The sequence below is a fragment of the Pseudomonas sp. P106(2024) genome (assembly GCF_057480815.1).
The window spans coordinates 276,895-498,257 of the sequence record NZ_JBLIYU010000002.1 but is presented as its reverse complement, the minus strand read 5'-3'; the positions used below and the strand labels follow the sequence as shown (position 1 = coordinate 498,257).

The window sequence follows — 221,363 nt, the reverse complement described above, 5'->3', positions numbered from 1 at the left end:
GCGGTGGCGGCGCCGAAGGTCGAGCTGAGCTTGTTGGTGCCCAGCACCAGGTGCGGCGGCATGCCGGCAGTGAGCAGCGCCGGGGTCGTCAGCAGCCCGCCGCCGCCGGCAATGGCGTCGATGAAGCCGGCGACGAAGGCGACCAGGGCGAGGATCAGCAGGGTGAGCGGTTCTACGGTGAGTTCGAAGGGCATGGGGTGTGCGCAGGCTGGAAGGCGGGGTGCGGCAAAAGGCCGCGCTAGAGGTGGTGCATGGTAATCCTGGGCGGCGCGTGATTCCAGTGCCAGCCTCTTCGCGGGTAAACCCGCGAAGAGGCAGCAACAGAGCCTACAGGAACCAGCGATACTCCCGCGCACTGACCTCCTGCAGAAACGCCAGATGGTCCTGGCGCTTGTTCTCGCAATAGACCATCACGAACTCTGCGCCCAGCCCTTCGTTGACTGCCGGGTGTCCGCGCATGGCCGCCACCGCGCCGAGCATGTCCTTGGGGAAATCGATCCCGCTGCCTCGATCTTCGTTCAGCGGCGCGATCGGCTCCTGCGCGGCATCCAGCCCATGCTCCATGCCGCAGAGTATCGCCGCCAGCACCAGATATGGATTGGCATCCGCCCCGGCCAGCCGGTGTTCGATCCGCAGGTTGCGCGGATCCGATTCGGGGATACGAATGCAGGCGTCGCGGTCCTCGAAGCCCCAGCTTGCACGGCTGGCGGCGTTGACCATGGCGCCATAGCGACGAAACGCATTGTGGTTGGCGGCGAACACCGGCATGCAGTGCGGCAGCAGCGCCAGGCAGCCGGCCACGGCGTGGCGCAGCGGGCGCTGGGCGTCGGCGGCGAGCAGGTTGCTGCCGGCCGCGTCGTAGAGGCTGACATGCACATGCATGCCGCTGCCCGGCGCGTGGAGGTAGGGCTTGCTCATGAACGACGCACGCAGCCCATGCTTGAGCGCCACGCCACGGGTGCTGCGACAGAACAGCGCCGCCCAGTCGGCAGCGCGCAGACCGTCGTCGCAGTGAGCGAAATTGATCTCGAACTGGCCAGGGCCCAGCTCGGCGGTGATGACATTGGCGTCCACGCCCTGGGCATTGGCGGTCTCGACCATCTCGCGTAACACATCGGAAAACCGCGAAAGACGCTCGATATGCATGTTCGGCTGGTCGTCGGCATCGCCACTGGCCGGATCGCGGGGGAACTGCGGCAGACCGTCCTTCAGCGCCCGGTCGAACAGGTAGAACTCCAGTTCGAACGCCACCACCGGGCGGATGCCCCGGCGTTCGAGGCGCTGCAGGACGCGGGCCAGCACCTCGCGGGGCTCGAACTCGATGGGCGCCGCGGTGCCGTCCGAAGTGATCAGCATCTGTCCCAGCGGCTCGCGCTCCCAATTAACCGGCTTCAGCGTATCAGGCACCAGGCGGCGCGGGGCGTCCGGGTCACCGTCGTTGAAGCAGTAGTCGCCGATGGGGAACAGCCCGCCCTGCACGCCAAGCAGCACGCAGTTCTGCGGCAGCTTGAGCGGGCTGCCGGCGGCCACCTTTTCCAGCATGTCGATCGGGTAACGCTTGCCGTAGAAGTGCCCGGGGATGTCCAGGCTGATCAAGTCGACGTAGCGCACCTCGGGGTGTCGTGTACGGAAGGCGCGTACTTCGCTGAGCAGATCGGGGAAGCCTGTTGTACTTGTCATGGGCATGCTCTCAACGGAAGACCCAGAGAACCCGGGTCGTTCGGGCGGTCAGGTTGGCGTAGCGGAACTGGCTGTGGGGTGGCAGCTGGAAGCTGTCGTTGGGGTACAGGGTGACGGCATCTTCCTGGCCTTCGAGCCACAGGGTCAGTTCGCCCTCGAGTACGAAACCACCCTGTTCCGAGCTGTCGTCCAGATGCCCCTCGCCACTGCTGGCGCCGGGCGCCAGATGGCTTTCGAGCATGGCGAAGCGGCCGGTGAGGGTCGGTGATACCAGCACATCGGTGACCCCGGCGGCGTAGTACAGGGTACGTCGCTCGCCGGGACGGGTGACCCAGTCGAGCGCCCGGGGCGGCACGGCCTGGTAGAAGTAGGTGGTGGGGACCTGCAGCGCCTCGCTGATGGCGGTGAGGTCGGCCACCGTGGGGCGTGAGAGGCCGCGCTCGACCTGGGAGAGAAAGCCCAGCGAGCGCTTGACCCGGCCGGCCAGCTCGTCAAGGGTCAGCCCACGGTGCTTGCGCAGGTCGCGCACCAGTCGCGCCAGGCCTTGGTTGTCGTCGATCGGTTCAGACATGGTCGCGCATCCTGTACCAGGCTTTGGCGGCTGCTTCCAGGGGCGCGGCCAGCAGGTCGCCGCCAGGGAAGCGGCCATTGTCGATACTCTGGTAAAGCGCGAGCAGATCGTCGTCACCTAGAATCGCGTCACTGACGGCGCGTGCGCCGGCCAGGGTCGGCAGCACCCCGTGCCCGGAGAATCCTTGCAGCCAGTAGCGTTGGCCCTGACGGCCGATATCCGGGGTGCGCTGGATGCTGCAGTCGATATGGCCGCCCCAGGCATGTTCGATGGCCACCCCACGCAACTGCGGGAACACCCGTTCCAGGTAGGGCCGTGTGGCGCTGGCGACGTCCTTGGGGATGCCGCCCAGGTAGGTGCAGCCGCCCCCGAAAAGCAGGCGATGGTCGGGTGTCAGGCGGAAGTAGTCGGGAACGAACTGGTTGTCGATCACGCAGCTGTTGCGTGGCAGCAGCGAGGCGGCGAACTCGGCGTCCAGCGGCGCCGTGGCCACCTGGTAGGAGCCCACCGGCAACAGGCGCCGTGACAGGGCACGGTCGAGCCGGTCGATATAGGCGTTGCAGGCCAGCACCAGTACGCGACTGCGCACCTCGCCCTGATCGGTGCGGACGACGAAGCCATCGGCGTGTTCGTGGTAGTCGAGAACCTGGCTCTGCTCGTAGATCTGCCCGCCGTTCGCCTCGATCACACCGGCCAGGCCCTGGGCCAGTTTCAGTGGGTTGAGGTGGGCGCCATTGGGGTCGTACAGCGCGGCCTGATAACGGGTGCTGTCGATCCACTCGGGCAATTCCTCGCGGCCGATCAGGCGCAGGCAGTCGTAGTCGAACTTCTCCTGTGCTTCACGCCGGGCCTCCTCCAGCAGTTTTACCCGGCGTGGCAGTACGGCGGTCCACAGGCTGCCCAGGCGATAGTCGACGTCAAAGCCATGGCGCTGGGGCAGTTCACGCAGCTCGCGGGCGGCCCAGCACATGCTGTCCCACAGGCGTCGGCTGCGCTCCAGGCCTAGGGCTCGCTCCAGCGGGGGCATGTCGCACGACCAGCCCAGCAAGGCCTGGCCACCGTTGCGGCCCGACGCGGCCCAGGCCACCCGGCTGGCTTCCAGCAGGGTCACGCGCTGGCCGGCCAGTGTCAGGCGCAGGGCCGTGTGCAGGCCGCTGAAGCCGGCACCGACGATCAGGATGTCGGTGTCGTGGGTGCCCTGCAGGGTAGGGCGCAGGGGGATGGTGGCGGGGTAGGTGCGGGCGTAATAGCTGGCGACGTGCTGGGCGGATTGCTTGAACATGCCGGGGCCTCGTGAAATTTTTTCTGATTATTTTCATGAAAAAATAGCAGAGGGTTTTCATAGCGCCAGTCTTCTTAAGATGAGGTGCCTAGCATGACGGTCGGTATTTACGCGTTTTCTGTGGGAGCGGCCTTGCGTCGCGAAAGGGTCGCAGAGCGGCCCCTGACATTCTCTATCTAGCGCTGAGATCCTGGGGCCGCTGCGCGCCCCTTTCGCGACGCAAGGCCGCTCCCACAGGTTGAGCTGGAGCTCGTCTACCTTATGTAGATGCCTTGCGCCGCGGCTGTCGGGGCTTGCTGGCTGCTGTCTTGCCCTTGGCGGCACCCTTGCGCTTCTTCTTCCAAGGCGCCGCCGCCTTGCCCGCTGCTGGCCCGCTGATGGTCAGGCGCAGGCCGCTGCACCGTTGCACCAGCTTGCCCATCCAGGCCGACTGGCGGGTGACGAACTCGTCCAGGCTCATCTCGCCGCTCTGCACCATGTCCAGCGCCTGTTCCCAGATCGCCGTGGTGCCGGGGTCGGCAATGGCCCGCGGCACGGCGTCGATCAGGCTGAAGGCGGCGGGCGTGGCCGACAGCGCCTTGCCGTTCTTGACCAGGTAGCCACGGTCGAGCAGGCCCTGGATGATGCTGGCCCGGGTGGCCTCGGTGCCGATGCCAGTGGTTTCCTTGAGCTTCTGTTTCAGGCGAGGGTCGTCGACCAGCTTGGCGACGTTCTTCATCGCCTTGATCAGGTCGCCTTCGGTAAAGGGCTTGGGCGGCTGGGTCCACAGGTCCTTCAACTGCAGGTCTCGCACTGCGCAGTCCTGGCCTTCGCGCAGCGCCGGCAGCACCTGGGCCGGTGGCGCCTCGCGACCCTTGGTTGGGGTCAGTGCCTCGGGCAGCGCCCGGCGCCAACCCGGCTCGACGATCTGCTTGCCCACCGCCCGCAGCGCATGACCGGCGCAATCGAACTCGGCCTGGGTGCGGTCGTACTCGTGGTTGGGCAGGAACTGCGCCAGGTAACGGGCGCGGATCAGGGTATACACCGCCTTGTACTTGGGCGGCAGGCGCGCCGGGTCGCTGGCGGCGGCGGTGGGGATGATGCCGTGGTGGGCGCTGACCTTCTGGTCGTTCCATGCCCGTGAGCGGCGACCCGGGTCCAGGTGCGGCCGCAGCGGCGCGAGGCTGTCGTCTGCGCGCTGAAGGGCGGCGAGGATGCCGGCGGCCTCGCCGTGCTGGCTGAGAGGCAGGTAGCCGCTGTCGCTGCGCGGGTAGGTGATGAGTTTGTGGGTCTCGTACAGGGCCTGGGCGATGTCCAGGGTCTCCTGGGCGCCGAGGCCGAGCTTCTTCGAGCACACCTCCTGCAGGGTGCCGAGGTCGAAAGGCAGGGGAGCCGCCTCGCGCACGCGTTCGGTGGCGATCTTGCGCACCCGGGCGCTGGCGGCCGCCTGCATGTCGGCGGCCGCCAGCTGGGCAAGGTCCTGCCTCAGGCAGCGACCCTGGTCGTCGCAGGCGTCCTCCGGCGCGCGCCACTGGGCGTTGAACACGCTGCCGGTGCTTTCCAGTTGCACCTCGATGGCCCAGAAAGGCACCGGCACGAAGTCGGCGATGCTGCGGTCGCGGTCCACCACCAGGCGCAGCGTCGGTGTCTGCACCCGGCCTACCGGCAGCACGCCCTGATAGCCGGACTGGCGGCCGAGCAGGGTGAACAGGCGGCTCATGTTCATGCCGATCAGCCAGTCGGCCCGCGAGCGGCCGAGGGCCGAATGGTACAGGCTGAAGGTCTCCTGGCCCGGCAGCAGGCGGCCCAGCGCCTTGCGGATCGAGGCATCGTCCAGCGCCGACAGCCACAGACGCTGGATCGGCCCTCGGTAGCGACAGTGCTCGACCAGCTCCCGGGCGATCATCTCGCCCTCGCGGTCGGCGTCGGTGGCGATCACCAGTTCGCGGGCCTCGCCGAGCAGGCGCTTGACCGCCCTGTACTGGCTGGCGGTCTTGGGCTTGACGGTCATCTTCCACTTTTGCGGGATGATCGGCAGGTCCTCGAGGACCCAGCGCTTGTAGCGCTCGTCGTAGCTGTCTGGTGGGGCGGTCTCGAGCAGGTGGCCGATGCACCAGGTCACGCAAACATCGGTGCCTTGCCAGCAGCCGTCGCCACGCCGCTGGGCGCCGAGGACCTTGGCGATGTCTTTTGCCTGGGAGGGTTTTTCGCAGAGAAAGAGGCGCATGGCCGGAACGCTTGATCGCGGAAGATGGGCACTAGGATGCGCAAGCCAGGGCGTGCAGGCAAGCTTTATCTGTATGCATGTACAGGTTTTTCGCCCGCATGTTTGGCAGGGTAGTCACCCCTTGGGGTTGGACGACTCGGCAAATGCGTGCCAGCTTTGCCTTTCGCCCGCCAGTTGTGTCACTGGACGATGTCGCTGGGGTGTCCTTCCTACAAGAACAACAGGGATGTAAACCAATGCCCGTTTTCGATTACCGACAGCTCGACAGCACTGCCTCCTCCTCGCTCTATAAAGATGCCATGGCCCTGGCCACCTATGCCTACCATGGCATCGACGATGGCTTCAGCGCCGGCTACCAGAAGTACGGTTTTGGCCTGGGCCTGCCGGCCACCCTGGTCAAGGCGCTGATCGGCGGCACCGACAGTCAGGGCGTCATTCCCGGCATCCCCTGGAACCCTGACTCCGAAGCCCGGGCCCTGGCGCAGGTCAAGGCCGCCGGCTGGACGCCGATCAGCGCGGCGCAGCTGGGCTACCAGGGCAAGACCGACGCCCGCGGCACATTCCATGGCGAAGCGCCGGGCTACACCTCGGCACAGGTGGAAATCCTTGGGCGCTACGATGCCGCCGGCCAGCTCAGCGGCATCGGCATCGCCTTCCGCGGCACCAGCGGCCCGCGTGAGAACCTGCTGGGTGACACCATCGGTGACGCCATCAACGACCTGCTGGCGGCGATCGGCCCGGCCGGTTATGCCCGTGACTACGCCGGTAACGCATTCGGGCAACTGCTCGCCGATGTGGCGGCCTTCGCCAAGGCCAACGGCCTGAGCGGCGCCGATGTCACCGTCAGTGGTCACAGCCTAGGCGGCCTGGCGGTCAACAGCCTGGCCGATCTCAGCGGCTCGCGCTGGGGCGGTTTCTACCAGGATGCGCGTTACGTCGCCTTCGCCTCGCCGACCCAGGCCGCCGACGCCAGCAAGGTGCTCAATATCGGCTATGAGAACGACCCGGTGTTCCGCGTGCTCGACGGCACCTCGGCAACCTGGGGCACCCTGGGCGTGCACGACGGCGCCAAGGCCTCGGCCACCAACAACATTGTCAACTTCAACGACCACTGCGCCTCCGACGCCTGGAACCTGCTGCCGTTCTCCATCGGCAACATCGCCACTTGGTTGTCGCACCTGCCGACGGCCTACGCCGATGGCCTTGGTCGGGTGCTGGGGGCGTCGTTCTATCAATGGACCAGCCGCGACTCGACCATCGTGGTCAGCAACCTGTCCGATGTCACCCGTGGCTCGACCTGGGTCGAGGACCTCAACCGCAATGCCGAGCCGCACAAAGGCAGCACCTTCATCATCGGCTCCGACCAGGATGACCTGATCCACGGCGGGCGTGGCAACGACTACCTTGAGGGGCGGGCCGGCAATGACACCTTCCGCGACGACGGCGGCTTCAACCTGATCGACGGCGGCGCCGGCCATGACACCCTGAAGCTGCAGGACGCCCTGGCCAACCTGAGCATCGCCCGGGACGGCGAGGGCACGCTGTACGTGCGCGACGCCCAGGGCGGCATCAGCCTGGTGCGCAATGTCGAGAACCTGGTGAGCAAGGAGTCGAGCCTGCTGATCTTCAGCAAGGAGGTCAGCCATGGGGTCGCGGCGCAGGGGCTGTTCGAGAGCGGCAAGGTCACGCCCTACGCGTCTTCGCTCAACGGCACCCAGGCTGGCGACCAACTGGTGGCGGGCAACCAGGGTCAGTGGTTGTTTGGCCTGGGCGGTGACGATCGGCTGCAGGGCGGTGCTGGCAATGACGTGCTGGTCGGCGGCGCGGGCAACGATGTGCTCATTGGCGGCGGCGGGCGCGACACCTTCCTGTTCAGCGAGCATTTTGGCCAGGATCGGGTGCTGGACTTCTCCGGGCAGGACCGGCTGGTGTTCATTGGCGTGGACAGAGGTACGGCGGCGCCGGACTGGCGTGCCCATGCCAGCCAGGTTGGCAATGACCTGGTGCTGAAGTTCGGGGGGGATAGCGTGACGCTGGTGGGGATCTCGGCCCAGGGGGTGGGGGATGGGCAGATTGTGATTGCCTGAGGGGTAGGGCGTAACCCTCTAGGAGCGGCCTTGCCGACGCCTCGGCAAGGCCGCTCCTAAAAGAGCAGGCCAACGTGATGGCTCAGGCCATCTCGCGCGAGTCGCGAACCATGTCCACGTGCGGAATGCCAGCCTCGAGGAACTCCTCGCTGACCACGCGGAACCCCAGGCGCTCATAGAATGGCGTGGCGTGCACCTGGGCGCTGAGCATCTGCTGCTTGAGGTCGCGGTTCTGCGCCTCGACGATCACCGCGCGCATCAGTGCGTCGCCCACATGCAGGCCGCGCCAGTCCTTGAGCACCGAGACCCGGCCGATGGTGCCGTCGGGCAGCAGGCGGGCGGTACCGATCGGGTAGTCGCCCTCCATGGCCAGGAAGTGCACGGCGGTCGGGTCTTCTGCGTCGAATTCCAGCTCCGGCGGCACGTGCTGCTCGGCGACGAACACGGCGCTGCGGATACGGTGGATGTCGGCGTTGTCCTTGTGCCAGTCGGCCAGTCGAACACTGATCTTATTCATCGGCGAATCCCAGGCTGCCTTGCATGACCAGCTGTTGTACCAGCATCAGGCCGTCTTCGTCTTCCAGCCACTGCCCAAGGTTCTCGCTGTGCAGGGCATCGGCGGAGCAGATCAGCTTCAGCAGCTCGCGCAGTTTGCCCGGCAGCGGGCAGCTGCGACCGCTGGCGAACAGCAACAGGTCGTCGCCGAACTCCGACCAGGCCAGGCGTGCGCTCGGGTTACGGATCAGGATGGCGCCCTGGCCGAGGTAGTCGAGCAGCTCCTGCTCGCTCAGCTCTTCACCCACCACCTGCTCGGGATAACGCGGCTCGGTCATGAACTGGCCGAACCAGGTCAGCAGCAGGTCCTTGTCGGCCATGTGCTTGTCGATCAGCGCCTTGAGGCGGTCGAGGGCGTCGTGCTGGATCTGGTGCGGGTCGCTGACCGGCTGGGCGTCGGCGTCGCTGTAGCGCTCTTCCTCCGGCAGGAACTGGCCGAGGAAGTCGGTGAAGTGGGTCAGCACTTCGGCGGCGCTCGGGGCGCGGAAGCCCACCGAGTAGGTCAGGCACTCGCTCTCGGCAACGCCGTAGTGGGCCAGGCGCGGCGGCAGGTAGAGCATGTCACCCGGCTCCAGGGTCCACTCTTCGCTCTGCTCGAAGTCGGCCAGGATGCGCAGGTCGGCGTGGTCGATCAGCGCGCTGTCGCTGTTGCACATCTGTCCGACTTTCCAGTTGCGCGTGCCGTCGCCCTGCAGCAGGAATACGTCGTAGTTGTCGAAGTGCGGGCCGACGCTGCCGCCGGGCGCCGCATAGCTGATCATCACATCGTCGATGCGCCAGCTCGGCAGGAAGCGGAACGCTTCGAGCAGCTCGGCCACTTCCGGCACGAACTGGTCAACCGCCTGCACCAGCAGGGTCCAGTCGCGCTCGGGCAGGTCGGCGAAAGCGTCCTCGGCGAACGGGCCGCGGCGCAGCTCCCACGGGCGCTCGCCGTGTTCGAGTACCAGGCGCGACTCGACTTCTTCTTCCAGGGCCAGGCCGGCCAGCTCGTCGGCGTCGATGGGGCTGACGAAGTCGGGGAAGGCCTGACGCACCAGCAGCGGCTTTTTCTGCCAGTAGTCGCGCAGGAATTCACGGGCCGTGAGGCCGCCCAACAGTTGCAGTGGAGTATCAGAATTCATGTTCAACCTATTGAAAAAACTTAGTTTTCGTACGGGAATAAAAACGCCCGGCCAGGCCGGGCGTTGTACGCGACGCTCAGCTTAGATGCGTTTGGCCTGGGCCACGGCGTTGCCGATGTAGGTCGCCGGGGTCAGTTGCTTGAGCTCGGCCTTGGCTTCGGCCGGCATGTCCAGGCCGTCGATGAAGGTCAGCAGCGCTTCAGGGGTGATGCCCTTGCCACGGGTCAGCTCCTTGAGCTTCTCGTAGGGGTTCTCGATGTTGAAGCGGCGCATCACGGTCTGGATCGGCTCGGCCAGCACTTCCCAGCAGGCGTCCAGGTCGGCGGCGATGCGGGCGGCGTTGACTTCCAGCTTGCCGATGCCTTTCAGGCTGGCTTCGTAGGCGATGACGCTGTGGGCGAAGCCCACGCCCAGGTTGCGCAGCACGGTGGAGTCAGTCAGGTCGCGCTGCCAGCGCGAGATCGGCAGCTTGCTGGCCAGGTGCTGGAACAGTGCGTTGGCGATGCCCAGGTTGCCTTCGGAGTTTTCGAAGTCGATCGGGTTGACCTTGTGCGGCATGGTCGAGGAGCCGATTTCGCCGGCGACGGTCTTCTGCTTGAAGTAGCCCAGCGAGATGTAGCCCCAGACGTCGCGGTCGAAGTCGATGAGGATGGTGTTGAAGCGGGCGATGGCGTCGAACAGCTCGGCGATGTAGTCGTGCGGCTCGATCTGGGTGGTGTAGGGGTTGAACACCAGGCCCAGCTCGTCCTCGATGAAGGCGCGGGCGTTGGCTTCCCAGTCGATCTGCGAGTAGGCCGACAGGTGGGCGTTGTAGTTGCCCACGGCGCCGTTGATCTTGCCCAGCAGCGGCACGGCTGACACCTGGGCGATCTGGCGCTCCAGGCGGTAGACGACGTTGGCCAGCTCTTTACCCAGGGTGGTCGGCGAGGCCGGCTGGCCGTGGGTGCGCGACAGCATCGGCACATCGGCGTGGGCGTGGGCCAGGGCACGGATGGATTCGGCGATCTGGCGCATCAGCGGCAGCAGCACGTCGTCACGGCCGGCGCGCAGCATCAGGGCGTGGGACAGGTTATTGATGTCCTCGCTGGTGCAGGCGAAGTGGATGAACTCGCTGACCTTGGCCAGCTCAGGCAGTTGAGCCGCTTGCTCTTTGAGCAGGTACTCGATGGCCTTGACGTCGTGGTTGGTGGTGCGCTCGATTTCCTTGACGCGTTCGGCGTGCTCAAGTTTGAAATCGGTGGCCAGGCTGTCCAGCACGGCGTTGGCTTCGGCGGAGAACGCCGGCACTTCGCCGATCTGCGGGTGGGCGGCCAGGCGCTGCAGCCAGCGTACTTCGACCAAGGCGCGGAAACGGATCAGGCCGAATTCGCTGAAGATGGGGCGCAAGGCCTGGGTTTTGCCGGCATAACGGCCGTCTACAGGGGAAACCGCAGTGAGCGAGGAGAGCTGCATGGGGTGTTCTCGGACAGTCAGGCTTTTGGAAGGGCGCATATCATACATGAAAAACGCGCCCGAGTCGGGTGGCTGACCAAAGGTCGGGCCTATCAAAACTGTTGCGATCCCCTGTAGGAGCGGCCTTTTGTCGCGAAAGGGCTGCGCAGCAGCCCCGGCAATCTTGAGTCAGCCTCGAGATCCTGGGGCCGCGCTGCGGCCCTTTCGCGACACAAGGCCGCTCCTACAGGTTCTGCGTCAATCGTTGGTACGCATCATCCCGTACAGTTCATTGAGCAACTTGCGCCGGCTGAACACCAGCTGCCAGCGGTGCCCGCCCAGCTGGCGCCACAGGCGCGCCGCGCGGATGCCGGCCAGCAGCAGGGCGCGGATCTTCGAGGCGTTGCTGGCCTGCTGCAGGAAACGCATGTCGCCGTGCACCTGGATGCGCTGGCGTAGGGTGCTCAGGGTGTCCTGGTACAAGGCTCCACTGGAAGCAATGACGTTTTCGTGAACCAGGCCGAAATGCTCGGCCTGGGACTGGATCTGCGGCAGGCGGTTGCCGATGGTGTCGAGCATGTCGCCACGCTTGTTCAGCTGGCGCTCAAGGCCCAGCATCGACAGGGCGTAGCGCAGCGGTTCGCGCTGCAGGCTGCTGGGGTCGCGCTCCAGGGCGCCGACCAGCGCGCGGTAGCCGTCGCGCAGGTTGAGGTCGTCGCCGCCGAACACCTCCAGGGTATCCTTCGGGTCGCGCACCAGCAGGCTGCCGAGCATGCAACCGATGTTGGCTTCGCTGGCCTGGCCGGTGCGGGCGATGCGGTCGACCAGCACCGCGGCCTGGAACACACCACCCAGGGCGACCAACTGCTCCTGAAGGTTGTTCATCGGCGCGGGCTCCACGGCTCGGCGATCTCGATCACGCCGCCGCCCAGGCACACCTCGCCGTCATAGAACACCACCGACTGGCCCGGGGTGACGGCGCGCTGCGGCTCGTCGAACACGGCGCGGTAGCCGCTCTCGGTGCGTTCCAGGGTGCACTGCTGGTCGCCCTGGCGGTAGCGCACCTTGGCGGTCAGGCGGCGCGGGCTGGACAGGTCGATCGGGTTGACCCAGAAAATTTCCGAGGCCAGGAGGGCGCGGGAGAACAGCCACGGGTGCTCGTTGCCCTGGCCGACCACCAGCACATTGCGCGCGACGTCTTTTTCCAGCACGTACCACGGCTCGTCGCCGGCGTCCTTCAGGCCGCCGATGCCCAGGCCCTGGCGCTGGCCGATGGTGTGGTACATCAGGCCATGGTGCTGGCCGATCACTTCACCCTCGGTGGTCTGGATCTCGCCGGGCTGGGCCGGCAGGTACTGCTTGAGAAAATCGCTGAAGCGACGCTCGCCGATGAAGCAGATGCCGGTGGAGTCCTTCTTCTTGGCGGTGGCCAGGCCGTGTTTTTCGGCGATGGCGCGTACCTCGGGCTTTTCCAGCTCGCCGACCGGGAACAGGGTGCGGGCGATTTCCTTGCCGCCGACGGCATGCAGGAAATAGCTCTGGTCCTTGTTCGGGTCCAGGCCCTTGAGCAGCTCGGTCAGCGCGCCAGTGTCGCGGCGGCGCACGTAGTGGCCAGTGGCGATCAGGTCGGCGCCCAGGGACAGGGCGTAGTCGAGGAACGCCTTGAACTTGATCTCGCGGTTGCAGAGGATGTCCGGGTTGGGCGTACGGCCGGCCTTGTACTCCTCGAGGAAGTGCTCGAACACGTTGTCCCAGTATTCGGCGGCGAAGTTGGCAGTGTGCAGCTTGATGCCGATGCGGTCGCACACGGCCTGGGCGTCGGCCAGGTCTTCGCGGGCGGTGCAGTATTCGGTGCCGTCGTCTTCTTCCCAGTTCTTCATGAACAGACCTTCCACCTGGTAGCCCTGCTCGATGAGCAGAAGGGCGGAGACGGAAGAGTCCACGCCGCCGGACATGCCGACGATGACGCGGGTCTTGGCGGGGTCTTTGAGTGCTGGGCTGGTCATGGCTACCGGTGTGTATCAGAGGGGAAAAACGCCGATTCTATCAAACCCGTGGGCTGGCGTCAGTCGCGCAGCAGGTCGAGGCTGTGCAGCGGGCCTTTGAGATAGTCGTCGAGGCAGCGCGGTACCAGCTCGCTGCGCCAGCGTGACGGCTCGGCCAGCAGTTCGTCGCGGGTCAGCCACACGGCACGGACGATGTCGCTGTCCAGCGCCAGGTCGGCATGATGGTGCACGGGGCGGGCGGCGAAGCAGATGCGCTGGTAGGTGACGCCGTTGCTCGGGGCGGTATAGAGGTAGATGCCGACCACGCCGGTGAGTTCGACTTCCCAGGCGGTTTCCTCGAGGGTTTCGCGCAGGGCGGCCTGGGCGATGGTCTCGTTGGCCTCGAGGTGGCCGGCGGGCTGATTGAATACATGTTGGCCGGCCTTGAACTCCTCGACGAAGAGGAACTTGCCGTCGTGTTCGACGATGGTGGCGACGGTGATGTGGGGTTGCCAGGTCATACAGTGGGCTCCATGGCGGGGCGTGGGAGCGGGCTTGCCCCGCGATTGCGCCCATACAGGTTCAGCGCAATCGCGGGGCAAGCCCGCTCCCACGGGAGATTTCACAAACTTCAAAAAGCACAAACCCCGGTGCGTGGCCGGGGTCTGTGCTGTTACGTCAAGCGAACCTTACAGGGCGGCGATGGCGCTGTTCAGGGTCTGGCTTGGGCGCATCACCTTGGCGGTCAGCTCGGCATCCGGGGCGTAGTAGCCACCGATGTCGGCCGGCTTGCCCTGGACGGCGTTGAGCTCGGCGACGATGGTCGCCTCGTTCTCGCTCAGGGTCTTGGCCAGCGGGGCGAAGCGCGCCTGCAGGGCGGTGTCGTCGGTCTGGGCGGCCAGTGCTTCTGCCCAGTACAGGGTCAGGTAGAAGTGGCTGCCACGGTTGTCGATACCGCCGACCTTGCGCGAAGGCGACTTGTTGGTGTCGAGGAACTTGCCGGTAGCCTGGTCCAGGGTGTTGGCCAGGACCTTGGCGCGCGGGTTGTCGTAGGTGTTGCCCAGGTGCTCCAGAGAGGCGGCCAGGGCCAGGAACTCACCCAGCGAGTCCCAGCGCAGGAAGTTCTCTTCAACCAGCTGCTGCACGTGCTTCGGTGCCGAACCACCGGCGCCGGTCTCGAACAGGCCACCGCCGTTCATCAGCGGAACGATCGACAGCATCTTGGCGCTGGTGCCCAGTTCCATGATCGGGAACAGGTCGGTCAGGTAGTCACGCAGCACGTTGCCGGTCACCGAGATGGTGTCCTTGCCTTCGCGGATGCGGGCCAGGGAGAACTTGATGGCGTCGACCGGGGCCAGGATGCGGATGTCCAGGCCGGAGGTGTCGTGATCCTTCAGGTACTGCTGCACCTTCTCGATCATCACGCCGTCGTGGGCGCGGGCCGGGTCCAGCCAGAACACCGCCGGGGTGTTGCTCAGGCGGGCGCGGTTGACGGCCAGCTTGACCCAGTCCTGGATCGGCGCGTCCTTGGTCTGGCACATACGGAAGATGTCACCGGCTTCGACGTCCTGCTCCAGCACGACCTTGCCCTTGCCATCGACCACGCGCACGACGCCGTCGGCCTTGATCTGGAAGGTCTTGTCGTGGGAGCCGTACTCTTCGGCTTTTTGCGCCATCAGGCCGACGTTCGGCACGCTGCCCATGGTGGTCGGGTCGAAGGCGCCGTTGGCCTTGCAGTCTTCGATGGTAGCCTGGTAGATGCCGGCGTAGCAGCGGTCAGGGATGATCGCCTTGGCGTCCTGCAGTTCACCGGCGGTGTTCCACATCTTGCCCGAGTCGCGGATCATCGCAGGCATCGAGGCGTCGACGATGACGTCGCTCGGTACGTGCAGGTTGGTGATGCCCTTGTCCGAGTTGACCATGGCCAGGGCCGGGCGAACGGCGTACAGGGCCTGGATGTCGGCTTCGATCTCGGCTTGCTTCTCGGCAGGCAGATCCTTGATGCGGGCGTACAGGTCGCCGATGCCGTTGTTGGCGTTGAAGCCCACCTGGCTGAGTGCGGCTGCGTGCTTGGCCAGTACGTCGCCGTAGAACTCTTCGACGATCACGCCGAACATGATCGGGTCGGAGACCTTCATCATGGTGGCTTTCAGGTGCACCGACAGCAGCACGCCAGAGGCCTTGGCATCGGCGATCTGCTCGGCGATGAAGGCTTTCAGGGCCTTGCGGCTCAGGGTGGCGCAGTCGATGACTTCGGCGGCCTTGACGGCGGTTTTTTCTTTCAGGACGGTGGTGGCGCCGTCCTTGCCGACCAGCTCGATGCGCAGGCTGTCGTCAGCCTCGATCAGCGCGGCTTTTTCGCTGCCGTAGAAGTCGCCCTGGGTCATGTGGGCAACGTGCGACTTGGAGTCGGCGGCCCAGGCGCCCATCTTGTGCGGGTGCTTGCGGGCGTAGTTCTTGACCGACAGCGGGGCGCGGCGGTCGGAGTTGCCTTCGCGCAGGACCGGGTTCACGGCGCTGCCCTTGATGCGGTCGTAGCGGGCGCGGGATTCTTTTTCCTCGGCGCTGGCCGGCTCGTCGGCATAGTCGGGGATGTTGAAGCCCTTGGCTTGCAGCTCCTTGATCGCGGCCTTCAGCTGTGGAACCGACGCGGAGATGTTCGGCAGCTTGATGATGTTGGCTTCAGGGGTGGTGGCCAGCTGGCCCAGTTCCGCCAGGTGATCGCCTACCTGCTTCTCGGCACCCAGTTGCTCCGGGAAGGCGGCGAGGATACGGCCGGCCAGGGAGATGTCACGGGTTTCGACGGCGATATCGGCCGAAGCGGTGAAGGCCTCGACGATCGGCAGCAGCGAGTAGGTGGCGAGGGCGGGGGCTTCGTCGGTGAAGGTGTAGATGATCTTGGAACGGGTGGGCATGCGGGTTAACTCTCTATGTGCTGAGCGTACTCGAGTCTCGAGGTGCGCAGGGTAGGCGCTTCGCCCTGGCGACGCCATGAGCGGAAAGTCGAGAGGCTGCGAGCGGTGATGGTGGATGCATCAGTCGAGCGTCAAGTGCTGGGCCGCGGTAACAACCCAGGCTTTGCGGTCATTCATGACCAAGGGCGAGCCGCATTTTCCTAGGGTTCGCCCCGATGACCCTATGGTCGCGCCGGAGTATATCAAACCCTTTGGGCTATTCAGCAAGGTGAACTGGTATCAGCGCATTTATAAGACCAAAGACGTAGGAGCAATGTGGCGTGTTGCCGCAGGCTGCCAGGGGGATTTTCCAATCCTTTTTCGACTGTCGTGGCAGCGAGCTTGCAGGTCGGCAGATGTGGTTTAGGCTCAGTGGATCGCACGATTTCCAATCACACCAGGAAAAGCGGAGTAGTGCAGCATGGGATACCAGAAAATCAAGGTTCCGTCTGATGGTGCCAAGATCACTGTCAATGCAGACCATTCGCTCAACGTTCCCGATAACCCCATCATTCCCTACATCGAAGGTGACGGCATTGGCGTGGACGTCTCGCCGGTGATGATCAAGGTGGTCGACGCCGCCGTGCAGAAAGCCTACGGCGGCAAGCGCAAGATCGCCTGGATGGAGGTGTACGCCGGCGAGAAGGCCACCCAGGTCTACGACCAGGATACCTGGCTGCCCCAGGAAACCCTGGATGCGGTGCGCGACTACGTGGTGTCGATCAAGGGGCCGCTGACCACCCCGGTTGGCGGCGGCATCCGCTCGCTCAACGTGGCCCTGCGCCAGCAGCTCGACCTCTATGTGTGCCTGCGCCCGGTGGTCTGGTTCCAGGGCGTGCCGAGCCCGGTGAAAAAGCCGGGTGACGTCGACATGGTGATCTTCCGCGAGAATTCCGAGGACATCTATGCCGGCATCGAGTGGAAGGCCGGTTCGCCCGAGGCGAACAAGGTGATCAAGTTCCTCAAGGAAGAAATGGGCGTCACCAAGATCCGCTTCGACCAGGACTGCGGTATTGGCGTCAAGCCAGTCTCGAAGGAGGGCACCAAGCGCCTGGTGCGCAAGGCCCTGCAGTATGTGGTGGACAACGACCGCAAGTCGCTGACCCTGGTGCACAAGGGCAACATCATGAAGTTCACCGAAGGGGCCTTCAAGGACTGGGGCTACGAGGTGGCACGCGACGAGTTCGGCGCCGAGCTGCTCGATGGCGGCCCGTGGATGAAGTTCAGGAATCCGAAGACAGGCCGCGAGGTGATCGTCAAGGATGCCATCGCCGACGCCATGCTCCAGCAGATCCTGCTGCGTCCGGCCGAGTACGATGTGATTGCCACCCTCAACCTCAACGGCGACTACCTGTCCGATGCCCTGGCGGCGGAAGTGGGTGGTATCGGCATCGCGCCAGGCGCCAACCTGTCGGATACCGTGGCCATGTTCGAGGCCACACATGGCACCGCGCCGAAGTACGCCGGCAAGGACCAGGTCAACCCGGGCTCGGTGATCCTCTCGGCGGAAATGATGCTGCGGCACATGGGCTGGACCGAGGCGGCCGACCTGATCATCAAGGGCACCAATGGCGCCATTGCGGCCAAGACCGTGACCTATGACTTCGAGCGCCTGATGGACGGCGCGACCCTGGTCGGTAGTTCGGGCTTTGGCGAGGCGCTGATCAAGCACATGTAAGCGGGGCAAAAAAACCGGTCGCCTCTTTATATTAAAGGGGCGACCGGCTTTTTCGTTTACCGGCAGACAGGTTGGGAATCAGACTTCGACGGTATTGTTTGGGTTCGTCGCGCTGGCCTGGACGTTGCTGGTGGCGCTTCTGATGTCGGTCGCGTGCAGCCCTTTGGGGCCCTGGATGATCTCGAAGTTCACGGCCTGGCCGGCTTTCAGCGTCTTGTAACCGTCCATCTGGATCGCTGAATAGTGGGCGAACAGATCATCGGTCTTGCCATCCTCGTTGATGAATCCGTAGCCCTTGGCATTGTTGAACCACTTGACTTTACCGCTTGCCATCCCTATGTCCCTCTGCAAAGGACTCCATCACTGGAGTATCATCCACTTCATCCGCATACGAACCTTGCGAGAAAATCTGGTTGACTGCGCGGATCTTTATCGACCACGGTGGGTTCTTATTGGTTGTAACACCGTTTTGCCGATAGTCAAGGTCAGCCGGCGCCTGCGCCGGGAGCGGCCTGCGCGGTCAACCCACAACCTTAACCTGTCGATCATGATGAAATTCTTTCCATGCATGTACCCAGTGAGATTCGACTAACATTCAATCAGGATCGCCCCCAGTCGCATGAGGACGGGCATGAGGACGATGGCGCGGGCCTTGCCGTCCAGGAGGCCAAGCCGATCCTGCAGGCGCCGCCGATGTATAAGGTGGTTTTGTTCAACGATGACTACACGCCGATGGATTTCGTCGTCGAAGTGCTCGAGACGTTCTTCAATCTGAACCGCGAGCTGGCAACGAAGATCATGCTGACCGTCCATACCGAAGGGCGGGCAGTATGCGGATTGTTTACCCGTGACATCGCCGAGACAAAGGCCATGCAGGTCAACCAATACGCCAGGGAAAGCCAGCATCCGCTACTCTGTGAAATCGAGAAGGACGGTTAATCGCCGACCACTTGGGTATGAGGTGAAGCTATGTTAAACCGCGAGCTCGAAGTCACCCTCAATCTGGCCTTCAAGGAGGCCCGTTCGAAGCGTCATGAGTTCATGACCGTCGAACACCTGCTGCTGGCACTCCTTGACAATGAGGCTGCCGCGACCGTTCTGCGCGCCTGTGGCGCCAATCTCGACAAACTCAAGCACGACCTGCAGGAGTTCATCGATTCGACCACCCCGCTGATCCCTGTGCATGACGAGGACCGCGAGACGCAACCGACCCTGGGCTTCCAGCGTGTGCTGCAGCGTGCCGTGTTCCACGTGCAGAGCTCCGGCAAGCGCGAAGTGACCGGCGCCAATGTGCTGGTGGCGATCTTCAGCGAACAGGAAAGCCAGGCAGTGTTCCTGCTCAAGCAGCAGAGCGTGGCGCGCATCGACGTTGTCAACTACATCGCCCACGGCATCAGCAAGGTGCCGGGCCACGGTTCGCACAACGAAAGCGAGCAGGACATGCAGGACGAGGAGGGCGGCGAAGCGTCGTCGTCCAGCAACCCGCTGGACGCCTATGCCAGCAACCTGAATGAACTGGCCCGGGCTGGGCGCATCGACCCGCTGGTCGGGCGCGAGCAGGAGGTCGAGCGCGTGGCGCAGATCCTCGCCCGCCGGCGCAAGAACAACCCGCTGCTGGTCGGCGAGGCCGGCGTGGGCAAGACCGCCATCGCCGAAGGCTTGGCCAAGCGCATCGTCGACGGGCAGGTGCCCGACCTGCTGGCGCAGAGCGTGGTCTACTCCCTCGATCTCGGCGCGCTGCTGGCCGGTACCAAGTACCGCGGCGACTTCGAGAAGCGCTTCAAGGCGCTGCTCGGCGAGCTGCGCAAGCGCCCGCAGGCGATCCTGTTCATCGACGAGATCCACACCATCATCGGCGCCGGTGCGGCCTCCGGTGGCGTGATGGATGCGTCCAACCTGCTCAAGCCGCTGCTGTCGTCCGGTGAGATCCGTTGCATCGGCTCGACCACCTTCCAGGAGTTCCGCGGCATCTTCGAGAAGGATCGCGCCCTGGCGCGGCGCTTCCAGAAAGTCGACGTCACCGAGCCGTCGGTGGAGGACACCGTGGGCATCCTGCGCGGGCTCAAGGGCCGCTTCGAGAGCCACCACAACATCGAGTACAGCGACGAGGCCCTGCGCGCCGCCGCCGAACTGGCCTCGCGCTACATCAACGACCGGCATATGCCCGACAAGGCCATCGACGTGATCGACGAGGCCGGCGCCTACCAGCGCCTGCAGCCGGAAGCCAATCGGGTCAAGCGCATCGACGTGCCGCAGGTCGAGGATATCGTCGCCAAGATCGCGCGGATTCCGCCGAAGCACGTCACCAGCTCCGACAAGGAGCTGCTGCGCAACCTCGAGCGTGACCTGAAACTGACCGTGTTCGGCCAGGATGCGGCGATCGACTCGCTGGCCACCGCCATCAAGCTGTCCCGTGCCGGCCTCAAGGCGCCGGACAAGCCAGTCGGCTCGTTCCTGTTCGCCGGCCCCACCGGCGTGGGCAAGACCGAGGCCGCCCGTCAGCTGGCCAAGGCCCTGGGCGTGGAACTGGTGCGCTTCGACATGTCCGAGTACATGGAGCGGCATACCGTGTCGCGCCTGATCGGTGCGCCGCCCGGCTATGTCGGGTTCGACCAGGGCGGTCTGCTGACCGAGGCCATCACCAAGCAACCGCACTGCGTGCTGCTGCTCGACGAGATCGAGAAGGCCCACCCGGAAGTCTTCAACCTGCTGCTGCAGGTAATGGATCACGGGACCCTGACCGACAACAACGGGCGCAAGGCGGACTTCCGCAACGTGATCCTGATCATGACCACCAACGCCGGCGCCGAAACCGCCGCGCGGGCCTCGATCGGCTTCACCCACCAGGACCACTCGTCCGACGCGATGGAGGTCATCCGCAAGAGCTTCACGCCGGAGTTCCGCAACCGCCTGGATACCATCATCCAGTTCGGCCGCCTGTCCCACGAGACGATCAAGAGCATCGTCGACAAGTTCCTCATCGAACTGCAGGCGCAGCTGGAAGACAAGCGTGTGCTGCTGGAGGTCACCGACGCCGCCCGCGGCTGGCTGGCGGCCTCGGGCTACGACGTGCAGATGGGCGCACGGCCGATGGCGCGGCTGATCCAGGACAAGATCAAGCGGCCGCTGGCCGAGGAGATCCTGTTTGGCGAGCTGGCCGAGCACGGTGGTGTGGTGCATATCGACCTGCGCGATGGCGAGCTGGTGTTCGATTACGAGACCACGGCTGAAGTCGCGTAAGGCTGGGGCTGCACAGCAGCCCCGTTTTATGGAAGCCCACAAAAAAGCCCGGCACATTGGCCGGGCTTTTTCATGGCTGGAGCTTAGCGCGCACGGTAGGTGATGCGGCCCTTGCTCAGGTCATACGGCGTCAGTTCGACGCGGACCTTGTCGCCAGTGAGAATACGGATATAGTTCTTGCGCATTTTGCCAGAGATATGCGCGGTAACGACGTGCCCGTTTTCCAACTCCACGCGGAACATGGTGTTGGGCAGGGTGTCGACGACAGTGCCTTCCATTTCGAAGCTGTCTTCTTTCGACATGCAGTAAAGCCCTCGGTATCCAGTGATGGCCCGACGCACGACTGCACCGGGCAAAAAAAGTGGCGTGGATTATGCCCGAAATTTGTGTTTCAAGCCAATGCCTTTCAGTTGAGGGTGACCCAGCGCTGGTTGATCAGCAGTTCGATGGGGCGATACTGGGTTTTGTAATTCATTTTCTTGCAGTTCTTGATCCAGTAACCGAGGTACACCGCCTCGAGGTCCTGGCGCAGGGCCTCGGTGATCTGCCAGAGGATGGCATAGCGCCCCAGGCTGCGGCGCTCCTCGTCGGGCTCGTAGAAGGTGTACACCGCTGACAGCCCATTGGGCAGCAGGTCGCACACCGCCACGGCCAGCAGCCGGCCCTCCAGGCGGAACTCGTAGAACCAGCAGAACGGCAGGTCGCGGACCAGGAAGGTGGAGAACTGGTCGCGGCTGGGCGGGTACATGTCGCCGTCGGCGTGGCGCTGCTCGATATAGCGCCGGTACAGGTCGAAGTATTCTTCCTTGAAGGACGGGCGGGCGGCGGTGACGGTCAGGTCGGCGTTGCGCTTGAGGATTCGGCGCTGCTGGCGGTTGGGAATGAAGCGCGCCGCCGGGATGCGCGCCGGCACGCAGGCGTTGCATTGCTGGCAATGCGGGCGATAGAGGTGATCGCCGCTGCGGCGAAAGCCCATCTCCGACAGGTCGGCATAGACGTGCACGTCCATCGGCTGGCTCGGGTCGAGAAACAGCGTGGTCGCCTGCTCATCCGGCAGGTAGCTGCAGGAGTGGGGTTGAGTGGCATAGAACTTCAACCGCGCCAGCTCTGTCATGATCAACCCCTTAGGTGAGACGTTGTCTCTAAGTGTAAGCCAGCTCCGGGAACTCGCCTAGGCAACCCAGTTGGCGCTGCTGGGCTGATCCAGGTACCGCGCCAGGTGGTTGGCGAACTCGACCCGGCTGATGGCGCGGGCGCCCAGGCTGTGCAGGTGGTCGGTGGGCATCTGGCAGTCGATCAGCACGAAGCCGGCCTGCCTGAGGTGTTCGACCAGGGTCGCGAAGCCCACCTTGGAGGCGTTGTCGGCGCGGCTGAACATCGATTCGCCGAAGAACAGCCGACCCATGGCCAGGCCGTAGAGGCCGCCGACCAGCTCGCCGTCGCGACGCACCTCCACCGAATGGGCGATGCCGCGGCGGTGCAGCTCGCAGTAGGCGGCGCGCATGTTGTCGGTGATCCAGGTGCCGTCGGCATAGTTCCGCGGCGCGGCGCAGGCGGCGATCACCGCCGCGAAATCGCTGTCGAAGCTCACCTGGTAGCGGCCCTGGCGGATCAGCTTGGCCAGCGAGCGCGAGACGTGCAGCTCGTCCGGGAACAACACGGTGCGCGGGTCGGGCGACCACCAGAGGATCGGCTGGCCGTCCTGGTACCAGGGGAAGCAGCCGTGGCGATAGGCCGCGACCAGGCGGTCCGGGGTCAGGTCGCCGCCGGCGGCAAGCAGGCCGTTGGGGTCGTGCAGGGCCTTTTCCAGGGGGGGGAAGGTCAGCGAGTCGCGGGTCAGCCAGGTGAGCATGGGGTTCTTGAGCGGCGGGGGAGGGGAGAGGGCAGCATGGCGTGGGTTAAGAATGAGGTCAACGCCTTGCCAGATCGACAAATTGCCTTCGGCTTCGGCAGCGCCAGGCACCATCTGGCGCTTTTGCTGTCATACCTGTGCAAAAACACAGCATAAGCCTTTGTCACAAAAGAAAATGCATGCTCAAATTGCATCTATATGAAAGTAGCCCCCGTTCGCGCCCCACACGGCGTGCCGCCATGGCGGCTGGCGGGCAGTAATGTTAAAAGTAGTGGTTCATTGGCCAGTGACCGGCCAATCACTATTGGACGCGCAGCACGCGCAGGAATAGACGCGTTTTGAAGAAATCCACCGCAACTCCAGCCCCCTTGCCAGTGCCCCTGTGGCGGCAACAGCTGCACTATCGCCTGAAGGAAGGTGCGCTGATCGCCGTCGGCGCCCTGTGCCTGTACCTGTGGATGGCACTGGTCACCTACGACACCGCCGATCCGGGCTTCAGCCACACCAGCAACGCCGAGCAAGTGCAGAACGCCGCCGGCCGCGCCGGGGCCTACTTCGCCGATATCCTGTTCATGGTGCTCGGCTACTTCGCCTATATCTTCCCGCTGCTGCTGGCGATCAAGACCTGGCAGATCTTTCGCGAGCGTCACCAGCCCTGGCAGTGGAGCGGCTGGCTGTTCTCCTGGCGCCTGATCGGCCTGGTGTTCCTGGTGTTGTCGGGCGCGGCATTGGCACATATCCACTTCCACCCGCCGGCGAGCATGCCGTTCTCCGCCGGTGGTGCCCTGGGCGAGAGCCTCGGCGATCTGGCGCGCAACCTGCTCAACGTGCAGGGCAGCACGCTGATGTTCATCGCCCTGTTCCTGTTCGGCCTGACCGTGTTTACCGACCTTTCCTGGTTCAAGGTGATGGACATCACCGGCAAGATCACCCTCGACCTGTTCGAGCTGGTGCAGGGCGCCGCCAACCGCTGGTGGGAGGCGCGCAACGAGCGCAAGCGCCTGGTGGCGCAGCTGCGCGAGGTGGACGAGCAGGTCGATGAAGTGGTCGCCCCGGTGGTCGCCGACAAGCGCGAGCAGGTCAAGGCCCGCGAACGCATCATCGAGCGCGACGAGGCGCTGACCAAGCACATCGCCCAGCGTGAACAGCAACCAGCCCCGGTGATCAACCTGCCGACTCCGTCGGTCAAGGCGCCGGAGCCGAGCAAGCGGGTGATGAAGGAGAAGCAGGCGCCGTTGTTCGTCGACAGCGCCGTCGAAGGCACGCTGCCGTCGATCTCCATCCTCGACCCGGCCGAACAGAAGAAGGTCGAGTACTCGCCCGAATCCCTGGCCGCTGTCGGCCACCTGCTGGAAATCAAGCTGAAGGAATTCGGCGTGGAGGTCTCGGTCGACTCGATCCACCCGGGCCCGGTGATCACCCGCTATGAGATCCAGCCGGCCGCGGGGGTCAAGGTCAGCCGTATCGCCAACCTGGCCAAGGACCTGGCGCGTTCCCTGGCGGTGACCAGCGTGCGCGTGGTCGAGGTTATTCCCGGCAAGACCACCGTGGGTATCGAGATTCCCAACGAAAACCGCCAGATGGTGCGCTTCTCCGAGGTGCTGTCGTCGGCGCAATTCGACGAGAACAAGTCGCCGGTCACCCTGGCCCTGGGCCACGATATTGGCGGCAAGCCGGTGATCACCGACCTTGCCAAGATGCCGCACCTGCTGGTGGCCGGTACTACCGGTTCTGGTAAGTCGGTGGGCGTGAACGCGATGATCCTGTCGATCCTGTTCAAGTCGGGCCCGGAAGACGCGCGGCTGATCATGATCGACCCGAAAATGCTCGAGCTGTCGATCTACGAAGGCATTCCGCACCTGTTGTGCCCAGTGGTCACCGACATGAAGGACGCCGCCAACGCCCTGCGCTGGAGCGTCGCCGAGATGGAGCGCCGCTACAAGCTGATGGCGGCCATGGGCGTGCGTAACCTGGCCGGCTTCAACCGCAAGATCAAGGATGCCCAGGAGGCCGGCGAGATCATCCACGACCCGCTGTACCGTCGCGAAAGCATGGACGACGAGCCGCCGGCGCTGAAAACCCTGCCGACCATCGTGGTGGTGGTCGACGAATTCGCCGACATGATGATGATCGTCGGCAAGAAGGTCGAAGAGCTGATCGCACGTATCGCCCAAAAGGCCCGTGCAGCCGGTATCCACTTGATCCTGGCCACCCAGCGCCCGTCGGTGGACGTGATCACCGGCCTGATCAAGGCCAATATCCCGACCCGCATGGCATTTCAGGTATCGAGCAAGATCGACTCGCGGACCATCATCGACCAGGGTGGCGCCGAACAGCTGCTCGGCCACGGTGACATGCTCTACATGCCGCCGGGCACCAGCCTGCCGATTCGCGTGCATGGCGCGTTCGTTTCCGACGACGAGGTGCATCGCACGGTCGAGGCCTGGAAGCTGCGCGGCGCGCCGGACTACAACGATGACATCCTCAACGGCGTCGAGGAGGCCGGCAGCGGCTTCGACGGCGGCGGTGGCGGTGGCGGCGATGGCGACGACCCGGAAGCCGACGCGCTCTACGACGAAGCCGTGCAGTTCGTGCTGGAAAGCCGCCGGGCGTCGATCTCGGCGGTGCAGCGCAAGCTCAAGATCGGTTACAACCGCGCCGCGCGGATGATCGAGTCGATGGAGATGGCCGGCGTGGTCACGCCGATGAACAGCAACGGCTCGCGGGAAGTGATTGCCCCGGGCGGCCCGCGCGACTGATGAACAACCTGCCGGGCGCCATTGATGACGCCCGGCCCCTCCACTGTGCAATGAGGATTTCCATGCGCGCGATTCGCATGCTGTTGGTTTCTGCCCTGGCTACGGCCAGCCTGTCGGCCCAGGCCGGCGAACAGGACGTCCAGCGCCTGACGCAATTGCTGGAAAAGTCGCAGACCATCGAAGCCAATTTCTCCCAGCTGACCCTGGATGCCGGTGGCACCAGCCTGCAGGAGACCAACGGCAAGATGACCGTCAAGCGCCCGGGCCTGTTCTACTGGCACACCGATGCGCCGCAGGAGCAGGTAGTGGTGTCCGACGGCAAGAACGTCACCCTGTGGGACCCGGATCTGGAGCAGGCGACCATCAAGAAGCTCGACGTGCGCCTGAACCAGACCCCGGCGCTGCTGCTGTCCGGCGATGTGTCGAAGATCAGCCAGAGCTTCGAAATCACCTCCAAGGAGCAGGGCGAAGTGATGGACTTCACCTTGAAACCCAAGACCAAGGACACCCTGTTCGACTCGCTGCGCGTGTCGTTCCGCAGGGGCCTGATCAATGACATGCAGCTGATCGACAGCGTCGGCCAGCGCACCAATATCCTGTTCAATGGCGTCAAGGCCAACCAGGCGGTGCCGGACAGCAAGTTCCAGTTCGACATCCCCAAGGGCGCTGACGTCATCAAGGAGTAAGCGGAGCCTGTGATGGACCTGTTTCGAAGCGAACCCGTCGCCCAGCCCTTGGCCGCCCGCCTGCGTCCGTCCAACCTGGACGAGTACGTCGGCCAGGAGCACTTGCTGGCGCGCGGCAAGCCGCTGCGCGAGGCGCTGGAGCAGGGTGCGTTGCACTCGATGATCTTCTGGGGGCCGCCGGGGGTGGGCAAGACCACCCTGGCGCGGCTGCTGGCGCAGTTCTGCGACGCCCACTTCGAAACGGTGTCGGCGGTGCTGGCCGGGGTCAAGGAGATCCGCCAGGCGGTCGAGGTGGCGAAGCAGCAGGCCGGCCAGTATGGCCGGCGCACCATCCTGTTCGTCGACGAGGTGCACCGCTTCAACAAATCGCAACAGGATGCCTTCCTGCCCTACGTGGAGGACGGCACGCTGATCTTCATCGGCGCCACCACCGAGAACCCGTCGTTCGAGCTGAACAACGCGCTGCTGTCGCGGGCGCGGGTCTACGTGCTCAAGAGCCTGGACGAGGCGGCGCTGCGCAAGCTGGTCGATCGCGCCCTGAGCGAGGAGCGCGGCCTGGGCAAGCGCAACCTGCGGGTGGGTGATGAGGCGTTCAAGATGCTCATGGCCGCCGCCGACGGCGATGGCCGGCGCATGCTCAATTTCCTCGAGAATGCCTCGGACCTGGCCGAAGACGGCGGCGAGATCGGCGTCGAGCTGCTGCAGAGCCTGCTCGGCGACAGCCGTCGGCGTTTCGACAAGGGCGGTGAAGCGTTCTACGACCAGATTTCCGCGCTGCACAAATCGGTGCGCGGCTCCAATCCGGACGGTGCGTTGTACTGGTACGCGCGCATGCTCGACGGCGGCTGCGACCCGCTGTACATCGCCCGCCGCGTGGTGCGCATGGCCAGCGAGGACATCGGCAATGCCGACCCCCGCGCCCTGAGCCTGTGCTTGGCGGCGTGGGACGTGCAGGAGCGCCTGGGCAGCCCCGAAGGCGAGCTGGCGGTGGCCCAGGCCATCACCTACATCGCCTGCGCGCCGAAGAGCAACGCGGTGTACGTGGGCTTCAAGGCGGCCATGCGCGAGGCCGCCGAGCATGGTTCGCTGGAAGTACCGCTGCACCTGCGCAACGCGCCGACCAAGCTGATGAAGCAACTGGGCTATGGCGAGGAGTACCGCTATGCCCACGACGAGCCGGACGCCTACGCCGCCGGCGAGGACTATTTCCCCGAACAGCTCGAGCCGCGCCAGTACTATCAACCGGTGCCGAGGGGGCTTGAGCTGAAGATCGGCGAGAAGCTCAAGCACCTGGCCGAGCTGGACCGCAACAGCCCTCGTCAGCGGAGAAAACCGTGATCGCACTCATCGCTGCCGTCAGCGCTGGCGGGATTGCCGGCACGCTGCTGCGCTTCGCCACCGCCAACTGGGTCGCGGCCCACTGGCCACGGCACTTCTATGCCGGTACGCTGGCGGTCAACCTGGTCGGCTGCCTGCTGATCGGCCTGCTCTACGGGCTGTTCCTGCACAAGCCGCTGGCGCCGGTCGAACTGCGCGCCGGGCTGATCGTCGGCTTTCTCGGCGGTTTGACCACTTTTTCCTCCTTCTCGCTCGATACCGTGCGCCTGATGGAAAGCGGGCAGGTCCCGTTGGCCTTGGGCTATACCATTATCAGCGTGGTGGGCGGCCTGCTCGCGACCTGGGCCGGCCTGTCCCTGACCCGATTCTGAACCAACATCTACACATAACGAGAGAACGACATGCTCGATTCCAAACAGTTACGCACTGAACTTCAGGCAGTGGCGGACCGCCTGGCCACCCGTGGCTTCAGCCTGGATGTCGCGCGCATCGAATCGCTGGAAGAGCGCCGCAAATCGGTGCAGACCCGCACCGAGCAACTGCAGGCCGAGCGTAACGCCCGTTCCAAATCGATCGGCCAGGCCAAGGCCAAGGGCGAGGACATCGCACCGCTGATGGCTGATGTCGAGCGCATGGCCAATGAGCTGGCCGCCGGCAAGACTGAACTGGACGGTATCCAGGCCGAGCTGGACGGCATCCTGCTGACCATCCCCAACCTGCCGGACGCCAGCGTGCCGGTCGGCGCCAGCGAAGACGACAACGTCGAAGTGCGCCGCTGGGGGGCTCCGACCACCTTCGACTTCGAGATCAAGGACCACGTCGCCCTGGGCGAAGTCAGCGGTGGCCTGGACTTCGAGGCCGCGGCCAAGCTCTCCGGCGCCCGCTTCGCCGTGCTGCGCGGCCCGATCGCCCGCCTGCACCGCGCCCTGGCGCAGTTCATGATCAACCTGCACACCGGCGAGCACGGCTACGAGGAACACTACACCCCGTACCTGGTGCAGGCTCCGGCCCTGCAAGGCACCGGCCAGCTGCCGAAGTTCGAGGAAGACCTGTTCAAGATCAGCCGCGAAGGCGAGGCCGACTTCTACCTGATCCCGACTGCCGAAGTGTCGCTGACCAACCTGGTGGCCGGCGAGATCCTCGACGCCAAGCAGCTGCCGCTGAAATTGGTCGCCCACACCCCGTGCTTCCGCAGCGAGGCCGGTGCCTCGGGCCGTGACACCCGCGGCATGATCCGTCAGCACCAGTTCGACAAGGTCGAGATGGTGCAGGTGGTCGAACCGTCCAAGTCGATGGAGGCGCTTGAAGGCCTGACCGCCAACGCCGAGCGCGTGCTGCAACTGCTGGAGCTGCCGTACCGCGTGCTGGCGCTGTGCACCGGCGACATGGGCTTCGGCGCGGTGAAGACCTACGACCTGGAAGTGTGGGTGCCGAGCCAGGACAAGTACCGCGAGATCAGCTCGTGCTCGAACTGCGGTGATTTCCAGGCGCGCCGCATGCAGGCCCGCTGGCGCAACCCGGAAACCGGCAAGCCGGAGCTGGTGCACACCCTCAACGGTTCGGGCCTGGCCGTCGGGCGTACCCTGGTGGCGGTGCTGGAGAACTACCAGCAGGCCGACGGCTCGATCCGTGTGCCGGAGGTGCTCAAGCCGTACATGGGTGGCGTCGAGGTCATTCGCTGAATGGACTACCTGCCGCTTTTCCATAAGCTGCAGGGCGGCCGTGTGCTGGTCGTCGGCGGCGGCGAGATCGCCTTGCGCAAGGCGCGCCTGCTGGCCGATGCCGGCGCCGCGCTGCGGGTGGTGGCGCCGGAGGTCGACGGCCAGTTGGCCGCGCTGGCCCGCGAGGGCGGTGGCGAGGTGCTGGTGCGTGGCTACCAGGCGAGCGACCTGGAGAACTGCCGCCTGGTGATCGCGGCCACCGACGACTCCGCGCTCAACGCCCAGGTCTCGGCCGAGGCCCAGGCGCGCAGCCTGCCGGTCAACGTGGTGGATGCCCCGGCCCTGTGCACGGTGATCTTCCCGGCCATCGTCGACCGTTCTCCCCTGGTGGTGGCGGTCTCCAGCGGTGGCGACGCCCCGGTGCTGGCGCGCTTGATCCGCGCCAAGCTGGAAGCCTGGATCCCGTCCGCCTACGGCGAACTGGCCGGGCTGGCGGCGCGTTTCCGGCACAAGGTCAAAGCCTTGTACCCGGACGTCAACCAGCGGCGTGGCTTCTGGGAGAGCGTGTTCCAGGGCCCGGTTGCCGAGCGCCAGCTGGCCGGGCAGGGCGCCGAGGCCGAGCGGCTGTTGCAGGCGATGGTCGACGGCGCGCCGGTGCAGCAGGGTGGCGAGGTGTACCTGGTGGGCGCGGGGCCGGGCGATCCGGACCTGCTGACCTTCCGTGCCCTGCGCCTGATGCAGCAGGCCGACGTGGTGCTGTATGACCGCCTGGTGGCCCCGGCCATCATCGAGATGTGCCGGCGTGATGCCGAGCGCATCTATGTTGGCAAGCGCCGCGCCGACCACGCCGTGCCCCAGGACAAGATCAACCGCCTGCTGGTCGACTTGGCCCGCCAGGGTAAGCGCGTGCTGCGGCTCAAGGGTGGCGATCCGTTCATCTTTGGCCGTGGTGGCGAGGAGATCGAGGAGCTGGCCGACGAGGGGATTCCGTTTCAGGTGGTGCCGGGTATCACGGCGGCCAGCGGCTGTTCCGCCTATGGCGGGATTCCGCTGACTCATCGCGACTATGCCCAGTCGGTGCGTTTCGTCACCGGCCACCTGAAGGATGGCACCAGCAACCTGCCGTGGGATGACCTGGTGGCGCCGTCCCAGACCCTGGTGTTCTACATGGGGCTGGTCGGGTTGCCGACCATCTGTGCCGAGCTGATCCGTCATGGGCGCGCGGCGAGCACGCCGGCGGCTTTGGTGCAGCAGGGGACCACGCGCAACCAGCGGGTGTTCACCGGCACCCTGGCTGACCTGCCGGAGCTGGTGGCGCGGCATGAAGTGCATGCGCCAACCCTGGTGATCGTCGGGGAGGTGGTGCAGTTGCGCGAGAAGCTGGCGTGGTTTGAAGGGGCGCAGGACGCCTGAGCACGTTGTAGATCCACGTGGGAGCGGGCTTGCCCCGCGATAGCGTCAGAGGCGGCAACATTGTTGCCTGATCCGGCGCCATCGCGGGGCAAGCCCGCTCCCACGTGGGGTCTTCATCTTCTCTGCCAGATCCCTCTGCCCGACAACCGCTCCCGGTCATGCGGCAAGCCAAAGTCCTGCAACGGCCCCTTGGGCACGATCCCGTTCGGGTTGATGGTCTTGTGGCTCATGTAATAGTGCTTCTGGATATGTTCCATGTTCACCGTGCCCGCCACTCCCGGCCACTGGTACAGCTCGCGCAGCCAGTTGGACAGGTTCGGGTAGTCGCTCAGGCGACGCAGGTTGCACTTGAAGTGCCCGTGGTACACCGCATCGAAACGCACCAGCGTGGTGAACAGGCGCACATCGGCCTCGGTCAGGTACTCGCCGGCCAGGTAGCGCTGGTGGCCCAGCAGCCCTTCCAGATGATCCAGTTCGTTGAATACTTCGTCGAAGGCGGCCTCGTAGGCGTCTTGCGAGGTGGCGAAGCCGGCGCGGTACACGCCGTTGTTCACGGCCGGGTAGATACGCTCGTTGAGCGCATCGATGGTCGCCCGCAGCGGCTCGGGGTAGAGGTCCAGGGTATTGCCGGTCAACCCGTCGAAGGCGCTGTTGAAGATACGGATGATCTCGGCCGACTCGTTGTTGACGATGCGCTTCTCCTGCTTGTCCCACAGCACCGGCACGGTCACGCGCCCGGTGTAGTGCGGATCGTCCTGGGTGTAGCGCTGGTGCAGGTACTGCAGCGCATCCAGTTGATCGCCGCTGGAGCCTTGCTGCTGGTCGAAGGTCCAGCCATGCTCGCCCATCAGCCAACTGACCACCGAGACATCGATCAACGGCTCCAAGCCCTTGAGGGCACGGAAGATCAGGGTGCGGTGCGCCCACGGGCAGGCCAGCGAAACGTACAGGTGATAGCGGCCGGCCTCGGCGGCGGGCAGCGGGTTGCGCCGCTGGGCGTTCTCGCGCTGGAAGGCGCCGTCCTTGCTGCTCTGGTACCACTGGTCATGCCAGTGGCCATCGATCAAAAGGCCCATCTCGGAGCTCCTCGAAACACAATCGTTTGTCGTTGGAGCTCAGTCTAGGGCAAAGCGTTCGAAGAAATAGCGCAAAGACTGCCCTATTCCTATCGACTTATTCGATGTCTATGCGGGCGGCCCAGTAGGCGCGGGCATTGTTGAACGCCTGCTCGCGCTCCTGGCCGAGCCCGCGCAGGGCCAGGGCCATGGTTGCGACCACGGCCAGTTCGCCGTAGCTGTCCTGCGCCTCGCCGCGCCACACCGCCAGCAGGTGCTCGGGCTGCAGGCTGGCCGGCTTCACATGGCGCTGGGCGCTGAGCGCCGGCCACTCTTCGTCCCAGGCCTCGCCGGCCGAGGTGCCGTACAGGTGGCTGATGACATCCGGGTTGACCTCGATCTCGCCACCGTCGCCCTTGATGACCACGGCATGATCGCCGAGCAGGCGGCTGGCTTCGCGGTGCACCGCCTGGTAACCGGGGTGGAAGATGCTCTGCAGGCCGCAGCGGGCGGCAAGCGGGTTGAGCACCCTGGCCAGCGAGTGGATGGGCGAGCGCAGGCCCAGGGTGTTGCGCAGGTCGATCATGCGTTGCAGCTGCGGCGCCCAGTCCTGCAAGGGAAAGAAGGCCAGTCGGTGGCGGTCCAGGGTCTGCTCCACGGCCGTCCAGTCACGGCTGAGCGGGATCTCCAGCAGGTCGAGCAATTGCTCGGTGTACAGTCGCCCGGCCGTATGGGCGCCACCACCGTGCATCAGGATGCGCACGCCATTGCCTGCCAGGCATTTGGCCGCCAGCAGGTACCAGGGCAGGTGGCGCTTCTTGCCGGCGTAGCTCGGCCAGTCCAGGTCAACGGCGATGCGCGGCGCCTGTAGGTGGGCGCGCAGGGCCTCGGTGAAGCCGGCCAACTCCTCGGCGCTTTCTTCCTTGTGCCGCAGCAGCATCAGGAAGGCGCCCAGCTGGGTGTCCTCGACCTTGCCTTCGAGCAGCAGGGTCATGGCGGCGCGGGCTTCCTCGCGGGTCAGGCCGCGGGCGCCGCGTTTGCCCTTGCCGAGGATGCGCACGAACTCGGCGAACGGGTGTTCGGCCGGGGTTTCCAGGGTCAGCGGGCGTGTGTCGTTCAGCTGTGGCTCGGTCATATGCAGTTGGTCGGCTTGGGCAGGCCCGCCAGCTTGGCGGCGAGTTTGGCGGGGGTGCCATTGAACAGGCGGTTCAGGTGCGGGCTGTTGCCTTTTTCCGCACCGAGCTTGAGCGCGGTGTACTTGATCAGCGGGCGGGTGGCTGGCGACAGCTGGTACTCCTGGTAGAACTGGCGCAGCAGCTCGAGGATTTCCCAGTGGTCCGCGGTCAGGGCGATGCTTTCGCGCGTGGCGAGGGCCTCGGCGACTTCGTGGGACCAGTCCTGCAGCTCGACCAGGAAGCCGTCCTTGTCCAGGGCGATGTGGCGATCGCCGACAGTCAGGGTACTCATAACCAGCTGTTGACCTTGTCGTGGTGCAGGGTGAGTTCGACGAAGGCGGCGTAGTCCACGGCCTTGGCCAGGTGGCTGTCGAGGGCACGGGCCTGCAGGTCTTCGGCAAGGGCGAACAGCCGCCCGCCGAGGTTGGCGGCCTGCAGGATGGCGAACGGCTCGCTGCCGGCCTTGAGCGCGTAGGTGGCGTCGCCGCACAGCAGCAGCCCGTCTTGCGGGCCCAGCAGGCGCAGGCAGCTGGCCAGGCGCTCGTCGCCGAAGGGCGAGTGGGCGATTACATGCAGGGTCGTCATCAGAGCGTCACCACCTGGTCGAAACGGGCAATCAGCGCGGTCAGCGCACTATCGTCGAGCACCTCGACCGGCAGCGCCAGGGCATCACCGTCCAGCCCCCGGCGGGCCAGGCTGTGGCCGCAGGCGAACAGCTCCTCGACCCCGAACATCGGCAGGGCCTGGAGGTTGGCGGTCAGGTTCTTCTGTTGCAGGGCGTCGGGTTGCTGCGCGGTGGCGAGCTGGAACACGCCGTCGTCGATGAACAGCATGCCCAGCGGCAGGTCGAAGGCGCCGCCGGCCAGGGCGATGTCCAGCGCCTCGCGGGCGGACGGGCCGTTCCACGGCGCCTGACGGCTAATGATCAACAAGGACTTGGCCATCTCAATCACCTCCGAAGCAGACCAGACGGTCGGCCAGTTGCGCGGCTTCGTGCAGTTGGCCCAGGCCGGACAGCTCCCACGGCATCGGCAGGTTCACCGCCGGGCGCTGGTAGCGATTGGCCTCGGTGTCATCGAGCACGCCCCGGCGCAGGGCTGCGGCGATGCACACCACGGCGTCCAGGCGGTGGTCGCTGACGAAGGCGCGCCACTGCGCAGCCACGTCCAGCTCGTCCTGGGGCGTGACGATATTGGCCGAGGCGCTGTGCACCCCATCCTGGTAGAAGAACAATCGGGCTATTTCATGCCCGCCGGCCAGCACCGCCTCGGCAAAGCGCAAGGCGCGGCGCGAGGAGGGCGCATGGGCCGGGGAAAAGACCGCGATGGCGAATTTCATGGAAGGCTCGTGCAAATGAATGCGGCCATGATAAAGCAAAAAGCCCGCGCTGGTGGGCGCGGGCTTTGTGCTCTGGCTGGCGCGGCTCAGGCCTGTTCCTTGCCCTCGGGCAGGAACCAGTTGAGCAGCAGGGCGCAGATGCCGCCGGTGGCGACGCCCGACTCCAGCACGTTGCGCAGCGCCGCCGGCATGTGCGCGAGGAACTCCGGCACCTGGGCCACGCCCAGGCCCAGCGACAGCGACACGGCGATAATCAGCAGGGCGCGGCGGTCGAGACGGGTGCTGGCAAGAATGTTGATGCCCGAGGCCGCCACGGCGCCGAACATCACCATGGCCGCGCCACCGAGCACCGGCTCCGGCACTGCCTGGATTACCCCGGCGACGCTGGGGAACAGGCCCAGCAGGATCAGCATGGCGGCGATCCAGATACCGATATGGCGGCTGGCGATGCCGGTCAGCTGAATCACGCCGTTGTTCTGGGCGAAGATCGAGCTGGGGAAGGTGTTGAACAGCCCGGCCAGCAGCGAGTTGGCGCCGTTGACCAGCACTCCGCCCTTGATCCGTTGCATCCACACCGGGCCTTCCACCGGCTGGCGCGAGACCTTGCTGGTGGCGGTCACGTCACCGATGGCTTCCAGCGAGGTGACCAGATAGATCACCAGCATCGGGATGAACAGCGACCAGGAGAAGCCCAGGCCGAAGTGCAGCGGCGTCGGCACCTGGAACAGCGCGGCCTGGTGCATGCCGGTGAAGTCCAGGCGGCCCAGGTAGCCGGCCAGGGCATAGCCCACGGCCAGGGCGATGACGATGGCGCAGCTGCGCATCCACACCACCGGAATACGGTTGAGGATGACGATGATCGCCAGTACCACGCCCGACAGCAGCAGGTTCTCGCCATCGGCGAAGGTGCCATTGGCCATGGCGCCGAAGCCGCCGCCCATGCTGATCAGGCCGACCTTGATCAGGGTCAGGCCGATCATCAGCACGACGATGCCGGTCACCAGCGGGGTGATCAGGCGCTTGACGAAGGGCAGGATGCGCGACACGCCCATTTCCACGAACGAGCCGGCGATGACCACGCCGAAGATCGCCGCCATCACGCTTTCTACCGGCGTGCCCTGCTTGACCATCAGCGCACCGCCGGCGATCAGCGGGCCGACGAAGTTGAAGCTGGTGCCCTGGACGATCAGCAGCCCGGCGCCGAACGGCCCGAAGCGCTTGCACTGGACGAAGGTGGCAATACCCGAGATCACCAGCGACATCGACACGATCAGGTTGGTGTCACGCGCCGACACGCCCAGCGCCTGGCAGATCAGCAGGCCCGGCGTGACGATCGGCACGATGATCGCCAGCAGGTGCTGCAAGGCCGCCAGCAGGCCGATCAGTAGGCGAGGCTTGTCCTCGAGGCCAAGGACCAGTTCATTGGCAGGCGCCGCCGCGCCTGGGCCGTGTTCGTGTGAACTCATGGGAAAATGCCGCCCCGGAAGAAAAAAGGAGCGCATTCTACGGGCAGAAAGCCCATAGGGGTAGAGGCAAGCACGATGGCCGCACAATCGAAGGGGAATGGGGCAATAAGCTGACTTTTAAGTCAATCTTTGCTGGCTTTGCTACCGCTGTTCAGCAGGCACGGAAAAGCCCGCCGAAGCGGGCTTTTTGTGAGGCGCTGTCAACCGATTCTATCAGTCGTCGCGGCCCATGATGCCGAACAGCTGCAGCAGGCTGACGAACAGGTTGTAGATCGACACGTACAGGCTGATGGTGGCCATGATGTAGTTTCGCTCGCCGCCATGGATGATGGCGCTGGTCTGGAACAGGATGCAGACCGACGAGAACAGTACGAAGCCAGCGCTGATCGCCAGTTGCAGGCCGCTGATCTGGAAGAAGAAGCTGGCCACCACGGCACCCAGCAGGACGAAGAAGCCGGCGGTGATGAAGCCGCTGAGGAAGCTCATGTCCTTGCGGGTGATCAGCACGTAGGCCGACAGGCCGCCGAACACCAGGGCAGTCATGGCGAAGGCCGAGCTGACCACTTCGGCGCCACCGGCCATGCCCAGGTAGCGGTTGAGGATCGGGCCGAGGATGAAGCCCATGAAGCCGGTGAGGGCGAAGGTAGACACCAGGCCCCAGGCCGAGTCACGCAGCTTGTTGGTGAGGAAGAACAGGCCGTAGAAGCCGATCAGCACCACGAAGATGTTCGGGTAGCCGACACGCATCTGCTGTGCGACGAAGGCCATGATGCCGCTGAAGGCGAGGGTAAGGGCCAGCAGGCTGTACGTGTTGCGCAGGACCTTGCTGACCTCCTGCTGCTCGACCTGCTGGCCGTGTTGGACGGCGTAATCCTGTTCGCGCATGGCGCACTCCTTTGGGGTGAGACCGCGGTCCGGGACCGACGGTAGTGGAACGTATGAGGCAGAGCATATCAGAGCTGTCGCAGGGCGCGACACAGAGAGTTTGACAGCTTGTTACATTACGGTATGATTGCCGCCGCAAAACAAGCTGGAAGCGTGGCCGAGTGGTTTAAGGCAACGGTCTTGAAAACCGTCGATGGGCAACTATCCTAGAGTTCGAATCTCTACGCTTCCGCCACATTCAAAGCCCTGATTTTTCAGGGCTTTTTGCGTTTTTGGGGCATAGTAAAACCACCCATGGGAATACTCTTGGGAATGGTCTGTTCTGGAAGCGCTTCCGAAACTTTCGCTATTTGGTAGGTTTTGCCAGGGCTCCAACTCGGCGATAAACCCGCTCTGTGATGTCGCCCTTGGTGTGGCCAAGCAGCAGGCTTGCGTGGTCGATATCGGTGATCTCTGAAGCCGCTTTCGGGCGAATGTCACGGAACTGGAACTGGCTGATGCGGCCTGCCAGGACCTGGTCTCCGGCTGCTACAGCCTCCTTCACCGCTTGCTCTCGTGCATCGTCCCAGCGGTGTCGTAGCATTGCGGCTGTCACCCGTTTGCCTGCCTCGGTGAGTATCAAGTAGGGCGAGCCGTGAGCCTCGTTGCGTTTCAAGATCTTTTCGATCAGGACGCCCATCCCGCTGGCCAATCCGTCCACCTCTAGCATGATCCGCAGCTTCTTGTGGGTCTTCTTCTGTTTGACGCCGAGGGCTTTGTCCTTGATGTCATCCTTCCTCATCACCAGCACGTCCGCAGGACGCTGACCTGTCAAATACGCCAAGTCCATGGCGACCCTCAGATCATCAACCGCCTTCGCATATACCGCACTCCAGACCGCGTCATTGGCGTAGAAATCTCGGGGCGTCTCCTTGTTTTTACGCACACCTTGGCAAGGGTTCTCCTTCGTGGTGAGCCCCACTCTCGGGCCAGGTTGTAGACGTGGGAGTGAAGTGCTATCTCCCGATTTGCCCTCACGGGCGCTGACCTGGCATCCCGGTACTGTGCGACTAGGACCGGCGTTTTTGCGTCAATCGGCGCCTCGTCGAAGAAGGGGCGAAGCTGGCGGAGCTCTGCCAGATTGTCCTTTGGTGTTCGTTCTGCCTTCTCGGGGATTACGTCGCGCGAAGATCGCTTTCATTAAGCAGCAGATCAAGAGGCTTGTCTTTCGCTTCCAGCTCAGCCCATTTTTGACGCCGGGGGCGGCAGGGCAAATGACCCTCTACGGTTCGGGACATCAAACAGCGGCACCTAAATCCTCCCCCGTTGCTTCGCCTTGCGAAAAGCTTCGTAGAAGGCGGGCGATTTTCTGCGCAGCGCATCGCTACGGAAATGGGCTTGGGAGTGCATCGAGGGAGAGCAAGTCGAACAGTTTCCCCCGTCGATTTGTTGGTTGCGAACATCCCTAAAAAGTGTTGATTGCTCGGCGAGTCGCCGCCGAAATGTGAAAATCCCCATGCCCGCGTTGTACAGTGCTGGTACGCCGGGGGGTGAATAGGCAGTTGCCGAAAGAAAAATGCAGTCCTTTAACCACTAGTTCCCGCGAAAGGAAGTCAGATGCACATCCGCCTTGCTCAACTCAGCGATGTCCAGGCCATTGCCGAGATCTACAACCAGGGGATCGAAGACCGCAGCTCTACGTTCGAGACCCTGCCACGTACCGCCATGGATGTGCAGCCCTGGGTGGCCGACATGTCTCGCCATCCGGTGCTGGTCGTCGAGGTCGACGGCGCGGTAGTGGCGTGGGCAAACCTGAGCAGCTACCGCGCGCGTTCGTGCTACGCCGGCATCGCCGACTTCTCGATCTATTTGCACCGTGACGTCCGCGGACGTGGCATCGGCAAGGCGCTGCTCAAAGCATTGCTCGGTGAGGCTGAGGCACGTGGCTTCTGGAAAGTCCTCTCACGCATTTTCACCTTCAACGAGGCGAGCCTCGCGCTCTGTCAGTCCTGCGGTTTCAGGACGGTTGGCGTCTATGAGAAGCACGCTTGTCTTGAAGGCCGTTGGCTGGACTGCGCGATCGTTGAACGGGTGTTTCCGTCGAACCAACCCGGTCCAGATGGCGAAGCAACTGCGGCATGAGATAGCCCGCATCAGCCCCTACACCCCTGAGGGTTGCCGAGGCGAAGTTCCTTTGCTTGGGTAACCCGACGAAGTACAGGCCGGGCACCTGATTTGCCACGCCGTTTCGCTGCAGGACACGCCCTTGCCGGTCGGCGACTGGAAGCTGTGCCAGAAACTCCAGGTTCGGCCGGAAGCCGGTGGCGAAGATCAGCGCGTCGGCCTGGTGGATGGTTCCATCCGGCCAGACAGCGCCGTCGGGCAACACCTCCTGGAACATGGCTTTGCGCTGGAACCGGCCGGTACGTAAGGCCTGCCGGTACTTGCCGGTATCCAGCACGGGCGTGCTCTGGTCACTCAACCACCGCGTGTGCTCCAACCGGGTGAGTTTCAGCCAGGCATGAAAATCGAGCCCCAGGATCCGCTGGGGGAAGAAGCGGATCTTCTCGCGGGTCGCCAGCACTACCTGCGCAACGCCGGCAAGCTCATAGGCAATTTGAACCGCCGAGTTCGCCGCGCCGACCACGACGACGCGCTGGCCGGCAAAGGCCTCAGGCGTTCGATACGCCGAGCTGTGCAGGCAGGTACCTGAAAAGCTTTCCAGGCCAGGGATGTCAGGCGTGCTTGGACGGCTGAAGCCCCCTGATGCCACGACCACCGCACGCGCCGTGAAGGTCGATCCGTTGGCAGCGCGAACTTCGAATGCCTTGTCCTTCTGCACGACGTCCAGCACTCGGGTGCCGCCCTCAAAGGGCAGTTGAAAGTCGGCGGCGTATGCCTCCAGGTACTGCACCACTTCGTCTCGCAGCGGGTAGCCCTGGGGATCGCCTGGAAACACCATCCCCGGTAGCGCTGAATACTCTGCCGGGGAGAACAGTTGCAGGCTGTCGTAGTAGTTACGCCAGTTTCCACCCGGGCGCGTCTGCTCATCCAGGATGAGAAAGTCCAAGCCCTGTTGCTGCAAATGCCAGCCAAGCGCCAAACCCGCTTGCCCACCACCGATGACGATCACATCCACCGCGCGACTCGATTTATTCATATGTGCGCACTCATGCATATATCAGGACAAAAAAAGGGCACGAGCTACGGGCAGCACAGCGAAACCAGACCCTTGGTTCGGTGGAGCAGCCCCTCAAGGCGCTCGACGATCGCCCCACCATTCACTTCGTAGAACACCTGCCTGCCCACCTTGGTGGCTTTCACGATCTGGGCATCGTGCAGCACCTGCAGATGCCTGGAGACCACCGAGCGCTCCTGCGGCAGTTCTTTAGCGATTTCGCCGACATCCGCCCGGCCCAGCAGGAGCACGCGCTTGAACACCGCGACCCTGGAGGGCTCGCAGAGTGCTTTGAAGAAGGCTTCGTCCAGCGACTCGATGGCAGCGTCGATGGCTTGGGTGCGGAGGTTCTGGTTGGTCGTCATGCCGCCAATATATGTGCACGAATATGCACATGTAAAGCCACCCATCACCGGAGGGGTTGCGATACATTCGAAAAAGCGTATATTCGAAAAACCATATACACGCAGAGCACCTCGTGATGACTGGCAAGATCCGCGTCCTGTTTGTTTGCACCGCAAACGCTGCTCGCTCCCAGCTCGCCGAAGCATTGCTCCGACACACAGACCCTGTGCGCTTTGAAGCATTCAGCGCCGGTACTCAGCCTGGCGAAGTAGATCCGCGTACCTTCGCGGCGCTTGAGCACCTCGGTATCGATGCCAGCGACCTGCGCAGCAAGTCCATCGATGAGTTCGCCGACGAGCGCTTCGACTACGTCATCACCCTTTGCGACAAGGCGGCGCTGGAATGCCAGTTACTGCCGGCATTGGGCGAGCGCTTGGCGTGGCACTTCGAAGATCCGGTCACCAGCGACAAACACGATGCCTTCCGCCATACGCTTCACGAGATCCATGAGCGCATCAAGATGTTCGTCCTCGTGAAAACCCAATACTGAGAATCGTTATGACTGATCCACTGACCCCTACCAAGGTTTTCAAATGCCTCGCCGACGAGAACCGCATTCGGATGATGTTGCTGATCGCCCGCGAGGAAGAGCTCTGCGTCTGTGAGCTGACCTGTGCGCTGGAGGAAAGCCAGCCCAAGGTTTCCCGCCACCTGGCGCAGCTGCGCACGTGTGACCTGCTGGCAGACCGCCGCCAGGGCCAATGGGTTTACTACCGGCTACATCCGGAGCTGCCCGCCTGGGTACGCGAGATCCTGAAAACGACGCTGGAGGCCAATAGCGAGTGGCTGAACAGCAGTTCCACTCGACTGGACGCCATGGGTGACCGCCCACAGCGCGTCGCCACCTGCTGCTGATCACTGCCGAGCGAAAATCGATGAGAGTTCTGTTCCTCTGCACCGCCAATAGCTGCCGCAGCATCCTGTCAGAAGCCATGTTCAACCACCTGGCCCCGGCCGGTATGAAGGCCTACAGCGCCGGCAGCCAGCCCAAGGGCGAGGTACATCCGCTGTCCATCTCCGCGCTGCAGCGCGCCGGTATTTCCACCGATGGCCTCAGCAGCAAATCCAGCGATGCACACGCCGAGCTGGCACCGGACTTCGTCATCACTGTCTGCGACAAGGCCGCCGGCGAAGCCTGTCCTGTGTTCTTCGGGCCGGCAGTAAAAGCCCATTGGGGGCTTTCCGATCCATCGGACCTGCAGGGTAGCGCCGCCAAATTGGATGCGGCTTTCGACACCACGCTTGAGCAGATCGAGCGACGTATCACGGCATTCCTTGCACTGCCTTTTGAACAACTGAATGCCGGGCAGCTCAAGGTCGAGCTGGCCCGCATCGGAACGCTCTGACGTTTAGGGAGATCCACCATGAGCAAAAGCCGACTTTCCTTCCTTGACCGTTACCTGACGGTCTGGATCTTTCTGGCCATGGGCCTCGGTATCGCCCTGGGCAGCTTGCTCCAGGGATTGCCCGCGTGGCTGAACAGCCTGTCGGTAGGCTCGACAAACATCCCCATCGCGATTGGCCTCATCGTCATGATGTACCCGCCGCTGGCGAAGGTGAAATACGAGGAACTTCCTCAGGTTTTCAAGGACAAGCGCATCCTCGTGCTGTCGCTGGTCCAGAATTGGGTAATCGGCCCGGTACTGATGTTCGGGCTGGCAGTAGTGTTCCTTTCCGACAAGCCTGAGTACATGACTGGCCTGATCCTCATCGGCTTGGCGCGCTGTATCGCCATGGTGCTGGTGTGGAACCAGATCGCCGGTGGCAACAACCAGTACGTGGCGGGCCTGGTCGCCTTCAACAGCATTTTCCAGATCCTGTTCTTCAGCGTGTACGCCTGGATCTTCCTGGGCCTGCTGCCGCCGCTGTTTGGCCTTGAGGGGAGCGTCATCGAGACCAGCTTCCTCGACATCGCTCAGTCGGTGATGATCTATCTGGGCATCCCGTTCCTGGCCGGTTTCCTGACCCGCAAGATCCTGATCAGTAGCAAGGGTGAGACCTGGTACCAGGTGCGCTTCATTCCGAAGATCAGTCCGCTGACGCTCGTGGCGTTGCTGCTGACCATCGTGGCCATGTTCAGCCTGAAGGGCGACATGGTGCTGCAGCTGCCGCTGGATGTGCTGCGCATCGCCATCCCGCTGACCATCTACTTCGTGGTGATGTTCTTCATCAGCTTCTGGATGGGCAAGCTGCTGGAGGCCGACTACCCGCGCACCACCGCGCTGGCGTTCACCGCAGCGAGCAACAACTTCGAACTGGCCATTGCCGTGGCCATCGCCACCTTTGGCCTCGCATCGCCGGTTGCCTTTGCCACTGTCATCGGCCCCTTGGTGGAAGTGCCGGTGTTGATCTCGCTGGTGGGCGTGGCCTTGTGGCTCAAGCGCCGCTGGTTTGATCAGCCCTCTGGTGCCTTGTCTCAGGAGTAAATCATGACCGAAAACCACATCCCCAACATCGACAACGAACTGGTCGACCTGCCGACAGCAGACAAACTGGCAGTCGAGCAAAAGTCCACCCATAAGCCTCGCATCCTGCTGCTGTACGGCTCGACCCGCGAGCGCTCCTTCAGCCGTCTGCTGACAGAAGAAGCGGCACGCCTGCTGGAGCACTTCGGTGCGGAGACGCGGATCTTCAATCCCTCCGGCCTGCCACTGGCGGATGACGTGCCCGATGACCACCCCATGGTCAAGGAACTGCGTGAGCTGGTGCTGTGGTCGGAAGGCATGGTCTGGTGCTCGCCTGAGCGCCACGGCGCGATGACTGGTGTGTTCAAGTCGCAGATCGACTGGATTCCACTGAGCATGGGCGCCGTGCGCCCAACGCAGGGCAAGACCCTCGCGGTGATGCAGGTCTGCGGCGGCTCGCAGTCGTTCAACGTGGTCAACCAGCTGCGCGTCCTCGGTCGCTGGATGCGCATGTTCACCATCCCCAACCAGTCATCCGTACCCAAGGCCTACCTGGAGTTCGACGAGGCCGGCCGCATGAAGCCCTCGGCGTACTACGACCGTGTCGTCGACGTGATGGAGGAGCTGGTGAAGTTCACCCTGCTGCTTCGTGACCGCGCCGACTACCTGGTCGATCGCTACTCCGAGCGCAAGGAGTCGGCTGAAGAGCTTTCCAAACGCGTTAATCAACGCTCCATCTGAGGCTTTCTGAGCATGCAACTGCACCCGTATTCCGTGCTGGCCACTCCCGAGTTGATCGGCCAGCTGATCTTCACCCCGTGCCCTGGCACCAAGGAAACCTCGGTATCCCACGCGCTGGCAACGCTGCGCGAAGCTGGTGCGAGTGCACTGGTCACCCTGATGCCGAGTGAAGAGCTGCTGCAGAACGAGATCGACCTGCTGCCCGAGGAGTGCCAACTGCTGGGCCTAGAATGGTTCCACCTGCCGGTGGAAGACGACCAGGCGCCCGGCGAGCCCTTTGCTGCCGCCTGGGAGATCCACCGGGACCGCCTGAAAGCGTTGGTGATGACTGGCAAGACGATCGCCATTCACTGCAAAGGCGGCTCCGGCCGCACCGGGCTGTTTGCGGCCCGCCTGATGATCGAGTGCGGCATTCCCGTGCAGGAAGCTGTTGCTCAGGTCCAGGCCCTGCGCCCACGTGCGATTCGGAACCCTGCGCACGTCGACTACATCAACCTGTTCGCCAATACCCTCTGACCGTCCGCTGACGGCTACGCGAGAACAACACCATGGCAATCAAAGTAGGCATCAATGGGTTTGGCCGCATCGGTCGCTTGGCGCTGCGCGCGTCTTGGGACTGGCCAGAGTTCGAGTTTGTGCAGATCAATGATCCGGCCGGCGACGCCGAGACCCATGCCCACCTGATTAACTTCGACTCGGTCCACGGCCGCTGGCACCGTGAAGCCAATGCTGAGGGCAGTATGGTGGTGATCGACGGCAAGCGCATTCAGGTCACCGCGAACAAGACCATCGCCGACACCGACTGGTCGGGCTGCGACCTGGTCATCGAGGCCAGCGGCAAGATGAAATCGGTAGCCGAGCTCCAGGCCTATCTGGATCAGGGCGTCAAACGCGTGGTGGTCTGCGCTCCCGTGAAGGAGAAAGGCGCACTGAACGTGGTGATGGGCGTCAACCAGCACCTGTTCGACCCGGCGCAGCACCGCATCGTTACCGCCGCCTCTTGCACTACCAACTGCCTGGCCCCGGTGGTCAAGGTGATTCACGAGAACCTGGGCATCCGCCACGGATCGATCACCACCATCCACGACCTCACCAACACTCAGAGCATCCTCGATACGCCTCACAAGGACCTGCGCCGCGCCCGTGCCTCGGGCATGAGCCTGATCCCGACCACCACGGGCTCGGCCACCGCAATCGCCGAGATCTTCCCCGAGCTGCGTGGCAAGCTGAATGGTCACGCCGTGCGTGTACCGCTGGCCAACGCCTCGCTGACCGACTGTGTGTTCGAAGTTGAGCGTGAGACGACGGCTGAGGAGGTCAACGCGCTGCTGAAGGCGGCGGCCGAAGGACCGCTGAAAGACATCCTGGGCTACGAAGAACGCCCCCTGGTGTCCATCGACTACCGCACCGATCCGCGCTCCTCGATCATCGACGCGCTGTCGACCTTGGTGGTCAATGGCACACAGGTGAAGATCTACGCCTGGTACGACAATGAGTGGGGCTATGCCAACCGTGCAGTTGAACTGGCCCGCCTGGTCGGCGCAGCGGAGTAAATAGCGATCATGAAGGCGTTGTCAGCCCTGTCTGCGGAGGTGCGTCAGTACCTGCTGGTTACCGGCAATTACTGGGCCTTCACCCTCACCGACGGCGCATTGCGTATGTTGGTGGTACTGCATTTCCATTCGCTGGGCTACACACCGCTGCAGATCGCCGCGTTGTTCCTGTTCTACGAAGTGTTCGGCGTGATCACCAACCTGGTGGGTGGCTACCTCGGCGCCCGCCTGGGACTCAACCGCACCATGAACATCGGCTTGGGCATGCAGGTCTTTGCGCTTGTGATGCTCACAGTGCCGGCAGACTGGCTGACGGTGCCGTGGGTGATGGCCGCCCAGGCACTGTCCGGCATCGCCAAGGACCTGAACAAGATGAGCGCCAAGAGCTCCATCAAGCTCTTGGTACCGGGCAGCCAACAGGGGACGCTCTACAAATGGGTGGCCATCCTGACGGGCTCGAAGAACGCGCTCAAAGGTGTGGGCTTTTTCCTCGGCGGAGCACTGCTCGCGTTGCTCGGCTTCACCCTGGCGGTGCTGGCCATGGCGGCAGTACTGGCTCTGATCTGGATTGGCAGTCTGGTGCTGCTGAAAAAGGACTTGGGCAAAGCCAAGGCCAAACCCAAGTTCCGCGACATGCTGTCCAAGAGCCGAGCCATCAACATCCTCTCGGCCGCACGGCTGTTTCTCTTCGGTGCCCGAGACGTCTGGTTCGTCGTGGCGCTGCCGGTGTACCTGAGCACCGCGTTTGGCTGGGACTTCTGGCTGGTCGGCGGCTTCCTCGCCGCGTGGATCATTGGCTACGGCATCGTCCAGTCGTTTGCTCCTCACATCACCGGCAAGAAGCGTGGTCATGTGCCCGACGGCCGAGCGGCCTTCATTTGGGCTCTCGCCCTGGCCGGACTGCCTGCGCTTATTGCCGTGGGCCTATCAGCAGGCTGGTCGGCGCAGGTGGTGTTGCTTGGTGGGCTGATGCTGTTCGGCGTGCTGTTCGCGGTGAACTCCTCGTTGCACAGCTACCTGATTGTCAACTATGCCAAGGAAGATGGGGTCTCGCTGGACGTAGGCTTCTACTACATGTCCAACGCCTTGGGGCGGCTGGTCGGGACACTGCTGTCAGGCTGGGTGTTCCAAGCTTACGGTTTGCAGGCCTGCCTGTGGGTTTCCAGCATTTTCGTACTGGCTGCTGCGCTCATCTCGATCGGGTTGCCCAGACATAGCGAGATGGCTCAGCAGACCCACTGAGCACAGGGTAAGAACGGAGGCACTCAAGCCTCCGCTTTCACCAGAAACTGCTCGATCTCAGCGACAGTGCTTCTGGCTGTGCGGGTCAACCCGATCAAGGTGGCGGATGCAGAGCCTGTCCACTCGCCATAACCCACCAGCCATAGGCCTGGCGCATTCACTGCACGTGTACCTGAAACGTCGACGCGATCGTCACCAGTGACTACCCCGAGGCTCGCCAAGTGCCCCAGCGCCGGCTTGAATCCGGTGCACCAAATCACAGCATCGACTGCGGTCTCCGAGCCGTCTGCCCAGACCACTCCGTCGGGGGTGAAGCGAACGAAAGGCCTCACTGCATGAAGAACGTCTCGCTTACGCGCCTCGACCACAGGCGGGACCATCACGGTATCGCCCAGCCCACCGACTGGCTGCTCAATCACACGGCCCTCCATCTGCGCTTTCCAGCGCTCTGTCGCCCGTTCGAACAACACTCGACCATCCACATCATCCGGCAGGAAGAGTGGCTCGGTGGGCGTTACCCAGGTCGCATCCGCTACATGGGACACCTCTGCGAGATCTGTGCCCCAGAGTTTCCGCCACCGACGACCAGTACTCGCTTACCCGAGAACGACTGCGGCTCAACATAGTGAGCTGAATGCAACTGCTGGCCACGGAACAGCTCGGCACCGGGATAAGCAGGGATATTGGGGTTGCTCCAGGTGCCGGTGGCACTGACCACTGCTTTAGCATCCCAGTACCCGCGCTCGGAATGGACACGCAATGTACCGCCCAGGCGCTCGACGGAGGTGACCCGTACTGACCGCTCAATAGGGAACTGATAGGTAAGCGGGCGGTAGTCACACCTTTTTTGAGAGATATCCGGTTGTGTGGTGACTATGCGACTGTTGCTGGACATGATGCGGCCCAGGCTCTGTGAGCTTGGGCCGCTGGTCGTCACTTGTAAGCACCAGCCGAATAAATCAGCTCGTAGCTGTGGCTATAGATTTCCAGGATGTTTCCGAACGGGTCTTCCATGTAGACCATGCGGTATGGCTTCTCCCCAGGGTAATACTCACGCACAGGCATGCGTTGCTTGCCACCAGCGGCAACAATCTTGGCTGCCAAGCCTTCAACATCCGGATCTTGGACGCAGAAGTGGAAGATGCCGGTCTTCCAGTATTCAAAATTATTCTGAGGCTTTTCGGCGTTACGGAACTCAAAAATTTCCACGCCGATCCGATCACCCGTGGACATGTGAGCGATACGCAAGGAGCTCCAGCCGGCACCAAACACATCCGTACACATGACGCCTATAGCTGAGTCGTCCTCGGTGATCGTAGTCGGGGGCATGATCAAGTACCAACCCATGACTTCAGTGTAGAACTTCACCGCAGCGTCCAGATCGGTTACCGACAAGCCTAAGTGGGAGAAGCTACGTGGGTAAACTGATGACATAACCTGTACCTCTTCATCGTTGGTGAGGTAGCCAGTCTAGGAAGGCGGAGCCATAATGAAAATGATCATCAGATTATGGTAGTGATAAGAGATTGTTATGCTAAATCCACAATGGCTGAGAACCTTCGCTGCTCTGATCGAACAGGGTAACTTTACTCGCTGCGCTGAGCACCTAGACCTGACGCAGGCCGCTGTCAGCCAGCATGTGCTGAAGCTCGAGGAAAGGCTTGGCCCGTTATTGATACGCCGCCCGCGCCAGCTCGAACTAACACCTGCTGGGCGAGCGCTGGTGAGCTACTGCGAGGAGGTTGGCGCAGCCGATCAGCGCCTGTATCAACGCTTGTCCGAGCATGATGACAAGCACGGAGACGTCGGGTTGATCTGTCCCGGCAGCATTGGACTGGTGCTGTACCCCATGCTGTTGACCGTTCAGCAGACGCATCCTGGCCTAGTTATTCGACAACGCTTTGCCCCTGATAAGGAGGTACTCGAAGCCGTACTGGATAATCGATTCGAGTTAGGCCTTGTCACGTTCAAGCCCGACGATCCGCGCTTGTGCGTGAGTCGCTTCACCGAGGAGCCACTGGAGCTGATCGCACCTGCCTCGGAGCGAGTCGAAGGTTGGGAGGATCTGAGACGCATAGGCTTCATCGATCACCCTGATGGTCGCGCGATGGGCAGTCGACTGCTCAGTCGTTACTACCCTGATGAGTCGGGCATCGGCAGTCTTCCCTGTCGTGGCTTTACCAACCAGATTGGTCTGATTCTTGAGCCTGTTGCGCGAGGGTTAGGCTTTACGGTGCTACCGCGCTATGCACGGTTGGCGTTTCAACGACCGGAAAGTATCCAGGTAATTAAGGGGCCACGATTAGTCGAGGACACGCTATGGTTGATACACCGCTCAGAATGGCCTCTATCTACTCGGGCAGAGCTGGTCGTTCAAAAACTGAAGACTCAGATTAAAGAGATGTAAGCGCGGAACTCCTACTAGCAAACATTTTTCCATGAATCACAAATTAGCGATGTGTCCACTGATGCGGTAGCAACAGATCGATTTCACTAGCCCGCTGCGTAGGCAGCCGTGTCAGCACATTATTGAGGTATGCATACGGATCATGCCCATTCATACGCGCCGACTGGATCAGACGCATGATTGCCGCAGCCCGTTTGCCACTGCGCAGCGACCCGGTAAACAACCAGTTCGAGCGACCGAGTGCCCATGGCCGTATCTGGTTTTCGACCTGATTGTTGTCGATGGGCACAGCCCTATCGTCCAGATAGCGCGTCAGCGCTACCCAGCGTTTCAGGCTGTAATCGAGGGCTTTGGCCGTGGCTGATCCGTTGGGCACCAGATCGCGCTGGGCCAACATCCACTCATGCAGTGTGCTGCTGATCGGTACCGCCATTTCCTGGCGTATTCGCCAACGGTCTTCGTTGCTCAAATCCCGAGCCTGGCGTTCAACCTCGTATAAACCGCCAATCGAGTGCAGCGCCTGTTCGGCCAGCTGACTTTTATTCGCGACATGCAGGTCGAAGAACTTGCGGCGAGCATGAGCCATGCAGCCGCTTTCAGTGATGCCTTGCTCAAAACCGGCTTTGTAGCCCGCGAAGTCATCGCAGACCAACTTGCCGTTCCAAGAGTCCAGGAAGTTGCGCGCATGTTCGCCTGCGCGGCTTGGGCTGAAGTCATACACCACCGCATTAAGCGCCGAGAACGGCGTCGTGCTGTAGGCCCAGACATAGGCCCGGTGGGTTTTCTTCTCGCCCGGCGCAAGCATTTGTACCGGTGTTTCATCGGCGTTGATCACGCCCTGGCTCAGCACCGCTTCACGCAGTGCATCGACCAGTGGCTGGAGTTGCACGCCAGTTTGCCCCGCCTGTTCAGGATGGCTACCCCTCATGCGAGCATGTCATCGACTACCTGAGCCGCTACGAAGCGCGCTATCAGTACCAAAGCCCTGCCGAGCTAAGGAGCGCCTGGCGGCGCTGAACGCAAACCACTGGTCAAGTCGAATGCAAACAGGGCAAGTCCCTGTTTTTGGTCTACCTAGGACGCATTTCACCTCACCTTCGAAATGAGAGGTGTCCACGTAGGGACTACAGGTGGTGATGACGCCGGTGGCATAACTCCAAGGCTCCCGCCCAGCTTCAAGCGGACGTAATGGCGACCAACCAGTGGGAGGGTTTCAACGAATACCCAACCTCGTTCTTCTAGCCAGCGGCGCTGGTAGCCTCTGGCCTTGTAGCCGCTAGGGGCGGTCAGCCCTTCGTCCGAAAGGATCTCGGTTTCCATGATGGTCTCTTTGGATATGCAGCCCCGTTACCCGCACCTATCGGGGTAAAGTGGGTATAGTGGGGAGCGAGTCGGCAATCGTCCGGCTCATCGAAGGGGTAAGAACATGTACGAATCCGCGACGCATCAGGCGCATTTGCACCTGAAGCAAAAGATTGAACAGTTCTTGTCTAAAGGCGGGGAAATTCAGAATGTCCCCTCAGGTGTCAGCGGCTTTAACCGAAGCTTACCTAAGGCCCACTGGGCCAAAGGGCAGTCAGTTAAATCGTGATCACGATTCCCAGAGCCGTCGTCAAAAGGCGGCTTTCTAACGTGCAGTGAAAACGCGGGTCGAATAGCTCAACGCAGCCTAAAGGAATGCGATGAGCCACGACCAGTGAAGGATCATGCAGCTAGTACAGGCGCACGCTCGCAACTGTCAGTGCGGTTTATTCGCGTGCTGCGGCGTATTGGTGGCATCCCGGCGCAAGGCCAGAAGGAGCATCACCGATGGATCGCGAACCTACCAATCGAGAAGTGGCAGCTGAGATTGGCATTACTGAAGCAGAAGTTGAGCGCTACCGTAGCGATACGTTCCGTCTCGATGATGGTTCCTGGTTGATTCACTTCGGCTTCTTGATGCCGAAGGAGCTTCGCAAAGGTCTCACTGGAAGCTTCACCTTTATCCTGAAAGCCGATTGGAAACCGGGCGATTTGAGGCGTCCTGACTGGTGAGGCTGTGTAAGTGAAGCGTAACAGCAGTTGGAGGCAAGGGTAAGGCAGTCGATGCATGGAACAGACTCGGTAAAGGCGCAGTCCACCGTAATGAGCCGTTGAAGCTGATAGCTCATCCATCCCACCACTTAGGTGAGCTACATGCCCAGCGCAAAGGAAGGCCGTTATCAGGCCTATAAGCTATTAAGAGAGCTTGATGCTCAAATTGCCGCCACGATGAACCAGGTGGCCTACGGTCGAATGAGCCGGGTCGACTGGGAGAAGACGTGCAAAGCCCACCGAATTGCCTTTGATGAGTGGATTAAATTCGCTGATCTGCAGACCTGCGAAGAGATCGACTCAGCTGCGAAAAAGCCCGACGATGTGTGACTGATCGTATTGGCAGCGTACCTCGATATCTCGGGTTAGGTGCCAAATCTGCCAGGAACTGCCAGTCTTTGGCCGCTGGTCGCATTTCAGCGAAACGGATATCTATCTCTCTGATTCGAAGACCTCGGTCTTGTAGTCCAGCGGCGGCTTCTCGTTCGGGCCCTGGGTGTTGATCCCTAGGTAGCCCGTCGGCCAGTCCTTGGGCGCATCCCGCGAGTCCAGCTCCCACTGGGTGCCGAACTCCACCAGGTAATGGGCCCAGGCGGTGGTGCCGAGGGTCCCGTGCTTCGGGTTGATCCCGGCAATCCCCGCGACCAGGAAGTAGCTCTTGCGCAGGTCGAACTTCGGCGATAGCGCCAGTGCCAGGGTCGAGGCCGCGGCGTTGGTCTGGCCCATGCCGGTCACCAGCAAGCAGACGTCCTGGCTGTTGCAACGTATCACTGGATACTCCGCCGACAGGCCCGGTACACGCACTTCCTGCTCCAGCTCCAGGCGCTCGATCCAGTGCTGTGCCTCGGGTGCGAACAGGGTGATCAGCATCACCTTGGGCTTGATCGGCGGCGCAGCCGTCTCGCCGGCCTGGGCCGTCGAGGCGAGCAGGATGCCGCAGGCCAGGCCCACGGCGAGGGAAAGACGATGCATCAGGTGCATGCGAGCCTCCATGGCGCAAGTGATCAGAACTGGTAGCCGACCCCGGCGTAATACCCCCAGCCATCGGACCGGCCGCGGAAATCGCCATCGCCGAAATTCAGCTGGCTGCCGTCCTGCCAGTTGCCGCCATTGTGGAAATGGCGGCCCACCAGGGTGAAGCGCAGGTGGGTGAAGGCGTACAGCAATACGTTGGTGGATACCGTGGCATTGGCCGTGCGGTTGGGGTTGTCCTTGTGCAGATCCGAGCCGAAATCGAAGTTGGTGAAGCCGATATAGGTCAGTGAGGCGCCGTTGTCGAACTTGCCGAGGGGCACGATGTACTTGAGCTGGGCCCGGTAGCCGTCCCACGAGTACTCGTTGCTGGCGCCATAGTTTTCCCACTGGTAGCGACCATAGAAGTTGGCCGACAGGTTGACCCGCGAATGGGTGTCGATGTCGGTGCCCAGGCCGCTGTACAGGGTGTTGGCGCGGTTGGCGCTGTTGCTGCCGTGGTCGTAGATCCAGTCGAAGGCTACGTACCACTCCTTGAACGGGCCGACGGCCAGGCTGCGGCCGGCCAGGTAGTCGATGGAGATCCGTGGCTCGTGCTCCATGAACAGCGGCGAGCCGTGGTCCCACGCGCCTTTGTCATGGCTGTTGCCGATGTCGAGGATCTTCGGGATGTCGATGTAGCCGTACAGCTCGAACGGCCCCTTGCGGCCGAAGTACTCGTATTCCAGGTAGATATCGTCGACCGGGCGGGGGCCGAAACTGATGTCCTTGGTGCCGATCAGGGTGAAGTTCTGGTTGTACCAGTCCGACAGGTAAGGGCCGGATTTTACCGGCGCGGCGGCGGGGCTCAGGGCCTCGCCTTGGGCTGACTCGTTGGAGGCAGTGTCCAGGGCGTGGCTGGTGGTGCTGAGTAGTCCCGTAACAGCGCCCAGTAGCAGGGAGGCAGCCAGGGAGGAGCGAGCCGCTGGGCGCAGGGATGCAGGTTGACGCATTGAAAGTCCTTGTTCATGCGGTGGTAGCCCAAAAAGGCTGAGGTGAGCGAAAGCTTCGGCGATTGTTCGCTTAATTGTTTTGAGCAAACGTTTGCATACTCTGTACCAACCTGCCAGAGGTCTTTCAAATAAAGCTGAATTCGGGGTGTTAGCTGACCTTTCGGTTAAAAAGCTGCATGGAAAATGGGCGTGGGATGGAGGCAGTTACACGCAAGGGGCTGCGCGGTAATGGGTGGTCGATTGAACGCGGGTGGTTTAAGCGATGGGCTTGCGGCGCCTCATCAGAAGGACCAGCCGCAACTCCATCGTCATCTTGCTGGCATCACTTCACTGCAGGGTCTCGGGCTTCATCCCTTGGGAGGCGTCCTTCAATCCCTGTTCCATCCGCCCGATCACCTGCGCCAGTATCGCCGCTCTTTCCAGCTCTCCCGCCGCCTTCATCCGTGCATGATCCCGCCGTAGGTTCAGTAGGCATTTCTGCAGTCCAAGTGCCGAGCTGTCGTAGTTGTCCATGTCGTTCTCACAAGCCGTGGGCATCCGTGCCGTTGTAGGAAAGGCTCGACGGTATCAGGTCAATTCCCCAGCCAATACTGATTATTCATACACTGGCTCACAAATCCGTTGAAACGTCCTACAGCGATAAAAGAGACATCTCACAGAGTGATTTGGGTGGGTGTTTCTGCATGCTTCCGCTCACTTCGCGGCAGGCCCCGGCGTACAGGGCCTGGCTCGAAACAGATGGGGCGCAGAGGTCATTCGTGCACCCCGTCTCCCTTCGAGGCCTGCCGAAACGATATGTTGCAATTACCCTTACAGATGCTCGGCATCCAACACTGCATTGACGAACGCTTCGGGCGATTCCTGCGGCCGGTTGTGGCCGATACCACCGCTCACCAGGTGATAGGCGTACTTGCCGGTGAAGCGCTTGGCGTAGGCCTCGGCCAATGGGTGCGGTGCGCCGTTGGCATCCGAAGGAAGTGGCCTGGCGAGCTGCGGCACGCGTGCGGGTTTCCTCGGCCTGGCCTGGGGAGGCGGCCAGCAGGGCCAGAGGAGCACGGCGCAGGCGAGCAGGGCTGAGCGGTTGATGCGGTTGGCGGTGGCGAACATGGTGCATCTCCTTGGCGGGCCATCGGTGTGGGCTGGATGGCGTGTAGTTAAGGCGGTGGCTGTGTCCGGGGGGGCGGGTGCTGGCGGGGTGGGCGTTCGTGTGTATCGGAAGGCGGTTGGTACACAGAACGCTACAAAGGCAGGGCCGCATTGCGGTCGATCGCCGGCTTGCCAGCGATGAGCTGCGCAGCAGCCCCACAGGGCGAGACAGGATCAGTCTTGCTTGTTCGCTTGCGCCTGCAGCCAGCGCACCACCTGCTCGGCGGCCGAGCCTGCCTGCGGAGCATGGCCGGCGAGCAGGTGAAAGCCGGCATCGCTTTGCAGCTCATGGTCCTCCAGGGCCAGTACCAAGGTGCCGGCCCTGAGGGCATTTTCTACCAGCAGGCGGGGTACCAGGGCGATGCCCATGCCTTGCTCGGCGGCCTCGATGGCGAGGATGGTCTGGGAGAACACCGGGCCGCTGAAGCGCGTGCCGGGCAGCGCGTAGTGATCGAACCAGCGCTTCCAGTTGTTGTGGCTGTCGGAGATCAGCGGCTGCTGCGCAAGATCCGTGGCTAGCCGCCAAGGGCGCTCGCCGCGCAGTGCCGGCGCGCACACCGGTACCGCCACGCCGGGCAGCAGGGGCATGGCGTAGGCGTCGGCGAAGGGCGGCGCTCCCCAGCGCACGGCAAGGTCCACGGCACCCTTGCCGTTCAGGGGGCGGGTAGTGTCGGAGGCGTCGATCATCAGCGCCACCTGCGGGTGTGCCTGGGCCAACAGGCCCAGGCGCGGGATCAACCAGCGGCTGGCGAAGGCGGGGGTGGTGCTGAGCAGGATCTGCCGGGGATCGCGCTGGCTGTCGCGCTCCAGCAGTTCGCCGGTGGCATCCTCGATGATGTCCAACGCCAGGCGCACGCGGGTCAGGTAGTCGGCGCCGTCCGGGTTGGGTCGCAGGCCTCGGGGCAGGCGTTCGAACAGCGGGCGCCCGAGCTTGTCCTCGAGGGTGCGCACCTGCTGGGCAACGGCGCCGGGGGTGACGTGCAGCTCGTCGGCGGCGGCGCGGAAGCTGCCCAGGCGGGCGGCGGCCTCGAAGGCCACCAGGTGGTTGACGATGGCGGGGGCATTGCGTCGCTTGGGCGCGCTCATCCAGTAGATTTCCTGCAGGCTGCTGCCAGTATTTGTGATTGGTGCGTTAAGCCGGATTCTGGCTTCATGGGCCTACTTGATCAACTCCCTGAAGGAGCAGCAAATGTCTTCGCAGAAAGTCGCAATCATTACCGCAGGTGGCAGTGGCATGGGCGCTGAGGCCGCACGGCGGCTGGCCGCTGATGGCTTCAGGGTGGCGATCCTGTCGTCGTCCGGCAAGGGCGAGGCGCTGGCGGCCGAGCTGGGCGGCATCGGCGTGACCGGCTCGAACCAGTCGGTAGAAGACCTGCAGCGTCTGGTGGATACCGTGATACAGCAGTGGGGGCGGGTTGATGTGCTGGTCAACAGCGCAGGCCACGGCCCGCGCGCACCGATCCTCGAGCTGAGCGACGATGACTGGCACCGTGGCATGGAGGTGTACTTCCTCAACGTGGTGCGCCCGACTCGCCTGGTGACGCCGATCATGCAGCGCCAGGGCGGCGGCGCCATCATCAACATCTCGACCTTCGCCGCCTTCGAGCCGGATCCGGCGTTCCCGACCTCCGGGGTGTTCCGTGCCGGGCTCGCGGCCTTCACCAAGCTGTTCGCCGACCGTTACGCGGCAGAGAACATCCGCATGAACAACGTGCTGCCGGGCTTTATCGACAGCCTGCCGGAGAAAGAGGAATTCCGTAACCGGATTCCGATGGAGCGGTACGGCAAGGCCGAGGAGATCGCGGCCACTGTCGCCTTCCTGGCCTCCGAGGGCGCGGGCTACATCACTGGGCAGAACCTGAGGGTCGATGGCGGCATCACCCGTTCGGTGTAACTGGTGCATGCAGCTGGGCGACGACTTCCGTTAGCATGTCGCCCCTGTTTCCCGCTATCCGGATCCGCCCCATGAGCACCTCGATGTTCCGCCAGGCCACGGCAACCGACGTGGACCACTGCTACCAGATCGAAACCAGCGCCTACGAAGGCGACGAAGCCGCCACCCGTGAGAAGATCGCCACGCGCATCGCCCAGTACCCGGAGGGCTTCCTGGTGCTGGAGGCCGATGGCCAGGTGATCGGCTTCATCAACAGCGGCTGCGCCGACCAGGTGGTGATGTCCGACGAGGCCTTCAAGGAGCTGGTCGGACACGACCCGCAGGCGCCTAACGTGGTGATCATGTCGGTGGTGCTCGACCCGGCGTACCAGGGCCTGGGCCATGCCAGCCGGCTGATGGCGCGCTTCGTCGAGCAGATGCGCGAGCGCGGCAAGGCGACCATTCACCTGATGTGCAAGGATCGCCACGTCGGGCTGTACGAGAAGATGGGCTACACCTATGTACGCCCGTCGGCCTCCGATCATGGCGGCATGGCCTGGCACGAAATGATCATGGTGCTCTGAAGGGCCTTCGACTAGCATCGACGCTTTTCGCAGCCAGGGAGAGGCCTGTGAACTACGTCGTGATTGCCGCACACCGCAGTGAATACCCTGCGCCCATCACCTTTGCCCAGGGCACGTTGCTGGATATTGGCCAGCGTTACGAGGGCGACGAGCACTGGGAGGACTGGTACTTGTGCAGTTGCCACGGTCAGGAGCCGGGCTGGGTGCCCGGCCAGCTCATCGAGCGGCTGGGCGTCGGTCGAGGCAGGGCAGTGGAGGCCTATTCGGCGCATGAGCTGGACGTTGACCCCGGCCAGCTGCTGGAGGGCCTGCGCCCGCTGAACGGCTGGATCTGGTGTCGTCGTGCCGGTAACGGGGAGCTTGGCTGGGTGCCGCTGGCGAAGCTGCGCCTGCTGGACTGAGTTCAGGCCATGGCCAGGACAGCCGCGCTGTCGAGAATCCGCGCATAGTCCATGGCCAGGTTGCCCAGCGCCAGGGCATGGACATCCTCCGCCGGCCACAGTCGGCCCTGCAAGTCGTGCTGGTCGAAGGTGTAGCAGGCATCGGCCACCACTACCGTATCGAACCCCAGGTTACCTGCCGAGCGTGCGGTCGACTCCACCGAGTTGTTGGTGATCACCCCAACGATGACCAGCTGGCTGATGCCGCGCTGGTGCAGCCAGCGTTCAAGCCCACTGTTGCAGAAGGCGTCGGGCACGTGTTTTTCGAACACGGTCTCGCGGGCGTGCGGAGTGAAGGCGGGCTGGAACTCGCAACCGGGTTGGCCCGGCCAGAACACCGAATCGGGATCGCGGGAAACATGGCGCACATGCACCACCGGGCGCATGCTCGCGCGCCAAGAAGCGAGCAGTTGGTTGATGCGCTGTTCGGCTTCGGGGTTGTTGCGACGGCCCAGGCGAGGGTGGTTGATGCCGTTCTGCATGTCGATGATCAGCAGGGCGGCGTTGTTGGCGAGCGCGGTCATCTCCGGTAGTTCTCCTTGTCTGGGCTTCGGACCGTAGCACAGGTGTGTTACCTGCGCAGACGTCATCGCGGGGCAAGCCCGCTCCCACGCCGATCGCCTTAACCTCGCGTCTTTTACCCGTGGGAGCGTGCTTGCCCCGCGATGGGAGAAATCATCATCTGATATGCTTTTTTTCCTCGAACCTGAATCTGTAACCGTATCAGCGGCTGCCGGACAATACGTCCAGGCCCAGCCTTCCAACCCGGTGTGCGCTGGGCAGGTTGCCCCGCTGCACTGCCGCAGCGGCCAGCCCCGCCGTTACGACATCACACTGTAGAGGTTCCGATGGGCAAGCTCGCGCTGTTTCTGGGTGGTTTTCTGCTGCTGACTATCATGATTGGCCTGCTGGGTACCATCCCGCCAAGCTGAGCCGTAAAATTTTCTTGTCCCGGCCCGCCTGGCGCAATGGCGGGCCAGACACGTCGCCCGGTTTACCCTGCCCCCCTGGCCGCAGTCGTCTAGACAAGCGGTATCTGCAAGTCGTTCTCAAGTACAAGTCGCTCGTGTAATCTCGCGCCCCCAATCCCAGGGCCCGGGCACACGGGCCGTTCACTTGCCTTGGAGACAATACACACTATGGAATGCAAGAAGGGCTCTGCAGCGATGCTGGAGTGGCGCGGTCGTTTTCTCGGTGAGGGCATCCTCCACGAAGCGGACTACGATCAGGCACTGCGCCGTGCCGAAGAGTTGGAGCGTTCTGGTGTGATCAGCGCAAGCGAATGGATCGAGTTGGTCAAGCTGGCCAATGCGGCTTTACTGCGCTTGTAAAAATTCCTTCAAGGCTTGTAGAAACTGTCCACAAAAATCGTGGGTAGGTCTGTGGATAAAGCGCTGCAGGCCATTGTTTTCAGGGTCTCTGTTAGATTGAGCAGAAATTGAGCAGCCCTGTTCAGGGCTGTTTCCCACTGCGCAGACCAGCTTCGCGCAGGGCTTGCAGCAGTTCGCGGACCTTCGCCGGCCGGTCGCCGGCTGGGTACACGGCGTGCATCTGCGGGTCCTGTCCGGTGCTGGATGTCAGGTGGTACTCGGGACAGACCCGCACCAGGCGCCCGGCACGTACCTCCGGCTCCCCCAGCCAATCCGCCAGCCGGGCGATACCGGCCCCCGCCAGGGTACTCTGCAGCACCGCCACCCCCGAGCCCAGGCGCAGCCGAGGCCGCGGGCGCAGGCTCACGGTGTGTCCATCCTTGCTGAAATGCCAGGCCTTCAGGATGCGCGGCGCGGTGTGCAGAATCAGCGTATGCCGCTCCAGGTCTTCCAGTACCTGCGGTGTGCCGGCCAACGCCAGGTACTGAGGGCTGGCGTAGAGATGGCGGCGGTAACGCCATAGTGGATAGCCGATCAGCTCGCTGGACTGCGGGAAGGCCCCGCGGATCACGAAATCCAGCTTGCCTTGCAACGGGTCGAAAGCATGGTCGCCGTACTGTACGTCGAGGGTGACGTGGGGGTGGCGCCGGGCAAATTCGGCCAGCACCGATGGCAGCACTTGCAGGGCCAGCACCTCGGGCGCGGCCAGGCGAATCCAGCCTTGGGCGTCGCCGGTCAGCGCCGCCAGTTCGTCGGCGGCATCCCGTTGCACATCTAGCAAGCGTTCGGCGTGGGGCAGTAGCCGCTCGCCAGCTTCGGTCAGGGAAACCGAACTGGCGCTGCGGTTGAACAGCTTGGCGCCGCTGTTATCCTCCAGGGCCTGCACAGCTCGGGTCACCGCGCTGGGCGAACGCCCCAAGGCACGGGCGGCGCTGACGAAGCTGCGCTTGTGCGCGACGCTGACGAACGCCTGTATTTCACGCAGCATGTCCAGTGCCATCGCGGGCCTCCTTGTTGCAGTTTTCGCAATATGGCATTTCAACACACGCGCGCCGCTTTGATTAGTCTGGCAGCCTGTTTTGTGCCGCCCGGACCCTCGAGATGATGGATATCGCCCTGCTTTCGCTGTTCGCCTTCGCCGCTGGCCTGATCGACGCCGCCGTTGGAGGTGGCGGGCTGATCCAGATCCCGGCGTTGTTCAACGTGCTGCCCAACGCCCAGCCGGCGGCCTTGCTGGGCAGCAACAAGCTCGCCTCGGTATGCGGCACCAGCTTTGCGGCGCGTTCGTTCATCCGCAAGGTCACGCTGGACTGGGGGCTGATCGTGCCGGCGGCGCTGAGCGCCTTCGTCATGTCGTTCTTTGGCGCGGCCACGGTATCGCTGGTGCCGGCAAGCGTGATGCGGCCGATGGTGCTGGTGCTCATTGTGCTGATGGCCATCTACACCTTCTGCAAGAAGGACTTCGGCACCTTGCACAAACCGAGGGTGATCGGCCGCAAGGAACAGTGCCTGGCGGTGCTGATCGGTGGCGCCATCGGCTTCTATGATGGGCTGTTCGGGCCGGGCACCGGCAGCTTCCTGATCTTCCTGTTCATTCGTTTCTTCGCCCTGGACTTCCTGCATGCCTCGGCCTCGGCAAAGCTGGTCAACATTGCCACCAACCTGGCCGCGCTGGTGTTCTTCATCCCGTCGGGCAATGTGCTGTGGGCCATTGCGCTGCCGATGGCGCTGTTCAACATCCTCGGTGCGCTGACCGGCACCTGGCTGGCGGTGCGCAAGGGTGCGGGTTTCGTGCGCGGGCTGTTCCTGGTATTGCTGTGCGTGTTGATCACCAAGCTCAGCTGGGACCTGCTGGTCGGTTGAGTCACCGCACCTGGCGCTGCCCTTCGGCCTGCTCGACCCGGTTGCGGCCTTGGGCCTTGGCCCGGTAGAGCGCTTGGTCGGCGCTGGCCAGCAGTTCGTCGAGGCTGGGCGCCGGGGTGTCGGCGGCGCAGCCGCTCAGGCCGATGCTGACGGTGATCCGTAGCGCCTGCTCTGGCTGGGCGATATGCAGGTCCTGCACTGCCCGGCGCAGGCGCTCGGCGGTAAACCTGGCCAGCTCCGGCGCCAGCCCCGGCACGATGATGACGAACTCCTCGCCACCCAGGCGGGCGAACAGCTCGCCGTCGTGCAACTGGTCCTGCAGGGTCATGGCGAACTGGCGCAGCACCTGATCGCCGACCCCGTGGCCATGGCGGTCGTTGATGGTCTTGAAGTGGTCGATATCGAGCATCATCAGGGTCAAGGGCAACTGCGGCGTGTGCTGACGGCTGTCCAGCAGGGCGTTGGCGCGGCGGGTGAAGGCACTGCGCGACAGTGTGCCGGTGAGGTGGTCGATGGTTGCCTGATGCGCCAGGCGCGCCATCAGGCTGCGGTTGGCGCTGCTGACGCAGGCCAGCACCAGCGGGCCGAGCACCAGCATGGCGATGCCCAGGCGTGCCGACATCAGGGTGGTGACCCCCGACTCGCTCTGGGGAATGCTGAAGTGCATGAGGTTCTGCGCCACGGCGACGATCAGCGTACTGCCCGCGGTCAGGGCCAGCAGCGCCACCAGGAACGGTGAATAGCTCAGCGCGCACCACAGCAGTGCGGCGATCGGGAAGGCGATGGCCCCGGGGCCGCCGAAGACGATGCTGACCGCCAGCGAGGCCAGCAGTACCAGCAGCGGTGCAAGGCGGATCGGCTGGCTGCCGTGGCCGCTCAAGGCGCGGGGCGAGGGGGCGGTGAGCAGCACGGGCAGGACCAGCACGCTGGTGGAGAACTGTTCGCTGAACCAGGCAAGCCATGTGGCGCGCAGCGATTGTTCGAACCAGGGCGTGGCCATCACACAGGCCAGGCTGGCGGCGACCATGGCACCGACCGCGCAGGCGCCGAACAGGCGCAGGGTGCCGTGGGGCGTACGCAGGCGTCGATGTACGCGTGGCAGGCGGGCCATCAGGTACCAGATGCTGACGATGGCGCCGAGGTTGCACAGGTTGAACCACAGGGCCGGTTTCCAGGCGCTGCCGCAGCCGAGGTCGGCGACCACCATGGCCAGGTAGATGAGGGCGAATCCGGAGGGGGTGGCCTGGCGCGGATTGCGCAACAGCACCCCGGCGAGTACGGCGTTCACCGGCCAGAACAGCGACAGCGACTCGATGGGGCGGGCGAGGATGCCGGCCAGGGTCAATGCCAGGGTCAGGCCGAACAGGATCAGCGGGGGCAGCAGGCGCGACGGAGCTGATGACACCATGGGCTCGACCGACAAGCGAAGACAGAATCCAGGAAAACGGCCGTAGGCACCTGGGACGATAGTCTGTGAGTGTCTTTCAACTGCCCAATTGATGTCAATTCGCCGCAAATCGCTTGGATCGTGGCGACTACAGGCCGAACACCCACGGCACCATCAGCACGGTGACCAGCATCACCAGGAAGGTGAAGGGCACCCCGACCTTGACGAAGTCCCCGAAGCGGTACTGCCCGGGCCCCAGCACCAGGGTGTTGACCGGCGACGACACTGGCGTCATGAACGCCGCCGACGCCGCCAGGGCCACGGTCATGGCGAACGGGTAGGGCGACATGCCCAGCTGCTGCGCGGTGCTGACCGCCACCGGGGCCATCAGCACCGCCGTCGCGGTGTTGGAGATGAACAGGCCGATCAGCGCGGTGAGGGCGAACAGGCAGGCGAGGATCACGCTCGGCCCTGCGCCGCCGAGGGCGCCGACCAGCGCGCCGACGGCCAGGTCGATGCCGCCGGTCTTCTGCAGGGCGAGGGCGAAAGGCAGCATGCCGACGATCAGCACCAGGCTCTGCCAGTGGATGGCGCGGTAGGCGCTGTTCATGTCGATGCAACGGCCGGCGCCCATCAGCAGGCAGCCGATCAAGGCGGCGATGACGTTGGGTACCAGGCCGCTGACCATCAGCCCGACCATCACCGCCAGGCTGATCAACGCGTAGGGCGCGCGGGCGCGGGCCGGGGCGACCTGGTCGATTTCCGCCGGCAGGCTCAGCACCAGGAAGTCGCGGGGCTTGCCCTGCAGCTGGCGCACCGCTTTCCATGGGCCGACCACCAGCAGGGTGTCGCCCAGTCGCAGCTTCTCTTCCACCAATTGCCCTTCGATCGCTTGCTGGTCGCGGCGCAGGCCGACCACGTTGAGGTCGTAGCGCGTGCGGAAGGTCAGTTCGAGGAGGGTCTTGCCGATCAGTTGTGAGCCCGGAGGCAACGAGATCTCGGCCATGCCCACTTCCTGGGACTGGTCGATGAAATAGGCCGCCTTGAAGTGCAGGGGTTCGAGCAGCATCGACTGGCACAGGCTGCGCAGGTCGTCGCGGTTGGCGAATAGGTCCAGCAGCAGCACGTCGTCCTGTTGCAGCAGGGTACCGGAGTCGGCAGTGATCACCCGGGTGGTGAATTTGTGCTGGCGCTCGATGCCGATCACATTGGCGCCGTGGCGGGTGCGCAACTCCAGCTCGCCCAGTGTGTGGCCGATCAGCGGCGAATGGGGGCGAATGCGCAGGCGCCGCTCGCGGCCGCTGAGCTTGTAGTCCAGTACCAGGTCGAGCAGGGTGCGGCGGCTTTCGACGCGGCCGTCCTTGCGTACCTCGCCGTTGAGCCAGTGGCGGGTCAGCAGCATGTAGCCGATACCCAGCACCAGCACCACCAGGCCGAAGGGCGTGAAGCTGAAAAAGCCGAAGCCGCTTTCGCCGTGGCGCACCAGCTCGCTGTGCACCACCACGTTCGGCGGGGTCGCGACCAAGCTGAGCATGCCGCTGATCAGGCCGGCGAAGCTCAGCGGCATCATCAGCCGGCTGGGCGAAAGCTGCAGGCGTGCGGCGATGCTCAGCACCACCGGGATGAAGATCGCCACCACGCCGGTGGAACTCATCACCGAGCCCAGGCCAGCCACCGCGACCATCAGCAGCACCAGCAGGCGCGCCTCGCTGTTGCCGGCGCGTTCGCTCATCCATTCACCGATGCGGTAGGCGATGCCGGTGCGCACCAGCCCCTCGCCGATCACGAACAGCGCGGCAATCAGTACCACGTTGGGGTCGCTGAAACCGGCCAGGGCTTGCTCCACGGTAAGAATGCCGGACAGCGGCAGCGCGAGAATCACCAGCAGGGCAACCACGTCCATACGTGGACGGTTGATGATGAACAGGACGACGACGACGGCCAGCAGGCCTAGGACCCAGAGCAACTCATGGTTCATGGGGAGGGGATGTTCCTTCACACAGGGGCACGATAGGCGATGGCCCTAGTGTGGCAGCTCGACGCGAATGCGTCGTTGACGTGCTGCAGTGTTTTTGCCGGTTGGCGATCTGCTGCGTAATGGCAGGGCGCTTGGGGCGGGCCCGCGGCCCCCCCCGTACTGCTGAATCAGTGGCGATGCTTGTGCTTGCGGTTGCTGTCGCCCATATGGTTGCCGATCGCGCCGCCCGCCGCGCCGCCCAGGCCTGCGCCGATGGTCGAGCCGTTGGCGCCGCCGAGCTTGCCGCCGATCAGCGAGCCACCGGCCGAACCCAGGCCGCCACCGATGGCGGCTTCGGCCCGGTTGCCCTTGCGGGCGCCCACCGCGCTGCCGGCCGCACCGCCCAGGCCCGCGCCGATGGCTGCGCCGGTGCTACCGCCGATCTGTTTGCCGACGACGTTGCCCAGGGCGCCACCCAGGCCTCCGCCGATGGCCGCAGTGCCGTCACCGGCGAAGGCGCCCTGGCAGAGCAGCAGGCCGAGGGCGAGGGAAGGCAGAGTCAGACGCATGTTGTGAACCTCAGGGAAGTCATCAGAAGTAGGGTGCCGCGTGATTGGCGGCGAGTCAGGGTTGGAATGACGCTTCAGCGGTAGTAGCGGTCACGGTACTGGCGGTCGTCATCGTCACGGTCGTGGCGATGGTGATGACGGTGGCCGCGGTCACGGTCACGGTCGCGCCAGCCGTCGTCATCGTCGTGGTAGTGATTGCTGTAGCAGCCGCCGAGCAGCAGCAGGGTGGCGATCATCGAAAGGCTGGCAAAGCGTTTCATCACGTTATAGGTCCTTGATCCGCAACGGTTTACGCGGTACCTCCTGAGACCTGTGGCGATCGATTTGGTTCTTTGTCGCGCAAATATTTATCGCGGCGGCGATGAGCGGCAGCGGCGATTCCCCGGTCGGCCAGGCGGTGCTAGAGTCAGCTTCTTTTTTGTCCCGAGGATGGAACATGCGAGCAATTCTGCCGATCACCGTGGCGCTGCTGCTGGCGGGCTGTGCATCGTCGACCATGGAAGCGGCGCGCAACGGGTCGCCCACCGCACGCCTGGATTCGCACAAGACGCCGGACCTGGTCGCCCAGTGCATCCAGTTCAGCTGGCAAGAGGAAAACACCTTCGGGGTCGATGCCAGCGGTTACCTGGAGGCGCGCAAGCAGGGTGGGTTCACGGTGTACACCCGAGAGGCCGAGTCATTCGTCGATGTCTACGCCCAGGCCGGGGGCACCCGTGTGGACTACTACGCGCAGAAGGACGACCAGATGGCCCTGCGCCGTCGCGCGGCGGCGGCGACCTGCCTGTAGGGCCATCCCCGCCGGTGGTCACATCGGCAACAACCTGTCCTGAATCACTTCTTTCATCACCAGTGTCGAGCTCAAGCGCTTGACATTGGGGATGCTCGTCAGCTGTTCGTCGTACAGTTTCTGGAACGCCGGCAGGTCCTTGGCCACCACATGCAGCAAGTAGTCCGGATCGCCGAACAGGCGTTGGGCCTCGACAATCTGCGCAATTTCCCCGAGCGCCGCCTCGAAGTCCGCCACCGGCTGGCGGGTCACTTCACGCAGGGTCACGAACACCAGCGCGGCGAAATTCAGGCCCAGGGCCGCCGGGGCCAGGCGAGCGTGGTAGCCGAGGATGGCGCCGGATTCCTCCAGCGCCTTGAGGCGGCGGTGGCAGGGCGACAGGCTCAGGCCCACGCGCTCGGCCAGTTCGGTAACCGACAGGCGTCCGTCCTTCTGCAGCTCGGCAAGGATTTTTCGATCGGTTCGATCCATAGGGGAGAATCTTCCAGTATTCGGCGTGTTGCAGGGAATATACGAAAGAAAATCCCCGGGTGATATCCGTAGTCTTTCTTTCACCGAAACCTGTGTGGAAGGAAGGGTCGACATGACCATGAGTGTATTGGCGGCGTTCTGGGCCGTCTCCCTGCTGTTCGTGATCACCCCTGGTGCCGACTGGGCCTATGCCATCTCGGCCGGCATGCGCGGGCGCTGGGTGGTACCGGCGGTGGCCGGCATGCTCTCCGGGCATTTCCTGGTCACCCTGGTGGTGGCGGCCGGGGTCGGTAGCCTGCTCGCCGGGCACCCGCTGGCGCTCACCCTGCTGACCTTGGCTGGCTGCGTTTACCTGCTGTGGCTGGGCGGCAACCTGCTGCTGAGCCCGGCGGTGCCCGAGGCGGGCGAAGGCGGCGAGCGAGACTCGGGGTCGCGCTGGGCGTTCAAGGGCCTGTGCGTGAGTGGGCTCAACCCCAAGGTCTTCCTGTTGTTCCTGGCGTTGTTGCCGCAGTTCACCGATCCGCAGTCGAGCTGGCCGCTGCCGCTGCAGATCCTGCTGCTGGGGCTGGTACACCTGGGCAGCTCGCTGGTGGTCTACCTGATGGTCGGCTATGGGGCCAAGGCCGTGCTGCGCACCCGGCCTGTGGCGGCGCGGGCGGTGGGGCGGCTGTCCGGCGGCGTGATGATCCTGATTGCCGTGGGGCTGATTGCCGGACAGTTGCGTTGATCCTCTCAACAGCGGCGGCTTGGGCTATGCTGACGACCTTCTTGAACCGGAACCGCCAACCATGAAATACGCCGCCGCACTCTTGCTCAGCCTGCTTCCGTTGCTGGCCCATGCCGTGCAGACCGGGGAAACCCTCGCACCCTGGACCCTGCTTGACCAGTACGATCAGCCCTACAGTCTGGGCGCCGACACCCGCATCCTGCTGGTTGCCCGCGACATGGACGGTGCCAAGCTGGTGAAGGCGGCGCTGGCCGAACAACCCAAGGGCTATCTTGAGGCGCGTGGTGCGGTGTTTGTTGCGGATATCCAGCGCATGCCGGCATTGATCAGCAAGCTGTTCGCCATCCCGGCCATGCGCGACTACAGCTACCGGGTGCTGCTGGACCGTGAAGGCCGGGTCGCCAGCCGCTATGCCGGGGAGCAGGGCAAGGTGTTGTGGCTCTCGCTGGACAATGGCGTACTGGTCGGGCAGAAGAGCTATACCGCTGCCGATGACCTGAAAGCTGCATTGGACCAGGCCAGCCGCTGAAACCTGCGGGCTTGCCCGGCGACAGCACGGCAGGTTCAGGGAAACGCCTGGCGCATCAATTCAGGCAACACCTCGCCCGCCTTGCCGGCCAACGCGAATGCCCGCGGATGCTGCTCACTCGCAGGCTGCGGGTTGACCTGCACCACTGTCGCCCCCGCCGCCAACGCCAGGCGTGGCATCGAGGCCGCCGGCTGCACCACGCCGGACGTTCCCACCGACAACAGCACATCGCATTGCTGCGCGGCGTCGAATGCCCGCGCCAGCGTCTGCTCCGGCAACCTCTCGCCGAACCATACCACCCCGGGGCGTACCGGCCCGGCGCAGTGGGTGCAACGTGGAGGTTCGATGCGCCGGCCTTGCAGGGCGTCCTCGGGCACGGCCACCGGTCCGTCCACCCGGCGCGCGCAGTCCAGGCAGCGGAACGCATCCAGCCGGCCATGCAAATGCAGCACGTTCTGGCTGCCAGCGCGTTCGTGCAGGTCATCGACGTTCTGCGTCACCAGCGTCAGCTTCGGCACCCGCGTCGCCAGCGCGGCGATGGCCAGGTGGGCGGCGTTTGGCGTGGCCTGGGCGATCCCGGCGCGGCGCATCTGGTACCAGCCCCAGACCAGCGCCGGGTCGGCGCGAAAACCTTCGGCACTGGCCAGCTGCGCCGGGTCGAAGCGTTCCCACAACCCGGTCAGCTTGTCGCGGAAGGTGGCAATGCCGCTTTCGGCGCTGACGCCGGCGCCGGTGAACACCACCACATGGCGGGCTTGGGCGAGCAAGGTTGGATCGAACGGCATGGGGGCTCCACGGCGTGGGTGCTGGACAGCTACCCACTGTGCCAGTGGGTGGCAGGCCGGACAAGATCCGAGTGAACCCTTGCTGTGTTCGGCGACCCAACCCAGTACATGCCAATAGGAGAAAACTCATGGAAATCGGAACACTGTGGTTCGTCGTCGCCCTCGTGGTCATCCTCCTGGAGCTCTGGGCCATCTGGCATATCATCGGCAGTGACCGGCGCGCCGAACGCAAGATGCTGTGGGTGGTGTTCGTGGTCTACGCGCCGTTCCCCGGCCTGTTGATCTGGGCTTGGCGCGGGCCGCGGGCAGTGAAGGGGCGGGCGGTGCTGCACGAAAAATAGAGGCGTTGGACATTAAAGGGGGCACGATCCGCGGTGGTTTGAAGGGCTTGACCTCGACTTAACCTGAGGTTTGATACTCGGCCGCTCATTCCATCGACGGAGCGATACCATGACCCAGCCAGCCGCCTTCGCCCTAAGCAACCCCGAAGGCCTCTACGACCCCAGTGGCAATGCCTATTCCCACGTCGCCGAAGTGCGTGCCGGCAGCCGTCTGCTGTACATCGCAGGGCAGGGCGGCGAAGACCTGCAGGGCAACCTGTCGGCGCGTTTCGATGAGCAGGCGCGCCAGGCCCTGGTGAATCTGAAGATCGCCCTGGCCTCCCGTGGGGCTGCCCTTGAGCACGTGTTCAAGCTCACCTTGCTGGTGGTCGACCATTCCGAGGCGCGCCTGAGCCAGTGGGTGGCCGAGGCCCAGCGCGCCTGGGGTGACCGAATGACGCCGACCTGCACGCTGATTCCGGTCCCGCGCCTGGCGCTGGACGGAATGCTGGTGGAAGTGGATGCGATGGCGGCGCTGCCCGAATAACCTGGCCCTACAGGGGGATAGTCCAAACCATCGTGCAAGGGCTTGCCCCACGCTGGGCTGGTAGACTCGCGATTTGCGAATTGATCGAGCCTGCACCATGACTGTCCCTGTCGAGTTGCTCCAGACCGACCCCGAGCACGCCGAGCTGGTGCGTAACCTCTACCAGTTCTACGCTTACGAATCCTCCGACTGGGAGCAGGAGGACGTCGAGGTGGACGGGCGCTTCTACATTCACGAGCCGCACTTCGCCCGCTACTGGCAAACCCCCGGCTGGAGCGCCAGCCTGATCCTGGTGGACGGCTTCATCGCCGGCTTCATGCTCATCGAGCGCAGCGAGCTGCCCGGCATCGAGGCCTGCGAGCTGGCCGACCTGTTCATCCTCAAGAAGTACCGCCGCCAGGGCGTGGGCCTGGCGGTGGCGCGGCAGACGCTGTGCGAAGGCGATAGCGACTGGCTGGTGCGCTGCTATCCCGCGGATGCCCCGGCACTGGCGTTCTGCCAGGCAGTGCTGGCGGACCTGCCGCGTGCGGTACGTGAGATCGCCCTGGATGACGAGCCGCCACTGTGCAACTTCCTGGTGACCCGGCAGCGGCACTGAAGCCTTGCAGATTTTTTGTGACGCGCTTCACAAAAGCCCCGCATCGAGCGGCATAATGCCAGCACTTCGTAATTTCGGACTGTTCCGACGTACGGTCCGGAGGTTTCCTATTCCTGCTGTGAAGGAGTCAGGTCATTCCCATGTCGCTCGCCGCCAATCCCGACATGATGTACCGGTTGTTGATCCAGAGCGTGGCGGACTACGCCATCTACCAGCTCACCCCCGAGGGCATTGTCGCCAACTGGAACCCGGGCGCGCAGCGGGCCAAGGGCTACCAGGCCGAGGAGATCATCGGCCAGCACTTCTCGGTGTTCTATACCGACGAGGACCGCCATGCCGGGCTGCCGGCACGCAGCCTGGACACCGCGCGCAACGAGGGGCGTTTCCAGGCCGAAGGGCTGCGCCAGCGCAAGGACGGGTCGCACTTCTGGACCAGCGTGGTGATCGAGCCGATCAAGGATGAACACAGCGGCCAGTTGATCGGCTATGCCAAGATCACCCGCGACATTTCTGAGCGCCGCCAGCATGAGCTTGAGCTGCTCAAGGCCAAGGAGTTGGCCGAACAGTACAGCCAGGAGATGACCACCCTGTCGCAGTTCCTCGACTCGGTGATCGCCAACATTCCCGCCAGCGTCATTGTCCAGGACCTGCAGAGCCAGCAGATCCTCCTGGCCAACCAGCAGGCCGAGCGCTTGTTCGGCCGCCAGGGCACACGCATGGTCGGCCAGTTGCCGCGCCAATGCCTGGTGCCGGCGGCCGTCGACTACCTCGAGCAGCAGCTGGCGCGCGGGGCGCGCAGCACCAAGGGCTACGCCGCCGAAACCCGGGTCGACACCGCCACGGGGCCGCGTACGCTGCGCAGCCGGGCCACGCTCTGCGACAATCGTGAAGGGCAGGGGGACTACGTGCTGTTCGTCGCCGAGGACGCCACCGAGGAACTGGCCGCCCATGCCCAGATCCACCACATGGCCCATCACGATGCGCTGACCGGGCTGCCCAATCGAACCCTGTTCCATGAACGTCTCAAGCAGGCGTTGCTGCGCGGCGAGGACAGCGGCAAGCTGACCGCTGCCCTGTGCCTGGACCTGGACAACTTCAAGAACATCAACGACACCCTCGGCCACGCCTTCGGCGACAAGCTGCTGCGCGCCCTGGGCAAGCGCCTGCGCCGCGAGCTGCGCGAGCACGACACCCTGGCCCGGCTTGGCGGCGACGAGTTCGCCGTGGTGCTGTCGGGCCTGGAGACCTGTGACGCCGCGCGCATCACCGCCCAGCGCCTGATCGAGGCGATCTGCCCGCCGTTCCATATCGAAGGGCACCAGTTCAGCGTAGGGGTGAGCATCGGCGTGGCGGTCGCGCCCGATGACCACCACCAGGCCGAGCAGTTGCTGGGCTACGCCGACATGGCCCTGTACGAGGCCAAGCGCAACGGCCGCAACCGCTACGAGTGCTTTCATGTCGAACTGGATGTCGCCGCCCGCCAGCGCCGCCTGGTCGAGACTGACCTGCGCACCGCGCTGCACCTGGGCCAGCTGCAACTGCACTACCAGCCGGTGGTGGACCAGCAGAGCGCCACTGTTACCGGTTACGAGGCCCTGCTGCGCTGGGAACACCCGAGCCGCGGCATGATCATGCCGATGGATTTCATTCCCATCGCCGAGGAAACCGGCCTGATCCACGAGATCGGCGCCCGGGCGCTGAACCTGGCGTGTCAGGAGGCGGCCAGCTGGGGCACCACGCAGACGGTATCGGTCAACCTCTCGGCGGTGCAGTTCAAGAATGCCAACCTGGTGCATACCGTGGCCCTGGCCCTGGCCGATTCAGGCCTGCCGGCCACGCGCCTGGAGCTGGAGATCACCGAGTCGGTGCTGCTGGGCAACAGCGAGGAGAACGTGCGGACCCTACGCGCGCTGAAGGACCTGGGGGTGTCGATTTCCCTCGACGATTTCGGCACGGGGTATTCTTCGCTGGGCTACCTGCGCTCGTTCCCATTCGACCGGATCAAGATCGACAAGTCGTTCGTCCACGACATGTGCGAAAGCCGCGAGGCGATGTCGATCATCCGCGCCATCACCGAGCTGTCCAACAGCCTGATGATCAAGACCACGGCCGAAGGGGTGGAGTCGGCCGAGCAGATGGAGCGCCTGCTGGCCGAGGGGTGTTCGCATTTCCAGGGCTACTTGTATGGCCGGCCGGCGCCGGCGAGCGAGCGCTTGACGCAGGTGCTGCCGCGAGCCTGACAGGCCGCAAAGCGGCCCCAGCAATCGTTGCATCACAACTGAGATCCTGGCCACTTGGGTAAAAGTGGTCGATCAGCGAACAAAATGTACCAGCTGGACCACAAGGCTTTGTCGCGTCCCCGGGTTCTCTTCTAGAATCCGCCCATGCCCCGGCACCATGCCGGGGCCCTCGCCCGAGAGCCTCATGAGTTCCAGTTCGTCGCTGTCCGGAGTCAACCAGCCACTGCGCGGCATCGCCCTGGTGGTGGTGGCCACCTTCCTGTTCGCCAGCCACGACGCACTGTCGAAATTCCTCGGTGGGATCTATCCGATCATCATGGTGGTCTGGGTGCGTTACCTGGTGCACACCCTGCTGATGGCCGGGATCTTCCTGCCCAAGGCGGGCCTCGCGGTGCTGCGTACACGCCGGCCGTTGCTGCAGACCCTGCGCGCGTTGAGCCTGCTCAGCACCAGCCTGCTGTTCACCGCCGGGTTGCAGTACCTGCCGCTGGCGGAGGCAACTTCGGTCAACTTCCTCGCGCCGGTACTGGTCACCGCGCTGTCGGTGCCGCTGCTCAAGGAGCGGGTGACGTCGGGGCAGTGGCTGGCGGTGGTGATGGGCTTTGTCGGCGTGCTGGTGGTGGTGCACCCGGGGGGAGCGATGTTCACCCCGGCCATCCTGTTTCCCTTCGGCTCGGCGCTGGGGTTCTGTTTCTACCAGTTGCTGACGCGCAAACTGGCGGCCCACGACAGCCCGACCACCAGCAACTTCTACGCCGGGTTGTGCAACACCCTGATCATGACGGCACTGGTGCCGTTTTTCTGGCAGGCGCCGCAATGGTCCCATGTGCCGCTGATGCTGGCGCTGGGTGGCTGCGGGATGACCGCGCACCTGTTGTTGACCCAGGCGTTCCGCCATGCGGCGCCGGCGTTATTGGCGCCGTTCAGCTATTGCCAGATCGTGTTCGCCGGGTTGCTGGGCCTGGTGGTGTTCGGCCAGGTGCCGGACGGCACAAGCCTGGTCGGCATCGCGGTGATCTGCCTCAGCGGGCTGGGGGCGGCGTGGATGCAGCGGCGGCCCTGAGGGGGCTGCGCCTTATCCCGCACCCTGCTGTTTGCGATAGGCTCCTGGCTGCACGCCGACCGCCTTGGCGAATGCCCGGGTAAAGGCCGCCACTGACTGATAGCCCGCCTGCGCGCCCACCTGTTCGACGGTATTGCCCGTCTTGAGCAATTGGCAGGCATGGCGCATGCGCAGCGCCAGCAGTACCTGCCCGGGTGATTGCCCGGCTAGCTCGTTGAAGCGCTTGAAGAAGGCCGAGCGCGAAAGCCCCGTGCAGGCCGCCATGCTCTCCAGCGTCCAGGCCTGCCCCGGCTCCTCGATCAGGCGTTCCAGCAAGCCGGCGAAGGCCGGCTGGCGGGCGAGGGCGACCAGGCCGCCCAGCGACTGGCCGGCGTGCACTTGCTGGCGCAGCACATACAGGAACAACAGGTGGGTGAGGCGTTCGAGCAGCGCCTGGGAGGGCTGCGGACGACGGCATTCCTCGAGGATCAGCCCGAACAGCGCCCGCGCCGCGCTGCCGGCCGGCTCGCTGGCGCGCAGCAGGATCCAGTCCGCCAGTCCGTCGACGATCAGCGACGACAACCCCGACTGGAAGTGGAAGAACCCGCACACTAGCCCCACGCCGTCTCCGGCTTCGAGGTCCAGCGGCTGCATGCTTCGGCGCGGTTGGGCACAGGCGTCGCCGGCCTCCTCGTCGCCGGACAGCCGATAGGCCAGGTCACGCAAAAGGAACACCGCATCGCCGCTCTCCAGGCGCAGCGGCTGCGCCTGGCCATCGATATGCAGCCAGCAATGGCCCTGCACCACCAGGTGGAAACTGGCCCGGCCCATGCCCTGGGTGCTGGCGTGCCAGCCGCCGCAGTAGCGGCCGACATGGAACAGGCTGGCGTCGAGCTCCAGGCTCTCTAATAACCAATCGACGAGGGGGCTGGAAGAAATCATCTAATGCAAGGACTCTGGAGCAAGGAAAGGCGACTGATGAATATGGATGCTACTTCTTATAACCAACAGACTGTAGCGACCTACATCAAAGGAGACCACTCCATGTCCGCACGCATCACTCTACACAGCCTGCAGACCGCCCCGGAAGCCGCCCGCCCATTCCTTGAGAACGCGCAAAAGAACTCCGGCTTCATCCCCAACCTGCTGGGCATCCTGGCCAACGCCCCGGCGGCGCTGGAAACCTACGTTACCGTCTCGGCGCTCAACGGCAAATCCGAGCTGACCCTGGCCGAGCGCGAAGTGGTGCAACTGATCGCCGCCACCCAGCATGGCTGCGATTTCTGCGTTGCCGGCCACACCGCTGTGGCGCTGAACAAGGCCAAGCTGCCCCAGGAAGTGGTCGATGCCCTGCGTGCCCGTGGCGAGCTGCCCGACGCCCGCTACGAGGCCCTGGCCGCGTTCGCCCGCGAGGTGATCGACACCCGTGGCAACGTTTCTGACACCACCTATCAGGCGTTTCGCGATGCCGGTTTCAGCGAAGGCAACGCCCTGGAAGTGATTCTCGGCGTGAGCCTCGCAACCCTGTGCAACTTTGCTAATGTGTTCGCCCAGACGCCGCTCAACGACGAGCTCGGCAAGTACCGCTGGCAGCCATCGGCCTGATCGGGGCCTGATGCCGGCGCGCCCGGCGTTTCAACAGGAGTAGGGACATGCTTGATCATGCATTTCGACAATGGCTGGATGCCAATGCCGAGGCCATCGACCAGGGCCAGTGCGATCCACACCGGGTGCTGGCGCAGATCGCCGAATCGCAACTGCTGCGCATCGGCGTCGACCCGGCCCTTGGCGGCTCGGGTGGCGACGTCACCGCGGCGGTCGAGGCCATCGCCGCCATCGCCAGCCATTCGCTGGCCGCGGCCTTCGTCTGCTGGGGCCAGCGCGCCTTCATCGAATACTTGCTGCAAAGCCCCAACCGGGCGCTGTGCGAGCGGCTGCTGCCCGATCTGCTGAAGGGCGAGCTGGCCGGGGCCACCGGCCTGTCCAACGCCATGAAGTTTCTTTCCGGCATCGAGGCCTTGCAGGTGCGTGGCCGCGCCGCGAGCGATGGCTGGAATCTGGAAGGACGCCTGCACTGGGTGACCAACCTGCGCCAGCACGGTTTCGTGGTGGCCGCGGCCATCGAGGATGATACCGGTGGCGCGCCGTTCGTGGTCGCCATCCCGTCGAACGCGCCGGGCCTGGAGCGCTCCGACGACCTGCAACTGATGGGCCTGCAGTCGAGCAACACGGCGGCGCTGGCCTTCCACCAGGTGCCTTTGGCGCGCGACTGGCTGCTACACGACAACGCCCGCGCGTTTCTGCCCAGGGTGCGTCCGGCGTTCCTGGCGCTGCAGTGCGGCATGGCCATCGGCCTGGCACGCCGCGCCCTGGAGGAGGCACAGGCGCACCTGCAAGGGCGTGGCGCCTTCCTCGAGGAGGCCCGCCAGGTGCTCGCCGAGCGCCTGGAGAACACCGTCGCCGAGCTCAAGCAGGGGCTGCGCGACGACCGCTTCCAGGGCCAGCCGGCCGCCTTGTTCAAACTGCGCATCACCCTCGCCGAATGCGCCGCCGACGCCGTGCAGCTGGAGCTGCAGGCCAGCGGTGGCAAGGCCTACCTGACCGCCTATGGCGAGGGCTTCGCCCGCCGCTGGCGCGAGTCGGCGTTCGTGCCGATCGTCACTCCGAGCCTGGTGCAACTGCGCGCCGAGCTGCAACGCCAGGCGGCCTCTGCATGACCGACGTGCTACTCGAAGCCCGTGACATCAGCCTGGGCTACCCGCGCGAGGGTGGCTGGCAGGCGGTGCTGGAGCAGTTCGACCTGGCGCTGGCGCCGGGGGAAGTGGTCAGCATCCTCGGCCCCAGCGGGGTCGGCAAGTCCAGCCTGCTGCGTGTGCTGGCCGGCCTGCAGCAGGCCCGTGGCGGCCGCGTGCAGTTGCGCGGCGAGCCGCTGCAGGGGCCGCATCCGCGTCTGGCGGTGGCGTTCCAGGACCCCAGCCTGCTGCCCTGGCTGACCCTTGAGAAGAACGTCGCCTTCGGCCTCGACTTCGCCCGCCAGCCCAAGCTGTCGGCGGCCGAGCGGCGTGCACGGATCGACCATGCCATCGACGCGGTGGGCCTGGGCCACGCCCGTGGCCAGTACCCGGCGCAGCTGTCCGGCGGCATGGCCCAGCGCACCGCGCTGGCCCGCTGCCTGGCGCGCCAGCCCGAGGTGCTGTTGCTGGACGAACCCTTCGGCGCGTTGGACGAGGTGACCCGGGCCGACATGCAGCAACTGCTGCTGCAACTGATCGCCACCCACAATACCGCTGCGGTGCTGATTACCCACGATATCGACGAAGCCCTGCTGCTGTCCGATCGCGTGCTGCTACTGGGCAACCACCCGGCGCGCACCCTTGGCCAGTGGCACATCGACCTGCCGCAGCCCCGCGCGCAGCGGGTCGAGGAACTGGGCGCGCTACGCATCGAGATCCTGAAAACCCTTCGGCGGGCAAGCCGCACAGCCGAACCCACTCCACCCCCCTTGCCCTCGGAGGCTGTCCATGTGCATGGATGACTGCTGTTCCACGACGTCCCGTCGCGATTTTCTCAAGCTGAGCGCCATGCTTACCGCCGCCGGTGCCGTGCCGCTGCTGTCGAGCCTGCAGGCCCGCGCCGCCGCCGAGCCGGACGCGCCCGTGCGTATCGGCTACCTGCCGATTACCGACGCCACACCTTTGCTGGTGGCGCACAACAACGGCCTGTTCGAGGCCGAGGGCATCAAGGCCGAGCGCCCGGTGCTGCTGCGCAGCTGGGCGCAGGTGATCGAGGCGTTCATCTCCGGCCAGGTCAACGTCATCCACCTGCTGTCGCCGATGACCGTGTGGGCGCGCTACGGTAGCAAGGTGCCGGCCAAGGTCGTGGCCTGGAACCATGTCGGTGGCTCGGGCCTGACCGTGGCCCCGGACATCACCGAGATGAAGCAGCTCGGCGGCAAGACCGTGGCCATTCCGTTCTGGTACTCGATCCACAACGTGGTGCTGCAGCAGATGCTCGGTGACAACGGTCTGAAGCCCGTGTCCAAGTCTGCCGACGCGCAACTGGCGGACAACGAGGTCAACCTGCTGGTGCTGCCGCCGTCGGACATGCCGCCGGCCCTGGCCAGCAAGCGCATTGCTGGCTATATCGTCGCCGAGCCGTTCAACGCCCTGGCCGAGAACCTCAAGGTTGGCCGCGTGCAGCGCTTCACCGGTGATGTCTGGCGCAACCATGCCTGCTGCGTGGTGTTCATGCACGAGCACGACCTGAACAATCGCCCGGAGTGGTCGCAGAAGGTGGTCAACGCCATCGTCAAGGCCCAGCAGTGGACCCGCGAGCACCGCGCCGAGGCCGCAGCCCTGCTGTCCAAGGCCGGCCCCAACAAGTACACCCCGCACGAGCCGGCGGTGCTGACCAAGGTGCTGGCGCCTTCCGCCGAAGATCGCGCCGGCTACATCGCCAGCGGCGCGATCCAGCACCAGCAGTGGGACGAGAAGCGCATCGACTTCCAGCCTTACCCCTTCCCCAGCTACACCGAGGAACTGGTCAAGCGCCTGAAGAACACCCTGATCGTCGGCGAGAGCGATTTCCTCGCCGGTCTGGACCCGGCGCAGACTGCCCGCGACCTGGTGGATGAGCGTTTCGTGCGCAACGCCATCGCCGCCGTGGGTGGCCCGGCCGCGTTCGGCATTGCCGAGAACTTCCAGCGTAGCGAGGAGTTCGCGGTCTGATGCGCAGGCATGTCGTGCATGGTGCCCTGGGCCTGGCGGGCCTGGCGGCGCTGTTGTTGCTGTGGTGGGCGGGCGTGCGCCTGTTCGGCGCCGCCGATGGCCTGTCGGCGCGCTTCGCGCCCCAGGCCACGCTGCAAAGCCTGGTGGAGTTGCTGGGGCAGGGCGAGGTCTATGGGCACATCTGGGTAAGCTTGAAACGCATCCTCGTCGGCCTGTTGCTGGCGCTGCTGATCGGCGTGCCGCTGGGCCTGCTGGTGGGCAGCTACCGGCACCTGGAGGCGGCGACCACGCCGGCGTTCCAGTTCCTGCGCATGATCTCGCCGCTGTCGTGGATGCCGGTGGTGGTGATGCTGATGGGCGTGGGCGACCAGCCGATCTACTTCCTGCTGGCCTTCGCCGCGCTGTGGCCGATTTTGCTGAACACCGCCGCCGGGGTGCGCCAGCTCGACCCGCGCTGGTTGCAGTTGAGCCGCAGCCTCAGTGCCACGCGCTGGGAGACCTTGTGCAAGGTGGTCATCCCCGGGGTGATCGGCCATGTGCTGACCGGTGTGCGCCTGGCCATCGGCATCCTGTGGATCGTGCTGGTGCCGTGCGAAATGCTCGGGGTTAGCGCCGGCTTGGGATACTTCATCCTCGATACCCGCGATCGGCTGGCCTACTCGGAGCTGATGGCGATGGTGCTGCTGATCGGTGTGCTGGGGTTCATGCTCGATGCCCTGGCGCGCGGGCTGCATCGGCGGTGGGTGCATGCGTGAAGTCTGTAGAAGCGCGTTAGGCCTGGAGGCGCATCCTTGCGCCCAGGGATTCAGAAGCTGTACTTGGCCGTCAGCATCAGGTTGCGCGGATCGCCGAAGGTATCGCCGCCATAGTTCACCGACTTGGAGATCGACGAGTAGTATTTCCTGTCGAACACGTTGTTGGCGTTGAGCTGCAAGTCCAGGTGCTGGGTGACCGCGTAGCCGGCCATCAGGTCGGTGACGGCGTAGGCGCCCTGCTCGAGGCGGTAGCTGCTGCCGTCGGCCACGGTGAAGTCGTTGTACATGCGGCTTTGCCAGGTAACGCCGCCACCGACCCGCAGTTTCTCCAGCGGGCCCTGGAAGCGGTAGGTGGTGAACAGCTTCAACTGGTGCTGCGGCGTGTCGGATTCGAACGGCTTGTTGACGTTCTGCGGGTTCTTGGCGTCCTTGACCCTGTGCACACGGGCATAGGTGTAGCCGGCGCCAATCTGCCACTGCTCGGTCAGCGCGCCCTGCAGCTCGAAGTCGATGCCCTGGCTGCGCACCTCGCCTGAGGCTTCGTAGCAGGCGAACTGGCCGGCCCGGCACAGGCTCTTGTCCACCTCGACCGCGCGGTTCTGCTGGTCGATACGGAACACCGCGAGGCTGGCGTTGAGCGCGCCGTCGAAGTACTCGCCCTTGATGCCCACTTCGTAGTTCTTGCCTTCGATCGGTCGCACCGGCGTGCCGCTGGGGTCTTTGTTGTCCTGAGGCTGGAAGATGTCGGTGTAGCTGGTGTACAGCGAGTGGTGCTCGTCCAGCTCGTAGATCAGGCCGGCATAGCGGGTGACGTTGCGGGTCACCTTGTAGTCGCCCTCGTTGCTGCCGCGCAGGTCGTAGTCGTACCAGTCCAGGCGCCCGCCGAGGATCAGCTTGAGCGGGTCGGCCAGGCTCAGGCGGGTGGTGGTGTACACGCCTTCCTGGTTGATCAGGTAGCGGCTGCTGCCAGTGTGCAGGAAGTCCGGTTTGCCGCCGTCGATGGGGTAGTCCAGGTCGTAGGGGCTGTAGTTGCGCTCGGTCATGTCGTAGATGCGCTTGCTGGCACCGACCACCAGCTCGTGGGTGCGGCCGAAGGCCTCGAACGGGCCGCTGGCGAAGGTGTCCAGGCCCAGCTGGTTCTCGTCGTGGGCCGACTGGTAGACCGTGCGGCTCAGCGGCTTGGCCAGGTCCCAGCGCGATTGGTACGAGCCGCGGAACAGCGCGTTCTGTTCGCTGTAGATGGCGTTGACCTGCAGCTTCCAGTCATTGGCCAGGTGCTGGCGCAGCTCGGCGAACAGGGTGTTGATCTCCTGGTCCTTGACCTCCCAGTCGGTGGCCGGGTTGTACGAGCGTGGCAGGTCCTGGTGGTGGCCGTTGAGCTCGGTGGGGATCGCGCCCCAGAACACGTTGGTCTTGTCCTTCTGGTGGGACAGGCCGAGGGTCAGGGTGGTGTCCTCGCCCAGGTCGGCCTCGGTGATCGCATAGAACAGTCCGTGGTCTTCCTGCTGCCCATCACGGAAGCCGTTGGCGTCGCGGTACGAGGCCACCACGCGGCCGCGCAGTGTGCCGCTGTCGTTGAGCGGGCTGGAGGCGTCGAGTTCGCCGCGGTAGTTGTCCCAGCTGCCGGCGGCGCCGGTGAGCGTGACCTTCTGTTCCGCCAGCGGGCGCTTGCGCACCAGGTTGATGGCCGCCGACGGCGTGCCGGAACCGGTGACCAGGCCGGTGGCGCCGCGCACCACCTCGACCCGGTCGAACATCGCCAGGTTGGGCTGGGCGCCGACCACCCAGCCGGTGTACGCGCTGGGGATGCCGTCGTACATGACGTTGTCGACGTCGAAGCCGCGGGCCTTGTAGGTCTGCCGGCCCGGACCGTTGGACTGGTTGAGGAACAGCCCCGGCGTGTACCTGGCCACGTCGTTGATACTGGTCATGCCCTGGTCGTCCATGCGCTGGCGGGTGATCACGGTCACCGCCTGGGGCGTTTCGCGCATGGTCAACGGCAGCTTGGTGGCGGTGGACATGGAGCCGGTGGTGTACGACTTCGACCCCTCGGTGGTGCTGCCCAGGCTGCTGTCGTTGATGGCCGTGGCGCCCAGCTCGACCACGGCCGGCGCTTGTTCCTCGGCCAGCGCGGGAGTGAGGGTTGCCATGCAGATGGCCATGGCCAACAGGTTGCGGGTGGGCGTGAAGCGGTGAGGGGAGATGTGCGGTGACATGCCGAGCTTTATCCTTATTGCTAGTGCTTATGAGAACAATTAGCAATAAGTGTGTCGGATTGTCAGGCCCGCAACAATGCTTTCGAATCGGAAAATGGTGAACTTTTCACAAATTCTATTCGTTTGGTTTGTGGTTCCCTGAAGCAATGCGTTTGCCACGCTGGCGCCCGACCTCCTGCGCCTGCCCGTCGCGCTGTTTGCCATGTCGCGCCTGGCCGACCAGCTCGGGGATCAGTGGGCCCTCCGGCAGATGACGCCAGAAGCGCCCGGGCAGGTGCTGGCGCAACGCGCCGGGGTTGAGCCGGGCGGGGTTGAAGGTGTGCCGGTAGTAGGCCAGCCACAGCTCGGCACCGGGGTCCTCGGCGTTGCGCGCCCACTGCCGCCATTGCTCCGGGCATTGGCGCCGGTAGTCCAGGTGCTGGCCGTCGAAGCGCACGCCGTCGCGGGGCGTGGCGATCAACCAGCGCTGGCGCCCCAGGCGATCGGCGAAATGCCCGCAGGCGCTGTCGAGGATGTCGTGGGCAGGTTCGTGGTAGGCCACCAGGTCCAGTTGCAACTGCTCGGCCAGTGCCTCGGGCAGTGGCACGAAGCGCACGAAGGCATGCAGGTGATGGGCTTCGCGGCCGACCTGGCGGATGCGCCGCTGCATCTCGCTGCCCAGGCGGTCGCCGGCGAGCATGGCGGTGCGGTCGCCATGGGCGACGCGCCACAGCACTTCGTACAGCAGGTTCCAGCGTTGCTCGCCGCGGTATCGCCCGGCCTGTTCCAGCTGGGCCAGCAGCGCCGCCGGCACGCGGGCGCGGAACGGACCGGGGCCGTCGGGCAGGGGCGTGGGCACGGCCAGCAGGTCGTCCATGCGCGCCTGGCCCCAGGTCACCGTGGCCGGGTCGATGCCATGGCCGAGCAGTTGCCGCGCCTGGTCGCGCCAGGTGGCGAAGTCGTCATCGCAATCCAGCGCGATCATCCCCACAGGCCCATCTGCACCGGTGCCTGGGGTTCGCGCAGGCGGGCGCGCAGCAGGCCGCTGCGCAGCTCGGCCTGGGCCGGGCGGTAGTCGCTGGTGACGATGAACGGGCGGGCCTTGTCCAGCACGCAGCGCAACTGGATCAGGTCGTCGTAGCGGATGCGCCGCTCGCGACGCAGGGCCACCAGGCGCTGCACGCTGCGCAGGCCGATACCGGGGATGCGCGCCAGCAGGGCCGGCTCGGCGCGGTTGACGTCGAGCGGGAATACCTCGCGGTTGGCCAGCGCCCAGGCCAGCTTGGGGTCGATATCCAGGGCCAGGTTGCCGGTTTCGCCCAAAAGCTCGCCGGCCTTGTAGCCGTAGCCGCGCAGGAGGAAGTCGGCCTGGTACAGGCGGTGCTCGCGCAGCAGCGGCGGGGCAGCCAGGGGCACGCTGGAGGGGCTGTCGGGGATCGGACTGAAGGCGGAGTAGTAGACGCGCCTGAGGCCATAGCCCTGGTACAGCGACTCGGCGTTGCGCAGCAGGGCGCTGTCGTCGGTGGCGTCGGCGCCGACGATGACCTGGGTGCTCTGCCCGGCGGGGGTGAAGCGTGGCGCTCGTGGTTCGCCGGCGACGGCCTGCTGGCCGTGGTGGATTACGCCCATGGCCTGGCGGATGGTACTGGCGCGCTTCTCCGGGGCCAGGCGTTCGAGGCTGGCGTCGGTGGGCAGCTCGATGTTCACGCTCAAGCGGTCGGCCAGGCGTCCGGCTTCCTCGATCAGCAGCGGGTCGGCGTCGGGGATGGTCTTGAGGTGGATGTAGCCACGAAAGCCATGCTCCTCGCGCAGCAGACGGGCCACCCGGATCAGCTGCTCCATGGTGTAGTCGGCCGAGCGGATGATGCCGGAGCTGAGAAACAGGCCGCTGATGCAGTTGCGCCGGTAGAAGTCCAGGGTCAGGCGCACCACTTCCTCGGGGCTGAAACGCGCCCGCGGCACGTTGCTGGAGCGGCGGTTGACGCAGTACTGGCAGTCGTACAGGCAGAAGTTGGTCAGCAGCACCTTGAGCAGCGACACGCAGCGCCCGTCCGGGGTGTAGCTGTGGCAGATGCCCATGCCGTCGGTGGCGCCGAGGCCGTCGCGGCCACGGGAGCTGCGCTTGGGGGCGCCGCTGCTGGCGCAGGACGCGTCGTACTTGGCGGCGTCGGCGAGGATGCCGAGCTTGGCGATGAGCTGCATGGGAGTGTCCGAGATAACTGTTTATTCATACAGTATTTCGGGATTGGGCTGATGGCAAGTGTTTGCGGGTGGTTTTGATTGGGTGATGGCGCAGAGGTGCCTGGCGAGAGTTCTGTAGCACCTATGAGATCGAGCGCCGCCCGCACGGCGCTCGATCTCATAGGTGCTACAACGCTAGCGTCGAACACCCTGAAAGGCCCAAATTTCAGGGCGATGCACCCTCGGCATGCTTGATTACAGAATTGTAATCTTCCCGCCACCGCCCCGATAACCACCGCTGCCTAAAGTCCCTCGCCAAAGCATTCCGCCGCTTGTCGACGAGGACTTCCGCCGTGCCCATCCCCCGCAAGATCGCCTTGCTCTGCCTGTTGCTGGCCGGCCCTGCCGGTGCCCAGGGCCTGAGCCTGGACCAGGCGCTCGACGCCGCCTTCTCCCAGAACCCGGACTTCGCCGCCATCGGCCGTGAGATCGGCATCGCCGAGGGCGAGCGCCGCCAGGCCGGGTTGATCCCAAACCCCGAGCTGTCCTGGGAGGTCGAGGACACCCGCCGCGCCACCAGCACCACCACCGTGACCCTCAGCCAGGCCCTGGAGCTGGGCGGCAAGCGCGGCGCGCGGATCGAAGTCGCAAAGGCCGGCCAGGCAATCGCCCGGCTGGAGCTCGAGCGCCAGCGCAACAGCCTGCGCGCGGATGTGATCCAGGCCTTTCATGCCGCCTTGCGGGCACAGACCGCGCTGGAGCTGGCGCAACAGTCGCAGGCGCTGACCGAACGCGGCCTGCGGGTGGTGGAGGGGCGGGTGCGCGCCGGGCAGTCCTCGCCGGTGGAGGCCACCCGTGCCCAGGTCCAGCTGGCCCAGGCCGAGGCGGCGGTGCGTCGGGCACGCACCGAACGTGGCGTGGCCAACCAGGTCCTGGCGCGTCTGACGGGCAGTGCCGAGGCCCGTTTCGACCGGCTCGACGCGAGCAACCTCTCACCCGGCCCGGCGCCGCAGGCCGAACCCCTGCTGGCCAAGGTCGAGCAGACCGCCGAATGGCGCCTGGCCGCGGCACAGATCGAGCGTGGCGATGCCAGCCTCGGTTCTGAGAAGGCCCAGCGCATTCCCAACCTGACCGTCAGCCTGGGCAGCCAGTACAGCCGCGAGGACCGTGAGCGGGTCAACGTGGTCGGGCTGTCGATGCCGCTGCCGCTGTTCGACCGCAACCAGGGCAACGTGCTGGCCGCCGCCCGTCGCGCCGACCAGGCCCGTGACCTGCGCAACGCCGTGGAGCTGCGCCTGCGCAGCGAAACCCGCAGCGCCCTGGAGCAGTGGGGCACGGCCATGGGCGAAGTGCAGGCCTACGACCGCACCATCCTGCCCGCCGCCCAGCAGGCGGTGGACACCGCCACACGCGGCTTCGAGATGGGCAAGTTCGCCTTCCTCGATGTGCTCGACGCCCAGCGAACGCTGATCGATGCACGGGGCTTGTACCTCGAAGCGCTGGCCCAGGCGACCGATGCCCGGGCGCAGGTGGAGCGGATCTACGGCGAGCTTTGAGCCTCGACCCATCGCGGGGCAAGCCCGCTCCCACGCATTCCCGCGGGAGCGGGCTTGCCCCGCGATGGGCCCTGAACTGCAACGACTTTTCCAGCAGGAGCAACAATGACCAACCCACGCAAGCTCGCCATCCTCGCCGCTGCCCTGGCCGTTATCGGCCTCGGCGGTGCCGCCTGGACCGGCACCCTCGGTAAGGCCGGCAGCGGCCAGGCCCAGCACGACGACCACGGCGAAGCCGGCCACGGCCACGACGAAGACAAGGACGATGGCCACGGTGAGTCCGCAGGCGAAAGCCATGCCGACGAAGAGGGCCAGTTGCATCTCTCCGCCGAGCAGATCCAGGCCGCCGGCGTGCAGCTGGCCACTGCCGGCCCGCGCACCTTGGGCACTGCCATCAGCTTCCCCGGTGAGATCCGCTTCGACGAGGACCGCACCGCCCACGTGGTGCCCCGCGTCCCCGGCGTGGTCGAGTCGGTGCAGGCCGAGCTGGGCCAGGCGGTCAAGCGTGGCCAGGTGCTGGCGGTGATCGCCAGCCAGCAGATCTCCGAGCTGCGCAGCGAGCAGCAGGCCGCCCAGCGCCGCCTGGAGCTGGCCCGCTTGACCTTCGAGCGTGAGAAGCAGCTGTGGCAGGAGCGCATCAGCGCCGAACAGGACTACCTGCAGGCCCGCCAGGCGCTGCAGGAGGCCGAGATCGCCGCTGCCAACGCCGGGCAGAAGGCCGCCGCCGTGGCGCCGGCCGGCAAGGGCAACCGCTACGAGTTGCGTGCACCGTTCGACGCGGTGGTGGTGGAAAAGCACCTGACCGTGGGCGAGGTGGTGGACGAGACCAGCAATGCCTTCACCCTGTCCGATCTGAGCCGGGTCTGGGCCACCTTCGCCGTGGCCCCGCGCGACCTGGACAAGGTGGTCAGCGGCCGTGGCGTCAGCGTCAGCGCGCCGGACCTCGGCGCCCAGGTGGAGGGCAAGGTCAACTACGTCGGCAGCCTGCTCGGCGAGCAGAACCGCGCCGCCACCGTGCGCGCCACCCTGGCCAATCCCAATGGCGCCTGGCGCCCCGGGCTGTTCGTCAACATCGCGGTTACCGTCGAGCGTTTCGACGCCGCCGTGGTGGTGCCGGAAAGCGCACTGCAGACCTGGGATGAACAGACCGTGGTGTTCGCCCGTACCGACGAGGGCTTTGAGGCCCGCCCGGTGAAGACCGGGCGCCGCGACGCCGGCCAGGTGGAAGTGCGCGAGGGGCTGGCCGCCGGCACCGTGGTCGCCGCCGCCGGCAGCTTCGTCCTCAAGTCCGAGCTGGGCAAAGGCTCGGCCGAACACAGCCACTGACCGGGGACGCCATTCATGTTCGAACGCCTTATCCAGTTCGCCATCGAGCAACGCCTGGTGGTGATGCTCGCCGTGGTGCTGATGGCCGCCGTGGGCATCCACAGCTACCAGAAGCTGCCCATCGACGCCGTGCCCGACATCACCAACGTGCAGGTGCAGATCAACACCGCAGCGCCCGGCTACTCGCCGCTGGAGACCGAGCAGCGCATCACCTTCGCCATCGAGACCGCCATGGCCGGCCTGCCAGGCCTCAAGCAGACCCGCTCGCTGTCGCGTTCGGGGCTGTCCCAGGTGACGGTGATCTTCGATGACGGCACCGACATCTTCTTTGCCCGCCAGTTGGTCAACGAGCGCTTGCAGGTGGCCCGCGAGCGGTTGCCCGAAGGCATCGAGGCGGCCATGGGGCCGATCTCCACTGGCCTTGGCGAGATCTTCCTGTGGACGGTCGAGGCCGAGGAGGGGGCGGTGAAGGACGACGGCACGTCCTATACCGCCACCGATCTGCGGGTGATCCAGGACTGGATCATCAAGCCGCAGCTGCGCAACGTGCCGGGTGTGGCCGAGGTGAACAGCATCGGCGGCCATGCCAAGCAGTACCTGATCGCGCCTGAACCCAAGCGCCTGGCGGCCTACAAGCTGACCCTCAACGACCTGGTCGCGGCGCTAGAGCGCAACAATGCCAACGTCGGCGCCGGCTACATCGAGCGCAACGGCGAGCAGTTGCTGATCCGCGCCCCGGGCCAGGTGGCCTCGGCCGAGGACATCGCCAACATCGTCATCTCCAGCGTCGATGGCACGCCGATCCGCGTCAGCCATGTCGCCCAGGTTGGCCTGGGCCAGGAGCTGCGCTCGGGCGCCGCCACCGAGAATGGCCGCGAGGTGGTGCTGGGCACGGTGTTCATGCTGATCGGCGAGAACAGCCGCACAGTGTCCCAGGCGGTGGCGGCCAAGCTCGAGGAGATCAACCGCAGCCTGCCCAAGGGCGTGGTGGCGATCACCGTCTATGACCGCACCAACCTGGTGGAAAAAGCCATCGCCACGGTGAAGAAGAACCTCATCGAAGGCGCTATCCTGGTCATCGCCGTATTGTTCCTGTTCCTGGGCAACATCCGCGCGGCGTTGATCACCGCCATGGTCATCCCCCTGTCGATGCTGTTCACCTTCACCGGCATGTTCAGCAACAAGGTCAGCGCCAACCTGATGAGCCTGGGGGCACTCGACTTCGGCATCATCGTCGACGGCGCGGTGGTGATCGTCGAGAACGCCATCCGCCGCCTGGCTCATGCCCAGCAGCATCATGGCCGCATGCTGACCCGCTCCGAGCGCTTCCACGAAGTGTTCGCCGCCGCCCGCGAGGCACGTCGGCCGCTGATCTACGGGCAGTTGATCATCATGGTGGTGTACCTGCCGATCTTTGCCCTGACAGGGGTCGAGGGCAAGATGTTCCACCCCATGGCCTTCACCGTGGTGATGGCGCTGCTGGGGGCGATGATCCTTTCGGTGACCTTCGTTCCGGCGGCGCTCGCGCTGTTCGTCACCGGCAAGGTGAAGGAGGAGGAGGGCGCGGTCATGCGCACCGCCCGCCGCCGCTACGCCCCGGTGCTGGACTGGGTGCTGGGCCGGCGCAACCTGGCGTTCGCCGGCGCCGCCACCGTGGTGCTGCTGTCCGGCGTGCTGGCCAGTCGCATGGGCAGTGAGTTCATCCCCAGCCTCAGCGAGGGTGATTTCGCCCTGCAGGCCCTGCGCGTGCCGGGCACCAGCCTGTCGCAGTCGGTGGACATGCAGCAGCGGCTGGAGAAGACCATCATCGCCCAGGTGCCGGAAGTCGAGCGGGTGTTCGCCCGTACCGGCACAGCCGAGATCGCTTCCGACCCGATGCCGCCGAACATCTCCGACGCCTACGTGATGCTCAAGCCCCGCGAGCAATGGCAGGATCCAGGCAAGCCGCGCGATGAACTGATCTTCGAGGTACAGCGTGCCGCCGCCAGCGTGCCGGGTAGCAACTACGAGCTGTCGCAGCCGATCCAGCTGCGCTTCAACGAGCTGATCTCCGGGGTGCGCAGCGATGTCGCGGTGAAGGTGTTCGGCGACGACATGGAGGTACTCAACCGCACCGCCGCGCAGATTGCCGCGAGCTTGCAGCAGGTGCCGGGAGCCTCCGAGGTGAAGGTCGAGCAGACCACCGGCCTGCCGGTGCTGACCATCGATATCGACCGTGACAAGGCCGCCCGTTACGGCCTGAACGTGGGCGATGTTCAGGACGCCATTGCCATCGCCGTGGGTGGTCGCACTGCCGGCACCCTGTACGAAGGCGACCGCCGCTTCGACATGGTGGTGCGCCTGTCGGAAGCGCTACGCACCGATGTCGACGGCTTGTCCGGCCTGCTGATCCCGGTGCCGGCCAGCGCCGCCGCCGGTGCCTCGCAGATCGGCTTCATCCCGCTGTCACAGGTGGCCACCCTGAACCTGCAGCTGGGCCCCAACCAGGTCAGCCGCGAGGATGGCAAGCGCGTGGTGGTGGTCAGCGCCAACGTGCGTGGGCGTGACCTGGGTTCGTTCGTCGAACAGGCCTCGCAGACTCTGATCGAACAGGTGCAGATCCCGCCGGGCTACTGGACTCGCTGGGGCGGCCAATTCGAGCAGCTGCAGTCGGCGGCAGAGCGCCTGCGGGTGGTGGTGCCGGTCTCGCTGCTGCTGGTCATGGCCTTGCTGCTGATGATGTTCAACAACCTCAAGGATGGCCTGCTGGTGTTCACCGGCATCCCCTTCGCCCTGACCGGCGGGGTGCTGGCGCTTTGGTTGCGGGATATCCCGCTGTCGATCTCGGCGGGGGTAGGCTTTATCGCGCTGTCGGGCGTCGCGGTGCTCAACGGCCTGGTGATGATTGCCTTCATTCGCAACCTGCGCGAGGAAGGCCGGAGCTTGCGCGCGGCGGTGGAAGAGGGGGCGTTGACCCGCCTGCGGCCGGTGCTGATGACCGCGCTGGTGGCGTCGCTGGGCTTCATTCCCATGGCCCTGGCCACCGGCACCGGCGCCGAGGTGCAGCGACCGCTGGCGACGGTGGTGATCGGTGGGATCCTGTCGTCGACGGCGCTGACCTTGCTGGTGTTGCCAGCGTTGTATCAGTGGGCGCATCGGCGGGATGAGGACAACCTGGCAGAAGACGTGTAACGCTATCGCAAGGAGCGGCCTTGTGTCGCGAATGGGCTGCGAAGCAGCCCCAATGAACCATGCAACAATTGCGTGACCTGGGGCCGCTTTGCGGCCCTTTCGCGACACAAGGCCGCTCCTACAGGTACCGGCGCAGCCAGTGATCCAGGCTCAACCTTCCAGCCCCTTTCAACAGCAGCGGCAGCAACGCCACCAGGTAGATCAACGGTAGCTTGAAGTTGCCAAAACCCTGGTCGGTGATCGCATAACCCCGCCCCAATTCCGCCAGGCTCGACCACTGGCTCGGCCAGTGCACGGCGGCAATCGCCACCACCGTCACCACCATCAGCACTGCCGAGGCCAGACGGGTGCCGAGCCCCAGCAGCAGGAGCAGCGGACAGATCAATTCGGCCCACATCGACAGCTGCCAGTTGAGACCCACCGGCAACAGGTTGAACGGGAACGGAAAACTGCTTTGCAGGTCGGCGAACCAGTTGGTGCCGTTGAACTTCTCCAGGCCCGATTCGAAGAACTCCCAGGCCAGGAACAGGCGCAACGGCAGGTCGGCGCTCCAGTTGCCGGTGTGGTCGAGGGCGTTGAACAGCTTCCAGTCAGTGAACAGTGGCAGGGCTTTCATGAACAGGCATCCCGGTGTAGGCGGCAACGGCGGGCTGCCGTCGCGCTGTCGTGGCCGGGAGTGTGTGGTGGCGGGGTATCGACAGTGTGTCGGGGGTGGTGGGTTTATGTATCGCTGTGTAGCGATCCTCAGCGGTTGCTGGTCAGGCGCTGTTGCGCCGCGGCGCAGCCGTTGATGTCCACCGCCTTCTGCAGGAAGGCCTGGCGCTGGCGCGGGTCGAGCTCACCGAGCAGGCGGTAGATCTCGGCCTGGTAGTCGCGCTGGCGCCCCCACTGCAGTTGCAGGCCCTGGGGCCGGGTACGGTTGCACACCAGGCGGGTGGCCGGCTGCGGATAGTAGGCGGCATACAAGGTGGCCATGCTGGGAACCGCCTCCAGCGCCTCGCGGTAGGCGGGGCTGGCATTGTACGGGGAGCACCAGTGGGCGATGGCCAGCGCGGGTGGGGCGAAGCCTTGCTTGAGGCTGGCTTCCAGCAACGGGCAGGCGGCCTCGGCGATCTGTCCTGCCGGCAGATAGGTGGTGTAGTACAGCGCCAGGCGGTACTGGGCTACCGGGTGGCCGAGTTCCACCGACTTTTTCAGCAGGGCCACCGCCGTGGGCAGCGTGTGGGCCATCGCCTGGCCCTGGCGGCTGAGCTCGGGGTCGCCACTGGCGGTGCGCAGCGGACCGGCGTTGTCGTCCTGGTTGTCGGCCTGTTCCAGCAGCGGCAGGGCCTGGCGATAGAGCAGGTCGGCATGGGGATCGATGCTCACGTCCAGGGCCTGGGCGCCTGTGGCGGCCAGCAGCAACGGCAGCGTCGCGGCCAGGCAAGCGCGGGGACGGGCCAGGAGCGAGGGGAAGGCAGGAATGGTCATGGCAGTCACACGGTGCCTCGGGCGAATCAGGAGCGACGACGGCCTATTCTATCCATCCGCGTGCCTTTCCCGAAAGCCCGGCGTCCGCTCATCAGACCAGCTTGATCGGTGCGACCTTGCGCAGGGCCTGTCTTTCCTGGGCCAGCCCCAGCTTGGCAGTGATCACCTTGGCCAGCGCATTGTTGCCCAGGTCGTTGAAATGCAGGCGATCGACGAACAGGCGCTCGGCGAACACCGGCGAGCTGCTGAGCATGCTGTTCATGTCGTAGCAGGGGACCGGGTCGGCCTGGCTCTTGATGCGGCGGAAGAAGGCCATGTGCAGCTGGCTGTCGAAGGTGTCGCCGAGCAGGCGGTCGAAGTTCGATGGCTGGCGCTCGAGCTTGGCGAGCATGGCCTGTTCCGCCTTGGGCAGTGCCTCGCGGCACCAGGGCAGCAGCGGTTGCAGGATGAAGGTGAGGGTGGTGTGGCCGTCCGCCAGCAGCCGGTCCCACTGGCGCAGGGTGCGGCCCACGGCATCGGCGGCGCGGATCAGGCGCTTGTCCGGGCTCGACAGCGGTTCCACTGGCGGCCAGTGGGTTTCCCGGGCTGGCGCCAGCAGTTGGCCAAGGCGTTGCCAGAACGACTCGCGGCGCGCTTCGCCGCCGGCATGCACGCCTTCGTTGAAACGGTTGAGAAAATCCTGGTAGGCCTGTGCCCGATGCGGGTCCTGCGCACCGGCCAGGACTTCGGCGAGGGCCTCCTGGGCCAGTGTGTTCAGGCCACTGAGCACCACCACGTGGCCGATCTGGCCAAAGCGGTGCTGGTGAGTGAGGAACATCAGCAGTTCCTGGGTTGCGTTCAGGCCGCAACCTGCGAGGCTCAACCAGATCTCGCCGGTCAGCACCGACAGGTACGAGGCCACGGTGTGTTCGTCGGAGCTGGCGCCGATGCCCATGGCGGTGGAACCGCCCACCAGCAGGTTGACCCGCGCCGCGCCGCCGCGCTCGGCCACCGAGAAACGCTTGCCGGCGCAATGGCTGTAGCGCATGCCCAGGGCGTCGGTGTTGATGGTTGCGCAGCGGTAGCCGCGCTCGTGCACATACAGCGTGTGCGGTGCGCGGCGGCTACCCAGTTGCAGGAAGCGCTGATAGTCCTGCGCCAAGGGGTCGGGCGTGCCCATGCTGCCGGTGGTGGCGGGGGGGATCGGGGTCATGGGCGCTCCTTCTGTTAGGGGTTGGCTCAGGCGGCCAGCTCCCTGAGGTTGTAGGCCAGGCCGACGGCGGCGATCAGCAGCAGGGCAACGCCGGAGGCCAGGCTGATCAGGCGGTTGCTGCGCGGCGAGGCGATCTTGCCGATGGCGAAGATGTACAGGCTGAGCACGGCGAAATCGATGGCGATCCACAGCAGCGACAGCACCACCATGCTCTTGCCGAACGACTCGGTGATCTGGATGAACTGTGGGAAGAAGGCGATGAAGAAGATGATGTCCTTGGGGTTGGAGATACCGACCATGAAGCCCTGCAGCAGGCCCCCGCGGCCCGCTTGCGTGCTGGTCGTGGCCTGCGGTGCGCTGTCGACCGGGGCCTGCAGCGCTTCGCGCAGGGTGCCCAGGGCGATGTAGCCGATGAACAGGCAGCCCAGCAGGCTCATGGCGCTGAGCCAGGTCTTGTCGATGGCCGCGCTGGTAAGGATGATCCAGGCGGCCGCGCCGATCAGCACCAGCGAGGCCCAGTTGGTGCCGACCGCGGTGAACAGGGCCTTTCGCGAGCCCGAGGCGGCGGCGGTGTTGACGATCAGGGCCACCACCGGGCCGGGCGTGGCGATCAGCAGCAGGACGGTAAGGGCGTAGGTGGCGGTCAGTGCGGTATTCACGATCAGCTCTCGGTGAGGGTTGCAGCGGTTGCGTGGGCATGGAACGGGCAGCGCGCCGGGCTCGGCGAACCGGGCTCCTGCAATTGGTACTGCTTCCATTCGAAGTTGTCGTCCTGGCCGAAGAAGCCCAGGGTCTCGGGCATCACCCCGTCGTTGTAGTGGCGCACCCGCTCGCGGATGCGTGCGCGAATGCGCTGGCCGCTTTCAGTGCTGGCGCTGGCGACCTCGTCGAAGCTCTCCCGCGGGTTGATGACGAAGGCAATGTGTCGGCCCAGGTTGCGGCTTTTCATCAACCGGTGGGCGGGGAAGCTCATGTTGATGAACAGCGGCATGCCGGCGAAACAGAACGACCAGCGCGTGTCGTGCGGATCCTGCGGTACTTCTTCGGGCCAGGGCTGCGGGTCGCGCGCATGGACCTGATTCAGCACGTCCCAGGCCAGTGCCTGCTGTGCCTGCAGCGTGGTGCCGGGCGCCGTCTCGAGGAACACCAGCAGCGGGTTGCCGATGCGCTGCTTGAGCGGGATCGGCTCGATGGTGCTGATGTAGTCGCCAAGGCCTTGGGCAATATCGTCTGCCAGGCGTTCGGCGCGGGCGAAGACGATGTGGCACGTGCGCGCATTGACCGCCTTGCGCCCGAACAGGCACGGGAAGTCAGGGTTGGCGAGGGTTTCCTTAAAGTGTTCTATGGTCTTGTACGTCCAGTGGTGACGGTTCTGGACATGTTCATCGGCGAGCTCCAGCGCATCCAGGCGGTAGCAGTTTCCATAACCCGTAAACATGATTTCCCCAGGCATATCCGTATGCAGTATTTAATAGAGTTTCTCGTTTAATAGAACGTTTTCGACATATAACGGCAGCTTTGCTATATATAATTGTTATTTACCGGCATTTTCCGAGATGGATCCCGCGTTGTAAAACGCCTGGTTCTATGACCTACTATTAGCTTCACTCATGCTCTGGAAGGCGCCATGTCGGAACGGATTCAAGCCTTGCACGCCCTGCGCGCCTTCGAAGTGGCGTCGCGCTATGGCTCCTTCACCCGCGCGGCCCAGGAATTGGCCCTGACCCAGGGCGCAGTCAGCCACCACATCAAGACCCTCGAAGCCCTGTTCGGCTGCGACCTGTTCGAGCGTCGCGGCCCCAAGCTGCGCCTGACCGAGCACGGTCGGCTGCTGGCCCAGGAACTCAAGGTCGGTTTCAAGATCATCGAGAACGCCTGCGCGCTGTTGCGCCAGGATCGCTACGGCGTGCGCCTCAAGGCGCCGTCCACGCTCACCGTGCGCTGGCTGCTCAGGGCCCTGGACGGCTTCAAGCGGGTCGACAACAGCTGTTCGGTGCAACTGTCGAGCGTATGGATGGACATCGACGCGGTGGACTTCTATTCCGAACCCTATGACTGCGCCATCCTGCTCGGCAACGGACGCTTCCCGGCGGATGTGGAGAGCCTGAAGCTGTTCGATGAATGGCTGATCCCGGTGTGTCACCCAAGCTACCTCGAGCAGGCCCGGCCGGAGCTGTCGGTGCTCTCCAGCTGCGAGTTCCTCCACCCCTCGCCGGACCGGCGTGACTGGCGACGCTGGCTGGCGCGCATGGACGCGCTGGACGTCAGCATCGACCAGGGCCAGGTGTTCGACACCCTCGACCAGGGCATCTCGGCCGCCCAGCAGGGGCTGGGCATCTCGGTGGTCGACCTGGTGCTGGCCAGTGCCGACCTGGCGGCGGGCAACCTGGTCACGCCATTCCCCCACGCGGTGGCCACCGGCGACGGCTACTACATGACCTGGCTCAAGGCCAGCCCCAAGGCCCACCAGATGCACAAGTTGCGCGACTACCTGGTGGCGCAGGTGCCGCCGCTGTCGCACAAGGACATCAGCTACCTGTACGGCTGAGGTCGGTGGCAGGCAGTACCCGTTCGAGCATGAAGTCGATGAACACCCTCAGCTTGGGCGGCATCTGCCGTCCTGATGGCCACAGCAGGTAGAAGCTGCCACGTCGCTCCATGAAGCTGTCGAGCACGCTCACCAGGCTGCCGGCCGCCAGTTCCTTGCGCACGCTGAAGTCCGGCAGGCAGGTGATGCCGCGATGGTTGAGGGCGAAGCAGATGCGCGTCTCGACGTGATTGCAGACCATCGAGATGGGAATCGCGTAGTCCTGCTCGGGGTGTTCCCGGCGCAGCGGCCAGGTTTCCAGCTTGCCGCTGCTGGGGAAGCGGTAGTGCAGGCAGCTGTGCCCGGTGAGCTCACGGGGATGCTGCGGCGTGCCGCGTTCGCGCAGGTAGGCGGGGGACGCCACCAGGCGATGCTGGAAGTGCCCAAGGAACTTGGCGTTGAGGCGCGAATCCAGCGGCTGGCCACCGCGCATCACCACGTCGAAGCCCTCGCCGACGATATCCACCATGCGGTCGCTGAAGTCCAGGTCGAGCTCGATGTCGGGATAACGCGCCATGAACTCGGCCAAAGCCGGCATCACCAACCCGGTCACCTGCGGCAGGCTCACCCGCAGGCGCCCGCGGGGCGCTCCGCTGGCCTGGGACAGCTCCTGCTCGGTGGCTTCGATCTCGGCAAGGATGCGTCGGCTGCGTTCCAGGAACAGCGTGCCCTCGGCGGTCAGGGTGATGCTGCGGGTGCTGCGGTGAAACAGGCGCACGCCCAGGCGTTCCTCCAGCCGTGCCACGCGCTTGCCCACGGCGGAGGCGCTGATCCCCAGCGACTGGCCGGCGGCGACGAAACTGCGGGTCTCGGCGACCCGGTTGAAGACCATGAAGCCGCTGAGGCTGTCCATGCTGCGCTCCGATTGCGGACACTGATGTCCTGACTGAGTGGAATTGTACCCGGCTTTTTCCGCAATGCCCCAGCAGCGCACCATGCCTGCCTAAATCGATAGCCGGAGACAACCATGCATTCACCTTCCCCGGCGGCGTGTGTCGCCGCATCCCCTGCCAGCGCCACGCGCCTGCCCCTGAGCGGGCTGCTGGCCCTGGCCCTGACCGGCTTCATCGCCATCCTCAGCGAAACCCTGCCGGCCGGCCTGCTCGACCAGATCGCCGATGGTATGCAGATCAGCCAGGCCATGGCCGGGCAATGGGTCACGGCCTATGCCCTGGGGTCGCTGCTCACCGCCATTCCATTGGTGACCCTGACCCAGGGCTGGTGGCGTCGCCGCGCACTGCTGCTGGCGATCGCCGGGTTCGTGCTGTTCAACGGGCTGACTGCCGTGTCGCCGGACAATACCCTCACCCTGTGTCTGCGCTTTCTTACCGGCGCCGCCGCCGGCCTGGCCTGGGGCCTGATCGCCGGCCATGCGCGGCGCATGGTGGCGCCGGCCCAGCAGGGCAGGGCCATGGCGGTGGCGATGCTGGGCCAGCCCATTGCGCTGTCGCTAGGTCTGCCAATCGGCACCTGGCTCGGCGCCTGGCTGGGCTGGCGCGCGGCCTTCGTGGTGGTCACGGTCGCGGCGTTGCTGCTGACCGTCTGGGTGGTGCGGGCGGTGCCGGACTTCCCCGGCCAAGCCGCCGGCAAGCGCCCCGCAGCGCTTACGGTGTTGCGCACCCCGGGCGTGGCGCGGGTGTTGCTGGTGATCCTGGCGTGGATTCTCGGGCACAACATCCTCTACACCTACATCGTGCCGCTGCTGGCGGCGGCGGGCATGACGGCCGAGGTGGGCCAGGTGCTGATGACCTTCGGCTTGGCCTCGCTGGGCGGCATCGTGCTGGTGGGCCTGGGTGTCGACCGCCATCTGCGTGGGCTGGTGTTGCTGTGCCTGGCCGGGTTCGCCCTGGCGACGCTGGCCTTGGGGCAGGCCCAGGGCGCCGCCTGGCTGGTGCATGTCAGCGTGGCGCTGTGGGGGATGACCTACGGCGGTGCGCCGACCCTGTTGCAGACCGCCTGCGCCGATGCGGCGGGCGAGGGCGGCGATGTGGCGCAGTCGATGCTGGTGACGGTGTGGAACAGCGCGATCGCCTTGGGCGGGATCATTGGCGGGTTGTTGCTGGTCGGCGCCGGGGTCGAGTCGTTTGGCGCGGTGGTGCTGGGGCTGCTGGCGCTGGCGTGGCTGCTGGTGGTCAGCGGACGACGGGCCGGGTTCGTCGCGGGCGCACGCTAGCCTGATCGGACGCAATCGCGGGGCCTGGAAACACCCCTTTATGCCAAGAGGAACGGTACAATCCGCCCATGTGAGAACGTAGCGATCCGAGGTCCCCGCAGTGCCGTTGCAACAAGGCTTCGTCTTGACCCGCCACTGGCATGACACGCCCGAAGGCACCTGCGTGGAGTTCTGGCTGGCCACCGACCAGGGCCCACGGCGCCTGCGCCTGACCGCCCAGCCCTCGGTGGCCTTCATTCCCGCCGCCCAGGCTGCCCACGCCCGGGCGCTGCTGGCCGGTGAACAGGGCGCCGAACTCAAGCCCCTGCAGCTGCGCGACTTCGACCTGCGTCCGGTGATGGGCCTGTACTGCCGCCAGCACCGCCAGCTGATCGCCCTGGAGAAGCGCCTGCGCGCTGCCGGTGTCGAGGTGTTCGAAGCCGACATCCGCCCGCCGGAACGCTACCTGATGGAGCGCTTCATCACCGCCCCGGTGCGTTTCGATGGTCGCCCCGACAGCCAGGGCGTGCTGCACGATGCCCAGCTCAAGCCCGACCCGGACTACCGCCCGCCGCTGCGCCTGGTGTCACTGGATATCGAGACCAGCGAACGCGGCGAGCTGTACAGCATCGCCCTGGAAGGCTGCGGCCAGCGCCAGGTCTATATGCTCGGCCCGGCCAACGGCGAGGCGGGCGAGCTGGACTTCGACCTGCACTATTGCGCCGATCGCGCTGAACTGATCGTCTGCCTCAACCAGTGGTTGGCCCGCCACGACCCCGACGCGATCATCGGTTGGAACCTGGTGCAGTTCGACCTGCGCCTGCTGCACGAGCATGCCCAGCGCCTGAACGTGCCGCTGTGCCTGGGCCGCGACGGCGCGCCGATGCACCTGCGCGAGCACGGCGCCCGCAGCCACTTCTTCGCCGAGGCGCCGGGCCGGCTGCTGATCGACGGCATCGAGGCCTTGCGCTCGGCGACCTGGAACTTCCCCTCGTTCAGCCTGGAGAGCGTCGCGCAGCAGTTGCTGGGCGAGGGCAAGGCCATCGACACGCCGTACCAGCGCATGGACGAGATCAACCGCCGCTTCGCCGAGGACAAGCCGGCCCTGGCCCGCTACAACCTCAAGGACTGTGAGCTGGTGACGCGGATCTTCGCCCATACCCACTTGCTGGAGTTTCTCCTCGAACGCGCCTCGGTCACCGGACTGGCCGTGGACCGCAGCGGCGGATCGGTGGCCGCGTTCTGCCACCTGTACATCCCGCACATGCACCGCCTGGGCTATGTCGCGCCGAACCTCGTCGGTGGCGAGGGCGAGGCCAGCCCGGGCGGTTTCGTCATGGAGTCGCGGCCCGGGCTGTACGATTCGGTGCTGGTGCTCGACTACAAGAGCCTGTACCCCTCGATCATCCGCACCTTCCTCATCGACCCGGTGGGGCTGGTCGAGGGCTTGCGCCAGCCGGACGACGCGCACTCGGTGGAGGGCTTTCGCGGTGGCCGTTTCTCGCGCCGCCAGCATTGCCTGCCGGCCATCGTCGAGCGTGTCTGGCAGGGGCGCGAGGCGGCCAAGTGCGCGGGCAACGCCCCGCTTTCGCAGGCACTGAAGATAATCATGAACGCCTTCTACGGCGTGCTCGGCTCCAGTGGCTGCCGCTTCTTCGACCCGCGCCTGGCCTCGTCGATCACGATGCGCGGGCACCAGATCATGCGTCAGACCCGGGCGCTGATCGAGGCGCGGGGCTATGACGTGATCTACGGCGACACCGACTCCACCTTTGTCTGGCTCAAGGGGGCCCACGACGAAGCGGCTGCCGCAAGTATCGGCCAGGCGCTGGTGGCGCAGGTCAACCAGTGGTGGCGCGAGAACCTGCGTCATTCCATGGGCCTTGAGAGCGCGCTGGAGCTGCAGTTCGAAACCCACTACCGACGCTTCCTGATGCCGACCATCCGAGGCACCGACGAAGGCAGCAAAAAGCGCTACGCCGGCATGGTACGGCGCAGCGATGGCCAGGACGAAATGGTCTTCAAGGGGCTGGAGTCGGTGCGCACCGACTGGTCGCCGCTGGCCAGGCAGTTCCAGCAGGAACTCTATGGCCGGGTGTTCCGTGGCCAGCCTTACCGCGACTACCTGCAGGCATACGTGCGCCGTACCTTGGCGGGCGAGCAGGATGAATTGCTGGTCTACCGCAAGCGCCTGCGTCGCCCGTTGGCTGACTACCAGCGCAATGTGCCGCCGCATGTGCGCGCGGCGCGCCTGGCCGACGAGCATAATCGACGGGTGGGGCGCCCCACTCAGTACCAGAACGGCGGCTGGATCAGCTACATCATCACCACCTCGGGGCCAGAGCCCCTGGAGATTCTGCAATCGTCGGTCGATTACGAGCACTATGTCGCCCGACAGCTGCAACCCGTGGCGGATGCCATCCTGCCATTCGTGCTGGGGCACACGATCGACCTGGGGCACCTGGATCAACTCGCCTTCGACTTCTGAACAGGTCGGGGCGGGTGCTATCTATCGAGGTTTCACCGAAGTTCATGCGCTCGTGTCTCTAATTTCAGCAAAGACGAGTCATGGACAACAACGAGCCGCAAGTGCTTCGCGCGCCAACAGTAATCGAGCACGAAACGTTCCAGGGCGCCCGCTCGCGCTTGGCGCTGGAAGCCGGCGAGATGACAACGCCACGGCACGGCCCTGAGTGTGTGCAGTATCCTTGGACTATGCTCTGGTCAGGTGTGGGACATGCCCGGTTACTTTTGCCGCGAGCAGGCGCCTGGCCAGTTGGTTTAGGCTCCACGCCGGATCTTTCTCCCTGATCCGCAGTCTTTAGGTTTATAGAGAAAACAAGGAGATGCGCATGCTCGTTCGGTCACTGACCCTCGCTACCCTGTTCGCCTTGGCTAGCCCGCTGTTTGCCGCAGACAGCGATGCACCGTTGGCCAAGGAACTGGGCAAGGCACGGCCACTGGTGGTCATTGCCCCGAGTTCGGCCGACCCGACCCTGCGCGGCCTGGAAGAGGCGTTGAAAGACTCCGCCACCCAGGCCGGATTCAAGGAGCGCAGCCTGGTGCTGTACAGCGTCGCCAACATGATGGGCAAGCGCGAGGACAAGAACCTCGAGCAGCAGACCACAATGGCCCTGATCCGTGAGCTCAAGCTGGGCGCGAGCAAGGGCACCAAGGTGATCCTGGTGGGCAAGGACGGCGAGCGCCACATGCTCAAGGACGACGACAGCGGCGAGAAGCTCGACCCGCAGGTGATCTTCAAGGCGGTCGACGAGCTGCCGGCCAGCGAAAAGGCGGTCACCGCTCCCGAACCCGTCGCAGCCGCACCTGCCGAGCCCAAGGCCAAGGACAGCAAGACCAAGGATGCCAAGGCCAAGCCCGCCAAACCTGCAGCGCCGCCCAAGCCGCTGGAGGACTGACCGCTCTGTCACGGCCCTCTGCGCAACCAGAGGGCCGTTCATGTATCACTGTGTATCTGCGCTTCGCCGCGACCCATTGGCATACAAAATATCGCCTGCCTCGATACATCAGCGACACACCGCTGCGGCTCAATGGCTCCACTTTCCAACCACAGTGGAGCGACACCATGAAAACGACCCGTCAAACCCTCGGCCTGCTCGGCGCCACCTTGCTAGGCGGCATGGTTCTGGGCAACAGTGCCTTCGCCGTAGAACCCCTGGCCCAAGGCTACCAGCTGGCCTCGGCCAAGACCCCGGGCGAAGGCAAGTGCGGTGAAGGCAAGTGCGGTGCCGGTGGCAAGGCCACGCAGAGCGAGGGCAAGTGCGGCGAAGGCAAGTGTGGTGCCAGCGCCAAGGCCGGAGCCGAGGGCAAGTGCGGTGAGGGCAAGTGTGGCGACGCCTCGTTCGCCCGCACTGACAGCAACCGCGACGGCAAGGTCTCCCGCGAGGAGTTCCTGGCCGTGGCCAAGGACAGGGCGGCAGACTTCGACAAGATCGACCGCAATCACGACGGCTTCATCTCCGAGCAGGAGGCCCACGATCACCTGGCGGCGATCTACAAGGCCAACGGCAAGGCCATGCCCGATGGGCTGTTCAGCCATCTGACCGGCCAGTCCTGAAGTGCCTCGCGGGGCCAGCCCGCTTCCACGATGTCATGTGTGGGAGCGGGCTGGCCCCGCGCTGCCGTTCAACGCCCCAGAGAGCCTGCAATCATGCCCCAACCCAAATTGCACACCGGCCTCGGCCTGCGCCGTGGCCTGCTGCCCGACTTGCTGACGATGGAGGCGGGCGCGGTGGACTTCCTAGAGTGCGCCCCGGAAAACTGGATCGGCGTTGGCGGCGCCTTCGGCCAGGGCCTGGCGCGCCTGGCCGAGCGTTTTCCCATCACCTGCCACGGCCTGTCGCTGTCACTGGGCGGCACCGCGCCGCTGGATCGCGGCTTTCTCGAGCGCACCCGACAGTTCCTCGACCACCACCAGGTACGGATGTACAGCGAGCACCTGAGCTACTGCAGCGACGATGGCCACCTCTACGACCTGATGCCGATCCCGTTCACCGAAGAGGCCGTCCACCATGTGTCCGCACGCATCCGCCAGGCCCAGGACATGCTTGGTCGGCGCATCGCGGTGGAGAACATCAGCTACTACGCCGCGCCGTACCAGGCGATGCCCGAGCTGGACTTCGTCCGCGCCGTGCTCGACGAGGCCGACTGCGACCTGCTGCTGGACGTGAACAACGTTTTCGTCAATGCCTGCAACCATCGCTACGACGCCCGCGCCTTCCTCGCCGGCATACCCCAAGAGCGGGTGGTGGGCATGCATGTGGCCGGTCATTACGATGAGGCCCCGGACCTGAAGGTCGACACCCACGGCGCGCCGGTCAAGGAGGACGTCTGGGCGCTGTTCGCCGACGCCTGCCGGCGTTTCGGGGCGCAGCCCACCGTGCTCGAGCGCGATTTCAACTACCCGCCGCTGACCGAGCTGCTGGCCGAGACGGCGCGTATCCGCAGCCTGCAATATGCCCACGGAGTGCCCGGCCATGACTGAGACCCTGCGCACCCAGCAATTCACCTTGGCGCGCCACCTGCGCGACCCGGCCGCCAATCCGCCGCCGCCCGGCATCGAGGCACGGCGTCTGAAGGTCTATCGCGAGCTGTTCCATGGCGCCATCGAAGGACTGCTGGCCGGCAGCTTCCCAGTGCTGCGCCGTACCTTGGGCGATCAGCGCTGGCATGCGCGCGTGCGCGATTTCTACGCCCATTACCGCAGTCAGACACCGCTGTTCACCGAGGTTGCCGAGGCGTTCATCGACTACCTGCAGGGCATCGAGCCCGATGCCCCTTGGCAGCTGGAACTGGCGCACTATGAATGGATCGAGGCGCAGCTGTACCTGAGCGACGCCGAGGACCCGCCGCACGACCCGGACGGCGACCTGCTCGACGGCGAGCCACTGTTGTCGTGCGTGGCGCGGGTGCTGGCCTACCGTTGGCCGGTGGAACGCATCGGCCCGGAGTACCAGCCAGGCGAGGCGCCAGCGCAACCCACCCTGTTGCTGGTGTACCGCGACGCCGACCTGCAGGTGCGTTTCGCCCGCCTGGCGCCGCTGGCCTGGCAATTGTTGGTGGGCCTGCCGGGCAGCGGGCGCGAGCGCCTGCGCGCGTTGGGCGAGCAGCACCAGCAGGCGGGCCTGGAGCTGCTGCGCCAGTTGCGCGGGCAGGGCATCATCGTCGGCACCCGCCGAGGCAACAGGGGGGGCTGTCAGGCCACTGGAATCAGTGGATCGGCCGCCGCCAGCGCCGTCGCCCGATCCGCGGCCGGCGGATAGATCCACACCGAGTTGATCTGCTGCTTGAGCTGCTTGGCCTCGGCCGTGTCCGTCGGTGGCGAGACGGTGCGCTCCCAACCCTCGGTGTACACCGCGCCCCAGGCACCGAGGTCGAGGCAGGTAACATACTTGGGCTGGCTGTAGATCATCGGCGCCACGCCGATCAGCTCGGCGGCGGCGTTGTTGCCGGCGTAGCGGCCCAGGGGGATGGCGTGCTGGCAGGACATCACGGCAAAGTTGCCAACCTCGTCGCAGGCCTGCTCGGCCAGCCGCTCGACCGTCAGGCGCGGGTCGCCCAGGTGCTCGTTGAGCCACAGGTGCAGGGCCTCGAAGGCGGCGCTGTCCTCGCCCTGGGCCTTGAGCAGTTCGCTGAACTGCGCCTGGCCGTCGGGGCGCTTGAGGAACACCACCAGCTCGCGGGCCACCTGCATGGCCACCTCGCGGCCACAGTCGGCCTCGACCAGGGCCAGCGCCAGGTCGATGCCGGCACTGACCCCGGCCGAGGTCCACACTTGGTCCTGTTGCACGAAGATCGACTCGGCGTCCACTTCGATGGCCGGGAAGCGCCGGTGCAGCGCATCGCACATCGCCCAGTGAGTGGCGGCCCGGCGTCCGTCGAGCAGCCCGGCGGCGGCCAGCAGGAAGGTGCCGCTGCACACCGAGGCGGTGCGTCGGGCGCGTTGGGCGGCCTGGGCCAGCCAGGCAACCAGCTCGGCATGATCGGGGAGGGTGCGGACGATCTCCGGCGCGCCGGGCACCACCAGGGTGTCGAAGGGGTCGCGCAACTAGGGCGCCAGTGGCTCGGTACCTACCGCCAGGCCCTCGGCGGTCGGCACCAGGCCGCCCTCGAGGCTGGCGGTGACCAGGCGGTAACCTGGCAGGCCGCGGGCGGCGCGGGCCTTGGTCGCGGCCCAGAAGACCGTCTGCGCGCCGGTGAGGTCGAGCAGGCCCATCTGCGGGTAGGCGAGGAACAGCAAGGTGCGCGGCTGATCCAGGGCGTGCACGGGTGGGGTGGGGATCGGCGGGATGTCGGTCATGGCACGCTGCTTGTGATGAAGGCGTAGGCCCTAGTCGAGCAGGTGGCACGGTGCTGATCAAGCACCGTGCGACGAACGCTGGAGTCCGCCTCAGAAGCGGTAGTCGACCGTGGCGAAATACGAGCGCGGCGTGCCCAGCAGCCATTGCTCGCCGCTGTAGCTGGACTGGGCGTACTGGCGGTCGAACAGGTTGTTCAACTGCAGGCCCAGGCGCACGTCGGGCAGCACCTGCCAGCCCAGGTTGGCATCGACCACGGTATAGCCCGGCACGCGCTGGTCGTTGGCCGCGCTGGCGCAGCGCTCATCCACGTAGCGCAGGCCGATGCCGGCATCCACGGTCTGGCCGAAACCTTTGCTCAGCCACAGGTTGGCGGTGCGTCGCGGCACGTCCTGCGGACGGTTGCCGGCGCGGTCGTGGACCGTGCCGTTGTCGCCTTCCTCGAGAAAATCATCGTACTTGGCCCGCACCAAAGCGGCATTGGCCGAGAGCTGCCACTGGTTGCCCAGCGCCAGTTCCAGGCTGGCCTCCAGGCCGTCGGAGGTCTGCTGGCCGGCCTGCTGGCTGTCGTGGGTGAGCGGGTTGTACACCGGCAGCTTCTTCTTGACGATGTGATAGGCCGCCAGCGTCCACTCGCCACGGGTATCCCAGAAACGTTGCTTGAGGCCTACCTCGGCCTGCTTCGCTTCGGTCAGTTCCAGGCGCTTGTCCGGGCGCTGGGTGAGCAGGTCGCCGACGCCGTCCTCGCTGGTCGAAAACTGCCCATACAGCGACAGGTCGTCGGTGACAGCGAACACCAGGCCGGCGCGCCAGTTGCCGCCCTGCAGGCTGCGGTCGCTGCGGCTGTTGTTGGCCAGGTCGTCGCGGTCGATGTGATTCTGGTCGCGGCGAATGCCGGTGACCAGTGCGAGGCGGTCGGTCAGCTGGGTGCGGTTTTCGGCGAACAGGGCGAAGGTGTCGACCTTGGACAGCGTTTGTGCGCGGGTTGGGCTGAGGCTATGGAAGCCGCCCGGAGCCGGATGCCACGGGTCGAGCGGGTCGCTGCCGCCATCGCGGTAGGGCGAGTTGCTGTCGACGTTGAAGCGGATGCGGTTGTACTCGGCGCCGACCACGGTTTTGCTGTCCAGGCCGAACAGGCCATGGTCGAAGGTGAAGCTCTGGCGATCGCCGAGCTGCTCCTGGTTATGGCGAATCTCGAGGAAGCTGCCGCGCTGGATCACGCCGTTGGCGGCGTCCCAGGTGTAGGACTCGGCATTGCGCCACTGGCGGCGGCTCTTGATGTAGTACAGCTGGTTGCTGGCACTGACGCGGTCGCTGAGGGTCCAGTCGGTGGTCAGGCGCGTCCACTCGTCGTGGTAGCGCTGCTCGTCGTTGCTGACGTTGTAGTTCTTGCGCCGCACGCTGCTGCGCAGGTGCCCATCGATCAGCGGGGTGCCGTAGTAGTTGGCCGGTTGCGCATCGCCGCGTTCGTGGGCGAGGGTAAAACTCAGGTCGTCGCTGGCATCGAAGCGCAGGGCGGCGCTCAGGGCCAGGCTGCGCGAGTCGGTGCGGTCGACCCAGCCGTTGCCGGCCTGCTGGTTGAGGGTCACGCGGTAGCTCAGGCGCTCGCTCAGGCTGCCGCCGCTGTCCAGGCCCAGCTGCTGGCGGTCCCAGGAGCCGTAGCCCAGACGCAGGTGGTTGCGGATCTCGCCAGCGAACGGCTGCTTCGGCACCACGTTGACCACCGCGCCGGTAGCGCCTTCGCCGTACAGCACCGAGGCGGGGCCGCGGATCACGTCGATGCGCTCGACCATCCACGGATCGACCGGGAAGGTCAGGGTGCCGGCACCGGCGTACAGGCGCGAGCCGTCGAACAGGGTCATCACCGAACTCTGCCCGGTGAAGCCGCGGGCCGACAGGCCGGTGCCGCCGTCGCCCGGCGTGCCGATGAAGGTAAGGCCCGGCGAGCGGGTCACGGCGTCCTGCACGGTGAGGTTGTTGCGCTGCTGGATCTGCGCCTCGGTCAGGCTGCTGGTGCTGGCCGGGGTGTCCAGGGCGCTGAGGTTCAGGCGCGAACCGGTCGGGGACGGGGTGGCCAGGTCGATGGCCTGTGGCTCGCGGGTGTCGGTGATTGCCGTGGAGGGCAGGGTGAAGGGCGTTACTTCATGATCGTCGGCCAGCGCCGGCAGGGACACGGCCAGGCAGGCCGCCAGGGTGTGAAGCTTGTTGATTCGGGACATGTCGTTCCACTGCTGCAGGAAGAGATGGATCCCGGTGGAAAACACGCAACGGTCAAGCGCACGCAGGCGCGCACGCGGATACCGGCCTGCGCCCGCCCACCGCGGGTTGCCAAGTAGCGCCTCAGGCCGGTCTCCGGGCTTGCGAGGGGCATGAAGCCTTCACCTTCCCATGCGTGCGCACAGTGGTCTGTCGAAGGATTCACTCGCTTACCGTTGCGGGGGCAGCGCCGGACTTGTCGTGACAACGACGCACCGGCTTCCCGTTTCACCCTGCGCACGGCGGCGCAGGACACCTGAAACTGGCGCGCATCTGACCATTGAACGGGCAGTGAGTCAATCGTTCGAGTGGGTGGGGAAACTGTGACGGACAGGGCGGTTTAGAGCGGTTTGCCAAATTTTTTCGAACTTTTGCCAAGCCCGTTGTCTCGAACCGGTCGTTCGCCATTCATTCACGTCATGGAGACTTTTGCGAATGTTTACCCGTAACCTGCTGCGCCACGCCTGCCTGCTTGCCCTGCTCGGTGCCCCTCTGGCTGCCACGGCGGCACCGAGTACCGACCCGCTGTTCACCCTCGGCTTGCTGGGGTCCTACGACAAGTTCAAGTTCGAGGGAGGAAGCGAATCGGACAAGGAACACATGGGCCAGGGCGGTGTGTTCGCCACGTTCGGCAACAAGATGACCGCCGAATCCGGGTTCATCTACCAGATCGGTGCCGAGGCCAAGTATGGCAAGAAGAACGACAACAAGCTCAAGGAAGCCCAGGCCGACCTCGACCTGGGCTGGCGCGCCGCACTGGATGCGCGCAACTTCGTCGACCTGACGGTGGGCGGCGGGTACAGCTGGACCCGCTTCGAGCCCGAGATCAACGATCTTGATACACGGCTGACCTACAAGTCGCCGTTCGCCAAGGCAGCGCTGGGCTACAACCACCAGTTCGACGCGTCGACCCTGCGCGTGGAGGTGGGCGCGCGCCACACCATTGATGGCCGCGCGCGGCTCAAAGTCGATGATTTCGGCAGCGACAGCGTCGACATGAAGGACCGCACCAACCCGTATGCGGAGGTCACGCTGCTGATGAACCAGCAGGGCGGCATGCCGGTGCAGGTGGGGGCGTACTACACCCGTACCGAATACAAGCTGGACGAGGATACGCCGGTGGCCGACAACACCAAGCTCAAGCGCGACGAGTTTGGGGTGAAGGTGGGGTTGGCGTTCTGATCGGTTGAGCCTGCGCTGATTCCGTCGCGGGGCAGGCCCGCGATGGATTCAGCTGCCTCTTATCGCCCGCGTCGGCGCGACACCCGCGCCTCGATGTTCTTGCGCCCGATCAGCAGCGCCGGTTTTTCCACGACCGGCTCATCGGCCAGCCACTTGTACATCACCAGGCAGTCCACCAGGCCCAATTCGGCATGGCGGTATGCCTTGGGCAGTCGCCCGACGGTCTCGAAACCGAGCTTGTGCCAAAGCGCCACGGCCACCTCGTTGCTCGCTACCACCGAGTTGAATTGCAGGGCCAGGAAGCCCTCCTGGCGCGCCAGCTTCTGCGAGTGCTCGCACATCAGCCTGGCCACGCCCCGGCCGCGTGCCTGTTCGCAGACCATGTAGCCGCAGTTGCCGACATGTCCCCCGGGGCCGGCGGCATTGGCCTTGAGGAAGTAGGAGCCAAGCAGCACGCCGTCTTCATCGGCCACCAGTGTGCGCAGCGGGGTTTCCAGCCACAGCCGGCGCGCCTGGTCGAAATCCAGGGCGGGGTCGAAGGCGTAGGTCTGGCGGGCCTGGACGATGGCCTGGAAGGTCGGCCAGAAGCGCTCGAAGTCTTCCGGGGTCATGGGGCGGATCTGGATCATGGTGGTTCCTGCACGGGCTGAGGCGCCAAGTCTGGGTGTCGCGGCGCCCGCGCGCAAGGGCGCCCACGCCGCAACCTGCTCAGGCGTCGGCCTTGCCCACGGCGTCTAGCGCCCTGGCCGAGTAGACCAGCGCGGCGCCGGCATTCATCGCCACCGCCACGCCCAGGGCCTCGGCAATCTCTTCGCGGGTGGCGCCGTGCTTGACCGCCTGCTGCGAATGCACGGCGATGCAGCCGTCGCAGCGCGTGGTGACCGCCACGGCCAGGGAGATCAGCTCGCGGGTCTTGGCGTCCAGGTGGTTGGTCTTGGCCCCGGCGCCGCTGGCGGTCATGTAGCCGGCCACGGTATCGGGAGAGAGTTGCTTGAGATCGCCGATGCCGGCCATCAACTGCTTACGGTAGGCGTCCCAGTCCATCATGCTCATCGTCTTCACCTTGTCAGGTTGGCAACAGGAGCTATCAGGCTAGTCGATGTTTGGCGGGGGGATGAGGTGTAGGTGATCTTGGTAGAAGCAGCCTTGCGGCCCTTTCGCGACACAAGGCCGCTCCCACAGGGGCGTGGGGCGGCCGATAGACAGTGGCAGGTCAGATATAGATGAACACCAGCACCAGCGCCGCGACCACCGCCCACTTCTCCAAGTAATAGCGGGTGCGGTTGCGTTTCTTCATCGCCTTGCCGCGCTCGCGGATCTTGTAGATGCGGGTGAACAGGCGGTTGATGCCGCCGGTCTTGTCGCTGGCATCGTTGGGCGCGGCGGCGGCGGCCATGACGTTGCGGCTGAACCAGCGGTTGAACGCTGCGGCCCAGCGGTACTTGAGCGGGCGCTCGACGTCGCAGAACAGGATGATGCGGTTGTGCTCGGTGGTGTTGGCCGCGTAGTGGATGTAGGTCTCGTCGAACACCACGCCCTCGCCGTCACGCCAGGAGTACTTCTCGCCGTCCACGTCGATGTAGCAGCCATCGTCGTTGGGCGTGTCCAGGCCCAGGTGGTAGCGGTAGGAGCCGGCGTACGGGTCGCGGTGGCGCACCAGCTTGGCGCCCGGCGGCAGGGTGGCGAACATCGCCGCCTTGACCGTGCCGATGCCGGCGAGCAGCTCGGTGGTGCGTGGGCACAGGGTCATCGCCGAGGGGTGGCTTTCGCCGTACCACTTCAGGTAGAAGCGCTTCCAGCCGGTCTTGAAGAACGAGTTGAAACCGACGTCGTCATAATTGTCGGACTTTTTGATCTCGCCGGCCTGCAGCAGCTGCTGGCCTTCCTTGCGGATTTCCTGCCAGTGGTCCTGCAGCACCTGCAACTCGGGGAAGGCGCTGACCGGCAGGTACGGCTTGGCCGGATGCTTGGAGAACAGGTAGAGGAAGGCGTTGACCGGGGCCAGGAAGCTGGAGTGGTCGCCCAGCTGGCGTGTCAGCTTGTGACGAACCCGACCGCGCAGGTGAACATAGGCGATCGAGAGGACGAAGATCAGTACGAGTGCAATTTTCATGGACGATTACTTGTCGAAAAATGGCCATGCGCCATGGCGTAAGCCCGCCAGCATAAACAATCGTGGCGTGGGTTTGTACTTATTGTTACGTCTTGTCTGGCCGACTTAGGTGCAATGGCTGACAGGTTGCGCAAACGATTCAACAGTTTATGTAGCTGTTTTGCGTGGGCAGAACGCTACACTCGATGACGCGAACCGTTACCAGGGAGACTCCAATGGTCCAGGATCAGCGCCCCAGCGGCGCGCCGTTCAAACGGTTGTTCTTCGCCTTGCCGGTCAGCGACGAACAATGCCGCGCCCTGGCGCAGTGGCGTCGAAGCCTGAACCTGCGCAGCGGCAAACCGGTGCCAGCGGAGAATTTCCACGTCACCTTGCTGTTTCTCGGTGACGTGGACGCCGAGCAGGTGCCGGCGATCTGCTCGGCGGTCGATCAGCTCAGGCGGCCGGTCGCACCGCCACGCTTGCTGCTCGACCGTCTGCAGGTCTGGCCACGGGCCAGCGCGCTGGTGCTGGAGGCGCAGCAGGCACCCGCAGCGCTGCTGCAACTGGTGTATGGCCTGCAACAGGCGCTGTTGCCCCTGGGCGTGGAGGCGGCAAACCGTGAGTACCGCCCGCACCTGACCCTGGCCAGGGACTTTCGCGGCCAGCCGCCGGAGGCCGGCACGGCGCCGGAATTCTTCCTTGCCGCGCGGCACTTCACGCTCTACGAATCGCGCAAGGGCCGTTACTGGCCCTTGGCGCAATGGCCGTTGAGCGCGTGAGCGGCGATCACAACTTAGGCGTGTACTTGACCGAGAACATCACGGTGCGCGGCTCGCCGTGGTTGTTGCTGCCGTTGAGCTGGTTGAAGCCTGCCCGGTGGCATATCAGGCTGCAGCTTCCTGGCCTTCGAACAGGGTCGATCCCAGTTGGCGGGCTTGCGGCAGAAGGCTAGCGGGGGCTGCGCCTTCACTGTCGGTGAACAGGGTCGAACTAATGACCCGGGCACCGCAGTAGTCGAAAATGCCGTGCTCGCTCTGCACGCGCATGGCCTCGCCATAGCCATGGCGCTCGAAGGTGCCGGCATCGGCGCCGGCCACGCCGACCAGGTGCGCGGTCATACCGTGCAGCAGCTTGGTAGTTGCGCCGTCGGCGGCCTGGTCGAAGGCCCAGCCGTTGCTGAACACCCGCTCGACCCAGCCCTTGAGCAGGGCCGGCAGCGACCACCAGTAGATGGGGAAGACCATGACCACGGTGTCGGCACGTTCAATGCGGGCTTGTTCTGCCAGCACATCGGCGGGAGGCTTGCCCAGGCGCCGATGCACGGCGTGGTCGGCCAGGCCGAAGCGTGGGTCGAAACCTTCACGGGCCAGGTCGGCGAACTCGCTGGTATGGCCGGCGGCGTGCAGGCCCTCGGCCACTTGCTGGGCGAGGGCGTGGGTGAGGGAGTCGGGATCGTGGTGACCGATGACAATCAAGGCATGCATGGTGGAATCTCCAGAATCAGGATGCAGGGACACCGGGAGCGTTATATACTCGAGGTAAGTTACGTTTAGTAAGTTACTTTTGGTAGGTAATCGATGTCAAGCGAGGAAAAGTCCGCGCCGCGCAAACGCCTGTCCCGCGAGGAGCGTCGGCGTCAATTGCTGGACGTGGCCTGGCGGTTGGTACGCGAGGAGGGCACCGATGCCCTGAGCCTGGGGCGCCTGGCCGAGCAGGCCGGGGTGACCAAGCCGGTGGTGTACGACCATTTCGAGACCCGCAACGGCTTGTTGCTGGCGCTGTACCAGGAATACGACGCCCGCCAGACGGCCATGCTCGACAAGGCCCTGGCCGGCTGCCCGGCCGGCCTGCCGGAGCGGGCCTGGGTGATTGCCGAGGCCTATGTGGACTGCGTTGCCACCCAGGGCCGGGAGATCCCCGGGGTCAGCGCCGCGCTGGCCGGCTCGCCAGAGCTGGAGGCGTTAAAGCGCGGCTATGATGGGCCGTTCATGGACAAGTGCCGCGAGGCGCTAATGCCATTCGCGCCGGGTGGCGATATCGGCGTGGCCGGGTTGTGGGTGCTGGTGGGAGCGGCGGACGCGTTGTCCCTGGCGGCGGCGGCCGAAGAACTGACGGCTGAAGCGGCCAAGCGCGAACTGCAGGCGACTATCGTGGCGATGGTTCTGCGGCAGTAATTTGGGGGAGCTCCAGTTCAAGATTGCCGGGCTCCAGTCAGGCCGGCAGGCTCTGGTATGGCTGTTCTTCCCCCGGACTGCGGGCGAACTGGCGCTTGTACTCGCGGCTGAACTGCGAGGTGCTTTGGTAGCCGACCCGGTGCGCCACCTGGGCCACGCCCAGCCCTTCGCCGATCAGCATCTGCTGCGCCTTGAGCAGGCGCAGGCGCTTGAGGTACTGCATCGGTGCCAGGTCAGTGCAGCGCTTGAAGTGTTCGTGGAAGGTCGACACGCTCATGTTCGCCCGGCTGGCCAGCTCATCCACCCCTAGTGGCTCGGCGTAGTGCTCGCGCAGGTAGGCCAGGGCCGAGCCGATCCGGGCGAAATGCCCCTGCTGCTCGACCAGTGCCCGCAGCACGCTGGCCTGTGGCCCGCGCAAGGCGGTATAGAGCACTTCGCGTACCCGCGCCGGCCCCAGCACCTTGACATCCAGCGGGTCCTGCAGGCACTGCAGCAGGCGCTCGACGCTGTCGCGCATGGCTGTGTCCAGCGCTGCCGAAGTCATCGATTGTGGCGTCTGTGCCTGCACCGCGGCATCCGGCCCCAGCTCCATGCTTTGCACCAGCTCGCCGAGCAGGGCACGGTCGATGTCCACCGCCACGCCGAGCAGCGGTGCCTGTGGCGTGGCGAAGGTCTCGCACATGAACGGCACCGACAGCGCCTGTACCAGGTAATGCCCGGCACCGTACTCCAGGGTGCGTGGGCCCAGGCGCGCCAGTTTGCTGCCCTGGGCGAGGATGATCAGGCTGGGTTCGTAGATCTGCGGGCTGCTGGCCACATAGTGGTCCCATGTGAGGATCTGGACCTGGGGCAGGGCGGTGGGCACGAACCCCGGGCCTGTGGCGAGGGCGCGGATCAGCGAGCAGAGCGTGGCATTGGCATCCACATGGCGAGTCAGGTGCATGGTGAACCCGGGCAGAGAATCAGACACTGGCATCTTCGCAGATTAGCGGGGGCATGCCAGATGTAGGCGACAAGGTCCGGAGAATCAGGCATGCATGCCGGAGAATCGGCTGTGGGCGAGTCTGGTAGCGGCGCGCAGAATGCGCCGCCTGAATCGTTTCACTCGCACGAGGTACCCCATGTACACCGCCATCGGTTACGCCGCCCAATCCTCCTCCAGCCCCCTGGCTCCCATGACCTTCCAGCGCCGCAGTCCGCGGCCCGACGATGTGGTCATCGAGATCCTCTACTGTGGTGTGTGCCACTCCGATATCCACCAGGCCCGTAACGAATGGGGCATCGCCGTGTACCCGCTGATGCCGGGCCACGAGATCGTCGGTCGGGTCAGCGCGGTGGGCGCGCAGGTCAGCCGTTACCAGGTCGGCGATCTGGTCGGCGTCGGTTGCATGGTCGACTCCTGCCGCCATTGCGAGGCCTGTCGCCAGGACGTCGAGCAGTATTGCCTGGAAGGCCCGACCATGACCTATGCCACCCCCGACCGGGTCGACGGCAGCAATACGATGGGCGGCTATTCCAACAGCATCGTGGTCAGCGAGCATTTCGTCCTGCGCATACCCGAGGGCATGGACCTGGCCAGCGCGGCGCCGATTCTTTGCGCCGGCATCACCACCTATTCGCCCCTCAAGCATCACGGCGTAGGCCCTGGGCACAAGGTGGGCGTGCTGGGCATGGGCGGCCTGGGCCACATGGGCATCAAGCTGGCCAAGGCCCTGGGCGCGGAAGTGACCCTGTTCACCCGCTCCGCATCCAAGGCCGAGGAAGCCCGTCGCCAGGGCGCCGATCATGTGATCGTCTCCACTGATGCCGAACAGATGCGCAGCGCGGCGGGCCGCTTCGATTTCCTGCTCGACACCATACCGGTACAGCACGACCTCAACCCCTACCTGCAAACCCTGAAATTCGATGGCGTGCATATCCTGGTCGGGCTGATCGAACCGATTGACCCGCCGGTGCATGCGGCCAACCTGGTGATGCAGCGTCGGGTACTCGCCGGCTCCCTGATCGGCGGTATTGCCGAAACCCAGGAGGTGCTCGACTTCTGCGCCCAGCATGGAATCAGCTGCGATATCGAAATGCTCGACATCCGCAACATCAACCAGGCGTACGAGCGGATGATTGCCGGCGACGTGAAGTACCGCTTCGTCATCGACATGGCCACGCTCAAGGCCTGATCCTGCCGTGGAGCGGGCTTACCCTTTGATGCCTTGCGCTACCTGAGCGGCGCAGCATATCCCTGGCGCAGGTCCATGGCCCAGCCATCGAGTACGGCCTTGACGTTGTCGGCGGTCATCACCTGTCGGTCGTTAGCCAGCGGCACGCCAGTACCCGCGAGCATCGCTTCGCCCACCACCTTGCCGCTGGTGCCGGCCTCGAACGACAGCTCGCTGGTGATCGCGCTGTCCCGGTCGCGAATACCCGCGGCGCTGCTCACCCCGGCCGCGACCAGTGTGATCGGCAGCCACTCGTAGAGCCGCAGGCCTTGGGTGTCGGCGCTGATGCGGGTGATGGCCGGCCTGACCACCAGGGTATTCGGGCCGGGCCTGTCGACCACGGTCATGACCTTGCCCAGTTCGTTGCGCAGTACCGCGTCGTAGTAGTGGATGATGCTGGCGAGGGTGGTCTGGGGAATGCGCGTGCTTGGCTCGGGTGTCGGGTAGAACTGGCTGGGTGCCAGGTACACCTCGATATAGCGGCCCCGTGGCCATTTCGGGTCGGCCCAGCTGAGCACCGTCCCGCCTGAAGGTGCCTGGTGCGGGGTGAGCAGGCCGTAGTCCTTTAGATAACCGGTGGGGGCCGGCTTCTTGCTGCCACACGCGGACAGTCCCAAGCTGGTCGTCAGCACCAGTACCAGAAGGTGACGCCGACTCATGGGTGGCGAACCTCGCGCCGGGCCGGGTGGGCCGCTTGCAGGTGGGGTACATCCTGCGATGTCTGGATGCGCAACTGCCCGCGCGCCATCAGCCAGTGCACGAGGTCACGGACGGGAACGGTGTGGCTGTACTCGACCCATTCGCCAAAAGTCGGCTCATAGTGTTCGAAATACCGGCGCAGGGTGACGTAGCCCTGTTCGCTTGCCAGCTCCAGGCTTTCCTGCTGCACGATCAGGGAACCCGTTTGTCCGCGCTGGGTGTTGCGCTGACTGAGGATCAGGGATGCGCGGCCCTCATGCCCATCGGTGCTGTTGCGGCTGTCGACTATCTTCATGGGGAACCCTCGGTAGTGGAAGGCCGGCAGGGTGAAGGGCCATCGTTGCCAGGTGATGTCTGCTTTGTGTCGGGTGTGACGAAATGTTGCGCGATTGAAATAAATGACCCGCGTGGCGCAATGGTTTTAGATACGCCTTTTTTCGGACCGGTATGACCGTGAGCAGACTGTTGATCGTCGATGACGACGTGGAAATCCTCGCCTTGCTGAAGCAGTTCTTCGTCCAGCACGGCTACGAGGTGGACCTGGCCGCCGAGGGGCAGGCGATGTGGGCGGCCATCGCGCGGCAACGCCCGGATGCGATCATCCTCGACCTGATGCTGCCCGGCGAAGGGGGCCTGGACCTGTGCCAGAAACTGCGCGCGCAGCTTGGGGTGCCGGTCATCATGCTCACTGCCATGGCCGAGCTGAGCGACCGCATCATCGGCCTGGAACTGGGCGCCGACGACTACCTGACCAAACCCTTCGACCCCCGCGAACTGCTGGCCCGCCTGCGTGCCGTGCAACGCCGTGTCGGCGAGCAACTGCCGCGCGGCGAGACGGCGCGGCCGGTGATCGGCTTTGCCGGCTGGCGCCTGGACATCACCTGCCGCGAGTTGCGCTCGCCCGAGCAGGTGATGGTGCCGCTGTCCGGCGCCGAGTTCGACCTGCTGGTGGTGTTTCTCGAACACCCGCAGCGTATTCTCACCCGCGAGCAGTTGATCGACCTGACCCGTGGTCACGGCCATGACGCCTTCGACCGCAGCATCGACGTGCAGGTCAGCCGCCTGCGGCGCAAGATCGAGCCCGACAGCAAGCGACCGGACCTGATCCGCACGGTGCGCAATGGCGGCTACCTGTTCAGCGCCACGGTGAGCCGTTCGTGATCCGCCGCCTGCTGGGCCGCGATACCTTGCGCAAGCGCATCGCCCTGACCATCTTCACCGCGTTGCTCGCGTCCTTGGCGTTCAATGCCCTGTTCGTCCAGCTAGCCGGCAGCTGGGCACGCCCGCCCATCGACCGTACCGGCCTGCTCGATCAGATCGCCGTGACTACCCATATGATCGAGACCGCGCCGCCAGCGCTGCGTGGGCAACTGGCCGCGGCGGCGAGTACGCCGACGTTGCGGGTAAGTTGGAGCACCCGGCGCGCAGACTTCGGTTTGCCTGGTCCGGGCGTGCCGCTCAATTCCGGACAGGTGCCGGCGATGGCGCAACTGTTGGGACCGTCACGCCCGATCGCGGTGTACAACCCGGGCGACTGGCCTGATGGCAGTGCCGATGCACACTACGTGGCGCTGGTCGGGCTGGACGATGACAGCTGGCTGCTGTTCGTGCCGCCGGAACGCAGCTGGGGCATGAGCGCGACGGCGCGTCTGGCGGTGGTCATCGGCCTGGGCCTGGTGGCGACCCTGCTGGTGGCCTGGCTTGCCACTCGCCAGTTGGCCGCGCCGCTGCAACGCTTCGCCAGTGCGGCGCGGCGCTTTGGCGGCGACCTGCAGGCACCGCCTATCGCTATCGAGGGCCCCGAGGAGATCCGCCAGGCGATCATCGCCTTCAACACCATGCAGGCACAGATCCAGCACTTCATCCGTGAGCGCACCCATATGCTCGCGGCCATCTCCCATGACCTGCGCGCTCCGTTGACGCGCATGCGCCTGCGCAGCGAGTTCATGGAGGATCTGGACCACCAGCGCAAGCTGGTCCGCGATGTCGACGAGATGCAGACGATGATCAACGAGGCCCTGGCGTTCTTCCGCGAGGGCACGCAGTTGGAGCAGCGCACGGCGTACGACCTGTCGGAGCTGTTGCAGACCCTGGTCGACGACTACCGTGACCAGCATCTGGACATCGCCTTCAAGGGCCCGGCACACCTGGTGCATGACGGCCGCCCATTGGCGACCAAGCGGGTGATCGTCAACCTGGTGGAAAACGCCATGAAGTATGCCCGCGATCCGCAGATAACGCTGCGTCGCGCCGCTCACCTGATCGTCATCGAGGTTCGCGACAGTGGCCCAGGTATTCCCGACGAGGCCCTGCAGCAGGTGTTTGAGCCGTTCTACCGGCTGGAGGGCTCGCGCAACCGAGACACCGGCGGCGTCGGCCTCGGCCTTTCGGCCGCCCGTGCCAGCGTGCGCGAGCAGGGCGGCGAACTGACCCTGCGCAATCGCGTTGGCGGTGGGCTGGTGGCGCGGGTCGAACTGCCCGATGGCGGCTGAGCGGGTCAGTACACCCAGACCTCGACCCGGCGGTTGCGCAATCGTCCCTGTTCCAGGTCATTGCCGGCCACCGGCAGTTCGTCGCCCATGCCCGCCACGTCCCTGACCTGCACTCCGGTCCGGGCCAGCTCCCGGCGTACCGCCATGGCCCGCAGGCGTGACAGCAGCGCGGCGCGGCCCGGCGTCTCCTTGGGGTCGCCGAAACCCACCAGCACCACCTTGCCCTGCAACTTGCCGGCCTGGCGCAGGTAATCGCCGACCCGCTGCACATCGCGCAAGGCCTTGTTGTCCAGGCCGGCGCTGCCCTCCTGGAAGCGGAAGTTCACGCTCAGGCGCTGGGCCTCGCCGGCCAACGCCCGGTAACGCGGCGGCATGTCGGTCTGGGCCGCGACCTGCTGTGGCTTGATCTGCTGGGAAACGAAGCCCTGCTCGGCGACGATGGCCTGGCCGGCGGGGCTCTGGGCGAACTCGGCGAGTGCCCTGGCTTGCGGTTCGGAGTGAGCGGGGAGGTAGAAGAACAGTCGACGCGACAATGGGTAGTCCTCGCTGGCCACCAAGGCACGGCTGGGCGCCAATGCCGGTGCGTCGCCTTCGGCCACTGCCAGCGCCTTGGCCCTGTGGACCGTGGCCAGGCCGCTGAAGCCGATGGCCTGGCGGTCGGCCGTGACTTGGGCCGCCAGTTCGTCGGCGGACTCGAAGCGCCGTGCCTCGCTGGCCAGTGTCGCTTTCTGAGGCGCGAGTACCAAGGCCTTGAACGTTTCGAAGGTGCCGGAGCGGTCATCGCGGGCATACAGGTGGATCGCTCCGCCAGGCACGCCCAGTTGCTCCCAGCGCTGCAACTGGCCGGAAAACACCTGGGCCAGTTGCTCGGTGGTCAGTTGGCTGAGCGGGTTGTCCGGGTGAACGATCACCGCCACGCCATCCAGGCCGATCACCTGTTCCGAGCCGGCGCCGCGCAGGTTGCCCAAGGCCTGTAACTGTTGCGCCTCGCTGTCGCTGATCGGTCGCGAGGCCGCGGCCAAGTCAGCCTCACCCCGGGCCAGCGCGGCAAATCCGGTGCTGGTGCCGTGGGCGGCGATTTCGATGCGCACGGGCTGGCCGTTCGCATCAACGGCGTGGATCTCGGTTTCGTTGGCCGTGGCACCGGGCCAACGCTCGATGGCACTTGCGCCCTGCGCCTGTAGCAGCCCCTGCACCAAGGCCGGGCCAAGGGCCGCGCCGATGGTGTTGGAGCCCTGGATACGCAGTTGCGCGGGCCCGGCGCTAGCCAGGCCCGGGAGCAGGCATAGCAGAAGGAGTAGCAGGCGGGGCATGCCGGAGACCTGTGGCACAGAGTTGCACTGCAGATTACGACAGTTGCTTGACCAAAAAATGACAGCGCCCCGGCGGGCGCTGCCAGCTTTTTGCAACCCGGCTCAGCGCGCCTCAGGCACGATGATCCCGGCCGGCGCCTCGGCCGCCCGGCGGCGGGCCACGCAGTAATACAGCACGCTCGGCACCACCAGGCCGATCAGCCACGACACATCCACGCCACCCAGGTGCGCGACCATGGGCCCGGTGTACAGCTTGGTATCGATGAACGGCATCTGCACCAGCACGCCGAAGGTGTACACGCCGATGCCCGGCCAGTTCCAGCGCCCGTAGCGGCCGTCAGGGTCGGCCAGTGCCGGGATGTCGTAGCGTTCCTTGGTGATGAAGTAGTAGTCCACCAGGTTCACCGCGCTCCATGGCACGAAGAAGGTCAGCAGGAACAGGATGAACGACTTGAACGCAGTGAGGAACGAATGCTGGCCGAGCAGGGCGACCAGGGTCGCAGCGCCGACGATACCAAGCACGAACACGAGGCGCTGGACCCGACTGATCTGCAGGTGACCCCGGAAACCGCTGATGATCGTGGCGATGCACATGAAGCTGCCGTAGCTGTTGAGGGTGGAGATGGTCACCTTGCCAAAGGCAATGCTGAAGTACAGCAGCGCCGCCGTGGTGCCGGCGCCGCCCAGGCCGACGATGTAGGCCACTTCGCGCCCGGAGAACTGGCCACCGGCGATGGCCGCGGCGAACACGCCGAGGATCATCGAGGCCTGGGCGCCGATCACCGAGCCCAGGCCGGCGGCGAGGAAGGTCTTGAGCGGCGAGGTATGGCTGGGCAGGTAGCGCGAGTAGTCGGCCACGTACGGGCCGAAGGCGATCTGCCAGGACGCCGCCAGCGACACCGCCAGCAGGAAGCTGGCCCAGCTGAAGTGGCGGTTGTCGAGCAACTGGCCGATGTCGGCGAGCATCAGGATGCGGCTGAACAGGTAGACGAAGGCGATGATCCCCAGCACGCTGGCCACGCGCCCGATCCAGTGGATCACCCGGTAGCCGGCCAGGGTCGCCAGCACGATCACCCCGGCGAAGATGAGAATACCGGCGCTGTCGCTGATGCTCAGCAACTGGCCGATGGCCTGGCCGGACAGCACCGTGCCGGTGGCGGTGAAGCCCAGGTACATCAGGCACACCAGGGCCATGGGGATGGCCGCGCCGTACACGCCGAACTGTACGCGGCTGGAGATCATCTGCGGTAGCCCCAGGCGCGGGCCCTGGGCGGCGTGCAGGGCCATCACCGCGCCACCGACCAGTTGCCCGAGCAGCAGGCCGATCAACGACCAGAACACATCGCCGCCCAGCACCACGGCCAAGGCGCCGGTGACGATCGCGGTAATCTGCAGGTTGGCTCCCAGCCACAGGGTGAATTGGCTGTAGACGCGTCCATGGCGTTCAGACTCGGGGATGTAGTCGATCGAGCGGCGCTCGATCACGGGTTTGCTGGACATCGGGGAGGGCTCCGCTTCGTTGTTTTTGTGAAAGGCGGCGGCTATCGGCGGGACGCAGGGCGGATGGCCGAAGCCCGATATGATCATGTATATACAAGTCTGGTCAAGTGAAGCTTGCGCAGGTTTTTGTCGGTGTCGCGAGGCCATCACAGCCGACTGTTGCGCAAGGCTGGCGCGCAACTGTGCTGGTCCGAGGCAGCGCGATGCCCTTATGCTGTAACCAAATATGTCTATAACAAGCCTGAAGAAGGAATGCGTGCCATGCCACTCAAGGACCTGCTGATCGCCCTGGTGGTGATCATCGCCTGGGGCGTCAATTTCGTGGTCATCAAGGTGGGCCTCGACGGCCTGCCGCCGATGCTGCTCGGGGCATTGCGCTTTCTGCTGGTGGCCTTTCCGGCGGTGTTCCTGATCAAGCGTCCGAACTTGCCCTGGCGTTGGCTGATCGCCTACGGCGCGACCATCTCCCTGGGCCAGTTCGCCTTCCTGTTCCAGGCCATGGCCAGTGGCATGCCGCCGGGGCTGGCCTCGCTGGTGCTGCAGTCCCAGGCGTTCTTCACCCTGGGCTTTGCCGCGCTGTTCCTCGGCGAGCGGCTGCGCCTGGCCAGCGTGCTGGGCCTGCTGGTGGCCGCCGGCGGCCTGGCGGTGATCGGCAGCGAGGACAGTGGCCACGTGCCGTTACTCGCACTGCTGCTGACCCTGTGCGGCGGCGCCATGTGGGGCATGGGCAACATCATCACCCGGCGCTTCGGCAAGGTCGACCTGGTCGCCCTGGTGATCTGGGGCGGGTTGATTCCGCCGCTGCCGTTCCTGGCACTGTCCTGGTGGCTGGAAGGCCCCGAGCGCATCGGCCATGCCCTGGCCAACATCGGCTTAAGCTCGGTGCTGGCCCTGGCCTACCTGGCCTTCGTCGCCACCATGGTCGGCTACAGCCTGTGGAGCACTCTGTTGTCGCGCCACCCGGCGGGCAAGGTGGCGCCATTCTCGCTGCTGGTACCGGTGGTCGGCCTGAGCTCCTCGGCCCTGTTGCTGGGCGAGCGCCTGAGCGAGGCCCAGGGCTGGGGCGCGCTGCTGGTGATGCTCGGGCTGCTGATCAATGTGTTCGGGCCGCGGCTTGGGGTACGCCTGCGCGCGGCCACCGTGCGCTGAAACGCCGCTGTACAGCTGTCAGCGCTGGGCGAACGCCAGGTTGATGCCAAGCCCGGCGAACGAGGCGGCGAAGCTGCGGCGCAGCCAGGCCTGTACCTGGGGCGAGTCGATCACGGCGCGGCGGAACAGATGGGCGAGCAGGCCGTAGATCACGAAGACGACGAAGGTCATGGCCATGAACACCGCGCTCAGGCCGAGCATCTGCACGGTCGCGGAACCGGCCTGGGGGCTGATGAACTGCGGCAGGAAGGCGAGGAAGAACAGCGTCAGCTTGGGGTTGAGGATGTTCAGCAGGCAGGCCTTGAGCACCAGCTGGCCGGCGGCGGTTGGAGTGGCCTGGGTGTCCACGGCGAAGGCCGCGCGATCGCGCCAGGTGGCATAGGCCAGGTACAGCAGGTAGGCGACGCCGGCGAACTTCAAGCCCTGGAAGGCCAGGGCGCTGGTGTGCAGCAAGGCCGAGAGGCCGAGCACCGAGGCCAGCAGGTGCGGGACGATACCCAGGGTGCAGCCGGTGGCGGTCCACAGGCAGGCGCGGCGCCCGGCCACCAAGGCGCTGGAAACGGTGAGGATGACCCCGCTGCCGGGAATCAGCACGATGATCAGCGCGGTAACGAGAAATTCCAGGCTCGGCATGAATGACAGCTCCTTGCAGTCGGGGGTGGATGCACTATACGCCCGGTGACAGCGGCTGCAACATGCCGTCCGGGCGCAGCGTGGCGAAGCGCTCGCGCAGCCACAGGTGCAGCTGGGCCACCGCCGGGGTGAGCTGCTTGCGGTGCGGGCACACCAGGGTCACCGGGGTCAGCTCGCCGGGGTGTTCGGGCAGCAGGACCTCCAGCTCGCCGGCGGCGACATTGGCGCTGACATCCAGCCACGACTTGTAGACGATGCCTTCGCCTTCCAGCGCCCAGCGCCGGACCACATCGGCGTCGTCGCTGAACAGCGGCCCGCGCACCTGCACGGTGCGGTTGCCGAGCCGCCATTTGTCGTAGACCCGGCTTTGCTGCAGGTACAGCAGGCAGTCGTGCTGCTGCAGCTCGTCAGGGCTCCCCGGCCGGCCATGGCGGGCCAGGTAGTCGGGCGAGGCCACCAGCACCCGACGGTTCCACGGCGCCAGCGGCAGGGCGATGTAGTTGGCGTCCTCGTTCTGGCCGTAGCGGATGGCGACATCCACTGGATCGCGGTAGAGGTCGGCCAGCTGGTCGGAAAGGAACAAGCGCAGGCCGAGCCCCGGATGCTCGCGGCGAAACGCGCTGAGCCAGGGCCGCAACAGGTTGCGCCCCATGTCCGAGGGCGCCGCCACCTGCAGCACGCCGCGCAGGCAGCTGTGGCTGCCGTGCAGGTCCTCGCGACCCTGGCGCAGGGCGTCGAGCACGCGCTGGGCGGTGGGCAGGTACAGCTCGCCCTCGGCGGTCAGGCGCAGGCTGCGAGTGGTGCGGGCGAACAGGCGCACATCCAGTTCGCGTTCCAGGCGCTTGATCGCCGCCGCCACCTGGCCGGGCAGCAGGTCGGCCTCGTGGGCCGCGGCGGTGAAGCTGCCCAGGGCGCTGGCACGGGCGAACAGTTCGAGGTCGTTGATGCGCAGCATTTTCACTCCAGGGATGAAAGTGTTGCTGCATTGTGCTGGTTTTTCTTTACCGCCGGGAAGATAAGATGCGGCTCATTCACGATCCCTTTTAGGAATTGCCGTAGATGGATACCGTTGCCCTCGCCAAACGCCGTTACACCACCAAAGCCTACGACGCCAGCCGCAAGATTCCCCAGGCCACCATCGATGCCTTGCTCGAGCAGCTGCGCCACAGCCCGTCCTCGGTCAACTCGCAGCCTTGGCACTTCGTCGTGGCCGACAGCGCCGAAGGCAAGGCGCGCCTGGCCAAGGCCACCGACGAGCGTTTCGCCTACAACAGCCCGAAGCTGCGCGATGCCTCCCATGTGATCGTGTTCGCCGCCCGCACCAACATGACCGAAGGCCACCTGCAGGCGGTGCTGGCGCAGGAGGCCGCCGACGGGCGCTTCCGCACCGAGCAGGCCCGTGATGGCCAGGACCAGACCCGTCGCGGCTACGTCGACCTGCACCGCTATGATTTCAAGGACCTGCAGCACTGGATGGAGAAGCAGGTCTACCTGGCCCTGGGCACCGCACTGCTGGGCGCAGCCGCCCACGGCCTGGACGCCACGCCGATCGAAGGCTTCGACGCCAAGGCCCTGGACGCCGAACTGGGCCTGCGCGAGCAGGGCTTCACCAGCGTAGTGCTGCTGAGCCTGGGCTATCGCAGCGAGGAGGATTTCAATGCCGGGCTGAGCAAGTCGCGGTTGGCGGCGGCGGAGGTGTTTACCTTTCTGTGATTGTCGGCAGGTAGGCTTGCGCCCCGCAGTGGCTCTGCTGTTCCGGGGCCAGGCGCAAAGGCTTACGCAACCCTCATGAGCCTAGGTGCCTTGCCGGTATGTTGGGGCACAGCCAGTGGAAGCGCCGGGCAACTGCCAGGGCGCGAGGGCTGGGCGGTGTCACGGGGTACCTGGGCATCACCGCACTGAATGGCTGCTGGAAGGAACGCTGGTGCTGTGGTGCATCGCCTACACGGCGCGGTTCCCGGTCTCTCAGGTGCGGGTGATGCAGGCCGGGACCTTGATCGTGTTGGTGGCCATTCTGCCGATCGGTTGCTGACAGCGTGGGAGCGGGCGGGCCCCGCTCCCACGCTACAGGGTTCAGCGCGCCAAACGCCCGCTGACGAAGTGCGCCACATCGTTGAACCCGGGTGTCGAGGCATGGCCCGGTGTCACCAGCGAGTCGATGAACGCTTCGTCCTCCGCCGTGATCTTCACTGCCAGCGCGCCGGCATAGGTGTCCCACTGCGCCTCGGTGCGCGGCCCGACGATGGCCGAGCTGACCAGGCGGTTGTTCAGCACCCAGGCGATGGCGAACTCGACGATGCCCACGCCCTTGGCCTCGGTGTAGGCATGGATCTTCTGGGCGATGGCCAGCGACTCCTGGCGCCATTCCACCTCCATGATGCGCTTGTCCTGGCGGCCGGCGCGGCTGCCTTGGTCCGGGGTCGAGCCGGGCGCGTACTTGCCGCTGAGCACGCCGCGGGCCAGCGGGCTGAACGGCACCACGCCCAGGCCATGGTAGGCGGCGGCGGTCAGTTGCTCGGGCTCGGCCTGGCGGTTGACGATGTTGTACAGCGGCTGGCTGACCACAGGCTTGGCCACGCCGAGCTTCTCTGCCAGGTTGCAGATCTCGGCGATGCGCCAGCCACGGAAGTTGGACACGCCCCAGTAGCGGATCTTGCCCTGGGCCAGCAGGTCGCCGATGGCGCGCACGGTCTCTTCCAGCGGTACGGTGTGGTCCTCGCGGTGCAGGTAGTAAATGTCCAGGTAGTCGGTGCCCAGGCGTGTGAGGCTGGCCTCGATGGCGTTGAACAGGTGCTTGCGCGACAGGCCGCTGCGGTTGGGCACGCCATCGACCGGGCCGTAGCCAGCCTTGGAGGCGATGATCCAGTCGTGGCGGTTGCGCGCCACCGCCTCGCCGACGATCTCCTCGGAACGGCCGCCGTTGTAGACGTCGGCGGTGTCGACGAAATTGATGCCCTGGTCCCAGGCCTTGTCGATGATGCGCAGCGAGTCTTCGGTGCTGGTCTGCTCACCGAACATCATGCTGCCCAGGGTGAGGGTCGAGACGTGCAGGCCGGAGCGGCCGAGGGGGCGGTAGATCATTGCGAGTCATCCTTTCCTTACAGTGTGGGTGAACTTGTTTTACACAGTTCACCCCGGTATTGAAAGCTCGCGTTGGCCAAGGCAAGGCGTGCGCTCAGGGCGTCGGCAGGCCGAGCAGTTCACGCCTTGTCTCCAGGGCAATGGTTGCATAACCCTTGCCGGTACCCCGGTTGCGCAACCCATGGTCATGCTGGGCCGTCACGTCTTCCCAGCATTCGATCGACAGCAGCTGGCAGTAACTGCTGTCGGTCTCGAGCTCGAAGTCTATGAAGCGTTCGGTATCGGTCAACAGACTGCCCGTCAGGCTGGCCATGCCGGGGAAGTCGAACTCAAGGTCCAGCAGCAGGGAGCGTGTCCAGTCGATCCCGTGGCTTTCGGCGACGCGTAGCAGGGCAGGCGGTACCTCACGGGTGAGCCAGGGGCGTGCCGACTCTCTGATGCGATGGGCAGTGAGCAGGTTCTGCTCCTGCACATTGAGTTGTCGTTTCCTGAGCAACCGCTGGATATCCAGGGAGCGCGAGTTCATCCGTCGGCCCCGCTGCGGCCGAGGGCCTGCAGAAAGTCCTGTTCGCCGTCTGCCTGCCACCAAGGGATGCGAACCTGGCCGCCTTGTTGCCGAAGTTGGCGCAGCAACGACAGCAGGGCGTCGATTCGAGGCGCATCCCAGTCAGGCCCCATGCGATAGTCCAGTGTCAGGCCGTGCTTGCAGACCATCATGCCCAGGTCAGGGAGGGGCTGGCCATCGATGTTGATACCCTTCGCCAGTACATGAAACGGTTCGACGACACCGTCACTGACACGTGAGGCATCCTGTGGGCCGGTAAAGGGCGTTTCGCACCCGCTTGCCTTGTCCCATAAGCTGCCGCAGCCCACCCTCGCACCGAGGGTGAACAGGCGTGCGAATGCGCTCGGCATGTCCGCGCTCCGGGCAAAGTAGAGCTCGATTTCCGGCAGTGTACCGTCGTCATGGCTGAAGTAGCCTGCCAAGGGGTGCGCTTGTGGCGTCTCTACATGCAATACCAGTTCGATCGAGTCTTCACGTAACCCCGCAAGTCCTTCGCTCTGAATTCTGCTGATGACGAATCGTGAGCCAGGGCGAGTTTCGGCAGGCATGGAAAAACCGTTGGCCAGCCGCTGTCTGAGCGCTTCGGTGAAGGTGATTTGAAGCATGTCTTCATTCAGTGCCAGGAACGCCTCTCGCCGATCACAGGAAACTCGCAACATCGTGCAGGTTCCCGTGGCAGAGCGAAGCGCGAGTTGCGCGTGGCTGCCAGGTCGGCATCGGCGCATTGTCCGTGCCAGGTTGTTGAATGCCTGGGTACTGGCAAAGAGGTGGGCCTGGTGTTCGTGCCAGTCGAAGTGCACTGGATCAATCTCCCTGCTCTGGGGCGAGTCTGCGGTGTACTGTACGGTGAGGAGCGCGCGGTTGCCACTGTCCGGGCAACGCCAGGTCTCAATCCGGCCAGGCATCGATCAGGTCACGCGCCTCGCGGCTCGACAGCGGCCGTTTCAGCCGCTGCGACAGCACCGCCATGGCCCGCGCGTAGCCCTTGGCGATTACCGCCTCGACCTGGTCGTCCAGGCACTGCAGGGCGATGAAGTCGCCCTGTTCCGGGGTGCCGACGTATTCGATGCGGTTCCAGCCGCTGGCATGCCCGAGCACTTCGTAGGTGCGGCCGTGCTGGTAGGTCCAGAAGAACGGCACGTCGTCGTAGCGGCGGCGCTCGCCGAGCATGTTGGCGGCGGCGATCACCCCATGCTGCTGGGCCAGGCGCCAGTGCTCGATGCGTACCGGGCGGCCGGCCAGAGGGAAAGTGGCGATATCGCCGGCCGCCCACAGGCCATCGGCGGCCTGCAGATGGGCGTCCACTGTCAGTGAACGGTCCTCGGCCAGGGGGAGGTTTTGCAGATAACCGGTGGCCGGGCTGACGCCGGTGCCGAGCAGTACCAGCGGGGTTTCCAGGCGCTCGCCAGTGGCCAGCAACACGGCCTCGACCCGCTCCCGGCCTTCGAAGCCGCTGACCTCGGTCGGCCCGTGGAATACCACGCCCTTGCGCTCGTGCAGCTCGCGCAGGCTCTGGCCGATGCGCTCGCCCAGCTGTCGGGCCAGCGGGATGGCGTGGCGCGTGACCACATGCACCTGTAGGCCGTACTTGCGCAGGGCGCTGGCAGCCTCCAGGCCGATGAACCCATCGCCGACGATCACCACCGGCTGGCCTGGTTCGGCCAGGTCGAGCAGTTGCGCGGCATCCGTGCGCGAGCGCAGCACGCAGATACCGGGCAACTGCACGCCGGGGAGTTCGGGGCGTCTGGGTTTGCCGCCGGTGGCCAGCAGGGCGGCGTCGTATTTCAGCTTCTGGCCGTCGGCCAGGGTGAGCACGCGCTTGTCGGCATCCAGGGCGCGCACCTTGCCGTGCAAACGCTGCAGCTGGCCACGGCGCAGGGCGTCCGGGGCCAGCAGGGTCGGCACTTCGTCCACCGGCATCTGCCCGGCGATGACGAACTTGCTCAGGGCGGTGCGATCGTAGGCGTTCGGCTGTTCCTGGTCGATCCACAGCAGGCGCCCGGCAAAGCCATGCTCAAGCAGGGTGGCGATGGCGGCCGAGCCGGCGGCGCCGGCGCCCACCACGACGAAGGTGCGGGCGTCGCTGTGGCGCGGTGCCTCGGTTTCGGGCAGTGGCTGGTCGTCGACCCAGACCTGGCCATCCCTGAGCTGCACGGCATGGCGGCGCAGGCCGGTCAGGGCCGGCGGTTCGCACACCGCGCCCTCGCCCACGGCGAAGGCGGCCTTGTGCCAGGGGCAGATCAGCAGCCCAGCACAGACCGCGCCTTGTTCGAGGGGCGCGCCCTCATGCGGGCAGTTGGCCTGGTAGGCCATCACCAACTCGCCCTGGCGCACCAGGATGATCTCCTCGGTGCCGGCCTGGACGCGCAGGGGGCGGTGTTCCTCGAGCTGGTCGAGGCTGGCCACGGCGTGCAGGGTCATGGCGGATCTCCTCAGGCGTTGTGTTTCATTTGACGCCCTCCATGGGCCAGGACTGCGACGAGCCGACGATCGGAGGTGGTCATTACAGCTTTTCACAAAAACTTCAAATGAGACAAAATTGACTCAAATCGAATATGTAAGTACCATTCGCGCCAAATTTAGTTAACGGCTCGGGTGAGTTCATGAGCAATTTGCGTGCAATAGGAATGGCCAGCTGGCTGGCAGTGGCTGTGGCCCTGGCCGGCTGCGGGGCGGCCGACGAACAGCAGGCCGGCGCTGAAACGGCCTTTCCGGTGGAAATCGTGACCGTGGCCGCCGAGCCACTGGCCCTGGCCTCGACCTTGCCAGGTCGGGTCGAGCCGATGCGGGTGGCCGAGGTACGTGCCCGGGTGGCCGGCATCGTCCTGCACAAGCGTTTCGAGGAAGGTGCCGACGTCAAGGCCGGCGATGTCCTGTTCCAGATCGACCCGGCGCCGTTCAAGGCGGCCCTGGCCCGCGCCGAGGCCGACCTGGCCCGGGCCCAGGCCGTGCAGCAGGAAGCCCAGGCGCGGGTAAAACGCTATGAGCCGCTGGTGAAGATCGAAGCGGTCAGCCAGCAGGACTTCGACAGCGCCACCGCCGAGCTGCGCAGCGCCCAGGCCGCCGTGCGTTCGGCCCAGGCCGACGTGCAGACCGCGCGCCTGAACCTGGGTTACGCCACGGTCACCGCGCCGATCTCCGGGCGCATCGGTCGCGCCCTGGCCACCGAAGGCGCGCTGGTCGGGCAGGGCGACGCCACGCTGATGGCGCGCATCCAGCAGCTCGATCCGATCTATGTCGATTTCACTCAGTCTGCCGCCGATGCCCTGCGCCTGCGCCAGGCGCTCAAGGACGGTGCGTTGGCCGGTGGCGACGACAAGGCGCTGACGGCCCAGGTAGAAGGCACCGACTACCAGCGCCAGGGCGCGCTGATGTTCACCGACGTGGCGGTCGACCGCGGCACCGGCCAGGTCTCCCTGCGCGGGCGCTTCGACAATGCCGACGGCATTCTCCTGCCGGGCATGTACGTGCGTGTGCGCACCCCGCAGGGCACCGACCAGCAGGCGATCCTGGTACCGCAACGGGCGGTGCAGCGCGGCAGCGATGGCGAGGCGCGGGTGATGGTGGTGGGTACCGGCAGCCTGGCCGAGGTGCGCAGCGTGCGCACCGGCGGGATGCACGGTTCGCGCTGGCAGATCGTCGAAGGCCTGCGCGGCGGTGACCAGGTCATCGTCGGCAGCCCGGCCGGCCTGGCCCCGGGCATGCCCGTGGTGCCAGCGCAGGCGCAGCCGGTCGCGGCGCACTAAGGCGAGGGTAGCGAGATGTCCAAGTTCTTCATCAATCGGCCGAACTTCGCCTGGGTCGTGGCGCTGTTCATTGCCCTGGCCGGCCTGCTGGTGATCCCGGCGTTGCCGGTGGCCCAGTACCCCAGCGTGGCACCGCCACAGATTTCCATCACCGCCAGCTATCCGGGGGCTTCGGCCAAGGTGCTGGTGGAGTCGGTGACCAGCATCATCGAGGAGTCGCTCAACGGCGCCAAGGGCCTGCTGTACTACGAGTCCACCAACAACTCCAACGGCGTCGCCGAGGTGCTGGTGACCTTCGAGCCCGGCACCAAGCCGGACATGGCCCAGGTCGACGTGCAGAACCGCCTGAAGAAGGCCGAGGCGCGCATGCCCCAGGCAGTGCTGACCCAGGGTCTGAAGGTCGAGCAGGCCAGCTCCGGCTTCCTGCTGATCTACGCCCTGACCAGCAAGGCCGGCGACCGCGGCGACACCACGGCCCTGGCCGACTACGCCGCGCGCAATATCAACAACGAACTGCTGCGCGTGCCGGGCGTGGGCAAGCTGCAGTTCTTCGCCTCCGAAGCGGCCATGCGGGTCTGGGTCGATCCGCAGAAACTGGTGGGCTATGGCCTGTCCATCGACGACATCAACAATGCCATCCGTGGCCAGAACGTCCAGGTACCGGCCGGCAGCTTCGGCAGCACGCCGGGCGCCAGCGAACAGGAGCTGACCGCGACCCTGGCGGTGCAGGGCACCCTCGATACGCCCGAGGCCTTCGCCGGTATCGTCCTGCGTGCCAACCCCGACGGCTCCAGCGTGCGCCTGGGCGATGTCGCGCGCCTGGCCATCGGCAGCGAGAACTACAACCTGTCCTCGCGCCTGGACGGCCACCCGGCCGTGGCCGGTGCGGTGCAGCTGGCGCCCGGTGCCAACGCCATCCAGACCGCGACGCTGGTCAAGGAACGCCTGGCGGAGCTTGCGCAGTTCTTCCCCGAGGGCGTCGAGTACTCGGTGCCCTACGACACCTCGCGCTTCGTCGACGTGGCCATCGAGAAGGTCATCCACACCCTGATCGAAGCCATGGTGCTGGTGTTCCTGGTGATGTTCCTGTTCCTGCAGAACGTGCGCTACACCCTGATCCCGTCGATCGTGGTGCCGGTGTGCCTGCTGGGCACGCTGATGATCATGAAGCTGCTCGGCTTCTCGGTGAACATGATGACCATGTTCGGCATGGTGCTGGCCATCGGCATCCTGGTGGACGACGCCATCGTGGTGGTGGAGAACGTCGAGCGGCTGATGGCCGAGGAGGGCCTGTCGCCGGTGGACGCGACCATCAAGGCGATGGGGCAGGTGTCCGGGGCGATCATCGGTATCACCCTGGTGCTGGCGGCGGTGTTCCTGCCGCTGGCGTTCATGTCCGGTTCCGTGGGGGTGATCTACCAGCAGTTCTCGGTGTCGCTGGCGGTGTCGATCCTGTTCTCCGGCTTCCTCGCCCTGACCTTCACCCCGGCGCTGTGCGCCACGCTGCTCAAGCCGGTGCCCCATGGCCACCATGAGAAGGGCGGTTTCTTCGGTGCCTTCAACCGCGCCTTCGTCCGGGTGACCGAGCGCTACTCGGTGATGAACAGCGCCCTGGTGGCCCGTGCCGGTCGCTGGATGCTGGCCTACGTCGGCATCCTGGTGGTGCTCGGCTACTCCTACCTGCGCCTGCCAGAGGCCTTCGTGCCATCCGAGGACCTGGGCTACAGCATTGTCGACGTACAGCTGCCGCCGGGTGCCAGCCGTGTACGTACCGACCACACTGCCGAGGCGCTGGAGCAGTTCCTGTTGTCCCGCGAGGCGACGGCCAGCTCGTTCATCGTCAGCGGCTTCAGCTTCTCGGGCCAGGGTGACAACGCCGCGCTGGCGTTCCCCACCTTCAAAGACTGGTCCGTGCGCGGCCCCGAGCAATCGGCGGAGGCGGAAACCGCCGCCATCAATGCCCAGTTCGCGGCCAATGGCGATGGCACCATCACCGCGGTCATGCCGCCGCCGATCGACGGCCTGGGCAACTCCGGCGGTTTCGCCCTGCGCCTGATGGACCGTGGCGGCCTGGGCCGCGAAGCATTGCTGGCGGCCCGTGACCAGCTGCTGGCCCGCGCCAACGGCAACCCGGTGATCCTCTACGCGATGATGGAAGGCCTGGCCGAGGCGCCGCAGCTGCGCGTGCAGATCGACCGCGAGAAGGCCCGCGCCCTGGGCGTGAGCTTCGAAACCATCAACAGCACCCTGGCCACCGCCTTCGGTTCAGTGGTGATCAACGACTTCACCAACGCCGGGCGCCAGCAGCGCGTGGTGGTGCAGGCCGAGCAGGGCGAGCGCATGACCCCGGAAAGCGTGCTGCGCCTCTATGCGCCGAACGCCCAGGGCGAGCAGGTGCCGTTCAGCGCCTTCGTCACCACGAAATGGGAAGAGGGCCCGGTGCAGCTGGTGCGCTACAACGGCTATCCGTCGATCCGCATCGCCGGTGACGCCGCGCCCGGCCACAGCACCGGCCAGGCAATGGCCGAGATGGAACGCCTGGTCAGCGAACTGCCGCCTGGCATCGGCTATGCCTGGACGGGCCTCTCGTACCAGGAGAAGGTCTCCAGCGGCCAGGCCACGGCCCTGTTCGCCCTGGCCATCCTGGTGGTGTTCCTGCTGCTGGTGGCACTGTACGAAAGCTGGGCGATCCCGCTGACGGTAATGCTGATCGTGCCGATCGGCGCCTTGGGCGCGGTGTGGGCGGTGATGCTCACCGGCCTGCCCAACGATGTGTACTTCAAGGTTGGCCTGATCACCATCATTGGCCTGGCGGCTAAGAACGCGATCCTGATCGTCGAGTTCGCCAAGGAGTTGTGGGAGAAGGGCTACAGCTTGAGCGACGCCGCCATCGAGGCCGCGCGCCTGCGCTTCCGCCCGATCGTGATGACCTCCATGGCCTTCATCCTCGGCGTGGTGCCGCTGGCCATCGCCACCGGCGCCGGCGCGGCCAGCCAGCGCGCCATCGGTACCGGGGTGATCGGCGGCATGCTCAGCGCCACCTTGCTGGGCGTGGTGTTCGTGCCGATCTGTTTCGTCTTCGTGCTGAAGCTGCTCAAGCGCAAGCCGGCCCCCGTGCAACACGCTATAGAGGTGACTCAGTGATGCTCATGCGCAATCTCGCAATTTCGTTCGCGCTGGCCGTTACCTTGACCGGCTGCTCCCTGGCACCGACCTACCAACGCCCCGAGGCGCCGGTGGCGGCCGAGTGGGGCGATGCCGCCGGCCATCACGGCAAGGCGGTGGAGCAGTTGGACTGGCAGGGGTTCATCGTCGACCCGTCCCTGCGCCAGCTGGTGGGTACCGCGCTGGACAACAACCGTTCGCTGCGCCAGACCCTGCTGGATATCGAGCAGGCCCGCGCGCAGTACCGCATCCAGCGTGCCGACCGGTTCCCGGGCTTGAATGCCGGGGTTTCGGGCAACCGCCAGCATTTGCCGGCGGACCTGTCGAGCAACGGCCGCGAGGGTGTGAGCAGTACTTACCAGGTGGGCCTGTCGCTGCCGGAGTACGAGGTCGATCTGTTCGGTCGGGTGAAGAGCCTGAGTGACGCGGCCCTGGAACAGTACCTGGCCACCGAGGAAGTTGGCCGCGCCGCGCGCATTGCCCTGATCGCTGAGGTCAGCCAGGCCTACCTGACCCTGGACGGCGCCGAGCGGCGCCTGGCGCTGACCCGCCAGACCCTGGCCAGCCGCGAGGATTCGCTGGCCCTGGTCGGCCAGCGGCGCACTGCCGGCACGGCCACGGCGTTGGATCACCAGGAGGCGCTGGGGCTGGTCGAACAGTCGCGGGCCGAGCTCGAAGGCATCGTGCGCGAGCAGCGCCAGGCCTACAACGCCCTGGTGCTGCTGCTGGGCAGCGCGGACGCGGCCACGGCGATCCCGGCCGAGCGTAGCGAGGCGCCGCTGGTCCTGCAGGATATCGCCCCGGGCGCGCCGTCGGCGCTGATCGAACGCCGCCCGGACATCCTCGCCGCCGAGCACCGGCTGCGGGCGCGCAACGCCGATATCGGCGCGGCGCGGGCGGCGTTCTTCCCGCGGATCAGCCTGACCGGCAGCTTCGGCACCTCCAGCGCGCAGATGTCCGGGCTGTTCGATGGCGGTTCGCGCAGCTGGAGCTTCATGCCGCAGCTGTCGCTGCCGCTGTTCGACGCCGGGCGCAACAAGGCCGGCCTGAGCCTGGCCGAGGCGCGCAAGGATTCGGCGGTGGCGACCTATGAAGGCACGATCCAGACCGCCTTCCGCGAAGTCGCCGACGCCCTGGCCGCCACCGACACCCTGCGCCGCGAGGAAGCGGCGCGCCGGGCCCTGGCCGACACCAGCCGGGCGACCGTGGCGCTGGCCAAGGCGCGCTACGAGGGTGGGGTGGACAGCCACCTGCGTTACCTGGATGCGCAGCGCAACGGCTATGTCAACGAAGCGGCGTTCATCGAGGCCAGTACCCAACGCCAGCTGGCATTGGTCGATCTGTTCCGTGCCCTGGGCGGTGGTTGGCCGGGCAAGGGCTGAAAAACTCCTTTGGTTGGGGATTCCAACCGCTTGGCCCCGGGGAATTTTGCCCGGGGCTTTTTTTGCCTCTAAGAATGGGGTAGGCAGGGCCGACGAAATCGCGGGGCAAGCCCGCTCCCACAGAGCACGCGTATTTCTGCGGGAGTGGGCTTTCGTGGGAGCGGGCTTGCCCCGCGATCAAGGTGTTAATCCTGCAGCAGATCCGGGCTGTTGAAGTTACTCAATCGCGGGTCGTCCTCTATACACTCCAGCCCCTGGACATTCGCTTGTAGCAAGGCCTTCTGCAAACTCCGCTCACCCGCCTGCCAGGCCTGCTCCAGCAGCGGCAGCAACCGCCGTGGCAGCACATTGAACATCGGCTGCCAGTACCCGCCCTGGCGCACCATGGCCGGGCTGTCGTGGGCCACCGCCAGGGCCAGCAGGTTCTCGATCAAGGCCCGATCGATCAGCGGCGCATCGCAGGCCAGCACCACCACCCATTCATGCCGTGCCACCTTGAGCCCGCTGATGACCCCGGCCAGCGGACCAGGAAAGTCCGCATCGGCATCGTTGACGAGTTGGTCGGCATACGCCGCATAGGCCGCCTGGTTGCGGTTGCAGGAGATCACAAGATCATCGCTGAGTGCCCGCACGGCACGTTGCACATGGGCCACCAGCGGCTCGCCGCGCCAGGCCACCAGGCCCTTGTCGCGGCCGCCCATGCGCTGGCCACGGCCTCCGGCGAGGATGAGGATGGAACAGGGGGGGAGGGCGTCAGGCATGAAAAAGGGTTCCGGGCAGTCAATGCCGGGAACCCTCCCATTTACCGCGAGGCTTGTCCAGTCAGGCCTCGTGGGTGGCTGCTTCGGTCGTCCTTGCCCGACCGCGCCCGGCCAGGCGCATCACCACGACGAAGAACACCGGCACGAACACCACGGCGAAAGTGGCGCTGAGCATGCCGCCGATCACCCCGGTGCCGATCGCCTGCTGGCTGGCCGAGCTGGCGCCGCTGGCGATGGCCAGGGGCACCACGCCGAGGATGAACGCCAGCGAGGTCATCACGATCGGGCGCAGGCGCAGGCGCGCGGCCTGAATCGCGGCGTCCACCGCGTCGTGGCCCTGGTCGACCAGGGCCTTGGCGAACTCGATGATCAGGATGGCGTTCTTCGCCGACAGGCCGATCAGGGTGATCAGGCCAACCTTGAAGTACACATCGTTGGGCATCCCGCGCAGGGTCACCGCAAGCACCGCGCCAAGCACGCCCAGGGGCACCACCAGCAGCACCGCGGTGGGGATCGACCAGCTTTCGTACAGCGCCGCCAGGCACAGGAACACCACCAGCAGCGACAGCGCCATCAGCAGCGGGGCCTGGCTGCCAGACAGACGCTCCTGCAGCGACAGGCCGGTCCATTCCAGGCCGGCGCCGGCCGGCAGCTGGGCAACCAGATGTTCGACCTCGGCCATGGCCTCGCCCGAGCTGTGGCCGGCCGCCGGCTCGCCGGAGATCGACACCGCCGGGTAGCCGTTGTAGCGGGTCAGCTGCACCGGACCGGACTGCCAGTGGGCGCTGACGAAGGCGCCGAGGGGCACCATCTTGCCGCTGTTGTTGCGCACGTGGATCTTCAGCAGGTCCTCGACCTGGCTGCGCCGGTCGCCTTCGGCCTGCACCACCACCCGCTGCATGCGGCCCTGGTTGGGGAAGTCGTTGACATAGTTGGAACCCACGGCGGTGTCCAGCACCGCGCCGATGTCGGCGAACGACACGCCCAGGGCATTGGCCTGGCGCCGATCGATTTCCAGTTCCACCTGGGGGCTTTCGGCCAGCGAGGCTTCGCGCACGTTGACCAGTACCTTGCTCTTGCGCGCCGCCTCCAGCAACTGGTCGCGGGCTTGCATGAGCGCGGTGTGCCCCATGCCGCCACGGTCCTGCAGGCGGAACTCGAAGCCGGTCGACTCGCCCAGGCCGTCCACCGGCGGTGGCAGCACCGCGTAGGCGATGGCGTCCTTGAGCTGGGTGAAGGCCAGGGTGGCGCGGTCGGCGATGGACTGCGCGCTGTCGTCGCCACCGCGTTCGGACCAGTCCTTGAGCGTGGTAAAGGCCAGCGCCGCGTTCTGGCCGCTGCCGGAGAAGCTGAAGCCGAGGATCAGCGTGGTGTTGGCCACGCCCGGTTCTTCGGCGTTGTGCGCCTCGATCTGCCGGGCCACTTCGATGGTGCGCGCCTGGCTGGCGCCTGGCGGCAGCTGGATATCGGTGATGGTGTAGCCCTGGTCCTCGGTGGGCAGGAAGGCGGTGGGCAACTGGCTGAAGCCGTAGCCGAGCACAGCCAGCAGCACGGCATACACCAGCAGGTAGCGGCCGCTGCGGGCCAGGGCGTGGGTCACCCAGCGCTGGTAGCCGTTGCTCATGCCCTCGAAGCGGCGGTTGAACCAGCCGAAGAAACCCTTGCGCTCATGGTGCTCGCCCTTTTCCAAGGGCTTGAGCAGGGTGGCGCACAGGGCCGGGGTCAGGCTCAGGGCGAGGAACGCCGAGAACAGGATCGACACCGCCATCGACACCGAGAACTGCTGGTAGATCACGCCCACCGAGCCTTTCATGAAGGCCATCGGCAGGAACACCGCCACCAGCACCAGGGTGATGCCGACGATGGCGCCACTGATCTGGCCCATGGCCTTGCGTGTGGCTTCCTTGGGCGGCAGGCCTTCCTCGGCCATGATCCGCTCGACGTTCTCTACCACGACGATGGCGTCGTCGACCAGGATGCCGATCGCCAGCACCATGCCGAACAGGGTCAGCACGTTGATCGAGAAGCCCAGCGCGTTCATCACCGCGAAGGTGCCCATCAGCGCCACCGGCACCACCAGGGTCGGGATCAGGGTGTAGCGGAAGTTCTGCAGGAACAGGAACATCACCGCGAACACCAGCACCATGGCCTCGACAAGGGTGTTGATCACCTGCTTGATCGAGACCTTGACGAACGGCGAGGTGTCGTAGGGGATGTCGTATTTCACCCCGGCCGGGAAGTAGCGCGCCAGCTCGTCGAGCTTCTGCTTGACCAGGCCCGCGGTTTCCATGGCGTTGGCGCCGGGCGACAGCTTGACGCTGAAGGCGCTGGTGGCCTTGCCGTTCAGGCGCGTGCCGTACTGGTACTCCTGGGCGCCGATCTCGACCCGGGCGACATCGCCGACGGTGACGGTCGAGCCGTCGGTGTTGGCGCGCAGGACGATGGCGGCGAATTCCTCGGGGGTGCTCAGCTGGCCCTTGACCACCACGTTGGCGGTGATCTCCTGGGTCGGCCGGCTGGGCAGGTCGCCGATGCTGCCGGGGGCGACCTGGGCGTTCTGCGCGGCGATGGCCTCGGCCACGTCGTTGGGCGTGAGGTTGAAGCCGACCAGCTTGGCCGGGTCGATCCAGATGCGCATGGCCCGCTCCGAGCCGTACAGCTGCGCCTTGCCGACGCCCTTGATGCGGCGGATCTCGTTCATCACGTTGCGCGCGAGGATGTCCGACAGGGCGATTTCATCGAGGCTGCCGTCCTCGGAGGTGAGGGTGGCCAGCAGCAGGAAGCCGGTGGACACTTTCTCAACCTGCAGGCCTTGCTGAGTCACCGGGCGCGGCAGGCGCGACTCGATCACCTTGAGGCGGTTCTGCACATCGACCTGGGCCATGTCCGGATTGGTGCCGGGCTGGAAACTGGCGGTGATGGTGGCGTTGCCCAGGCTGCTCTGCGACTCGAAGTAGAGCAGGTTGTCGGCACCGTTGAGCTCCTGCTCGATGATGCTGACCACGCTCTCGTCCATGGTCGCCGCCGAGGCGCCCGGGTAGACGGCGTAGATTTCCACCTGCGGCGGCGCCACGTCGGGGTACTGGGCCACCGGCAACTGCGGGATGGCCAGGGCGCCGACCAGGAGGATGAAGAGGGCGACCACCCAGGCGAATACCGGGCGGTCGATGAAGAACTGCGGCATGGATCAGGCCCTCATTGGCCGGTGTGTTGGGCGACCGCGGAGGCGCCCGGTTGCTCGTCGACCTGGACCTGGTCGCCGGCCTTGACGTGTTGCAGGCCCTCGACCACCACGCGATCACCCGGGGCCAGGCCCTCGCTGACGATCCAGCGATCACCCTGGGCGCTGCCCAAAACCACCTGGCGTTCGCTGATGCGCTTCTGCGGGTCGACCAGCAGCACCTTCGGCACGCCGGCGCTGTCGCGCAGGATCGCCCGTTGCGGCACGCTGATGCCCTGGGGCTGCACCGCCTGGTCCAGGCGCACGCGCACGTAGCTGCCCGGCAGCAGGTCGAGGTCGGGGTTGGGGAACTCGCTGCGCAGGGTAATCTGGTTGGTGCTCGGGTCGACACTGATGTCCGAGAACAGCAGCTTGCCGGCCAGCGGGTAGGCGCTGCCGTCGTCCTGGATCAGCGTGGCCTTGACCTGGTCCTGGCCGACCTGGCGCAGTTCGCCGGCGCGCAAGGCGCGGCGCAGGGCATTGAGCTCGCGGGTCGACTGGGTGACGTCGGCGTGGATCGGGTTCAACTGCTGGATGGTGGCCAGCGGCGTGGTTTCGTTCTGTCCGACCAGCGCGCCCTCGGTCACCAGGGCGCGGCCGATGCGCCCGGAGATCGGCGCGGTGACGGTGGCGTAGCCCAGGTTCAGGCGCGCCCGTTCCAGCGCCGCCTTGGCTTCGCCGACCGCGGCGTCTGCCTGGAGGAAGGCGGCGCGGGCGTTGTCGTACTCCTGGCGGCTGACCGCCTTGTCGTCGACCAGCTCGCGGTAGCGCTGTTCCTGCAGGCGGGCCTGGTACAGGGTTGCCTCGGCCTTGGCCAGGGTGGCGCGGGCGCTGTCGAAGTCGGCCTTGAATGGCGCCGGGTCGATCAGGAACAAGACGTCGCCCTGCTTGACGTCGCTGCCTTCGCGGTACACCCGCTTGAGCACCACGCCGGCTACCCGGGCGCGCACCTCGGCGGTACGCGGCGCGAGGAGGCGGCCGCTGAGTTCCGTGCTGATCGCCAGTGGCTGCACGGCCAGGGTCTCGACCCGGACCTGGGAAGGCGGGGCCTGTTCTTCCTGTTCGGCGGCGTCGTTGCAACCGGCCAGGGAAAGGGTGATCAGCGCCAGCAGCGCCAAGGGGCGCAGGCGCGAAGGGCAGGGAATGGACATACGGATCTTCCAAGTTTGATCCAGCGTATGCTAAAGCAGCCGTTCGGGTGGCGGCTGTTAAGCTGTGTTGGGCGTGTGTGAAAAAGTGTGAACAATCGGCGGTGGCCCGCGCGGGATTCTATATCCTGCCTTACTTCAATCTTTCGTCAAATCCCCTTATGCCGAACATTCTCCTGGTCGAAGACGACAGCGCGTTGTCCGAACTGATCGCCAGCTACCTGCAACGCAACGATTTCCATGTCCGGGTGATTGCCCGCGGCGACCATGTACTGGACGAGTTCCGCCGCCAGAAACCGGACCTGGTGATCCTCGACCTGATGCTGCCGGGCCTCGACGGCCTGCAGGTGTGCCGCCTGCTGCGCCAGGAGAGCCAGGGCCTGCCGATCCTCATGCTGACCGCCCGTGACGACAGCCACGACCAGGTGCTGGGGCTGGAAATGGGCGCCGACGACTATGTCACCAAACCGTGCGAACCCCGGGTGCTGCTGGCCAGGGTGCGCACCCTGCTGCGCCGCAGCAGCGTCAACGAGCCGCGCCTGGACAGCGACCTGATCCAGGTCGGCGGCCTGCGCATCGACCTGGCCGAGCGCACGGTCAGCTGGCGCGGCGAGGAGGTGGAACTGTCCAGCGGCGAGTACAACCTGCTGGTGGTGCTGGCGCGCAACGCCGGCGAGGTGATGAGCCGCGACCGTATCCTGCAGCAGTTGCGCGGCATCGAGTTCAACGGCACCGACCGTTCGGTGGATGTGGCCATCTCCAAGCTGCGCCGACGCTTCGACGACAGCGCCGGCGAAGCACGCAAGATCAAGACCGTGTGGGGCAAGGGGTATCTGTTCAGCCGGGTCGAGTGGGAGTACTGACAGGCCATGCTCAAGATCCTGGTGCGGCTGTACCTGGTGATCATCGTCGCCTATGCCGGGGCGATCGCGCTGATCCCCGACACCATCGTCGGGTTGTTCCATGAGCGCTTCATGGCCTACAACCTCGAGCAGGCCAAGGGCGTGCAGACCCTGATCGTGCGCCAGTTCCAGCAGGTGCCGCAGGAGCAGTGGCCGGCAGTGGAAAAAGACCTGGCCGAGGTGTTCAAACCTTTGCAAGTGCGCCTGTTGCGCATGGACGATGCCGACTTGAGCAGCGAGGAGAAAGCCCGGCTCGAACATGGCCTATTCGCGGTGCGCATGGCCGACTGGGGCTACTACGAAACGGTGCTGGCGCCGCTGGATTCGCAATGGCTGGTGCGCCTGCATTCGCCGGACGACCCGCTGGACATCAACGTGCTGTCCTGGGGCGTGACCGTGCTGATCGGCGCGGCCATGCTTGGCTGCCTGCTGTTGTGGGTGTGGCCGCACTGGCGCGACCTCGAACGGCTGAAGGACACTGCCCGGCGCCTGGGGCGCGGCGAGATGTCCGAGCGCACGCATATCTCGCCTCGCTCGAACATCGGTGAACTGGCCGGGGTGTTCGACACCATGGCCAGCGATCTGGAACGCCACGTCAACCAGCAGCGCGAACTGCTCAACGCGGTTTCCCACGAGCTGCGCACGCCCTTGACCCGCCTGGACTTCGGCCTGGTGCTGCTGTTCGACGAGGTGCCGCCGGCCAGCCGCAAACGCCTGCTGGGGTTGGTGGGCCATGTGCGCGAACTGGACGAACTGGTGCTTGAACTGCTCTCCTACAGCCGCCTGGACAGCGTCGACCAGGCCCGCGAGCGGGTCGAGGTGTCGTTGCTGGAACTGGTGGACAGCGTGCTCGGCAGCTTCGCCGAGGAGCTCGACAACCGTGGCATCCGTTGGGAGGTGCGCTGCGAAACCGACCTGCCGCGTTTCGTCCTCGACCCGCGGCTGACCGCCCGCGCCGTGCAGAACCTGGTGCGCAACGCCATGCGCTACTGCGATGAAAGCCTGCTGCTGCGCCTGCGCCGGGAAGAGGACGGCGCTTGCCTGGTGACCGTGGAAGACGACGGCATCGGCATCCCAACCGAGGAGCGTGAGCGGATCTTCCAGCCGTTCTATCGCCTGGACCGCAGCCGTGACCGTAATACCGGCGGGTTCGGGCTGGGGCTGGCGATCAGCCGGCGGGCCATCGAAGGGCAGGGCGGCACGCTGACCGTGGCGCAGTCGGCGCTGGGCGGGGCGCAGTTCAGGATTCGTTTGCCAGCCGGGTAGTCCACAGGACGAAGCGGTCCTTGCCGGTGTGCTTGGCCTCGTACAATGCCTGGTCCGCCCTGATCAGCGCCAGGCTCAGGGTATCGCCGCTGTCGATCCGGGCCAGGCCGATGCTGATGGTCACCGGGTGCGCAGACAGGTCCTCGCGCACTCTCTGGCACAGCACGGCGACCTGCTGCTCGGCGCTGGCTTCGTCCAGCCCCTGGAAGAAGATCGCGAATTCCTCGCCGCCCAGCCGGGCGATCTCGTAGCCGATCATCGCTGCCTTGATATGCGCTGCCACGCGCTTGAGCACCTCGTCGCCGATGTCATGGCCGAAGCGGTCGTTGACCTGCTTGAAATTGTCGATGTCGATCATCGCCAGGAACTGTCCGGCATCCGCCTGGCGCAGCTGCTTTCCGGCCTTGGCCATGAACGAGCGGCGGTTGGGGATTTCGGTCAGGGCGTCGATGTAGGCCTGTTCCAGCAGCACGTTGGTCAGGTAGAAATTGTGCAGCTTGGCCTGGCGGATGCGCAGGTAGCTGTAGGTCACCAGGCCGCTGAGGAATACCCCGTAGCTGATCAGCATCGCGCCCTCAAGCTCCAGGGCCTCGATACGCGTGTGGAAGAACGGGTTGAGCATGAGCCAGGTGATGCCCAGGGCGCAGAAGAACGACCAGCGCCGCACCGGCAGCAGCGAGACGGCGTAGAGCACCGTCGAGACTCCGAGCACCAGCCACACCGGGCGCAGAACGATCGGAATGCCCTCGATCACCAGGCGCATGGCCAGGGTGATCACCGCCACGAACAACAGGTTGAGCACGTCGAAATGCTGGCTCTTGCGGGTGAAGCCCAGGACCACGCAGAGGCTGCACAACAGGGCGATGAACACCCCCGACAGCCAGGTGAAACCCTGGCCGCCAAGGTAGCTGACGATCAGGTCGAAGATCAGCCAGATGGCGATGCCGATGCAGAAGATCAGCAGGCAGAAGCGGCGCATGGCCTCGAATTCGTGCTGGCGGAACTCGGCGCGCAGGGCGGCGGGGGCGACCTGTTGGCGAATGTGGGCTTCGAGGGTCTTGTACATGGAGGCGATGATGGCCTTGAAATTGTTGTCTGTTATGCCTTCCAGGGCTGTGAGGTCTCTGTAGGAGATCACCCAGCCTTTCGGGCTACGCTGTCGCGCAGGGAACCGTCCCCTGTGGGAGCGGCCTTGCGTCGCGAAAGGGGCGCGCAGCGGCCCCAGGTTTAAAGTCACCCTCAAAATTGCCGGAGCTGCTGCGCAGCCCTTTCGCGACGCAAGGCCGCTCCCACAGGGATCGCGCTAGCTTTAGCAGTTGAGTAAGACAGTTGTTCCTACAACGAGCCTGATTGCAGCACATCCTTGGCCCAGGGCCGGTAGCGCAGTGCGAACACAGCCTCGGCGTGGCAGCCTCCGCTCAGCGCCGGCTGCGCCGGTTCGGCGCGGAACGGTTGCCCAGGCGGGCTGACCTGGCGAAACGCCTCGCGCACGATACCCACCTGGCAGGGCAGGGCCTGTTCATAGCCCTGGCGCACGAGTGGCGGCAGGCGACCGGTGCCGGCACCATCCTGCCACCACACGTTCAGGCCAAGGTTCGCCAGTTGCTCCAGCCACGCACCATTGACCCGTGGCGACAGCTGGCCGGCGCTGAAGGCACTGATATGCAAGGGCTTGTCCAATTGCCGATTGAACGCCTGCAATTGTGTGTAGAGCGCATCGCGCCTGGCCGCATCGCGAAAGTGCAGGTCGTCCAGCTCCAGCGGCAGGTACCAGCCGGACACCGGCAGCGCCCAGTCGGTCTTGAGCTGCTGGTATTGGGTGAGGGAGCGGCCCAACTGCGACTTGAAGTAGCTGTTCAGCCCTTCACCGTCGAGCTGTTCGAGCCGCTGGTAGTAGGCCGGATCCATGTACAGCCCCAGCACCAGCTCCAGCCCCTGGGCCTGCGCCTCGCGCAGGCTGCCGGCAAGCCAGCCGTGGGCGCCGCCGAAGTCGCTGTCGCCGTAGGCGCTCCACTGCACGATCAGGGTCGTGCCACCCTGGGCCCTGGTGGCGCGCCACAGTTGTTGCCACTGGGCTGGCGAGACGTTCGCATCACGGTTGAGCGGCTGGTAGAACAGGCGCTCGTCGGCAAGGGTCGGCAGGCACAGGGCGAGCAGGCAGAGAGCCAGAAAGGTACGCATCAGAAATTCATCTCCACACCCAGCAGCACGCCGTTGGCGCGCTCGTAGAGGTTGCCGCCCAGCGCCTGCTGGTACTCGGCGCGCACTTTCAGCGAGCCACGGTAGGCGTTGTAGCGGTCGTCGTCGAACCACCACTGCCAGCGCAGGCCGACCCCGGCGCGGGCGTCCTGGCGCCAGTCGTTGCTTGGGTCCTGGCTTGAGAACTCGAGGAAGCCGTAGGGCATGATCGTCTGCGGCGACCGGCTTGGCAGTTTCCAGGCATGGCCCTGCTGGAAGCGCGACAGCCAGGCATGATCGCCCGCCCGGGTCCACCAGGCGGCGTCGAGGTAGAGGAAGCGCTCGTCCCAGTCGTCTTCGTCGATGCGCCAGTCATTGCGGTACCGGCCCTGGTCGAGGAACGAGGCGGTGGCACGCAGCAGCAGGTCGTTGCTCGATTCGGCGTTGTGGCGCAGGTCGCCCCAGTTGCCGCCGACCTTGGCCGGGCTTAGCAGCTCGCCCAGGCCCAGGCCGCTGTAGTGCGTGCTGTCGATCTGGCGCTGGTGGTAGAGCTCGGCGTACAGGTTGAGGTTGGCCTGTCCGAGCGGCTTGTAGCGCAGGCCGACGCCGGTGCCCATGCTCTGGGCGTAGTCGGTGCGGCTCTGGCCACCGAACAGCACGCGGCCATAGACCGACAGGGTGCTGCCGTTGCGGCTGGGCTCCTCGCCCAGGGCGTGGTCCCACATCGCCAGCTGCACGTTCTGCGATTGTGCCCGGCGGGAGCTGCCGGCGCGCGCGCCGTTGTCGAGAAACTTATCGTTGGTCGAGGTACCGGCTGGCGACCAGGTGCTGGCCAGGGTGATGCTGTCGCGGCGCGACAGGGCTTCATGGGCACGACGCTGGCGGTACTTGCGCGCCTCCAGGCTGCCGTACTCGTCGTCGCCGTCGACCAGGTTGCGCTCCACGTCCAGCACCCGGCGCAACTCGCGGCGGGCCGAGGCGCTGTCCTCGGCCTCGTCGTAGCGCAGGGCCAGGGTCTCGCCCAGGCGGTAGTCCTCGGGGAAGTCGCGGGTGGCGCGCTCCAGATAGGGGATGGAGTGGCGCCGTTGCTGCTTGTCCGTCGAGCCGGCCAGGCGCATGCCGTAGTCGGCGCGGTAGCGCGGCTGATCCGGCGCCAGGCGCACGGCCTCGGCCAGCCAGGCGGTGCTCTGGGCGCTGTCGCCGGCCTGCTGGGCGGTGCTGGCGGCGGCGTAGTAGTGATCGGCGCGCGGGGTGTGGCGCAGGGCTTCGCGCTGGAAGGCCAGGGCCTGCTGGGCGTCGCCCTGGCGTTGGGCGATGGCCGCGCCCAGGGCCCAGTCGTCGGCGTTGCGGTGCGCGGCCGCGTCCCAGTGGCGGCGGGCGGCGTCGGCATCGCCGGCGTTCAAGGCACCCCGCGCCGCGGTCAGGCGAGCATTGTCGGTCCAGACGTCGGCCGGCAGGGTGTTCCAGATCGGCAGCGCTGCTTCGGCGTCGCCCGAGGCCTCCAGCGCGTAGGCCAGGGGCAGGCGGCTGGCGGTGTCGCCCAGGCGTTCGGCGGCCTGGTAGTAGACCACGGCTTCGCCGGGCCGGTCGGGCATGGCGCAGCGGCCCAGGGCGCGATACTGCCCGGCTTCGCTCGGGTTGGCCGGGATCGCCTTGCGCACCGCGTTGCACTGGCCGGCCTCGGCCAGGCGGGCGAGCAACTGGCCGCGGGTGGCGGCATCGACTCGCGGCACCAGGGCGAGCATGCGCGGGGTGTCCAGCGGACCGTCGTTGCGCGCATAGAGGTTGCCCAGGCGCTGCAGCAGCGAGGGCGTCAATCGGCCCTGGCGGCGGTCGTAGGCGTTCTCCAGCAACTGCCGGGCGTGCTCGGTCTGGCCTCGCTCGAGCAGCATGAACGTGGCTTGCTCCAGCGCCGCGAGGTCGCCGGTCTGGCGGTAGCGTTGTTCCCACTGAGCCGCCGTGCGTGGTTGCGGCGGCTGCGCAGGGTCGCCATACAGGCGTTGCTTGAGAATGGCATAGCTGCGCGGATTGTCGCGGGCCTCGCACTGGCCGAGCTGCTCGCGGGCCAGCTTCAGGTCCTTGTGCGACAGCCAGTCGACGGTCTCCAGGCACGGGCGCTGCAATTCATTGCTCAACTGGCGCACCAGCGCCGCATCGTCGCCCTCGCGGGCCAGTTCCCAGAGTTGCCGGCGCTGTTCGGGATGCTGCAGTTGATCGGTGGGCAGGCTCTGCAGCCAACGCTCGGCCTGCTGGTTGTGGCCCATGGCGATGGCGCGGTTGGCCATGGCCAGGCGGGCATGGGTCGCCGCCTCCTGGGAAGGCGCGCTGGCCAGCAGTTTGTTCAGGCCCTTTTCATCGACCTGCTGGATATAGGCGTTGGCCAGGCGCTGCCAGTCCTGCGGCGGCAATTCGCCCTTTTCGGCCAGGGGTTGCAGCTGGTCGATGGTCTCGCCCCAGTTGCGCAGTTGCTCGGCGAAGTTGGCCCGGGTCATGCGCAGCACCATGCCGTCGTCGCGCACCGGCAACTGGTTGAGCCATTCCAGGGCCTTGGCCGCGCCACCGAACTTGGCCAGGCTGACGCTGTAGGCTTGCCACAGGCGCACCCGCTGCTGGCCCTGGCTGTCGGCCAGCCACGCCTCAACCTGGCTCTGCGCGGGCGGGTCCTGCTCGATCCAGGTCAGGCGCAGTTCGAGCAGGGCGTCGGCGTGCTCGGGGTTGTCGTCGAGGTCCTCGGCGATGGCCTCGGCTTCCTTGTAGCGACGCTGGTGGGCCAGGGCCTCGGCCAGCAGGGCGCGTGCCTCGTTGTTGTTGGGCACGCGCCCCAGCACGTGGCGGGTCAGGCGCTCGACCTCCGCCCAGTTGTCCTTCTGCGCCTCCCGGTAGCCACGCTCCATGAACGGGTAGCTGGTGAAACGCTGGAAGTCGGTCATCGGCTTGGTCGGCGCGGCCAGGGTGGAAGAGCACAGCAGCAGGCTGGCGAGGGTCAGGGAAAGACGGGGCGTCATGCCACCTCCCGGGTCAGATCATAGGCGGCCTGCTGTTCGCTGGCCTGCTCGGCGAGGGCTTGCTGCAGCACCTCTTCGGTAATGATGCCGCGGGCGATCAGGTGCTCGCCCAGGCTCTGCTGCTCGGGGTTGAAGTCGATCAGCGCCTGGTTGAACAGGGTCACCGGCACCATGCCGCGCACCTGCAGTAGCGTGCCGAGCATCACCTGGTGGATGCCGACCTGCTCCAGCAGGGTGGCGTCGTCCTGATGGCGCTCGAGCACCGCGAGCATTTCGCGGGTCTCGGGCTTTTGCCAGGGGCTTGGGTAGTGGTAGCGCAGGCCCAGGGTGACCCGCCCTTGCGGCGCCAGGCGGGCGCGTACCGGGCGCTTGAGCTGGCGACTGATCACGCCCAGCGAAACCTGGCTGACCGGGCTCTCGCTGGCCAGCACCAGGGTGTCGCCGTCCTCGTCCACCGGCAGCACGCCGTAGTGGGTGGCGAGCTTGCGCGGCAGTTTGGCGATCAGCGCTGGCGCGATCTTGAACGGGTTCAGCGGTGCCCAGGGCAGGTCCAGCTGTTCAGCCAGGGTCTCGACCAGTTGCTCGCTGCTCAGCCAGCCGTGCAGCAGCAACTCGCGACCCAGGCGCCGACGGACCGGGCTGGTGATGGCCTGCTCCAGCTGGGTTTGGCTGATCAAGCCTTTCTCCACCAGGCGCTGGCCCAGCGGCGTGCGCGCAGGCGCGGCGAGGGCGGGGAACTCGTGGGTAGTCTTGTCCCAGGCCACCCGCCGCGAATCGCCCATTTCCATCACCTGGCGCAGGGCGCGCAGGTTGGCGAAGAAGTTGACGAAGTTGCTCCACATCATCCGCGGCGCCGACAGCAGGCCCTCGAAGATGCCGTAGTAGCGGGTGACGAACCAGAAACGCTGGCACAGGCGGTTGAACAGCAGCAGGCCGTTGAGCCACAGCAGCGTGCTCAGCAGCTTGCTGTCGCTGAGAATCGACATGAAGCGCCACGACTCCGGCGCGATCACCGTCACCAGCCACATCGCCAGCAGCACCAGCAGCAACAGGTTGACCAAAAAGCTCAGCAGGTAGGCGAACAGCCCGCGGCGGTCGCGCCAGAGGAAGTAGTTGAGCGCCCCCTTGCGGCTCCAGCCGAGGTTGCTGGTGCCCTGGAACACGATGCCGACGATCCACCGCGATTTTTGCCGGATGGCGTGCTGCCAGTCCCGCGGGAAGTGCTCGCGCACGCAGATCACCTGGGCGAATTCGCGGCTCATGCCGAGGCGCCAGTCCTGCTTGAGGGCCAGCGCCGGGTCGGTGATGGAGTAGCGGGCGAAGATGCACTTCATGCCCTTCTGCTTGAGACGAAAACCAATGTCGTAGTCCTCGGTCAGGCTCTGCACATCGAAGGCGATGCCGTCGCCGTCCTCGAGCAGGGCGCTGATCGCCCGGCGGCTGAAGCAGGTGCCGACCCCGGCGCTGGGCACCTGGCCGGTGAGCGCTTCGCGCACGATGACGTCCTTGCCGTGGTTCTCGGCGAACTCGTCGACATAGTGGCCGGCGGTGAAGCCTTTCCATTCCGGTGCGTAGGGGTACACCGGAATCTGGATCATGTCCTTGTTCGGCAGCAGGTAGTTGAACAGGCGCAGTTCCATCGGCGAGATGACGTCCTCGGCGTCATGCAGGATGAAACCGGCGAACTCGATGCGCGCGTCCTGCTGGAAGCGCAGGATGGCGTCGATGATGTTGTTCAGGCAGTCGGCCTTGCTGGTCGGGCCGGGGCGGGCGCAGACCACCTTGTGAACGTTTGGGTAGTGCAGGCAGACGGCGTCGACGTCGGCCTGGGTCTGCGGGTCGTTGGGGTAGGTGCCGACGAAGATCTGGTAGTTCTCGTAGTCGATGGTCGAGGCCGCCAGGCGCGCCATCTCGCCGACCACGCCGACCTCGTTCCAGGCCGGCACCATGATCGCGAGGGGCTTTTCCGGCACCTCGAACAGGCGTTTCTCGTCGGCCTTGTCGAACTTGTCGTAGATCCGAAAGCGCCGGATCAGCGTGCGTCCCCAGTAGCACAGGTCGATGAACAGGTCGTCCAGGCCGAGCACGAACATCAGTGTCGCCAGGATGATGGCGAGGATCTTCAGGCCGAACAGGACATAGGTGAGGAAGTCGATGAAAGCCAGGCTCATGCGTTGTCCCGCGCGGCGGATTGCTCGGCGAACCAGCGGCTCAGGCGTTCGGCGATGCGCTCGCTGGCGTGGCCGTCGCCGAAGGGGGTGAACACCTGCGCCATGCGCGCGTAGGCCGCCGGGTCGTCGAGCAATTGGCTGGTCTCGTGGACGATGCGCTCGGTCAGGGTGCCGACCAGCTTGACCGTGCCACCCTTGAGCACGGCGGGGCGCTCGGTGACCTTGCGCAGCACCAGCACCGGCTTGCCCAGGGCTGGCGCCTCTTCCTGCACGCCGCCGGAGTCGGTGAGGATGATATGGGCGCGGTTCATCAGCCAGACGAAGTGCGGGTAGTCCTGGGGGGCGACCAGGTGGATGTTGTCGCGCCCGGATAGCACGCTGTACACCGCGTGCTGCACCTGCGGGTTTAGGTGAACGGGGTAGAGGAACTGCACGTCCGGGTAGCGCAAGGCCAGTTCGGCCAGGGCCAGGCAGATGCGTTCGAAGCCGCTGCCGAAGTTCTCCCGGCGGTGGCCGGTGATCAGCACCATGCGCTGGTCGTCGCGCAGCACCTTGAGCGGGGATTCGGGGGCGGGGCGCCAGTTATCGCGGTGCAGCTTGTCGCGCATCCACAGCAGGGCGTCGATCACTGTGTTGCCGGTGACCTCGATATGCTCGGGCGGCACGCCTTCGCGGATCAGGTTGGCGTCGGAGTCGCGGGTGGGGGTGAAGTGCAGGTCGGCGAGCACGCCGGTCAAGCGCCGGTTGGCTTCCTCGGGCCAGGGCTGCTGCAGGTTGCCGGTACGCAGGCCAGCCTCGACATGGCCGATGGGTATATGCCGGTGGAAGGCCGCCAGCGAGGCGATGAAGCTGGTGGTGGTGTCGCCGTGGACCAGCACGATATCGGGCTTGACCTGCTCGTAGGCGCGGTCGAGCTTGTCCAGCAGGTCGCGGGACAGGCCGTTGAGGGTCTGGTTCTGGGTCATCACCTGCAGGTCCTGATCGACCGTGAGGCCGAAGGCGGTGAGGACCTGTTCGAGCATTTCGCGGTGCTGGCCGGTGGAGCAGATATGCAGGTCGACCTCGGGCCAGTCGCGCAGGACGCGGGCCAGCGGGGCCATCTTGATCGCTTCGGGGCGGGTACCGAATACCATCATCACGGTGTAAGCCATCGTGTAGTTCCTCGTTCGATTCCCTGGACGAAGTTGTACGACGTGTCGCCGCTTGCCAGTCATAGATACAAGCAGTCGATCACGGGGTTGTCCAATGCGCGGCCTGCGCCGGACGGTGCGCTGCAGGCGCTTGCGGAAGTGCCATGGAGGCGGGGGTCGTGTCGGCACTGTCGAGGCCGAACGCCAGGGAGGGTTGGTGCGGAAACGTTTATGCTAGTTTTTCTTGATTGAACGGTCAGTCAATAAAGTATTTCCGGCTTTTTCTTACAGCCTTCTTCTTGTAGCTTTGTAGGTCTTTTCTTCAGGGAGTAGAGCATGCAAGGCAAGGCGCGCAAGGTCGTCCAGGCCATCCTGTACGAGGCCATCGCCGTGGCCTGCGTGGCGCCGGCGCTGGAGCTGGCGTTCGGCGCCGGCATGGCCCAGTCCACCGTGCTGTCGATCCTCATGTCGGGCATCGCCATGAGCTGGAACATGGCCTACAACTGGGCGTTCGAGCGCTGGGAGGCGCGCCAGCGCCAGCGCAGCCGCACCTTCCTGCGGCGCCTGCTGCATGCCCTGGGCTTCGAGGGCGGGCTGGTGCTGATCCTGCTGCCGCTGGTGGCGTACTGGCTGGACATCGGGCTGTGGGCGGCGCTGGTGACCAACCTGGCGTTGTTCGTGTTCTTCTTCGTCTATGCGTTCGTGTTCCAGTGGGGGTTCGACAAGGTCTTCGATGTGCCGGTATCGGCGCAGGAAGCGGCCAAGGGGTGCTGATATCGGCGCTTTTTCCCACAAGTCACCGGGTTCCCCTTAGCCCCACGCATCGCCAATAATCTACGTTCAACCATGCCAGACCCGCACCGATGCCGCGTTCGATCATCCTGCCGCTCGCCGAGAACTACCGCCATGGCGAGCACATCGCGCCGCACTGTCATGACCGCGCCCAGTTGATCCACGCGATCAGTGGCGTGGTCACGGTCAGTGCCCGCGAAGGCTGCTGGGTGGTCCCCCCGGGGCGTGGAGTGTGGGTGCCAGCGGCGGTCGAGCACGAGCTGCGCATGGCCGGCGTCGTGCGCATGCGTACCTTGTTCGTCGAACCCAACGCGCGCCCGGACCTGCCGCGCCAGTGCCAGGTGATCGAGATCTCGCCGCTGTTGCGCGAGCTGATCATCCGCGCCATGGACATCGCCCCCGACCATCCGGCCCAGGGCCGCGAGGCGCGGATCATGCAACTGATCCTCGACGAACTGCGCGTGCTGCCGGTATTCGCCCTGCATGTGCCCAGTCCGCATTCGGCGCACCTGCAAGGCCTGTGCGAGGCCCTGCGCCAGGCACTGTCCGAGGACTGGAGCCTGGCCCGTGCCGCGGCCCACAGCGGCCTTAACCCGCGCACCCTGACCCGTGCCTTCCAGCGCGAGACCGGCCTGAGCCTGGTGCAATGGCTGCGGCGCATGCGCCTGCTGGCAAGCCTGGATGCCCTGGCGGCCGGGCAGTCGGTGCTGGAGGTGGCGCTGGACCTGGGCTATGACAGCCCCAGTGCCTTCAGCGCGATGTTCCGCCGCACCCTCGGGGTATCGCCGTCGGTCTACTTCGGCAGGGCCGTGGAGCGCTGGTAGGCCAGCCCCGGCGCCTCGTCCCAGCCGCCACCCAAGGCCGTGAACAGGTTCACCTCGGCGAGCAACTGCGCCAGACGGTCGCTGATCAGGCCCTGCTGGGCGCTGAACAGCGAGCGCTGGGCGTCGAGGAAGGTCAGGCTGCTGTCGATACCGGTGCGGTAGCGGTTCTCGGCCAGGTCGTGGTAGCGCTGGCTGGCTTCGACCAGGTCGCGCTGGGCCCGCAATTGCTGTTGATAGGTGCTGCGCGCCGCCAGGCCGTCGGCCACTTCCTGGAAGGCGGTCTGGATCGACTTCTCGTAGCGCGCCACCTGCATGTCCTTCTGCAACGTGGCGTAATCGAGACTGGCACGCAGGCTGCCGGCGTTGAACAGCGGCAGGTTGACCTGCGGCTGGAACAGCCAGGTGCCAGTGCCGGCGTCGAACAGGTCGGCCAGCTCGCGGCTGCTGCTGCCGGCGTTGGCGGTCAGGCTGATGCTCGGGAAGAACGCTGCCCGCGCCGCGCCGATATTGGCGTTGGCGGCCTGCAGTTGGTACTCGGCTTGACGGATGTCCGGGCGGCGCTGCAGCAGGTCGGCGGGCAGGCCGGCGGGGACCCTGGCAATCTGTTCGTCGGCCAGCGGCAATGCCGGCAGGTGTTCGTCGATCTGCGTGCCGACCAGGCGCTGCAACTGGTTGAAGTCCTGGGCGGCCAAGCGGGTGTAGCGCGCCACGGCGGCGCGGGTGCTGTCGACGCGGGTGGTGGCCTGGATCTGGTCGAGCGCCGACAGGGTGCCGGTGCGGCGTTGACGCTGGGTCAGGCGCAGGCTCTTTTCGTCGGCTTGCAGGGTCTGGCGCGACAGGGCCAGCAATTCCTGGTCGGCACGCCAGGTCAGATAGGCGCCGGCGACGCTGCTGAGCAGGCTGAGCTCGGCGCCACGCCGGGCCTCGTCGGTGGCCAGGTAGCTGAGCAGCGCCTGGTCGCTGAGGCTGCGCAATCGACCGAACAGGTCCAGTTCATAGGCGCTGATGCCAACGGTGGCCGATTGCTGGGTGCTGATCATGCCTTCGCCGCCGGTGCGCCGCCGTGGCAGGTACTGGCGTGTGCCCTGGGCGTTGGCCGCGATCTTCGGCAGCAGCTCGGCGCGCTGGATGCGGTACTGGGCGCGGTAGGCCTCGGCGTTGAGCACGGCCACGCGCAGGTCGCGGTTGTTGGCCAGCGCGGTGTCGAGCAACTGGCGCAGCACCGGGTCTTGGAACACCCCGCGCCAGTCGCCGGTCAGGTCCGTGGCGGGTGGCCCGCCCCGGTAGGCGACGCCCGTGGGGTACTGCTCGGCGCTGGGCGAAGGTGGGCGCTGGTAGTCGGGGGCGAGGCTGCAACCGGTCAGAACGAGAGCAAGCAAGGGCAGGGCGATTCGCGGCATGACAGGGTCTCTGGGATCAGGTGCCGGCCATCCAGCGGGCCAGGCCATGGCGCCCGCTGACGCCGAGCTTGGCGGTGGCGCGTTTCAGGTAGGTCTCGATCGAGCTGTTCTTCACATTCAAGCGCTGGGCCATCTGCGGCACGGTGGCTCCGGTGAGCAGGCCGATGCACACTTCCTGCTCGCGGGTGGACAGGCGGATTGCCTCCTGCTCCAGGCGCTCGGTGAAGACCTGGCGCAGCGAGCCGGCCTCATCCGCCTGCACGCTGCCCGGACGACGCTGGGCCGTCTGCAGGAACAGCTGGGCATGGTGCTCGACCAGTGGCAGCAGGGTGTCGGACAGGCGCTTGAGCAGCGACAGTTCGGCCAGGGAGAACATCCGCTCGCTGCGCTGGCGATGGCAGCAGATGACCCAGCGCCGGTCGCCGCTGCGCGACACCAGGTTGCACTGGTGCACGGGGGCGTTTATCTGGATCAGCAAGGGGTCTTCCATGCGCATGATGCTTTGCAGCAGGGGATGGCGCAGCTGCGCTTGCGCGGGCGTCGCCTCGGGCAGGCCGGCGCTGCCCAGCACCTTGACCTGGCGGATGTTGGCCTGGTCGCTGTCAAGGGTCCACTCGCTGAGGTCGAGCCGATGGATCGGCACCTGGTCGTCGATCAGCTGGAACATCTGTTCGGCGAAGGTGGCATCGCCGGTGCTGGCAACCAGTGCCCCCAATTGCAGGTACAGGTGCGGGTCGTGGCGGTGTTCGAGGCTGTCGATCAGCTTCATGTCGTCGTCTTCCTTGATCCGGTAACGCGGTGGGTCTCGCGGTCGAGTCCTCTCTGTGGTGGGGCTTGGCGCTATTGAATAGCAGGCTCCGAGCCTGCGTCTGTAGCGGAAAGCGGGGACAGGAAATGTCAAATTATCCGACAAGAAAAGTCGGCATTTCCGTGGGGTCATGCAGCCTTAATTGACGGATTGTCGGACAATTGGCGCCAGAAACCGGCCAGATCGCCGGCGATTGCCCCGTCGGTTGGCGGGGGTAGGCAGGTACCGGCTGCCGACTATCGTCAATTTCCTACAAAAGTTTCAGCGGACTTAGGCGGAGCAATAAGGGACTGGCCAATGTCCGGGTTTGGGGGGCCATACAGGGCGCGGGGTGGGTGCTTGAATCCGCGGACGATCCCGTTTCAAGGAAGACCCGCCCATGCCTGTCGCCGATAGCTTCCCCCTGACCTGCGCCCAGCGCGACATCTGGCTGGACCAGATCAGCCACGGTGACTCGCCGCTCTACAACGTCGGTGGGTATCTGGCATTCGACGGCGCCGTGAACAGTGGTCTGCTGCGGCGCGCGCTGGCGCATCTGGTCGCGCTTCACGACGGGTTGCGCACCGTGCTGGTGCGCGAGGCGGGGGACGATGGCATCGCTCGCCAGCGCTTTGTGGCCGGCTTGCAGGTGCCGCTGGACGAGCACGACCTGCGCGGGCAGGCCGAGCCGTTCGCCGCTGCGCAACGTCTGGCCAAGACCTTGCTGCAACAGCCCTTCGCCCTTGAAACCGGACCGTTGCTGCGCATGGCATTGCTGCATGTGGATGCCGGGCGCAGCCTGCTGATGTTGCAGGCCCATCACCTGATCCTCGACGGCTGGGGCCTGGAGCAGTTGCTCCACCAGCTGGGCCAGTACTACGGTCTGCTTGAGCAGGGCCTGGCACTGCCGGACACGGCCCCGTCCTACCGAACATTCATCGAGGATGACCTGGCCTACCAGGGATCGGCCCGTCAGCAGCGCGATCTTGCCTATTGGCTAGGCCGTTACCCACAACTACCGGATGCGCTGCTGCAGCCCAAGGAACAGGGCCTGCCGCCAGGCGCCACGCCCAGCCATGCGCTGGAGCGCAGTTTCGACGGCGACCTGCTGGCGCGCATGCGGCAGCTGGCCGACGAGCTGCAGGGATCGGTCGCCCATGTGCTGCTGGCGGCCTTGCACGTGTGCTGTGCCCGGGCCTGGCAGCGGGACGACTGGGTCGTCGGCCTGCCGGTGCGTAACCGTGGCAATGCGCGGGCCAAGGCGACCCTGGGCATGTTCGTCCAGGTCAATGCCTTGCGCATGGACTTCGGTCGGCAGTTGAGCTTCGCCGAACTGGTGCGCGGTATCGGCGATGCCCTGCGGCGCGACCTGCGTCACCAGCGCCTGCCGCTCAGCGAGCTCAACCGGGTGCTGGGGCTATCCCGGGAGGCCCGTGGGCAATTGTTCGAGATCACCGTGTCCTACGAGGAAGAGGGCCACGACCTGCGCTATGGCAGCCTCGGCGCCCACAGCGTGAAGGTATGCAACGATCACGAGCCGACGCCGCTGTCGATCTACCTGCGCAGCAACCCGCACAATGGCAAGGCCTGGCTGCACCTGGTACATAACCAAGCCTGGCTGGCCCCCGAAGAGGTCGAGGTGTTCACTGCGCGCCTGCTGCATGTGCTGGCCCAGGGGCTGGCGCGGCCGCAGGCGGGCATCGACGACTACGACCTGCTGTTGCCTGACGAGCAGCAGCGCCTGCGCCTGTGGAATGCCACCGCCAGCGCAGCCCAAGGCCCGGCTCTGATCCATCGGCGCATCGAGGCCCAGGCCGCGCTGCGCGCCGAGGCGACGGCCGCCGTGCACGAGGGGCGCCACCTGAGTTATGCCGAGCTGAACAACCGCGCCAACCAGCTGGCCACCCAACTGCTGGCCCTGGGCGTGGTGCCGGAGCAACGGGTGGCCGTGGTCGCCCGCCGCGGCCTGGACACCCTGGTCGGCCTGCTGGCGGTGCTCAAGGCCGGCGCCGCCTATGTGCCGATCGATCCGGCGCACCCGGACGAGCGCCTGCGCTACCTGCTCGACGATTGTGCGCCGAAGGTGGTGCTGACCCAGTCCGGCCTGCGCGAGCGTCTGCCAGCCATCGAGGTGGCGGTGATCGAACTGGACCGCCTGCCACTGCCCGCGACGGCGTTCGCCGACCTCGAGGTGCCGGGGCTGTCGGGTTCTAGCCTGGTCTATGTGATCTACACCTCCGGCTCGACCGGTCAGCCCAAGGGCGTGATGATCGAGCACCGCATGCTCGCCAACCTGGTCGACTGGCACTGCGAAGCCTTCGATCTCCACCCTGGCAGCGCAACCTCCAGCCTGGCCGGTTTCGGCTTCGATGCCATGGCCTGGGAGATCTGGCCGGCTTTGTGCGCTGGCGCCACCCTGCACCTGGCACCGGTGGGCGAGGGCGGCGAGGACATCGACGCGCTGCTGCGCTGGTGGCGCGCCCAGCCGCTGCAGGTCAGCTTCCTGCCCACGCCGGTGGCCGAGCACGCCTTCGCCCAGGGCGCGCCACATCCGACTCTGCGCACCTTGCTGGTCGGCGGCGATCGCCTGCGCCGGCTGGCCCGAGAGCGTGGCTGCCAGATCATCAATAACTACGGGCCGACCGAGGCCACGGTAGTGGCCAGCGCGGGCGAGGTGCGCCCGGGCCAGGTGCTGCACATTGGCGCGCCGGTGGCCAACACCCGGCTGTACGTGCTCGATGCCCAGGGACGGCAACTGCCGATAGGTGCTGTCGGTGAGCTGCACATCGGCGGCGCGGGAGTCGCCCGCGGCTATCTGAACCGCCCCGAACTGACTGCCGAGCGCTTCCTCGACGACCCGTTCACCCTGCAGCATGGCGCCCGGATGTACCGCACGGGTGACCTGGTGCGCTGGTTGCCCGACGGTACCCTGGAGTACCTTGGGCGTAGCGACGACCAAGTGAAGATACGCGGCGTACGGGTCGAACTGGGCGAGATCGAGAGCGCGCTGGCCAGTCATCCAGCCGTGCGCGAGGCGCTGGTGCTGCTGCGCGACGGCCAACTGGTGGCCTGGTACCTTGGCGAACAGCCGTCGACCCCGTTGCAGTTGCACGAACACCTGCGCAGCCGCCTGCCGGCCGCCTTGCTGCCGAGCGCTTATGTGGCGATGGCGGCCTGGCCGTTGACCGCCAATGGCAAGCTTGACCGCCGCGCGTTGCCCGCGCCGGGCAACGAGGCCACGGTACGGCGCGCCCACGAGCCGCCCCGAGGCGAGCTTGAACAGCGCCTGGCCGCGCTGTGGGCCGAGTTGCTGGAGGTGGAGCAGGTCGGACGGCACGATCATTTCTTTGAACTGGGCGGTCATTCGCTGCTGGCGGTGCGCTTGATCGAGCGCATGCGTCAGGCGGGGTTGCAGGTCGATGCCCAGGTCCTCTTTGGCCAACCGACCCTGGCGAGCCTGGCCGCGTCGCTTGACGGCGCCCCCGTGCACTCGGTGGCGGCCAATCGCGTGGCCCCGGGTTGCCAGCGGATCACCCCAGAAATGCTGGCCCTGACCCACCTCGACCAGGCCGACATCGACCGCATCGTCGACAGGGTGCCGGGCGGGGCGGCCAATGTGCAGGAAATCTACCCGCTGGCACCGCTGCAGGAGGGGCTGCTGTATCACCACCTCACCGAAGACCGTGATCCGTACCAGCAACAGGCGCTGTTCGCCTTCGCCAGCCAGGCTGCGCTGGAGGCGTTCAACCGCGCCTTGGCCGGGGTCATCGAGCGTCACGACATCCTGCGTACCAGCCTGGCTTGGGAAGGCTTGGCGCAGCCGCAGCAAGTGGTGTGGCGCCAGGCCTGGTTGCCGTTGAGGGTGCTTGCGTCCGGTCCGGGCGACGCGGCCACCCGGCTGCGCGAAGAGAACCTGCGGCTGGACCTGCGCCAGGCGCCGATGATGGCTCTGGCCTGCGTCGAGGACAGCGCGCGGCAGCGCTGGCTGGGGCTGCTGCACTTCCACCATCTGGTCAACGACGCCGTATCGGTGAAGGTGCTGCTGGCCGAACTGGCGGTACTGATGGCGAACGAAGGGCATACATTGCCCAGGCCGGTGCCCTACCGCAATTACGTTGCCATGAGCCGCGACGAGGCTCGGCAGGCGGGCCATGAAGTGTTCCTGCGCGAAGCACTGGCCGGGGTGGAGGCGCCGCCGAGGCTGGCCGGCATGGGCGAGGGGATCCAGACCCGTGTCGAGACCTGCGTCCTGACCGTTCCTGAGGACCTGGCCCTGGCCCTGCGCCAGCGCGTGCGCCAATACGACGTCGGCCTCGGTAGCCTGATGCACCTGGCCTGGGCCCAGGTGCTGGGGACCTTGGGTGGTCGCGACGAGGTGGTGTTCGGCACCGTGCTGCTGGGGCGGGTGATGGCGGGCGAGGGCGCCGACCGGGCATTGGGCATGTTCATCAACAGCCTGCCGCTGCGGGTGTCGCTGGCGGGTCGCGACGTGGGCCAGGCGCTGGTCGGAATCCACGGCCAGCTGGCGGCGCTGCTCAGGCACGAGGACGCGCCGCTGGTGCTGGCCCAGCGCTGCAGTGGCCTGCCCGCCGGCGTGGCACTGTTCGACAGCCTGCTCAACTACCGGCATGGCGCCGCGCACGACGCCGAAGCGTTGCCCGGGGTGACCCTGCTCGATGCCAGCGAGGTGCACAGTCACGCCCTGGTGTTGACCGTGGACGAGCAGGGCGACAGCCTGCGCCTGAGTGTGCGGGCACCTTGCGAGTTGGGTGCCGGACGGGTGCTAGGGTTCGTTTCCTGCACCCTGCAGGCGCTGGCTGCCGCCCTGCTCAGCGAAGCCCCGGTGGCGCTCGAGGCGCTGCCGACCCTGCCGGAAACGGAGCGTGTGTATCTGCTGGAAACCCTCAACAGCACCGAGGTTGCGCTGGATCCCGCGTATCCGCACCTGCCGGCGCTGTTCGCCGCTCAGGTGCGACGCACGCCGGATGCCGTGGCGCTGCAGAGTGAAGACGCGCAGCTCACCTACCGCGAGCTCGACGCCCAGGCCAATCGCCTGGCCCATCACTTGATCGGCCTTGGCGTGCGGCCCGACAGCCGGGTAGCGGTGTGCCTGGAGCGGGGCGCCTCGCTGATCGTCGGCCTGCTCGGCGTGCTCAAGGCCGGTGGCGCCTATGTGCCGCTGGACCCCGGCTACCCCGACGAACGCCTGCACTACATGCTGGCCGACAGCGCGCCCCTGGCACTGCTGGTGCACGGAGCCACCCGTGGCCTGTTCGAGGGTCAGTCGACACCGCTGGTGGATCTGGATCACGGTGACTGGCAGGTGCACGGCGACCATGCGCCGGAGCTGCCGGAACTGGGTGGCGGGCACCTGGCCTACGTCATGTACACCTCGGGCTCGACTGGCACGCCGAAAGGGGTGTTGGTCGAGCACCGCGGGCTGTGCAACCTGATGCGCTGGGGCAGCGACCTGTGCCCGCCGCGGGCCGACGACGCGCTGCTGCAGCGGGCGCCGTTCAGCTTCGACGGTTCGGTGTGGGAGTTGTTCTGGCCACTGTGCGCGGGCTTGCGCCTGGTGCTGGCCCGCCCCGACGGTCACCGCGATCCGGCTTACCTGGTGCAGCTTGTCCAGTCGCGCAGGGTGACCACCGTCAAGTTCGTTCCGGCCCTGCTGCAAGCGTTTCTCGACACCCCGGGCGTGGAGCGTTGCAGCAGCCTGCGCGATGTCTTCTGTGGTGGCGGCGAGCTGACGCTGGCGCTGGCGCAACGGGTGCGCCAGGCCTTGCCCCAGGTGCGCTTGCACAATGTCTATGGCCCCACCGAAGCTACCGTGGACAGCACCGCCTGGACCTTGGAGCCGCAGCAGCCGTTGCCCGTCGCCGCCCCGCCGATCGGGCGGGCGATCGGCAACACGCGTCTGTACGTGCTCGATGCCCATGACCGTCCGGTGCCTGTGGGTTGTGCCGGCGAACTGCACATCGGCGGCATCGGTGTGGCCCGCGGCTACCTGGGCTTGCCGGCGTTGCAGGCCGAGCGCTTCATCGCCAGTCCGTTCGTGGCCGGCGACCGCCTGTACCGAACCGGCGACCTGGTGCGCTATCGCGCCGATGGTGAGCTGGAGTTTCTCGGTCGCAACGACTTCCAGGTCAAGCTCAACGGCCTGCGCATCGAGCCGGGCGAGATCGAGGCGCTGTTGGCGGCTCATCCGGACCTTGGCCAGGTGGTGGTGCTGGTTCGCGAGGAGCGCCTGGTGGCTTATGCCAGCTGTCGCGACGGCCATGGCGCGCCGACGCTGGAAGCGCTGCGTGCCTACCTGCTGGCGCGACTGCCGGCCTACATGGTGCCCTCGGCCTATGTGCTGCTGGCCGAGTTGCCGCTGAGCCCCAATGGCAAAGTCGATCGCCGCGCTTTGCCGGCGCCGGGCGTGGAGGCGGTGATCAGTCGGGCCTATGAGGCGCCCCGTGACGAGCTGGAGCATACGCTGGCGCAGATCTGGACCGAAGTGCTGAAGATCGAGCAGGTCGGCCGCGACGACAACTTCTTCGAGCTGGGTGGGCACTCGCTGTTGGCGGTCAGCCTGGTGGCGCGCATGCGCCAGGCCGGGCTGCATGCCGATGCGCGCCTGTTGTTCAGTCAGCCGACCTTGGCGGGCCTGGCGGCCAACACGCGCCGCGGGCAGGAACAGGTGGCGATTGCGCAGACCACGATTCCAGCGCTCAGGGGCAGGCGGCGGATCTGACCGGTTGGGGCCGCTACTTCGGCGAAATGCGATAGACGCAGCGCCGATCCCCTGAAATCAGGTGTTCGCAACGCTCCACCAGCCCCTGCTCGCCGATCGCCGCCTGGAATACCTGCAGCTCGCTGCGGCAGAACCCCTGGCAGCGGGTGGCGGCGATGCAGATCGGGCAGTGGTTCTCGACGATCAGCCAGTCGTTGCCGTCGGCCTGCATTTCGGCCATGTAGCCGGCGCGCTCGCGCAGCTGCACGAGGATGCGCACCTTGTCCTCCAGGCTTTGGCCATCGGCGCAGGCCTGCTGGTACTCACGGCTGTTGCTGTCTTCCATGCGGCTGATCAGGCGGTCGACCCCGTCGCTGCCGAACACCTGCTCGACGCTCTCGATCAGTTGCAGGGTCAGCACGCTGTGGGAGTCGGGGAAGCGGCGCTGGGCCGTGGCGGTCAGTGCCCATTTCTGCGAAGGGCGCCCGGCGCCCTTGGCCGGCACGCTGATGCCGCTGACCAGGTCGGCCGCCTGCAGTTTCTGCACTTGCTGGCGAGTGGCTTCGAAGGTGATGGCGAGCAGCTGGGCCAGGTCGGCGGTCTTGAGCGGCCCGCGGGTCTTGAGCAGGAACAGGATGCGGTCGGCGGTGCAGTTGGTATCAACGGTGGTCGAGGTCATGGAGCGCTGGAAACCGGGCGTGAATGAACGGATCGGGCACTCTCCTGGGCCATCCTTTGCGCAGGCAAGTGGGCGAAGGATAGCCCGGATTCGTGGTGATTTGTGCAAGAAGAACGATTATCGAATATAAAATTTATATGCGATAAAAATATAAAAGGTATTAGTTGTATTTATTGAGTCCGCGGCTAAGCTGAATTGCGGAGCCTGTGCTTGCCGGTCCCAGGGAGGGGTGCGTGCACGTCCATCGACACCTTGCTGGCAAATGCCGGGCATGGGCTCACCCACAATAACTCGACAGGGATGTGAGTGCATGAATGCCCAGAAACCCGTGACCATCTATGAACACGCCGACGCGCTGAACAGCCTGCAAGGCGTGGTCGACCTGGTGAAGCTTTCCGACCAGTACCGCCAGTCCGCGATCCTGCATTCGGCGCTGGCCCAGCGTGTGTTCGATCACACCCGCCAGCCGGTCAGCGCCCAGGCCCTGAGCGATGCGCTGGGTTGGGTGCCGAACAAGGGCCGCATCTTCCTCAACGCGCTGGTGGCCATGGGCCTGTTGAAGCGCACCGCCCAAGGTTTCGAGAACCTGCCGCTGAGCCAGCGTTTCCTGGTCAGCGACAGCGCCGAGTTCATCGGCCCGATCATCGACCACCAGCGCCTGCAGTGGCAAAACTGGCCGCGCCTGGACGAAGTGCTGCGCAGCCGCACCTCGCTGGATTTCCAGCAGGAAAACCGCTTCAAGCACGACCTGGCGGCCCGCGACGCCTTCAACGATGCCATGGTCCGTTTCAGCCAGCCCATGGTTGATGTGCTGCGTGACCTGCCGCTGTTCGACAAGGCCCGCCGGGTGATCGACCTGGCCGGTGGCCACGGCACCTACCTGGCCGAGATCGCCAGCCGAAATCCGCAGGTCAAGGGCGAGGTCTGGGACCTTGAGCCCACCCGCGAGGCGGCCGCGGCCACCTTCGCCAAGTACCGTCTTGACGACCGCCTGGGCTTCCATGCCCGCAACCTGCTGGACCTGGCGCAGTACCAGGGCGAGCGGGCCGACGTGGTGATGCTCAACGACTGCCTGCACTATTTCACCCGCGAGCAGGTGCGTACCCTGATCGCCGGCGCTGCCGGCATGGTCGAGGGCGACGGCGCGCTGCTGGTGCTGAGCATGGCCCTGGAGGATGACGAGATCCACCCGGCGCTGTCGGCCGACTTCTCCCTGCACATGATGCTCAACACGGTCAACGGCGAGCTGCATCCGACCCGCTACCTGATCGACAGCATGGCGTCGGCGGGGTTGAGCGTGGAGCAGGAGCCGATCGGCCGCTACACCCTGCTGATCGGGCGGAGGGCTGCCTGATGCTGCGCTTGTTGGCATTGCATGCCGCGCCGCTTGGCGACGCGGCGGCCCAGGCCCTGGACAGCTTGGGCAGCGCCGCGGCGGCGGCAGGTTTCAGCCTGCAGGTCAGCCAGAAGCCGGCCGGCCAGGGACCGGTGGACGCAGTCTGCCTGCTGCTCGACAGCGCCACGCCACCGGTTGCGTTGAACACGTTGCTCAATGAGGCCAGCGGGCTGTGTCGCAACACCGCGCTGGTGCTGGTCCGCGTGCAGGGTGCACTGGCACAGTTGCCGCCCGCCAGCGGCGTGATCGCCCAGTGGCAGCAGGCGAGCCAGGGCTTTCTCTATCCGTACTCGCTGGATATCGGTGCCGGGCAGGCGCCGGAGCTGGCGATCAAGGACTGGCTGGCGGGCTTCGCCAAGTTCGCGGCCGCGACCAAGCTGTGGCGTTCGCTCGACGGCCTGGGCCTGGACGAAGCGGCGCGGGCCGCGCAGCGCCCCGAGCTGAACCACATCAATATCCTCACCCGCGACCTGGAAGCCTCCAAGGCGTTCTACAGCGACATCCTTGGCGCCAACTACTGCTACAACCTGGGGCCGCGCAAGGCCGTGATGGAGCTCAACGGCTTCGACTTCTTCATCGAGCAGAGCGAGTCGTTCAGCTACCCGACCGGCTACCACATCGGTGTGCGGGCACTGCCCGGGGATGTGCGGCGCATCGCCGAGCAGGTCACCGCTGCCGGCACCATCAAGCTGGTCAAGGGCAACGGCCCGGCGCCGGGCTACCACCATGGGCCGGACAACGTGCGCAGCGCCGTCTACTTCGAGGACCCGGATGGCCTGGTGATCGAGGTCTACAGCGCCGAAGTGGAGATGATCGAAAGCAACCCTCGGTTGCTCCTCGACCGCCTCTGACCCCACGTCGTCACAGGCCTGCCGCTCGGCGGGCCTGTGCCTAGGCAGGTATTCGCATGAACAGCTACAAACAGTGGCATTGGCCACGGCTGCCCAGCCCATTGCCCAAGGATGTCAGCGACCGGGCGTTGATGGGCTACCCAGAGCACTACCAGGAGCATCCGTTGCAGGCGCAGGTCGCCACGGCGCTCGACGATCTGCTCCAGGCGCCGCTGGACGTCTTGCTGACGTTGCTTGAGCAGCCACGCCAACCCCTGGCCCGGCGCATCGCCGCCGGCGAGGTGCTGGCATTGCGCGGCGACCCGCGCATCGACACCTTCGCCCCGCAGATGATCGATATCCCGGCGGCGCGGGTGCACATCGGCCTCGACCCGCGCGCGGTCGAGCAGGTGATGGACCAGTTCGACGGGCTTGGCCTGGACCGCAGCTGGATCGACAAGGAAACGCCGCGCCACGCCGTGGAACTGGCGGCGTTCCGTATCGCCCGCTTCCCGGTGACGCACCAGGAGTACCGCCAGTTCCTGCTCGACAGCGGGCATGCCGGCATCCCCGACGGCTGGGCGTTCGGCCGGTATCCGCGGCACCACGCCAACCACCCGGTGTACAGCGTCTCGGCCAGTGACGCCGATGCCTACGCCCAGTGGCTCAGCGAGCGCACCGGCCGACGCTTTGCCCTGCCCAGCGAGGCGCAGTGGGAGTATGCCGCCGCCGGCCCCGAAGGGCGTCAGTTCCCCTGGGGCGACGCCTACCAGGTCGAGCACGCCAACACCGCCGAGCTGGGCTATCTGGACAGCACGCCGGTCGGCGTGTTCAGCGACGCCGCATCGCCCTTCGGGGTGCTGGACATGGCCGGCAACGTCGAAGAGTACGTGGCCGAGGACTACCGGCCATACCCCGGCGGCCCGCAGATCGAGGACGACCTGGTGCTCGATGTCGGCACCCACCGCGTGGCCCGCGGTGGCAGCTTTACCCGTTTCCGCGACCTGGCGCGCACCGCGCGCCGCCACGGGCGTTACCCGCGACCGATCTACGTCATGGGTTTTCGCCTGGTTGAAAACCACAACTGAGCTGTTCCGTCTTCCGTGCAAGAGGTCTGATTCCATGAACAAGGATGTTTCGCTTCACACCATCGTGCCGATTTCCATCCTCGGCGGCGATGTCGATGCCCATTTCTTCGGCTTCCACGGCTTCGAGCGTGACCAGGAGCATTTCGCCGTCGGCATCGGCCGCGAGCAGTGCGACGTGCCGTTGGTGCGGGTGCACTCCGAGTGCATCACCGGCGATGTGTTCGGCTCGCAGCGCTGCGATTGCGGCCCGCAATTGCAAGAGGCGTTGCGCACCCTCAAGGAGGTGGGCGGCTACCTGATCTACCTGCGCCAGGAAGGGCGTGGCATCGGCCTGTACTCCAAGTTCGAGGCCTACCTGCTGCAGGACAAGGGCCTGGACACCTATGAAGCCAACCTGCGCCTGAACCACTTGGCCGACTCGCGCTCGTTCGACCCGGCCGTGCAGATCCTGCGGGCCCTGGGCGTGGACCAGTGCCGGTTGCTGACCAACAACCCGGAGAAGGTCGCCCAGCTGCGCGCCGGTGGCATCGATGTGATCGAACAGGTGCCCACCGGGGTGTTCCTGACCAATCACAACCGCAACTACCTGCAGGCGAAGGCCGTCAAGTCCAGCCATTCGATCAAGCTCTGACTCCAGCGAAAAAGGATCTTTCGATGAAACACATTGGCCCTATCAGCGGTATCGCCGCCCATGCCGCGCGCTTCGTCGCCACAGCCGGCTACGACAACCAGGTGATCTTGTGGAACGCCGCCACCGGCGAGCCGATCCACCGTGTGCACCACGACCACCTGGCCAACCAGTGCGCCTTCAGCAGTGACGGCAAGCACCTGGTCAGCGCCAGCAGCGACTACACCGCGCGCATCTGGGAAGTGCCGAGCATGCGCCTGAAAGCCGTACTGCAGGGGCACAACGACGATGTCGAGATGGCGGTGTTCTCGCCAGACAGCCAGCGCGTGGCGACCTGTTCGCGTGACCATGTGCTGCGCATCTTCGACCTCGACGGCGTGCAGTTGCAGGCGTTCCATGGCCACCAGGCCGACGTTATCTCGGTGGTCTGGTCGCCGGACGGCCAGCGCCTGATCTCCAGCAGTGACGACGGTACCGTGCGCCAGTGGGATACCCGCAGCGGCCAGCAATGCGACGAGGTGGACATCGGCGGCGTGGAGACCGACACCATCGCCATCACCCGCGAAGGCGTGGTGTTCGCCGGGGACGACGAGGGGCGCATCTCGATCATCGCCCAGGGCCAGGTGCAGACCGTGCCGGCCCACGCCGCCGGGATCAAGCGCATCGTCTGGAACGACGACAAGCGCCTGCTGGTGAGCCTGAGCTATGACCGTTCGGCGATCCTCTGGACCTTCGACGCCGCGCGCAACCTGGTCAAGCGCCGCAGTACCGCGCTGCCGAGCATCGTCTGGCCGCGCAGCTGCGCTTTTGTCGGCGACGAACAACTGGTGTTCGCCACCTTCGGCTCGCGCTACGCCACCTGGAACTACGAGCAGGACCAGTGGCAGGTGTCGGGCATCGAGCCGGCGGTAAGCATTAACGCCGTGGTGCGCAGCGAAGAGCGCCAGTACAGCATTGGCGATGCTGGCATTCTGCACCGTGACGACCAGCCGGTGACCAGTGTCGGCAGCCTGTGCAACTTCCTCCTGCCGTTCGGACCGCTGCTGTTGACCGGCGGCCAGATGGGCCAGGTGTTCGATGGCCTGTCCGGGCGCATGCTGTACCAGCACCGTTCGCCACTCAACTGCGGCGCCACCTTCGTCAGGAATGGCGAAGACCTGGCGTTGATCGGCACCTATACCGGCGAAGGCCTGGTGTTCGGCCATGATGGCCAGGGCGGGCTGCGCCTGGTGGCGTCGATCCCCATGCATGACAACGCGATCAAGGGCGTGGCCGCCGACCAGCGCCACCTGTTCAGCGTCTGCGCCTCGGCCGATGCCGCGCTGCACAGCATCGAGGATTTCAGCAGCGTGCGGCATATCGAGGGGGCGCATACGCGTATTTCCAATGGTTGCTGCCCGATCACCGGCGGTTTCGCCAGCATCGGTCGCGACCTCAAGCTGCGCCTGTGGCTGGAGACCGGCGACGAGGTGTTCGACTCGCCGCACCAGCACTCGATCAAGTGCATCGCCGCCTCCGCTGATGGCCGGGTGATCGCCACCGCGGCCTACAACGGTACCGTGGCACTGTTCGACCTGGTCTCGCGGCGCTGGCTGCCCATGCAGCGGCCGACCGCCAGCGGCATTTCCTGCCTGACCCACGACGCCGTCAGCGGCGCCTTCCTGGCCAGTTCCTATGACGGGCGCATCTACGGCATCGACGCCCGCCTGGCGTCCTGAAGGAGCAGCACATGAGCAAGCAAGCAAGTGACTTCATGGCCCAGGGCGACTACCGCAAGGCCCTCGATACTTCGTTCGTGCACCGCTACAGCCATGGCGAGGACGAGTGGTCGTGGGACATCGGCATGATCCAGGCGGCCCAGGCTTTCCTCGAGCGTCTCGACCCCCGTGCTGATCAGCATGTACTGGACATCGGCGTGGGCCGTGGCCGTGACGCCTCCACCTTCATCCTCGCCGGGCATCGGGTCACCGGCCTGGATATCGTCGAGAACTCCAGCTGGCCGTTGCTGCGCAAACGCTGGGGCGATCGCCTGGACCTGGTGAACAAGGCCATGCAGGACTGGCAGCCGGCGCCGGGCACGGTGTTCGATGCGGCCCTGGACAATGGCTGCTTCCACCACCAGCATCCGGACGAGTGGGGCGCGTACCTGGCCCATGTGCGCCGCCTGCTGCGCCCCGGCGCGCTGGTGGGGCTGAACGTGTTCGGGGTCGACGCGGCCCATCCGCAGCCGGGCTGGCGCGAGATGGACAACCAGCGCCAAGGCTACTTCTTCACCGACGATGGTATCCGTCAGACCCTTGAGGCCCATGGCTTCACCTGGGAGGGGCTGGAGGTGATCGAGCGCCAGCACGGCGAAGCCCGCTACCTGTTGGCGCTGGTGCGCACGTGAGTGCGATCGACCGCCATTACCTGGACATGGCCCTGGCGCTCGCCAGCCAGGGCCTGTACAGCACCATGCCCAACCCGCGGGTCGGTTGCGTGATCGTCAACGCCGGGCAGGTGGTAGGGCGCGGCTGGCATCAGCGCGCCGGCCAGCCCCACGCCGAAGTGCACGCCCTGCGCGAGGCAGGCCCGGCGGCGCGCGGGGCGACCGCCTATGTGACCCTGGAACCTTGCGGCCACCAGGGTCGCACGCCGCCGTGCGCCGATGCCCTGGTGGCGGCGGGGGTAAGCCGGGTGGTCACGGCCAGCGGCGACGTCTCGCAGAGCATCGGCGCGGATCGCCTGCGCGAGGCGGGCATCGTGGTCGAGGCATTGCCCTGCCCACGTGCGCGGGCGCTCAATCGCGGGTTCTTCTCGCGCATCGAACGCCAGCGCCCGTGGGTGCGGGTATTGCGTCCGGCGGCGCTGGAGATCGGCGCGATTGGCGAGGGCGCGATGCTCAGCCATTGCGACGAGCAGGCGCCCCTGGCGCACTGGCGGGGCAGGGCCTCGGCGCTGCTGAGCACTTGTGACTGGGTGAAGGCCTGCGACACCTCGCTGGTGGCGCAGGTTGCCGGGCAACGCGCCGAACCAGTGGTGCCCTTGCGGGTATTGATCGACCAGGGGCTGGACTGCCCGGCTTCGGCCAAGATGCTCGACGGGCGTGCGCCGACGCTGGTTTTGCATGGGGCGCAGGCGAGGCGGGACGGTCGGTATGCACGGGCCCGTTGCCAGGTGCTGGAGGATCTGGGGGCCTTGCGGATACTACAGACGTTGCATGAGCTCGACTGCAACGAAGTCCAGGTCGAGGCCGAGCCGGCCTGGTGCGAGGCCTTGGCGCGCCAGGGGTTGGTGGATGAGTGGTTGGTGCAGGTTTGAGGCCTTCCTGAGCGCTGTACTATCCCTGTGGGAGCAACCGTCTTGCTCAGGCCCCTCAATCTGGCGCGATCTCTGTGGGAGCGGCCTTGTGTCGCGAAAGGGCTGCGCAGCAGCCCCTATTGCGGTGAAACGCTGAAATTACCGGGGCCGCTTCGCGGCCCTTTCGCGACACAAGGCCGCTCCCACAGGGATATGCGTAAGCCCCGATCATTTCAGCGACTGCAGATCAACCCGACCTGCAGGCTGTTCTGTTCGAACAGGTCCCAATATCCCGGCGGATGCGCCTTCTTGCGGATCCCGCTGATCAGCGGGGCAATCCAGCGCACATTGCGCAGGCCGACATCGTGGGCGGCCTGCTCGTAGACTGCCTTGTCCCAGCGGTAATAGGTGAAGTCCGCAGGCGGTGAGCTCATGAATTGCCCCTGGCAGCGCAGGCCGCCTTCCACCGGCTGCTCGTCCAGCACACGGATGCCGTATTCGGTGAAATTGCCCAAGGCCAGGTCGAAGGCGGGATTCGCCGTGTAGGCGATCAGCTGTCCGTTCGGTTTGAGGTTGAGCGCGACGCTCTCGAACATGCGCCGCAGCTCCTCGACGCTGCCGGCGTAGTTGAACAGCCAGGCGGCGGTAACCTTGTCGAACTGGCCGATGCGGCCCATCTGCGCCACGTCGCGCACTTCGTAGGCGATGCCGTCGTTGGCCTGGCGCGCCTGGTAGATCATGCTCGGCGAGATGTCCACGCCGTGCACCCGAGCCGCGCCCCAGTCCTTCATGCGGCGGCTGAAGAAGCCATGCCCGCAGGCCAGGTCGAGAATCTCATCGCCGGTTACGTCGCCGGCCATGTAGCGAAACGTGTCGACCTCGACCCCGCGCTGGCTGGCGTGGCTGGTGAAGTCTTCGAACTGCTCGCTGATCCGCTCGTAGACTTCCTTGGATTCCTTCATGGGCACTTCTTCCTTTCAGAGGTGAGGCGCAGCGCCAACGGCAGGGCCAGCAGCGGTGCGCAGGCGAACACGGCGAACAGCCACAGCGCCGCCTGGCGCGCGCCTTGCTCGCCGCCGGGCTCGACCAGCCCGGCACCATTGGCGACCAGCCCGGCCAGGGCCGCAGCCAGGGCGGTGGCGTAAAGTTGCACGGTGGTGATCGAGGCCGAGGCGAGGTTTTCCTCGCCGGGGCGCGCTGCCTGCAGCACCCGGGTGAGCAGGTGCGGCCAGCCCAGGCCGATCCCCAGGCCCACGCCGGCCAGGGCCAGGGCGAACAAGGCCAGGCCCGGCGCGCTGGCGATCCAGGCCGGGGCGGGGGTCAGCAGGGCCAGGGCCAGCAGCGCCACCGCGACCACCAGCGGCCCACTGCGGATCTGCCAGGCGCCGCCTTCACGGTCACGGCCGGCGCTGGCCAGGGCGCCGACCGTCCAGCCTGCGGCCATCACGGCGGTCAGGTAGCCGGCGGCGAGTGGACCGAAACCATGGATGCGCTGGAGGAAGTAGGGCACATAGATTTCAGTGGTGATGGCTGCTACCAGCAGGCACATCATGGCGAACAGTGCGCCCATCGGTTGCCTGAGGCTGTAGGCGCCCGTGGGCAGCAGGTGGTGGCGCGCCCTGGGATCGAGGCGGGCGATCAGCGCGGCGATGGCCAGGCCGGCGACGATGCCGGCCAGGTTGATCCACAGGCTGTCGGCCAGGCTGGCCGCACAGATCGCCAGCACCGAGGCCACCAGGCAGGCGATCAGCCCGTAGGCCGGGCGCGCGCCATTGTCGTCCAGCGCCTGGCGCGCCGGCAGGCGCAGGCAGACGATCAGCGCCAGGGCGCCAGCCACCGGCAACAGCGACCAGAATGCCCAGCGCCAGTGCCCGCCCTCGGCGAACACTCCGCCCACGGCCGGGCCGCACAGCGTGGCCACGCCCCACATCGCCGAGACCAGGGCCATGGCGCGAGGCCACAGGCGGCTGTCGAACACCAGGTGGATCAGCGCATAGCTCAAGGCGAACAGGATGCCGCCTCCCAGGCCCTGCACGCTACGCCCGAGCAGCAGCACCGGCATGCTCCCGGCCTGGGCGCAGAGCATTGAGCCAAGGGTGAACACCAGCAGTGCCAGCAGGTAGGCGACCCGCGGTCCGCCACGGGCCAGCAGGCGGGTGGAGAGGGTGGAGCCGATGATCGAGGCGACCACGAACAGGGTGGTGTTCCAGGCATAGAAGGCCAGCCCGCCGATCTCTTCGATCACCGTCGGTAGCAGGGTAGTGACGATGTAGACATTGATGGCGTGCAGGGCGACACCGCCAGCCAGGGCGATCGAGCGCAGCGCGTTGCCGCCGCTGAGCAGTTCGCTCCAACGGGCCGGCGGCAGTTCGGGGATGGCGGTCATGTACGCTCCTTGCGTGGTCCTGCGCTGGAATTCTAGGAGTCGGCAAATAATTATTCAATATATTGCTTGTGTAATTTGCTTGCGGTGGATTTGTTAGGATCGTGCTCTTTTGTCTTGTTTCAGGAGCGACATCCATGATCATCAGCACCACCAGCCAGCTCGACGGTCGCCCGATTGCCGAGTACCTCGGCGTGGTCAGCGCCGAATCGGTGCAGGGGATCAACTTCGTGCGCGATTTCTTCGCGCGCTTTCGCGACGTCTTCGGCGGCCGCTCGCAGACCCTGGAGGGCGCGCTGAAGCTGGCCCGTGAGCAGGCCACCGAGGAACTCATGGCGCGGGCACGGCAGTTGCAAGCCGATGCGTTGGTGGGCGTGGACTTCGAGATCAGCATGCCGTCGGTACAGGGTGGCATGGTCGTGGTGTTCGCCACCGGCACGGCGGTACGTCTGAAGTAAGGCCAGTTGCCATTGGTCGGGCCAGGAGATTTTGCCCGGCTGGTCTGCAAATGACCGGCTAGTCTCACTTCAACGGACCGTCGCTTCACTAGGCAGGTGTATTGCCTGCCGGCACGGTTGCCATTGGAGGGAGACAGGGCATGAGCGAATCCTATTTCGAAGACTTGAACGATGCGTTTCCGATCAACAGCCAGGTACGCTGCGGCCAGGCGGCTGTTCGCCTGGGCTTTGCCAACATGACCCTGGACGAGTCGGAGCAACTGCAACCGGCGCACCTGCAACGGGCCAAGAAGGGGCGTTTCACCCCGCGTGTCCCGTCGAAGAAGTGAACCTGCGTTGACCTCATAAGCCCGCTCTCACAAGCAGGAGCGGGCTTGCCCCGCATCACGTTTGATCAATCAACACGAAACCGCCCGACGGCACGCCTTTCCCGCCATTTCTTGACCCCGCTCATGGTATCGGTGCGTCCCCCTCGCCGAAGGCCCTAGGCTGTGCTTTTCTTGCGCGGGATTTCAGACACGGAGTATCGACTTCAATGCGAATCAGGGAAGAGACCTACTGGCAGTGGGCCGATGCGCAGCTGCACAGTCGCTGTCACGACGAGGAACTGAGCGACGGCACCAGCTTCGATGTGCAGGTGCGCCTATCCAGGGTCGGTGCCACACAGTTGTTTCTCGGACTGTATGCGCGCAGCGGCGAGGCCTTGCTCGAGGAGTACTACCCCTCGCGGCCGGGCGAAACCATGACCCGTGCGCTGGTCTGGGGCGTGGATCGCGCCCGCGCCCTGGCAACCGGCGCTTTGCCATTGCCGGAACAGGTGCCACGTCGGCGCCTCGCCTAGCAGCAATGAAAAAGCCCGGCCTTTTCAGGCCGGGCTCAAGAAACGGTGTGCTGCGCCGCTTCAGTTCAGCGCGTCGATCACCTTGATTGCCTGCCGCTCGCGGGCGGCGGGCCATTCTTGTTGCAGGGTCTGCAGTACGCGACCGACGAAGGTGGTGTCGGCGGCGGCCTTCTTGCCGACGTAGCCCTGGCCACGCCGGTAGACCTTGAAGCGGGCGCGCATGCTGGGCATGTGCGATTCGAATTCGGCTTCGACCGTGTTCGGCGGCAGGCGGTCCAGGCGGACCTCACCGGACTGGCTGACCCACAGCAGGTGGTCGTCGAGGCTGTCCTTGCGCGCAGCGAACAGACGGGCCAATTGGTCGATGGTTGGATTGTTGTTCAAGTTCATCATAAAGCCCCCATTACTCTCATTCGTTGGTGAAGTTCGGCTGAAGTTCACATTCGGCGCCACACGATGTAGCGCGCTAACCAAGGCTGCTACAGCAGCTTCGCAACAGGGGCTTTCTCACGCTGCCTTCTGGGCAGTTTCCCTCTCCACGGACGGCCTGCGTTACCGCGCAGGCCGTCTGGAACACCCTTGCCACCGCTCCCGATCGGGGAGACGGCCTCATCATGCACAAGGCGCGGGAAGGGCGTCAACAGGTTTGTAGTGATTATTTTTAGTCACTACATCTTGTCGGACAATCTTCCCGGTTCTGTCACGCCAGTCCGTTGTCGCCGTGCTCGAGGTAGCCGGGGCGTTGCCGCAGGCGCTCATGATAGGCCTCCAGCGCCGGCAGTTGCGGGTGCTCCAGCGGCGTGCGCCGCCAGCGGTTGAGGGACAGGCCGATGGCCACGTCGGCGAGGCTGAAGGCGTCGCCAGCGACATAGGCGCCGGTGGCCTGCAGGCGCGCTTCGAGCAGGCGCATCCTGGCCGTCCACTGGGCGCTGCTGGCGGCCAGCAGTGCAGGGTCCTGATGCGCCGGCGATTGACGCACCAGCGACATGAACGGGTAGCGCCAGGCGTCGTTGAGGTCGGTGGCCTGCCAGTCGAGCCACTGGTCGACCGCGGCGCGGGCGCGCGGGGCGCCGGGGTAGAGCGCCTCGCCGCCGTACTGGTTGACCAGGTAACGCAGGATGGTATTGGACTCCCACAGCACGAAGTCGCCATCGACGATCACCGGCACCGTGGCGTTGGGGTTCAGCGCCAGGAACTCGGGCGTGTCGGTGGCACGAAAGCCACTGCCCCAGTCTTCGCGCTGGAACGGCAGGTTCAGTTCGGCGCAGGTCCACAGTACCTTGCGCACGTTGATCGACGAGGCCTTGCCCAGGATCTTCAGCATGTCACGGCTCCAGGCTGGAAAGGATGCGTTGCGCGGCGCGCACGCGTTCTTCGTTGGGGTAGTTGCGGTTGGCCAGCAGGACGATGCCCATCTGCCTGGACGGCACGAACGCCACGTAGGCACCGAAGCCGCCGGTGGCGCCGGTCTTGTTGTACCAGGCGGCTGGATCGGCGGGCAGCGCCGGGTTCAGCGCCTGGATCGGGTTTTCTCCGCGGATGATTTTGGCGCCGTTGTATTCCAACAAGGTGTCGATGCTGACCGGGTAGGGGTAGCGCTCCCAGCCCAGGCCCTGGATCATCGCGCCGACCTGGAAGTAACCGGACTGGGTGATGGCGATGGCCTTGCGCATGGCGGGGTCAAGCGTGTCCGGCTGCAGTTGCAGTTGCACATAGCGCAGCAGGTCGCTGGCGCTGGTCTTGATGCCGTAGGCCTGCTCGGCGTAGGGGCCCGGGTTGACCCGCACCGGCTGGTCCTTGGCGTCGTAGCCTTGCGCGTAGAGCCCGCGGGCGCTGGCCGGAACCTCCAGGTAAGTGTGCTTGAGCCCCAGGCGGAGCAGCACCTGCTGGGTCATCAGTTTGGCGAACGGTTGTTGCTGCGCACGGGCCGCCAGGTCACCGAACAGGCCCAGGCTGGGGTTGGAGTAGCAGCGGTGAGTGCCGGGTGCGAAGCGGGGCTGCCAGTGCTGGAACCAGGCCAGGGTCTGGGACGGCGTCTGTACTTCATCGGGGAACTGCAAGGGCAGGCAGTCACCGCTGTAGGCTCCCAGTTCCAGGACGCTGGCCTTGCCGATCGAGGCCTTGGCCAGGGCCGGCTGGTAGCGGCTGGCGGGGGCCTGCAAGTCGAGCTTGCCTTCGGCGCTGGCCAAGGCGGCGAGGGTCGCGGTGTAGGTCTTGCTCACCGAGCCGACCTCGAACAGCGTGTCGCGGCTAACCGGCTGGCGGCTGGCCTTGTCGGCCAGGCCGTAGTTGAAGTAATGCGACTGGCCGTTGGCATACACCGCCACGGCCATGCCGGCAATGCCTTGCTCGCGCATCAGCGCCGGGATGACGTCATCGACGGTGGTTTGCAAGTTGTTGGCCAGCAGGGGGGGCGCGGCCAGCGTCAGGGCGGTGGCCAGCAGCAGGCGAGGGGGGCGTTTCATGGTGGGGCGTTCCTTGTCGTGGATCAGGGGCGTGGCGAAGCGAGGTGTCCGTTGGGCGACACCGACAGGGGTTCCAGCGTTAGCGGCACAAAGGCCAAGACCTTATCGTCCGGGCTTGCACAAAGACAAGACGGAAACTGTGATGAGATATCTACGGATGCTGTTCGACAACTTCACCCTGGCACTGCTCGGGGTGGTGTTCATCGCCACCGTACTGCCGTGCTCCGGCGAGGGCGCGCTGCTGTTCGGCTGGTTGACCAACCTGGCCATCGGCCTGCTGTTCTTCCTGCACGGCGCCAAGCTGTCGCGTGAGGCGATCATCGCCGGTGCCGGCCACTGGCGCCTGCACCTGCTGGTGTTCACCTGCACTTTCGTGCTGTTCCCGCTGCTGGGGCTGGCGTTCAAGCCGCTGTTCGTGCCGCTGGTGGGCAATGAACTTTACCTGGGCGTGCTGTACCTGTGCGCCTTGCCGGCCACGGTGCAGTCGGCGATCGCCTTCACCTCGCTGGCCCGGGGCAATGTGCCGGCGGCGATCTGCAGCGCGGCGGCCTCGAGCCTGTTGGGGATCTTCTTGACGCCGCTGCTGGTGATGCTGCTGCTGGGCGCTTCGGGCGACACCGGCTCCGGGCTGGACGCGGTACTGAAGATTACCTTGCAGTTGCTGGTGCCCTTCGTCGCCGGGCAGGTCGCCCGCCGCTGGATCGGCGCCTGGGTCAAGCGCAATGCACGCTGGCTGAAGGTGGTGGACCAGGGCTCGATCCTGCTGGTGGTGTACACCGCCTTTAGCGAAGCGGTGGTCACGGGCCTGTGGCATACGGTCTCGCCGCCGCACCTGGCCGGGCTGTTCGCCGTGTGCGGCATCCTGCTGGCGGTGGTGCTGCTGGGCACACGACTGCTCGGGCGAGTGCTGGGGTTCAATGTCGAGGACCGCATCACTATCCTGTTCGCCGGTTCCAAGAAGAGCCTGGCGACGGGCGTGCCCATGGCGCAGGTGTTGTTCGTCGGTGGCGGCATCGGGGCGATGATCCTGCCGTTGATGCTGTTTCATCAGATCCAGCTGATGGTCTGCGCGGTGCTGGCGCAGCGGTATGCGGCGCGGGTGGAGGCGGGGCATCCTGAGGCGGGCGTCACGGTGAAATGATGCGCTGCGTTCACTGACCCACCAATGTTTGCAATCGCGCCAGCGCAGGCCCTTCGCGTTGGCGCTCGAACACCTGCAGCGACACCTCCAGCAATCCGGCCCGCGCCTGTGCGATTCGTTGTTCGCAGCGCAGGCGCAAACGCCCCTGGTCGCATTCGAACTGCCTGACGCCGGGCTTCGCGCCACCCTCCAGGCGCAGTTCGGCCAGGCGCCCCTGGGCCGCCAGCAGGGCCAGCCCCTTGTCGCGCAACAGCCCGTTGCCCTGGGTCATCAAGCCGGTGGCGCGCACGGCGGCGGCCATGGCCACGGCGACGATGGTCAATGCCACCAACACTTCGATCAGGGTGAAACCGTCCTCGGTGGTGCGCACAGGGGCTCCATTCTCGCGCAGGCCAAAGCGGTACTGTAGAGCGGCGCGATGACGGTTTGACGACGCCGACTCCCGAGCTTTTTCAATATCCGTGACATACCGGCTTGCCACAATCGGCCCCCGATTCGAACTCACGCAAGGAATGCCGAGATGCAGATCGTCCGCCGCAACATGCCCGCCCATCGACTCCGCCAGCAGGGTTTCACCCTGATCGAGATCATGGTGGTGGTGGTGATCCTCGGGATTCTCGCGGCGATGGTGGTGCCCAAGGTGCTCGATCGCCCCGACCAGGCCCGCGCCACCGCGGCGCGCCAGGACATCGGCGGGCTGATGCAGGCACTCAAGCTCTACCGGCTGGACAACGGCGCCTACCCCAACCAGAACCAGGGCCTGAAAGTGCTGGTTGAAAAACCGGCCCAGGCCAAGGACGGCCAATGGCGCGCCTACCTCGACCGCCTGCCCAACGACCCCTGGGGGCGCCCGTACCAGTACCTGAACCCGGGCGCCAACGGTGAGATCGATGTGTTCTCCCTGGGCGCCGACGGCCAAGCTGGCGGCGACGGGGTGAATGCCGATCTCGGCTCCTGGCAGTTGTGACCGGCCATGGCGCGCCAGGAGGGCATGGCCGTGATCAGTGCGTTGCTGATCGCCGCAGTGGTGGCGGTGATCGCCGCCGGCATGATCGAGCGTCAGGGCTTGCTGACCCGTCAGCTGGAGAACCACCAACTGGCATTGCAGGGCCAGTGGGCCCTGGAAGGCGGCCTGCAGTTCAGCCGCCAGGTGCTGTTCGAACAGCGCTTGCGCGATCCGCTGGTGCGTGGCGGTCAGCCCTGGGCTCAGCCGATGCGCGACGTGCCGTCCGGCAGCGTGCGCTTCGACGGGCAACTGGAGGACGAGCAGGGCAAGTTCAACCTGCGCAACCTGATGGTTGATGGCCAGGTGGACGCCGAGGCGTTGGCGACCTTCAAGCGTCTGTGCGCGCTGATCGGGATCAATGAGCGCCTGGCCACGGCCATCGCCGGACAGGTGATCGACAGCTACCCACAGCGCCCGCTGGCCGCTCTCGGCAAACTGGACAGCGGCCGGGCGACTTCACCGGGTGGTGCCGTCGAAGCGTTGCCGGCCAGGCGCCCGATGTTGCGCAGCGTCGAGGGCCTGGCCGGGCTCAAGGGCATTGATGGCCAAGCCCTGGAGCGCTTGCGCCGTTTCGTCACGGTGCTGCCGGCGCTGACCTGGGTCAATGGCAACACCGCCAGCGCCGAAGTGCTGGCCGCCCAGGTGCCGGGCCTGTCGCTGCAGCAGGCCGCGGCGTTGGTGGCTGAGCGCGATGGCGGGCGCTGGTTCATCAATCGCGGCGATTTCGTCAATCGTCTGCGCATGCCATCCCTGGCCATGGCCAATGTGCGGGTGGGGATCAACAGCGACTGGTTCCGCCTGCGCGGCCTGGTGCGCCTGGGCAATCGCGAGCTTGCCCTGCAGGCGCTGCTGCGCCAGCGCGAGGGGCAGTTGCCGGATGTCATCTGGCGGCGGGTGGGCGCATGAATACGGTCATGGATGTGTGGCTGGCACCGCTGGCCGAACTGGACGAGGCGTCGCTGCTGGAGTATCGCCTGGCCGATCGGTGTGGCCAGGCGAACCGCGGGCAACTGCTTCGGCAGGCCAAGGGTGCGCCCTGGCGTCTGCACCTGCACGAGCAGGATAGCCTGGCCTTGGACATCGCCATGCCGCCTCTGACCGGCAAGCGTCTGACGGCGGCGGTGGGTTGTGCGGTGCAGGGGCTGGTGCTGGGGGATGCCGGGCAGGTCCATGTCGCCCACGGGCCGCGCCGGGTCGATGGGCAGGTCGCGGTGGCCTGGCTCGGCTTGGCGGAACTGGCGCGGCTGCAGGCGTGGCTGCAGATCGGTGGGATCAAGGTAGCCGGGTTGCACGCCTGTCAGGACGCTGCACCGTCAGTGGTGGATCTTTCCGGCGGGTTGACCGGGCCGGCGAAGCCGATGGCCTGGGGGCGCACGCTGGGCATCTGGGTTGCGGCGACGCTGGCCTGGTGCCTGGGCCTCAATCTTTACGCGGCTCAATTGGCCAGTGAAGGTGACGCGTTGCGTAGCCACATGGTTGCGCAGGTGCGCCTGGCCTTCCCACAGTTGCCGGTGGTGCTCAACCCGCTGCAGCAGGCACGCCAGCAACTTCACGGCGGCACGGCGGTCGGGTTGGCGGCATTGCTGGACGGTGCCGGGCAGGTCATGCCGTTCCTGGTCGGCAATGTCGAGGCCATGGATTACCAGGATGGTCAGTTGCGTATCACCGCCCTGGCCGACGGCGGCAAGGTCCCGGCGGGCAGCGCCTGGCAGGCCGATCTTGCCGCCCGTGGCATTGACGCACAGACCAGCGGGCAAGGCTGGACCCTGCGCGCGGCCAAGCCATCCGGCGAGGAACTGGCCCATGTCGATTAAAGCGCGCCTGGCTACCGTCCGCGCGCAGGGGCGGCAACGTTGGCAGGCCCTGGCCGTGCGGGAGCGCCGGGCCGTCGCCCTGGGCGGTGGGCTGCTCGGCGTGTTGTTTTGCTGGCAGGTGCTGGTCCAGCCGGCCTTGGCCAAGATCGACCACTGGCAAGCCGAGACACCCAAGCTGCGCGGCCAGGCCCAGGCGCTCGCTGCGCTGCTCGGCGAGCGCCTGGCGCAGCGCCCCGCAGACACCGCCCTGGCATTGCGGCAAAGCCTGGAACAGGCCGGCCTGCTGGCACAGACACAGCTCGACGCCGAGGGCGATGCCTGGCGCCTGAGCTGGCAGCGGGCCCCGGCCGAAGCGGCGATGGCCTGGCTGCAGGGCGTGCCGCCGCGGCTGGGGCTGGACATCGGCCAACTGGCGCTACGTCGCGACCCGGCTGCCGAGCCGGGCAGCCCGGCGACCTTCTCCGGAACCCTTCGCATGGATCAGGCGCATGGCGCTAAGGACCCTTCATGACGTGCCTCCGTTCACCGCGACTGCCGTTCGCGCCGTTGCTCCTGGCCCTGGCGCTCAGCGCCTGCGCCAGCGCGCCGAGCGCGCAACGCCCCCTGGCCAGCAGCGAACTGGGCCGCCCACTGGCCGAGGCCGGCGCTTCGACGGGCGTGCTGGATCATCGTGCGCAGCCCGGGCCACAGACCCGCTCGGCAACGCGCCAACCCGCTCCTCGGGTCGGCCAGCGCCACAGCCGCGCCGTGGCGGCGCCGGTTCCGGGCAATCCGCTGGGTGACCAGCCAGTGCAGTTGAACTTCGTCGATGCCGATATCCAGGCGGTGGTGCGCGGCCTGTCCCGCGCCACCGGCCGGCAGTTCCTGGTCGACCCGCGAGTCAAAGGGCAACTGACCTTGGTGTCAGAGGGTGAGGTACCCGCCAGCAAGGCCTACGGCATGCTGTTGTCGGCCCTGCGCATGCAGGGCTTCAGCGTGGTCGACGTCGGCGGCGTGGCCCAGGTGGTGCCCCAGGCCGACGCCAAGCTGCTCGGCGGCGCGCTGGTGACCGGGGACCGTGATGCCGGCAACGGCATGGTCACCCGCACCTTCCGCCTGCAGTACGAGAACGCCGTCAACCTGATCCCGGTGCTGCGCCCGATCGTCTCGCCCGACAACCCGATCAACGCTTACCCCGGCAACAACACTCTTGTCGTCACCGACTACGCCGAGAACCTCGAACGGGTGGCGCAGATCCTCGACCGGGTCGACATTCCCACGGCCATCGACACCGACGTGGTGGCGGTCAACAACGGCATCGCCAGCGACATCGCCGGCATGGTCAACGAACTGCTCGACAGCCAGGGCAACGACCCGACCCAGAAGATCAGCGTGCTGGGCGACCCGCGTTCGAACAGCGTGGTGATCCGCTCCGGTAGCCCCGAGCGCACCCAGCTGGCCCGTGACCTGATCTACAAGCTCGACAACGCCCAGAACAGCGCCGGCAACCTGCACGTGGTGTACCTGCGCAATGCCCAGGCCGACAAGCTGGCGCAGAGCCTGCGCGGGCTGCTGACCGGCGAGAGCGACACTGCCGGCAACGACGCCACGCGCGCGCTGCTCAGCGGCGGCGGCATGCTCACCGGCGGCAGTGGCAACGGCACCAGCGGCAATGGCGGCAGCGCGCAGGGCAACAGTGCCAACAACAACGCCAATGCCAGCCGCAGCAGCAACCAGAGCGCCGGTACTACACCGAATGGCTATGGCAGCAGCACCCAGCAGAACGACCAGGGGCTCGCGTTCTCCGCCGGCGGCGCGACCATCCAGGCCGACAAAACCACCAACACCCTGCTGATCTCCGCGCCCGAGCCGCTGTACCGCAGCCTGCGCGAGGTCATCGACCAGCTCGACCAGCGCCGCGCCCAGGTGGTGGTGGAAAGCCTGATCGTCGAGGTCGGCGAGGACGACGCCAACGAGTTTGGCATCCAGTGGCAGGCCGGCAACCTCGGCAAGAATGGCGTGTTTGGCGGCGCCAACCTCGGTGGCAGCGGCCTGGTCAAAGGGCCCAGCAGCATCGACGTGCTGCCCAAGGGGCTGTCGGTAGGGGTGGTCGACGGCACGGTGAAGATCCCGGGCATCGGCGAAGTGCTCGACCTCAAGGTGCTGGCCCGGGCGCTGAAGAGCAAGGGTGGCAGCAACGTGCTGTCGACACCCAACCTGCTGACCCTGGACAACGAGGCGGCGAGCATCTTCGTCGGCCAGACCATCCCCTTCGTCAGCGGCCAGTACGTCACCGACGGTGGCGGTAACAGCAACAACCCGTTCCAGACCATCCAGCGCGAGGAGGTGGGGCTGCGGCTGAACGTGCGTCCGCAGATCTCCGAGGGCGGCACGGTCAAGCTGGACGTCTACCAGGAGGTCAGCAGCGTCGACCAGCGCGCCTCCAGCGCGGCCGGCACGGTGACCAACAAGCGCGCCATCGACACCAGCATTCTGCTCGACGATGGCCAGATCATGGTCCTGGGCGGCCTGCTGCAGGACGGCTACACCCAGACCAACGAGGGCATTCCATGGCTGTCCGGGCTGCCGGGGGTCGGTGCGTTATTTCGCAGCGAGCGCCGCGCCAGCAGCAAGACCAACCTGATGGTGTTCCTGCGTCCGTACATCGTGCGCGATGCGGCGGTCGGGCGCAGCATCACCCTCAATCGCTACGGCTTCATCCGCCGCGGCCAGGGCAGCCTCAAGCCCGAGCACTCCTGGGCCTTGCCGGACATGGACATGCCGCTGCTGCCGCCGGTGGAGCAGGGCGTGCCCGAGCAAGGGCGAGTCCATCCGGCGGCGCTGCGCGCACCGCGGGCCGCGATCCGCGCGGTGCCGGTGGACGAGGTGGCGCGATGAGCCGCCTGCCCTACGCCTGGGCCAAGGCCCAGCGCCTGGTGCTGCGGGTGGACGGTGAGGACGGGTCGGTGCTGTCGCGCTGCCCGTCGAGCCCGGCCTGGGCAGTGGCTGAGGTGCGCAGACGCCATGGCCCGGCGCGAGTCGAGGCGCTCGCCGATGCGCAGATGGATGCGCTGCTGGCCAGCGCCTACGCCGACACCGGCAGCGCGGCGGCGGTGGTGGGGGCTGCGGAGAACGAAGTGGACCTGGACCGCCTGCTGCAGGACATCCCGGAAGTCACCGACCTGCTCGAGGCCCAGGACGATGCGCCGGTGATCCGCATGATCAACGCCTTGCTCACCCAGGCCGCGCGCGACCAGGCCAGCGACATTCATATCGAGCCGTTCGAAAGCCACTGCCTGGTGCGCTATAGGGTCGACGGCACCCTGCGCGACGTGGTCTCGCCGCGCAAGGCGCTGCACGGCGCGCTGGTGTCGCGGATCAAGATCATGGCGCAGCTGGATATCGCCGAGAAGCGCCTGCCCCAGGACGGGCGCATCGCCTTGCGCGTGGCCGGGCGACCGATCGATATCCGTGTGTCCACCGTGCCCACCGGCCATGGCGAGCGGGTGGTGATGCGCCTGCTCGACAAGCAGGCCGGACGTCTGCGCCTGGAGGCGCTGGGCATGGACGCAGGCATCCTGGCGCGGCTCGACCAGCTGATTCGCCAGCCCCACGGCATCGTGCTGGTCACCGGCCCCACTGGTTCGGGCAAGACCACCAGCCTGTACGCCGCCCTGGCGCGGCTGGACGCCAGCGTCAGCAACATCCTCACCGTGGAGGATCCGGTGGAGTATGACTTGCCGGGCATCAGCCAGATCCAGGTCAACGCGCGTATCGACATGAGCTTCGCCGTGGCCCTGCGCGCCATCCTGCGCCAGGACCCGGACGTGATCATGATCGGCGAGATCCGCGACCTGGAGACCGCGCAGATCGCCGTGCAGGCCTCGCTGACCGGGCACCTGGTGCTGGCCACCCTGCACACCAACGACGCGGTGTCGGCGGTCAACCGCCTGGTCGACATGGGCGTCGAGCCGTTCCTGCTGGCCTCGGCGCTGCTTGGGGTGCTGGCCCAGCGCCTGGTACGCCGATTGTGTCCGCACTGCCGCGAGCCCGACCCGGCCACGCCCGGGCAATACCGCGCGGTGGGTTGCGCGCACTGCAACCACTGCGGCTACAGCGGCCGCACCGGCATCCACGAGTTGTTCTGCGTGGACGACGAGGTCCGTGGCCTGGTGCACCAGGGCGCGGATGAACAGGCCCTGCGCGTCGCCGCCCGGCGCAACGGTATGCGCAGCATGCGCGAGGATGGCCAACGCTGGGTCGACAGCGGCAGCACCTGCCTGGAAGAGATCCTGCGCGTGACACGGGACACCTGATGAACCGCTATCGCTATGAAGCCGCCGATGCCCAGGGCCGCGTGGTCAAGGGCCTGCTCGAAGCCGACAGTCCGGGGGCGGCGATGGCCCAGCTGCGCGCCCTGGGCCTGACCACCCTGGAGGTCGAAGTCCAGGACGTGGCCGGGCAGGGCAGTGGTCTGTTCGGCGTGAAGCTGTCCGACGGCGACCTGGCCTGGGCCACGCGTCAGCTGGCCAGTCTGCTGGCCGCCGGTCTGCCGCTGGAGGCGGCGCTGGGGGCGACCCTGGAGCAGGCCGAGCGCAAGCATGTGGCCCAACTGCTGGGCGCGGTGCGCGGGGATGTGCGCAGCGGCATGCGCTTGGCCGATGCCCTGGCCAACCGGCCGCGGGATTTCCCTGAAATCTACCGGGCGCTGGTGGCGGCGGGCGAGGAGTCTGGCGACCTGGCCCAGGTGATGGAGCGTCTGGCCGACTACATCGAAGACCGCAACACCCTGCGCGGCAAGATCCTCACGGCATTCATCTACCCCGGCGTGGTGGGGCTGGTGTCGGTGGGTATCGTCATCTTCCTGCTCAGCTACGTGGTGCCGCAGGTGGTCAGTGCCTTCACCCAGGCGCGCCAGGACTTGCCCGGGCTGACCCTGGCCATGCTCGCTGCCAGTGACTTCGTGCGCGAATGGGGTGTGCTGTGCTTCGCCCTGATGGCCGGAGCGTTCTGGGGCTGGCGGGTCTATCTGCGCGCCCCGGCGGCGCGCCTGGCGTGGCATGGGTGCGTCCTGCGGCTGCCGTTGCTCGGGCGTTTCGTGCTGGGCCTGAACACGGCGCGTTTCGCCGCCACGCTGGCGATCCTCGGCAGCGCTGGCGTGCCCTTGCTGCGGGCACTGGAGGCGGCGCGCCAGACCCTGGGCAACGAACGCCTCGACCAGTGCGTCAACGAGGCCACGGCGCGGGTGCGCGAGGGCGCCGGGCTGGCCTCGGCGCTGGCGGTGGAGAAGGTCTTTCCACCGCTGCTCATCCACCTGATCGCCAGTGGCGAGAAGACCGGCAACCTGCCGCCGATGCTCGACCGCGCCGCCGACAGCCTGGCCAAGGACATCGAGCGCCGCGCCATGGGCATGACCGCGCTGCTCGAACCGTTGATGATCGTGGTCATGGGCGCGGTGGTGCTGCTGATCGTCATGGCGGTGCTGATGCCGATCATCGAGATCAACCAGCTGGTGCAATGACCCGTTGCGCCACCTCCCACACCTGCTGGCGGAACCATCGGCGCATGGGATCGGCGTGGGTGCGCGCGTGCCAGATCTGCATCACCTCGACGTGCGGCAGCACCAGCGGCAGGGCATGCAGGCGCAGGCCGGGATCGCGCTCGACTGCCTCCATGGCCAGCGAGCGCAGGCACGTCAGCAGCAGGTCGGTGCCGCGCACCAGGCGCGTGGGGGCGATGAAGCTGGACAGTCCGGCCACCACCCGGCGTTGCCGGCCGAGAGCCCGCAGGGCCTGGTCGACCCGGCCGTCGAGATCGCCGGTCAAGGTCGTCAACAGGTGGTCGCAGGCCACGAATGCCTCCAGGGTCAGGCCGTCGACCAACCTCGGGTTGTCGGCGGCGGCCAGCACCACGAAGTCCTCGCAGAGCAGCCGCTGCTGGTGAAATGTGTCTGGCAGGTCGCTGTAGAAGCCGGCGATTGCAAGGTCGCAGGTGCCTTTCTCCAGCGCCTCGCGGGGCAGGTCGCCACGGGTGTTGTGGGTGACCAGGGTCAGGTTCGGCGCCTGGTCGCGAAGAATCGGCAGCAGCCCGGGCAGCAAGGTCTGTTCCAGGTAGTCGGTGCTGTACAGGTGCAACTGGACCGGGCGTTCAAGGAAGTGCTCGCCGTCGCAGCGGCTGAAGAAGTCCTGCAGGTGCCCGATCAACTGCTGCACCTGCGGCGCCAGCTCGTGGGCCCTGGGGGTGGGCGTGAGGCCGCGTGGCGCGCGCACGAACAGCGGGTCGCCGAACTGGTGGCGCAGCTTGTTGAGCTTGTGGCTCAGGGCCGGCTGGCTGAGCGCCAGGCGTTGCGCGGCACGGGAGGCGCTGCGCTCTTCGTAGAGCACCTGGAACAGGTGCAGCAGGTTGAGGTTCTTGTTACCGATATTCATGAATTGAATCGCAGGAATAAGTGCTTTCGAATTATCGAATCATAGCGTGCTGGTTAGGATGGGCCCAACCTGTTGAGGGAGTCGCCCATGACCATCGCCATTTTCGCCGCCATCCAGCCCCTTCCCGAATACCGTGACGCCACCGAGCAGGCCCTGCGCCGGATGGTCGAGCAGACCCGCGCCGAGCCCGGCAACCTGCGCTACGACCTGTTCGTGCGCGAGGGGGGGACGCTGGCGTTCGATCTGTTCGAGCTGTACGTCGACGAGGCCGCCGTCGAGGCCCATCGCCACAGCCCCCATTACCAGGCCTACCGCGCCGCCACCGCCGATTGGCTGGCCGCACCGACACAAGTGCAGCTTGCCCGCCCGCTGGATATCGCGCCATTCAACTGAATCAGGAATCGACCATGAACAAGATTGCTCCCGTTGCGCTGGCGCTGGCCGGCGCATTGCTGACTGGCCACGCCGCCGCTGCCGCGAAGGGCGAAGTGCTGGTGCTGTTGTCCAGCGAGAACCAGTTACCGCTCAAGGACGGCAAGCCGTACCCCACCGGTTATTACCTCAACGAGTTCGGCGTGCCCGCCGACCGCTTGCTCAAGGCCGGCTACAAGCTGGTGCTGGTGACGCCCAGGGGCAATGCGCCGAGTGTTGACGAGCGCTCGATCGACCCGATGTACTTCGGCGGCGATGCCGGCGAGATGCAGCGAATCCGCCAGGTGGTCGAAAGCCTGCCGGACATTCGCGACACGCTGTCGTTGAAGGAGGTGCTGGCGGGCGATCTGGATCATTACGCGGGGATCTTCATCCCAGGTGGCCATGCGCCGCTGATCGACCTGGCCAACAACCCTGACGTCGGCACCTTGCTGCGCCATTTCCACCAGGCCGGCAAGCCCACCGCCGCCATCTGCCACGGCCCGATCACGCTGCTGTCGGCGCAGCAGGATCCGGTCGCCTACCACGCCGCGCTCGCCCGTGGCGAAACCCCAGCGGCCAGCGACTGGACGTACCAGGGCTATCGCATGACGATTTTTTCTGACCCTGAGGAGCAGATTTTCGAAGGCTCGCTCAAGGAACAGCGTCTGCAGTTCTATCCCGCCAAGGCCATGGCCGGCGCAGGAGGCGACATGGGCTACGCCGAGGCCTGGCAGCCCCATGTGGTGGTCGATCGCGAGCTGATCACCGGGCAGAACCCGTTCTCTGACAAGGCGTTGGCCGATGCGCTGCTGGAGCGGTTGGAGGCTGCTGGGCAATAGCGATTCGGGTGCTTGGCGAAACAGGTAAAGCGCCTATGAGACCGGGCGCCGCCCACGCGGCGCTCGATCCTGAGAGCGCTGCAAGGGGCGCGGTGGGCACTTGGTAGCTTTCACGCGATGGCCGGTTTCTTCATCGCCCCCAATCCCAGCACCAGCGCCCCCGCCATGATGGCGATGTCGGCAAGGTTGAACACGCCGGTATGCAGCGGGCCGAGGTTAAGCACGAGGTAGTCGACCACATGGCCGTCGCGCAGCACCCGGTCGATCAGGTTGGCCAGGCCGCCCATGGCGATGAAGTAGGCCGCGCCGGCCTTCACCGGGGTCGCTTGCCAGTGCCTGAACGCCCAGGTCACGGCCCAGCAGCATGCCACGCCTACCGCGGCCACGAAGATCAGTTGCTTGAGGCCCGGCGACAAGCTGGCGCCGAGGCTGAGGAACGCGCCAGGGTTCATGCTCAGGGCCAGGTCGAGCCAGACGATCTGGTTGCCGAACACATAGCTGTGGTTGTTCAGGGCGACCAGGGCGATCAGTTTGACCCACTGGTCGAGCATGATGAAGGCGACGCCGAGGATCAGGACGAGGGTACGGCTGGAGAGCATGCAGGCAATTCCTTCGCTGCGCGGGTGCGGCCGTCCGGTATTGGCGGGGCTGCCGGCAGCGCGGCGAAGATAGCGCAGGCGGGTCTAGACTTAAAGTCTGGACCGGCTTCAAAGCGGTTCGATCATCCATCCGACCACCGCCTCTGGAGCTGACGTCGCCGACGGTGGCCTTCTGGCAAGAGGAGGGCAGGTCATGGACGAGGCACGGCTTCAGGAATTCATGGGCAAGCTGGTGGGTGACATGGGCGCGGCAGCGACGCTGGCCAATGTCATTCTCGGGGATGAGCTCGGGCTTTATCGGGCCATGGCTGACAGCCAGCCGGTCACGCCCGAGGCGTTGGCCGAACGGACCGGCTGTCAGCCACGACTTGTGCGTGAGTGGCTCAATGGCCAGGCGGCGGCGGGCTATCTGGTGCATCGTGATGGACAGTTCACCCTGCCCGAGGAGCAGGCCATGGCACTGGCCCTGGAAGACTCCCCGGTCTACATGGCCGGCGGCGCCTCGGTGCTGGCGGCGCTGTTCCATGACAAGGACAAGTTGGTCGCGGCCATGCGCGGCAACGGCGCACTCGCCTGGGGCGATCATCATCCCTGCATGTTCAGTGGTACTGAGCGGTTCTTCAGGCCGGGTTATCGGACTTTCCTCGTCGCCGACTGGCTACCGGCACTGGAGGGTGTGGTGGCCAAGCTGCAGGCCGGTGCCCAAGTGGCCGATGTCGGCTGTGGCCATGGCGCCTCGACCATCGTCATGGCCGAGGCGTTTCCGGCCTCGCGCTTTACCGGCTACGACTACCATGCGCCGTCGGTGCTCACCGCCACCGAGCGGGCCCGCGACGCAGGCGTGGCCGAGCGGGTCATCTTCCAGCAGGCTTCGGCCAAGGACTATCCCGTTCGCGACCTGGACCTAGTGTGCTTCTTCGACTGCCTGCACGACATGGGTGACCCGGTGGGGGCGGCTCGGCATGCTTACCGGGCGCTCAAGGACGACGGCACGGTGATGCTGGTGGAACCGTTCGCCGAGGATACGCTGGATGCCAACATCAATCCGGTCGGCAGGCTGTTCTATGCGGCGTCCACCTTCATCTGCACACCGAATTCGCTGTCGCAGGAGGTGGGGCTGGGATTGGGGGCGCAGGCCGGGGAGGCGCGGTTGCGGGCGGTGTTCGAAGAGGCAGGGTTCAGGCGGTTCCGCAGGGCGACGCAGACGCCGTTCAACTTGATACTGGAGGCCAGGAAGTAGCGATCTGTCAGTGTTGCCCCTATCGCGGGGCAACCCCGCTCCCACAGACAGCTTGCACAAACAGAAGGGGCGCCATCTGGCGCCCCTTCGTCGTGCAGCTTAGGCTTCAGCGTCCCATGGACGATCGCCTTTTTCATCCTTGACGCGGGTCGGCAGGCCCATCACGTCCAGCGCCTTGAGGAACGGCTCGGCCGGCAGTTCCTCGACGTTGACCATGCGCCCGGCGTCCCATTCGCCACGGGCGACCAGCAGTGCGGCGGCCACCGGCGGCACGCCGGCGGTGTAGGAGATGCCTTGGCTGTCGGTCTCGGCGTAGGCTTCTTCGTGGTCGGCCACGTTGTAGATGAACACCTCGCGCGGCTGGCCATCCTTGGTGCCCTTGACCAGATCACCGATGCAGGTCTTGCCGGTGTAGCCCGGGGCCAGCGAGGCTGGATCCGGCAGCACGGCCTTGACCACTTTCAGCGGTACCACTTCCAGGCCTTCGGCGGTCTTGACCGGCTGCTCGGAAAGCAGGCCGAGGTTCTTCAGCACGGTGAACACGTTGATGTAGTGCTCGCCGAAGCTCATCCAGAAGCGCACGTTCGGCACGTTCAGGTTCTTCGAGATCGAGTGCACCTCGTCGTGACCGGTCAGGTACAGGTTCTGCGAACCCACCACTGGCAGGTCGTCGGTACGCTTGACCTCGAACATGGTGTTGCTGGTCCATTGGCTGTTCTGCCAACTCCAGACTTGCCCGGTGAACTCGCGGAAGTTGATTTCCGGGTCGAAGTTGGTGGCGAAGTACTTGCCGTGGGAACCGGCATTGACGTCGAGGATGTCGATCGAATCAATGCGGTCGAAATACTGCTGCTGCGCGAGTTTGGCGTAGCTGTTCACCACACCCGGGTCGAAGCCGACACCGAGAATGGCGGTAATGTTCTTCTGCTGGCATTCCTCGAGGTGCTTCCACTCGTAGTTGCCATACCAGGGCGGGGTTTCGCAGATCTTGCCCGGTTCTTCGTGAATCGCGGTGTCAAGATAAGCGACACCGGTATCGATGCAGGCACGCAGCACCGACATGTTGAGGAAGGCGGAACCAACGTTGATCACGATCTGCGACTCGGTCTCGCGGATCAGTGCCTTGGTCGCCTCGACATCGAGGGCGTTGAGCGAGAAGGCCTGGATGTCGGCGGGTACCTTTAGGCTACCCTTGGCCTTGACGCTGTCGATGATGGCCTGGCATTTGGAGATGTTCCGTGACGCAATCGCAATACGACCCAGTTCGTCGTTATGCTGTGCGCACTTGTGGGCCACCACCTTGGCGACACCTCCTGCACCAATGATAAGAACGTTCTTCTTCAATTCAGCTTTTCTCCTTCGTGAAAGCCTGTCTTACGACAGGCTCGAAACGTAGTCTTCGAACCCGAACTCGCGCACCAGCTCGACGCTGCCGTCGAGCTGCTTGACTGCGATGGATGGCATTTTCAGACCGTTGAACCAGTTTTTCTTGACCATGGTGTAACCGGCGGTGTCAACGAACGACAGGCGGTCACCGATCTGCAGCGGCTTGTCGAACTGATACTCGCCGAAGATATCGCCGGCCAGGCACGACTTGCCGCAGACCATGTAGGTGTGCGCGCCGTCGTTGGGCGCCATCTTGGCGTTGAGGCGATAGATCAGCAGGTCGAGCAGGTGTGCCTCGATCGAGCTGTCGACCACGGCCAGGTGCTTGCCGTTGTACAGGGTGTCGAGCACGGTCACTTCCAGCGAGGCGCTGTTGGTGATGGCCGCTTCGCCCGGCTCCAGGTAGACCTGCACGCCGTACTGTTGCGAGAAGGCTTTCAGGCGTGCGCAGAACGCGTCCAGCGCGTAGTCTTCGCCGGTGAAATGGATGCCGCCGCCGAGGCTGACCCACTGGACCTTGTGCAGCAGGTGGCCGAAGCGTTCCTCGATGTGCGTGAGCATCTTGTCGAACAGGCCGAAGTCGCCGTTCTCGCAGTTGTTGTGGAACATGAAGCCGGAGATCTTCTCGATCACCTTCTCGATTTTCTCAGGGTCCCACTCACCAAGGCGGCTGAACGGGCGCGCCGGGTCGGCCAGCAGGTAGTCGGAACTGCTCACCTGCGGGTTGACGCGCAGGCCGCGCACCTTGCCCTCGGACTGTTCGGCGAAACGCTCAAGCTGGCCGATGGAGTTGAAGATGATCTTGTCGCAGTTCTCGAGCATCTCTTCGACTTCATCGTCGGCCCAGGCCACGCTGTAGGCGTGGGTTTCGCCGGCGAACTTCTGGCGGCCGAGCTTGAGCTCGTACAGCGAGGACGAAGTGGTGCCATCCATGTACTGCTGCATCAGGTCGAACACCGACCAGGTGGCGAAGCACTTGAGGGCGAGCAGGGCCTTGGCCCCGGACTGCTGGCGCACGTAGGCGATCTTTTCCATGTTGCCCAGCAGCTTTTGTTTATCGATGAGGTAGTACGGCGTCTTGATCATTTAAAGGCCCCCGGCCAGGCCGGCCAAAAAAAGGACACGCATTGTGCCTTCACTTGCCGCGGTACGAAAGGGCGCGAGGCGCATTTCGTCCGAGTCGCCCACGCACGGCGCTGTTGAAGCGCCATCTGGCCCGTGATTGCGCCGTCCCTGGCGCGGGTTCGGCCGGTATCGCGAGGATTGGCCAAATATGCTTTTTCATCGGGCGAGCCCAGTTGAACAGATCAATGTGACGATCCTGGTCTGCCACGTGATCGTGGCACGGGCAGGGGGCGCCACAGGCTGACAGAGCCAGGCTATCACCACCCAATAGCGCTTCTATTAGACCTCTGCCCAGGCTCGGCTAGTCTTTGTGCGGGTTCCGTGAAAAGTCGGTGCACAGGCGTGCCCGGCCACTACTGATGAGCAGAGGGCGTGCTTGCGGGCGCGCCTGTTCCGAGACCTGGCAGCAAACATACAAGAACGCCCGGAAATCTGAATTGAACCGACCCGAAAGGTAGAAGCAGATGGCGAACGAATCGAAATGCCCGTTCCACCAGACCGCCGGTGGCGGCACCAGCAACCGTGATTGGTGGCCTGACCAGCTCAACCTGAAGATCCTCCACCAGCACTCCAGCAAGTCCGATCCCATGGACCCGGACTTCGACTACGCCAAGGCGTTCAAGAGCCTCGACTTCCAGGCGCTGAAAAAAGACCTGACCGCCTTGATGACCGATTCCCAGGACTGGTGGCCGGCCGACTTCGGCCACTATGGCCCGCTGTTCATCCGCATGGCCTGGCACAGCGCCGGCACCTACCGCATCGGTGACGGCCGTGGCGGCGCAGGCTCCGGCCAGCAGCGCTTCGCCCCGCTCAACAGCTGGCCGGACAACGTCAGCCTGGACAAGGCCCGGCGCCTGCTGTGGCCGATCAAGCAGAAGTACGGCAACAAGATCTCCTGGGCCGACCTGATCGTGCTCACCGGCAACGTCGCTCTCGAATCCATGGGTTTCAAGACCTTCGGCTTCTCCGGTGGTCGCGCCGATGTGTGGGAGCCCGACGAGGACGTGTACTGGGGCTCGGAGAAGGTCTGGCTGGGCGGTGACACCCGCTACGGTAAGGATCAGGTCAAGGCCCAGCCCCCCGGCCAGGGTGACTTGGTGGCCGAGCCTGCCAAGCATGGTGAGGAACAGAACCGTGACCTGTCGGCCGAGCGCAACCTGGAGAACCCGCTGGCCGCCGTGCAGATGGGCCTGATCTACGTGAACCCCGAAGGGCCGGAGGGCAACCCCGACCCGGTCGCCTCGGGCAAGGATATCCGCGAGACCTTCGGCCGCATGGCCATGAACGATGAAGAGACCGTGGCGCTGATTGCCGGCGGTCATGCCTTCGGCAAGACCCATGGCGCGGGCCCCGCCGACAATGTCGGCGCCGAGCCGGAAGCTGCGGGCCTGGAGCAGCAAGGTTTCGGCTGGCATAACAAATTCGGTACCGGCAAGGGCGCCGACACCATCACCAGTGGCCTGGAAGTGATCTGGACCTCGACCCCGACGAAGTGGAGCAACGAGTACCTCAACAACCTGTTCAACTTCGAGTGGGAGCTGACCAAGAGCCCGGCGGGCGCCCATCAGTGGCGACCGAAGGATGGCAAGGGCGCGGGGACCGTGCCGGATGCCCACGACCCCGGCAAGACGCACGCCCCGTCGATGCTCACCTCCGACCTGGCGCTGCGTTTCGACCCCATCTACGAACCCATCGCCCGACGCTTCAAGGACAACCCAGACCAGCTCGCCGACGCTTTCGCCCGCGCCTGGTACAAGCTGATCCACCGCGACATGGGCCCGCTGGCCCGTTACCTCGGGCCGGAAATGCCCAACGAGGAGCTGTTGTGGCAGGACCCGCTGCCCAAATCAGGCCCTCAGCCGAGCGACGCCGATATCGCCGCGCTCAAGGCCAAGGTGTTGGCGTCGGGGCTGAGTGTGTCGGAGTTGGTTTCCGCCGCCTGGGCCTCGGCTTCGACCTTCCGTGGCTCCGACAAGCGCGGTGGTGCCAACGGCGCCCGCTTGCGCCTGGCACCGCAGAACGGCTGGACGGCGAACCAGGGCCTGGACAAGGTGCTGACGGCACTGGAGAAGATCCGCGGCGAGGGCGGCAACAAGATCTCCCTGGCCGACCTGATCGTGCTGGCCGGCAGCGCGGCGGTGGAGAAGGCGGCCAAGGACGCCGGGCACAACATCAGCGTGCCGTTCCATCCGGGGCGTGTGGATGCCTCGCAGGAGCAGACCGATGTCGAGTCGTTCGCCGTGCTCGAGCCGCTTGCCGACGGTTTCCGTAACTTCAGCAAGGCCCGCTACAGCGTCAAGGCCGAGAAGCTGCTGCTGGACAAGGCCCAGTTGCTGACCCTCACCGCACCGGAGCTGACCGTGCTGATCGGCGGCCTGCGGGTGCTCGGTGCCAATCATGGCGGCAGCAAGGACGGCGTGTTCACCGACAGGGTCGGCGTGCTCAGCAACGACTTCTTCCGCAACCTGCTGGACATGGGCGTGGAGTGGAAGCCGACCTCGGCGGACAACGAGGCGTTCGAGGGGCGTGACCGCAAGACCGGCCAAGTGAAATGGACCGCCAGCCGGGTCGACCTGGTGTTCGGCTCCCATGCGCAGCTGCGTGCCTTGAGCGAGGTGTATGGCAGCAGCGATGCCAAGGACAAGTTCGTCAAGGACTTCGTGGCGGCGTGGGTAAAGGTCATGGAGCTGGACCGCTTCGACCTGGCGTGAGGAAAGGCGTGGGGGCGGGGCAACCCCGCTCCCACGAGAAGCCATAGGGCAACCCGCTACAGGTCTTGCGATACCCCAGGCTGATCGTTGCCCGGCGTGTCCTCATGCAACGAAGCCTGTGAGGTCTCCGGCAACGCCAACCCGCCCACCAGGGCCAGCAAGGCAATCACCACCAGGTAGAAGGCCGGCGCCAGGCGGCTGCCGCTCTGTTCGATCAGCCAGGTCGCCACCAGCGGCGCGGTACCGCCGAACAGGGTGTAGGCGACGTTGTAGGTGATCGCCGAGGCGGTGTAGCGGCTGCGGGTGGGGAAGCATTCCGACAGCAGCGCGGCGGTGACCACGCCGCTCATCAGCGCGCCGATGGCCAGCAGGATCACCCCCAGCAATGCCCCCGACAGCGAACCGGAACTGGCCAGCCAGTAGGCGGGGAACACCGCGAGCATCACCCATAGGCACGTAAAGCCGATGGTCCTGCGCCGTCCGACACGGTCGCTGAAGGCACCCGCCAGCGGGCAGCCAGCGGCGGCGAACAGCAGCGCAACGGTCGAGACCAGCAGCGCCTGGGCGCGGCTGAGGTGGCCGACCGTCTGCAGGTAGGTGGCGAAGTAGGTGGTGAACATGTAGAACGACAGTGCCGTCAGCGAGATGAACGCGCCCAGGTTGCGAATGGTGCGGCCATGGTGGCGCAGGGTGTCGCCCAGCGGCGAATGCGCATGGGCCTTGCCTTCGGCCAGCGCCTGGCGAAACGCCGGGGTCTCCTCCATGCGCCAGCGCAGGTACAGGCCCACCAGGCCCAGGGGCGCGGCAACCAGGAACGGTACGCGCCAGCCCCATGCGTTCATCGCCTCGGGCGTGAGGCTGGCCTCCAGTCCGTAGGCGATGACTGCCGCGCAAGCAAAGGCGGAGAAGGTCGAGACCGGCACGAAGCTGCCATAGAACGCCCGCCTGCCCCGTGGCGCGTGCTCCATCAGGTAGGCGCAGGCACCGGCGTACTCACCGCCCGCGGAAAATCCCTGCAGACAGCGGGCGAGGGTGAGCAGTACCGGAGCCAGTACGCCGATGCTGGCGTAGGTCGGCAGCAGGCCGATCAGGGTGGTGGAACCGGCCATCAGCAGGATGGTCAGCGACAGGATGCGCTTGCGTCCGAGCCGGTCGCCCAGCGCGCCGAACACGATGCCACCCAGCGGGCGCAGGGCGAAGGCCACGGCGAACACGGCGAAGGTCTTGAGCAGGGCGACGCTGGCGTCCTCACTGGCGAAGAACTGACTGGCGATCAGGGTGGCGAGAAAACCGTAGACGGCGAAGTCGAACCACTCGACAAAGTTGCCGATGGCCGAGGCGGCGATCACCCGCCGCAAGGTGGCGGGCGGGACCTCATGGGCGATGGACATGGATGCTCTCCGTTGCTCTGGCAGCCTGGGCGGATGCGGCGCGCTCAGGTCGCGCCGTCGTTGTTCTCGGGCCAGTAGACAAGCGGCAGGGCGAGCAGGCTTTGTCGAGGGCGACCTCCGGATATCCGTTAGCACCGCCCCCTGAGCTTGGAAGGACAAACATGATGTGTGGAAGCGGGCCTGCGCGCGTGGCGCTTGCAGTAAGCTTCCCCTTCCAATCCCCGCAAGGAGGCTCACCATGGGTGCGCGTGGCAATGACCGGCAAATCGACAACATCGAGTTCAACGTGGGCGATATCGCCCGCAGCAAGGCTTTCTACGGCCAGGTGTTTGGCTGGACCTTCACCGACTACGGGCCGACCTATACCGAATTCAGTGACGGTCGCCTCACGGGTGGTTTCACCACGGGCGAACCGGTTCGTCCGGGTGGGCCGCTGATCATCCTGTATGCCGCTGACCTGGCGCAGGTGCAGCAGCGCGTCGAGGCTGCCGGCGCCCGAATCAGCCGCCCGGTGTTCGCGTTTCCTGGCGGGCGGCGTTTCCATTTCATCGACCCGGACGGCTATGAACTGGCGGTGTGGACGGCCGACGCCGCGTAGGGGTCAGGCCGGGCTGTCGATGCAGACGCGGTTGCGTCCCTTCTGCTTGGCCTGGTATAGCGCCTTGTCGGCCCTGGCCAGGGCGTCGGCAGGCGTGCCAGCGTCGCGGGGCTGCCAGCTGGCCACACCCAGGGAGATGGTGACGGTACCGGTCGGTACGATCGGGGTGTGCTCGACCGTCAGGCGCAGGTGGCCGGCGACAGCTGTCGCCACCTCCAGGCCGGCACCCGGCAGCAGCATGAGGAACTCCTCGCCGCCGGTACGGCACAGCACGTCGCCTTCGCGGCAGGTCCCGCGCATCAGCCTGGCCAGCTGCTGCAGCACACGGTCGCCGGCATCGTGGCCGTGGCTGTCGTTGATCCGCTTGAAGTGATCAATGTCCAGCACCACCACGGCAAACCCGCACTGCTCGGCCTGTTGCACCCGCAGTGCCTGTTGCAGCCCGCGCCGGTTGACCAGCCCTGTCAGCGGGTCGGTCTGGGCATCTCGGTTGAGCCGGCCGATGCGCTCCTGCAGCAGGTTCACGCCGAACAACAGGGCACGCTTGAGCTCCGCGGCCTCTGCATACCAGGCACGGACCTGGTGGATGCGTTCGGTGGTCTGCTGTTGGCCCATGCCCCGGGCGACACTGGCCAACTGCCGCAGCGGGTGGGCGATGACTTGCGTGAGCCAGTACAGCAGCAGGCAGCCGAGCAGCGCCAGCGGCGCGGAAATCACCACTACATTGAGGATCAGCTGGCGAAGCGGTTCCACGGTTTGGCGCAGTGGCTGCTGGGCGACGATGGTCCAGCCGGCACTGGGTACCGTGGCGAACCCGGCGAGCATCTCCACGCCCTGGCTGTTGACCAGGCGCCGGGTGCCATGGTCGAGGTTCGGCAGGTCGTCGAGCAGCGCGTTGTCGCCTACCAGGGTGCCGACCCGTTTGCTGTCGGGGTGAAACAGCAGCCGGCGGTTGCGGTCGACCACGTACAGGTACGAGCCGTTCTGGTAGAAGTGCGTGCCCAGCAGGCTGTTGAGCAGGTTGCGTTCGCGCAGGTACAGGCTGCCGCCGATATAGCCGTGGTAGTGGCCGCTGGCGTCGAAGATCGGTTGCGAGAGCACCACCAGCAGGTTGTCGGCCGCCGACAGGAAAGGTGTGGAGACCAGCGTGCGGCGCTCGCGCAAGGCTTGCCGGGCGCCGGGTGAGGTTGCCTGGCTGCCGGCCAGGTGCTGCAGCGGTGCGGGCGATAGCGAGCGCACGGTCCCCTGGGCGTCGACCCGCAGGGTGGAGTTGAACAGGTTGCTCTGTTGCTGCAGGCGGTCGATCTCAGCTTGCACCAGGCTGTCGTCGTCCGGGTGCAGGCCACTTTGCCGGGCGCCGTAGGCCAGTTGCTGCAGGGCATTGACCAGGGTGGTCTCGGTCACGGCGGCCAGCTTGGCGGCATAGGCCCGGTTGGCCTCCAGGGCGCTGTCGATCAGCAGCTGCCGTTGTACCCGGTAACTGGCGAAATAGCTGGCCAGCAGCATGACCAGGGCCGTGGTGGCGCAAAGGGCGAGTATGAGGGTGCGCAGGTCGGGGCGCGGTCCGTGCGGGGTGAAATATCGCAATCCTTGGCCTCGTCGGATACAGCGGAAAACGCACCTTACGCGCTTGGACCAAAGTGGACCATGCTTGAGCGCAATTGCAGGGTTGGAGGACAAAGGTGGCTCCGGTTTCCCACGGGGCTCACGGAATTATCCTCCCATGTTACCTACGTTCAGGGGGCAGTCTGCTCCAGCGCCTGCAGGTCGTCCTCGACTTGTTGCATGCGCTCCTGCACCAAGGCCTGGACCTTGGCGTCGCTGGCGCTTTCGCGCATCAGCGTGGTGAGCTTCTCGCTCAGGCGCTTGCCTTCCTCGCTCTGGCCCAGTTCCCTGGCCTTTGCCGGATCGCGGGTGGCCTGAACGATAAGGTCGAACTCGGCATCGCTGAAGTGCTCTTCGCTGTAGAGCCTGAACAGGTCACGGCGCTGGTCGTCGACGGTCAGGTGCTTGCGCAGCACGTCCTTGATCTTGTCCTGGGGCACCTGCGCATGGGTCATGGCCAGCAGCCCGGCCATGCGCTCGATGTTGTGGTCGTAGGCTTCCTGCAGGGGCAGGTTGGCGAGGATCTTTTCCTCGCGGCTGGGCTTCTGGTCGCAGGCGGCGAGGGCGGCGAGGGCGGCGAGCAGCAACACTGGGAGCAGTAGACGGGGCAGGCGGGGCATAGTGGGGCCTTGGGCACGGTAAGGCCTGGGAGTGTACTGCAATCCCGTGATCGAGGAATCAGCGTTGCAGCGGATTGCGCAGGCGTACCCAGAGGATCGCCGGCAGGGCCATCAGCAACCATTTCAGGTAGCGGTTGACTTCGTAGTGTTCACAGGCCACGCCGATGAGGGTGCAGACCACCACCACGGCCACGAACTGGATCATTCTTTCCATCAGCAGGTTTCCATCATTGCAGGGGCCGGACGGGCCGCGGGGCGCACTGTAGCAGGAGACGCAGGTAGCGCAGGTCGGCATGCCACACGGCGTAACACTTTTGCGCCGCTGGCAGGTGCCAGGTTGGCTATTGTGCGGCAATCCCGCCAGCCAGGGAAGGTAGCCCCCATGACCCTCTACAAAGGTGGCTTGCCAGCGTTCTGCGCCACCTGCGGCAGTTCCCTCGGCGCCATTGATGATGCGCCGACGGTGGCCTTGCTGCTGGGCAGCTTCGATGCCAAGGGCGACCAGGCGCTGCGCCCGGCACGCGCGTCTGTACAGTCTGACAGATCCTTCCAGCCTTCCTGCACAACACTCAACACCGCGTTCATTTTCATTCTCGCTGTATTCGCCTACCGTCTCCTTCCACCCCCATCACAAGGAGATCACGCATGCCTGAGCTTGCGTTGTACAAGGTGAAACTGCTGGATGAATTCGAGGCCCGCGAGGACGACTGGAGCTTCAGCCACTTCGAGCGCCGCCTGACCCAGGTCAAGCCTGCCGCCAACTACCAGGATGCCAAAGGCATTATCAAGGCCGCCCACCTGGCGAACAACTGGCCGAAAACGGTCCGGCGCTACCTGCTGAGCAACTACCGATTCCACGGCAATGTCAGCAGTGAGCTGACTGAAACCTTCGTGCAGGTGCTGGCGGGCATGACGCCGTTGGAGCTGCAGGCGTGGAGGTTGCCGCCTGCAGGATACATGGGCTGAGATGCAGGCTGTAACCTCTGCTCAGCGCTATGACAAACGATGCTGGGGTCGCGAAGCGGCTCCAGCGCTTTCAGGCGCGAAACCGCAGTACCCGCGCCCCATCATACGGATCGATCAGGTAGTGGGCCTGAACCCCGAATGTCGCCAATATCCGCTCCGGTGTCAGCACCACCTCCGGTATCCCCAAGGCAACCAACCGTCCTTGGTCAAGCACCGCCAACCGGTCACAAGTCAACGCCTGGTTGAGATCATGCAAGGCCACCAGGGTCGTCACCGACAGCGCTTGAACCTGCCGCAGCAGGCTCAGTTGATGCTGGATATCAAGATGATTGGTCGGCTCGTCCAGTAGCAGTACCTGCGGCCGCTGGGCCAGGGCCCGGGCGATGTGCACGCGCTGGCGTTCGCCGCCGGACAGCTCGCCCCACAGGCGCCGACGCAGGTGGCCGGCGTCGGCGTCGGCCAGGGCCTGCTCGACGATGGCACGGTCGTCCGCGCCGAACGGCGCCAGGGCCGACAGCCACGGTGTGCGGCCGAGTGCCACGGCGTCGTAGACGCTGATGGCGTCCAGGGTATCGGCCTGCTGTTCGACCAGCGCCAGGCTTTGCGCAACCCGGCGACGCGGCATGCGCTCCAGCGCCTCGCCCAGCAAACGCACGCTGCCGCTGCTGGGCGTGCGCAGGCCGGCGAGCAGCTTGAGCAGGGTTGACTTGCCCGATCCGTTGGGGCCGACCACACCGAGGGTCTCGCCGGGCATCACGCTCAGGTCGATGTCTTGCAGCACTTCGCGGCCGCCCAGGCGCAGGCCCAGCCCCTCGCAGACAAGCGGGGCGTTGGCGAGGGCGGTCATCACGGTCATGGACGCCCCCGGCGGCTGACCAGGATCAGCGCGAACACTGGCGCGCCGATCAAGGCGGTGACCACGCCCACCGGGATCACCTGGCCGGCGATCAGGGTCCGCGAGAGGATGTCGGCAACAATCAGGAACAACGCACCGCCCAGCGCGCTGGCCGGCAGTAGGCGGCTGTGCCCGGGGCCGAGCAGAAGGCGCAGGGCGTGGGGGATGACCAGGCCGACGAAGCCGATGGCACCGACGATCGAGACCATCACCGCAGTCACCAGCGCCGTGCAACTGATCAGCAACAATTGCGTGCGCCGCACCGGCACGCCCAGCGAGGCCGCCGAATCGGCACCGAAGGTGAAGGCGTCCAGTGCCCGGCGGTGCCACAGGCACACCGCCAGCCCGAGCACGGCCACCGGCAGCGCTAGCCAGACCGACGGCCAGCGCACGCCGCTGAGGTTGCCCAGCAGCCAGAACAGGATGCCCCGGGCCTGTTCGGCGGTGGCCGACTTGGTGATCAGAAAGGCCGTCAGCGCGTTGAACAGTTGCGAGCCGGCGATGCCGGCGAGGATCACCTGCGCATTGTCGTGTCGGCTGCCGCTGGCCCGCGACAGCACCAGTACCAGGGCGAACGCGGCCAGCGCACCGATGAAGGCACCGGCCGACAGCGACAGCACCGCGCCGCCCAGGCCGAACAGCCCCACCGCCACGGCACCGGTCGAGGCGCCTGCCGACAGGCCCAGCAGGTACGGCTCGGCCAGCGGGTTGCGCAGCAGCGCCTGGAGGATCACCCCGCAGGTCGCCAGCCCCGCGCCACAGGCGGCGGCCACCAGGGTGCGCGGGAGGCGGTAGTTCCAGACGATGCCGGCGTCGATGGGGTCGAGCGCATGGCCGGCCTGCCACAGCTGGTTGGCCAGTACCTGCCAGACCACCTCGGCGCTGATCCGCGTCTCGCCGATGGCGATCCCGGCGAGCATGGCCAGGCACAGAGCGAACAGCGCGAAGGCACTGATGGGCAGCAAACGGTTCATGGTTGTGGCGCTTTACCACTGGCAAAGGCGCTGGACAGCACCTCCAGGCCACGGAACAGGCGGATGCCGGCCTGCATGGCGTCGGCGTCGAGGACGATGATCCGGCCTTGCTTGACCGCGTCCATGTTGCGGGTCACCGGGTCGCTGCGCAGGAACTCGAGCTTTGTCTGGTAGTCGTCGGCGGGGTAGCGGCGGCGGTCCATGCGCGCGACGATCAGCCAGGTGGGGTTGGCCCTGGCCAGGGTCTCCCAGCCTACCGCCGGCCATTCTTCGCGGGACTCGACCACGTTGCGCACGCCGAGGGTCTGCAGCATGAAGTCGGCCACGCCCTGGCGACCAGCGACGTAAGGGTCGACCTTGAGGTCGGCGCTGGAGAACCAGAACAGCGCGCTGGTGTGACTCAGGTCCTGGCCGGCCAGGCGTTGCCGGGCCTGGTCCAGCTGGCCCTTGAGCTCGGCATTGAGGTGTTCGCCGCGATCCTGCACGTCGAAGATCTCGGCCAGCTGACTGACGCTCCTGTAGATGGTGTCGATCCTGAACGGCTGCAGGCGGGTACCGTCGGCGCCCACTAGGTTGTCCTTGCCTTCGCAGTCCGAGGGCAGCAGGTAGGTGGGAATGCCCAGCTCCGCGAACTGTTCGCGGGTGCCGACCGCGCCTTGGGCGCCGACCATCCATTCGAACTGCGCGGTCACCAGCTGCGGGCGCTTGCCGACCACCGCCTCGAAGCCCGGCTCGTTGTCAGCCAGGCGCTCGACCTTGTCGTTCTGCGCCTTGAACTCGGGCAGCACGTTGTTGAACCACAGCGAGGTGCCCGCCAGCCGCTCGCCCAGGCCCAGGGCATAGAGCAACTCGGTGCCGGCCTGGCCGATGGTCACCACGCGCTGCGGGGCCTGGGCGAAGGTCTGCGGCAAACCGCAGTTGTCGATGGTCAACGGGTAGCGGGTGGCGTCGGCGTGGGCCAGGCCCGCCAGTGACAGGCCGGCGAGCAGGGTGGCGAGGCGGTACGGCATGGTGGGGCGATCTCCTGTCGGGTGGTGCACGGAATGGCCCACGGACAGGCATCGCCAAGCGTCGCGCGGCAAGCACGCGGCCAGGGGCGGATGACCATCCCGGACACCCCGCCGGTTGGTGAATGCGTGCCGGCAGGTCTCCTGACTGGTGCGTCCTGGCCGGCGCCGGCCTTCCCGGGTCGGCAGACCCAGTGGCATCGATGGCGCAGGCTCGGCACCTACAGTTGCGGGGGCAGTTCCCTTTGGCCCGCCCTCGGCGCGCCCGGGATTCCCTTTTGATTCCGTGTGGAAACCGGCGGGCGGCATGGTAGACCATCGGGCCACCGGGTGAAAACGCTTTTACAGGTACTTGAGCCAGGCGATGTCGCGCCGCCGCGCCTTGAGCCGGGCGAAGCCGCGCACCGGCAGGTACAGGGCGATCGCCAGCAGCACCGCGACCAGCCACACCGCGCCGATGCCGTCGAAGCCGAAATGGCTGCCCTGGTTCAGGCCGAACAGCCCCACGCAGGCCACATACAGCAGCTTGAGCACATATAGGTGCAGCAGGTAGAAGAACATCGGCGCGGCGCCGAACACTGCCAGCGGGCCGATCCAACGGGCGTCTCCCGCACGCTCGAAAGTGCGCAGCAGCAACAGGCCAGCGCCCAGGGTCAAGGCCAGGAACAGCAGCGACGGCGGGTATTTGGTGATGTTGAAGAAGCTCATCAACGTCTGCCCGCCGTTGGCGTAGAAGGTCCACGGCGCCTCGCCGTAGCCATTGAGCAGGCGCAACACGACAAAGCCGAGCAGCAGCATCATGCCGCCCAGCAGCAAGCGCTGCTGGCGCTCGCCGGCATCGCTGCCGCGGCCGAACCAGGGGCCGAGCCCGTAGCCCAGGGCGATCACGCCGATCCATGGCAGCACCGGGTAGGAGGTACGCAGGCGCAAGCCGTCGGGCAGCTCCAGCCAGCTGCGCTCGTGCAGGATCGCCCAGGGTACATGCAGCGCCGAGTGCGGCGCGAAGTGCAGGCCATCGAGCAGGTTGTGGCCGGCGACGATCAGCGCGCCGAGGGCCAGCAGCAGCGGGCGTGGCAGCCACACCAGCAGCGACAGGGCGATCATGCTCAGGCCGATGGCCCAGATCACCTGCAGGTAGATCACGCTCGGCGGCAACTGGAAGGTCCAGGCGAAGTTGACCAGGCTGAGCTCCAGCAGCACCAGGAACAGGCCGCGCTTGAACAGGAACGTCGCTGCATCGCCCCGGCCTTGGTGCTTTTCGCCGTAAAGCCAGGCCGACAGCCCGGTGAGCAGCACGAACACCGGCGCGCACAGGTGCGCCAGGGTGCGGCTGATGAAGAGGCTGGGGTCGGTCGCGTCGATGGTCATCGGGTCGCTGACCTGACAGTGCAGGAAGAAGGTTTCGCGCACGTGGTCCAGCAGCATGAACAGGATCACCAGGCCGCGCAGGGCGTCGATGCTGTGCAGGCGTTGGCTGGGGAGGGCGGTCGGGAGGCTGGTCATCGAGGAGGGTCGCTGGCAGAGGTATCATTCAAATGAAATGTTATTTTATTTCATTTGTTTGTACCTTGATACAGCCATGCGCTGGCACTCCACTTGAATCAGCCCTGAATCAGTGGTCCCAGCCGCTCGGCCAGGGCCTGGACCGTCGCGCTCACCTTGGGCAGATGCCCACGGTTGCGACGCCAGGCCAGGTTGATCGGCAACCCCTCCATCGCGTACTCCGGCAGTACTTGCTGCAACGTCCCGGTGTCGAGCTGGCGCTGCACCAGCCAGGTCGGCAGTTGGGCAATGCCGTGCCCGGCGCTGATGGCCAGGGCCTGCCCCTCGGCATCGCCGATGGCCAGGCGGCCCGGCATCGGCCGCAGCTGCGCCAGGCCCGGGCGGGCGCCGGCGAAGTGCAGGGCCGGCGTGCTGCCGTCGGCGCAGGCGTAGAGCACACAGCCCTGGGCCTGCAACTGCTGCAGGTCGCGGGGCGTGCCGTGCCGGGCGAGGTAGGCGGGGGCGGCGCAGAACACCAGGCGCTGGCTGCCCAGGTAGCGGTGCTCGATGCCCGGCTGCCAAGTCTGTGGTCCACCGATGCGCACGACGATGTCGATGCCGTCCTCGGCCAGGTCGACGAAGCGGTCGGAGAGGGTGATGTGCGGTTGCAATCGCGGATGCAGCGCGGCGAAGTCGAGCACGGCGGGCAGTCCGTGCAGGCGGCCGAAGGTGGCCGGCAGGTCGATGCGCAGCTTGCCGCAGGGGGTCTTGTGCTCGTCGTTGAGGGCCAGTTCGGCCTCTTCGATCTCCGCCAGCACGCGGGTGCAGGTGCGGTAGTAGTCGGCGCCACTGTCGGTCAGGGCCAGGCGTCGGGTAGTGCGCTCGAACAGGCGTACCTGCAGGCGTTTCTCCAGGCGGGCCACGCCCTTGCTTACGGCGGAGCTGGTGAGGTTCATGCGCTCGGCGGCGGCGATGAAGCTGCCGGCGTTGGCCACGCTGACGAAGAAGTCGATGTCTTTCAGGCGTTCCGAGGCGGACATGGCATGGACTCGCGATTGCTGAATATTGTTCACTTGATAAGGGAATATCTACCAGTAATCGGAACAACATTCCAGATTAAGCTGGCCTGCCATTCATCGAGGATCGCAGTAGATGTCCACCTCCAGCTTGACCCATGCCACCCTGGCGCGGCCGGCGCCGCGTGCTGGGCTGTCGATCGGCCTGTTCGCCGTCGGCGGCTTTGCGGTGCTGACCACCGAGTTCCTGATTCTTGGCCTGCTGCCCGCGCTGGCACGTGACCTTGGACTGTCGGTGGCAGGCGCGGGCCAGTTGGTCACCCTGTTCGCGGTGACCGTGATGCTGTTCGGGCCGCCGCTCACCGCCTGGCTGTCGGCCCTGCCACGCAAGGGGCTGTTCATCGCCATCCTGCTGCTGTTCGCCGCCTCCAATGCGCTGTCGGCGCTGGCGCCGAACGTCTGGGTACTGGCCATGGCGCGGTTCCTCGCCGCGTTGGTCCTGCCGGTGTACTGGGGTACCGCCAGCGAAAGCGCCGGGCAACTGGTGGGCCAGGGGCGCGAGGGCTGGGCGGTGGCGCGGGTCTACTTGGGGATCACGGCGGCGTTCGTCTTTGGCATCCCGCTGGGCACCCTTGCCGCCGGGATGGTCGGCTGGCGCGGCAGCTTCTGGTTGCTCGCCGGGCTGTGCCTGCTGGTGGCGCTGCTGATGTTGGTCTGGCTGCCACCCCTGCCGGCGGTCCCGGCCCGCGCCGCGGGAGAGCGGCAGTCGGTGATTCTCAAGGACCGTCGTTTCATCGCCCATGTGCTGCTGTCGGCGCTGGTGTTCACCGCCATGTTCACTGCCTACACCTACCTGGCCGAGATCCTCGAACAGCTCGCCGCCGTGCCGGCCAACGCGGTCGGTTGGTGGCTGATGGGCTTTGGTCTGGTGGGCATGCTCGGCAACGCCCTGGCCGGACGGATCGTCGATCGCAGCCCGCTGCGGGCCACGCTGTTGCTGTTGGCGATGCTGGCCTTGGGCATGTGCCTGGTCACCCCGGTGATCGGCAACCCGCTGCTGCTGGTGGGCGCCCTGGCCCTGTGGGGCATCGCCTACACGGCGCTTTTCCCGGTGTGCCAGGTGCGGGTGATGCGGGCCGGCGCCAAGGCCCAGGCCCTGGCCGGGACCCTCAACGTGTCGGCGGCCAACGCGGGCATCGCCGCCGGTGCCGCGCTGGGGGGCGCGGCGATCCAGGGGCTTGGCCTGGCTGCGCTGGGGTATGTGGCCTGTGGGTTTGCGGTGCTGGCGTTGGTGGCCACGTTGGTACTGCAGAGAAGCGAATGAGGCCTAATCAACCATCCAGCCGATCTCGCCCTTCACCAGGGTTCCGCCATGGCTGGTGGTATCACCTTGGCGTGCAACGGCCCGGCCTTCGATGGCATGGTTCGCCGACCCTGTTTCGATGACGGCCCCACAACTGATCCTGTCGCCTACGCAGGCGACAGCCCTGCCATTGATCAATGTGGCCGTATGGCCTGAAACAACCTCGCCTGCGCCATGCAGGGGGCAGTCATGCTTGTGCCCGACTAGAACGATGGGTTTCATCACGCATGCTCCTTGTTTTCGTTGGGTGTAGGGATTCAAGCAGCGCCTTATTTGGCTTTGCACAGGGTGATTAGCGATTCGCGGGTATCGGATTGGATAAAGGTGTAGCCGCGCACTGCCGGGTTGTCGCAGTCATGGGGCGTCTCGCCACCATGCAGAGGCGTGGTGCGTTGGGCTCCATCTCGGTCAAGAACATCCCGCTTTTACGGCTGATCAATACTGTCGACCTCATGGGGCGCATCCTTCGCGATATCGGGAGTTTGACTTTGGCTCTTGGGCCGACGTTTAGAGACGCGGGGTTTTCTCTCCGGGCGTTTGCCTGGACGTATGGCCCAGAGGTAGGCGTTCTCCCGCAGTCTCTCCTGGATATGGGGTGGGTAATCGTCAACGGTGGTCACTGCCGGGATGGGTTTTCCCGGCAGGCCGGCTTCACGGATGATTTTGGGCCAGCGAGGTTTCCAGCACAGCAGGAGACTCAACCAGTGGCCTGTTCCGATGATCAGGAAGGCAGGAGAGAGCAGCACCAGACCGCACTTGATGACGCGTGGGGAACTGCGGAAGTAGTGGGTCAGGCCTTCGAACTGAGGCGTGAAGGCTTGCCAGGGCCAAGGGAAGTGCGAGGTGATGTGGGGGCGCGGTAGCCCCTCCGGTCCGTCATCCATGAAACGACGGACAAACTCCCATTCGGCTTGAAGCTCCGCGAAATTGTTCGCGGACTTGCCTACCAAGATCAGTTCAGGACGCAGTGTGCCGGTGAAGGCGGGCGACCATGTGAGTTCCAGCGGCATGCCCATGCCACCTGGTGGAGCATACTTCCTATCAGAGCCGCTGGACGATACGCCGTTCCACGGCAGCGTGACGATTCCTCCGCAGTAGGCCGGGCGGTGGAGGTAGACCTGTTGGGTGGTACGGTTGAAGCGTATCAACAGGTGGCGTGATGTGAACATTTCAAAACGTGTGAAACGAAAACCATACTTTAGGTAAAGCCATAAAAGGCATGGGTCCAGGCAGAGAAAGAAAATTGTGGTGACTAGGAGTTCTCCATACGGTTCGCCTTGATAGTTGTAGGTCAGTACGATTAACTTTTTAATGGCGTCAGTGGTGAAGTAGAACTCGAATGTGATTAGTGCTATGGCTGTAAGAGAAAGTATTGTGATCAACCCACGTTTATCCTCCCACATGCCGCAGCGCATTTCGAGCACGTGCTCGTTGTATACGTAGACTGGGCCACGGCTCTTTGGGGTTTCGCATACTGATTTTTTTGCGGCTGCAACGTATTCTTCGTCTTCGCTTTCATACACCCCTCTATTCTTGATTGTTTTGTTCTGCTTTTTAAAGGCTTCGCGTTCTTCTTTTGGGTCAATGGCTGCGAGCCATGAAAGCCATTCAAAAAAATACACTATATAACCTCGCTCATGGCGCTGAATAAGGCTTCTAGCTCTTCAGTGTCCTTCATGTATCCTTTGTTTGATGGTTTAAGGCGGAAGCAGCATTTGCTACACCATTTTTCCAGTGCGTCATCATCGACAATGAGCAAGGCTATAGTGGTGCCGAGTACAATGGCGCCGCCTATCCAGCTTAAGCGACTCAGAAACATCATGGCTGCACGGTTCGCGGCTAGTCGTGCGGAAAGAGTGGAAAGGGTAGCGTATAAGCTGCTTTTCCACGTCTGGCTCGAACTCACTGACAGCCACTGAAAAAGTGCACTTGCCTGTGAAAATGCTATTCCTCCCTGCCCTAAAAGTAGGGCGAACGTAGATGCAGCTCTTGTTCTGTACGCTGCTGCAAGCATTGACTTTGATCTGTTTTTTGCTTCTTCGGCATCTGAAACGTCCCATGCAATACTGACAACGCCACCCACCGCAGCCAACCCCGCCCCCCATAGCCGATAACGACCCAGGCTGATGTCCGCTCCCCGTGCAATCGCGCTGTTCCGCCCGACGCCCAGCAGGGACTGTTCCGTCCCCACCGCCAGTAGCTCGACCCCCCCCGCCGCACTGGCCAGTCCAGCAGCCACCACCTCGCTCCAGAAGCGCCGGTCCTTGTCATCCCGCTGCCCCTGCAACAGGAGCAGTCCCGCTTCCAGCAGGAGCAGGCCACTGGCCAGCCGAAGCCGATAGAACGAATGAGCATGAGCGCCCTGCAACGTCTCCACATAGGCGCGATCAAGGCGTCGGACCATGGGGGCCGCCACCCGTCCTCGCGAGGGGGTGTCACCCTCGAGTGCGTGTTCACTCAGGCGCAGCTTGATGGCTTGCTCGCCCAGCGAGGCAATGAGGTAGGTGCCCAGGCGCCGGTACAGCAGGCGATCCATGTTGCCGGGGGCGCCGGCCTGCAGGCTCTGGCGCCCCAGTTGACCCAGCCAGGCCAAGGCCCCGGCGGTGTTGAGGGCGCTGTGCTGGGCCAGCTGGTCGAGGTGGCCGTCCACCCGGCTGAACTGCGAGGCGAGTTCCTTGGCGTACTTGAGCGAGGTGTCCACCTGCTGCCAGTGATCGTATTCCGGCGGCAGTGCTTGCAGTGCCTGACGTGTCTGCTCCAGCACCTCGGCAATGGCGCGCTGGTTGAAGACGAAGGAACGCAGGGCCAGGTTGTCGGGCGTCAGCGTGTCGGCATGCCACCACTGGGCGAGCAGCCGCGCCCCGGCTGGCACGCCCTCCATGCCGACCACGCTGAGCCCGGTCTGGTGAGCGAAGCACAGGCCGCTGCGCAGGTCGTTCTCGTCGTAGTAGGCCAGGGCCGCGAGCAGCTGCTCAGATTGCAGCCAGACGAGGTGGTCGTCGGCCCGCACGTCGGCCAGGCGCTGCGCCTCGAGGCCGTGGGATTCGAACCAGGCCAGCTGGTCGTGCATGGCCTTGAGGTCGACGTGTGGCAGGTAGCGCGTTTCGAACTGCCGGGCGAACTCGCCGTTGTTCGCCCGGGCCTCAAGGTCCTGGCGCCTGAGTGCGCCTGCGGTATCGAGAATGCCTTCCTTGGCCTGCGCCCACCAGGCGGCCATCTGCGGGTTGGCGCCCTGATCGGCACCGGCGAGGTGGGCGCGCATGGCCTCTTTGTGACGGTCGACCAGCGCGGCGACCTTGCGCTCACTGAATTGCTGATGCAGTTCGGTGAAGGCCTGGGCGACCAGCACCTTGCGCTCGTTGCTGGGGCCGGGTTCTCCCGCGACCGACTCCGTGGCTTCCAGCCAATCCTTCAGGTGTTCCATGCCCGCGTTGCGCCAGGCATTGAGTTGCTGGGTGATGCCGATGGCATCTTCCACCACCACCGCGATACCACGGGCTTCGGGTTTGCCGGCAACCGGGCCCAGCATGTACCGGGCTGCCGTCAGCGAGTGGACGCTGGTTTCACTGAACAGCTGGTTGTCCAGCAGCTTGCGCAATGAGCTGTCGGTTTGCGCAGCGAAATCGGCGACCAGGTCCAGTTGGTCATGGCGCAGCACATAGGGCCTGGGCGTCGGGCAGCCAAGGCCGGTGAAAGCGGCGACATCCACGGCCGGCAGCCTGTCGCGTCGACGCAGCAGTTGCTGCTGGGCCGCTTCGGTCAACGGGTCGGGGCTGTAGAACAGGCGCAGCTCGGCCAGGTCTTCGAGGTCATGGACGTTGAACGCCAAGGCCGTATTGCGAATCATGTCGCGCAGGGTGTGGACATCTGTGGCGTCCGGCTCGGACTGCCCGGGGGCAACCAGCGATAAAGAACCGTTCGCCGCAATGCGATAGGGCGGGTGCAGGCTGTGCTGCCCGCTGCGCTTGCGTTTCTCCATGACGTACAGGAAGCCTTGGCGCAATGGCCGAATGGCATAGTCGGCCTGCTGGAGCGTGGCAACACTGTAGGGATGGCGCAGGTGATCGGGCAGGGTTGGCAAGCGCAGGCGCTGGCCGGTAGTGCCGGCAACGGCCGCATAGCGCAGGGGCAGGATGGTGAAGGTGCGCGTGCAATGGACGGCGGGCCCGCTGGCGAAGGGGGCCTCCAGGGCCTCGCAGGCTTGCCGATTGATTTCGAGCAGTTTGTTGAAGTCGAACATCCGATGTCCTCAGCGAAGCTGTTCATGCAGGCGTGTTAGTACCGAGCCCGTGGCTGTTGCAGCCAGCCACGGGCGACGTTACGCAGACCTGAAACACTAGCGAGGAACGGATTCTGGGTGGTCGACAGGGCTTCCCAAGTCCGCGTAGGACGTTTCTCTGATTTTCCTTTTCAGCGCTTATTGGCAGTATTCAATTACATCTCACCGGCGAATCCGCGCGGGCAGGCGATTCGCCGCCGAGCCTCAAAGATCCAGCACCAGCCGCGCCGAGCGCGCCCGCGAGACGCACAGCATCAGGGTCTGTTGCGAGGCTTTCTCCTCGTCGCTCAGGTACTGGTCGAAATGCTCGGCCTCGCCTTCGAGGATCGCCGTCTCGCAGGTGCCGCACACGCCTTCGCGGCACAGGCACTCGACCTTGGCGGCCTTGGATTTCTCGATGGCCTGGAGAATGGTCATGCCTTCCTCGACGGCCAGCTCTGTGCCGGAGCGCGCCAGTACCACGGTGAACGCCGAGCCTGCGGTCGGCGCGGCGGCGGCGAACTGTTCCCAATGCACGCGGGACTCGGCGATGCCGGCGGCGGCGGCGCTGGCGATTACCGCGTCGATCAGCGGCTTGGGCCCGCACACATAGAGATGGGCGTCATCGGTGAGCCCCGCACAGAGCGCGGCGAGGTCGAGCTTGCGCCCCAGGCTGTCGATGTAGAAGCGGGTGTTGCCGGCATGCGGGCCTTGCGCCAGGTCGCCCTGGAAGGCGCCGTGCTCGGGGGCGCGGAAGGCGTAGTGCAGCTCGTAGGGGGTGGCGCCGCCTTCGAGCTCGTGCAACTGCGCCAGGAACGGGGTGATGCCGATGCCGCCGGCGATCAACACGTGGCGTCCCGCCTTGGGGTCGAGGGCGAACAGGTTGTTGGGGGTGGAGATGGTCAGCTCGCTGCCCACTTCGACCTGCTGGTGCATGAACGCTGAACCGCCCTTGGACTGCTCCTCCAGCCGCACGCCGATCTGATAGCTGTGCAACTGGCGCGGGTCGCTCATCAGCGAGTAGGCATTGCTGAACTGGCTGCCGCAGGCCGACTGCATCTGCACGATGACATGGCTGCCGCCGCTGAAGGCGGGCAGGGCGGCGCCGTCGGCGCGGGCCAGGGTGAAGCGCTTGATCTGCGGCGTGGCCTGTTCCACGCCGGTCACGCGCACCTTGAACATTTCGTATTGCTTGGCCATGGCGTACCTCGACAACGAAGCCCCGCGCCAGGCCCTGGCGCGGGGCGGGGAGCGTGTTCAGTCGTCCAGGTGGGCGACGGCGATCAGGTTGTGGAAGTGGGCGATGCCGTGCTCGCTCACGCCGCTGCGCTGCGAATCGACCATGATCCGCCCCTGGCCGCGGTAGCCGCGGGACTTCAGGCCCTTCTGCACGCTCTCGACCAGGCGTAGGTCCTCGGGACGGAACACCTCGCGGTACCAGTCGATCAGCTTGCGCTGCTCCTCGGTGAGGTCCTTGTTGAGGAAGTAGATGTCGTAGTGCTGCAGGGTGGTTTCGGCATCGACCGGGAACTCGTAGATCACGGTCATGAAGTTGGCCCCCGGCGGTACGTTGAACATGGTGCACGGCCAGGCCCAGAAGCCGGCGAAGGACGGGTCCTTGACCGTTTCATCGAACGTGAACGACTGCTCCGACGGTTTGGCCAGGCCGTACTGCAGGGTCCAGTTGCCGTGCAGGCTGTGGCTGTACTGGCCGACGTCCACCGAGTCGGAGAAGCCGGGGTGGGCCGGGGCGCAGTGGTAGCACTCGAGGTAGTTGTCGACGATCGACTTCCAGTTGGCCGGGGTGTCGCTGACGAAGCGCGCGGCCAGGTGCAGGTCGTCGATCACCGCGCAGGCTTCGCGCATGCGCTTTTGCATGCCGGGCAGCTGGTCTTCGACGGAACCGGCGTCGTTGTCCATGTTGATGAAGATGAAGCCGGCATACTCTTCGACGCGCAACTGCACCAGGGTGGAGTTGTCCTTGTCGAAGTTGGCCACGTTCTCGCAGTTGCGCGCGTGGGCCAGTTCGCCGTCGAGCTTGAAGGTCCAGGCGTGGTACGGGCAGGTGATGACGTTCTTGGCCTTGCCGCTGCCTTCGAGCAGTTGGTGGCCGCGGTGCGGGCAGACGTTGTAGAAGGCGCGCAGCACGTCGTCGCGGCCACGCACGACGATGATGCTTTCGCCGATCACCTGGCGGGTGATGTAGGCGTTCTTCTCGGCGACTTCGCTGCGGTGGCCGACGCAGATCCAGCTGCGGGCGAAGATCGCTTCCTTCTCGTGCTCGAAGACGGCGGCCTGGGTGTAGAACGTGGCCGGGAGGGTGAAGGCCACTTCGGGGTTGGCGCAGAAGTCGGCGGGCAGGCGTTTGAAATCGTTCATGGTTCTATCTCTGTTCTTATTGGTTAACGCGTATCTGTTGGTTAACAAGCTGGGCAAAAAAATTTGTCGCAGGTTTGGCAATGTGAGAGCGGGCTTACCCGCTCCCACGACAAATCCAGACTCAGTGCACTGCCGCCGCGCTGCGTGGTGCCTGCATGGGTGGCTCTTCTCCGGCCAGGCGGGTGGCCTCTTCCTCGATGCGGTACGCCGGCACCTGGCCGTAGTCGGCCGCCAGCCACTTGAAGAAGCCGTAGATCTTCACCAGCAGGATCACCATGAACGGGATCGCGGTAAGCACCACGGCGGTCTTCATGGTCGACAGCGAGGCCTTGGCGAACAGCATGGCCAGCGGCACCAGGGTCAGCACCACGCACCAGAACAGGCGCAGGGTCGGGCTCGGGTCCTCGCCCTCGCGCAGGTTGCGGGTGCTGGTGGCGGCCACGGCGTAGGCGGCGGCGTCCATGTGCGAGGCGCAGAACACCGCCATGATGAACAGGTACGCGGCGAGGAACAGCGTGCCCCACGGCAGGGCCAGCAAGAGGTCGGTCACCGCCGCTTCGCCACCGAGGGTGCCGAGCAGCTTGGGCACGTCGATCTGGCCGTTGATGAACTGGTGCATGCTGTAGCTTTCCAGCGCGCCGAAGAAGAACCAGCAGCCGAAGCTGCCGCCCAGCAGCAGGGCGAACACCACTTCCTTGATCTGCCGGCCGCGCGAGACGCGGGCGACGAACATGGCCACGCCCGGCGCGTAGGACACCCACCACAGCCAGTAGAACACCGTCCAGTTGCGGGTGAAGGCGCCGTCGCCGGCCGGGTCGGTGAACAGGCTCATCTGCACGTAGTGCTGCAGCATCAGGCCGATGGAGTTGGCGGTATTGTTCAGGGTGAACTGGGTCGGGCCGACCAGCAGGACGATGGCGGCGAACACCAGGGCGCCGATGCAGACCATCTTCGACAGGCGCTGCAGGCCGCCGTCGATGCCGATGTACGAGCTCAAGGAGAACAGCAGCGCCACCGCGCCGATCACCAGCAGTTGCACGGTGAAGGTGTTGGGGGTGCCGGCCAGGTCGGCAAGGCCACGGGTCAGGGTCGAGGCAGTGAGCGCCAGCGACACGGTCAGCGCGCCCATCATGGTCAGCAGGAAGATCAGGTCGACGGCGCGCCCGACGGGGCCGGTGGCCTTGAAGCCGGTGACCGCCTCGATGATCGAGGCCAGGTTCAGGCCACTCTTCTTGCGCACATGGAAGTGGTAGGCCATGGCCAGCGAGGCCAGGGCGTAGATCGACCAGGCGCTGATGCCCCAGTGGAAGAACGAGTAGCTGACGCTGTACTCCAGGGCCTTGGCCGACATCGGCGCGATGTTCAGGCCCGGGGTCTGATAGTAGTAGGCCCATTCCATCACGCCCCAGTACAGGGTCGAGGAGCCCATGCCGGCGCAGATGAACATGAACACCCAGGTGGTGGTGGAGTACTCCGGCTTGCCGGCGCCCAGGCGGATGTTGCCGTATTTGCTGAAGGCCAGGTACAGCACGGCCAGGGAACTGCCGAACACCAGGACCTGGACGCTGGTGCCGAAGGTGCGGGTGGCCACCTCGAACAGCTGGTTGGCCAGGCTTTCGGCCTGGGCGGGGAAGGCAGCAAGGCCGATCACGGTGAGCAGCACGGCCAACAGGCTCACGGCGATCAGGAACACATCGATCTTTTTGTTATTGGGGGACATCAATTGTCTCCTGGAGCATTTTTTTTGTAGTAGGCGTCAGGCGTTTGGGAAGTCCGTATCGAAGCTGGGTTTTCCTTTCTGTTAACTGGTGGGTAACAAGTATCTTGTGGTTTACAGATTCTGCATTGAATCGAAGTGGGTGGCAATAGGATCGTCGGACAATCCGGATGGTTGGGTGGCAAGCCCGCTCCCCCCATGCAGCGCATCTTCCTGTTGGAGCGGGGTTGCAGCGCGATGACCTGACGCCGACTCAGGCCCCGAGCAGCGCGGCGATGGCCTTGCCTACTTCCTGGGTCGAGCGACTGCCGCCCATGTCGCGGGTGGTGTCGCCGTTGGCGATTACTGTCTCGATGGCCTTGAGGATGTCGTCGTGGGCCGCCTGGTAGCGCGCGTCGTTGTCGGCCTGGCCGAGGAACTCGAGCATCAGCGCGCCGGACCAGATCATCGCGATCGGGTTGGCGATGTTCTTGCCGTGGATGTCCGGCGCCGAACCGTGCACCGGCTCGAACAGCGACGGGAACGTGCGTTCGGGGTTGAGGTTGGCCGACGGCGCGATGCCGATGGTGCCGGCGCAGGCCGGGCCGAGGTCCGAGAGGATGTCGCCGAACAGGTTGGAGGCCACCACCACGTCGAAGCGTTCCGGCTGCAGCACGAAACGGGCGCAGAGGATGTCGATGTGCTGCTTGTCCCAGCTGATCTCGGGGTAGTGGGCGGCCATGGCGGCGGTGCGCTCGTCCCAGTAGGGCATGCTCACGGCCATGCCGTTGGACTTGGTCGCCGAGGTGACGTGCTTGCGTTCGCGGGTCTGCGCCACGTCGAAGGCGTACTTGAGGATGCGGTCCACGCCACGGCGGGTGAACACCGACTCCTGTAGCACGAACTCGTTGTCGGTGCCTTCGAACATGCGCCCGCCCAGGGACGAATATTCACCCTCGGTGTTCTCGCGGATCACCACGAAGTCGATGTCGCCGGGCTGCTTGTTCGCCAGCGGGCAGGGCACGCCGGGGAACAGGCGCACCGGTCGGATGTTCACGTACTGGTCGAAATCGCGGCGGAACTTGAGCAAGGATCCCCACAGCGAGATATGGTCAGGGACTTTGTCCGGCCAGCCGACGGCGCCGAAGTACAGGGCGTCGAAGCCCTTGAGCTGGTCGAACCAGTCGTCTGGCATCATCTTGCCGTGGGCCAGGTAGTAGTCGCAGCTGGCCCATTCGAAGAACTCGAACTCAAGGTTCAGGCCGTGCTTGCGGGCGGCGGCCTCGACCACGCGCAGGCCTTCGGGGAGGACTTCGTTGCCGATGCCGTCACCGGGGATGGCGGCGATCTTGAAGGTCTTGGTCATGGGGCGCCTCTCGTGTTCAGGGAAGATGCGGCCATGCTATAAGGCTGTGCTTCGGAGATAATCCGGCAATCCATCAATTCTTGGTGCACGAATCGTGAATAATCTGCCGAGCCTGGACGACCTCGACATCTTCCTGCAGGTGGCTCGCCGTGCCAGCTTCGCCGCGGTGGCCGACGAGCGTGGCATGTCGGCGGCGTTCGTCAGCAAGCGCATCCGCCTGCTGGAGGACAGCCTCGGCGTGCGCCTGCTGCACCGCACCACCCGGCGGGTGACGGTGAGCGAGGAGGGCGAGCGGGTGTATCAATGGGCGCAGCAGATCTTCGAGACCCTTCAGCGCATGGACGACGATCTCAACGCCGGCCAGCGCGAGCCGGTCGGTCAGTTGCGCATCGCCAGCAGCCTGGGCCTGGGGCGACGCTTCGTGGCGCCGGCGCTGTCGGAACTGGCGGCGCGCTACCCGCGCCTGGACATCCGTCTGGATGTGCACGACCGCCTGGTGGACCTGATCGCCGAAGGCGTCGACCTGGACATCCGCGTGGGCAACGTGATCGCCCCTCACCTGATCGCCAAGCCCCTGGCGCGTAATCGCCGGGTGCTCTGCGCGGCACCTTCGTACCTGGCCGAGCATGGCGCGCCACGGGTGCTGGCGGACCTGGCCAGCCATGACTGCCTGGTGATCAAGGAGCGCGACCACCCATTCGGGCTGTGGCACCTGGAAGGGCCGCAGGGCGAGGAGAGCGTGCGGGTGACCGGCGCGTTGTCGAGCAACCATGGCGAGGTGGCGCACCAGTGGTGCCTGGATGGGCGCGGCATCCTGCTGCGCTCGTGGTGGGACGTGCACGACAGCATCGCCGAGGGTCGGCTGGTGCAGGTGCTGCCGGACTACCAGCAGGCGGCGGATATCTGGGCGGTGTACACCGCGCCGTTGGCCGGTTCAGCCAAGGTGCGGGTGGCGGTGGAGTTCTTCCGCCAATACTTCGCCGAGCGCTATCGCTTGCCGGATTGAGCCTTCGCGGCGCGATCGCGCCCCCCCGCGACAAGTTGTCTGCTTGACTTGCAGTGGCACTCTACGATCGCTAACTTGACTTCGTAGTCAGTTTTTGTGATCGTGCGCGCCCTCCCAGTTTTCAAGCACCAGAAAAAGCATGGGCAGCCCAAGAGCTACCCAGAGGATCAACCATGTCCAACCGTGATATTTCCCGGCGCTCGTTCCTGCAAGGCGGGCTGGTCGCCGGTGTCGGCGTGACCCTGGCGCCGCTCGGCAGCCAGGCCTTCGCCGCCCTGATGGAAAGCAAGGTCACCACTTCGCCGCAGAAGTGGATGAACCACGACGGCAAGGCGCGTTTTCGTAACGATGCGTTGTCCAAGGTCTGTGGCAACAAGGTGTTCGCCCGCGACATTCGCGCCAAGGACATGCCCGGCTGGCCGCAGCAGCAGGGCCACGCCATGCTGCTCAAGGCCACCAAGGCCGACCGCCTCTACGCAGGCTACGACCTGTCGCTGCTGGGCGCCGAGCTGCAACCGGACCGCATCGTCACCGCCGACGACCTGAAGAAGGACGGCATTGCCTGGCCCGAGGCCCATTCGCCCGATCCGCTGCTGCCGCCGGGCCAGGTACCAATGTTCATCGGCCACCCGGTGGCGATCCTGATCTGGAACGACTTCGAGCGTTTCCGCAAGGCCAAGCTCAAGCTGCAGTTCAACGACCAGGCGATCCGCTACGGCGCCCAGGCCCCGCTGTACCAGCGCGACCCCTACGGCAGCTTCCGTTTCGTGCGCGTGGGCGGCAAGACGCCGTTCGACGAGGACGAATACTCGAGCCTGAAGAACACCATGCTGTTCCCCACCATCCTGGCGCGCAAGCCGGTATGGACCGCCGAGCCCAAGCAGCACGGCAACCTCACCGAGCAGGGGATGTTCTACGCCCAGCGCATCGACGAGCAGCTCAAGCAGCCGCCGGAAGACTGGCTGCTGTTCGACGAGCGCTACAAGACTCCGTCGATCGAGCCCGCGGCCCTCGAGCCGGACAACGGCAACGGCTGGTTCGACCCGGCCACCGGCACCCTGCATTTCGTCGTGGCCACCCAGTGCCCGTTCGAAGTGGCGCAGGAATGCGTGCACATGATCAAGCCGTCGCGTTTCGGCCTGAAGCACCTGAACATGCACCCGGGCTACACCGTTGGCTACGGTTCCAAGGACAACAACATCTTCGTGTTCTACGCCGCCGTCGCCGCGCTGTACGGCGCGGGCGTGCCGATCCGCCTGGCCAACGACCGCTACGAGCAGTTCCAGAGCGGCATCAAGCGCCACCCGTTCGACATCCGCTATCAGCTGGCCGTCGACAAGAAGGACATGAGCTTCAAGATCTTCCGCGCCGACATGAGCGTCGACGGCGGCGGGCGCATCAACTACAGCCCGTCGGTGGCCGCCGTGGGCGCCACCGCGGCGCAGTCGATCTACTACATGCCGCAGAACGACCTGTCGGTGACCGCGTACCATTCCCGTGGTGTCGAGGCCGGCTCCATGCGCGGCTACGGCACCCTGCAGAGCATGGCTGCCACCGAGATGATGGTCGACGAGATCGCCGACCGCCTGGGTGTGGACGCCATCGAGCTGCGCCGCAAGAACGCGCTCAAGTCGGGCATGAAGAACACCCAGGGCGCGGTGCCCGCCGGTGCCCTGCGTCTGCACGAGATCCTCGACAAGGCCGCCGCGCACGACTGGTGGAAGAACCGCCAGGCGCGCAAGCAGGCCGAGGACGCCAAGGACCACGACAACTGGTATGGCGTGGGCTTTGCCATCACTCAGAAAGACTTCGGCACCGGCTCCGAGGCGCCGATGGCGGCGGTCGAGTTCAGCGCCGATGGCCGCATCAGCCTGCGCCATATCGGCACCGAGCTGGGCACTGGCATGTCCACCTCCCAGGCCCTGGTGGTCAGCGACTTCCTCGGCCGTGTCGCCGACGAGGTCATGACCGCCCAGACCAAATGGCCGGAGCTGGCGCTGACCACCAGCGGCAACCCCTACCTGATCAGCCAGGCCGAGCAGGACGCCGCACTGCGCAACCCGCGCTGGGTCGGCAAGCTGGCCTCGCCGTCGTCGGCGACCAACTCGGCGTTCTACTTCAGCCACGCCACCCGCGAAGCGGCCCGCGTGCTGTTCAACCACGGCCTGTGGCCGGCGGCCATGGCCCTGTGGAGCCAGGGCCCGTATGGCGGCCAGGCCAACCCGTTGGTGGTGCGCCGCGAGAACGCGGTGTGGGTCAACGGCGAGCTGACCGGTAATGGCCTGGCGCCGATCCCGTTCGCCACGCTGGCGAAGAAAGCCCACGAAATGGGCCTGGTCACCGGCGTCAGCGTGCACGGTTTCAACCGCTGGAGCTGGGCCGAGGCCGACTTCGTCATCGACGGCGTGCGCGAGCGCCTGCCGCTCGATGCCGTGGCGGTAAAGTACGGCGACGGCGCGGTGAACGCGAAGAAGGCGCAGATGAACAGCGCCGGCTTCCACCTGCTTGACCGGCAGAACGCCGAATACCCGGCCACCCAGCTGAACAACGCCATGGTCACCTACTACAGCCCGGTGGCGACCATCGTCGAGGTCAAGGTCAACAAAGGCAGCGGCGAGGTGACGGTGCTCAACCACCACAGCTGGGTCGAGTGCGGCCGGGTACTGGTGCCGGAGCTGGTCAAGGGCCAGCTCGAGGGCGGCATCGCCATGGGCATCGGCCATGCGCTGCTGGAGGAAATGCCGCTGTACGAGGGTGGCCCGGGCGAGGGCGACTGGAACTTCAACCGTTATCGCCTGCCGATGGCCAGGCATGTGGCGGTGTGGAAGCAGACCTCGGAGATCCTGCCGCCGTTGTCGCCGACCGACCCGTCCAAGGGCATCGCCGAAGTGGTGATGATCCCGGTGGTCGGCGCCATCGGCAATGCCGTGGCCCATGCCATCGGCAAGCGCGTGCGCGACCTGCCCATCACCCCCGCCCGAGTCAAGGAGGCCCTCAATGGCTGACCGCAAGCTGCAACTGACCCTCAACGGTCAACCTGTCGTCACCGAAGTGGTCCCCGATGACCTGGCGATGATCGACTACCTGCACGAATACCAGAACCTTACGGGCTCGCGCCTGGGCTGTGGCCAAGGTATCTGCCATGCCTGCGTGGTAATCGTCGACAACCCCGACGGCACCAGCGAAGAGGTGCGCACCTGCATCACCGGCGCGCATTACTTCGAGGGCAAGAAAGTCCGCACCATCGAAGGCCACGCCAAGCTCGACGAAGCCGGCAATCCGGGCGAGTTGAACCCGATCCAGCAGAAGTTCGTCGATCGCTTCGCCTTCCAATGCAGTTACTGCGCGCCGGGCTTCGTCAACGCCGCCACGGTGCTGGTGGAAAAAGCCCAGCGCAAGCCGCTGAAGCAGAGTGAGCTGGAGGGCGCCATCGAGGCCAGCCTCGGCCACCATGTGTGCCGCTGCACCGGCTACGTGCGCTACTACGAGGCAACCCGCGAAGTGCTGGGCGACCTCGGCCTGGTCAAGGAGGGCTGAGCATGACGCGCATTCTGAGCAGCCTGGCGCTGGCCATCGGCGCACTGGTCGCCTGCAACGCCCAGGCGGCGGACGAGGCCTTGATCAAGCGTGGCGAATACCTGGCCCGCGCCGCCGACTGCATGGCCTGCCACACTGCCGAAGGCGGCGCGCCCTATGCTGGCGGCCTGCCGATCCATTCGCCGTTCGGCACCATCTACGGCACCAACATCACCCCGGACAAGCAGTACGGTATCGGCAACTACAGCAGCGACGAGTTCTTCGCCGCCCTCACCGAGGGCAAGCGCAAGGACGGCGCCAACCTGTACCCGGCCATGCCGTACACCTCGTACCACCTGGTCAAACGGGAGGATTCCGACGCGATCCATGCCTACCTGATGAGCGTGGCGCCGATCAACCGTCCGGCCCCGCAAACCAGCCTGAGCTTCCCGTTCAACGTGCGCACCGGCCTGGTCGGCTGGAACCTGTTGTACGGCAAGAGCGTGCAGCTGGAGGAGGGCAAGGGCAACAGCGAGGCGTGGAAACGCGGCCAGTACATGGTCGAGGTGCTCGGCCACTGCGGCGAGTGCCACACCCCGCGCAACCCGATTGGCGCGCTGCAGCAGGACAAGCGCCTGACCGGCGGCCTGCTGTTGGGCTATCTGGCGCCTAGCCTGCTGGCCCAGGACCTGGCCGACCGTGGCTGGAACCATGCGGATCTGGCGACTTTCCTCAAGCACGGTGTCAGCGCCCAGGGCAGCATGTTCAACGAAATGTACCCGGTGGTGCACCACAGCACCCAGCATCTGCAGGACAGCGACCTGTCGGCCATGGCCACCTACCTGCTCGGCGACCAGCCGCCGGCGGCCAAGGTGGTGGTGCAGACAGTCGCCCACGAGACCATGGGCGAGAGCGCCAAGCGTGGCCGTCAGCAGTACCTCAACGTCTGCGCCGGCTGCCATGGTGGCGAGGGCGAGGGCAAACCGCACATCGCCGTGGCCATGCGCGGCAACACCGTGCTGCGCCAGGCCGACTCGCGCAACCTGGTCAAGGCCATCGTCGATGGCATCCGCGAGCAGCAGTTCACCGGTTTCGAGCGGATGCAGCCGATGCCGGGCTTCGCCGACAAGCTCGACGACGGGCAACTGACCGACATGGTCAACTACCTGCGCGAAGCCTGGGGCGGCCTGCCGGGCGACCTGACCACCCAGCAGCTGGCCCAGCTGAAGGCGGACTGACCCGTGCAGCATCTCGACCTGCAGGTGGTGCGCCAGGCGGCGCAGTGGTCGCGTGACGGCTTGCGCGTGTGGCTGTGCACGGTGCTCTGCACCTATGGCTCGGCGCCTCGCGCGCCGGGCTCGCTGCTGGCGGTCAACGACCAGGGGCACTGGGTCGGCTCGCTGTCCGGCGGTTGCGTCGAGGAGGACTTCCTCGAACGCGTCGCCGCTGGCGAGTTCGCCGCGGCCGTCACCATGGTGCGCTATGGCGACGGCAGCGACACTCGCGGCAACATCCACCTGCCCTGCGGTGGCATCCTCGATGTGCTGGTGGAGAACCTGCCGGGCGACTGCGCGACCCAGACGCACCTGGGCGAGCTGGAGGCGGCCTTGCTGGGCCGCCGCCGGCTTGTGCGCGAGGTCGACCTGCGTACGGGTGAACGCCGGGTGCAGGACGACCACAGCCAGGGGCCACGGGTGGAGCAGGGCGGCGCATGCGTGCGCCTGCGCGTCGGCGCCGCCCAACGGCTGTTGCTGGCCGGCTACTCCAGTGTCGCGCACTTCTGCGCCGAGTTCGGCAAGGGCCTGGGTTTCGAGGTGGTGCTGTGCGACCCTCGCGACGAGGTGATGGACAATGTGGTGCTCGACGGGATAGAAATCCGTCGGGAACTGCCCTCGCTGTTCATCGCCAACGGTGGCTGCCACCGCGACACGGCGGTGGTGGCGCTCACCCACGACCCGAAGATCGACGACCTGGCCATGCTCGAAGCGGTACACACCGAAGCGTTCTACATTGGCGTAATGGGCTCGCGGGCCACCTCGCAAAAGCGCCGTGAACGCCTGCGCCGTATCGGCGGGCTCGGCGATGCCGAGATGGCGCGCATCCATGCCCCCATCGGTCTCAACCTGGGCAGCAAGACGCCGGCGGAGATCGCCCTGGCGGTGCTCGCCGATATCTTGCGCACCCGTAGCGGCATCGCCCGCGAGGCCTTGTGAGCATCGTCGCGTTGGTGTTGGCGGCCGGCCAGGGGTCGCGTTTCGGCGCGGACAAGCGCCGGGCCGTGCTGGGTGATGGTCGTAGTCTTTTGCAGCACAGTGTCGAGCACGCCCTGGAGGCGTTCGACGACGTGCGCGTGGTGCTGCGCGCTGGCGAGCGGGGCGAGGACCTGGGGTTGCCGGCGGACTGCCGGATCATCCATAGCCTCGATGCCGGGCTGGGCATGGGCCATAGCCTGGCGGCGGGCGCCGCCTCGCTGGATGACAGCGAGGCACAGGCGGTCGCCATCCTGTTGGGGGACATGCCATGGATCCTGACCGCGACCTTACGGCGGTTGGTCGAAACCGCTGGCCCTGCGGTCATCGTGGTGCCGCGTCATCAGGGGCAGAATGGGCATCCGGTGCTGTTCGGGCGCAACTACTGGCCTGAACTCGCACTGATGACCGGTGATGAGGGCGCGCGTTCGGTGCTGCAACGGCATCGGCAACAGTTGCGGTTGGTCGAGGTAGACGACGCAGGGGTATTGCGCGACGTCGATACGCCCGCCGCGCTCGGCTAGACTGCCCGGAGTTCATTCGCAGCCTTTTCGCGACACAAGGCCGTTCCAGGGACCGCGCGGTCCGATGAAGCGATGCCACAGGCGCCATTGAGGGAAAACCCTCATTGCCGCTGATCCGGTGGCCTCCTAGCATGGATCCGGTCAACCCCCCCCAGGCACAGGAGCACAATCATGGCCAACAGCAGCGACGACAAACGCCCGACCCCCGATCCGGCCGAGGACAACGCCTTTTTCCCCTCGCCGTATTCCCTCAGCCAGTTCACCTCGCCCAAGTCCGACCTCAGCGGCGCCGACTACCCCGACGCCTACAAGGGCGGACGCTGGAAAATCCTCTTGATCGGTGCCGACGAGCGCTACCTGCTCACCGACAACGGCACGCTGTTCTCCACCGGCAACCATCCCGTGGAAACCCTGCTACCCATGTATCACCTGGACAAGGCCGGCTTCGCCTTCGATGTCGCGACCTTGTCGGGTAACCCGGTCAAGTTCGAATACTGGGCCATGCCTCGCGAGGACCAGCAGGTGCTCGGCCTGTTCGAGCGCTACAAGCCCGCCTTCAAGCAGCCGCGCAAGCTCGCCGAGGTAATCGACAGTGCCCTGGGTGACGACTCGGACTACATCGGGGTGTTCATTCCCGGCGGTCACGGCGCGTTGATCGGCCTGCCGGAAAGCGAAGAAGTCGCCCAAGTGCTGAAATGGGCGGCGGACCACGACAAGTTCGTCATCACCCTGTGCCACGGTCCGGCGGCGCTGCTGGCCGGCGGCAAACTGTTCGATGGCTACAAGATCTGCGCCTTCCCCGATGAGCTGGACGCCAAGACCCCGGACATCGGCTACATGCCCGGCCACCTGACCTGGAAGTTCGGCGAGCGCCTGCAGGCCCAGGGCGTCGAGATCGTCAACGACGGCATCTCCGGCGCCGTCCACCAGGACCGCCGACTGCTCACCGGCGACAGCCCGCTGGCCGGCAACGCCTTGGGCAAGCTGGCTGCCGCGGCCTTGCTCAAGGCGACCAACGGCGGGTGAACGGCATGCCGTTCGACGAGGTGGTACAGGCGGTCCGGCAGATCGAGCAGGCCACCACCCTGGCGACGATCCAGACGGCCGTGCGCACGTTCGCCCGGCCGCTGGGCTATGACCGCTTCGTGCTGTTCAGCGCCAGCGCTGCGCGGGACGAGGTGGTCGAGCGCATCCACTGGGTGGAAGGGGACTGGTTCGGCGACGGCCAGGTGGTCGATGCCCGGACCTACGTGCGCCATTGTCCGGTGACCCGCCATCTGCTGGCAGCCCGTGAAGCGTTCTTCTGGAGCAAGCAGCCTGGCGACGAAGGTGAACGCTATCGGGTGGTTCGGTTGCCCGGCGGGCCGGGCATCCATGGCCTGCAGGTGCCGGTGTTCGGCCCGGCAGGCCTGGAGGGCGCGATGAGCCTGGGCGGTGTGCGCATCGACGCTTCGGCGCCGGCGCGCCTGGCCCTGACCCTGCTGGCCAACGCGGCGTTCCTAGGCGCCCGGCGGCTACTCGAGGCACCGCCCGGCGAGGGTCAGCTGTCGGCGCGTGAGCGCCAGGTGCTGGCCTGGACCGCCGCCGGGCAACGCCAGGCCGATATCGCCGCCACCCTGGGCCTGTCGGTGCGCACCGTGGAAAACCACCTGCGCGCCGCTCGCCGGCGCCTGGGGGTGAGCACCACCGCCCAGGCGATCAGGATCGCCCTGGGCAGCGGCGCGCTCGACTGACTCAGCCGTTGTGCGCAACCTGCAACACCACCTTGCCGATATGCCGGCCAGACTCCATCAGGGCATGGGCCTGGCTGGCCGCTGCCAGCGGGAAGGTCGCGTGGATCAGCGGCTTGACCGCGCCGCTGCGCACATGGGGCCAGGCCTTGGCCTGCAGATCCTCGAGGATCGCCGCCTTGTCGTCGGCGCTGCGTGCACGCAACGTCGAGCCGATATGGGTCAGGCGCTTGGTCAGCAGGGGGAACAGGTCGACCTCGGTGGCCGGGCCCTTGACCACGCCGATCTGCACGATGCGCCCATCCATGGCCGCGGC

At 65.7% G+C, this 221,363-nt stretch carries 205 protein-coding genes, 1 tRNA gene, 6 pseudogenes and 2 riboswitches (2 of these 214 only partly in view); of the genes and pseudogenes, 102 read left to right on the top strand and 110 right to left on the bottom strand.

Translation table 11 applies throughout. From position 1 onward, the window contains the following. The 5 genes from AC25M7_RS05925 to AC25M7_RS05905 form a co-directional block, all read right to left on the bottom strand. Positions 1-194, bottom strand: partial view of a TSUP family transporter gene (locus tag AC25M7_RS05925; protein WP_028692405.1) — the 5' portion only. It extends 580 nt beyond the left edge of the window; only the first 194 of its 774 coding nucleotides appear in the window; the start codon lies at positions 192-194; its stop codon lies beyond the left edge, outside the window. 133 nt (positions 195-327) lie between these two features. Further along, the gene (locus tag AC25M7_RS05920; RefSeq protein ID WP_279153614.1) at positions 328-1,680 is read right to left on the bottom strand and encodes a glutamine synthetase family protein; all 1,353 of its coding nucleotides are present in this window, start codon (positions 1,678-1,680) and stop codon (positions 328-330) included. Positions 1,681-1,690: 10 nt separating this feature from the next. After that, a complete protein-coding gene (locus tag AC25M7_RS05915; protein ID WP_186735349.1) occupies positions 1,691-2,251 on the bottom strand; it encodes a helix-turn-helix domain-containing protein in 561 nt (186 codons plus the stop codon). Further along, a complete protein-coding gene (locus AC25M7_RS05910) occupies positions 2,244-3,533 on the bottom strand; it encodes an NAD(P)/FAD-dependent oxidoreductase (protein WP_088851773.1) in 1,290 nt (429 codons plus the stop codon). The genes AC25M7_RS05915 and AC25M7_RS05910 overlap by 8 nt, the downstream gene beginning before the upstream one ends. A gap of 259 nt (positions 3,534-3,792) precedes the next feature. Further along, the gene (locus AC25M7_RS05905; protein WP_241412544.1) at positions 3,793-5,739 is read right to left on the bottom strand and encodes a DNA topoisomerase III; all 1,947 of its coding nucleotides are present in this window, start codon (positions 5,737-5,739) and stop codon (positions 3,793-3,795) included. 236 nt (positions 5,740-5,975) lie between these two features. On the opposite strand from AC25M7_RS05905, the gene AC25M7_RS05900 reads away from it, so the two are divergent. Further along, the gene (locus AC25M7_RS05900; protein WP_486970832.1) at positions 5,976-7,826 is read left to right on the top strand and encodes a polyurethane esterase; all 1,851 of its coding nucleotides are present in this window, start codon (positions 5,976-5,978) and stop codon (positions 7,824-7,826) included. Positions 7,827-7,908: 82 nt separating this feature from the next. Here the strand turns inward: AC25M7_RS05900 and AC25M7_RS05895 are convergent, their stop codons facing one another. The 7 genes from AC25M7_RS05895 to AC25M7_RS05865 form a co-directional block, all read right to left on the bottom strand. Continuing rightward, on the bottom strand, positions 7,909-8,343 hold the full coding sequence (locus AC25M7_RS05895) for a GNAT family N-acetyltransferase (RefSeq protein WP_028692399.1): 435 nt from the start codon (positions 8,341-8,343) through the stop codon (positions 7,909-7,911). Further along, positions 8,336-9,502, bottom strand: coding sequence for a ribosomal protein uL16 3-hydroxylase (locus tag AC25M7_RS05890; protein WP_028692398.1), 1,167 nt, complete (start codon positions 9,500-9,502; stop codon positions 8,336-8,338). Before AC25M7_RS05890 ends, AC25M7_RS05895 begins: the two co-directional genes overlap by 8 nt. Positions 9,503-9,583: 81 nt before the next feature. Further along, entirely contained in the window at positions 9,584-10,954 is a 1,371-nt protein-coding gene (purB, locus tag AC25M7_RS05885) for an adenylosuccinate lyase (RefSeq protein ID WP_182323407.1), read from the bottom strand. A 237-nt stretch (positions 10,955-11,191) separates the two neighbouring features. Next, positions 11,192-11,818, bottom strand: coding sequence for a high frequency lysogenization protein HflD (hflD, locus tag AC25M7_RS05880; protein WP_028692396.1), 627 nt, complete (start codon positions 11,816-11,818; stop codon positions 11,192-11,194). After that, positions 11,815-12,939 carry a tRNA 2-thiouridine(34) synthase MnmA gene (gene mnmA, locus AC25M7_RS05875; RefSeq protein WP_207852813.1) on the bottom strand — a complete coding sequence of 375 codons (1,125 nt, stop codon included), beginning with the start codon at positions 12,937-12,939 and terminating at the stop codon, positions 11,815-11,817. Before mnmA ends, hflD begins: the two co-directional genes overlap by 4 nt. A gap of 59 nt (positions 12,940-12,998) precedes the next feature. Next, positions 12,999-13,439, bottom strand: coding sequence for an NUDIX hydrolase (locus AC25M7_RS05870; RefSeq protein ID WP_028692394.1), 441 nt, complete (start codon positions 13,437-13,439; stop codon positions 12,999-13,001). Positions 13,440-13,607: 168 nt separating this feature from the next. After that, entirely contained in the window at positions 13,608-15,833 is a 2,226-nt protein-coding gene (locus tag AC25M7_RS05865) for an NADP-dependent isocitrate dehydrogenase (RefSeq protein WP_062359668.1), read from the bottom strand. A 460-nt stretch (positions 15,834-16,293) separates the two neighbouring features. Here AC25M7_RS05865 and icd point away from each other — a divergent pair, with 460 nt between their 5' ends. Further along, positions 16,294-17,550: an NADP-dependent isocitrate dehydrogenase gene (gene icd, locus AC25M7_RS05860; protein ID WP_028692392.1), complete on the top strand. Its 1,257-nt coding sequence runs from the start codon at positions 16,294-16,296 to the stop codon at positions 17,548-17,550. A 78-nt stretch (positions 17,551-17,628) separates the two neighbouring features. Here the strand turns inward: icd and cspD are convergent, their stop codons facing one another. Continuing rightward, positions 17,629-17,883, bottom strand: coding sequence for a cold shock domain-containing protein CspD (gene cspD, locus AC25M7_RS05855; RefSeq protein ID WP_036986657.1), 255 nt, complete (start codon positions 17,881-17,883; stop codon positions 17,629-17,631). Between the two features lie 231 nt (positions 17,884-18,114). On the opposite strand from cspD, the gene clpS reads away from it, so the two are divergent. Together clpS and clpA are read left to right on the top strand one after the other, a co-directional pair. Further along, the gene (clpS, locus tag AC25M7_RS05850; protein ID WP_028692390.1) at positions 18,115-18,489 is read left to right on the top strand and encodes an ATP-dependent Clp protease adapter ClpS; all 375 of its coding nucleotides are present in this window, start codon (positions 18,115-18,117) and stop codon (positions 18,487-18,489) included. A gap of 30 nt (positions 18,490-18,519) precedes the next feature. Further along, the gene (gene clpA / locus AC25M7_RS05845) at positions 18,520-20,790 is read left to right on the top strand and encodes an ATP-dependent Clp protease ATP-binding subunit ClpA (protein ID WP_028692389.1); all 2,271 of its coding nucleotides are present in this window, start codon (positions 18,520-18,522) and stop codon (positions 20,788-20,790) included. 83 nt (positions 20,791-20,873) lie between these two features. On the opposite strand, the gene infA is transcribed toward clpA, so the two are convergent. From infA to aat, 3 genes are all read right to left on the bottom strand, one after another. Then, complete coding sequence (gene infA, locus AC25M7_RS05840; protein WP_002553999.1) at positions 20,874-21,092, bottom strand: translation initiation factor IF-1; 219 nt, start codon at positions 21,090-21,092, stop codon at positions 20,874-20,876. Between the two features lie 104 nt (positions 21,093-21,196). Then, positions 21,197-21,904, bottom strand: coding sequence for an arginyltransferase (locus tag AC25M7_RS05835; RefSeq protein WP_028692388.1), 708 nt, complete (start codon positions 21,902-21,904; stop codon positions 21,197-21,199). Between the two features lie 57 nt (positions 21,905-21,961). Further along, on the bottom strand, positions 21,962-22,642 hold the full coding sequence (aat, locus tag AC25M7_RS05830; protein WP_062359670.1) for a leucyl/phenylalanyl-tRNA--protein transferase: 681 nt from the start codon (positions 22,640-22,642) through the stop codon (positions 21,962-21,964). A 338-nt stretch (positions 22,643-22,980) separates the two neighbouring features. Between aat and ftsK the strand changes: the two genes are divergently transcribed. From ftsK to cysG, 6 genes are all read left to right on the top strand, one after another. Continuing rightward, entirely contained in the window at positions 22,981-25,401 is a 2,421-nt protein-coding gene (gene ftsK, locus AC25M7_RS05825; RefSeq protein WP_081791634.1) for a DNA translocase FtsK, read from the top strand. A 62-nt stretch (positions 25,402-25,463) separates the two neighbouring features. After that, the gene (lolA, locus tag AC25M7_RS05820; protein WP_486970831.1) at positions 25,464-26,087 is read left to right on the top strand and encodes an outer membrane lipoprotein periplasmic chaperone LolA; all 624 of its coding nucleotides are present in this window, start codon (positions 25,464-25,466) and stop codon (positions 26,085-26,087) included. Positions 26,088-26,099: 12 nt separating this feature from the next. Beyond that, complete coding sequence (locus AC25M7_RS05815; protein ID WP_028692384.1) at positions 26,100-27,425, top strand: replication-associated recombination protein A; 1,326 nt, start codon at positions 26,100-26,102, stop codon at positions 27,423-27,425. Beyond that, positions 27,422-27,796: a fluoride efflux transporter CrcB gene (gene crcB, locus AC25M7_RS05810; protein WP_028692383.1), complete on the top strand. Its 375-nt coding sequence runs from the start codon at positions 27,422-27,424 to the stop codon at positions 27,794-27,796. The genes AC25M7_RS05815 and crcB overlap by 4 nt, the downstream gene beginning before the upstream one ends. 30 nt (positions 27,797-27,826) lie before the next feature. Continuing rightward, on the top strand, positions 27,827-29,107 hold the full coding sequence (gene serS, locus AC25M7_RS05805) for a serine--tRNA ligase (RefSeq protein WP_486970830.1): 1,281 nt from the start codon (positions 27,827-27,829) through the stop codon (positions 29,105-29,107). After that, entirely contained in the window at positions 29,108-30,499 is a 1,392-nt protein-coding gene (gene cysG, locus AC25M7_RS05800; RefSeq protein WP_486970829.1) for a siroheme synthase CysG, read from the top strand. It abuts the gene before it with no gap. 113 nt (positions 30,500-30,612) lie between these two features. Here the strand turns inward: cysG and AC25M7_RS05795 are convergent, their stop codons facing one another. From AC25M7_RS05795 to AC25M7_RS05760, 8 genes are all read right to left on the bottom strand, one after another. Next, the gene (locus AC25M7_RS05795) at positions 30,613-31,575 is read right to left on the bottom strand and encodes a glutathione S-transferase family protein (RefSeq protein ID WP_197866078.1); all 963 of its coding nucleotides are present in this window, start codon (positions 31,573-31,575) and stop codon (positions 30,613-30,615) included. 97 nt (positions 31,576-31,672) lie between these two features. Continuing rightward, the gene (locus tag AC25M7_RS05790) at positions 31,673-32,656 is read right to left on the bottom strand and encodes a glycosyl transferase family protein (RefSeq protein WP_175406192.1); all 984 of its coding nucleotides are present in this window, start codon (positions 32,654-32,656) and stop codon (positions 31,673-31,675) included. Positions 32,657-32,685: 29 nt separating this feature from the next. After that, positions 32,686-33,021, bottom strand: coding sequence for a TusE/DsrC/DsvC family sulfur relay protein (locus AC25M7_RS05785; protein WP_028692378.1), 336 nt, complete (start codon positions 33,019-33,021; stop codon positions 32,686-32,688). Continuing rightward, positions 33,018-33,314: a sulfurtransferase complex subunit TusB gene (gene tusB, locus AC25M7_RS05780; RefSeq protein ID WP_088852950.1), complete on the bottom strand. Its 297-nt coding sequence runs from the start codon at positions 33,312-33,314 to the stop codon at positions 33,018-33,020. The genes AC25M7_RS05785 and tusB overlap by 4 nt, the downstream gene beginning before the upstream one ends. Then, positions 33,314-33,673 carry a sulfurtransferase complex subunit TusC gene (gene tusC, locus AC25M7_RS05775; protein WP_182323413.1) on the bottom strand — a complete coding sequence of 120 codons (360 nt, stop codon included), beginning with the start codon at positions 33,671-33,673 and terminating at the stop codon, positions 33,314-33,316. Before tusC ends, tusB begins: the two co-directional genes overlap by 1 nt. A gap of 1 nt (position 33,674) precedes the next feature. Then, complete coding sequence (tusD, locus tag AC25M7_RS05770) at positions 33,675-34,067, bottom strand: sulfurtransferase complex subunit TusD (protein ID WP_028692375.1); 393 nt, start codon at positions 34,065-34,067, stop codon at positions 33,675-33,677. 86 nt (positions 34,068-34,153) lie between these two features. Continuing rightward, complete coding sequence (locus AC25M7_RS05765; protein ID WP_062573555.1) at positions 34,154-35,533, bottom strand: nucleobase:cation symporter-2 family protein; 1,380 nt, start codon at positions 35,531-35,533, stop codon at positions 34,154-34,156. A 213-nt stretch (positions 35,534-35,746) separates the two neighbouring features. Continuing rightward, positions 35,747-36,418 (bottom strand): Bax inhibitor-1/YccA family protein, encoded by a 672-nt coding sequence (locus AC25M7_RS05760; protein WP_028692373.1) that lies wholly within the window; start codon positions 36,416-36,418, stop codon positions 35,747-35,749. Between the two features lie 147 nt (positions 36,419-36,565). Between AC25M7_RS05760 and AC25M7_RS05755 the strand changes: the two genes are divergently transcribed. Further along, positions 36,566-36,653, top strand: a tRNA-Ser gene (locus tag AC25M7_RS05755). Between the two features lie 111 nt (positions 36,654-36,764). Here AC25M7_RS05755 and AC25M7_RS05750 read toward each other — a convergent pair. Next, positions 36,765-37,695: pseudogene (locus AC25M7_RS05750) on the bottom strand (tyrosine-type recombinase/integrase). 319 nt (positions 37,696-38,014) lie between these two features. Here AC25M7_RS05750 and AC25M7_RS05745 point away from each other — a divergent pair. Next, positions 38,015-38,539: an arsinothricin resistance N-acetyltransferase ArsN1 family A gene (locus AC25M7_RS05745; RefSeq protein WP_082750395.1), complete on the top strand. Its 525-nt coding sequence runs from the start codon at positions 38,015-38,017 to the stop codon at positions 38,537-38,539. Here AC25M7_RS05745 and AC25M7_RS05740 read toward each other — a convergent pair. Then, a pseudogene (locus AC25M7_RS05740) lies at positions 38,514-39,557 on the bottom strand (flavin-containing monooxygenase); the annotation flags it as partial. The gene AC25M7_RS05745 and the pseudogene AC25M7_RS05740 overlap by 26 nt on opposite strands. A 44-nt stretch (positions 39,558-39,601) precedes the next feature. After that, the gene (locus AC25M7_RS05735) at positions 39,602-39,940 is read right to left on the bottom strand and encodes an ArsR/SmtB family transcription factor (RefSeq protein WP_486970828.1); all 339 of its coding nucleotides are present in this window, start codon (positions 39,938-39,940) and stop codon (positions 39,602-39,604) included. Positions 39,941-40,056: 116 nt separating this feature from the next. Between AC25M7_RS05735 and AC25M7_RS05730 the strand changes: the two genes are divergently transcribed. From AC25M7_RS05730 to arsJ, 8 genes are read left to right on the top strand one after another with little or no spacing between them, the layout of a single operon-like run. Continuing rightward, entirely contained in the window at positions 40,057-40,470 is a 414-nt protein-coding gene (locus AC25M7_RS05730) for an arsenate reductase ArsC (RefSeq protein WP_486970827.1), read from the top strand. Positions 40,471-40,478: 8 nt separating this feature from the next. Then, a complete protein-coding gene (locus AC25M7_RS05725) occupies positions 40,479-40,835 on the top strand; it encodes a metalloregulator ArsR/SmtB family transcription factor (RefSeq protein ID WP_028692329.1) in 357 nt (118 codons plus the stop codon). A 20-nt stretch (positions 40,836-40,855) separates the two neighbouring features. Further along, positions 40,856-41,326, top strand: a complete 471-nt coding sequence (locus AC25M7_RS05720) for an arsenate reductase ArsC (RefSeq protein WP_241412675.1) — start codon at positions 40,856-40,858, stop codon at positions 41,324-41,326. Between the two features lie 18 nt (positions 41,327-41,344). After that, positions 41,345-42,406, top strand: a complete 1,062-nt coding sequence (gene arsB / locus AC25M7_RS05715) for an ACR3 family arsenite efflux transporter (RefSeq protein ID WP_186596739.1) — start codon at positions 41,345-41,347, stop codon at positions 42,404-42,406. Positions 42,407-42,409: 3 nt separating this feature from the next. Beyond that, complete coding sequence (arsH, locus tag AC25M7_RS05710; protein WP_486970826.1) at positions 42,410-43,126, top strand: arsenical resistance protein ArsH; 717 nt, start codon at positions 42,410-42,412, stop codon at positions 43,124-43,126. A gap of 12 nt (positions 43,127-43,138) precedes the next feature. After that, entirely contained in the window at positions 43,139-43,642 is a 504-nt protein-coding gene (locus tag AC25M7_RS05705; protein WP_207852797.1) for a phosphatase domain-containing putative toxin, read from the top strand. Between the two features lie 32 nt (positions 43,643-43,674). Continuing rightward, positions 43,675-44,679: an ArsJ-associated glyceraldehyde-3-phosphate dehydrogenase gene (locus tag AC25M7_RS05700; RefSeq protein WP_486970825.1), complete on the top strand. Its 1,005-nt coding sequence runs from the start codon at positions 43,675-43,677 to the stop codon at positions 44,677-44,679. A 9-nt stretch (positions 44,680-44,688) separates the two neighbouring features. Further along, positions 44,689-45,921, top strand: a complete 1,233-nt coding sequence (arsJ, locus tag AC25M7_RS05695) for an organoarsenical effux MFS transporter ArsJ (RefSeq protein WP_213883369.1) — start codon at positions 44,689-44,691, stop codon at positions 45,919-45,921. Positions 45,922-45,944: 23 nt separating this feature from the next. Here arsJ and AC25M7_RS05690 read toward each other — a convergent pair. Continuing rightward, positions 45,945-46,741 (bottom strand): annotated as a pseudogene (locus tag AC25M7_RS05690) (NAD(P)-binding domain-containing protein); the annotation flags it as partial. 113 nt (positions 46,742-46,854) lie between these two features. Beyond that, the gene (locus AC25M7_RS05685; protein WP_028692302.1) at positions 46,855-47,355 is read right to left on the bottom strand and encodes a lactoylglutathione lyase family protein; all 501 of its coding nucleotides are present in this window, start codon (positions 47,353-47,355) and stop codon (positions 46,855-46,857) included. Positions 47,356-47,452: 97 nt separating this feature from the next. Between AC25M7_RS05685 and AC25M7_RS05680 the strand changes: the two genes are divergently transcribed. Further along, on the top strand, positions 47,453-48,328 hold the full coding sequence (locus AC25M7_RS05680) for a LysR family transcriptional regulator (RefSeq protein ID WP_028692303.1): 876 nt from the start codon (positions 47,453-47,455) through the stop codon (positions 48,326-48,328). A gap of 43 nt (positions 48,329-48,371) precedes the next feature. Here AC25M7_RS05680 and tnpC read toward each other — a convergent pair. Next, positions 48,372-49,232: pseudogene (gene tnpC / locus AC25M7_RS05675) on the bottom strand (IS66 family transposase); the annotation flags it as partial. Positions 49,233-49,414: 182 nt separating this feature from the next. After that, on the bottom strand, positions 49,415-49,648 hold the full coding sequence (locus AC25M7_RS05670) for a DUF4224 domain-containing protein (RefSeq protein ID WP_207852794.1): 234 nt from the start codon (positions 49,646-49,648) through the stop codon (positions 49,415-49,417). A gap of 106 nt (positions 49,649-49,754) precedes the next feature. On the opposite strand from AC25M7_RS05670, the gene AC25M7_RS05665 reads away from it, so the two are divergent. The 3 genes from AC25M7_RS05665 (at position 49,755) to AC25M7_RS05655 (ending at position 50,731) form a co-directional block, all read left to right on the top strand. Beyond that, positions 49,755-49,919, top strand: coding sequence for a hypothetical protein (locus tag AC25M7_RS05665; protein WP_155952720.1), 165 nt, complete (start codon positions 49,755-49,757; stop codon positions 49,917-49,919). 218 nt (positions 49,920-50,137) lie between these two features. Further along, positions 50,138-50,362 (top strand): hypothetical protein, encoded by a 225-nt coding sequence (locus AC25M7_RS05660; RefSeq protein WP_213883363.1) that lies wholly within the window; start codon positions 50,138-50,140, stop codon positions 50,360-50,362. A gap of 141 nt (positions 50,363-50,503) precedes the next feature. Next, the gene (locus tag AC25M7_RS05655) at positions 50,504-50,731 is read left to right on the top strand and encodes a hypothetical protein (protein ID WP_028692304.1); all 228 of its coding nucleotides are present in this window, start codon (positions 50,504-50,506) and stop codon (positions 50,729-50,731) included. Between the two features lie 114 nt (positions 50,732-50,845). Here the strand turns inward: AC25M7_RS05655 and AC25M7_RS05650 are convergent. The 5 genes and pseudogenes from AC25M7_RS05650 to AC25M7_RS05630 form a co-directional block, all read right to left on the bottom strand. Continuing rightward, positions 50,846-51,382 (bottom strand): annotated as a pseudogene (locus tag AC25M7_RS05650) (nucleoside phosphorylase-I family protein); the annotation flags it as partial. Between the two features lie 23 nt (positions 51,383-51,405). Further along, the gene (locus AC25M7_RS05645) at positions 51,406-52,365 is read right to left on the bottom strand and encodes a nucleoside-specific channel-forming protein Tsx (RefSeq protein ID WP_207852792.1); all 960 of its coding nucleotides are present in this window, start codon (positions 52,363-52,365) and stop codon (positions 51,406-51,408) included. Between the two features lie 327 nt (positions 52,366-52,692). Beyond that, entirely contained in the window at positions 52,693-52,878 is a 186-nt protein-coding gene (locus AC25M7_RS05640; protein ID WP_062359703.1) for a hypothetical protein, read from the bottom strand. Positions 52,879-53,175: 297 nt separating this feature from the next. After that, a pseudogene (locus AC25M7_RS05635) lies at positions 53,176-53,337 on the bottom strand (alpha/beta hydrolase); the annotation flags it as partial. A 348-nt stretch (positions 53,338-53,685) separates the two neighbouring features. Then, positions 53,686-54,597 (bottom strand): LysR substrate-binding domain-containing protein, encoded by a 912-nt coding sequence (locus AC25M7_RS05630; RefSeq protein ID WP_028691851.1) that lies wholly within the window; start codon positions 54,595-54,597, stop codon positions 53,686-53,688. 103 nt (positions 54,598-54,700) lie between these two features. Between AC25M7_RS05630 and AC25M7_RS05625 the strand changes: the two genes are divergently transcribed. The 3 genes from AC25M7_RS05625 to AC25M7_RS05615 all read left to right on the top strand — a co-directional run bounded on the left by AC25M7_RS05625 (position 54,701) and on the right by AC25M7_RS05615 (position 56,369). Beyond that, positions 54,701-55,405: an SDR family oxidoreductase gene (locus AC25M7_RS05625; protein ID WP_028691850.1), complete on the top strand. Its 705-nt coding sequence runs from the start codon at positions 54,701-54,703 to the stop codon at positions 55,403-55,405. Positions 55,406-55,476: 71 nt separating this feature from the next. Beyond that, entirely contained in the window at positions 55,477-55,968 is a 492-nt protein-coding gene (locus AC25M7_RS05620; protein ID WP_182324754.1) for a GNAT family N-acetyltransferase, read from the top strand. A gap of 47 nt (positions 55,969-56,015) precedes the next feature. Continuing rightward, positions 56,016-56,369 carry an SH3 domain-containing protein gene (locus AC25M7_RS05615; RefSeq protein WP_182324752.1) on the top strand — a complete coding sequence of 118 codons (354 nt, stop codon included), beginning with the start codon at positions 56,016-56,018 and terminating at the stop codon, positions 56,367-56,369. Between the two features lie 2 nt (positions 56,370-56,371). Here AC25M7_RS05615 and AC25M7_RS05610 read toward each other — a convergent pair whose 3' ends face one another. After that, the gene (locus AC25M7_RS05610) at positions 56,372-56,932 is read right to left on the bottom strand and encodes a cysteine hydrolase family protein (protein WP_197866460.1); all 561 of its coding nucleotides are present in this window, start codon (positions 56,930-56,932) and stop codon (positions 56,372-56,374) included. A gap of 615 nt (positions 56,933-57,547) precedes the next feature. Here AC25M7_RS05610 and AC25M7_RS05605 point away from each other — a divergent pair. Further along, a complete protein-coding gene (locus AC25M7_RS05605) occupies positions 57,548-57,739 on the top strand; it encodes a hypothetical protein (protein WP_241412985.1) in 192 nt (63 codons plus the stop codon). Positions 57,740-57,860: 121 nt separating this feature from the next. Here AC25M7_RS05605 and AC25M7_RS05600 read toward each other — a convergent pair whose 3' ends face one another. Then, positions 57,861-58,778 carry a LysR family transcriptional regulator gene (locus AC25M7_RS05600; protein WP_486970824.1) on the bottom strand — a complete coding sequence of 306 codons (918 nt, stop codon included), beginning with the start codon at positions 58,776-58,778 and terminating at the stop codon, positions 57,861-57,863. A 101-nt stretch (positions 58,779-58,879) separates the two neighbouring features. On the opposite strand from AC25M7_RS05600, the gene AC25M7_RS05595 reads away from it, so the two are divergent. Next, positions 58,880-59,641: a sulfite exporter TauE/SafE family protein gene (locus AC25M7_RS05595; protein WP_028691844.1), complete on the top strand. Its 762-nt coding sequence runs from the start codon at positions 58,880-58,882 to the stop codon at positions 59,639-59,641. A gap of 1 nt (position 59,642) precedes the next feature. Here the strand turns inward: AC25M7_RS05595 and AC25M7_RS05590 are convergent, their stop codons facing one another. From AC25M7_RS05590 to AC25M7_RS05575, 4 genes are all read right to left on the bottom strand, one after another. Continuing rightward, entirely contained in the window at positions 59,643-61,064 is a 1,422-nt protein-coding gene (locus tag AC25M7_RS05590; protein ID WP_069017199.1) for a GGDEF domain-containing protein, read from the bottom strand. 112 nt (positions 61,065-61,176) lie between these two features. Continuing rightward, positions 61,177-63,006 (bottom strand): SLC13 family permease, encoded by a 1,830-nt coding sequence (locus tag AC25M7_RS05585; RefSeq protein ID WP_069017201.1) that lies wholly within the window; start codon positions 63,004-63,006, stop codon positions 61,177-61,179. 167 nt (positions 63,007-63,173) lie between these two features. Next, a complete protein-coding gene (locus AC25M7_RS05580) occupies positions 63,174-63,554 on the bottom strand; it encodes a glycine zipper domain-containing protein (RefSeq protein WP_028691841.1) in 381 nt (126 codons plus the stop codon). Between the two features lie 74 nt (positions 63,555-63,628). Further along, complete coding sequence (locus AC25M7_RS05575; protein ID WP_207853131.1) at positions 63,629-63,814, bottom strand: hypothetical protein; 186 nt, start codon at positions 63,812-63,814, stop codon at positions 63,629-63,631. 176 nt (positions 63,815-63,990) lie between these two features. On the opposite strand from AC25M7_RS05575, the gene AC25M7_RS05570 reads away from it, so the two are divergent. Next, complete coding sequence (locus tag AC25M7_RS05570; protein WP_028691839.1) at positions 63,991-64,341, top strand: hypothetical protein; 351 nt, start codon at positions 63,991-63,993, stop codon at positions 64,339-64,341. 18 nt (positions 64,342-64,359) lie between these two features. On the opposite strand, the gene AC25M7_RS05565 is transcribed toward AC25M7_RS05570, so the two are convergent. Continuing rightward, positions 64,360-64,812, bottom strand: a complete 453-nt coding sequence (locus tag AC25M7_RS05565; RefSeq protein ID WP_028691838.1) for an Lrp/AsnC family transcriptional regulator — start codon at positions 64,810-64,812, stop codon at positions 64,360-64,362. A gap of 112 nt (positions 64,813-64,924) precedes the next feature. Between AC25M7_RS05565 and AC25M7_RS05560 the strand changes: the two genes are divergently transcribed. After that, positions 64,925-65,539, top strand: a complete 615-nt coding sequence (locus AC25M7_RS05560) for a LysE family translocator (RefSeq protein WP_028691837.1) — start codon at positions 64,925-64,927, stop codon at positions 65,537-65,539. Positions 65,540-65,600: 61 nt separating this feature from the next. Next, the gene (locus AC25M7_RS05555; protein ID WP_062573578.1) at positions 65,601-66,068 is read left to right on the top strand and encodes a hypothetical protein; all 468 of its coding nucleotides are present in this window, start codon (positions 65,601-65,603) and stop codon (positions 66,066-66,068) included. Positions 66,069-66,103: 35 nt separating this feature from the next. On the opposite strand, the gene AC25M7_RS05550 is transcribed toward AC25M7_RS05555, so the two are convergent. Then, positions 66,104-66,853, bottom strand: coding sequence for an SIR2 family NAD-dependent protein deacylase (locus AC25M7_RS05550; RefSeq protein ID WP_088852692.1), 750 nt, complete (start codon positions 66,851-66,853; stop codon positions 66,104-66,106). Positions 66,854-66,981: 128 nt separating this feature from the next. Between AC25M7_RS05550 and AC25M7_RS05545 the strand changes: the two genes are divergently transcribed. The 5 genes from AC25M7_RS05545 to AC25M7_RS05525 all read left to right on the top strand — a co-directional run bounded on the left by AC25M7_RS05545 (position 66,982) and on the right by AC25M7_RS05525 (position 71,621). Further along, complete coding sequence (locus tag AC25M7_RS05545) at positions 66,982-67,194, top strand: PLDc N-terminal domain-containing protein (protein WP_028691834.1); 213 nt, start codon at positions 66,982-66,984, stop codon at positions 67,192-67,194. Positions 67,195-67,303: 109 nt separating this feature from the next. Further along, positions 67,304-67,720, top strand: coding sequence for a RidA family protein (locus tag AC25M7_RS05540; RefSeq protein WP_028691833.1), 417 nt, complete (start codon positions 67,304-67,306; stop codon positions 67,718-67,720). Between the two features lie 97 nt (positions 67,721-67,817). Beyond that, positions 67,818-68,318: a GNAT family N-acetyltransferase gene (locus AC25M7_RS05535; protein WP_241412977.1), complete on the top strand. Its 501-nt coding sequence runs from the start codon at positions 67,818-67,820 to the stop codon at positions 68,316-68,318. A gap of 140 nt (positions 68,319-68,458) precedes the next feature. Beyond that, complete coding sequence (locus AC25M7_RS05530; RefSeq protein ID WP_069017205.1) at positions 68,459-70,558, top strand: putative bifunctional diguanylate cyclase/phosphodiesterase; 2,100 nt, start codon at positions 68,459-68,461, stop codon at positions 70,556-70,558. A gap of 184 nt (positions 70,559-70,742) precedes the next feature. Beyond that, the gene (locus AC25M7_RS05525; protein WP_486970823.1) at positions 70,743-71,621 is read left to right on the top strand and encodes a DMT family transporter; all 879 of its coding nucleotides are present in this window, start codon (positions 70,743-70,745) and stop codon (positions 71,619-71,621) included. Between the two features lie 12 nt (positions 71,622-71,633). On the opposite strand, the gene AC25M7_RS05520 is transcribed toward AC25M7_RS05525, so the two are convergent. Further along, positions 71,634-72,542, bottom strand: coding sequence for an AraC family transcriptional regulator (locus tag AC25M7_RS05520; RefSeq protein ID WP_062359714.1), 909 nt, complete (start codon positions 72,540-72,542; stop codon positions 71,634-71,636). 102 nt (positions 72,543-72,644) lie between these two features. Here AC25M7_RS05520 and AC25M7_RS05515 point away from each other — a divergent pair, with 102 nt between their 5' ends. From AC25M7_RS05515 to AC25M7_RS05495, 5 genes are read left to right on the top strand one after another with little or no spacing between them, the layout of a single operon-like run. Beyond that, entirely contained in the window at positions 72,645-73,205 is a 561-nt protein-coding gene (locus AC25M7_RS05515) for a carboxymuconolactone decarboxylase family protein (RefSeq protein WP_028691828.1), read from the top strand. Between the two features lie 47 nt (positions 73,206-73,252). Continuing rightward, positions 73,253-74,317, top strand: coding sequence for an acyl-CoA dehydrogenase family protein (locus AC25M7_RS05510; RefSeq protein ID WP_062359718.1), 1,065 nt, complete (start codon positions 73,253-73,255; stop codon positions 74,315-74,317). Continuing rightward, complete coding sequence (locus AC25M7_RS05505; RefSeq protein WP_028691826.1) at positions 74,314-75,135, top strand: ABC transporter ATP-binding protein; 822 nt, start codon at positions 74,314-74,316, stop codon at positions 75,133-75,135. The genes AC25M7_RS05510 and AC25M7_RS05505 overlap by 4 nt, the downstream gene beginning before the upstream one ends. Then, positions 75,122-76,327 carry an ABC transporter substrate-binding protein gene (locus tag AC25M7_RS05500; RefSeq protein ID WP_486970822.1) on the top strand — a complete coding sequence of 402 codons (1,206 nt, stop codon included), beginning with the start codon at positions 75,122-75,124 and terminating at the stop codon, positions 76,325-76,327. The genes AC25M7_RS05505 and AC25M7_RS05500 overlap by 14 nt, the downstream gene beginning before the upstream one ends. Then, a complete protein-coding gene (locus AC25M7_RS05495) occupies positions 76,327-77,082 on the top strand; it encodes an ABC transporter permease (RefSeq protein WP_028691824.1) in 756 nt (251 codons plus the stop codon). The genes AC25M7_RS05500 and AC25M7_RS05495 overlap by 1 nt, the downstream gene beginning before the upstream one ends. 50 nt (positions 77,083-77,132) lie before the next feature. Here the strand turns inward: AC25M7_RS05495 and AC25M7_RS05490 are convergent, their stop codons facing one another. The 3 genes from AC25M7_RS05490 to AC25M7_RS05480 form a co-directional block, all read right to left on the bottom strand. Next, positions 77,133-79,298, bottom strand: a complete 2,166-nt coding sequence (locus AC25M7_RS05490) for a TonB-dependent siderophore receptor (protein ID WP_486970821.1) — start codon at positions 79,296-79,298, stop codon at positions 77,133-77,135. Between the two features lie 115 nt (positions 79,299-79,413). Beyond that, entirely contained in the window at positions 79,414-80,262 is an 849-nt protein-coding gene (locus AC25M7_RS05485) for a TIGR03915 family putative DNA repair protein (protein WP_486970820.1), read from the bottom strand. Continuing rightward, complete coding sequence (locus AC25M7_RS05480; RefSeq protein WP_028691821.1) at positions 80,259-81,479, bottom strand: putative DNA modification/repair radical SAM protein; 1,221 nt, start codon at positions 81,477-81,479, stop codon at positions 80,259-80,261. Before AC25M7_RS05480 ends, AC25M7_RS05485 begins: the two co-directional genes overlap by 4 nt. Before the next feature lie 332 nt (positions 81,480-81,811). Here AC25M7_RS05480 and AC25M7_RS05475 point away from each other — a divergent pair, with 332 nt between their 5' ends. The 3 genes from AC25M7_RS05475 to AC25M7_RS05465 all read left to right on the top strand — a co-directional run bounded on the left by AC25M7_RS05475 (position 81,812) and on the right by AC25M7_RS05465 (position 87,511). Then, positions 81,812-83,014 carry a TolC family protein gene (locus AC25M7_RS05475; protein ID WP_062359723.1) on the top strand — a complete coding sequence of 401 codons (1,203 nt, stop codon included), beginning with the start codon at positions 81,812-81,814 and terminating at the stop codon, positions 83,012-83,014. Between the two features lie 105 nt (positions 83,015-83,119). Beyond that, positions 83,120-84,340: an efflux RND transporter periplasmic adaptor subunit gene (locus tag AC25M7_RS05470; protein WP_028691819.1), complete on the top strand. Its 1,221-nt coding sequence runs from the start codon at positions 83,120-83,122 to the stop codon at positions 84,338-84,340. A 15-nt stretch (positions 84,341-84,355) separates the two neighbouring features. After that, positions 84,356-87,511 carry a CusA/CzcA family heavy metal efflux RND transporter gene (locus AC25M7_RS05465; protein ID WP_241412973.1) on the top strand — a complete coding sequence of 1,052 codons (3,156 nt, stop codon included), beginning with the start codon at positions 84,356-84,358 and terminating at the stop codon, positions 87,509-87,511. Between the two features lie 118 nt (positions 87,512-87,629). On the opposite strand, the gene AC25M7_RS05460 is transcribed toward AC25M7_RS05465, so the two are convergent. The 5 genes from AC25M7_RS05460 to AC25M7_RS05440 form a co-directional block, all read right to left on the bottom strand. Further along, positions 87,630-88,127 (bottom strand): HvfX family Cu-binding RiPP maturation protein, encoded by a 498-nt coding sequence (locus AC25M7_RS05460; protein WP_062573596.1) that lies wholly within the window; start codon positions 88,125-88,127, stop codon positions 87,630-87,632. A gap of 128 nt (positions 88,128-88,255) precedes the next feature. Continuing rightward, the gene (locus AC25M7_RS05455) at positions 88,256-88,981 is read right to left on the bottom strand and encodes a hypothetical protein (RefSeq protein ID WP_062359728.1); all 726 of its coding nucleotides are present in this window, start codon (positions 88,979-88,981) and stop codon (positions 88,256-88,258) included. 91 nt (positions 88,982-89,072) lie between these two features. After that, entirely contained in the window at positions 89,073-90,173 is a 1,101-nt protein-coding gene (locus AC25M7_RS05450) for a hypothetical protein (protein WP_182324734.1), read from the bottom strand. 26 nt (positions 90,174-90,199) lie between these two features. Then, entirely contained in the window at positions 90,200-90,832 is a 633-nt protein-coding gene (locus AC25M7_RS05445) for a LysE family translocator (RefSeq protein WP_062359732.1), read from the bottom strand. A 2-nt stretch (positions 90,833-90,834) separates the two neighbouring features. Beyond that, a complete protein-coding gene (locus AC25M7_RS05440; RefSeq protein WP_062359764.1) occupies positions 90,835-91,611 on the bottom strand; it encodes a YqcI/YcgG family protein in 777 nt (258 codons plus the stop codon). A gap of 189 nt (positions 91,612-91,800) precedes the next feature. Between AC25M7_RS05440 and AC25M7_RS05435 the strand changes: the two genes are divergently transcribed. After that, the gene (locus tag AC25M7_RS05435; protein ID WP_062359734.1) at positions 91,801-92,721 is read left to right on the top strand and encodes a LysR substrate-binding domain-containing protein; all 921 of its coding nucleotides are present in this window, start codon (positions 91,801-91,803) and stop codon (positions 92,719-92,721) included. Here AC25M7_RS05435 and AC25M7_RS05430 read toward each other — a convergent pair. After that, on the bottom strand, positions 92,702-93,613 hold the full coding sequence (locus AC25M7_RS05430; RefSeq protein ID WP_028691811.1) for a LysR family transcriptional regulator: 912 nt from the start codon (positions 93,611-93,613) through the stop codon (positions 92,702-92,704). The genes AC25M7_RS05435 and AC25M7_RS05430 overlap by 20 nt on opposite strands. A gap of 114 nt (positions 93,614-93,727) precedes the next feature. Between AC25M7_RS05430 and AC25M7_RS05425 the strand changes: the two genes are divergently transcribed. From AC25M7_RS05425 to AC25M7_RS05400, 6 genes are all read left to right on the top strand, one after another. Continuing rightward, positions 93,728-94,933 carry an MFS transporter gene (locus tag AC25M7_RS05425; RefSeq protein WP_028691810.1) on the top strand — a complete coding sequence of 402 codons (1,206 nt, stop codon included), beginning with the start codon at positions 93,728-93,730 and terminating at the stop codon, positions 94,931-94,933. 100 nt (positions 94,934-95,033) lie between these two features. Further along, complete coding sequence (locus tag AC25M7_RS05420) at positions 95,034-97,400, top strand: DNA polymerase II (RefSeq protein ID WP_486970819.1); 2,367 nt, start codon at positions 95,034-95,036, stop codon at positions 97,398-97,400. A 364-nt stretch (positions 97,401-97,764) separates the two neighbouring features. After that, the gene (locus AC25M7_RS05415; RefSeq protein ID WP_028691808.1) at positions 97,765-98,331 is read left to right on the top strand and encodes a DUF4174 domain-containing protein; all 567 of its coding nucleotides are present in this window, start codon (positions 97,765-97,767) and stop codon (positions 98,329-98,331) included. 167 nt (positions 98,332-98,498) lie between these two features. Next, positions 98,499-98,990 (top strand): HvfA family oxazolone/thioamide-modified RiPP metallophore, encoded by a 492-nt coding sequence (locus tag AC25M7_RS05410; RefSeq protein WP_062359738.1) that lies wholly within the window; start codon positions 98,499-98,501, stop codon positions 98,988-98,990. A 93-nt stretch (positions 98,991-99,083) separates the two neighbouring features. Continuing rightward, a complete protein-coding gene (locus AC25M7_RS05405; RefSeq protein WP_062359739.1) occupies positions 99,084-99,917 on the top strand; it encodes an HvfB family MNIO-type RiPP peptide maturase in 834 nt (277 codons plus the stop codon). After that, positions 99,910-100,695: an HvfC family RiPP maturation protein gene (locus AC25M7_RS05400; RefSeq protein WP_062359741.1), complete on the top strand. Its 786-nt coding sequence runs from the start codon at positions 99,910-99,912 to the stop codon at positions 100,693-100,695. The genes AC25M7_RS05405 and AC25M7_RS05400 overlap by 8 nt, the downstream gene beginning before the upstream one ends. On the opposite strand, the gene AC25M7_RS05395 is transcribed toward AC25M7_RS05400, so the two are convergent. From AC25M7_RS05395 to AC25M7_RS05385, 3 genes are all read right to left on the bottom strand, one after another. Continuing rightward, a complete protein-coding gene (locus AC25M7_RS05395) occupies positions 100,629-101,480 on the bottom strand; it encodes a GlxA family transcriptional regulator (RefSeq protein WP_486970818.1) in 852 nt (283 codons plus the stop codon). The genes AC25M7_RS05400 and AC25M7_RS05395 overlap by 67 nt on opposite strands. Next, positions 101,481-101,732: a type 1 glutamine amidotransferase family protein gene (locus tag AC25M7_RS05390; protein WP_236248642.1), complete on the bottom strand. Its 252-nt coding sequence runs from the start codon at positions 101,730-101,732 to the stop codon at positions 101,481-101,483. Between the two features lie 90 nt (positions 101,733-101,822). Next, entirely contained in the window at positions 101,823-103,949 is a 2,127-nt protein-coding gene (locus tag AC25M7_RS05385) for a TonB-dependent receptor (RefSeq protein ID WP_062359767.1), read from the bottom strand. A gap of 107 nt (positions 103,950-104,056) precedes the next feature. After that, positions 104,057-104,261, bottom strand: a riboswitch (cobalamin riboswitch). 160 nt (positions 104,262-104,421) lie between these two features. On the opposite strand from AC25M7_RS05385, the gene AC25M7_RS05380 reads away from it, so the two are divergent. Continuing rightward, complete coding sequence (locus AC25M7_RS05380) at positions 104,422-105,168, top strand: outer membrane beta-barrel protein (RefSeq protein ID WP_028691804.1); 747 nt, start codon at positions 104,422-104,424, stop codon at positions 105,166-105,168. A gap of 59 nt (positions 105,169-105,227) precedes the next feature. On the opposite strand, the gene AC25M7_RS05375 is transcribed toward AC25M7_RS05380, so the two are convergent. The 3 genes from AC25M7_RS05375 to lpxO all read right to left on the bottom strand — a co-directional run bounded on the left by AC25M7_RS05375 (position 105,228) and on the right by lpxO (position 107,281). Then, positions 105,228-105,797, bottom strand: coding sequence for a GNAT family N-acetyltransferase (locus AC25M7_RS05375; RefSeq protein WP_028691803.1), 570 nt, complete (start codon positions 105,795-105,797; stop codon positions 105,228-105,230). Between the two features lie 79 nt (positions 105,798-105,876). Further along, positions 105,877-106,221, bottom strand: a complete 345-nt coding sequence (locus AC25M7_RS05370; protein WP_062359743.1) for a carboxymuconolactone decarboxylase family protein — start codon at positions 106,219-106,221, stop codon at positions 105,877-105,879. 160 nt (positions 106,222-106,381) lie between these two features. Next, complete coding sequence (lpxO, locus tag AC25M7_RS05365; protein ID WP_028691801.1) at positions 106,382-107,281, bottom strand: lipid A hydroxylase LpxO; 900 nt, start codon at positions 107,279-107,281, stop codon at positions 106,382-106,384. Between the two features lie 215 nt (positions 107,282-107,496). On the opposite strand from lpxO, the gene thpR reads away from it, so the two are divergent. Next, on the top strand, positions 107,497-108,042 hold the full coding sequence (gene thpR / locus AC25M7_RS05360; RefSeq protein WP_182324700.1) for an RNA 2',3'-cyclic phosphodiesterase: 546 nt from the start codon (positions 107,497-107,499) through the stop codon (positions 108,040-108,042). Positions 108,043-108,147: 105 nt separating this feature from the next. Here thpR and AC25M7_RS05355 read toward each other — a convergent pair whose 3' ends face one another. Beyond that, positions 108,148-108,747 (bottom strand): NAD(P)H-dependent oxidoreductase, encoded by a 600-nt coding sequence (locus AC25M7_RS05355; RefSeq protein WP_486970817.1) that lies wholly within the window; start codon positions 108,745-108,747, stop codon positions 108,148-108,150. Positions 108,748-108,840: 93 nt separating this feature from the next. Between AC25M7_RS05355 and AC25M7_RS05350 the strand changes: the two genes are divergently transcribed. Further along, positions 108,841-109,437, top strand: a complete 597-nt coding sequence (locus tag AC25M7_RS05350) for a TetR/AcrR family transcriptional regulator (protein ID WP_028691798.1) — start codon at positions 108,841-108,843, stop codon at positions 109,435-109,437. 37 nt (positions 109,438-109,474) lie between these two features. On the opposite strand, the gene AC25M7_RS05345 is transcribed toward AC25M7_RS05350, so the two are convergent. Continuing rightward, positions 109,475-110,380: an AraC family transcriptional regulator gene (locus AC25M7_RS05345; protein WP_247284590.1), complete on the bottom strand. Its 906-nt coding sequence runs from the start codon at positions 110,378-110,380 to the stop codon at positions 109,475-109,477. A 178-nt stretch (positions 110,381-110,558) separates the two neighbouring features. Between AC25M7_RS05345 and AC25M7_RS05340 the strand changes: the two genes are divergently transcribed. Then, a complete protein-coding gene (locus AC25M7_RS05340) occupies positions 110,559-111,611 on the top strand; it encodes an NAD(P)-dependent alcohol dehydrogenase (RefSeq protein ID WP_062359750.1) in 1,053 nt (350 codons plus the stop codon). Positions 111,612-111,649: 38 nt separating this feature from the next. Here AC25M7_RS05340 and AC25M7_RS05335 read toward each other — a convergent pair whose 3' ends face one another. Both AC25M7_RS05335 and AC25M7_RS05330 read right to left on the bottom strand, forming a co-directional pair. Beyond that, a complete protein-coding gene (locus tag AC25M7_RS05335) occupies positions 111,650-112,309 on the bottom strand; it encodes a DUF3313 domain-containing protein (RefSeq protein WP_486970816.1) in 660 nt (219 codons plus the stop codon). Beyond that, positions 112,306-112,644 carry a hypothetical protein gene (locus AC25M7_RS05330; protein WP_028691794.1) on the bottom strand — a complete coding sequence of 113 codons (339 nt, stop codon included), beginning with the start codon at positions 112,642-112,644 and terminating at the stop codon, positions 112,306-112,308. The genes AC25M7_RS05335 and AC25M7_RS05330 overlap by 4 nt, the downstream gene beginning before the upstream one ends. Positions 112,645-112,796: 152 nt before the next feature. Between AC25M7_RS05330 and AC25M7_RS05325 the strand changes: the two genes are divergently transcribed. Beyond that, positions 112,797-113,510 (top strand): response regulator, encoded by a 714-nt coding sequence (locus AC25M7_RS05325; RefSeq protein WP_062359753.1) that lies wholly within the window; start codon positions 112,797-112,799, stop codon positions 113,508-113,510. Further along, a complete protein-coding gene (locus tag AC25M7_RS05320; protein ID WP_062359755.1) occupies positions 113,507-114,841 on the top strand; it encodes an ATP-binding protein in 1,335 nt (444 codons plus the stop codon). The genes AC25M7_RS05325 and AC25M7_RS05320 overlap by 4 nt, the downstream gene beginning before the upstream one ends. Positions 114,842-114,846: 5 nt before the next feature. Here AC25M7_RS05320 and AC25M7_RS05315 read toward each other — a convergent pair whose 3' ends face one another. Together AC25M7_RS05315 and AC25M7_RS05310 are read right to left on the bottom strand one after the other, a co-directional pair. Next, positions 114,847-116,154: a phosphate ABC transporter substrate-binding/OmpA family protein gene (locus AC25M7_RS05315; protein WP_486970815.1), complete on the bottom strand. Its 1,308-nt coding sequence runs from the start codon at positions 116,152-116,154 to the stop codon at positions 114,847-114,849. A gap of 102 nt (positions 116,155-116,256) precedes the next feature. Beyond that, positions 116,257-117,654 carry a purine-cytosine permease family protein gene (locus AC25M7_RS05310; RefSeq protein WP_062359759.1) on the bottom strand — a complete coding sequence of 466 codons (1,398 nt, stop codon included), beginning with the start codon at positions 117,652-117,654 and terminating at the stop codon, positions 116,257-116,259. 261 nt (positions 117,655-117,915) lie between these two features. Here AC25M7_RS05310 and AC25M7_RS05305 point away from each other — a divergent pair, with 261 nt between their 5' ends. Then, positions 117,916-118,803 carry an EamA family transporter gene (locus tag AC25M7_RS05305; protein ID WP_069017238.1) on the top strand — a complete coding sequence of 296 codons (888 nt, stop codon included), beginning with the start codon at positions 117,916-117,918 and terminating at the stop codon, positions 118,801-118,803. A gap of 18 nt (positions 118,804-118,821) precedes the next feature. On the opposite strand, the gene AC25M7_RS05300 is transcribed toward AC25M7_RS05305, so the two are convergent. Together AC25M7_RS05300 and AC25M7_RS05295 are read right to left on the bottom strand one after the other, a co-directional pair. Next, entirely contained in the window at positions 118,822-119,436 is a 615-nt protein-coding gene (locus tag AC25M7_RS05300) for a LysE family translocator (protein ID WP_028691788.1), read from the bottom strand. A gap of 34 nt (positions 119,437-119,470) precedes the next feature. Further along, the gene (locus AC25M7_RS05295) at positions 119,471-120,391 is read right to left on the bottom strand and encodes a LysR family transcriptional regulator (RefSeq protein WP_036986328.1); all 921 of its coding nucleotides are present in this window, start codon (positions 120,389-120,391) and stop codon (positions 119,471-119,473) included. A gap of 104 nt (positions 120,392-120,495) precedes the next feature. On the opposite strand from AC25M7_RS05295, the gene nfsB reads away from it, so the two are divergent. Next, positions 120,496-121,149 carry an oxygen-insensitive NAD(P)H nitroreductase gene (gene nfsB, locus AC25M7_RS05290; RefSeq protein ID WP_028691787.1) on the top strand — a complete coding sequence of 218 codons (654 nt, stop codon included), beginning with the start codon at positions 120,496-120,498 and terminating at the stop codon, positions 121,147-121,149. Between the two features lie 360 nt (positions 121,150-121,509). On the opposite strand, the gene AC25M7_RS05285 is transcribed toward nfsB, so the two are convergent. From AC25M7_RS05285 to AC25M7_RS05270, 4 genes are all read right to left on the bottom strand, one after another. After that, positions 121,510-122,517, bottom strand: coding sequence for an aldo/keto reductase (locus AC25M7_RS05285; protein ID WP_486970814.1), 1,008 nt, complete (start codon positions 122,515-122,517; stop codon positions 121,510-121,512). Between the two features lie 94 nt (positions 122,518-122,611). Then, positions 122,612-123,043, bottom strand: coding sequence for a hypothetical protein (locus AC25M7_RS05280; RefSeq protein WP_232853860.1), 432 nt, complete (start codon positions 123,041-123,043; stop codon positions 122,612-122,614). Further along, positions 123,040-123,882, bottom strand: a complete 843-nt coding sequence (locus AC25M7_RS05275; RefSeq protein WP_463401672.1) for a hypothetical protein — start codon at positions 123,880-123,882, stop codon at positions 123,040-123,042. Before AC25M7_RS05275 ends, AC25M7_RS05280 begins: the two co-directional genes overlap by 4 nt. A gap of 88 nt (positions 123,883-123,970) precedes the next feature. Beyond that, the gene (locus AC25M7_RS05270; protein WP_486970813.1) at positions 123,971-125,503 is read right to left on the bottom strand and encodes an FAD-dependent oxidoreductase; all 1,533 of its coding nucleotides are present in this window, start codon (positions 125,501-125,503) and stop codon (positions 123,971-123,973) included. 182 nt (positions 125,504-125,685) lie between these two features. Between AC25M7_RS05270 and AC25M7_RS05265 the strand changes: the two genes are divergently transcribed. The 3 genes from AC25M7_RS05265 to AC25M7_RS05255 are packed head-to-tail and all read left to right on the top strand — an operon-like array spanning position 125,686 to position 131,375. After that, on the top strand, positions 125,686-126,828 hold the full coding sequence (locus AC25M7_RS05265) for a MexC family multidrug efflux RND transporter periplasmic adaptor subunit (protein ID WP_088851528.1): 1,143 nt from the start codon (positions 125,686-125,688) through the stop codon (positions 126,826-126,828). A gap of 15 nt (positions 126,829-126,843) precedes the next feature. After that, the gene (locus AC25M7_RS05260) at positions 126,844-129,972 is read left to right on the top strand and encodes a multidrug efflux RND transporter permease subunit (RefSeq protein ID WP_486970812.1); all 3,129 of its coding nucleotides are present in this window, start codon (positions 126,844-126,846) and stop codon (positions 129,970-129,972) included. Further along, positions 129,972-131,375, top strand: a complete 1,404-nt coding sequence (locus AC25M7_RS05255; protein WP_486970811.1) for an efflux transporter outer membrane subunit — start codon at positions 129,972-129,974, stop codon at positions 131,373-131,375. Before AC25M7_RS05260 ends, AC25M7_RS05255 begins: the two co-directional genes overlap by 1 nt. A 185-nt stretch (positions 131,376-131,560) precedes the next feature. Here the strand turns inward: AC25M7_RS05255 and mobA are convergent, their stop codons facing one another. The 3 genes from mobA to AC25M7_RS05240 all read right to left on the bottom strand — a co-directional run bounded on the left by mobA (position 131,561) and on the right by AC25M7_RS05240 (position 136,507). Continuing rightward, positions 131,561-132,136, bottom strand: a complete 576-nt coding sequence (gene mobA / locus AC25M7_RS05250) for a molybdenum cofactor guanylyltransferase MobA (protein WP_062360830.1) — start codon at positions 132,134-132,136, stop codon at positions 131,561-131,563. Between the two features lie 61 nt (positions 132,137-132,197). After that, a complete protein-coding gene (locus tag AC25M7_RS05245) occupies positions 132,198-135,320 on the bottom strand; it encodes an efflux RND transporter permease subunit (protein WP_197865877.1) in 3,123 nt (1,040 codons plus the stop codon). 11 nt (positions 135,321-135,331) lie between these two features. Beyond that, entirely contained in the window at positions 135,332-136,507 is a 1,176-nt protein-coding gene (locus tag AC25M7_RS05240; protein WP_062360828.1) for an efflux RND transporter periplasmic adaptor subunit, read from the bottom strand. A 158-nt stretch (positions 136,508-136,665) separates the two neighbouring features. On the opposite strand from AC25M7_RS05240, the gene AC25M7_RS05235 reads away from it, so the two are divergent. Both AC25M7_RS05235 and AC25M7_RS05230 read left to right on the top strand, forming a co-directional pair. Next, positions 136,666-137,367, top strand: coding sequence for a response regulator (locus AC25M7_RS05235; RefSeq protein WP_062360827.1), 702 nt, complete (start codon positions 136,666-136,668; stop codon positions 137,365-137,367). A gap of 6 nt (positions 137,368-137,373) precedes the next feature. After that, positions 137,374-138,672: an ATP-binding protein gene (locus AC25M7_RS05230; protein WP_062360825.1), complete on the top strand. Its 1,299-nt coding sequence runs from the start codon at positions 137,374-137,376 to the stop codon at positions 138,670-138,672. On the opposite strand, the gene AC25M7_RS05225 is transcribed toward AC25M7_RS05230, so the two are convergent. The 5 genes from AC25M7_RS05225 to wecB all read right to left on the bottom strand — a co-directional run bounded on the left by AC25M7_RS05225 (position 138,647) and on the right by wecB (position 147,177). After that, a complete protein-coding gene (locus tag AC25M7_RS05225) occupies positions 138,647-139,738 on the bottom strand; it encodes a GGDEF domain-containing protein (RefSeq protein ID WP_486970841.1) in 1,092 nt (363 codons plus the stop codon). The two genes, AC25M7_RS05230 and AC25M7_RS05225, sit on opposite strands and share 26 nt — an antisense overlap. 269 nt (positions 139,739-140,007) lie before the next feature. Continuing rightward, positions 140,008-140,853, bottom strand: a complete 846-nt coding sequence (locus AC25M7_RS05220) for a DUF4434 family protein (protein ID WP_062360823.1) — start codon at positions 140,851-140,853, stop codon at positions 140,008-140,010. Then, complete coding sequence (locus AC25M7_RS05215; protein WP_486970810.1) at positions 140,853-143,855, bottom strand: phage receptor; 3,003 nt, start codon at positions 143,853-143,855, stop codon at positions 140,853-140,855. The genes AC25M7_RS05220 and AC25M7_RS05215 overlap by 1 nt, the downstream gene beginning before the upstream one ends. Continuing rightward, a complete protein-coding gene (nfrB, locus tag AC25M7_RS05210; protein WP_486970809.1) occupies positions 143,852-146,026 on the bottom strand; it encodes a cyclic di-3',5'-guanylate-activated glycosyltransferase NfrB in 2,175 nt (724 codons plus the stop codon). Before nfrB ends, AC25M7_RS05215 begins: the two co-directional genes overlap by 4 nt. Continuing rightward, positions 146,023-147,177, bottom strand: a complete 1,155-nt coding sequence (gene wecB / locus AC25M7_RS05205) for a non-hydrolyzing UDP-N-acetylglucosamine 2-epimerase (protein WP_028691697.1) — start codon at positions 147,175-147,177, stop codon at positions 146,023-146,025. Before wecB ends, nfrB begins: the two co-directional genes overlap by 4 nt. 315 nt (positions 147,178-147,492) lie before the next feature. Here wecB and AC25M7_RS05200 point away from each other — a divergent pair, with 315 nt between their 5' ends. Both AC25M7_RS05200 and AC25M7_RS05195 read left to right on the top strand, forming a co-directional pair. Further along, entirely contained in the window at positions 147,493-147,930 is a 438-nt protein-coding gene (locus AC25M7_RS05200) for a PACE efflux transporter (RefSeq protein ID WP_028691696.1), read from the top strand. An 89-nt stretch (positions 147,931-148,019) separates the two neighbouring features. Beyond that, on the top strand, positions 148,020-148,772 hold the full coding sequence (locus AC25M7_RS05195; protein ID WP_486970808.1) for an AraC family transcriptional regulator: 753 nt from the start codon (positions 148,020-148,022) through the stop codon (positions 148,770-148,772). Here the strand turns inward: AC25M7_RS05195 and AC25M7_RS05190 are convergent. Beyond that, positions 148,742-150,172: an efflux transporter outer membrane subunit gene (locus AC25M7_RS05190; protein ID WP_088851521.1), complete on the bottom strand. Its 1,431-nt coding sequence runs from the start codon at positions 150,170-150,172 to the stop codon at positions 148,742-148,744. The genes AC25M7_RS05195 and AC25M7_RS05190 overlap by 31 nt on opposite strands. 16 nt (positions 150,173-150,188) lie before the next feature. Further along, the gene (locus tag AC25M7_RS05185) at positions 150,189-150,941 is read right to left on the bottom strand and encodes a helix-turn-helix transcriptional regulator (RefSeq protein ID WP_028691693.1); all 753 of its coding nucleotides are present in this window, start codon (positions 150,939-150,941) and stop codon (positions 150,189-150,191) included. A 418-nt stretch (positions 150,942-151,359) separates the two neighbouring features. On the opposite strand from AC25M7_RS05185, the gene AC25M7_RS05180 reads away from it, so the two are divergent. Then, the gene (locus AC25M7_RS05180) at positions 151,360-157,698 is read left to right on the top strand and encodes an amino acid adenylation domain-containing protein (RefSeq protein ID WP_486970807.1); all 6,339 of its coding nucleotides are present in this window, start codon (positions 151,360-151,362) and stop codon (positions 157,696-157,698) included. A gap of 13 nt (positions 157,699-157,711) precedes the next feature. On the opposite strand, the gene AC25M7_RS05175 is transcribed toward AC25M7_RS05180, so the two are convergent. After that, positions 157,712-158,356 carry a helix-turn-helix transcriptional regulator gene (locus tag AC25M7_RS05175; protein WP_028691691.1) on the bottom strand — a complete coding sequence of 215 codons (645 nt, stop codon included), beginning with the start codon at positions 158,354-158,356 and terminating at the stop codon, positions 157,712-157,714. 310 nt (positions 158,357-158,666) lie between these two features. Here AC25M7_RS05175 and AC25M7_RS05170 point away from each other — a divergent pair, with 310 nt between their 5' ends. Genes AC25M7_RS05170 through ribD form a run of 7 tightly spaced genes read left to right on the top strand, consistent with a single transcriptional unit; the run spans position 158,667 to position 165,598 of the window. Beyond that, positions 158,667-159,710 (top strand): methyltransferase, encoded by a 1,044-nt coding sequence (locus tag AC25M7_RS05170; protein ID WP_028691690.1) that lies wholly within the window; start codon positions 158,667-158,669, stop codon positions 159,708-159,710. Next, positions 159,710-160,603: a VOC family protein gene (locus AC25M7_RS05165; RefSeq protein ID WP_096048093.1), complete on the top strand. Its 894-nt coding sequence runs from the start codon at positions 159,710-159,712 to the stop codon at positions 160,601-160,603. The genes AC25M7_RS05170 and AC25M7_RS05165 overlap by 1 nt, the downstream gene beginning before the upstream one ends. Positions 160,604-160,659: 56 nt before the next feature. Further along, a complete protein-coding gene (locus AC25M7_RS05160) occupies positions 160,660-161,670 on the top strand; it encodes a formylglycine-generating enzyme family protein (protein WP_028691688.1) in 1,011 nt (336 codons plus the stop codon). Between the two features lie 34 nt (positions 161,671-161,704). Continuing rightward, positions 161,705-162,301 carry a GTP cyclohydrolase II RibA gene (gene ribA / locus AC25M7_RS05155; protein ID WP_028691687.1) on the top strand — a complete coding sequence of 199 codons (597 nt, stop codon included), beginning with the start codon at positions 161,705-161,707 and terminating at the stop codon, positions 162,299-162,301. 23 nt (positions 162,302-162,324) lie between these two features. Continuing rightward, positions 162,325-164,016 carry a WD40 repeat domain-containing protein gene (locus AC25M7_RS05150; RefSeq protein ID WP_028691686.1) on the top strand — a complete coding sequence of 564 codons (1,692 nt, stop codon included), beginning with the start codon at positions 162,325-162,327 and terminating at the stop codon, positions 164,014-164,016. A gap of 11 nt (positions 164,017-164,027) precedes the next feature. Beyond that, positions 164,028-164,687, top strand: a complete 660-nt coding sequence (locus AC25M7_RS05145; protein ID WP_028691685.1) for an SAM-dependent methyltransferase — start codon at positions 164,028-164,030, stop codon at positions 164,685-164,687. After that, the gene (ribD, locus tag AC25M7_RS05140; RefSeq protein ID WP_069017362.1) at positions 164,684-165,598 is read left to right on the top strand and encodes a bifunctional diaminohydroxyphosphoribosylaminopyrimidine deaminase/5-amino-6-(5-phosphoribosylamino)uracil reductase RibD; all 915 of its coding nucleotides are present in this window, start codon (positions 164,684-164,686) and stop codon (positions 165,596-165,598) included. The genes AC25M7_RS05145 and ribD overlap by 4 nt, the downstream gene beginning before the upstream one ends. Positions 165,599-165,810: 212 nt before the next feature. On the opposite strand, the gene AC25M7_RS05135 is transcribed toward ribD, so the two are convergent. Next, on the bottom strand, positions 165,811-166,539 hold the full coding sequence (locus AC25M7_RS05135) for a class I SAM-dependent methyltransferase (RefSeq protein WP_486970806.1): 729 nt from the start codon (positions 166,537-166,539) through the stop codon (positions 165,811-165,813). After that, positions 166,536-167,963, bottom strand: coding sequence for an MFS transporter (locus AC25M7_RS05130; RefSeq protein WP_486970805.1), 1,428 nt, complete (start codon positions 167,961-167,963; stop codon positions 166,536-166,538). Before AC25M7_RS05130 ends, AC25M7_RS05135 begins: the two co-directional genes overlap by 4 nt. A 134-nt stretch (positions 167,964-168,097) precedes the next feature. Between AC25M7_RS05130 and AC25M7_RS05125 the strand changes: the two genes are divergently transcribed. From AC25M7_RS05125 to AC25M7_RS05115, 3 genes are all read left to right on the top strand, one after another. Then, positions 168,098-168,418: a YbjQ family protein gene (locus AC25M7_RS05125; RefSeq protein ID WP_028691682.1), complete on the top strand. Its 321-nt coding sequence runs from the start codon at positions 168,098-168,100 to the stop codon at positions 168,416-168,418. Between the two features lie 140 nt (positions 168,419-168,558). Then, positions 168,559-168,747, top strand: coding sequence for a hypothetical protein (locus tag AC25M7_RS05120; RefSeq protein WP_028691681.1), 189 nt, complete (start codon positions 168,559-168,561; stop codon positions 168,745-168,747). A gap of 206 nt (positions 168,748-168,953) precedes the next feature. Beyond that, entirely contained in the window at positions 168,954-169,259 is a 306-nt protein-coding gene (locus tag AC25M7_RS05115; protein WP_062360800.1) for a hypothetical protein, read from the top strand. A gap of 60 nt (positions 169,260-169,319) precedes the next feature. Here the strand turns inward: AC25M7_RS05115 and AC25M7_RS05110 are convergent, their stop codons facing one another. The 3 genes from AC25M7_RS05110 to ampC all read right to left on the bottom strand — a co-directional run bounded on the left by AC25M7_RS05110 (position 169,320) and on the right by ampC (position 171,724). After that, entirely contained in the window at positions 169,320-169,652 is a 333-nt protein-coding gene (locus AC25M7_RS05110; protein ID WP_028691679.1) for a hypothetical protein, read from the bottom strand. A gap of 307 nt (positions 169,653-169,959) precedes the next feature. Beyond that, positions 169,960-170,583, bottom strand: a complete 624-nt coding sequence (locus AC25M7_RS05105; RefSeq protein WP_062360795.1) for a glutathione S-transferase family protein — start codon at positions 170,581-170,583, stop codon at positions 169,960-169,962. Position 170,584: 1 nt separating this feature from the next. Further along, positions 170,585-171,724, bottom strand: a complete 1,140-nt coding sequence (ampC, locus tag AC25M7_RS05100; protein ID WP_486970804.1) for a class C beta-lactamase — start codon at positions 171,722-171,724, stop codon at positions 170,585-170,587. 142 nt (positions 171,725-171,866) lie between these two features. Between ampC and AC25M7_RS05095 the strand changes: the two genes are divergently transcribed. Then, the gene (locus AC25M7_RS05095) at positions 171,867-172,865 is read left to right on the top strand and encodes a bile acid:sodium symporter family protein (protein ID WP_062360791.1); all 999 of its coding nucleotides are present in this window, start codon (positions 171,867-171,869) and stop codon (positions 172,863-172,865) included. A gap of 10 nt (positions 172,866-172,875) precedes the next feature. Here AC25M7_RS05095 and gspI read toward each other — a convergent pair whose 3' ends face one another. Further along, positions 172,876-173,235 (bottom strand): type II secretion system minor pseudopilin GspI, encoded by a 360-nt coding sequence (gspI, locus tag AC25M7_RS05090; protein WP_028691675.1) that lies wholly within the window; start codon positions 173,233-173,235, stop codon positions 172,876-172,878. A gap of 150 nt (positions 173,236-173,385) precedes the next feature. Between gspI and gspG the strand changes: the two genes are divergently transcribed. Genes gspG through gspF form a run of 7 tightly spaced genes read left to right on the top strand, consistent with a single transcriptional unit; the run spans position 173,386 to position 181,185 of the window. Continuing rightward, positions 173,386-173,832, top strand: coding sequence for a type II secretion system major pseudopilin GspG (gene gspG, locus AC25M7_RS05085; RefSeq protein WP_028691674.1), 447 nt, complete (start codon positions 173,386-173,388; stop codon positions 173,830-173,832). A gap of 24 nt (positions 173,833-173,856) precedes the next feature. After that, positions 173,857-174,777 carry a type II secretion system minor pseudopilin GspK gene (gene gspK, locus AC25M7_RS05080; protein WP_486970803.1) on the top strand — a complete coding sequence of 307 codons (921 nt, stop codon included), beginning with the start codon at positions 173,857-173,859 and terminating at the stop codon, positions 174,775-174,777. Further along, entirely contained in the window at positions 174,774-175,685 is a 912-nt protein-coding gene (locus tag AC25M7_RS05075) for a GspL/Epsl periplasmic domain-containing protein (protein ID WP_145978847.1), read from the top strand. Before gspK ends, AC25M7_RS05075 begins: the two co-directional genes overlap by 4 nt. Next, a complete protein-coding gene (gspM, locus tag AC25M7_RS05070; protein WP_028691671.1) occupies positions 175,675-176,196 on the top strand; it encodes a type II secretion system protein GspM in 522 nt (173 codons plus the stop codon). The genes AC25M7_RS05075 and gspM overlap by 11 nt, the downstream gene beginning before the upstream one ends. Next, the gene (gene gspD, locus AC25M7_RS05065; protein WP_486970802.1) at positions 176,193-178,562 is read left to right on the top strand and encodes a type II secretion system secretin GspD; all 2,370 of its coding nucleotides are present in this window, start codon (positions 176,193-176,195) and stop codon (positions 178,560-178,562) included. The genes gspM and gspD overlap by 4 nt, the downstream gene beginning before the upstream one ends. Further along, complete coding sequence (gene gspE, locus AC25M7_RS05060) at positions 178,559-179,980, top strand: type II secretion system ATPase GspE (RefSeq protein ID WP_207852386.1); 1,422 nt, start codon at positions 178,559-178,561, stop codon at positions 179,978-179,980. Before gspD ends, gspE begins: the two co-directional genes overlap by 4 nt. Continuing rightward, a complete protein-coding gene (gene gspF, locus AC25M7_RS05055; RefSeq protein WP_028691668.1) occupies positions 179,980-181,185 on the top strand; it encodes a type II secretion system inner membrane protein GspF in 1,206 nt (401 codons plus the stop codon). The genes gspE and gspF overlap by 1 nt, the downstream gene beginning before the upstream one ends. Here gspF and AC25M7_RS05050 read toward each other — a convergent pair. Further along, positions 181,166-182,092: a LysR family transcriptional regulator gene (locus AC25M7_RS05050; protein ID WP_486970801.1), complete on the bottom strand. Its 927-nt coding sequence runs from the start codon at positions 182,090-182,092 to the stop codon at positions 181,166-181,168. The genes gspF and AC25M7_RS05050 overlap by 20 nt on opposite strands. An 87-nt stretch (positions 182,093-182,179) precedes the next feature. Here AC25M7_RS05050 and AC25M7_RS05045 point away from each other — a divergent pair, with 87 nt between their 5' ends. Further along, entirely contained in the window at positions 182,180-182,485 is a 306-nt protein-coding gene (locus AC25M7_RS05045; protein ID WP_028691666.1) for a putative quinol monooxygenase, read from the top strand. Positions 182,486-182,499: 14 nt separating this feature from the next. Continuing rightward, the gene (locus tag AC25M7_RS05040; protein ID WP_486970800.1) at positions 182,500-183,345 is read left to right on the top strand and encodes a type 1 glutamine amidotransferase domain-containing protein; all 846 of its coding nucleotides are present in this window, start codon (positions 182,500-182,502) and stop codon (positions 183,343-183,345) included. A 110-nt stretch (positions 183,346-183,455) separates the two neighbouring features. On the opposite strand, the gene AC25M7_RS05035 is transcribed toward AC25M7_RS05040, so the two are convergent. Further along, positions 183,456-183,944 (bottom strand): signal peptidase II, encoded by a 489-nt coding sequence (locus AC25M7_RS05035; RefSeq protein ID WP_028691664.1) that lies wholly within the window; start codon positions 183,942-183,944, stop codon positions 183,456-183,458. 193 nt (positions 183,945-184,137) lie between these two features. Between AC25M7_RS05035 and AC25M7_RS05030 the strand changes: the two genes are divergently transcribed. Next, on the top strand, positions 184,138-185,184 hold the full coding sequence (locus AC25M7_RS05030) for a class I SAM-dependent methyltransferase (protein ID WP_069017372.1): 1,047 nt from the start codon (positions 184,138-184,140) through the stop codon (positions 185,182-185,184). A gap of 99 nt (positions 185,185-185,283) precedes the next feature. Here the strand turns inward: AC25M7_RS05030 and AC25M7_RS05025 are convergent, their stop codons facing one another. Next, the gene (locus tag AC25M7_RS05025) at positions 185,284-186,528 is read right to left on the bottom strand and encodes a saccharopine dehydrogenase family protein (protein WP_028691662.1); all 1,245 of its coding nucleotides are present in this window, start codon (positions 186,526-186,528) and stop codon (positions 185,284-185,286) included. Between the two features lie 30 nt (positions 186,529-186,558). Further along, positions 186,559-187,656, bottom strand: coding sequence for a carboxynorspermidine decarboxylase (gene nspC, locus AC25M7_RS05020; RefSeq protein ID WP_028691661.1), 1,098 nt, complete (start codon positions 187,654-187,656; stop codon positions 186,559-186,561). A 503-nt stretch (positions 187,657-188,159) separates the two neighbouring features. Here nspC and katG point away from each other — a divergent pair. Continuing rightward, positions 188,160-190,406, top strand: coding sequence for a catalase/peroxidase HPI (katG, locus tag AC25M7_RS05015; protein ID WP_486970799.1), 2,247 nt, complete (start codon positions 188,160-188,162; stop codon positions 190,404-190,406). Positions 190,407-190,462: 56 nt separating this feature from the next. Here katG and AC25M7_RS05010 read toward each other — a convergent pair whose 3' ends face one another. Continuing rightward, entirely contained in the window at positions 190,463-191,797 is a 1,335-nt protein-coding gene (locus AC25M7_RS05010) for an MFS transporter (RefSeq protein ID WP_028691659.1), read from the bottom strand. Positions 191,798-192,035: 238 nt separating this feature from the next. Here AC25M7_RS05010 and AC25M7_RS05005 point away from each other — a divergent pair, with 238 nt between their 5' ends. Next, entirely contained in the window at positions 192,036-192,395 is a 360-nt protein-coding gene (locus tag AC25M7_RS05005) for a VOC family protein (protein WP_486970798.1), read from the top strand. Positions 192,396-192,398: 3 nt separating this feature from the next. Here AC25M7_RS05005 and AC25M7_RS05000 read toward each other — a convergent pair whose 3' ends face one another. From AC25M7_RS05000 to AC25M7_RS04990, 3 genes are all read right to left on the bottom strand, one after another. Further along, positions 192,399-193,982 (bottom strand): sensor domain-containing diguanylate cyclase, encoded by a 1,584-nt coding sequence (locus AC25M7_RS05000; protein ID WP_028691657.1) that lies wholly within the window; start codon positions 193,980-193,982, stop codon positions 192,399-192,401. Positions 193,983-194,131: 149 nt separating this feature from the next. Continuing rightward, positions 194,132-194,620: a hypothetical protein gene (locus AC25M7_RS04995; protein ID WP_486970797.1), complete on the bottom strand. Its 489-nt coding sequence runs from the start codon at positions 194,618-194,620 to the stop codon at positions 194,132-194,134. A gap of 58 nt (positions 194,621-194,678) precedes the next feature. Continuing rightward, positions 194,679-194,834 (bottom strand): hypothetical protein, encoded by a 156-nt coding sequence (locus AC25M7_RS04990; RefSeq protein WP_155952705.1) that lies wholly within the window; start codon positions 194,832-194,834, stop codon positions 194,679-194,681. Positions 194,835-195,002: 168 nt separating this feature from the next. On the opposite strand from AC25M7_RS04990, the gene AC25M7_RS04985 reads away from it, so the two are divergent. Both AC25M7_RS04985 and AC25M7_RS04980 read left to right on the top strand, forming a co-directional pair. Continuing rightward, entirely contained in the window at positions 195,003-195,293 is a 291-nt protein-coding gene (locus tag AC25M7_RS04985; protein ID WP_486970796.1) for a hypothetical protein, read from the top strand. Then, positions 195,266-195,586 (top strand): hypothetical protein, encoded by a 321-nt coding sequence (locus AC25M7_RS04980; protein WP_028691652.1) that lies wholly within the window; start codon positions 195,266-195,268, stop codon positions 195,584-195,586. The genes AC25M7_RS04985 and AC25M7_RS04980 overlap by 28 nt, the downstream gene beginning before the upstream one ends. Before the next feature lie 70 nt (positions 195,587-195,656). Here the strand turns inward: AC25M7_RS04980 and AC25M7_RS04975 are convergent, their stop codons facing one another. The 5 genes from AC25M7_RS04975 to AC25M7_RS04955 all read right to left on the bottom strand — a co-directional run bounded on the left by AC25M7_RS04975 (position 195,657) and on the right by AC25M7_RS04955 (position 200,984). Beyond that, positions 195,657-196,442, bottom strand: a complete 786-nt coding sequence (locus AC25M7_RS04975; protein ID WP_197867461.1) for an ABC transporter ATP-binding protein — start codon at positions 196,440-196,442, stop codon at positions 195,657-195,659. Further along, the gene (locus tag AC25M7_RS04970; RefSeq protein ID WP_186597150.1) at positions 196,439-197,455 is read right to left on the bottom strand and encodes a FecCD family ABC transporter permease; all 1,017 of its coding nucleotides are present in this window, start codon (positions 197,453-197,455) and stop codon (positions 196,439-196,441) included. Before AC25M7_RS04970 ends, AC25M7_RS04975 begins: the two co-directional genes overlap by 4 nt. Beyond that, on the bottom strand, positions 197,452-198,465 hold the full coding sequence (locus AC25M7_RS04965; RefSeq protein WP_486970795.1) for an ABC transporter substrate-binding protein: 1,014 nt from the start codon (positions 198,463-198,465) through the stop codon (positions 197,452-197,454). Before AC25M7_RS04965 ends, AC25M7_RS04970 begins: the two co-directional genes overlap by 4 nt. Positions 198,466-198,579: 114 nt before the next feature. Next, positions 198,580-198,777, bottom strand: a riboswitch (cobalamin riboswitch). Positions 198,778-198,804: 27 nt separating this feature from the next. Then, positions 198,805-199,965 carry an acetyltransferase domain-containing protein gene (locus AC25M7_RS04960; protein ID WP_486970794.1) on the bottom strand — a complete coding sequence of 387 codons (1,161 nt, stop codon included), beginning with the start codon at positions 199,963-199,965 and terminating at the stop codon, positions 198,805-198,807. Positions 199,966-200,063: 98 nt separating this feature from the next. After that, positions 200,064-200,984 carry a LysR family transcriptional regulator gene (locus AC25M7_RS04955; RefSeq protein WP_062573683.1) on the bottom strand — a complete coding sequence of 307 codons (921 nt, stop codon included), beginning with the start codon at positions 200,982-200,984 and terminating at the stop codon, positions 200,064-200,066. Between the two features lie 112 nt (positions 200,985-201,096). On the opposite strand from AC25M7_RS04955, the gene AC25M7_RS04950 reads away from it, so the two are divergent. After that, positions 201,097-202,284, top strand: coding sequence for an MFS transporter (locus tag AC25M7_RS04950; protein ID WP_486970793.1), 1,188 nt, complete (start codon positions 201,097-201,099; stop codon positions 202,282-202,284). 3 nt (positions 202,285-202,287) lie between these two features. Here AC25M7_RS04950 and AC25M7_RS04945 read toward each other — a convergent pair whose 3' ends face one another. From AC25M7_RS04945 to AC25M7_RS04915, 7 genes are all read right to left on the bottom strand, one after another. Further along, complete coding sequence (locus tag AC25M7_RS04945; protein ID WP_069017378.1) at positions 202,288-202,545, bottom strand: PAAR domain-containing protein; 258 nt, start codon at positions 202,543-202,545, stop codon at positions 202,288-202,290. Between the two features lie 203 nt (positions 202,546-202,748). Further along, positions 202,749-203,945 carry a DUF6708 domain-containing protein gene (locus AC25M7_RS04940; protein ID WP_486970792.1) on the bottom strand — a complete coding sequence of 399 codons (1,197 nt, stop codon included), beginning with the start codon at positions 203,943-203,945 and terminating at the stop codon, positions 202,749-202,751. Further along, the gene (locus AC25M7_RS04935; protein WP_486970791.1) at positions 203,945-206,563 is read right to left on the bottom strand and encodes a T6SS effector BTH_I2691 family protein; all 2,619 of its coding nucleotides are present in this window, start codon (positions 206,561-206,563) and stop codon (positions 203,945-203,947) included. Before AC25M7_RS04935 ends, AC25M7_RS04940 begins: the two co-directional genes overlap by 1 nt. 243 nt (positions 206,564-206,806) lie before the next feature. Beyond that, positions 206,807-207,781 (bottom strand): PDR/VanB family oxidoreductase, encoded by a 975-nt coding sequence (locus AC25M7_RS04930; protein WP_069017797.1) that lies wholly within the window; start codon positions 207,779-207,781, stop codon positions 206,807-206,809. Positions 207,782-207,838: 57 nt separating this feature from the next. After that, on the bottom strand, positions 207,839-208,960 hold the full coding sequence (locus AC25M7_RS04925; RefSeq protein WP_088852147.1) for an aromatic ring-hydroxylating oxygenase subunit alpha: 1,122 nt from the start codon (positions 208,958-208,960) through the stop codon (positions 207,839-207,841). Between the two features lie 121 nt (positions 208,961-209,081). Beyond that, positions 209,082-210,680: a BCCT family transporter gene (locus AC25M7_RS04920; protein ID WP_280092620.1), complete on the bottom strand. Its 1,599-nt coding sequence runs from the start codon at positions 210,678-210,680 to the stop codon at positions 209,082-209,084. A gap of 250 nt (positions 210,681-210,930) precedes the next feature. Next, a complete protein-coding gene (locus AC25M7_RS04915; RefSeq protein ID WP_028689262.1) occupies positions 210,931-212,022 on the bottom strand; it encodes a tartrate dehydrogenase in 1,092 nt (363 codons plus the stop codon). A 94-nt stretch (positions 212,023-212,116) separates the two neighbouring features. Here AC25M7_RS04915 and AC25M7_RS04910 point away from each other — a divergent pair, with 94 nt between their 5' ends. From AC25M7_RS04910 to AC25M7_RS04875, 8 genes are all read left to right on the top strand, one after another. Beyond that, on the top strand, positions 212,117-213,028 hold the full coding sequence (locus tag AC25M7_RS04910) for a LysR substrate-binding domain-containing protein (RefSeq protein WP_486970790.1): 912 nt from the start codon (positions 212,117-212,119) through the stop codon (positions 213,026-213,028). 173 nt (positions 213,029-213,201) lie between these two features. After that, the gene (locus tag AC25M7_RS04905; RefSeq protein ID WP_486970789.1) at positions 213,202-216,033 is read left to right on the top strand and encodes a xanthine dehydrogenase family protein molybdopterin-binding subunit; all 2,832 of its coding nucleotides are present in this window, start codon (positions 213,202-213,204) and stop codon (positions 216,031-216,033) included. Further along, complete coding sequence (locus AC25M7_RS04900; RefSeq protein ID WP_028689265.1) at positions 216,026-216,565, top strand: (2Fe-2S)-binding protein; 540 nt, start codon at positions 216,026-216,028, stop codon at positions 216,563-216,565. Before AC25M7_RS04905 ends, AC25M7_RS04900 begins: the two co-directional genes overlap by 8 nt. 2 nt (positions 216,566-216,567) lie before the next feature. Next, on the top strand, positions 216,568-217,782 hold the full coding sequence (locus AC25M7_RS04895; RefSeq protein ID WP_486970788.1) for a c-type cytochrome: 1,215 nt from the start codon (positions 216,568-216,570) through the stop codon (positions 217,780-217,782). Positions 217,783-217,785: 3 nt separating this feature from the next. Beyond that, on the top strand, positions 217,786-218,757 hold the full coding sequence (locus AC25M7_RS04890) for an XdhC family protein (protein ID WP_486970787.1): 972 nt from the start codon (positions 217,786-217,788) through the stop codon (positions 218,755-218,757). Further along, complete coding sequence (locus AC25M7_RS04885; protein ID WP_028689268.1) at positions 218,754-219,317, top strand: nucleotidyltransferase family protein; 564 nt, start codon at positions 218,754-218,756, stop codon at positions 219,315-219,317. The genes AC25M7_RS04890 and AC25M7_RS04885 overlap by 4 nt, the downstream gene beginning before the upstream one ends. Before the next feature lie 171 nt (positions 219,318-219,488). Then, complete coding sequence (gene hchA, locus AC25M7_RS04880; RefSeq protein ID WP_486970786.1) at positions 219,489-220,343, top strand: glyoxalase III HchA; 855 nt, start codon at positions 219,489-219,491, stop codon at positions 220,341-220,343. A gap of 5 nt (positions 220,344-220,348) precedes the next feature. Then, entirely contained in the window at positions 220,349-221,050 is a 702-nt protein-coding gene (locus AC25M7_RS04875; RefSeq protein ID WP_051555633.1) for a PA1136 family autoinducer-binding transcriptional regulator, read from the top strand. A gap of 1 nt (position 221,051) precedes the next feature. Here AC25M7_RS04875 and AC25M7_RS04870 read toward each other — a convergent pair whose 3' ends face one another. Then, positions 221,052-221,363 carry the 3' end of an NAD(P)H-quinone oxidoreductase gene (locus tag AC25M7_RS04870; RefSeq protein WP_486970840.1) on the bottom strand. 681 nt of this gene lie beyond the right edge of the window, so the window shows 312 of its 993 coding nt (coding positions 682-993); the start codon falls outside the window, past its right edge — the gene reads right to left on this strand; its stop codon occupies positions 221,052-221,054.

Excerpts from the sequence above, each read along its gene's own strand:
- AC25M7_RS05280 (WP_232853860.1), bottom strand. The coding sequence starts at position 123,043 with ATGAACTCGCGCTCCCTGGATATCCAGCGGTTGCTCAGGAAACGACAA.
- AC25M7_RS05490 (WP_486970821.1), bottom strand. The coding sequence starts at position 79,298 with ATGTCACCGCACATCTCCCCTCACCGCTTCACGCCCACCCGCAACCTG.
- AC25M7_RS05430 (WP_028691811.1), bottom strand. The coding sequence starts at position 93,613 with ATGGACAGCCTCAGCGGCTTCATGGTCTTCAACCGGGTCGCCGAGACC.
- AC25M7_RS04980 (WP_028691652.1), top strand. The coding sequence starts at position 195,266 with ATGCCTGAGCTTGCGTTGTACAAGGTGAAACTGCTGGATGAATTCGAG.
- AC25M7_RS05510 (WP_062359718.1), top strand. The coding sequence starts at position 73,253 with ATGCTTGATCATGCATTTCGACAATGGCTGGATGCCAATGCCGAGGCC.
- AC25M7_RS04900 (WP_028689265.1), top strand. The coding sequence starts at position 216,026 with ATGGCTGACCGCAAGCTGCAACTGACCCTCAACGGTCAACCTGTCGTC.
- nspC (WP_028691661.1), bottom strand. The coding sequence starts at position 187,656 with ATGATCAAGACGCCGTACTACCTCATCGATAAACAAAAGCTGCTGGGC.
- AC25M7_RS05355 (WP_486970817.1), bottom strand. The coding sequence starts at position 108,747 with ATGCATGCCTTGATTGTCATCGGTCACCACGATCCCGACTCCCTCACC.
- lpxO (WP_028691801.1), bottom strand. The coding sequence starts at position 107,281 with ATGAAAATTGCACTCGTACTGATCTTCGTCCTCTCGATCGCCTATGTT.
- serS (WP_486970830.1), top strand. The coding sequence starts at position 27,827 with ATGCTCGATTCCAAACAGTTACGCACTGAACTTCAGGCAGTGGCGGAC.
- AC25M7_RS05375 (WP_028691803.1), bottom strand. The coding sequence starts at position 105,797 with ATGATCCAGATCCGCCCCATGACCCCGGAAGACTTCGAGCGCTTCTGG.
- ribA (WP_028691687.1), top strand. The coding sequence starts at position 161,705 with ATGAACAAGGATGTTTCGCTTCACACCATCGTGCCGATTTCCATCCTC.
- AC25M7_RS05265 (WP_088851528.1), top strand. The coding sequence starts at position 125,686 with ATGAGCAATTTGCGTGCAATAGGAATGGCCAGCTGGCTGGCAGTGGCT.
- AC25M7_RS05680 (WP_028692303.1), top strand. The coding sequence starts at position 47,453 with ATGCTAAATCCACAATGGCTGAGAACCTTCGCTGCTCTGATCGAACAG.
- AC25M7_RS05130 (WP_486970805.1), bottom strand. The coding sequence starts at position 167,963 with ATGACCGCCATCCCCGAACTGCCGCCGGCCCGTTGGAGCGAACTGCTC.
- AC25M7_RS05785 (WP_028692378.1), bottom strand. The coding sequence starts at position 33,021 with ATGAGTACCCTGACTGTCGGCGATCGCCACATCGCCCTGGACAAGGAC.
- AC25M7_RS05535 (WP_241412977.1), top strand. The coding sequence starts at position 67,818 with ATGACTGTCCCTGTCGAGTTGCTCCAGACCGACCCCGAGCACGCCGAG.
- AC25M7_RS05570 (WP_028691839.1), top strand. The coding sequence starts at position 63,991 with ATGCGAGCAATTCTGCCGATCACCGTGGCGCTGCTGCTGGCGGGCTGT.
- gspE (WP_207852386.1), top strand. The coding sequence starts at position 178,559 with ATGAGCCGCCTGCCCTACGCCTGGGCCAAGGCCCAGCGCCTGGTGCTG.
- AC25M7_RS05035 (WP_028691664.1), bottom strand. The coding sequence starts at position 183,944 with ATGCTCTCCAGCCGTACCCTCGTCCTGATCCTCGGCGTCGCCTTCATC.
- gspG (WP_028691674.1), top strand. The coding sequence starts at position 173,386 with ATGCAGATCGTCCGCCGCAACATGCCCGCCCATCGACTCCGCCAGCAG.
- AC25M7_RS05390 (WP_236248642.1), bottom strand. The coding sequence starts at position 101,732 with ATGACCGACATCCCGCCGATCCCCACCCCACCCGTGCACGCCCTGGAT.
- AC25M7_RS05330 (WP_028691794.1), bottom strand. The coding sequence starts at position 112,644 with ATGAAGATAGTCGACAGCCGCAACAGCACCGATGGGCATGAGGGCCGC.
- AC25M7_RS05630 (WP_028691851.1), bottom strand. The coding sequence starts at position 54,597 with ATGAGCGCGCCCAAGCGACGCAATGCCCCCGCCATCGTCAACCACCTG.
- AC25M7_RS04920 (WP_280092620.1), bottom strand. The coding sequence starts at position 210,680 with ATGTCCCCCAATAACAAAAAGATCGATGTGTTCCTGATCGCCGTGAGC.
- AC25M7_RS05745 (WP_082750395.1), top strand. The coding sequence starts at position 38,015 with ATGCACATCCGCCTTGCTCAACTCAGCGATGTCCAGGCCATTGCCGAG.
- hflD (WP_028692396.1), bottom strand. The coding sequence starts at position 11,818 with ATGAACAACCTTCAGGAGCAGTTGGTCGCCCTGGGTGGTGTGTTCCAG.
- AC25M7_RS05300 (WP_028691788.1), bottom strand. The coding sequence starts at position 119,436 with ATGCCGAGCCTGGAATTTCTCGTTACCGCGCTGATCATCGTGCTGATT.
- AC25M7_RS04970 (WP_186597150.1), bottom strand. The coding sequence starts at position 197,455 with ATGAACCGTTTGCTGCCCATCAGTGCCTTCGCGCTGTTCGCTCTGTGC.
- AC25M7_RS05340 (WP_062359750.1), top strand. The coding sequence starts at position 110,559 with ATGTACACCGCCATCGGTTACGCCGCCCAATCCTCCTCCAGCCCCCTG.
- AC25M7_RS05585 (WP_069017201.1), bottom strand. The coding sequence starts at position 63,006 with ATGAACCATGAGTTGCTCTGGGTCCTAGGCCTGCTGGCCGTCGTCGTC.
- katG (WP_486970799.1), top strand. The coding sequence starts at position 188,160 with ATGGCGAACGAATCGAAATGCCCGTTCCACCAGACCGCCGGTGGCGGC.
- AC25M7_RS05865 (WP_062359668.1), bottom strand. The coding sequence starts at position 15,833 with ATGCCCACCCGTTCCAAGATCATCTACACCTTCACCGACGAAGCCCCC.
- AC25M7_RS05910 (WP_088851773.1), bottom strand. The coding sequence starts at position 3,533 with ATGTTCAAGCAATCCGCCCAGCACGTCGCCAGCTATTACGCCCGCACC.
- nfrB (WP_486970809.1), bottom strand. The coding sequence starts at position 146,026 with ATGAGCCTGGCTTTCATCGACTTCCTCACCTATGTCCTGTTCGGCCTG.
- AC25M7_RS05200 (WP_028691696.1), top strand. The coding sequence starts at position 147,493 with ATGCAAGGCAAGGCGCGCAAGGTCGTCCAGGCCATCCTGTACGAGGCC.
- AC25M7_RS05125 (WP_028691682.1), top strand. The coding sequence starts at position 168,098 with ATGATCATCAGCACCACCAGCCAGCTCGACGGTCGCCCGATTGCCGAG.
- AC25M7_RS05525 (WP_486970823.1), top strand. The coding sequence starts at position 70,743 with ATGAGTTCCAGTTCGTCGCTGTCCGGAGTCAACCAGCCACTGCGCGGC.
- AC25M7_RS05815 (WP_028692384.1), top strand. The coding sequence starts at position 26,100 with ATGGACCTGTTTCGAAGCGAACCCGTCGCCCAGCCCTTGGCCGCCCGC.
- AC25M7_RS05030 (WP_069017372.1), top strand. The coding sequence starts at position 184,138 with ATGGACGAGGCACGGCTTCAGGAATTCATGGGCAAGCTGGTGGGTGAC.
- AC25M7_RS05260 (WP_486970812.1), top strand. The coding sequence starts at position 126,844 with ATGTCCAAGTTCTTCATCAATCGGCCGAACTTCGCCTGGGTCGTGGCG.
- AC25M7_RS05380 (WP_028691804.1), top strand. The coding sequence starts at position 104,422 with ATGTTTACCCGTAACCTGCTGCGCCACGCCTGCCTGCTTGCCCTGCTC.
- AC25M7_RS05245 (WP_197865877.1), bottom strand. The coding sequence starts at position 135,320 with ATGCCGCAGTTCTTCATCGACCGCCCGGTATTCGCCTGGGTGGTCGCC.
- AC25M7_RS05120 (WP_028691681.1), top strand. The coding sequence starts at position 168,559 with ATGAGCGAATCCTATTTCGAAGACTTGAACGATGCGTTTCCGATCAAC.
- AC25M7_RS05760 (WP_028692373.1), bottom strand. The coding sequence starts at position 36,418 with ATGCGCGAACAGGATTACGCCGTCCAACACGGCCAGCAGGTCGAGCAG.
- AC25M7_RS05670 (WP_207852794.1), bottom strand. The coding sequence starts at position 49,648 with ATGGAAACCGAGATCCTTTCGGACGAAGGGCTGACCGCCCCTAGCGGC.
- thpR (WP_182324700.1), top strand. The coding sequence starts at position 107,497 with ATGGTCCAGGATCAGCGCCCCAGCGGCGCGCCGTTCAAACGGTTGTTC.
- AC25M7_RS04945 (WP_069017378.1), bottom strand. The coding sequence starts at position 202,545 with ATGAAACCCATCGTTCTAGTCGGGCACAAGCATGACTGCCCCCTGCAT.
- tusC (WP_182323413.1), bottom strand. The coding sequence starts at position 33,673 with ATGGCCAAGTCCTTGTTGATCATTAGCCGTCAGGCGCCGTGGAACGGC.
- AC25M7_RS05440 (WP_062359764.1), bottom strand. The coding sequence starts at position 91,611 with ATGTTTACGGGTTATGGAAACTGCTACCGCCTGGATGCGCTGGAGCTC.
- AC25M7_RS05305 (WP_069017238.1), top strand. The coding sequence starts at position 117,916 with ATGCCACTCAAGGACCTGCTGATCGCCCTGGTGGTGATCATCGCCTGG.
- arsJ (WP_213883369.1), top strand. The coding sequence starts at position 44,689 with ATGAAGGCGTTGTCAGCCCTGTCTGCGGAGGTGCGTCAGTACCTGCTG.
- AC25M7_RS05415 (WP_028691808.1), top strand. The coding sequence starts at position 97,765 with ATGCTCGTTCGGTCACTGACCCTCGCTACCCTGTTCGCCTTGGCTAGC.
- AC25M7_RS04930 (WP_069017797.1), bottom strand. The coding sequence starts at position 207,781 with ATGGCCAAGCAATACGAAATGTTCAAGGTGCGCGTGACCGGCGTGGAA.
- AC25M7_RS05285 (WP_486970814.1), bottom strand. The coding sequence starts at position 122,517 with ATGATCTACCGCCCCCTCGGCCGCTCCGGCCTGCACGTCTCGACCCTC.
- AC25M7_RS05595 (WP_028691844.1), top strand. The coding sequence starts at position 58,880 with ATGATGGATATCGCCCTGCTTTCGCTGTTCGCCTTCGCCGCTGGCCTG.
- AC25M7_RS05665 (WP_155952720.1), top strand. The coding sequence starts at position 49,755 with ATGTACGAATCCGCGACGCATCAGGCGCATTTGCACCTGAAGCAAAAG.
- ampC (WP_486970804.1), bottom strand. The coding sequence starts at position 171,724 with ATGAAACGCCCCCCTCGCCTGCTGCTGGCCACCGCCCTGACGCTGGCC.
- AC25M7_RS05405 (WP_062359739.1), top strand. The coding sequence starts at position 99,084 with ATGCCCCAACCCAAATTGCACACCGGCCTCGGCCTGCGCCGTGGCCTG.
- AC25M7_RS05345 (WP_247284590.1), bottom strand. The coding sequence starts at position 110,380 with ATGCACCTGACTCGCCATGTGGATGCCAATGCCACGCTCTGCTCGCTG.
- AC25M7_RS05655 (WP_028692304.1), top strand. The coding sequence starts at position 50,504 with ATGCCCAGCGCAAAGGAAGGCCGTTATCAGGCCTATAAGCTATTAAGA.
- AC25M7_RS05215 (WP_486970810.1), bottom strand. The coding sequence starts at position 143,855 with ATGACGCCCCGTCTTTCCCTGACCCTCGCCAGCCTGCTGCTGTGCTCT.
- AC25M7_RS05890 (WP_028692398.1), bottom strand. The coding sequence starts at position 9,502 with ATGAATTCTGATACTCCACTGCAACTGTTGGGCGGCCTCACGGCCCGT.
- AC25M7_RS05625 (WP_028691850.1), top strand. The coding sequence starts at position 54,701 with ATGTCTTCGCAGAAAGTCGCAATCATTACCGCAGGTGGCAGTGGCATG.
- AC25M7_RS05150 (WP_028691686.1), top strand. The coding sequence starts at position 162,325 with ATGAAACACATTGGCCCTATCAGCGGTATCGCCGCCCATGCCGCGCGC.
- AC25M7_RS05700 (WP_486970825.1), top strand. The coding sequence starts at position 43,675 with ATGGCAATCAAAGTAGGCATCAATGGGTTTGGCCGCATCGGTCGCTTG.
- AC25M7_RS05575 (WP_207853131.1), bottom strand. The coding sequence starts at position 63,814 with ATGAAACGCTTTGCCAGCCTTTCGATGATCGCCACCCTGCTGCTGCTC.
- AC25M7_RS05235 (WP_062360827.1), top strand. The coding sequence starts at position 136,666 with ATGCCGAACATTCTCCTGGTCGAAGACGACAGCGCGTTGTCCGAACTG.
- AC25M7_RS05160 (WP_028691688.1), top strand. The coding sequence starts at position 160,660 with ATGAACAGCTACAAACAGTGGCATTGGCCACGGCTGCCCAGCCCATTG.
- AC25M7_RS05460 (WP_062573596.1), bottom strand. The coding sequence starts at position 88,127 with ATGAAAGCCCTGCCACTGTTCACTGACTGGAAGCTGTTCAACGCCCTC.
- AC25M7_RS05195 (WP_486970808.1), top strand. The coding sequence starts at position 148,020 with ATGCCGCGTTCGATCATCCTGCCGCTCGCCGAGAACTACCGCCATGGC.
- AC25M7_RS05705 (WP_207852797.1), top strand. The coding sequence starts at position 43,139 with ATGCAACTGCACCCGTATTCCGTGCTGGCCACTCCCGAGTTGATCGGC.
- AC25M7_RS04875 (WP_051555633.1), top strand. The coding sequence starts at position 220,349 with ATGCCGTTCGACGAGGTGGTACAGGCGGTCCGGCAGATCGAGCAGGCC.
- AC25M7_RS05105 (WP_062360795.1), bottom strand. The coding sequence starts at position 170,583 with ATGCTGAAGATCCTGGGCAAGGCCTCGTCGATCAACGTGCGCAAGGTA.
- lolA (WP_486970831.1), top strand. The coding sequence starts at position 25,464 with ATGCGCGCGATTCGCATGCTGTTGGTTTCTGCCCTGGCTACGGCCAGC.
- AC25M7_RS05175 (WP_028691691.1), bottom strand. The coding sequence starts at position 158,356 with ATGACCTCGACCACCGTTGATACCAACTGCACCGCCGACCGCATCCTG.
- AC25M7_RS05545 (WP_028691834.1), top strand. The coding sequence starts at position 66,982 with ATGGAAATCGGAACACTGTGGTTCGTCGTCGCCCTCGTGGTCATCCTC.
- tusB (WP_088852950.1), bottom strand. The coding sequence starts at position 33,314 with ATGACGACCCTGCATGTAATCGCCCACTCGCCCTTCGGCGACGAGCGC.
- gspK (WP_486970803.1), top strand. The coding sequence starts at position 173,857 with ATGGCCGTGATCAGTGCGTTGCTGATCGCCGCAGTGGTGGCGGTGATC.
- AC25M7_RS05485 (WP_486970820.1), bottom strand. The coding sequence starts at position 80,262 with ATGATCGCGCTGGATTGCGATGACGACTTCGCCACCTGGCGCGACCAG.
- AC25M7_RS05425 (WP_028691810.1), top strand. The coding sequence starts at position 93,728 with ATGCATTCACCTTCCCCGGCGGCGTGTGTCGCCGCATCCCCTGCCAGC.
- cspD (WP_036986657.1), bottom strand. The coding sequence starts at position 17,883 with ATGGCAAGCGGTAAAGTCAAGTGGTTCAACAATGCCAAGGGCTACGGA.
- AC25M7_RS05835 (WP_028692388.1), bottom strand. The coding sequence starts at position 21,904 with ATGACAGAGCTGGCGCGGTTGAAGTTCTATGCCACTCAACCCCACTCC.
- AC25M7_RS05565 (WP_028691838.1), bottom strand. The coding sequence starts at position 64,812 with ATGGATCGAACCGATCGAAAAATCCTTGCCGAGCTGCAGAAGGACGGA.
- AC25M7_RS05735 (WP_486970828.1), bottom strand. The coding sequence starts at position 39,940 with ATGACGACCAACCAGAACCTCCGCACCCAAGCCATCGACGCTGCCATC.
- AC25M7_RS05605 (WP_241412985.1), top strand. The coding sequence starts at position 57,548 with ATGGAATGCAAGAAGGGCTCTGCAGCGATGCTGGAGTGGCGCGGTCGT.
- clpS (WP_028692390.1), top strand. The coding sequence starts at position 18,115 with ATGCATGTACCCAGTGAGATTCGACTAACATTCAATCAGGATCGCCCC.
- AC25M7_RS04975 (WP_197867461.1), bottom strand. The coding sequence starts at position 196,442 with ATGACCGTGATGACCGCCCTCGCCAACGCCCCGCTTGTCTGCGAGGGG.
- AC25M7_RS05325 (WP_062359753.1), top strand. The coding sequence starts at position 112,797 with ATGACCGTGAGCAGACTGTTGATCGTCGATGACGACGTGGAAATCCTC.
- AC25M7_RS05795 (WP_197866078.1), bottom strand. The coding sequence starts at position 31,575 with ATGGGCCTTTTGATCGATGGCCACTGGCATGACCAGTGGTACCAGAGC.
- AC25M7_RS05295 (WP_036986328.1), bottom strand. The coding sequence starts at position 120,391 with ATGCTGCGCATCAACGACCTCGAACTGTTCGCCCGTGCCAGCGCCCTG.
- mnmA (WP_207852813.1), bottom strand. The coding sequence starts at position 12,939 with ATGACCAGCCCAGCACTCAAAGACCCCGCCAAGACCCGCGTCATCGTC.
- AC25M7_RS05385 (WP_062359767.1), bottom strand. The coding sequence starts at position 103,949 with ATGTCCCGAATCAACAAGCTTCACACCCTGGCGGCCTGCCTGGCCGTG.
- AC25M7_RS05350 (WP_028691798.1), top strand. The coding sequence starts at position 108,841 with ATGTCAAGCGAGGAAAAGTCCGCGCCGCGCAAACGCCTGTCCCGCGAG.
- AC25M7_RS05005 (WP_486970798.1), top strand. The coding sequence starts at position 192,036 with ATGGGTGCGCGTGGCAATGACCGGCAAATCGACAACATCGAGTTCAAC.
- AC25M7_RS05450 (WP_182324734.1), bottom strand. The coding sequence starts at position 90,173 with ATGACCCCGATCCCCCCCGCCACCACCGGCAGCATGGGCACGCCCGAC.
- AC25M7_RS05185 (WP_028691693.1), bottom strand. The coding sequence starts at position 150,941 with ATGAAGCTGATCGACAGCCTCGAACACCGCCACGACCCGCACCTGTAC.
- gspM (WP_028691671.1), top strand. The coding sequence starts at position 175,675 with ATGTCGATTAAAGCGCGCCTGGCTACCGTCCGCGCGCAGGGGCGGCAA.
- AC25M7_RS05610 (WP_197866460.1), bottom strand. The coding sequence starts at position 56,932 with ATGACCGCGCTCGCCAACAACGCCGCCCTGCTGATCATCGACATGCAG.
- AC25M7_RS04960 (WP_486970794.1), bottom strand. The coding sequence starts at position 199,965 with ATGACCAGCCTCCCGACCGCCCTCCCCAGCCAACGCCTGCACAGCATC.
- AC25M7_RS05515 (WP_028691828.1), top strand. The coding sequence starts at position 72,645 with ATGTCCGCACGCATCACTCTACACAGCCTGCAGACCGCCCCGGAAGCC.
- AC25M7_RS05400 (WP_062359741.1), top strand. The coding sequence starts at position 99,910 with ATGACTGAGACCCTGCGCACCCAGCAATTCACCTTGGCGCGCCACCTG.
- AC25M7_RS05660 (WP_213883363.1), top strand. The coding sequence starts at position 50,138 with ATGGATCGCGAACCTACCAATCGAGAAGTGGCAGCTGAGATTGGCATT.
- nfsB (WP_028691787.1), top strand. The coding sequence starts at position 120,496 with ATGGATACCGTTGCCCTCGCCAAACGCCGTTACACCACCAAAGCCTAC.
- clpA (WP_028692389.1), top strand. The coding sequence starts at position 18,520 with ATGTTAAACCGCGAGCTCGAAGTCACCCTCAATCTGGCCTTCAAGGAG.
- AC25M7_RS05550 (WP_088852692.1), bottom strand. The coding sequence starts at position 66,853 with ATGCCGTTCGATCCAACCTTGCTCGCCCAAGCCCGCCATGTGGTGGTG.
- tusD (WP_028692375.1), bottom strand. The coding sequence starts at position 34,067 with ATGAAATTCGCCATCGCGGTCTTTTCCCCGGCCCATGCGCCCTCCTCG.
- AC25M7_RS05370 (WP_062359743.1), bottom strand. The coding sequence starts at position 106,221 with ATGAGCATGATGGACTGGGACGCCTACCGTAAGCAGTTGATGGCCGGC.
- AC25M7_RS05410 (WP_062359738.1), top strand. The coding sequence starts at position 98,499 with ATGAAAACGACCCGTCAAACCCTCGGCCTGCTCGGCGCCACCTTGCTA.
- AC25M7_RS05730 (WP_486970827.1), top strand. The coding sequence starts at position 40,057 with ATGACTGGCAAGATCCGCGTCCTGTTTGTTTGCACCGCAAACGCTGCT.
- AC25M7_RS05470 (WP_028691819.1), top strand. The coding sequence starts at position 83,120 with ATGACCAACCCACGCAAGCTCGCCATCCTCGCCGCTGCCCTGGCCGTT.
- AC25M7_RS05600 (WP_486970824.1), bottom strand. The coding sequence starts at position 58,778 with ATGGCACTGGACATGCTGCGTGAAATACAGGCGTTCGTCAGCGTCGCG.
- AC25M7_RS05725 (WP_028692329.1), top strand. The coding sequence starts at position 40,479 with ATGACTGATCCACTGACCCCTACCAAGGTTTTCAAATGCCTCGCCGAC.
- AC25M7_RS05240 (WP_062360828.1), bottom strand. The coding sequence starts at position 136,507 with ATGTCCATTCCCTGCCCTTCGCGCCTGCGCCCCTTGGCGCTGCTGGCG.
- AC25M7_RS05190 (WP_088851521.1), bottom strand. The coding sequence starts at position 150,172 with ATGCCGCGAATCGCCCTGCCCTTGCTTGCTCTCGTTCTGACCGGTTGC.
- AC25M7_RS05870 (WP_028692394.1), bottom strand. The coding sequence starts at position 13,439 with ATGACCTGGCAACCCCACATCACCGTCGCCACCATCGTCGAACACGAC.
- cysG (WP_486970829.1), top strand. The coding sequence starts at position 29,108 with ATGGACTACCTGCCGCTTTTCCATAAGCTGCAGGGCGGCCGTGTGCTG.
- AC25M7_RS05580 (WP_028691841.1), bottom strand. The coding sequence starts at position 63,554 with ATGCGTCTGACTCTGCCTTCCCTCGCCCTCGGCCTGCTGCTCTGCCAG.
- wecB (WP_028691697.1), bottom strand. The coding sequence starts at position 147,177 with ATGGCTTACACCGTGATGATGGTATTCGGTACCCGCCCCGAAGCGATC.
- AC25M7_RS05040 (WP_486970800.1), top strand. The coding sequence starts at position 182,500 with ATGAACAAGATTGCTCCCGTTGCGCTGGCGCTGGCCGGCGCATTGCTG.
- AC25M7_RS05645 (WP_207852792.1), bottom strand. The coding sequence starts at position 52,365 with ATGCGTCAACCTGCATCCCTGCGCCCAGCGGCTCGCTCCTCCCTGGCT.
- AC25M7_RS05135 (WP_486970806.1), bottom strand. The coding sequence starts at position 166,539 with ATGAAGGAATCCAAGGAAGTCTACGAGCGGATCAGCGAGCAGTTCGAA.
- AC25M7_RS05530 (WP_069017205.1), top strand. The coding sequence starts at position 68,459 with ATGTCGCTCGCCGCCAATCCCGACATGATGTACCGGTTGTTGATCCAG.
- AC25M7_RS05045 (WP_028691666.1), top strand. The coding sequence starts at position 182,180 with ATGACCATCGCCATTTTCGCCGCCATCCAGCCCCTTCCCGAATACCGT.
- AC25M7_RS05685 (WP_028692302.1), bottom strand. The coding sequence starts at position 47,355 with ATGTCATCAGTTTACCCACGTAGCTTCTCCCACTTAGGCTTGTCGGTA.
- AC25M7_RS05495 (WP_028691824.1), top strand. The coding sequence starts at position 76,327 with ATGCGCAGGCATGTCGTGCATGGTGCCCTGGGCCTGGCGGGCCTGGCG.
- AC25M7_RS05900 (WP_486970832.1), top strand. The coding sequence starts at position 5,976 with ATGCCCGTTTTCGATTACCGACAGCTCGACAGCACTGCCTCCTCCTCG.
- AC25M7_RS05555 (WP_062573578.1), top strand. The coding sequence starts at position 65,601 with ATGAAATACGCCGCCGCACTCTTGCTCAGCCTGCTTCCGTTGCTGGCC.
- AC25M7_RS05540 (WP_028691833.1), top strand. The coding sequence starts at position 67,304 with ATGACCCAGCCAGCCGCCTTCGCCCTAAGCAACCCCGAAGGCCTCTAC.
- mobA (WP_062360830.1), bottom strand. The coding sequence starts at position 132,136 with ATGCCTGACGCCCTCCCCCCCTGTTCCATCCTCATCCTCGCCGGAGGC.
- AC25M7_RS04935 (WP_486970791.1), bottom strand. The coding sequence starts at position 206,563 with ATGTTCGACTTCAACAAACTGCTCGAAATCAATCGGCAAGCCTGCGAG.
- AC25M7_RS05520 (WP_062359714.1), bottom strand. The coding sequence starts at position 72,542 with ATGATTTCTTCCAGCCCCCTCGTCGATTGGTTATTAGAGAGCCTGGAG.
- AC25M7_RS05505 (WP_028691826.1), top strand. The coding sequence starts at position 74,314 with ATGACCGACGTGCTACTCGAAGCCCGTGACATCAGCCTGGGCTACCCG.
- hchA (WP_486970786.1), top strand. The coding sequence starts at position 219,489 with ATGGCCAACAGCAGCGACGACAAACGCCCGACCCCCGATCCGGCCGAG.
- AC25M7_RS04895 (WP_486970788.1), top strand. The coding sequence starts at position 216,568 with ATGACGCGCATTCTGAGCAGCCTGGCGCTGGCCATCGGCGCACTGGTC.
- AC25M7_RS05230 (WP_062360825.1), top strand. The coding sequence starts at position 137,374 with ATGCTCAAGATCCTGGTGCGGCTGTACCTGGTGATCATCGTCGCCTAT.
- AC25M7_RS05465 (WP_241412973.1), top strand. The coding sequence starts at position 84,356 with ATGTTCGAACGCCTTATCCAGTTCGCCATCGAGCAACGCCTGGTGGTG.
- AC25M7_RS05455 (WP_062359728.1), bottom strand. The coding sequence starts at position 88,981 with ATGACCATTCCTGCCTTCCCCTCGCTCCTGGCCCGTCCCCGCGCTTGC.
- AC25M7_RS05255 (WP_486970811.1), top strand. The coding sequence starts at position 129,972 with ATGCTCATGCGCAATCTCGCAATTTCGTTCGCGCTGGCCGTTACCTTG.
- gspD (WP_486970802.1), top strand. The coding sequence starts at position 176,193 with ATGACGTGCCTCCGTTCACCGCGACTGCCGTTCGCGCCGTTGCTCCTG.
- AC25M7_RS05095 (WP_062360791.1), top strand. The coding sequence starts at position 171,867 with ATGAGATATCTACGGATGCTGTTCGACAACTTCACCCTGGCACTGCTC.
- AC25M7_RS05075 (WP_145978847.1), top strand. The coding sequence starts at position 174,774 with ATGAATACGGTCATGGATGTGTGGCTGGCACCGCTGGCCGAACTGGAC.
- AC25M7_RS05560 (WP_028691837.1), top strand. The coding sequence starts at position 64,925 with ATGACCATGAGTGTATTGGCGGCGTTCTGGGCCGTCTCCCTGCTGTTC.
- AC25M7_RS04925 (WP_088852147.1), bottom strand. The coding sequence starts at position 208,960 with ATGAACGATTTCAAACGCCTGCCCGCCGACTTCTGCGCCAACCCCGAA.
- AC25M7_RS05315 (WP_486970815.1), bottom strand. The coding sequence starts at position 116,154 with ATGCCCCGCCTGCTACTCCTTCTGCTATGCCTGCTCCCGGGCCTGGCT.
- AC25M7_RS05720 (WP_241412675.1), top strand. The coding sequence starts at position 40,856 with ATGAGAGTTCTGTTCCTCTGCACCGCCAATAGCTGCCGCAGCATCCTG.
- AC25M7_RS05110 (WP_028691679.1), bottom strand. The coding sequence starts at position 169,652 with ATGATGAACTTGAACAACAATCCAACCATCGACCAATTGGCCCGTCTG.
- AC25M7_RS05905 (WP_241412544.1), bottom strand. The coding sequence starts at position 5,739 with ATGCGCCTCTTTCTCTGCGAAAAACCCTCCCAGGCAAAAGACATCGCC.
- AC25M7_RS05915 (WP_186735349.1), bottom strand. The coding sequence starts at position 2,251 with ATGTCTGAACCGATCGACGACAACCAAGGCCTGGCGCGACTGGTGCGC.
- AC25M7_RS05895 (WP_028692399.1), bottom strand. The coding sequence starts at position 8,343 with ATGAATAAGATCAGTGTTCGACTGGCCGACTGGCACAAGGACAACGCC.
- AC25M7_RS05640 (WP_062359703.1), bottom strand. The coding sequence starts at position 52,878 with ATGGACAACTACGACAGCTCGGCACTTGGACTGCAGAAATGCCTACTG.
- AC25M7_RS05310 (WP_062359759.1), bottom strand. The coding sequence starts at position 117,654 with ATGTCCAGCAAACCCGTGATCGAGCGCCGCTCGATCGACTACATCCCC.
- arsH (WP_486970826.1), top strand. The coding sequence starts at position 42,410 with ATGACCGAAAACCACATCCCCAACATCGACAACGAACTGGTCGACCTG.
- AC25M7_RS05480 (WP_028691821.1), bottom strand. The coding sequence starts at position 81,479 with ATGCAGCTCATCGCCAAGCTCGGCATCCTCGCCGACGCCGCCAAGTAC.
- AC25M7_RS04905 (WP_486970789.1), top strand. The coding sequence starts at position 213,202 with ATGTCCAACCGTGATATTTCCCGGCGCTCGTTCCTGCAAGGCGGGCTG.
- AC25M7_RS04955 (WP_062573683.1), bottom strand. The coding sequence starts at position 200,984 with ATGTCCGCCTCGGAACGCCTGAAAGACATCGACTTCTTCGTCAGCGTG.
- AC25M7_RS04950 (WP_486970793.1), top strand. The coding sequence starts at position 201,097 with ATGTCCACCTCCAGCTTGACCCATGCCACCCTGGCGCGGCCGGCGCCG.
- AC25M7_RS05765 (WP_062573555.1), bottom strand. The coding sequence starts at position 35,533 with ATGAGTTCACACGAACACGGCCCAGGCGCGGCGGCGCCTGCCAATGAA.
- AC25M7_RS05435 (WP_062359734.1), top strand. The coding sequence starts at position 91,801 with ATGTCGGAACGGATTCAAGCCTTGCACGCCCTGCGCGCCTTCGAAGTG.
- AC25M7_RS05225 (WP_486970841.1), bottom strand. The coding sequence starts at position 139,738 with ATGTACAAGACCCTCGAAGCCCACATTCGCCAACAGGTCGCCCCCGCC.
- AC25M7_RS04915 (WP_028689262.1), bottom strand. The coding sequence starts at position 212,022 with ATGACCAAGACCTTCAAGATCGCCGCCATCCCCGGTGACGGCATCGGC.
- AC25M7_RS05620 (WP_182324754.1), top strand. The coding sequence starts at position 55,477 with ATGAGCACCTCGATGTTCCGCCAGGCCACGGCAACCGACGTGGACCAC.
- AC25M7_RS04990 (WP_155952705.1), bottom strand. The coding sequence starts at position 194,834 with ATGGAAAGAATGATCCAGTTCGTGGCCGTGGTGGTGGTCTGCACCCTC.
- AC25M7_RS05500 (WP_486970822.1), top strand. The coding sequence starts at position 75,122 with ATGTGCATGGATGACTGCTGTTCCACGACGTCCCGTCGCGATTTTCTC.
- AC25M7_RS04965 (WP_486970795.1), bottom strand. The coding sequence starts at position 198,465 with ATGCCGTACCGCCTCGCCACCCTGCTCGCCGGCCTGTCACTGGCGGGC.
- infA (WP_002553999.1), bottom strand. The coding sequence starts at position 21,092 with ATGTCGAAAGAAGACAGCTTCGAAATGGAAGGCACTGTCGTCGACACC.
- icd (WP_028692392.1), top strand. The coding sequence starts at position 16,294 with ATGGGATACCAGAAAATCAAGGTTCCGTCTGATGGTGCCAAGATCACT.
- AC25M7_RS05180 (WP_486970807.1), top strand. The coding sequence starts at position 151,360 with ATGCCTGTCGCCGATAGCTTCCCCCTGACCTGCGCCCAGCGCGACATC.
- aat (WP_062359670.1), bottom strand. The coding sequence starts at position 22,642 with ATGCTCACCTGGCTGACCCGCGACTCGCTGACCTTCCCCCCCCTGGAA.
- AC25M7_RS05170 (WP_028691690.1), top strand. The coding sequence starts at position 158,667 with ATGAATGCCCAGAAACCCGTGACCATCTATGAACACGCCGACGCGCTG.
- arsB (WP_186596739.1), top strand. The coding sequence starts at position 41,345 with ATGAGCAAAAGCCGACTTTCCTTCCTTGACCGTTACCTGACGGTCTGG.
- gspF (WP_028691668.1), top strand. The coding sequence starts at position 179,980 with ATGAACCGCTATCGCTATGAAGCCGCCGATGCCCAGGGCCGCGTGGTC.
- AC25M7_RS04995 (WP_486970797.1), bottom strand. The coding sequence starts at position 194,620 with ATGCCCCGCCTGCCCCGTCTACTGCTCCCAGTGTTGCTGCTCGCCGCC.
- AC25M7_RS05115 (WP_062360800.1), top strand. The coding sequence starts at position 168,954 with ATGCGAATCAGGGAAGAGACCTACTGGCAGTGGGCCGATGCGCAGCTG.
- AC25M7_RS05010 (WP_028691659.1), bottom strand. The coding sequence starts at position 191,797 with ATGTCCATCGCCCATGAGGTCCCGCCCGCCACCTTGCGGCGGGTGATC.
- AC25M7_RS05270 (WP_486970813.1), bottom strand. The coding sequence starts at position 125,503 with ATGACCCTGCACGCCGTGGCCAGCCTCGACCAGCTCGAGGAACACCGC.
- AC25M7_RS04985 (WP_486970796.1), top strand. The coding sequence starts at position 195,003 with ATGACCCTCTACAAAGGTGGCTTGCCAGCGTTCTGCGCCACCTGCGGC.
- AC25M7_RS05335 (WP_486970816.1), bottom strand. The coding sequence starts at position 112,309 with ATGAGTCGGCGTCACCTTCTGGTACTGGTGCTGACGACCAGCTTGGGA.
- AC25M7_RS05145 (WP_028691685.1), top strand. The coding sequence starts at position 164,028 with ATGAGCAAGCAAGCAAGTGACTTCATGGCCCAGGGCGACTACCGCAAG.
- purB (WP_182323407.1), bottom strand. The coding sequence starts at position 10,954 with ATGCAGCTCTCCTCGCTCACTGCGGTTTCCCCTGTAGACGGCCGTTAT.
- AC25M7_RS05165 (WP_096048093.1), top strand. The coding sequence starts at position 159,710 with ATGCTGCGCTTGTTGGCATTGCATGCCGCGCCGCTTGGCGACGCGGCG.
- AC25M7_RS05220 (WP_062360823.1), bottom strand. The coding sequence starts at position 140,853 with ATGCGTACCTTTCTGGCTCTCTGCCTGCTCGCCCTGTGCCTGCCGACC.
- AC25M7_RS05050 (WP_486970801.1), bottom strand. The coding sequence starts at position 182,092 with ATGAATATCGGTAACAAGAACCTCAACCTGCTGCACCTGTTCCAGGTG.
- AC25M7_RS05920 (WP_279153614.1), bottom strand. The coding sequence starts at position 1,680 with ATGACAAGTACAACAGGCTTCCCCGATCTGCTCAGCGAAGTACGCGCC.